The 185,442-nt window shown below is 62.8% G+C and carries 142 protein-coding genes, 1 other RNA gene and 1 riboswitch; of the genes, 44 read left to right on the top strand and 99 right to left on the bottom strand.

Annotated features, from left to right (window positions below):
* Positions 1-225 precede the first annotated feature (225 nt).
* The 7 genes from IFO71_RS05020 to IFO71_RS04990 form a co-directional block, all read right to left on the bottom strand.
* Positions 226-1,011: a DUF4198 domain-containing protein gene (locus IFO71_RS05020; RefSeq protein WP_192028442.1), complete on the bottom strand. Its 786-nt coding sequence runs from the start codon at positions 1,009-1,011 to the stop codon at positions 226-228.
* A 67-nt stretch (positions 1,012-1,078) separates the two neighbouring features.
* Positions 1,079-2,212, bottom strand: coding sequence for a hypothetical protein (locus IFO71_RS05015; protein WP_192028441.1), 1,134 nt, complete (start codon positions 2,210-2,212; stop codon positions 1,079-1,081).
* The gene (locus tag IFO71_RS05010; protein ID WP_192028440.1) at positions 2,199-4,358 is read right to left on the bottom strand and encodes a patatin-like phospholipase family protein; all 2,160 of its coding nucleotides are present in this window, start codon (positions 4,356-4,358) and stop codon (positions 2,199-2,201) included. Before IFO71_RS05010 ends, IFO71_RS05015 begins: the two co-directional genes overlap by 14 nt.
* A 37-nt stretch (positions 4,359-4,395) precedes the next feature.
* Positions 4,396-6,351, bottom strand: a complete 1,956-nt coding sequence (locus tag IFO71_RS05005; RefSeq protein ID WP_192028439.1) for a GMC family oxidoreductase — start codon at positions 6,349-6,351, stop codon at positions 4,396-4,398.
* A gap of 273 nt (positions 6,352-6,624) precedes the next feature.
* The gene (locus IFO71_RS05000; protein ID WP_192028438.1) at positions 6,625-9,129 is read right to left on the bottom strand and encodes a hypothetical protein; all 2,505 of its coding nucleotides are present in this window, start codon (positions 9,127-9,129) and stop codon (positions 6,625-6,627) included.
* A gap of 912 nt (positions 9,130-10,041) precedes the next feature.
* A complete protein-coding gene (locus IFO71_RS04995) occupies positions 10,042-10,992 on the bottom strand; it encodes an alpha/beta fold hydrolase (protein WP_192028437.1) in 951 nt (316 codons plus the stop codon).
* Positions 10,993-12,864, bottom strand: a complete 1,872-nt coding sequence (locus IFO71_RS04990; protein ID WP_192028436.1) for a M1 family metallopeptidase — start codon at positions 12,862-12,864, stop codon at positions 10,993-10,995.
* 368 nt (positions 12,865-13,232) lie between these two features.
* Here IFO71_RS04990 and IFO71_RS04985 point away from each other — a divergent pair, with 368 nt between their 5' ends.
* Together IFO71_RS04985 and IFO71_RS04980 are read left to right on the top strand one after the other, a co-directional pair.
* Positions 13,233-14,894 (top strand): GspE/PulE family protein, encoded by a 1,662-nt coding sequence (locus tag IFO71_RS04985; protein WP_192028435.1) that lies wholly within the window; start codon positions 13,233-13,235, stop codon positions 14,892-14,894.
* A gap of 101 nt (positions 14,895-14,995) precedes the next feature.
* Positions 14,996-15,529, top strand: a complete 534-nt coding sequence (locus tag IFO71_RS04980) for a lipocalin family protein (protein WP_192028434.1) — start codon at positions 14,996-14,998, stop codon at positions 15,527-15,529.
* 64 nt (positions 15,530-15,593) lie between these two features.
* Here IFO71_RS04980 and IFO71_RS04975 read toward each other — a convergent pair whose 3' ends face one another.
* The gene (locus tag IFO71_RS04975; RefSeq protein WP_225444386.1) at positions 15,594-15,827 is read right to left on the bottom strand and encodes a hypothetical protein; all 234 of its coding nucleotides are present in this window, start codon (positions 15,825-15,827) and stop codon (positions 15,594-15,596) included.
* A 90-nt stretch (positions 15,828-15,917) separates the two neighbouring features.
* Here IFO71_RS04975 and IFO71_RS04970 point away from each other — a divergent pair, with 90 nt between their 5' ends.
* Together IFO71_RS04970 and IFO71_RS04965 are read left to right on the top strand one after the other, a co-directional pair.
* Entirely contained in the window at positions 15,918-16,118 is a 201-nt protein-coding gene (locus tag IFO71_RS04970; protein WP_192028432.1) for a hypothetical protein, read from the top strand.
* Between the two features lie 218 nt (positions 16,119-16,336).
* A complete protein-coding gene (locus IFO71_RS04965; protein WP_192028431.1) occupies positions 16,337-16,762 on the top strand; it encodes a glutaredoxin family protein in 426 nt (141 codons plus the stop codon).
* 23 nt (positions 16,763-16,785) lie between these two features.
* Here the strand turns inward: IFO71_RS04965 and IFO71_RS04960 are convergent, their stop codons facing one another.
* The 5 genes from IFO71_RS04960 to IFO71_RS04940 form a co-directional block, all read right to left on the bottom strand.
* Positions 16,786-17,553, bottom strand: coding sequence for a hypothetical protein (locus IFO71_RS04960; RefSeq protein ID WP_192028430.1), 768 nt, complete (start codon positions 17,551-17,553; stop codon positions 16,786-16,788).
* Positions 17,554-17,635: 82 nt separating this feature from the next.
* Positions 17,636-20,236 carry a protein kinase domain-containing protein gene (locus IFO71_RS04955; RefSeq protein WP_192028429.1) on the bottom strand — a complete coding sequence of 867 codons (2,601 nt, stop codon included), beginning with the start codon at positions 20,234-20,236 and terminating at the stop codon, positions 17,636-17,638.
* Positions 20,230-20,832 carry an ECF-type sigma factor gene (locus IFO71_RS04950; RefSeq protein ID WP_192028428.1) on the bottom strand — a complete coding sequence of 201 codons (603 nt, stop codon included), beginning with the start codon at positions 20,830-20,832 and terminating at the stop codon, positions 20,230-20,232. The genes IFO71_RS04955 and IFO71_RS04950 overlap by 7 nt, the downstream gene beginning before the upstream one ends.
* A 662-nt stretch (positions 20,833-21,494) precedes the next feature.
* Entirely contained in the window at positions 21,495-24,323 is a 2,829-nt protein-coding gene (locus IFO71_RS04945) for a penicillin acylase family protein (protein ID WP_192028427.1), read from the bottom strand.
* A 181-nt stretch (positions 24,324-24,504) separates the two neighbouring features.
* Complete coding sequence (locus IFO71_RS04940; protein WP_192028426.1) at positions 24,505-26,550, bottom strand: collagenase; 2,046 nt, start codon at positions 26,548-26,550, stop codon at positions 24,505-24,507.
* 142 nt (positions 26,551-26,692) lie between these two features.
* Between IFO71_RS04940 and IFO71_RS04935 the strand changes: the two genes are divergently transcribed.
* Positions 26,693-27,520, top strand: a complete 828-nt coding sequence (locus IFO71_RS04935) for an AraC family transcriptional regulator (protein WP_192028425.1) — start codon at positions 26,693-26,695, stop codon at positions 27,518-27,520.
* Between the two features lie 225 nt (positions 27,521-27,745).
* Positions 27,746-28,360: a rhomboid family intramembrane serine protease gene (locus IFO71_RS04930; protein ID WP_192028424.1), complete on the top strand. Its 615-nt coding sequence runs from the start codon at positions 27,746-27,748 to the stop codon at positions 28,358-28,360.
* A 74-nt stretch (positions 28,361-28,434) separates the two neighbouring features.
* On the opposite strand, the gene IFO71_RS04925 is transcribed toward IFO71_RS04930, so the two are convergent.
* From IFO71_RS04925 to IFO71_RS04915, 3 genes are all read right to left on the bottom strand, one after another.
* A complete protein-coding gene (locus IFO71_RS04925) occupies positions 28,435-29,403 on the bottom strand; it encodes a radical SAM/SPASM domain-containing protein (RefSeq protein WP_192028423.1) in 969 nt (322 codons plus the stop codon).
* Between the two features lie 258 nt (positions 29,404-29,661).
* The gene (locus IFO71_RS04920) at positions 29,662-30,837 is read right to left on the bottom strand and encodes an ABC transporter ATP-binding protein (RefSeq protein WP_192028422.1); all 1,176 of its coding nucleotides are present in this window, start codon (positions 30,835-30,837) and stop codon (positions 29,662-29,664) included.
* Positions 30,834-31,601 (bottom strand): ABC transporter permease, encoded by a 768-nt coding sequence (locus IFO71_RS04915; protein WP_192028421.1) that lies wholly within the window; start codon positions 31,599-31,601, stop codon positions 30,834-30,836. The genes IFO71_RS04920 and IFO71_RS04915 overlap by 4 nt, the downstream gene beginning before the upstream one ends.
* A 327-nt stretch (positions 31,602-31,928) precedes the next feature.
* Between IFO71_RS04915 and IFO71_RS04910 the strand changes: the two genes are divergently transcribed.
* The 7 genes from IFO71_RS04910 to IFO71_RS04880 all read left to right on the top strand — a co-directional run bounded on the left by IFO71_RS04910 (position 31,929) and on the right by IFO71_RS04880 (position 40,487).
* The gene (locus tag IFO71_RS04910) at positions 31,929-32,525 is read left to right on the top strand and encodes a hypothetical protein (RefSeq protein WP_192028420.1); all 597 of its coding nucleotides are present in this window, start codon (positions 31,929-31,931) and stop codon (positions 32,523-32,525) included.
* Positions 32,522-35,197: a DUF1800 domain-containing protein gene (locus IFO71_RS04905; RefSeq protein ID WP_192028419.1), complete on the top strand. Its 2,676-nt coding sequence runs from the start codon at positions 32,522-32,524 to the stop codon at positions 35,195-35,197. The genes IFO71_RS04910 and IFO71_RS04905 overlap by 4 nt, the downstream gene beginning before the upstream one ends.
* A 10-nt stretch (positions 35,198-35,207) precedes the next feature.
* A complete protein-coding gene (locus IFO71_RS04900) occupies positions 35,208-36,725 on the top strand; it encodes a DUF1501 domain-containing protein (RefSeq protein ID WP_192028418.1) in 1,518 nt (505 codons plus the stop codon).
* Between the two features lie 500 nt (positions 36,726-37,225).
* Positions 37,226-37,894, top strand: coding sequence for a hypothetical protein (locus IFO71_RS04895; RefSeq protein ID WP_192028417.1), 669 nt, complete (start codon positions 37,226-37,228; stop codon positions 37,892-37,894).
* Complete coding sequence (locus IFO71_RS04890; RefSeq protein WP_192028416.1) at positions 37,891-38,541, top strand: ankyrin repeat domain-containing protein; 651 nt, start codon at positions 37,891-37,893, stop codon at positions 38,539-38,541. The genes IFO71_RS04895 and IFO71_RS04890 overlap by 4 nt, the downstream gene beginning before the upstream one ends.
* 76 nt (positions 38,542-38,617) lie before the next feature.
* Complete coding sequence (locus tag IFO71_RS04885) at positions 38,618-39,574, top strand: carbon-nitrogen hydrolase family protein (RefSeq protein WP_192028415.1); 957 nt, start codon at positions 38,618-38,620, stop codon at positions 39,572-39,574.
* Between the two features lie 103 nt (positions 39,575-39,677).
* Positions 39,678-40,487, top strand: coding sequence for a substrate-binding periplasmic protein (locus IFO71_RS04880; protein WP_192028414.1), 810 nt, complete (start codon positions 39,678-39,680; stop codon positions 40,485-40,487).
* Here the strand turns inward: IFO71_RS04880 and IFO71_RS04875 are convergent.
* The 8 genes from IFO71_RS04875 to IFO71_RS04840 all read right to left on the bottom strand — a co-directional run bounded on the left by IFO71_RS04875 (position 40,431) and on the right by IFO71_RS04840 (position 56,044).
* Positions 40,431-42,587, bottom strand: a complete 2,157-nt coding sequence (locus IFO71_RS04875; protein WP_192028413.1) for a TonB-dependent receptor — start codon at positions 42,585-42,587, stop codon at positions 40,431-40,433. The genes IFO71_RS04880 and IFO71_RS04875 overlap by 57 nt on opposite strands.
* A 171-nt stretch (positions 42,588-42,758) precedes the next feature.
* A complete protein-coding gene (locus IFO71_RS04870; RefSeq protein WP_192028412.1) occupies positions 42,759-44,687 on the bottom strand; it encodes an acetyl-CoA hydrolase/transferase C-terminal domain-containing protein in 1,929 nt (642 codons plus the stop codon).
* Positions 44,688-44,750: 63 nt separating this feature from the next.
* Entirely contained in the window at positions 44,751-47,882 is a 3,132-nt protein-coding gene (locus IFO71_RS04865; RefSeq protein ID WP_192028411.1) for a two-component regulator propeller domain-containing protein, read from the bottom strand.
* Positions 47,879-49,948 carry a sensor domain-containing diguanylate cyclase gene (locus IFO71_RS04860; RefSeq protein WP_192028410.1) on the bottom strand — a complete coding sequence of 690 codons (2,070 nt, stop codon included), beginning with the start codon at positions 49,946-49,948 and terminating at the stop codon, positions 47,879-47,881. The genes IFO71_RS04865 and IFO71_RS04860 overlap by 4 nt, the downstream gene beginning before the upstream one ends.
* A gap of 56 nt (positions 49,949-50,004) precedes the next feature.
* A complete protein-coding gene (locus tag IFO71_RS04855) occupies positions 50,005-51,528 on the bottom strand; it encodes an aminotransferase class V-fold PLP-dependent enzyme (protein WP_332309317.1) in 1,524 nt (507 codons plus the stop codon).
* Between the two features lie 98 nt (positions 51,529-51,626).
* Positions 51,627-52,427 carry a S1/P1 nuclease gene (locus tag IFO71_RS04850; RefSeq protein ID WP_192028409.1) on the bottom strand — a complete coding sequence of 267 codons (801 nt, stop codon included), beginning with the start codon at positions 52,425-52,427 and terminating at the stop codon, positions 51,627-51,629.
* Positions 52,424-53,047, bottom strand: a complete 624-nt coding sequence (locus tag IFO71_RS04845) for a glutathione S-transferase family protein (RefSeq protein WP_192028408.1) — start codon at positions 53,045-53,047, stop codon at positions 52,424-52,426. The genes IFO71_RS04850 and IFO71_RS04845 overlap by 4 nt, the downstream gene beginning before the upstream one ends.
* Positions 53,048-53,167: 120 nt before the next feature.
* Complete coding sequence (locus IFO71_RS04840; protein ID WP_192028407.1) at positions 53,168-56,044, bottom strand: valine--tRNA ligase; 2,877 nt, start codon at positions 56,042-56,044, stop codon at positions 53,168-53,170.
* Between the two features lie 232 nt (positions 56,045-56,276).
* Here IFO71_RS04840 and IFO71_RS04835 point away from each other — a divergent pair, with 232 nt between their 5' ends.
* Positions 56,277-57,329: a glycosyltransferase family 9 protein gene (locus tag IFO71_RS04835; RefSeq protein WP_192028406.1), complete on the top strand. Its 1,053-nt coding sequence runs from the start codon at positions 56,277-56,279 to the stop codon at positions 57,327-57,329.
* Positions 57,330-57,339: 10 nt separating this feature from the next.
* Here IFO71_RS04835 and IFO71_RS04830 read toward each other — a convergent pair whose 3' ends face one another.
* Positions 57,340-57,762 carry a DNA polymerase III subunit chi gene (locus IFO71_RS04830; RefSeq protein ID WP_192028405.1) on the bottom strand — a complete coding sequence of 141 codons (423 nt, stop codon included), beginning with the start codon at positions 57,760-57,762 and terminating at the stop codon, positions 57,340-57,342.
* A gap of 176 nt (positions 57,763-57,938) precedes the next feature.
* Positions 57,939-59,417 carry a leucyl aminopeptidase gene (locus tag IFO71_RS04825; RefSeq protein ID WP_192028404.1) on the bottom strand — a complete coding sequence of 493 codons (1,479 nt, stop codon included), beginning with the start codon at positions 59,415-59,417 and terminating at the stop codon, positions 57,939-57,941.
* A gap of 136 nt (positions 59,418-59,553) precedes the next feature.
* Here IFO71_RS04825 and lptF point away from each other — a divergent pair, with 136 nt between their 5' ends.
* Positions 59,554-60,651, top strand: a complete 1,098-nt coding sequence (gene lptF / locus IFO71_RS04820; protein ID WP_192028403.1) for an LPS export ABC transporter permease LptF — start codon at positions 59,554-59,556, stop codon at positions 60,649-60,651.
* Positions 60,648-61,748: an LPS export ABC transporter permease LptG gene (gene lptG, locus IFO71_RS04815; protein ID WP_192028402.1), complete on the top strand. Its 1,101-nt coding sequence runs from the start codon at positions 60,648-60,650 to the stop codon at positions 61,746-61,748. Before lptF ends, lptG begins: the two co-directional genes overlap by 4 nt.
* Before the next feature lie 254 nt (positions 61,749-62,002).
* Here the strand turns inward: lptG and IFO71_RS04810 are convergent, their stop codons facing one another.
* From IFO71_RS04810 to IFO71_RS04790, 5 genes are all read right to left on the bottom strand, one after another.
* On the bottom strand, positions 62,003-62,833 hold the full coding sequence (locus tag IFO71_RS04810) for an ABC transporter ATP-binding protein (RefSeq protein WP_192028401.1): 831 nt from the start codon (positions 62,831-62,833) through the stop codon (positions 62,003-62,005).
* A 121-nt stretch (positions 62,834-62,954) separates the two neighbouring features.
* A complete protein-coding gene (locus IFO71_RS04805) occupies positions 62,955-63,755 on the bottom strand; it encodes an MlaE family ABC transporter permease (protein ID WP_332309316.1) in 801 nt (266 codons plus the stop codon).
* 16 nt (positions 63,756-63,771) lie between these two features.
* Positions 63,772-64,089, bottom strand: coding sequence for an STAS domain-containing protein (locus IFO71_RS04800; RefSeq protein WP_192028400.1), 318 nt, complete (start codon positions 64,087-64,089; stop codon positions 63,772-63,774).
* Positions 64,070-65,758, bottom strand: coding sequence for an ATP-binding SpoIIE family protein phosphatase (locus IFO71_RS04795; RefSeq protein ID WP_192028399.1), 1,689 nt, complete (start codon positions 65,756-65,758; stop codon positions 64,070-64,072). Before IFO71_RS04795 ends, IFO71_RS04800 begins: the two co-directional genes overlap by 20 nt.
* Complete coding sequence (locus tag IFO71_RS04790) at positions 65,758-66,525, bottom strand: CDP-alcohol phosphatidyltransferase family protein (protein ID WP_192028398.1); 768 nt, start codon at positions 66,523-66,525, stop codon at positions 65,758-65,760. Before IFO71_RS04790 ends, IFO71_RS04795 begins: the two co-directional genes overlap by 1 nt.
* Positions 66,526-66,706: 181 nt before the next feature.
* Between IFO71_RS04790 and IFO71_RS04785 the strand changes: the two genes are divergently transcribed.
* The 3 genes from IFO71_RS04785 (at position 66,707) to rnpB (ending at position 67,825) form a co-directional block, all read left to right on the top strand.
* Complete coding sequence (locus tag IFO71_RS04785) at positions 66,707-67,108, top strand: DUF4124 domain-containing protein (RefSeq protein ID WP_225444395.1); 402 nt, start codon at positions 66,707-66,709, stop codon at positions 67,106-67,108.
* Positions 67,109-67,117: 9 nt separating this feature from the next.
* Positions 67,118-67,396, top strand: a complete 279-nt coding sequence (locus IFO71_RS04780; RefSeq protein ID WP_192028396.1) for a DUF4124 domain-containing protein — start codon at positions 67,118-67,120, stop codon at positions 67,394-67,396.
* 53 nt (positions 67,397-67,449) lie between these two features.
* An RNA gene (rnpB, locus tag IFO71_RS04775) (RNase P RNA component class A) lies at positions 67,450-67,825 on the top strand.
* A 164-nt stretch (positions 67,826-67,989) separates the two neighbouring features.
* Here rnpB and rsmI read toward each other — a convergent pair.
* Entirely contained in the window at positions 67,990-68,838 is an 849-nt protein-coding gene (gene rsmI, locus IFO71_RS04770; RefSeq protein ID WP_192028395.1) for a 16S rRNA (cytidine(1402)-2'-O)-methyltransferase, read from the bottom strand.
* Positions 68,839-68,968: 130 nt separating this feature from the next.
* Between rsmI and IFO71_RS04765 the strand changes: the two genes are divergently transcribed.
* Genes IFO71_RS04765 through IFO71_RS04755 form a run of 3 tightly spaced genes read left to right on the top strand, consistent with a single transcriptional unit; the run spans position 68,969 to position 72,474 of the window.
* Positions 68,969-70,735, top strand: a complete 1,767-nt coding sequence (locus IFO71_RS04765) for a penicillin-binding protein activator (protein ID WP_192028394.1) — start codon at positions 68,969-68,971, stop codon at positions 70,733-70,735.
* On the top strand, positions 70,719-71,075 hold the full coding sequence (locus IFO71_RS04760; protein WP_192028393.1) for a YraN family protein: 357 nt from the start codon (positions 70,719-70,721) through the stop codon (positions 71,073-71,075). The genes IFO71_RS04765 and IFO71_RS04760 overlap by 17 nt, the downstream gene beginning before the upstream one ends.
* Positions 71,076-71,079: 4 nt before the next feature.
* Positions 71,080-72,474: an FAD-binding oxidoreductase gene (locus IFO71_RS04755; RefSeq protein WP_192028392.1), complete on the top strand. Its 1,395-nt coding sequence runs from the start codon at positions 71,080-71,082 to the stop codon at positions 72,472-72,474.
* 43 nt (positions 72,475-72,517) lie between these two features.
* On the opposite strand, the gene IFO71_RS04750 is transcribed toward IFO71_RS04755, so the two are convergent.
* Both IFO71_RS04750 and IFO71_RS04745 read right to left on the bottom strand, forming a co-directional pair.
* On the bottom strand, positions 72,518-73,336 hold the full coding sequence (locus tag IFO71_RS04750) for an alpha/beta fold hydrolase (RefSeq protein WP_192028391.1): 819 nt from the start codon (positions 73,334-73,336) through the stop codon (positions 72,518-72,520).
* 89 nt (positions 73,337-73,425) lie between these two features.
* Positions 73,426-74,565, bottom strand: a complete 1,140-nt coding sequence (locus tag IFO71_RS04745) for an AraC family transcriptional regulator (protein WP_192028390.1) — start codon at positions 74,563-74,565, stop codon at positions 73,426-73,428.
* Positions 74,566-74,753: 188 nt separating this feature from the next.
* On the opposite strand from IFO71_RS04745, the gene IFO71_RS04740 reads away from it, so the two are divergent.
* A complete protein-coding gene (locus tag IFO71_RS04740; protein WP_332309315.1) occupies positions 74,754-75,263 on the top strand; it encodes a uracil-DNA glycosylase family protein in 510 nt (169 codons plus the stop codon).
* A 127-nt stretch (positions 75,264-75,390) separates the two neighbouring features.
* On the opposite strand, the gene IFO71_RS04735 is transcribed toward IFO71_RS04740, so the two are convergent.
* Genes IFO71_RS04735 through ribH form a run of 4 tightly spaced genes read right to left on the bottom strand, consistent with a single transcriptional unit; the run spans position 75,391 to position 77,748 of the window.
* On the bottom strand, positions 75,391-75,864 hold the full coding sequence (locus IFO71_RS04735; RefSeq protein WP_192028388.1) for a phosphatidylglycerophosphatase A family protein: 474 nt from the start codon (positions 75,862-75,864) through the stop codon (positions 75,391-75,393).
* Positions 75,861-76,811, bottom strand: coding sequence for a thiamine-phosphate kinase (thiL, locus tag IFO71_RS04730; protein ID WP_192028387.1), 951 nt, complete (start codon positions 76,809-76,811; stop codon positions 75,861-75,863). The genes IFO71_RS04735 and thiL overlap by 4 nt, the downstream gene beginning before the upstream one ends.
* A gap of 11 nt (positions 76,812-76,822) precedes the next feature.
* Positions 76,823-77,284 carry a transcription antitermination factor NusB gene (gene nusB / locus IFO71_RS04725; protein WP_192028386.1) on the bottom strand — a complete coding sequence of 154 codons (462 nt, stop codon included), beginning with the start codon at positions 77,282-77,284 and terminating at the stop codon, positions 76,823-76,825.
* Positions 77,281-77,748, bottom strand: a complete 468-nt coding sequence (gene ribH / locus IFO71_RS04720; RefSeq protein ID WP_192028385.1) for a 6,7-dimethyl-8-ribityllumazine synthase — start codon at positions 77,746-77,748, stop codon at positions 77,281-77,283. The genes nusB and ribH overlap by 4 nt, the downstream gene beginning before the upstream one ends.
* A gap of 148 nt (positions 77,749-77,896) precedes the next feature.
* On the opposite strand from ribH, the gene IFO71_RS04715 reads away from it, so the two are divergent.
* The gene (locus IFO71_RS04715; protein WP_192028384.1) at positions 77,897-80,920 is read left to right on the top strand and encodes a tetratricopeptide repeat protein; all 3,024 of its coding nucleotides are present in this window, start codon (positions 77,897-77,899) and stop codon (positions 80,918-80,920) included.
* A gap of 105 nt (positions 80,921-81,025) precedes the next feature.
* On the opposite strand, the gene ribB is transcribed toward IFO71_RS04715, so the two are convergent.
* The 17 genes from ribB to IFO71_RS04630 form a co-directional block, all read right to left on the bottom strand.
* Entirely contained in the window at positions 81,026-82,126 is a 1,101-nt protein-coding gene (ribB, locus tag IFO71_RS04710; protein WP_192028383.1) for a 3,4-dihydroxy-2-butanone-4-phosphate synthase, read from the bottom strand.
* Positions 82,127-82,264: 138 nt separating this feature from the next.
* A complete protein-coding gene (gene tkt / locus IFO71_RS04705) occupies positions 82,265-84,277 on the bottom strand; it encodes a transketolase (protein WP_192028382.1) in 2,013 nt (670 codons plus the stop codon).
* 136 nt (positions 84,278-84,413) lie between these two features.
* Positions 84,414-87,749, bottom strand: a complete 3,336-nt coding sequence (locus IFO71_RS04700) for a reprolysin-like metallopeptidase (RefSeq protein ID WP_192028381.1) — start codon at positions 87,747-87,749, stop codon at positions 84,414-84,416.
* Between the two features lie 115 nt (positions 87,750-87,864).
* Entirely contained in the window at positions 87,865-89,142 is a 1,278-nt protein-coding gene (locus IFO71_RS04695; RefSeq protein ID WP_225444385.1) for a dicarboxylate/amino acid:cation symporter, read from the bottom strand.
* A 141-nt stretch (positions 89,143-89,283) separates the two neighbouring features.
* On the bottom strand, positions 89,284-90,843 hold the full coding sequence (locus IFO71_RS04690; RefSeq protein WP_192028380.1) for an alanine/glycine:cation symporter family protein: 1,560 nt from the start codon (positions 90,841-90,843) through the stop codon (positions 89,284-89,286).
* A 451-nt stretch (positions 90,844-91,294) separates the two neighbouring features.
* Complete coding sequence (locus IFO71_RS04685; protein WP_192028379.1) at positions 91,295-92,974, bottom strand: BatD family protein; 1,680 nt, start codon at positions 92,972-92,974, stop codon at positions 91,295-91,297.
* Complete coding sequence (locus IFO71_RS04680) at positions 92,971-94,860, bottom strand: VWA domain-containing protein (protein WP_192028378.1); 1,890 nt, start codon at positions 94,858-94,860, stop codon at positions 92,971-92,973. The genes IFO71_RS04685 and IFO71_RS04680 overlap by 4 nt, the downstream gene beginning before the upstream one ends.
* Positions 94,857-95,864: a vWA domain-containing protein gene (locus IFO71_RS04675; RefSeq protein WP_192028377.1), complete on the bottom strand. Its 1,008-nt coding sequence runs from the start codon at positions 95,862-95,864 to the stop codon at positions 94,857-94,859. Before IFO71_RS04675 ends, IFO71_RS04680 begins: the two co-directional genes overlap by 4 nt.
* On the bottom strand, positions 95,861-96,328 hold the full coding sequence (locus tag IFO71_RS04670; RefSeq protein WP_192028376.1) for a DUF4381 domain-containing protein: 468 nt from the start codon (positions 96,326-96,328) through the stop codon (positions 95,861-95,863). The genes IFO71_RS04675 and IFO71_RS04670 overlap by 4 nt, the downstream gene beginning before the upstream one ends.
* 8 nt (positions 96,329-96,336) lie before the next feature.
* The gene (locus IFO71_RS04665) at positions 96,337-97,233 is read right to left on the bottom strand and encodes a DUF58 domain-containing protein (RefSeq protein WP_192028375.1); all 897 of its coding nucleotides are present in this window, start codon (positions 97,231-97,233) and stop codon (positions 96,337-96,339) included.
* A 5-nt stretch (positions 97,234-97,238) separates the two neighbouring features.
* Entirely contained in the window at positions 97,239-98,231 is a 993-nt protein-coding gene (locus tag IFO71_RS04660; protein WP_425502867.1) for an AAA family ATPase, read from the bottom strand.
* Between the two features lie 153 nt (positions 98,232-98,384).
* A complete protein-coding gene (locus tag IFO71_RS04655; RefSeq protein WP_192028373.1) occupies positions 98,385-100,988 on the bottom strand; it encodes a beta strand repeat-containing protein in 2,604 nt (867 codons plus the stop codon).
* Between the two features lie 64 nt (positions 100,989-101,052).
* Positions 101,053-103,293, bottom strand: coding sequence for a type IV pilus secretin PilQ (locus tag IFO71_RS04650; RefSeq protein WP_225444384.1), 2,241 nt, complete (start codon positions 103,291-103,293; stop codon positions 101,053-101,055).
* An 18-nt stretch (positions 103,294-103,311) separates the two neighbouring features.
* The gene (locus tag IFO71_RS04645) at positions 103,312-103,833 is read right to left on the bottom strand and encodes a pilus assembly protein PilP (protein WP_192028372.1); all 522 of its coding nucleotides are present in this window, start codon (positions 103,831-103,833) and stop codon (positions 103,312-103,314) included.
* Positions 103,830-104,447 (bottom strand): type IV pilus inner membrane component PilO, encoded by a 618-nt coding sequence (locus IFO71_RS04640; RefSeq protein WP_192028371.1) that lies wholly within the window; start codon positions 104,445-104,447, stop codon positions 103,830-103,832. The genes IFO71_RS04645 and IFO71_RS04640 overlap by 4 nt, the downstream gene beginning before the upstream one ends.
* Complete coding sequence (locus tag IFO71_RS04635) at positions 104,447-105,040, bottom strand: PilN domain-containing protein (RefSeq protein ID WP_192028370.1); 594 nt, start codon at positions 105,038-105,040, stop codon at positions 104,447-104,449. The genes IFO71_RS04640 and IFO71_RS04635 overlap by 1 nt, the downstream gene beginning before the upstream one ends.
* A complete protein-coding gene (locus IFO71_RS04630) occupies positions 105,040-106,098 on the bottom strand; it encodes a pilus assembly protein PilM (RefSeq protein WP_192028369.1) in 1,059 nt (352 codons plus the stop codon). The genes IFO71_RS04635 and IFO71_RS04630 overlap by 1 nt, the downstream gene beginning before the upstream one ends.
* Positions 106,099-106,311: 213 nt before the next feature.
* Here IFO71_RS04630 and IFO71_RS04625 point away from each other — a divergent pair, with 213 nt between their 5' ends.
* Both IFO71_RS04625 and IFO71_RS04620 read left to right on the top strand, forming a co-directional pair.
* Complete coding sequence (locus IFO71_RS04625; RefSeq protein ID WP_192028368.1) at positions 106,312-108,777, top strand: penicillin-binding protein 1A; 2,466 nt, start codon at positions 106,312-106,314, stop codon at positions 108,775-108,777.
* Positions 108,778-108,826: 49 nt separating this feature from the next.
* A complete protein-coding gene (locus IFO71_RS04620; protein ID WP_192028367.1) occupies positions 108,827-109,432 on the top strand; it encodes a hypothetical protein in 606 nt (201 codons plus the stop codon).
* Between the two features lie 72 nt (positions 109,433-109,504).
* On the opposite strand, the gene IFO71_RS04615 is transcribed toward IFO71_RS04620, so the two are convergent.
* From IFO71_RS04615 to IFO71_RS04575, 9 genes are all read right to left on the bottom strand, one after another.
* A complete protein-coding gene (locus tag IFO71_RS04615) occupies positions 109,505-110,782 on the bottom strand; it encodes a citrate synthase (RefSeq protein WP_192028446.1) in 1,278 nt (425 codons plus the stop codon).
* A gap of 292 nt (positions 110,783-111,074) precedes the next feature.
* Positions 111,075-111,320: a type B 50S ribosomal protein L31 gene (locus tag IFO71_RS04610; RefSeq protein WP_192028366.1), complete on the bottom strand. Its 246-nt coding sequence runs from the start codon at positions 111,318-111,320 to the stop codon at positions 111,075-111,077.
* A 153-nt stretch (positions 111,321-111,473) separates the two neighbouring features.
* Entirely contained in the window at positions 111,474-112,409 is a 936-nt protein-coding gene (locus tag IFO71_RS04605; RefSeq protein ID WP_192028365.1) for a nucleoside hydrolase, read from the bottom strand.
* Between the two features lie 12 nt (positions 112,410-112,421).
* A complete protein-coding gene (gene recG / locus IFO71_RS04600) occupies positions 112,422-114,545 on the bottom strand; it encodes an ATP-dependent DNA helicase RecG (RefSeq protein ID WP_192028364.1) in 2,124 nt (707 codons plus the stop codon).
* A gap of 41 nt (positions 114,546-114,586) precedes the next feature.
* The gene (locus IFO71_RS04595; RefSeq protein WP_192028363.1) at positions 114,587-114,970 is read right to left on the bottom strand and encodes a RidA family protein; all 384 of its coding nucleotides are present in this window, start codon (positions 114,968-114,970) and stop codon (positions 114,587-114,589) included.
* Positions 114,971-115,017: 47 nt separating this feature from the next.
* Positions 115,018-117,186, bottom strand: a complete 2,169-nt coding sequence (locus IFO71_RS04590) for a RelA/SpoT family protein (protein ID WP_192028362.1) — start codon at positions 117,184-117,186, stop codon at positions 115,018-115,020.
* Positions 117,187-117,385: 199 nt separating this feature from the next.
* Positions 117,386-117,679 (bottom strand): DNA-directed RNA polymerase subunit omega, encoded by a 294-nt coding sequence (gene rpoZ / locus IFO71_RS04585; RefSeq protein ID WP_192028361.1) that lies wholly within the window; start codon positions 117,677-117,679, stop codon positions 117,386-117,388.
* Positions 117,680-117,744: 65 nt separating this feature from the next.
* Positions 117,745-118,362 (bottom strand): guanylate kinase, encoded by a 618-nt coding sequence (gene gmk / locus IFO71_RS04580; RefSeq protein WP_192028360.1) that lies wholly within the window; start codon positions 118,360-118,362, stop codon positions 117,745-117,747.
* A 151-nt stretch (positions 118,363-118,513) separates the two neighbouring features.
* Complete coding sequence (locus IFO71_RS04575) at positions 118,514-119,374, bottom strand: YicC/YloC family endoribonuclease (protein ID WP_192028359.1); 861 nt, start codon at positions 119,372-119,374, stop codon at positions 118,514-118,516.
* 131 nt (positions 119,375-119,505) lie between these two features.
* Between IFO71_RS04575 and rph the strand changes: the two genes are divergently transcribed.
* The 4 genes from rph to IFO71_RS04555 all read left to right on the top strand — a co-directional run bounded on the left by rph (position 119,506) and on the right by IFO71_RS04555 (position 124,615).
* Positions 119,506-120,234 carry a ribonuclease PH gene (gene rph, locus IFO71_RS04570; RefSeq protein WP_192028358.1) on the top strand — a complete coding sequence of 243 codons (729 nt, stop codon included), beginning with the start codon at positions 119,506-119,508 and terminating at the stop codon, positions 120,232-120,234.
* Between the two features lie 5 nt (positions 120,235-120,239).
* Positions 120,240-120,833 (top strand): RdgB/HAM1 family non-canonical purine NTP pyrophosphatase, encoded by a 594-nt coding sequence (gene rdgB, locus IFO71_RS04565; RefSeq protein WP_192028445.1) that lies wholly within the window; start codon positions 120,240-120,242, stop codon positions 120,831-120,833.
* 63 nt (positions 120,834-120,896) lie between these two features.
* Positions 120,897-122,714 (top strand): M12 family metallo-peptidase, encoded by a 1,818-nt coding sequence (locus IFO71_RS04560; protein ID WP_192028357.1) that lies wholly within the window; start codon positions 120,897-120,899, stop codon positions 122,712-122,714.
* Positions 122,715-122,866: 152 nt separating this feature from the next.
* A complete protein-coding gene (locus IFO71_RS04555; RefSeq protein WP_192028356.1) occupies positions 122,867-124,615 on the top strand; it encodes a M12 family metallo-peptidase in 1,749 nt (582 codons plus the stop codon).
* Positions 124,616-124,684: 69 nt separating this feature from the next.
* Here the strand turns inward: IFO71_RS04555 and IFO71_RS04550 are convergent, their stop codons facing one another.
* Both IFO71_RS04550 and IFO71_RS04545 read right to left on the bottom strand, forming a co-directional pair.
* Positions 124,685-127,000, bottom strand: a complete 2,316-nt coding sequence (locus tag IFO71_RS04550) for an NADP-dependent malic enzyme (RefSeq protein ID WP_192028355.1) — start codon at positions 126,998-127,000, stop codon at positions 124,685-124,687.
* A 99-nt stretch (positions 127,001-127,099) separates the two neighbouring features.
* Positions 127,100-130,591, bottom strand: a complete 3,492-nt coding sequence (locus IFO71_RS04545; protein ID WP_192028354.1) for a hybrid sensor histidine kinase/response regulator — start codon at positions 130,589-130,591, stop codon at positions 127,100-127,102.
* Between the two features lie 67 nt (positions 130,592-130,658).
* Here IFO71_RS04545 and IFO71_RS04540 point away from each other — a divergent pair, with 67 nt between their 5' ends.
* The 3 genes from IFO71_RS04540 to IFO71_RS04530 are packed head-to-tail and all read left to right on the top strand — an operon-like array spanning position 130,659 to position 132,438.
* Positions 130,659-131,291 carry a YceI family protein gene (locus tag IFO71_RS04540; protein WP_192028353.1) on the top strand — a complete coding sequence of 211 codons (633 nt, stop codon included), beginning with the start codon at positions 130,659-130,661 and terminating at the stop codon, positions 131,289-131,291.
* Positions 131,288-131,869: a cytochrome b gene (locus IFO71_RS04535; RefSeq protein ID WP_192028352.1), complete on the top strand. Its 582-nt coding sequence runs from the start codon at positions 131,288-131,290 to the stop codon at positions 131,867-131,869. The genes IFO71_RS04540 and IFO71_RS04535 overlap by 4 nt, the downstream gene beginning before the upstream one ends.
* Positions 131,866-132,438 (top strand): YceI family protein, encoded by a 573-nt coding sequence (locus tag IFO71_RS04530; protein ID WP_192028351.1) that lies wholly within the window; start codon positions 131,866-131,868, stop codon positions 132,436-132,438. The genes IFO71_RS04535 and IFO71_RS04530 overlap by 4 nt, the downstream gene beginning before the upstream one ends.
* Before the next feature lie 68 nt (positions 132,439-132,506).
* On the opposite strand, the gene IFO71_RS04525 is transcribed toward IFO71_RS04530, so the two are convergent.
* Positions 132,507-132,740: a glutaredoxin family protein gene (locus IFO71_RS04525; RefSeq protein WP_192028350.1), complete on the bottom strand. Its 234-nt coding sequence runs from the start codon at positions 132,738-132,740 to the stop codon at positions 132,507-132,509.
* 137 nt (positions 132,741-132,877) lie between these two features.
* Here IFO71_RS04525 and IFO71_RS04520 point away from each other — a divergent pair, with 137 nt between their 5' ends.
* Positions 132,878-134,260: an L-serine ammonia-lyase gene (locus IFO71_RS04520; RefSeq protein ID WP_192028444.1), complete on the top strand. Its 1,383-nt coding sequence runs from the start codon at positions 132,878-132,880 to the stop codon at positions 134,258-134,260.
* Here IFO71_RS04520 and IFO71_RS04515 read toward each other — a convergent pair.
* The 4 genes from IFO71_RS04515 to metX all read right to left on the bottom strand — a co-directional run bounded on the left by IFO71_RS04515 (position 134,257) and on the right by metX (position 139,443).
* Positions 134,257-134,985, bottom strand: coding sequence for a Rossmann-fold NAD(P)-binding domain-containing protein (locus IFO71_RS04515; protein WP_192028349.1), 729 nt, complete (start codon positions 134,983-134,985; stop codon positions 134,257-134,259). The genes IFO71_RS04520 and IFO71_RS04515 overlap by 4 nt on opposite strands.
* Positions 134,982-137,111 (bottom strand): tetratricopeptide repeat protein, encoded by a 2,130-nt coding sequence (locus tag IFO71_RS04510; protein WP_192028348.1) that lies wholly within the window; start codon positions 137,109-137,111, stop codon positions 134,982-134,984. Before IFO71_RS04510 ends, IFO71_RS04515 begins: the two co-directional genes overlap by 4 nt.
* Positions 137,112-137,222: 111 nt before the next feature.
* Positions 137,223-138,419 carry a cystathionine gamma-synthase gene (gene metB, locus IFO71_RS04505; protein WP_192028347.1) on the bottom strand — a complete coding sequence of 399 codons (1,197 nt, stop codon included), beginning with the start codon at positions 138,417-138,419 and terminating at the stop codon, positions 137,223-137,225.
* 10 nt (positions 138,420-138,429) lie between these two features.
* Positions 138,430-139,443, bottom strand: a complete 1,014-nt coding sequence (gene metX, locus IFO71_RS04500; protein WP_192028346.1) for a homoserine O-succinyltransferase MetX — start codon at positions 139,441-139,443, stop codon at positions 138,430-138,432.
* Positions 139,444-139,526: 83 nt separating this feature from the next.
* Positions 139,527-139,645, bottom strand: a riboswitch (SAM riboswitch).
* Positions 139,646-139,805: 160 nt separating this feature from the next.
* Here metX and IFO71_RS04495 point away from each other — a divergent pair.
* Positions 139,806-140,495 (top strand): DUF6714 family protein, encoded by a 690-nt coding sequence (locus IFO71_RS04495; protein ID WP_192028345.1) that lies wholly within the window; start codon positions 139,806-139,808, stop codon positions 140,493-140,495.
* A 42-nt stretch (positions 140,496-140,537) separates the two neighbouring features.
* Here IFO71_RS04495 and IFO71_RS22460 read toward each other — a convergent pair whose 3' ends face one another.
* From IFO71_RS22460 to IFO71_RS04480, 3 genes are read right to left on the bottom strand one after another with little or no spacing between them, the layout of a single operon-like run.
* Entirely contained in the window at positions 140,538-141,773 is a 1,236-nt protein-coding gene (locus IFO71_RS22460; protein ID WP_192028344.1) for a DCC1-like thiol-disulfide oxidoreductase family protein, read from the bottom strand.
* Complete coding sequence (locus IFO71_RS04485; RefSeq protein WP_192028343.1) at positions 141,763-142,260, bottom strand: hypothetical protein; 498 nt, start codon at positions 142,258-142,260, stop codon at positions 141,763-141,765. Before IFO71_RS04485 ends, IFO71_RS22460 begins: the two co-directional genes overlap by 11 nt.
* Positions 142,257-142,973: a sterol desaturase family protein gene (locus IFO71_RS04480; RefSeq protein WP_192028342.1), complete on the bottom strand. Its 717-nt coding sequence runs from the start codon at positions 142,971-142,973 to the stop codon at positions 142,257-142,259. Before IFO71_RS04480 ends, IFO71_RS04485 begins: the two co-directional genes overlap by 4 nt.
* Positions 142,974-143,094: 121 nt before the next feature.
* On the opposite strand from IFO71_RS04480, the gene IFO71_RS04475 reads away from it, so the two are divergent.
* Positions 143,095-143,871: a helix-turn-helix domain-containing protein gene (locus tag IFO71_RS04475; protein ID WP_192028341.1), complete on the top strand. Its 777-nt coding sequence runs from the start codon at positions 143,095-143,097 to the stop codon at positions 143,869-143,871.
* Between the two features lie 77 nt (positions 143,872-143,948).
* Here IFO71_RS04475 and IFO71_RS04470 read toward each other — a convergent pair whose 3' ends face one another.
* From IFO71_RS04470 to IFO71_RS21755, 3 genes are all read right to left on the bottom strand, one after another.
* Entirely contained in the window at positions 143,949-145,124 is a 1,176-nt protein-coding gene (locus tag IFO71_RS04470) for an NHL repeat-containing protein (RefSeq protein ID WP_192028340.1), read from the bottom strand.
* A 73-nt stretch (positions 145,125-145,197) separates the two neighbouring features.
* Positions 145,198-145,971, bottom strand: coding sequence for a TonB-dependent receptor plug domain-containing protein (locus IFO71_RS21760; RefSeq protein WP_225444382.1), 774 nt, complete (start codon positions 145,969-145,971; stop codon positions 145,198-145,200).
* Positions 145,968-147,380, bottom strand: a complete 1,413-nt coding sequence (locus tag IFO71_RS21755) for a TonB-dependent receptor plug domain-containing protein (protein WP_225444381.1) — start codon at positions 147,378-147,380, stop codon at positions 145,968-145,970. The genes IFO71_RS21760 and IFO71_RS21755 overlap by 4 nt, the downstream gene beginning before the upstream one ends.
* Positions 147,381-147,572: 192 nt before the next feature.
* On the opposite strand from IFO71_RS21755, the gene IFO71_RS04460 reads away from it, so the two are divergent.
* Positions 147,573-149,177 (top strand): peptide chain release factor 3, encoded by a 1,605-nt coding sequence (locus IFO71_RS04460; RefSeq protein ID WP_192028339.1) that lies wholly within the window; start codon positions 147,573-147,575, stop codon positions 149,175-149,177.
* Positions 149,178-149,225: 48 nt separating this feature from the next.
* On the opposite strand, the gene IFO71_RS04455 is transcribed toward IFO71_RS04460, so the two are convergent.
* The 4 genes from IFO71_RS04455 to mtgA form a co-directional block, all read right to left on the bottom strand.
* Entirely contained in the window at positions 149,226-149,687 is a 462-nt protein-coding gene (locus tag IFO71_RS04455; protein WP_192028338.1) for a hypothetical protein, read from the bottom strand.
* Positions 149,684-150,223, bottom strand: a complete 540-nt coding sequence (locus IFO71_RS04450; RefSeq protein ID WP_192028337.1) for an RNA polymerase sigma factor — start codon at positions 150,221-150,223, stop codon at positions 149,684-149,686. Before IFO71_RS04450 ends, IFO71_RS04455 begins: the two co-directional genes overlap by 4 nt.
* A 47-nt stretch (positions 150,224-150,270) precedes the next feature.
* Complete coding sequence (locus IFO71_RS04445; protein ID WP_192028336.1) at positions 150,271-150,699, bottom strand: CBS domain-containing protein; 429 nt, start codon at positions 150,697-150,699, stop codon at positions 150,271-150,273.
* 111 nt (positions 150,700-150,810) lie between these two features.
* Positions 150,811-151,572 carry a monofunctional biosynthetic peptidoglycan transglycosylase gene (gene mtgA, locus IFO71_RS04440; RefSeq protein WP_192028335.1) on the bottom strand — a complete coding sequence of 254 codons (762 nt, stop codon included), beginning with the start codon at positions 151,570-151,572 and terminating at the stop codon, positions 150,811-150,813.
* Between the two features lie 93 nt (positions 151,573-151,665).
* Here mtgA and hslO point away from each other — a divergent pair, with 93 nt between their 5' ends.
* Positions 151,666-152,556 carry an Hsp33 family molecular chaperone HslO gene (hslO, locus tag IFO71_RS04435; RefSeq protein WP_192028334.1) on the top strand — a complete coding sequence of 297 codons (891 nt, stop codon included), beginning with the start codon at positions 151,666-151,668 and terminating at the stop codon, positions 152,554-152,556.
* 86 nt (positions 152,557-152,642) lie between these two features.
* Here the strand turns inward: hslO and IFO71_RS04430 are convergent, their stop codons facing one another.
* Positions 152,643-155,603, bottom strand: coding sequence for a GGDEF domain-containing protein (locus IFO71_RS04430; protein WP_192028333.1), 2,961 nt, complete (start codon positions 155,601-155,603; stop codon positions 152,643-152,645).
* 285 nt (positions 155,604-155,888) lie between these two features.
* On the opposite strand from IFO71_RS04430, the gene IFO71_RS04425 reads away from it, so the two are divergent.
* Entirely contained in the window at positions 155,889-156,833 is a 945-nt protein-coding gene (locus IFO71_RS04425) for a hypothetical protein (protein WP_192028332.1), read from the top strand.
* A gap of 73 nt (positions 156,834-156,906) precedes the next feature.
* Here the strand turns inward: IFO71_RS04425 and IFO71_RS04420 are convergent, their stop codons facing one another.
* The 9 genes from IFO71_RS04420 to IFO71_RS04380 all read right to left on the bottom strand — a co-directional run bounded on the left by IFO71_RS04420 (position 156,907) and on the right by IFO71_RS04380 (position 168,746).
* On the bottom strand, positions 156,907-158,976 hold the full coding sequence (locus IFO71_RS04420; protein WP_192028331.1) for a tetratricopeptide repeat-containing sulfotransferase family protein: 2,070 nt from the start codon (positions 158,974-158,976) through the stop codon (positions 156,907-156,909).
* Between the two features lie 75 nt (positions 158,977-159,051).
* The gene (locus tag IFO71_RS21750) at positions 159,052-159,771 is read right to left on the bottom strand and encodes a 2OG-Fe(II) oxygenase (RefSeq protein WP_225444380.1); all 720 of its coding nucleotides are present in this window, start codon (positions 159,769-159,771) and stop codon (positions 159,052-159,054) included.
* A 135-nt stretch (positions 159,772-159,906) separates the two neighbouring features.
* Entirely contained in the window at positions 159,907-162,822 is a 2,916-nt protein-coding gene (locus tag IFO71_RS04410) for a TonB-dependent receptor plug domain-containing protein (protein WP_192028329.1), read from the bottom strand.
* A 291-nt stretch (positions 162,823-163,113) separates the two neighbouring features.
* On the bottom strand, positions 163,114-164,031 hold the full coding sequence (locus tag IFO71_RS04405; RefSeq protein ID WP_192028328.1) for a DUF4097 family beta strand repeat-containing protein: 918 nt from the start codon (positions 164,029-164,031) through the stop codon (positions 163,114-163,116).
* Positions 164,031-164,552: a hypothetical protein gene (locus tag IFO71_RS04400; protein WP_192028327.1), complete on the bottom strand. Its 522-nt coding sequence runs from the start codon at positions 164,550-164,552 to the stop codon at positions 164,031-164,033. The genes IFO71_RS04405 and IFO71_RS04400 overlap by 1 nt, the downstream gene beginning before the upstream one ends.
* The gene (locus IFO71_RS04395; protein ID WP_425502869.1) at positions 164,545-165,111 is read right to left on the bottom strand and encodes an RNA polymerase sigma factor; all 567 of its coding nucleotides are present in this window, start codon (positions 165,109-165,111) and stop codon (positions 164,545-164,547) included. The genes IFO71_RS04400 and IFO71_RS04395 overlap by 8 nt, the downstream gene beginning before the upstream one ends.
* Before the next feature lie 94 nt (positions 165,112-165,205).
* A complete protein-coding gene (locus IFO71_RS04390; RefSeq protein ID WP_192028325.1) occupies positions 165,206-166,129 on the bottom strand; it encodes a histone deacetylase family protein in 924 nt (307 codons plus the stop codon).
* 55 nt (positions 166,130-166,184) lie between these two features.
* Entirely contained in the window at positions 166,185-167,963 is a 1,779-nt protein-coding gene (locus tag IFO71_RS04385; protein ID WP_192028324.1) for a phosphoenolpyruvate carboxykinase (GTP), read from the bottom strand.
* A gap of 195 nt (positions 167,964-168,158) precedes the next feature.
* Positions 168,159-168,746, bottom strand: coding sequence for a TetR/AcrR family transcriptional regulator (locus IFO71_RS04380; protein ID WP_192028323.1), 588 nt, complete (start codon positions 168,744-168,746; stop codon positions 168,159-168,161).
* A gap of 132 nt (positions 168,747-168,878) precedes the next feature.
* Here IFO71_RS04380 and IFO71_RS04375 point away from each other — a divergent pair, with 132 nt between their 5' ends.
* The 3 genes from IFO71_RS04375 (at position 168,879) to IFO71_RS04365 (ending at position 172,775) form a co-directional block, all read left to right on the top strand.
* Positions 168,879-169,757, top strand: coding sequence for an alpha/beta fold hydrolase (locus tag IFO71_RS04375; RefSeq protein ID WP_192028322.1), 879 nt, complete (start codon positions 168,879-168,881; stop codon positions 169,755-169,757).
* Positions 169,754-172,219 carry an acyl-CoA dehydrogenase gene (locus IFO71_RS04370; RefSeq protein WP_192028321.1) on the top strand — a complete coding sequence of 822 codons (2,466 nt, stop codon included), beginning with the start codon at positions 169,754-169,756 and terminating at the stop codon, positions 172,217-172,219. Before IFO71_RS04375 ends, IFO71_RS04370 begins: the two co-directional genes overlap by 4 nt.
* A 70-nt stretch (positions 172,220-172,289) precedes the next feature.
* Positions 172,290-172,775, top strand: a complete 486-nt coding sequence (locus IFO71_RS04365; RefSeq protein WP_192028320.1) for a hotdog fold domain-containing protein — start codon at positions 172,290-172,292, stop codon at positions 172,773-172,775.
* Between the two features lie 9 nt (positions 172,776-172,784).
* Here the strand turns inward: IFO71_RS04365 and IFO71_RS04360 are convergent, their stop codons facing one another.
* The 3 genes from IFO71_RS04360 to IFO71_RS04350 all read right to left on the bottom strand — a co-directional run bounded on the left by IFO71_RS04360 (position 172,785) and on the right by IFO71_RS04350 (position 176,096).
* Entirely contained in the window at positions 172,785-173,525 is a 741-nt protein-coding gene (locus IFO71_RS04360) for a DUF922 domain-containing protein (RefSeq protein WP_192028319.1), read from the bottom strand.
* Positions 173,522-174,655: a hypothetical protein gene (locus tag IFO71_RS04355; RefSeq protein WP_192028318.1), complete on the bottom strand. Its 1,134-nt coding sequence runs from the start codon at positions 174,653-174,655 to the stop codon at positions 173,522-173,524. Before IFO71_RS04355 ends, IFO71_RS04360 begins: the two co-directional genes overlap by 4 nt.
* Positions 174,656-174,752: 97 nt before the next feature.
* Complete coding sequence (locus tag IFO71_RS04350) at positions 174,753-176,096, bottom strand: NTP/NDP exchange transporter (protein WP_192028317.1); 1,344 nt, start codon at positions 176,094-176,096, stop codon at positions 174,753-174,755.
* A 587-nt stretch (positions 176,097-176,683) separates the two neighbouring features.
* Between IFO71_RS04350 and IFO71_RS04345 the strand changes: the two genes are divergently transcribed.
* Positions 176,684-178,315, top strand: coding sequence for a GMC family oxidoreductase (locus IFO71_RS04345; protein ID WP_192028316.1), 1,632 nt, complete (start codon positions 176,684-176,686; stop codon positions 178,313-178,315).
* Positions 178,316-178,328: 13 nt separating this feature from the next.
* Here IFO71_RS04345 and IFO71_RS04340 read toward each other — a convergent pair whose 3' ends face one another.
* A complete protein-coding gene (locus tag IFO71_RS04340; protein ID WP_192028315.1) occupies positions 178,329-180,281 on the bottom strand; it encodes a M48 family metallopeptidase in 1,953 nt (650 codons plus the stop codon).
* Positions 180,282-180,356: 75 nt separating this feature from the next.
* The gene (locus tag IFO71_RS04335; protein WP_192028314.1) at positions 180,357-180,947 is read right to left on the bottom strand and encodes a LemA family protein; all 591 of its coding nucleotides are present in this window, start codon (positions 180,945-180,947) and stop codon (positions 180,357-180,359) included.
* Between the two features lie 207 nt (positions 180,948-181,154).
* Here IFO71_RS04335 and IFO71_RS04330 point away from each other — a divergent pair, with 207 nt between their 5' ends.
* The gene (locus tag IFO71_RS04330; RefSeq protein WP_225444379.1) at positions 181,155-182,342 is read left to right on the top strand and encodes a serine hydrolase domain-containing protein; all 1,188 of its coding nucleotides are present in this window, start codon (positions 181,155-181,157) and stop codon (positions 182,340-182,342) included.
* A 168-nt stretch (positions 182,343-182,510) separates the two neighbouring features.
* Here the strand turns inward: IFO71_RS04330 and IFO71_RS04325 are convergent, their stop codons facing one another.
* The 3 genes from IFO71_RS04325 to gcvT all read right to left on the bottom strand — a co-directional run bounded on the left by IFO71_RS04325 (position 182,511) and on the right by gcvT (position 185,065).
* Positions 182,511-182,996 (bottom strand): hypothetical protein, encoded by a 486-nt coding sequence (locus IFO71_RS04325; RefSeq protein ID WP_192028313.1) that lies wholly within the window; start codon positions 182,994-182,996, stop codon positions 182,511-182,513.
* Between the two features lie 506 nt (positions 182,997-183,502).
* Complete coding sequence (gene gcvH / locus IFO71_RS04320) at positions 183,503-183,892, bottom strand: glycine cleavage system protein GcvH (protein WP_192028312.1); 390 nt, start codon at positions 183,890-183,892, stop codon at positions 183,503-183,505.
* 78 nt (positions 183,893-183,970) lie between these two features.
* The gene (gene gcvT, locus IFO71_RS04315) at positions 183,971-185,065 is read right to left on the bottom strand and encodes a glycine cleavage system aminomethyltransferase GcvT (RefSeq protein ID WP_192028311.1); all 1,095 of its coding nucleotides are present in this window, start codon (positions 185,063-185,065) and stop codon (positions 183,971-183,973) included.
* Positions 185,066-185,442 lie beyond the last annotated feature (377 nt).

The raw sequence follows: 185,442 nt of genomic DNA, 5'->3' as shown, positions 1-185,442 counted from the left end.
TATCGGGTTACGAAGAGCTCAATCTCACCATCCGCGCGCAATCGGCCCATCAGCGTTTCCCGCAACCAAGCCCGGAAAAGTATACGTCATTTATGAATGTTATTTCGGCGACAGGACACTAGCAGCCGTCAGAACGCCGGCAGCGTAGCGCTATCGTTTCAGCGATGGATGCGACCATCCGTATCTGGCATCAGCCCTACTCGAGCGCCGCCGGCACTACGCGCCTCAGAGGGAGGAGTCTGATGCCGGCGACTGAGGCAACTCGAGGGTCAAGGAAGTCCAGTAGCTGCGCCAATCTTCGCTCGACCAGACGGGCGCGGCTTCAATGTAGACAGCGCTGAGCAGCCAGCGCCCTGCGGCCATGGCAGGCAAATCGACGTAGCCGTCGGCATCGCTGCGCAGGGCCAGTCCGGCCTCCGGCGCCTGGCGATTGACCGCACGTAACAACAGGTTAGCGGCTGGCTGCTGCCGCCACCATAGTCGAACTCGAGAAGCTCCGCCGCTTTGCTCTGGGAGGGTGATCGGTACGATCTCGAAGTTAAGGCCGATACGCCGTTGATGCTGCGGGTCATCGAGGTCTCCCAGCAAGGCCTTCGCCTCCCGTTCAACCGACTCGGCGACCGTGTCGCCGCGGTTCGACCCCGTGGCATCGTGCTCGATCAAATGCGCCCAGCCATCCTCGGCAAGATGGCGCTGAAATCGCGGCAGGCTGAGTCGCGCTACCCAGGGCTGACCACGATAGGCGACGACAGCTGCGCGAGGGCCCTGGTAGCGGAACCACCCAGCCGGCTCGATACCTTCGGAGCCCGACAGCGCGACCACCCCGTCTTCCTGGTGCACGTCGAAGCGCCGGATCGACGCCGAGCGCCTGACCACGGCCTCGCCGGCAAACGGTTCGCCGACCTTCAGCCGAACGGCCACCAGGCTGGCGGGCAGCGGTCGAAAGCTGTCCGGCTCGAGCCAGAATTCGTGCGCCGACAACGGCCAGGGAGCGATGACCAAGGCTAACATCAGGCTCAGTCGGGGGCCGAGCGCCCAGCGTGCCGAACAAGGCCGCGATCGGCGCTGATTGCGCAAGTCAGTGTTCCGCCTGCTGTCGACCGCGCCGCAACCCCCATCGGAAGATCAGCCAGCTATAGCCGAGCGCGACGGCGAACAGCAGCAACAGACCAAGGTACAGCGGCCACCAAGCAAACAGACTGATGCGCGGCGCGCCGGCCGGCTTGTCCGGCCACGGCTCGGCCAGATAGGGCCAATCGGGCATGAACGGTTTGTCGTTGATGGTCTGTCTTGGCCACTGGCCTTCGATGAACGACACCTCCTGCAGCACGCAATCGCCGACCGAGCAGGTCAAGGCAGCGACATCATCCTCAAGGCGTCGGCCATTAGGAAAACCGACCGGAAAATCCCGGCTGTAGATCATCACATCGGGCACCAGATCATATTTTCGTATCGAGAACACGTACTGCCACAGCCCGGCCAGGGCCTGGGTCTCGTTGAACCTGCCGAGAAAGGCCTGGACCTTGGCGCGTTGATCCATCACCTGCATGATCGCTGGCAGGTGCTCGCTGGGTGGCAACGGATTGAGGAAGTCAAAGCGGCCCAGTTGGGTGCGATTGGAACGCCCGACATGATCGGTCTGCTGCCCCTGCTTCATCGTGACCGCCCACAACATAAAGTTGCGCTGCTGATCTGGAAACGCCGACCAGGGTATTTGCAAGGTCATCGACACCACATTCTTGCCAAAGAAGCGCGGGAATATGAATGGGTCATCGCGCAAACCGCTGAAGATGCGAATCGATGCGGCATCGTGCAAGCCCTGCACCTGCTGCAGAGAGAGCTCAGCCTGCTCATTCAGGCGCAGATGCAAGCTGGCGTCGGCGCTGATCGCATCCGGCTTACGAATGCTGCCACCGTAGCGACGCCGGTCCTCCTCATTGTCGAACGACAGGTTGGGCTTGAAGTCGAAATGCAGGACGAACTCGATGGCCGATAGCGGCAGTGGTGGACTCTGAGTCAGACCAGGATGCACATCCAGCACGACTACCAGTCCGTGGTTATTGGGGAATGCGAACAGGTCGGAGATATTGGCATTCGGGTCACCCCCCAGCTGAGGGTCGGCATGATCAGAAGCCAGCGCGGGGGCTACACGCCAGACCAGGGCGGCAACCAGCAGCAATGCCGCCAGGCGAGACATATCACGACCTTTCATTGCGAACCTCCGCTGCACGCCGTTGCTCTGCAAGCGCGCTCAGGCCAAACGCCGGGGTGCTCGGCAGGTTGGCCAGTCCCAGCGGATTGCTCTTGATCATGCGCTTGCTGATCTGGTAACCCAGCTCTCGATAAGCCTCAAGCTGCGCCTCATCGAAGAACTGATCGGTGGTGGGCTGATCGGGAAACTGTGGGTGAAGCCGCCGGTAGGCTTCGACATCGGCCGGCAGATCGGCAATCAGCACCGCCTGGATGTACACCAGCACGCCCTCGCTACCATCGCAGTAGTAGATCTTTCCGACTGCGAACCCTTGAGTGGCACGTGGCTCATCGCCCGCATCAGTGGCCACCGGGCGCACTGCCTCAAGCTGTCCCGGGGGGAAGTGAATGTGGTGACCGAAATCAACCCGGATCCGCTCCACCGCGTTGCCGAGGTCGGCCAGAGCGTGCTGGGGGTCGGCGCCGGCCTCGGCAATGATGATGCGCGGCAGTCGACGCCGGGCCATTTCGTACAGTCCGGTGTTGTCGAAGTGGCCGCCATCCGACAGACAGATGAAGCCGGCCGTTTCGTTCAAGCCCGCGCCCAGCAGCCCCTGCCTGAGTCCCGGGTAGAGAAAGTTGGCGTGCAGCACATGGCCCAGCCAGCGTCGCCAGCGGGTCACGCGCGGATTCTGCACCCAATGCCCCAGGCCAAGATTGAAGAAGCTGAGCAGGAAGGAAACCGAACGACTGCGCGTCGCACCGACGCCGTTATTGGCCGCATTGGGATTCAGTGCAGCCCCTGAGATCGACATGGCGGTTGCCAGCGTCATGCGATTGTTGTTGAGCTTGCAGGTATCGACCCAGCCGGTGGCATCACTGCCGCAGTACAGTGGCGACAGGATGAAACAGTCTCCGCCGCGGTCGCGAAAGCGCGCATCCTTCGAACCCACCAGAATCGCGTTGCAGTTAAGGATGTGATAGGGCCCCAACCCACTCGCCGGACACATAGCACTGAGCTTAGCTGCATCAGCCTGCACCGCAGGCAGCCATACCAGGCCGGCGATCTGGCCAAGGTCGGGCATGAAGGTTTCCATCAAGCGATCGCGGTAGAGGCGCCCCGGACCGAAGTGATTGATATCGACCAGATAGCCGAATACCAGGGCCGGCAGCAGCAGGAAGACCATACCTGCAGCGACATCCCAGCCCCAGGCCTGAGCGGCGTGCCGACTGAAGGCAAAGCTAAGTAGTAGCAGGCCATAGATCAGCAGCAGGGAAGCCAGCACCGTCCAGATCGATCCATTGCTCGCGGTCTGAGCCGCCGCCTCGCTGCGCCGGCGGCGGAACTCCAGCGCACTGGCCAGCCCACCCAACACACTCATGGTGCTGCCGGCGTGCACCAGCCATTCCTTCAACAGGCGCTCGGTCAAGGGCAGGCTGGCGAATGCGAGCAGGATCGCCAGCAAGGACAGCAAGCGGCCGGAGTAGCGCTGGGCGCAGACACGCAACAGGTAGTCGCGCTTCGACATGGCGGAGAACAGATAGGTGCCAATCGAGTAGGCCAGCACCAGCAGGGCAAACAGGCCGACCACGATCAGCGCGGCGGCAAGAATCGGATTCATCCAAGGAGCTGCATTCACCGCAGATGGCAAGGAGGAGAACAGCTGCAGGCGATCAAGCACCAGCACCACGAAGGTCAGCAGCATGAAGTAGATGAAGAAGGCCAGCAGTGAATTGCGCAGGAAGTTTCCGATCAGGGCCGCCGTGCCCAGACCCTGCCCCGGCTTCAGATAGTTGCCGTGCTGGCGAATGAAATTCAGCGGTGAAACGACACCTGCAGTACGCGCACCGAGACCGCTGGTACCAAACGGAAAGGTCCAATCCTGCGCGGTTTGCGCATGGGTGAGCCAGGTGTAGCTACTGCCGATGTATCCGCCGCCGGATACGCTGGACAGGTAGTCAACGTAGCGCAGCACACCAAAGCGATCGAGGGCCTGAATCACACCGAGACCAAACGAGGCCGAGCGTATGCCGCCGCCGGACAGGCACAGCGCGCTGTACGGCTCGTCCTTGGCCACGCCGCGCTGCTGGCGCTGCGCATCGATCCGTTCACGCTCGGCCGCCTCGACGCAACTGAACTTTTCGCTGGGCTCACTGTGAGAGCTCATAACCAGGCACTCGGTTGGACGACAAGAAGGGATTCGATCAAGGTTTTCGCTTGGCCAGAATCACCTCGGCGGCCTTCTCGGCAATCATGTACACCGAGGTGACGATGAAGAACCCGGGAATCTTCGGAAACACCGAGGCATCGACCACGCGCAGGCCGTCGGTGCCGTGCACCTCGAAGTCGCCATTCAGCACGCCATTGCGATTCTGCGGGCCGATCGCACAGGTGCAGGAGGCATGGTGACCCCAGGCCCGATTCCTGACGAAGTCGGCCAGCTCCTCATCGGTCTGCACGGTGGGGCCGGGCATAACTTCTCGTTTGATGTCCCCTGAGGCAGTCAGCGGCGCGGTCATCCGACGCACAAACTTGATGCCCTCGACCACCGAGCGCAGATCCTCACCGCTTTCATCATCGCCTTCGTCGAAGTACTTGAAGTTGATCAAGGGCGGATCACGAGGGTCACTGGAGCGCAGGCGTACATGGCCGCCGGTGTTGTTGGTGTGCGCCTTCAGCACGGCCCAGGTGAGGCAGTCGAGATTCTGCGCAAACAGGGAGGAGTAGCTGGGAAAGTAGCCGCGAAACAACCCGAGCAGGGCAAAGATGAACAGGTCAGGCAAGGGGCGCTCCGGCACCGAGCGCTTGATCACCGCCAACACCGCGCCATTGGTGGTGTAAACGCCCTCGCCCTGCTGCCACTGTCGATATTGGGGGTCGCCCGCAGCAAACTTGGCACCGCGCAGCACTTCCCACGGCTGCCGCATCTGATTGACGACACCGACCTCGTAGCGGTCTTGCAGGTTTTGCCCCACGCCAGGCAGATCGACGCGAACCTCGATACCAAACTTCTCAAGCTGATCGCGCGGCCCGATGCCGGACAGCATCAGCAGCTGCGGCGTATTGAAGGCGCCACCGCTGAGGATCACCTCGCCGCCGGGCTTGACGCGCACCTGATGCAGTTCGCCCGGTTCGGCACTGGGATTCCAGCTGGCGCGATAGAGCTTGGCCCCTTTCAGATACTCAACACCGACTGCGCGCTTGCCCTCGAACAGCACGCGGGTCGCCAAAGCATCGAGTTCAATCTGCAGGTTGCCGGTGCTGGCGGCCACTTCGAGCACCCGCTCGCGACTGCCATTGCGCCGGTGACCGCGAGTCGCCAATGGTGGATAGCGCAGACCGACGGCGTTCTCGCGCACCAGACGCCAGTCATTGGGATCACCCTTACCTTCAACTTCAGCGATCTTGTTCTCGAAACTGTAGCTGTCGTCGACTTCCGACAGTGCCTTGCCAGCCGACTCCACCACCGTGCTGATCAGCGGCCAGTCCGCCAACGCCGCCTTGATCGGCAAGGCGGCTTCGGTATGCAGCCAACCGCCAAAGCCATGCCGGGTCGGGTTGATGCCAAGCTTGCTGATCCAGCGCCAGACAGTGCGGTGATGGCAGTTTTCCAGGCGTTGAAAGTAGCGCCGCATATTGAGGTGCGACCAGGAGCTGTCGCCGGTCAGCGTCTGGATATAGTCCCAGTCCGCATTGTGCGGATAGACGGTGATCATGGCGTTGTGCGCAGTGCAGCCCCCCAGCGTTCCGGCGCGCGGATACAACACGCCGCGGGTGTAGGGACCCTGACCTGCCGCAAGATCAGGCCGCGTCGGGCCACCAAACGCCGGATCCTCGGGCGGCGTGTTCTGCTGGCTCCAGTTCTCACTGAACTTCGGGTCGCGCCGCTGCTGCACCGGGTCACTGTAGTGATCGACGAAGAAGTCCCACTTCATCGCATTGTTTTCCGACGAAATGGCGTGAAATACCGGCACCTGGTAGTCATCCGGGAGGCGATTCGTCTCCGGCTGCACAGCATCACCGCCCTGCAGCTTCACCGGATCACCGCCGGCCTCCAACAACAACACCTTTTTTCCCGCCTCAGCCAGACGCGCAGCCACGGTGCCACCACCTGCACCCGAACCCACCACGATGTAGTCGTATTCAGTCTTCGATTGCATGCTCGACACCTCAAAAAAAGGCCGGCGGCGGGGCGTTTTCAACTGCACGCCGGCTTAACTGCTACATACGCTGCGGGTCTGCTGACCACTTGCCAGCCGCCTGCGGAAGAGCTCCATCCTTGAGTCTCCGAGGTAGGCTTTCATCGAACATTGGCTTTGTTGCTCTGCACCTCCCCCGGGCGGCGCTTCGCGTCGCTCGAGGTCGAGAGTGTTGTCGCCGGCCGCGTCTGTTGCTCAGTTGCTCAGACAACCGCCCGACGGCACAGACGACGGTTAGAAAGTCTTGATGAACTCGATCAAGGACTCTTTCTGCTGATCGCTGAGACCCGGCGAATTGCCTGCGAACTCGGTTCCGAAGTAGTGGCCGCGATTGACCACGAAGTCGGGGCACTTGCTGACCTCCAGCAGTCGATCGGCGATGCCGCGCTCGCGGAAGATCTCAATCGCTTGTTCCTCAGTCGCATCCTGTGGAATCTTCTTCAAGGCTTTCACCACATCGATCACCGTCGGCACGGTGCGCAAGGGATGGTCGAGATCGATATTGGAGATCAGATTGACCGGCGTACCTTTCGGAATCGGACCGATCTCGATTCCGGCATCGTCGAACAGCCAGGGCAGCCAGCGCTCCAGCGGCCCCATCAGGGCCTGCAACTTGTCGGGCAGGAAGCCGCGCGGAATTCGCAGGAAACTGCGCATGGTGGTGCGATCGATCAGGCCCGGTACCTGCTTGCCATTGGCGACGGTGTACTGCCGATCACCGGCGCGGGTCTGCGGCCACAACAACTGGCGGATCGAGCTGTCGAACGACTTCATCCGGTCTTCCACCGAGCCACTGGGGTAGAAATCGCCCAGGCTGTTGTTGAGCAGGAAGGGCGCCGTCGACCACGCTGAAATCAGTGAGGCCGGGCGCGTATAGCCGCGCCCGCCACCGGGCATCTCGAAGCGGCTCGGTTCGCCCGTCATCGGATGGTGCACGGTGATCGAGCCGACCGAAGGCAAGGTCTTGTACGACTCAGAAGTGAAGTTGTCCCAGATATTCTCGGCGATGCCGTTGGATGCCAGCGGGCTGCAGGCATTGGTCTCCAGCAAGGTCACCGGAACTCTCAGTTCAGTGGAGAGAAAGTTGTTATCGAGGAAATCCGGCGCCTGCACCAGGTCGCGCATTTCCGCCTTGAATTCCTCGCCCTTGCTCCACTCCCAGTAGGCATCCCAGCACTGCAGGTAATTGGGGCCAACGCAGCCATTGGGAAAGAAGCTATAAGCCTTCTCCGGCAATTTGCTGCTGTGGCAGCGCGCGCAGTTCTCGGCGAAGGCGATCTTGCCCTCCTGCAGCACCGCTTCATCGCTGCTGAGATGCTGCTCACCGCCGGGCGCATTGCGCAGATAGTCAGGCCGAGCCGTCGCCACGAAGAACAGGGCCAGATTCGGCGTCTGCCGCTCATTCGCCTGCCAGTAGGATGAGTTCTTCCGCGCCGTCTTGATCGGGAACGGGGTGATGGTCTTACCGCCGACCAGCGGACGGAAATGCCGCGTCCATTCCTCGCTGAACAAGCCGATATTGACGAACACGCGGTTAAGTGCACCAAGCGCGCCGACCGAATCGGCGCCGTCCTTCAATACGCGCGGGGTGAAAACCGTGTCCGGCGCTTCGAAGAACTGATTCAACGGGCTGCTCTTGGGCAGATAATCATTGAACTGTGCGTTATCAAGACTGCCACCGGCGAGCTTTTCCTCGCCGAAGCGCTTGGCGTTCTCCAGTCGTGCCACCAGGCTGTAGACAGCGTTCATGGTGCGCGGATTATTGATGTAGTCGGAGCTGACCAGGGACGTATCCAGCGCGCCTGGACGCGCGGTATGAAACAGCTGGTAGGGGAAGCTGGTCGGGTCGGCCTGCCAGGAGAAAATACGATCGATCCAGAAGTATTGCGCGCCGGGATTCGAGTTGAGATTGGCCCACTGCGGATTCTCCGGGTCCGCCGGCGGGTTGGTCGGATTGGGACCGACATGGCAGAAGCCGCAAGACATGCCGACTCGGTACGGACGAATCAGATTCTTGTTGTTGTAGTAGTCCGGATCGGTGTAGAACCGGTCGGCATCCCAGTCGGCCTGCGCTGCCTTGTCGAACGCCGGGTTGGGGAACAGACGCAATCCGACAATGCCAGTGGCGTAGCCATAGTAGGAGCCGGCTTCGATGTCCTTGCCGCGCGCGCCGATCTCCACGCCCGGATACTTGTCGGCATTCTCGAACGGATCCTTCGGACAGTCCTCATCGCGCACATCCAGCCACAGACCCCAGCGATCCGCGCGCGCTGCGCTGCCCTTGCGGAAACAGGGCTCATTGACCAGACCGAGGTAGTTCCAGCGGTTGTCACGACTGAACTTCAACGAAGGGTGGTTGGACAGGATCTTCAGAAAGTCGAGCGTGCCCTTCGAATCCTTGCCGATCTGATCCCAGAACTTGTCATTGCCTGCCGTCCAGACAATCCAGTTGTTGCGGCCACTGGCGATCGCCCTTCTGGCCTCCTCGGGCGTGATGCCGGGCACGAAGTCCTGCAGCCGCTCGACCAGGAGCTGTGCGTCCTTGCTGACGCCGTAATCCATGTCGGCAAAATAGTCTTCATCGGCACCAACCAGCTGGTCCGCGGTGACGCCGACGCACAAGGCCTCGTCTTTCACCTGCCCGTCGAATTCGCACGGGTCCTTTGCCGGTCGGGTAATCCACCAGATGATGCCCCCCGCCAGCGCCGCCAGCCCCAACACCACGATCAACTTGCGCATACGCCCCCCAGCCCAGCCAGCACGACCCCCAGGCGATGCGCAGCGCTTGCGCCTGCCCCACGGCCGATTGCAGCCGCTGCATCGCGTGAACCTGAGGCCATCAGATCGCCTGCCGGGAGCAGCGGTCAATGCTTGCCTTGCCTATGCGGCAGCCCTACCCGCGCGCACGGTGTCATCAAGGCGCGAAATATCGCACCTTGACCAATCAACATGTTAGATGCGGAGAGTGAACTAGTTCACAGCAGCGCGTTCGATCGACGTTGGCGAAAAACGATCTCGGACATGGCCGCATTTGCCAGGAAATCGCGCTGATTCGAGAGCTGCCCGACGGCTAGCCGAACCTACCCCGATGTGCCGACTGAAAAAGCGGAACTGCCGCACAGTTCTGGGATTCCAGACCGCGCGCCACCCGTAGCTGGCGCGCAGGTCGATCGCAGGTCGGCCCGCTCGCTGAGCTTGTCGATGCGAGCCTCGACAGCGCCTCGCACAGGCTGGTGGCGAGGCTTCCGGCACAGGCAGGCGGCAGAATCATCGGCCAAACTTTAGCTGATAGTTTAGCCAAGACAAGCTTCGACAGGCTCAGGGCGCGCCCTTGGCAGGTTATTGAACCGGCCCATTGATGTTTCAACTGGCCCGTTCAATAAAGCACTCAATGCATGGACTGCTCGCGCGCAGCCGCATAGTCGCTGTGAAGCGCCCGCGCCTACGGGCATGCCTGCCGTGGGCCTGTCGAACGGTTCCGGACGCGCGGGACTTGACGTTGAACAGGATGTTCAAACTTCAAGGTGCCGAATCAATAACAGACGCCCGTCGATTGCCGCGCCCCATCAAAGGCATTACTCAAGGAATCTCTGAACAAGTTCAGACTTGTTCAGACCTTCCTTAATAGTCAGCTTAGTTACAACAAACAACCTACTGCGGCGGAGCTGAGCTGAAGAACTCCAGCATCAGCTGCGCGATTTCGGCCGGCTGTTCCATCATCGGCATGTGATTGCAGTCGTCGAGCAAGACCAGGGCCGCATCGGGAATCCGCGCAGCATACGCCGTGGCGACGCTGGCATCGATGATCTGATCGTCCTTGCACCAGAGCAGCAGGGTCGGCACGGCAATGTTGGCGGCGGCGTCGCCCGGTGCAAAGGCGCGCGCCTCATCACCGGCCACCGCAGCCAGCACTTCACGCTCGAACGCCGCGCTGGCTCGACGACGCTCAATGAAGGCGCGGTCAGCCGGCCAGGGAACCCACGGCGGCTGCTTGAACACCATGTTGAGCTGACGCTCGAACTGCGCCTGATCGGTGACTTCGAACGGGTGCTTGCCTTCTCGCACCAAGTCGGAGAAGGCGTTCTCGAACGGCAGCCCGGCGGCATCCATCAGCACCAGGCGACGCAGCCAGGACGGTCGCTGACCGGCCGACATGGCGGCTATGCCGCCGCCCATCGAGTGGCCGACCAGGAATACCGACTGACCACCGCTCACCGCTTGAACGAATTGTTCAAGTCGCGCAGCCTGACCGGAGAAACTATGATCCTCATCAGCACTGCGGCCAGACTCACCCCAGCCGGGCAAGTCCGGAGCCAGCACGCGAAAACGCGTGCTGAGGTGCCCCATCACCGGCAGCCAGTTTTCCTTGGCGCCGGTGAATCCGTGCAGCAGGATCAACGGCGGGCCCTCACCGGCCTGCAGAAAGGTCCAGGTCTGGCCGTCGATGTCAATCTGCTGCTCACTGGCTCCCGCCAGCCAGCGCTGACGGGCGAATTCGGCCTCAAGCACCCAGTGTGGACGCAGCCCGGCGACGACCAGGAAGCCGATCAAGGTACCGAGCAGCAGCCCCGGCAACAGCGCTCGCCGACGACGCTTGGTCACTTAACCACCTTTCGCCTCGGCGAATAGTGCTTCGATCGAGGCGATGGTGATCGGGTGATAACCTGCGCGCGCCTGGGCAAACACATCACGGGCGAATTGCAGACCATCCTTCGACTTGGCCAATTCCTGGTAGATCGGCATGATCAGCTTGCGCCGACCAATCGTCTGCAGGAACTCGGCAATCGCCGGGCGCGCCTCGAAATAACCGCTGCGCAGCGCCAGCGGATACCAGCGCATGGCAATCTCGCCGTTGGCCGTGCCGGTGAAATTGAACGCCTGATCCAACTCGACCATCTGTTCTCCGTCGAGTTCGTTCGGCATGCCATCGAGCAGATGCAGCCACTGCTGGGTCACCCAGCCGCTGGTGTCGAGATCCTTGGCCAGCGTTCGGCCTTTCAACCAGCGCTGGCGCGCCTTGTCTACCGCCTGCAAGCGTTCTGATTGCACCTTGGGGGCGACCTTCGGCACACCGGCCTGATGCAGCCAGGCTTGCAGTTCCTTTTCGCTGACCGCATTGGGCTTTTGCGGCAGCAGCACGGTGCGTAGATGGTCGACGAAGTCTTCAGAGCTGACGCTCTCGAAGGCATGTTGATCAAACCAGCTGCGCAGGAACGGATCGAAGATCTCGCGACCAAAGCGCTGCTCGAGGAAACTCAGGAACCAGTGACCCTTGACGTAGGCCACATCGGACAGTGCTTCGTCGGGATTCTTGCCCTCTTGCCGCGGCAAGATCAGGATCTGCTGCTCAGGCGGCACCTCTTTCAGCTCATCGGCCAGTGCCGTGCGGTTGATCACCACTTCCATGTCGGCGAAATCCTGCCCGTACACGGCCTCGCTGATGCGCCCCTCGACGTAGTTGGTGAATCCTTCGTTGAGCCAGATGTCCTTCCAGCTGGCATTGGTGACCAGATTGCCCGACCAGCTGTGCGCCAACTCGTGGGCGATCAGGGCCACCAGGCTCTTATCGCCGGTGATCACGGTCGGCGTGATGAAACTCAGCCGCGGGTTTTCCATCCCCCCATAAGGGAACGACGGCGGCAGAATCAACAGGTCGTAGCGTCCCCAGCGATACGGCCCGTATAGCGATTCGGCCGCTTGAATCATCTGTTCAGTGTCGCTGAATTCGGCCACTGCCGCATCGACCGTGGCAGGCTCGGCCCAGACCCCAGCGCGCTCGGAGATCGGCTTGAACACCAGATCGCCAGCGGCGATCGCCATCAGGTAGGACGGAATCGGCTGAGTCATGCGAAACACATAGTCGCCATCGCGAGCGGTGTCCGGCTGATTGTCAGCACTCATCAACACCATCAGTTTGGGATCGCTTTCGATGTGTGCCGAGTAGGTATAGCGCACCGCCGGCGTATCTTGCAGCGGTACCCAGGAGCGGGCATGAATGGCCTGCGATTGACTGAACATGAAGGGCAGACGCTTGCCGGCAGTCAATTCGGCGGGCAGCCACAGCAGGCCCGAGGCCTCGGGCGATGTGCGATAGCGGATCCTCACCGTTTCGTACTGTCGCGGCATCTTGATGCTGAGCATCTGGCCGAGGATCGGGTCCTTCTCAGACAGGCTCCATTGCAGGCGAAACCAACCGCTGTCGCGGCGCTTGCCCATCACCTTGTCGATCACCAACTCGCGGGTATCGAGCTGCAGACGGCGATGCTCGGGATCGGTCCATTCCAGCTGCAGGTCGGCACTGCCCTTGATCATGCGCTGATCGAAATCGATTCGCAGATCCAGCCCAAGATCGACCACCCGCACCTTGTCCGGCTCGGCATAGGAGTGCTCGTCACCGGCGCGCGGCGCGGCGTCGGAGGCAAACACAGTCGACGACAGCAACAGACCCAGCAAGGCGAAAAGCATGAATCGCATCGAACTACCTCGGCGGCTAAACCGCCGCAGTGTACCGCAGGGGGAGCAAGGCTCGGGGCTGGCGTCGAAATTCTGTGCCCGCGCCACCGCAGGCACCTCGCGCGACCGCATCGCACCCTGAGCGTGCCGAACGGTGCCTGAAGGCGCGACAGGCTTGCCATTGCGGCTGCACTTGATCAGGCTTCTACAGGCTCGGCCAGGGTCACGAGCTACACCCCCACACCCCACCTCATCGCAGCCAGAGCGTGCCGAAGGGTGCATGAAGATGTGAAGACGGCGCTGTTGTCGAGCACCACCCCGACTTAGGTCAAAATCGGTTGCTCTGGCCTGCGCTAAGGTGGCGGACAGATCGACCGATGGGCATGGCCATGGACAAATCCAGTCAGATTGCGTTGCTCGATAACCCCACCGCGCTGCAACGCTATCTTGAACGTGGCCAGCCGCCCGACAGCGCCCCCCGGCTCGATCGTCAGGCCTGGTGCGAGCGGGTGGCCGACGAAGACGCGGCTCAGGTGTTTTCGGCGGCCGAGGCCATCGGCCTGCCCCTGGCCCGACTGGATGGCATCGAGGTCGATCAGGCGGTGCTCAACCTGATCCCGGCCGAGCGGGCGCGGCAGCTGTCCGCCCTACCCCTGCTGCAGCACGCCAAGGGTCTGCTGGTGGCGGTCGACAATCTGAGCGATGCCAGCGCCTTGGCCGCCCTGGATTTCCTCAGCCAGTGGCCAGTGAGTCTGGTGATTGCCACCAGCAGCGATATCCGCAATGCCATCGCCCGCCTCTACGACAATGCCGAAGACGCCGAAATCGCTCGTCAGCTGGGCCTGGGCGGCGGCAAGAAAATCGAAGACAACCCACGTGAATACGAACGACTGGCGCAGGAAAAGCCGACAGTCAAATTGATTCACGGCGTCATGGAACAAGCGCTGTACCGACGTGCGTCTGACATTCACTTCCGGCCCAACTCCAAGCACCTCGATCTGCTCTATCGGATCGACGATGAGCTGGTGTTGGTGCGAAGCTTTCTGCGCGAGCTGGCGCCGGCGCTGGTGTCGCGCATCAAGGTGTTGGGCAAGATGAATCTGGCCGAACATCGACAGGCGCAGGATGGCCGAACCCGCCTGCGCACCGATGAGGGCAAGGAGATCGACCTGCGCATCTCGGTGATGCCAACGGTGCACGGCGAAAGCGTGGTGATCCGCCTGCTGGACACCGAGCAGAGTCTGAAAACCATCGATCAGATCGGATTGAGTCCGCTGGATCGTGATCACATGACCGACCTGCTCAATCGCAGCCATGGCCTTTTCCTTGCCACGGGCCCCACCGGCTGCGGCAAATCCACCACGCTGTATGCCATGCTGCTTGAACTGCGCAAGCAGAACATCAATATCCTGACTATCGAAGATCCGGTCGAGTACCAGATCGACGACGTACAGCAGATGCAGGTGAATCGCGCTGCAGGGTTCACCTTCGCCCGGGCGCTGCGCAACTTTCTGCGCCACGATCCCGACGCCATCATGGTCGGCGAAATTCGCGACGGTGAAACCGCCAATGTGGCGGTGGAGAGCTCATTGACCGGCCATCTGGTGCTGTCGACCCTGCACACCAATACCGCTGCCACTGCGGTGACCCGCCTGCTGGATCTTGGTGTTGAGCCGTTCCTGCTGCGCGCCTCGTTGGCCGCGGTCATGGCGCAACGGCTGGTACGACTCAATTGCGCCTACTGCAGCCAGGTCGAGCAGATCGAACCTTTGATCAGAAAGACTCTCGGCGTTGCCGAACATGAAACCTTCTACCGTGGCTCGGGCTGCTCGCGCTGCAACGGCCTGGGCGTCTTCGGCCGCGCGGCAGTGTACGAACTACTGTTCATCAGCGAACCCTTGCGCAAGCGGATCTGCCACGGTGCCGAAGCCGACCAAATTCACCAGCAGGCCGTAGCCGAGGGCATGGTGCCAATTACTGAGCGGGCGATCGAAATGGCGCGCGCAGGCACGATCTCGCTAACCGAAGCGTTCCGGGTGCGCGCCGTATGACCAGCACGATCACAGCTTAACGCTGCGTTCACTCGACTATCACAGAACCTTCGAGGGCCATCTGCCAAGCTGCCGCCATCGTGTGTTGTGCCGAGGCTGCCATGCACTGTCGAAAACGATGGCCACTCGCCCTGCTGCTGATGATTGGCATTACTGCCTGCAGCAGCCTGCCCACGCGGCCGGCCCCTGCGATCGAGATCGATCTGCCACGCTTCATGGGCACCTGGTATGTGATCGCCCATGTGCCCTACTGGCTTGAGGAAGGCAAGCTGACGGCGCGTGATGTGTATCGCCTGCGCGAAGATGGCCGCATCGACAACGACTATGTCTTTAAGCGCCGCTGGGATGGGCCTGAGCATCGTTGGCAGGGCGTTTCGACCGTGCAGCCGGGCAGCGGCGGCGCGCACTGGCAGGTGCAGTTCGTCTGGCCCTTCAAGTCCGATCTGCATGTGTTGGAAGTGAGCGCCGACTATCAATGGGCGCTGCTCAGCAATCCGCGGCGGGATCTGGCCTGGGTATTTCATCGGCAAGCCGAGGTCGACGAGGCTGAATTGCAGGACTGGCTGACCCGACTGAGCGCGTACGGTGTCGACCCGACCGAACTGCGTCGGGTTGAGCAGGTGCCCTCCTCCTGACTTCTGCTCCCTGCACAGCACGCTCTGCCTGCGCCTTCCTTGGCGCGGTAGCGCTGGCAGCAGGTCAGGGCGGGGCGAGCTGCGCCGGGTCGATCAGCAGCGGCTTGTAGCCATTGACCAGCCAGAACGGCAGCCGGCGGATAGAGGCCGGCCCGCCGATGTTGCCATCCTGACCCACGGGAATGACCTGCAGCAGGTTTCGCAGGCTGCTGAGACTCATTTCAGCAACCTGATATCGCGCGCCAAGGACGGCGCGCTCGGAAAGCCTGTCCGTGGATTGATGCAACTTGATCCGCATCGACTCCAGATTGCGCATTAAGCAAACGGATACCCGACCACAACCGGTGCATGCCGGGTACCCCGTTCATCCCAACTGGAGAATCATGCAATGAACAAGTACAAACTCGGCTTGGCAATGAGTGTGCTGGCCCTTGGCCTGGGCTTGGGTGTATCGAAAGCTCGGGCGGGCGATGCCTGCACCGTTCAATGCAACGAAGAGTTCCAAGCCTGCCTGCTTGACGGCCATACGCCGAAGAACGTGTGCCGTGCAATCCTGTTCTACTGTGTGCGTCAGTGCACGATTCGCTAGTGCGCTTCATGCTGTGAGGAACCCACGCTCGGCATCGGCGTACTTCAACAGACTCAGGACGGGCCGCTGTTCGAGCGAACGGGATCCTTGCTGTTCCGCCCCACGGAAATCAAACCGCGGGGCCCACTGAGAACAAGGCCGCCGGCGAACTCAGTGAGTTCGCCGGCTTCCAACGGGCAGCAATCACTACGCCCCTCCGGCTACCATGGCGAACTCTCATGTTAAAGAATATCGGCATCGCACTGGCGATTGCATTGTGCTTTCTGATCGGCCTCAAGGCCGGCCCCTGGGCCCAGCGGGCGTACGCGTATGCGTTTCCTGAACCGGCCTACGTCGAAGGCGACTATGCCAGCTTGTTCGCCAGCACCGGGCAACCAGTGGTGTTGTTCACCACCACCACCTGCCCCTGGTGCAGCCGGCTGCGTGAACATCTCGATCAGCAGGGCATTGCCTATCACGACTTCCAGATCGACCTTTCCGAGCAGGCCATGCAGAGCTTTCGCAGCCTGCAGGCGAACGGCGTGCCCGTCGTGCTGATCGGCAATCGTCGAATCGCCGGCTTCAATCTGCCGGCGATCGAGGAGGCGCTACGGGTGGCGGGTATTGCAGCAACAGCCTCCCCAGAGTCGACGCCAAAGACCTGATGCAGTCGGTGATCACGCCGGGATCAGGGGCGAATCGATGCATCCGGTGCGGGAGGTGCCACACCACATACCGACTGCGTCGTACCTGGCCTCAGGGTGTGCAGCAGACTGAAATGGCGGCCGTAGTACAGCGAATTGAGTTGGGCGAGTTCGCTCGGATCGCTCGCCGCCAAGGTGCCAAACTGGATCCGAAACTGATCCGACGGCCGCGCGGCGATCGGCACCCACTGCACCTGACCTTCGAAACACAAGCCCAACCAGGTGAGTAACTGTTGCGGGTCGCGACGCAACGCAATCTCCAACAGGTAAGCATGTTCGGCGCCGTGCTCGAGCGGAAACCTCAGGCTGATTGAGCGGCTGCTGTCAGGCGAGCTATCCGGCCATACTGCCAACAGGTGATCGGGTGGCTGAGGATCGTACGCCAGTGACGGACTACGCCCGATCCGCAGCACCTGCTTGGCACCCTCCTCTGAGCGAACATCGATGCTAAGGAAGGGAGTTTCGGCCCATCCCGAAATGCGGTCGGCACTCAGCTCTGCAGTGATTTTCCAGCCCGCGTTGTAGCTAGCCTCCAAATCGCGTTTCAGCCAGGCAGCGCCCACCATGCTGTTTGTGCTTTGGAACTGCACGTCGCAAAACGGCGCGCGCTCAGTTGATGTACTGATAGTCTTGGGCGAGTTGGGGTCGGTGAGATCCGAGCCGGTGGAAACGCATTCATCGGCTCTTGCATGGCCAAGAGCAGGAACAAGCGCGCAGGCAAGTAATAGACACCATTCGAAATAACGACTCATTTCATCATCCTGTAGCGATGCGGAAACAGAAGCGCCAGCAGCAGCCGGCGATAGTCAATGCGAAAAATCCCGTGGGCGAGGATCACGGAGCCGGCTCGGCGTGGCGCTGGTAGCGCGAGCGAATCAACGACAGTTCCGGGTCATCGGCGGCAAGGTGGGCGCTGAGCACCGGCCAGGCCTGTTCGATCAGCTGGCGCGATGCCTCGGGTTCGGCCTGCTGCTGGCGAATCTCGGCCAGCTCGGCGCGCACCCAGGCCAGATTCACCTCGTTCTGCTCAGGGGCGGCAGCGAATACCTGTTTAGCTTGCTGCAGCAAGGCTTCCGCTTCGTCGATGCGGCCCAGCGCTACCAGACTGGCTGCCCATTTGGTGCGCAGCAGATGCAGGTTGGAATGGCTGGCATGCCAATGCTGGGCGGCAATTCCGACTGCCGATGCAAGTGCCTGTTCCGCTCCGGCGGCGTCGTTGCGTGAATAGAGCAAAAGCAGCCCAAGGTTGTAGGCACTGATCGCCTCGGCCAGCTGACCCGGCCCCAGAGCAGCGCGCTTTACCGCGATCGCTTCGCGGTAATGCGCTTCGGCCTGCGGCAACTGGCCGGCGCGCTTCTCCAGGGTAGCCAGCAGATCCAGCGCATTGGCGGTCGCCACATGACGCGAGCCGTACAGATCGCGCGCCGCCTGCAGCGATTGCTGGGCCGCCTGCATGGCATCGTCAGTGCGTCGCTGACGCAATCGCAATGCGGCGAGTTCAGCCAGCAGACGTTGCCGCTCCGCCGCCTGCGCGGTCTCGCCTCCTACCTCGCCCAACAGTTGCAGCAAGGCGGCCTCGGCCTGCTCGAACTCACCCAGCGAGCGATGGGCAAAGGCCAGCTGGCGGCCCACCCGTCGGCTGTCGCGATGCGCCACGCCTTGCAGGGCGATCCGTTGGGCGCGGTTTCGCTGCAACAACTGCACGCCCTCGGCGCCGCGATCGGTAGCCAAGGCCAACAAGGCCTCCTGCTCATCGGCATCAAGTCGCAGACCTGCCAGCTGTTCGCCCTGGCCCAGCATCAAGCCTCGTGCCTGCGCCAGATGCTCGCCTGCCTCAGCGAACTGGGTGCGACGCCGGGCCAGATCGGCCCGCTGAAGTTCGACCTTGGCCTGTTCGGATGGCCGGCTGGCGCTGAGTTGGGCTGCCCTCGACAGCACCGTTTCAGCCTGATCGTAGAGCCCCAGGCCGACATAGGCAGCGGACAGGGTCAGCAGCAGTTCGGCGTTGCCGACCGTTGACTCCGAGAGCACTCCCAGTCGTTCCGCCGCGCGATCCAGCACTTTGCGCGCACTCAGTTCGGCCCCTTCGCCCTGGCGCGGGTCGGCGACTCGAAAGCTATCGAGGATCAATTCGTTCAACTGCTCGGCACGACTGCGCTCAAGCTCGGCGTGAATCTGCGCCAGCTGTGCCTTGTTGCGTTCGGCTTCCAAACTCAACGAGCTGCTGCGGTAGAACAGCGCCAACAGCAAGGAGCCGAATACGATCAATGAAGCCATACTCAACGCCCAGCCGTTGCGGCGCACGAAGCGCCAGGCCCGATAGCCGCGCACGGCCCCGCGCGCATGCACGGCCCGGCCATCCAGATAGCGCTGCAGATCGGCGGCGAATTCCGCCACCGAGCGATAGCGATGCCGCTGCTCGCTGGCCAAGGCACACTGCAGGATGGCGTCGAGATCGCCACGCAGTTGCGAGCGGCTCAGATCGGGCGCAAACGAAGCTTCGATTGAACCGCTGGCCAAGGGTGGTGGCTCGCGTTCAAGCGCGGCGAGCAAGGCCGGCAACGGCATTCCGCTGCGGAAGAATGGCCGTCGGCCAGTCAGCAGCTCGAACAGCACCACGCCCAGCGAATAGACATCGGTTTGCACACCACACACTTCGCCGCGAATCTGCTCCGGGCTGGCATAGTCGAGCGACAGCGCACGCTGGCCCTCCACCGTGCGGGTCGCGTCCACGCCATCCTGGTCAAGCAGTTTGGCAATGCCGAAATCCACCACCTTGGGGTGGCCGTCGTGGCTAACCAGAATGTTGGCCGGTTTCAGATCGCGGTGCAGCACCAGGCGGGCGTGCGCCGCCTGCACCGCCGCGCACACCTCAACCATGAGTTTCACTCGATCACGCAACGACACACGTTGCCGTCGGCAATAGTGGTCGAGTGGCGCGCCCTGGATCAGCTCCATGACCAGATACGGGTAGCCATCGGCGCTGATCGCAGCATCAAACAAGCGCGCGATGCCGGGGTGATCGAGCAGGGCCAGGGCCTGACGTTCTGCCTGGAAGCGTTGCAGGCTTGGAGCGACTGGCCGGAGCTGGTTCAGCAGCTTGATCGCCACCTGCTGCTCAAACTCCGCGCAGCGGCGGGCGCGATACACCGCGCCCATGCCGCCGCTGCCCAGCAACTCGACCAGCTCGAACTCGCCCAGTCGGCGTCCGATCCAGGCGCGCCGCTGCTGGGCTTCGACAAAGGCATAGATCGGCTCGGCCGAATCAACCGAATCGAGCGGATCCAGGGAGGCTTCGGCCTGCAATAGTCGTCGCAACGACGCTCGCAGCTCGATGTTCTCGGTGGCTGCACACAGTGCAGCTTCGCGGGCAGAAGGATCGGCGATCGCGCTCAGTTGGTCGAACAGCTCGCGCAGCAACGGCGCGCTCAGCACTCAGGTTCACCTTGCTGCAGGAAATCGCGCAACCAGGCACGACCGAAACGCAGACTGCGCACCACAGTAGCGCGGCTGACCTGTTGCAGACTGGCACACTCTTCCAGACTGAGCCCGGCAATCAGATGCAGCTCCACCGCTTCACAGGCAGCGTCATCAACCTCGCGCAAACCACCGAGTGCCTGATCGAGCAGCAACCAGTCGGGAAATCCATCCGGCGGCGCAGGCAGGGCAAGTTCATCCTCCTCCACCCGCTCAGCCTGACGTTTGATCGCCGCGCGATTGCGCGCATGTTCGACCAGCACCCGGCGCATCACGGTGGCCGCGATGGCGTAGAAGTGACGGCGGTCGTTGCAGGCTTGCGGCGGCGAACGCAGCAGGCGAATGCAGGCCTCATGCAGCAGGTCGCCGGTGCGCAAGGTCGAGGCCCGCTCGCGCTGCAGCTGGCGTTGTGCGAGCCGGTTGAGCTCCGGATAGACCAGGGCAATCAGACGCTCCCGGGCCTGACCATCACCCGCTCCCCAGGCCGCCAGCAAGCCGGTGAGTTCGCTGGCGTTCTGCTCTACGCCGTTGGAAGCCTGAGTGTCGATCTGCATGCGTGCATCCCCATCCGCGGCCGGACGTACCGCCGGCCTAGCGCCAACGTTTTGTGAAGACGACAGATAATCAGACTTGGCAATCAGGCACAAGAGCGGCTGTGGTGCAGCCTGAACACCTGGCTGCGCCGGGCACGTCGGCGATTTGTCAGTTGATCTTGCTCTCTCGCTTTGGGACTTCAGCAAGGGATTGAACCCATGGATGAATTTCTGGGCAGACCTCAGGATCAATCCCCCAGGGCGAGATTTGCCGGGTCGCGTTCCGCGGTAGATGTAGGCCTGTGGCCCACCATTGCAGCGTAACCGGCCTGAGAGACTAGTCGCGGTGAAGCGCGCGCGCGTACGAGCATGCCTGCCGTGAGCCTGTCGAACGGTACCGGACGCGGGACTTGACGTTGAACAGGATGTTCAAACTTCAGTTTGCCGAATCCATAAGTGGTAGGCGAACGCCATAGCGGCCAGGTCGGCAGGCTGCTGCACAGGTCGAGCAGTGACCGCAGGCCGAGCCCGCGTTTCTATCTAGGTCGCTGCGCGCGAGCAGTCCATGGACTGCTTCATTGAACCGCCCAGTTGAAACATCAATTGGCCGGTTCAATAACTCTGCGTTCCGTGCCGACCGTCCAGCGGCGGTCGGCGCGAACGAACAGTATCGCTATCGTCGATCAGGGCGGCGAGAACTGCAGATTCGCCACCGCGGCAGCGGCCGACTGCGCCGGGTCAATCACCAGCGGCTTGTAGCCATTGACCAGCCAGAACGGCAGCTGGCTGATATAACCCGGCCCACCGATATTGCCATCCTGGCCACCGGGAATGATCTGCAGCAGGGTCGGTGTATCGGTCATCTCACCGATGAAACGGCGGATCGGGCCGGCACTGAACATGTAATTGTTGACGCCATCGGCGCGGATATCGTGGCTGGAGGCATCGACTACCTGGAAGCCGCCCGGGCGCGCCAGTCCAGGCAGGCCCGGCGCCAGATCGGTGAATGGGTAACCGTTATTGCTCGGTATCGACAAGGGCGCGCCCAGTGGATGAGCGAACACGATGCGGTGCAGGCGACCCCAGCGGTAATCATTGAGATTGGTCGAGTTGGCGAATGCTGGGGCGAAGTCATCGCTGGCCAATCGATCCAGGCCACGCTTCAGGCTATCCAATAACACGCAGTCGCGCCGTGTGGCCGGTGCCGCCGAAGCCGCCACATCGGCGGGCACTCGGGTAAAGAAATCCAGGCCGGAGGCGCCGCGCCCCTGGCGCTGGGCGAAGGTATCCAGAATCTGTTTCAGGCCGGTATAGGCATCGTTGCCACCGGGGCGGAAGTTGGCCAGCCCGACCTGGGTCAGGGTGTGATCAATGGTGCCGCGCACCACCTGGCTGCGAAACTGCGCCCACAGGGTAGCCGCCACGCTGCTGGCGATCTCGGCTTCGCTCGGTGCGGCCAGGGCAAACGGATTGTCGCCGGCATCGTAGCCTTGCTGAATACCGGTCGGGGTGGAGAAATCCCAGTCGCGTAGATAGCCGATCGCCTGAGCGACGCGTGGATCCTGCGCTACTGAACAGGCCGGTGCGTTGTCGAATGCCTGCAGCAGATAGGGCAGGATGAGCTCGGCATCAAGCAGCTGATTGTTCGACTGCAAGTTCGCCATGTCCTGCACGGTGATATCGCCACGCGCGATCAAGGTCTGTAGCTCACGGTCAATACGGCCGATGCGATAGGACGAACCCTGCTGCGCCAGATAATAAATGCCGCCCTCAGGGCGTTGCTCGTTGAGCGGGTTGTTGTCCAGCGTGGTGCCGACCGGATCGTTGTTGGCGTTGGCGATATAGCCGCTGTCAGGATTGACCACGAAGGGCATTTCCTCTGGCGACAGCACTTCGTAGGGCAACGCCTGGCCCTGGTACTGGCGCGACATCGGCAACCAGTCGTTGCCACCGGAGCCATTGCGGACCAGGTAGGGCGGCAGGCCAACAACGGTGTTCTGCTGCAAGTCTTCGCGGATCGGCGCCTCGGCCGAGGTGAAATAGGCGATCGTGCCCTGCTTGTCGACATAGGCGAAGTTCTGCGAGCCAACATCGAAGTTAAGTACGGCCTGACGGAACTCCTCCAGGCTGGTGGCCCGATTGATCTTGCGGAAGGCTTCCAGTTCGAAGGTCGGCCCCCAGCCGGCGTATTGCACGGTCAGTCCGACGCCATCGGCATCCGGCGCTACCAGCATCGGACCGTAGTTGCGCCGCGGCACCAGCACCGTGATGGCGCCTTGGGTATAGCCGATCGAGTTGTCGCGGATCACATTGTCCGCCGTGCCATCACCGAGCTGGTTCACGTAGTAAGACTGAAATACCCACAGCACCGGCTCGGCCACCCCGTTGTGCACCGAATGGGTCGGCAGACCATAGGTATTGACGATGAACTGCTCGAAATACCAGTCGGTCACATCGAGGGTATTGGTGGTTAAGCCCCAGCAGAAGTTCGAGGTACAGCCGAGGATGGGCAGGGGCGTGCCGGGGGTTACCAGGCCGACGGTGTTCATCGGTTCGGCGAACGCCGGATCATTGGAGACGATATGCGCCTCGTGGAACAGAGTCGGCGTGCCCAGCGACAAATGCGGATCGTTGGCCAGGATCGGCCGACCGGAGGCGGTGTGTTCACCCGCCACCATCCACCAGTTGCTGCCAGCGCGGTTCTCGCGCCGATGCAGCAAGGGCGCCAGGATCGGATTGCCCTGCACCCGCTCGACATGTTGCTGCAGCATGCTCAAGCGGCTGGCGCCGACCATCGGAACGACAGGTTCAGACTTCGGCTGCTGGCCGATCGCACTGGCACCGAAGCCATTCAGCCAATCCGGGATGCTGACCCGGCCATCGGCCGGCGCACTGCGGTGAGTGTCTTCAAAGAACAAGGCAGCACCGTTGAAACCGGCCACTGCGCCGGCCTGTTGATAGGCGCCAAGCCGCGCGGTGTAGCTGGTCTCGTCATCGAAGCTCAGCTGCAAGGCCAGCAGTTTGCCGATTACCAGCGAATCCACCGGTGACCAGCGCCGCGCGCGGGTCAACTCCAAGGCCTGGTATTCCAGCGGCAAGTCGTTCTGCGCCAGCCAGGCGTTCACCCCGTCGGCATAGGCGCGCAGCGCACCTCGCAAGGCATCAGGCTGCTTCTGCCAAGACGCCACCGCGGCACGGCGCAGGCCCAGGGTGCGGAACTGGATATCGCTGGACAAGGCCGCCGACCCGACCAGTTCCGCCAGGGTACCCGAGGCCACCCGACGGAGCTGATCCATCTGAAAGAAGCGGTCGCGGGCATGGGCATAGCCCATCAGCCAGGCAGCATCGACATCGGTAGCCGCGGTAATCGTCGGCACGCCATCGGCATCGTAACTAATCGTTCCAGCGGACCCCAAGCCGGGCGCGGTAATGGTTTCGGCGCTGACCGAGCCGGCCAGCATGCATGCAAATGCGAACAGCAGCGCTCGAGAGCGCAGTGTGATGATAAACACAGCAGCTTCCTCCCATGCAGCGAACCGGCATTGTGAACCAGTTGTTGCACGCGTGCGTACGGAAAATTCGCACATTCTGTGCTGCGCTGCAGCGCAGGCAGCGCAACACGACGACCGACGCCCCTATCTACGGGCAATCGGTCACTGCGGCATCGCAGCATGAAAGGCGCCAAACTCGCGCTCAATCCCGCCTGACCTGCGGCGTCTCGAAGCCATTGGCGAACACCTGCCCACCACCCACGCCACAGCTGCTGACATCACCTTGGTGGGCGCCGAAGCAGGCCACCCAGTTGCGGAACGCTGTGTTATGCAGGCCGCGTTGCGCATTCAGCCAGCCGGAATAGCCGCTGCTGTAGTCACCGACCCGGGTCAGGGCGTGAAGGGCGGCGATCTGCGCGCGCTGCTGTTCCATCAGGTAGCGCGAGCCGAGATAGCCCCAGCGATAGACGCGAGCCGAGCTGTGGCCATATTCGGTATCAAACAGCTGGTCCAGGCTGTAGCGATCGGGGTTGGCCGCTTCGCTGATCGCGCCTTGATAGAGCTGCTGGCGGTAGCCGTAAGACAGGTATTCGGCCAGGCCCTCGATAATCCACACCGCCGAAGCCGGGGCATCGAGCGGGTAGTCGGCGAAGCGGCCGTACCAGTTGTAGCGTCCGTCGAGGTAGTGGATGTATTCGTGGGTCAGGTTCCACACTTCAAACGCCGGGCGCAGCCATTCCGCTTCGTAGGCCAGGAAGCGGGCCTGATTGCTGAGGTTGGACGGATCGCCCTCGAGATAGATACCGCCGTTATTGGTGTTGTTGCCAAACAGCACGCCGGAATAGGTGGCGTAGTCGTCACTGGAGTGGAAGATCACCATCTCCAGTCGGGTATTGAAATCGTTCGCCACCGGCAATCCGCCGGTTTGCGTTTCGGCATGAAAATAGGCCGCCTCGCCACCGACGATGCTGCACACCAAATCCAGCTGTTGCGAGCTCAAGGCCTGACTGCGCACCCGCAGGCTGGAGCTGCAATCGCGTGCATTGGCCGGCGGCAACACCGTGGCCTCAAGATCGGCAAGGAAGTTGCACAGCCCGTAGTAGGCACAGTTGGCATGATCGTAATAGTCGGTGATATCGGCGGTGCGCACATAGATCCCCGCGCCCGGCCCGAGCAGGGCGAACTGATCCAGCACCTGCTTTACCTTCGGCCGCAGGGTCGAAACAAACGGCTCGCTGTACTGGAGAAAGCGCGCCAGCTCGGCACCGGCATTGCTGAGCAGGTATTCGCGCTCGCTGGCGACATCGGCCTGTCGATTGCGCAGGATGAAGTCGAGCAAACTATCGGTTATCGCCGGTCCGGCGCTGGCGACCTGAGCGCGAAATTCATCGCCATAGTGGCCGCGAAACAACACGGTAAAGCAGTTGTTCACCGCCGCTTTCATGTACCAATATTCGGCGTGGCCAGGGCCATAGGCATCGAGCAGGCCGCGCACGGTGGTGAGATGGGCAGCATTTTCACCGGCACTGTCGATCAAGGTGACGAACTCGGACAACACCGCGCCGTGCTCGTCGCTGACATTGGCAAAATGCGGATTGGCCACAAAGCCATTCAGGGCCGCTTGAATGGCGCTACGCCAGCCGGCACCGTAGTCGCCGACAACATCCGACTGATAGAACTGCACGAACAGGCCGGCGCGCAGAAACAGGATCAACTGCAGTGAGCCATCGCGATTGTCACCGGCATAGCCCGGCGCCGCTGCGCCAAAGGCATTGGCAACGGTAATCATCTTGGCCTCGGCGAAAGTGCTGGCCGCCGCACTGCCTTCGACACCGAACAGGCCGTACAGGCACTCCGGTGCCACCGCACGAATCGCTGCGACCAGGGTCGAACCGCTGGCGGTTTCGAACAGCGCCAGATCGCAATCACCCTTGGCCACCTGCTGTGCTGGCGGTTGCGGGTCGAGATAGCGCGCCCGCGGGTCGGGCCGGCCGGTATCGTAGTCGTAGTAGTGCTCGATCCGGCGCAGGCTCTGTGGCGGCGCGTGGCCACGGCGCAGCGGCTCGGATTGGATGTGTGCGGATGGAATATGCGCGGATTGACCATGCGCCGGCTGCACCGTGTCGGCCAGGCCGTCAGGCGCCGACCGCGCCACCGCCAATGGCGCTATTGCCAGCGAGCTCAGCGCACAAAGTAAAAGATAAGTGATTCGGCACCCCGCTTGCCGGCGTCGATCGATACAAGACATGCTTAGCTCCCCATTCGGTGTTCAAACCCTGCCGACCGCGTGCGCACCCCTCGCCGAGCGCCCGCGGCCGATTGCTCAACGGCGCGACGAGGTTAGTGAGCCAAAGCAGGGCCAGTCTTGTCGGAATTCCCCACGAGGACGCATGAAATCGACCAATACGCGCTCAACCGACGTTGCGACGGCCAGCCAGTTGCTGCAGTGGCGTCGCGAGTTCCTGGCGGCGGTGGGCCTGCCGAAGGTGTTGGAGCCCTTGTTCGATCGCCTCAGCGATACGGTGTTTTCGATCAAGGATGTCGACGGTCGCTACGTGCTGATCAGCGAATCGGCCTTGCGGCGTTGTGGCCTGCGGCACAAGCAGCAGGCGCTCGGCAAGACCGCGTTCGATCTGTTTCCACGCTTGATGGCCGAGCGCTATGCCCAGCAGGATCAAACGCTGTTTCGCACTGGGCGCGCCATCGTCGATAACCTCGATCTCACCCTGTACGCCGACGGCAGCCCGGGTTGGTGCCTGAGCAGCAAGACCCCGTTGCACGATCAGGGCGGCCGGCTGGTGGGCCTGGCCTGCATTTCGCGCGATTTGAGTGAACCGAGCCGCGAAGGCCTGATCGATGCCAAGTTTGCCGCCGCCGTCGATGAGTTGCTGGAGCGTTACCCGGAGCCGTTCCGGGTCGGCGATGTGGCACAACGTGCCGGCCTCTCCAGCGCCCAGTTCGAGCGCCGAATGAAGCGGGTGTTCGGCCTGACCCCGGCGCAGTACCTGATCAAGCTGCGCACCGATCAAGCCGCCCGCCTGCTGGCGGAAACTGAGCTGCCGATCGCCGAGATTGCCCAGCAGTCGGGCTTCCCCGATCAAAGCGCGCTGTCACGGCGGTTTCGCCAGTCGACCGGTTGCACCCCAGGCCAGTATCGCCAGGCCTACGCCGGTGAGCTGCGCTTGACCTGCTCGCTGCAGGCAGCCTCGCGCAGGTAATCGGCGAGTCGTCTTGCGGCCTCATCCGGATAACATCCGGTTTCGCCTTTTCAGCGCTGCATGCTCGCCCATTCCCTGCTTCCTGCAGGAGAAGAGCCCACCCCGGACTCGATCCGGGGCGCCCGAAGGGCGGATGAGGGTCCGAATACGCCGCACGCGTCGCGCTGGCAATACGCCGCTCGCCTCGGGCACCATGCCTGCAGTCCCGTCAGAATCTGCGCTCGCATGGTCATTACCCTTGGCATCATTGCCATTACCGTTCTCGTTTCCTGGGCTGCATTCAGCAACCAGAAGCTGTTGAGCAGTCTGATCCTGTGGCCACCGGCCATTCAGAGAAACTATCAGTTTCACCGCCTGATCAGCTACGGCCTGATCCACGCCGACTTCAATCATCTGCTGTTCAACATGATCACGCTGTTCTTCTTTGGCCGGGTGATGGAAGGCTTCTTCGTCCATTTCGTCGGCTGGCTCGGATATCTGGGCTTCTATCTCGGCGCGATCGTCTGTTCAGTACTGCCCGGCTACTTTCGGAACCGACACAACCCGCACTACCGCACCCTGGGCGCCTCGGGCGCGGTGTCGGCGGTGCTGTTCGCCTTCATCCTGCTGCAACCCTGGTCGATGCTGTTCGTGTTCTTCCTGCCTTTGCCGGCCATCGTCTACGCGGTGATCTATATCGGCTACAGCCTGTGGCAGGATCATCACGGCAAAGACAATATCAATCACAGCGCCCACCTGTGGGGCGCGGCCTATGGCGTCGTCGTGGTCTATCTGATCAAACCGGATGTGTTGCAGCACTTTCTGCGACAGCTGATGAAGCCGGGCTTTTCACTGAGCTGATCCAAGGCCGGCGGTCCCGCCCGACTCGCCGTTCTGGCCGCAGCGTTTCACCCCGCCCGATCTTCGAACTGGACCTACGCCTTGCTGGCCGCCATCGCCGCGGCCTCGGCCTTCAAGGCATCCATCGCGGCATCGACGCTGGCGCCTTCCTGGCCGATCGGGCCGACATCGCATTCACCGCAGATCGGCATCGACTTGCGATCACTGTTCATCAGCGCCTTCAGTTTTGCGCGCGCCTGGCCCATGCGAATCTCGCTGTAGGTCTGCTGGGTCAGGTTACCCAGCACGCCGGCCTTGGGATGCATGCAGCAGGGCACCACGGTGCCATCCCAGTCGACATAGACCAGATGAATCTGGCCGTACCACGGATGCGATCGGAACTCCTCGGGCTCGGCAAGGAAGCCGCAAGCGGCGTTCGGCACCTTGATCTCGTGACCGGTCATGTTCTGCGATGAGCCGGGCAGGTACATCCAACGACGGAACTCGGTCAGCCAGCCGCGCGGCTCCAGCACGCTGCGCCAACGCTGCCGATGCTCTTCCACTTCGCACACGGTGCGCGTCATCAGCTGCGTGGCCGGTGACCAACGATCACGCAGGGTGCGAGCGCGCTCCAGGAACTCAATGAAGTTCGACCACTTGGAAGGTGGCCGCAGCCGCTCATAGTCCTCCGGGGTGCCGTCGCCATCGCAACTGATCACGATGCGATTCACCACCTCGAGTTTCAGCATCTCCTCGAAATCGTCCCAGTAAACCTTTTGGCCGTTGGTGGAGATTTCGACAATCGAGACTTTCCAACGCTGCTGCGGAATCAGCGCGACCAGGGTCGACAGCTCGGGATGCAGCAGCGGCTCGCCAAAATTGAACAGCCGTAGCGTATGAATGTGCTCAACGTCGAGATTGCCGAGAATGGTGCCGAAGGTGTCCTTCGGCATGCGCAGAATCTTCGGCTGCAGGATCGAATTGGGGCACCCGACACAGCGCAACTGGCAACCGTGAACGACGTCAATGTGAGCGGTGTAGATACTGCGTGGCGGGTTGATCATAGGGTGCTACAACTCTGCTAAGGCGGAAGCTATTGATTCGGCAACTTGAAGTTTGAACATCCCGTTCAAGTTCAAGTCCCGGGCGTACGATACCGTTCGACAGGCACACGGCAGGCATGCCCGTACGCGCGGGGCGCTTGACAGCGACTACGTCGCTGCGCGCGAGCAGTCCATCCATGGACTGCTTTGTTGAACCGGTGGCAGCCGGTTAGCCGGTCGATGATACCAAAGGCGTCTGCATGGCACTGGACGGCAGACTCAACCCCAGCGATGCGGCAGACGGACCATGCCGAACTCGCGAGCCTGACCGCGCACCACCAGGTCGCAGTGCACGGTGTCGAACAGGCGTATGGCTTCGGGGTCGAGCACGAACACCGACAGACTGTAGTGGCCCGGCATCAGATTGCTGAGATCTAGCTGAAGTCGGTAGCGCACCTGGTGCGGCGCGGCCAACACACCTTCGGCGCGATCGATTTCACTGGTGCCGCCAAATACCGCCGTGCCATCGGCGCGCTTGACGCCAAAGCCAAGATGCGGAATGCGCTGATCCGGCGTGTGCAGCTCGACATCGATCTGCAGCGCTCCATCCTCAGGCAGCACCAGATTGGCAGCCACCGGGCTGCCATTGACCTGCCAGGATTGCAGACGGAAATCGCCGGCGCTGATCGCCCGTTGCTCGCGCAGGTTCTTCTCCGCTTCCTGCTTGCGCTCATGAAAGGCCAGATAGGACTGCGTCACCTCGAATACATCGCCGTAGGCTTCGACGCCACCGTCCTTGAGCCACAACGCGCTCTTGCACAGCTTCTGCACGTGGTACATGGAATGACTGACCAGCAACAGGGTGCCGCCCTGCTGCAGATACTCCTCCATCCAGCGAATGCACTTCTTCTGGAAACTCTCGTCACCGACCGCCAGCACTTCGTCGGTGATCAGCAGTTGCGGCCGCACCGCGGCGATGATCGAGAATCCGAGGCGCACTACCATGCCCGAGCTGTAGTGCTTCACCGGCTCGTCGATGTAGTCGCCGATATCGGCGAAAGCAATGATTTCGGCTTCGCGTTCGGCGATCTGCCTGGCGTTCCAGCCCATCAGGCCGGCGGACAGGGCGATGTTCTCGCGTCCGCTGCGCTCCAGATCAAAGCCAGCGCCGAGTTCAAGCAAGGCTCCAACGCTGTCGCAACGCTTGAGTTCGCCCTGCGTCGGCGTCAGCACACCGACCAGCAGCTTCAGCAAGGTCGACTTACCGGCGCCGTTCTCGCCGATCACACCCAGCGAAGCGCCCGGCTCGATGGCGAAGGAGATGTCGCGCAGCACGTCACGTCGTTTGATCGGCCGACCGAGCAGCAGATTGAGCAGTGCACGCAGTCGCTCACGTGGCGTACTGGCGACCGGAAAGGCCTTGGCCAAGGCCTGCGCGCTGAGCAGGGTGGTCACAGAAAATCCTCCACATGCACGCGCAGCCGGCGATAGAGGAACAGCGCCAGCAACGACAGCAAGGCCAGCCCAAGCAGACCCACACCGAGGTTGTGCATGCCACGATCCCAAAGCAGCGGGTCGCGGATCGCACCGATCCACACCGCCAGCGGATTCAGCGCCAGCCAGCCCCGAACGTGTTCGGGCAACATCTCGGCGGCATACAGAATCGGCGAACTGAACATCAGGGCGGTCAGCAGGAAGGGCGTGATCTGGGCCAAATCACGCACAAATACCCGCAGCAGGGCGAACAGGGTGGCCAGCGCACAGGCCAGCAGGAACAGCGGCGGCCAAGCCAGCAGACTCAGGGCCAGCCAGGGCCAGGCCAGCGGGGCACCGTCGAGCCAAAGCACGGTCAGGACCAAGGCAAAGCCAAGGCCATGCAGAGCAAAGGCCATCAGGATGCGGGCCAGAATCAGGTGCCACAGCGGCACCGCCACCTTGCCGAGTAGGCCAGCGTTGTCGACCAGAGCGCTGGAGCCGCGCTCGACCGCTTCAGCAAAGGCAAACCAGGGCCACATGCCCAAGGCCAGGAAGGCGAGATAGCCCACGCCCTCCAGTCCCGGCACCCGTGCCTTGAAGATCTGGATGAACAACAGGGCAAACAGGGCCAGCTGGGCCAAGGGCAAGATCAAGGCCCAGGCCACACCGATGGCATTGTCGGCAAAGCGCTGATTGAAATCCTGGCGCAGGAACAGACGAATCGACTGCCAGTGGCTGGTCATCGTGCGCTATCCGCTGGCTGCTTGATTAGACTCATGATGCCCGTTGGCTGCTCCTGTCACCCCGCCGCCGCGGCGACGTAACACCTTGTTTTTGTGAAGATCTACACCCTGCACTTCGGCACGAGCAAGACCTGCGCAAGACGGCTGAGCCGCTTTGATTCAGGGTCCATTGCCGTCCAGCAGGCAGCCCAAGGCCGCGTAGCCTACCGCAGGCGAGCACTGTCCGCCCAACATGACCCGCGGCTGCGAAGCGAGTTCCCGACCCAAACGAAGCCCGGGCGGAATCGGACGTCAACCGATCGATTCATTGCACGTTGCGTTGGCCATATGGACGTTCGCCGCCCCGCTGCCAAACGCCACGCCGGCACACGCTGGCAGGCGCTGCTGCTGACCGCCGTGCTCGGCCCGACGATGCTGCCAGCCGCCGAGCAATGCGAATCGATCAATGGCACGCCGATCACCTTCAATGTCGAGTGGCAGGACGTGTGGCGGGCCTTGGATCAACAATCGAGCTGCACCCAGAACTGCCATGTCGGCAGCGCACCGGCGGCGGAGCTGGATTTCTCCAGCCTGCAGATTTCCATCTATTACCTGGTCGGCCAGCTTTCGGCGCAGCACGACCAGATTCTGCGCGTGAAACCCGGCGACCCGCAGAACAGCCTGCTGTTCCAGAAGGTGAATTGCGCCGCACCGGATGTCGGTCGGCAGATGCCACCGTCCGGGCATGTGCCGCTGTCGCTGCAGACCCTGATCTACGACTGGATCGCGCAAGGCGCGCGCGGCGAACTGCCGGAAGATCCGATCCCCCGCGAATTCATCTTTGCCGACGCCTTCGAGTCTGAGCACTGCCTGCTCGACCCCGATCTGCCCGCGGCCCGGCAATGCAGCAGCATCGAGTTTCCCTGGCGAGGCCCTCGCTCATGAACAGACAGTTTCACTCTCTGGCATTCCTATGTCTGGCCCTGCTCAGCACCAGCCCGTGTCCGACGGTCCAGGCGCAGTCGAGCCAATTCCGCATCGGCGCGGACATCAGCGGCACATTCTTCGACCCCGCGCAGAGCGGCCAGGGCTTTATCGTCGAACATATCGACCTGGGCGGCAGCCCGGGGCTGGCAGTAAGCTGGTTCACCTACCGCGAAGGCAGGCAGGTCTGGTTGTTTGGCGTCGGCCCGGTGACCGGCGCCAGCGCGGCCATACCGCTGTCGATCAGTCGTGGCGCTGACTTTCCTCCACGCTTCGTGCCCAGCGAGGCGCTGATCGAGCCCTGGGGCACACTCACTTTAGCATTCACTTCCACCGACGCGGGCACGGCCAGCTGGATCAGCAGCTACGCCGGTTTCAATAACGGAAGTCAGCCAATTAGCCGACTGACCGCACTGGCCCTGGGCGGCGACAATAGCAATGGCCGGGTGGCCAATTGCCATAGCGGCTCCTGGTTCGACCCGGCGCAAAGCGGACACGGCATCTTTATCGAGGTGATCGGGCCGGACAGCAACCGGCAGATGGTGGCGATCTGGTACGCCTACTTGAATGGCGAGCAACGCTGGATCACAGCGCTGGGGCCGATTCAAGGCAACACCGCAACCCTGAGCGCGCAGATCACCTCGGGCGCCGATTTCCCGCCCAATTTTCGCAGTGCGGACGTCGACTCCCAGCCCTGGGGCACAATGACCTTCACCGGCCTCGACGCCGATCGCGCCAGTTGGAGCTGGTCAAGCACGGTCGACGGATTTGGCAGCGGCACCCTGAGTCTGCAACGCCTGACTGCCTTGAACGGGTATGACTGCGCACCGCGCAACAAAGCCGAAGCGAATCGCTTCCTCACCCAGACCAGCTTCGGGCCCAGGCCCGGTGAAGGCGAAGCCCTCACTACCAGCAGTTTGAGCGACTGGATAGCCAGCCAGAAACTGCAGCCGATCACCCTGCAGCGCCCGGCCATTGAACAGGCGATTGCCGCACAGGTGCTGACCGATCCACGCAATGCCGCCTTCTACAGCGCCTATCGCATGGAACGCTGGTTCGACAGCGCACTGCACGCGCCCGACCAGCTGCGCCAGCGCATGGCGTTTGCCCTGTCGCAGATTCTGGTGGTGTCCGATCAGGGCACCTTGATCAATCTGCCGACCCTGATGGCGGAGTACAACGACATCCTGTTGCGCAATGCCTTTGGCAATTACCGTACCCTGCTGAAGGAGGTCACCCTCAGCCCGGCAATGGGCCTGTTTCTCAGTCATCTGCGCAATCAGAAAACCGACTGGACACTGGATGAGCAAGGCCAGCTCACACCCGGCCTGATTGCGCCAGACGAGAACTATGCGCGCGAGGTGATGCAGCTGTTCTCGATCGGCCTGATCGAGCGCAATCTCGATTTCAGCCCGATCGAGGCCGGCGGTCAGACCGTGCCGACCTATGCGCAGGAGAGCGTCAGCGAAAACGCCAAGGCCCTGACCGGCTTCGGCTTTGCCTGCACCGGCCCGGCCACCGTCGGCACCATCAACCTGAATCGCAATTGCGGCTTCTGTAGCGGCAGCGCCTGCCAGTTTTCCACTACCGCGTTCTTCTCCGTTCCGACTCGCTATGCCCTGCCCGGCATCGTCACCGCCCTGATCCACCCAGATGGCTATGCGCCGATGGTCTGCTACCCGCGCTATGCCGATACCGGTCGTTCGGCCACCGCCGCCGATGGCTATGCCGTGCTACCGGCACCCCACGATCGCAAGGTGCTGCTCGGCGAGGTGACCATCGCCGCCAGCGCGGTCGCCTGTCACAGTGGAACACCGAGTTCAGAGCAGCAGACCTGCATCGACTACTGCAATGCACAGATCGACAGCCTGATCGACAGCCTGTTCCATCACCCTAATCTGGCGCCCTTCGTTTCGCGCCAGTTGATCCAGCGCTTTGTCAGCAGCAACCCCTCGCCCGCCTATATTGAGCGCGTGGCCAGGGTGTTCGAGAACAATGGCAGCGGCGTGCGCGGCGATCTTGGCGCTGTGATCGGTGCCGTGCTGCTCGATCCAGAGGCGCGCAATCGGCTGCCGGATGATCGCGCCGGCAAGCTACGCGAGCCTCTGCTGAAAATCACCGCCCTGTGGCGCGCCTTCGATGCCCAACGCAGCAGCCAGGGCGCGTATGGCATGTTCACTCCCGAGCGCCAGTTCACGCAGCGACCGCTAGGGGCGCCTTCGGTATTCAATTTCTACGAGCCCGACTATCAGCCGCCAGGCGCCCTGGCCGAAGCTGGCCTGTATGCACCGGAGTTCCAGATTCTCAACGAATCCAGCGCCATCCTGGCCGCCGATGGCTTCTGGAACCTGGTGTTCAGCGGCTACGAAGTACAGGCCAACAATACGGTGCGATTCAATACCCCGCGTAGTCTGGCCTATCTACCGACCAGCACGCTCGATGCCTTGCCCGGCGACCACGCTGGCCTGGTCGAGGAACTGAATCAACGGCTGCTGTACGGCCGAATGACAGACTCGCTGCGCAGCAGGCTGATCGAGCTGCTCGACAACATGGGCGGGGCCGAAGCGCGGCTGAAGGCACTCGACCTGATCCACCTGGTGATGATCTCACCGGCCTTTGCGATCCAGCAGTAAGGAGCACGCCATGACTCGCCAGCAACACAACGCACGACGTCGCTTCTTGCAGCAACTCACCGGCAGCTTCGCCCTAGGCGCGGTGTCCGCCTTCCTGCCTCAGATCGGACTGATTCCGCGCGCCATGGCGCAAAGCAGCGACTACAAGGCCCTGGTCTGCGTCTATCTGGCCGGCGCCAACGATGCCTACAACTGGCTGGTGCCGCGCGACTCCAACGCCAGCGGCTCGCACTATCAGCGCTATGTCAGCGCCCGTGGCGGCGTCTATTCGGCCAGCAACACGGCGGGCCTGGCATTGAATTTCGATGACCTGCTGCCAATCCGACCACAGGGCAGCTCGGTCGACTTCGGCCTTCACCCCAGCCATGTCGATTTCAGCGCCAGCAGCGACTTGGGCTCGCAAGCCCACAGCGGCCTGCAGACCCTGTTCAACCAAGGCAAAGCGGCCTTCGTCTGCAATGTCGGCCCCCTGCTGCAACCGATCAGCAAGACCGGCTACGACAACGGCGAGCCGCGACCGCCGCAGCTGTTCTCGCACAACGATCAGGAATTTCTCTGGCATGTCGGAGTCGGCAATCAAAGCAATCCAGTGGCCCGTTACGGCTGGGGCGGCCGGGTCGCCACCGCAATCGCTGCGATGAGCGTCGGCAGCGGCCTGTCGCCGGCCATCTCCACCGCTGGCGCCGCGCGCTTTCTGGTCGGCGATGGCCTCCTGCCTTACCAATTGTCCGGCGAAGGCGTGAACACACTGGACAACTACAGCGCCGTCGACAGCCTCAACTACAGTGCTGCTCGCCGCGCCGTGCTCGATGAGCTGCTGGGCGAGACCTACACACATCCGTTCGAACAGGGTTATGCCAGCACGGTCAAACGCTCGCTGCAGGTGGGCGAAGAGCTCGACGCCCTGCTCAACGCCAACGACGGTAGCGGCAATGTCGATACGATCTTTCCGACCGGCAACTCGCTGGCAGCGCAACTCAATGTGGTGGCGCGGATGATCAAGATCAGCCGCGATTCCTTGATGGCGAGGCGGCAAGTTTATTTTGTGCGCTACGGCAGCTTCGATCTGCACGATGGCATGTTTGTATCGGGCGGTGAGCTGACCGACAGCGGGCATGGCGAACTGCTGACTGCAGTGAACGAGGCGATCGGCGCGTTCTGGACGGCACTGGGCGAAATCGGCGCGCGCGGCCAGGTCACCACCTTCACCATGAGCGAATTCGGCCGCACCCTGTCCGGCAACGGCAGCGGCTCGGATCACGCCTGGGGCGGCAATATGCTGGTGCTGGGTGATGCCGTGCAGGGCGGCCGCCTGTTCGGCACCTACCCGCAGCTGATTCTCAACAACAACGACGACAGCCTGCAGGACTGGAGTTTCAATCGCGGTCAGTACATCCCGACCACCGCTACCGAGCAGTTCGCCGCCACCCTGGCACGCTGGATGGGCGCCACGGACAGCAGCGTGCTGGATGCGATCTTTCCCAATCTCAGCAAGTTCAGCACCCGTGATCTGGGGTTCATGGCGTAGCAGGCTGAGACTTGTTTCAGCCGCCTGATATCGTCCTGCTCGGCTCGTTGGGGAAGCAACAGCAAATACCTCGGGCCTCCCGCAGGGCACGCCTGCGCGGTTTGATTCTCTCCACCCTGATTTCTCGCCCCGGGGCTTGCTGTGATAACCGAGCGATCGCGCGCTCTGCGCGCGCAATCAGCCTGATCGTCATCGGTGCGCCCAAGCTGCACCCTATGACGCGACGGATTTGGAGACGCACCGAGCGTACCCCCACGCGAGCGTAGCTGACGTAGGGTCTTGACCCGCCGCTTTCGGTTGCCGTGTCGAATCGGCGCATGCTCTACAATGCGCCACCTTCATCGACGCTTCACGCCGTGCGATCTTCCACCTTGCTCCGCCTGGGGCCCCTGCTGCTGGCCGTCCTGCTCGCCACCACTGGCTGTGATCGCCGACCCCACCTGCAGATCGTCAGCAGCGCTGACTCCCCCTCGCCGCCTGCGCTCTTGACGGCATCGCAATTGCCGAGCCGATCGGAGGTACGGGCGGCACTCGCAACCAAGTACAGCTACTGGCGGGTCAATCGTCTGGAGGTTATCGGCGAAGACGCTGGACGAGTAAGGTGGGACCCGCAGGATCGCTACTGGGTCTACCAACCGCACACCGCGGTCACCGCCGACGCTGCCAATCTGAAGTTTCCCGAGGCCGAGAGCATGGCGCTGAATGCGCTGCGTTTTCGCTTTCGCGACGACCAGTGGGAGCCTGACCCGCTGTTCAGCACGGCTCTGCTGTACCGCGGCCTGCCCGACCCGAGCCCAGACCAGGTCATCGCCCTGCTGGAGCAGCCCGGCATTGAGTTCGGTCTGTTGGACTTTGCGCAGGTCCCGCGCAAGATGAGCCTGCGCTCACTGCCGCGATTCACCCCGGTGCTGGACGGCTTTGGCCCGCCGCGATTGCCGGTGGAGGTGTTCGCCGAAGTCGAACTGCTCGATTTTCCCAATGAGCAGATTCATACCGCCGCGGTGACTTTTCGTACCTACCTGTTCTGCCAGGTGCGCGACGAGCGCTGGAGCGCCGGCCCCAAGGTTGAACTACTTGATAAGAAAATCCTGCACAGCCGCAGCGCCCATCGAGAAGAGCTATGGGAAAAGCACTGGGCCATGGATCGCTGGTGGAGAAATCCTCGATGATGGGTTTGCAAGAACGTTCGGTCTTGACTGCAGCGCTGTGCCTGGCATTGACCGCCTGCGGCGGCAGCCAGCCCAATGCCAGGTTTGACGATGGCAAGGGCAATATCGCCTGGCGCGAAGCCCTGGCCGTGGCTGGCGTGGCCGAGCCGGCCAGCTCGTACTATCCGCGCATCGCCGAAATGACGCTGGAGCAGGCCAGTCTCGCGCTTGGCCCGTGCATCGAGCTTTCCGCCGACTGTGGTCTTCTGATGCTACAGACCCACCCCCGACTGAAAGATGCACAGCTGAAGTACGCCTGGCCACATTCGCTGGGGCGGATGGCGCCGCAGCTGGTGCCTGAATTGCTGGCGCGGGGCGCCAAGGCCGACGGCGCGGCCTTGTTGGCGGCAATGTCACGCCGACGTGCTGAATGGCCCGCACGCCAGCAGATCGTCAAACAGCTGCTGCTGGCCAATGCGCCAGTCGATGCGCAGGATTTCGATGGCCACTCGGCCCTGCATCTGGCGGCGCGCGACGGCGACGCCGAACTGGTGCGGCTGCTGCTCTCCTTTGGCGCCGACCGACAGCGGCTCAATCGGCGTGGACTCAGCGCCTACCAGTTGGCGATGGGACAGGGTGCCGAGGAGGCGGCCAGCCTGCTTAGATAACGGCTCATGCCGGTAGCGCGCAGCGCCGGTCCACGCGCGCTACCATGCAAGGCGTCCACTCCCGACGCCGATTGCCATGTCCACCAATGATCTTGTAACGGTCGCCCTGGCTCAGATGAGCCCGGTCTGGCTCGACCGCCATGCCACCCTTAACAAGGTGCTCGACTGGATCAACCAGGCTGCCGACGAGGGGGCGAACCTGGTGGTGTTTCCAGAGGCAGCGGTACCTGGCTACCCGTTCTGGTTGGAGCACACCGATGCGGCGCGTTTCGAGTCCGAGCTGCAGGCGCAGATTCACGCCCACTATGTCGATCAGGCGGTCAGCGTCGACGAGGGCATGCTGGCGCCGGTCTGCGCCGAAGCAGCGCGGCGGCGGATCTGGGTGATGCTGGGCTGCATCGAGCGCACTCGCAGCCGTGGCCTGAGCCTGTACTGCAGCCTGGTGACCATCGACGAACATGGCGCCCTGCGCAATATTCATCGCAAGCTGATGCCCACCCATGAGGAGCGGCTGAGCTGGTCGCCAGGCGATGGTCATGGTCTGCAGACCTTCCCTTTCGGCGCCTTCCAGCTCGGTGGACTCAACTGTTGGGAGAACTGGATGCCACTGGCACGGGCCGCCCTGTATGGGCAGGGCGAGGATCTGCATGTGGCGGTATGGCCGGGCAGCCTGCGCAATACCGAACAGATCACCCCATTCATGGCCAAGGAAGGGCGAAGCTATGTGTTATCGGTCAGCTCGGTTCTGAACAAATCCGCACTGCCCAGCCAGCTGCCCTGGCCCGATCAGGTCACCGCGCTGTTGCCCGAGGTGATGGCCAATGGCGGCTCCTGCATAGCCAGCCCCGATGGCAGCTGGCTGATCGAGCCAGTGCTGGATGAGGAGCAACTGATCGTCGCTGAGCTGGATCACGCGGCAGTACGGCGCGCCCGGCACCACTTCGACCCGTTCGGTCACTACTCGCGCCCGGATGTGCTGAACCTCAGCCTGAACCGCGCCCGCCCCACCGGTCTGAGCAGTACTGGCATCTGAGTGGCCTGCGGCTCGGCTACTCCCCGCACAGCGCATCTGCTTGCCCAGGCCCGAGGGCCAGGCCGACACCCCAAGCCGATAGTCGACGCGGCATACTGAGCCCATGCAGCGCCGTTCTCCAACCCACTCGCTAGCTCTACTTGCCCTGCTTTGGCTGACGGCGCCAGCCGAGGCGGTACAGCGGGTGCGTATCTGCGTCGACCAGGCCGACTGGCGGCCATACATGTGGGTGGAAGCAGGTGAGGTACGCGGCCTGCACGCGGAGATCCTGCGAACCGCGCTGCAAAGCTTGAATCTGCAGGCCGACTTTCGTCCGATGCCGTGGATTCGCTGTCAGCTGCAAGCGGAACGTGGCGACGTCGACGCCATCGGCCCGCTGATGTACACCGAAGTGCGCGACAAGATCTATTTCTATCCCAAGCAGGACAGCCTGCCCGATCCCGCCCAGGCTCTGGGGGAGAATCTGGATGTGGTGGTGACACTGGCAGCGCTGGGTTTTGAGTACGACGGTGACCCCCAGTCTCTGCCGCCACCGGTGCGGGTGCCACGCGGCTGGGAAATCGCTCCGTTCCTGCGCGAACAAGGTGTTGAGGTGGATGACGGCGCGCCAAATGAACAGGCTGCCTTGATCAAACTGCTGCGCGAAGGCAGCGGCTCGGCCGTGGCCAATCGACTCAGCGTCGAACTACTGATCGAACAGCAAGACCTGGGCGAACAGCTGCACATCAGCCGCCAGCCAGTGCGACCGGTGCCCTATTTCCTGGCCTTCTCCAAGCGCAGCCGATTTACTTTCGAAACCCGCGAACGGGTCTGGCAGGCCATCGCGGAGCAGAAGTCACGGCTGCACCGGCGTCCTTCAGAAGCCCAGCTCGGCGGTGAAGAACCATTGTCGGGGAGCGCCGACCAGCAGTGAGTAATGCTGGCCCTGTGGATCGAAGGCGACGAAGCCATTGCTGTCAACGGTGGCGAAGTAGCGTTCATTGAATACATTGCCAAGCTTGAGCCGCAACTCCAGTTGCAGGCGCTGCCCCAACTCCGGCCGCCAGCTGAGATCGATATCGGTGATCGTATGCGCGGCCACCTTGGCATCATTGCTGTAGGTATAGAAGCGCTGATCGGTGTATTTGCTGCTCAGGCCGGCTGACCATGGACCCTGCTGCCATTGCAGGCGTCCGGCCAGCAGCCAGCGCGGTGTATCAACCACCTGTTTTCCGGCGGTCGGCACCAGCGTATCGCCATCCAGATAGTCATCGAGGTACTGCGAGTCGTTGTAGCTGGCGCTGATATAGGCATGCCAGCCTGCACTTGGGCGCCAGTCGAACGCCAGCTCCACGCCGCGTGTGCGGACATCGCCAACATTGGCGAAGCCCACCGGACAGCCGAGAATTCCCGTGCACTGACTGATGGCCAGCAGGCGATCCTGAAAGTTCACCTGATAGGCCGCCACTGAAGCCTCCCACAGTGCCTGCCGCACCCTCCACCCAAACTCCATGTTGTGGGCCTGCTCGGCGCGCAGGGCCCCGGCGAACTGATCGAAAGCAGCTTGACTGGCGGCGAAGGGGCCGGTGAATCCGGCATTGAAGCTGGCCGTGCTCTGCTGATAGGCGGCGAACAGCTCCTGTTCATCGCTCACACTGAAGCGCAGCCCAAACTGCGGCTGGAAGTAGTCGCGACTGCGTAGCTCACCGGCGGCGCGGTCGCCCAGCGGGCTGCGCGCGCGAATGCGCACGTCGGTGGCCTTGAAGCCCCATTCCAGATCCAGGCGCTGATCCAGCAGACGCCAGTGATCGCGCAGCCAGAACTGGCGCGTATCGATGTCGAAGTCCTGAGCAAACACCTGCACGTCGGGGTTGCGGAAAAAGCGCATCTGGTCGGGCGGTACACTGCGCTCAAGGCCGTAGAAATCGCGCTGAATGCGATGCTCGTTGTCCTCCCACCAGCCGCCGATGGCGAACTGATGCTGTTCCCCAGCCCAGTCCAGTCGTGGCAGGAATCCGCTGCGATCGATGTGCAGATCGGTGGTGCGCAAGGACAAGGGCACATCCAGAGATGGCGTATAGGGCGTGATCCAATGGCCTTGACCACGTCCGCGATGAGCGTAGAGCTTGGCCTCGAAATTCCAGTCGCCGCTCAGCCAGTCGATCGCCAGATAGCCAAGCTCATCGTTGCGCAGCCCGCGTCCGCGATAGTAGGCATCGTCCAGCGTTTCAACGCCGCCGCTGAATCGGCCTTCGGCGGCATCAATGGCGCGCTGCCAATCCGGCGCGTAGTAATCCCAGTTCCAGCCCAGACGGCGCTGTGAATCCAGTGACATGTCCATGTAATCGTTCTCGCGCCGCTGCGAGCTGGCCAGGAACGCACGCCATTCGGTCTCAGCCCAACGCCAACGCGCCTTGCCGTTGAACTGAGTCTGCCGCTGGTCGCCCTGCCCTTTCCATTTCTCGCCATCTTGGCGCAGTCCGGACAGCAGCAGGCTGAAGTCCGACCAAGTGCCGCTATCCAGCCGCAGGTAGGATCGATTGGAGCCCTGACTGCCAACGCTGAGGTCGGCACGACCGCCGAACTGTTCAGCGGGGTCTCGGGTATAGGCATGCACGGCACCGCCCAGCACATGGGTCGCCGGCGCATCGAGGGCAGCGCTGCCCTGAGCCAGCTCCAGCGCGCGCAGGTTTTCGCTGATCAGGGCACGGCTGAGATGCAGGCCATTGTGATTGGGGTAACTCATGTCACCCAGCGGGATGCCATCCAGACTGAAGGCCAGCTTCTGCTGTGGGAACCCACGAATGGTGATGCGCGTGGACCATTCATAGCTGGCGAACGGATCGGCCGACTGCAGACTGACCCCAGGTCGATTCTCCAGCAGTTTCAGCGGGCTGGCGCCCGGCACCTGGCTTCTCGTGTCGGCACCATCGACGCGCTGCACCTGACGGCGCTCTCCGCGACCGACTACCGAGACATGATCCAGTTCGGTCGCTGTCTCGTCAGAGGTTTGCGCTGCGCAGATCGGCAGCATCAGCGCGCAGCACAAGACGCCAAGGACACTGTTCAGAACAGCTCGACTCGGCGCCCTCTGACCCCTTCCCCGCTCGACGACATCCGCTATGTGCATGGGTACCCATCCGACCGATGCGAAATGCGAACCGCTGCTACATGCTACGCCCAAAGTCGCGTCACCGCTGCAGGCTCATCGATGGGCTGTTCTTGCCAGGGCCAGCCCAAGTAGCCGGGCAGTCAGACGCTCCGACACGCCCGCCGGTCGAGCCAGTCCCATGCGCTCGAAAGCCTCGCTTTCGTCGGCGGGCGGCGCCTGCAGCATGGCCTCGACAATCAGCCTGAGCTTGCCACGCTTGGCACGTCGCTTGAGCCAACCCAAGGCCTTGATCAATCGCTGTTCGGTCGCGTTGAAATCACAGCCCAAGGGAAAATCGGGCAGCACTCCCTGGGCGCGGAATGGCGCCAGGCATTCCGTCAGGCGCGCTGCACGATTGCCACTCGCGCTGTCCGCGCTGCCGTCCCACTTGCCACTGGCGCGCGCCTGTTCGGCCAGTCCCTGCGCGAAACCGGCGTCGCTGATCGCCAACATGGCATCGATGCATTCGGCATCGGAGCGACCGCGCAAGTCGGCAATCCCATACTCATTGATCATGATGTCACGCAGATGGCGTGGAATGCTGCTATGTCCATAGTTGAAGACCACGCCGGACTGCGCCCCCTTGGCCGACTCACGTCGTGCTCTGAACATGAGAATCGAGCGACTTTCGCGCAATGCATGCGCCATGGCGACAAAGTTGTATTGACCGCCAATTCCGGACACTACCCGCCCATCCTCGAGGGCATCTGACACTGCCGAACCGAGCAGGCTGCTCATCATGCAGGTGTTGAAGAAGCGTGCTTCACGCCGCTGCAGTCGCTCCAGGGCTTCCTGCCCGCCGTACAGCTCATTGATATGCGATATGCGTGTCATGCGGATCTGTCGCGCCTGTTCCGGACTGCGCTGGCGCAACCATTGGTACAGATGTTTCGAGCCGAGGAAAAAGCCGCCGTGCAGAATCTCGCCCTCGCGCTTCAGTCGCTCGTGGTCGGCATCGTCTGCCGTTCCGTCGTGCACGCGCTGCATCAGGGCCAGATCATCCACCACATGTCGTTTCACCACGCCAGAATCGACCAGATGACAGAAGCCATCCATGATCATTTCACTGGCGCCGAACAGGCCCTGCTCGAACTCGCCCAAGCCACCCCAGCGGCAGACCAGTTCCGACTCTTCCACCGCCGGCCACAGTGCCTTGATGATCCGCCGATAATCGGCGTTTCGAGTCTGCCGCAGTACCAGGGCATGGGTCAGCCCATCGCTGAGCGCACCGATGCCAATCTGCAGAGTGCCGCCATCGCGCACCAGGGTGCTGGCGTAGAAGCCGATCGCATATTCGGCATCACTGACCGGCTTGCGCGGCAGGGCGAACAGCGGGTGCGGATCGGCCTCGGGCTCAATCAGATAGTCAAACAGCCCATCGGGTACCACAGCACTACCGCCCATGAACGGCAGTTCCTCATGCACCTCACCGACCAGCAACGGCTTCTCCAGGCCCAGCGCCCTGATCTCATCGAGCAGATCAAGGGTGAGGTCAGGATTGCAGCTGAAGCTCAAGCGACCGCTGTCGGGGTCGCGAGCCAGCAGCTGCACCAAGGCGGTGACGCCGCGCGCGGCTACCGAGCGCGCGACATGGGTGTAATTGAGGCTGATGTAATCGCGCTGCGCACCGGCGGTGCGCAGCAAGGCGCCGCTCTGCAGGTAGAACTCGTGCACATGAACATGCGCGGGAAGACGGCCGGCAATCTGGTCGTCGACATAGGCCAGACGCGGGTAGTCCTGACCAAAGTGCCGGTCAAGAAAGGGCTGCAGAAAACGCCGCTCAAGATCGGCACTGGGCGTGGGCGGTGCCAAGGACAGCGCGGTGAACAGGCTGAACGGACGATCGGGTCGTTGGCAGGCGGCTTGATACAGGGCATTGAGCAGCAAATTGGGCTTGCCCAATCCCAGCGGCGCGGCCAACACGATCGGGCCGGAACCGGCGAATATCGCCTCGACAGCCTGCGCGCGATGCACAATTCGCATGAGTACTCCTCCCTTGAATGAACGCAGTGTCCACTCAGTCCGGCCAAGCTGGCTTGCGTTCGATCAACTGAGTCCACTCGAGGCGGGCAACACGAACCAGAATCGTGCACCGGCACCGGGCTCGCTGCTGCAGCCGACCTCGCCGCCCATGCGCTCGACGATGCGGCGCACGATCGACAGACCAAGTCCGTGGCCGTCGCCGCCGATCTCACTGATCCGCGAAAACGGCCGATACAGCCGGGTGCGTGCGGCGGCGTCCAGACCCGGCCCATTGTCCTGCACCCATAGCCGCACGCGCCCGTCACGCAGCACCTCGCCGCCGACCTCGACCCGCGATCTGCGCTGCTCGCCTCCACCATACTTGATCGCGTTGCTCAGGTAATTCACCCAGACTTCTTCGACCCAGGGTGGGTAGCCCATCACCACAGGGAGTTCCGCCGGAATCACCAACTCGGCCTGATGCTGCTCGATCAGCGGTTGCAGACGCTGCAGGGCGTCACGAACCAGGGGCCGATTGTCGACCAGACCGATATCGACCGCTTCGTCGGTACGGACCCGGCTCAACAGCAGCAGTGCGTTAATGATGTCGGCCATCTTGCGCGCCGTGCTCAGCACCCGTTCGGCGGCCAGTTGCTGCTGCTCGGCACTCAGCGGCTGCTCGCTCTGAGCCAACAGCTGGGCGAAGCCCTGCACCGTGGTCAGCGGCGTCTTCAAATCATGCGCCACCGTGTGAGCGTAGGCATCGAGCTCGATGTTCTGCTCGCGCAGCTGATCGGCTTGCCGTTGCAGATCAATGGTGGCCGAATCGACCTGCGCGCGCAGCCGTCGCTCGCTCGCCTGCAGCACGTTCAGACGCAATCGCAGCAGGCCCCAGGCCAGCAGCAGCGCAAGCGCCAACACGCCGATCAGAAACCAGGATTGCTGCCACCATTGCGGTGTCACGCGAATGCGCAGCTCGGCCTCATGCGGGCTCCAGTCGCCGTTCGGGTTGGCTGCCGAGGCGCGGAAACGGTACTCACCCGGGGCCAGGGTGGTGAACTGCGCGCTACGCTCGCTGCCGCTGATCACCCAGTCATCGTCCAAGCCCTCCAGACGGTAGCGGTAGCGCGTCTTGCCCGGCGCCTGAAAGCTCAACCCAGCGAATTGCAGCTCAATGCGTCGATGGGCCGAACTGATGGCGAATTCGCGACTGATCGGCAGCTCATCGCCATCGACTCTCAGGCGTTCAATCACCACCGCAGGCAACAGCCGTGGAAACCGTGCCAGCGAAGCTGGAATGACCCGCGCCGCACCAGCACTGGTGGCAAACCACAGGGCGCCATCGCTACGCTTGATCAGCGGCACGCCGGCGGCACCGTTGCACTGCGCACTGGCCATCCCGTCCGCCTCGCTGAACACTTCGAATCGCTCAAGCGGAACACCACGAAAAGCAGCCTCCATGTCCCGCCTCTCGATGCGTACCACGCCCCGATTGCTGCTTAGCCAATAATTTCCCTGGGGGCCAACCAGAATGCCGAACACGCCTGCAACCGGCAGTCCACTCTCCGCACCGAGCGCCGACCATTGTCCATCGCGGCGACGGGCCAAACCGCGGTCGCCGACCAGCCACAGCGTGCCATCGGGCTCCTCGGCAAACCCGTACACCCGTTGTGTCTTGCTCAGGGCCGGATCGCGCAAGGGAATGAATTCGCCATCGCGGTCGTGGGCAGCGCCCAGCGATGTGCCCAACCAGACCGTGCCGTCGCCCTGCTGGAACATGGTGATAATGTCCTGCGCCGGTAGCTGGCGCAGATCAAGCCGTTCCACCGCACCTGCTTGCAGGCGAGCCAGGCCGCGATTGGTCCCGACATAGATGCTGCCATCCTGATGTCGTAGCAGGCTGCGTACCTGATTGCCGGGCAGGCCCTGCTGTCGATCGAAGCGCTGAACGACCTGGCCGTCTCGCCACTCGATCACGCCGCGATAATAGGTGCCAAGCCACAGCTGTCCCGGCGCTCCGGCCAGCATGCTGATCACCGATTCGCGCAGATCCAGCGGCTCGATCTGCGAAGTGGCAGAGCCATCACCGCGTACCCGGGTCACGCCCTCGCTGCTGCCGATGTAGAGATCGCCGTCGTCAGACTCCAACAGGGTGCGCACATAGTTGCCGTTCAATCCCTTGTCCGCAGTCAGGGTAAAGAATGGCGCCTGACGCAGCCGCAGCAAGCCCTGACTGGTGCCGACCCACACGCTGCCCTCGCGATCCTCGGCCAGGCTGGCCACCCGGGTGCTGGGCAGACCATGGTCGATATCCAGACTCTCGACACCCAGGGCGGACTGTCGGTACAGACCGAGCAGACTGCCACCGGCCCACAGGGCACCATGGCGATCGATCAATACCGCTTCAACCGATGACTCGCCGGCGCCTTCGAACACGCGACTGACCGCGGCGCGATCGATCAGGAAGGCGCCGCGCTCGGTACCCACCAGCACGCGCCCTTGTCGATCGGCGCTCAATGCCAGCACCGAGGCCTTGGGCAAGCGATGGCGTTCACCAAACGGCTCCAGCGTTCCGGCCTGCCAACGAAACAAGCCGTTGTCGGTGCCCAGCCAGACGCTGCCATCGATGGAGCGTGCCACCGCGTAGACGGTGTTCGACGCCAGCGGCTCGGTGCCGACCAGACGTTCTGGCGCTGCCGCCTCATCTACCCACCACACGCCGTTACCCAGTGTGCCGACCACGGTGCGGCCGTCGATCTCCACGATGTCGAGCACGCCGGGCGATCCGCGTTTCAGCGCCAACGGCACACTCGACCAGCGTCCAGCACGATGGCGCAGCAATCCGCTGCGTGCCAGGCCAACCATCAATTCGCCCTCACGATCGACCGCCAGCGCCAGCACGCCGCGCTCCTGCAAGCCGGCGATGCTGCGTTCATCGAACAGATCGAAGCGATGACCGTTGTAGCGCGCCACTCCTTCCCAGGTACCAAACCACAGATAGCCATCGCCGGTCTGCACGATCGATGACACCAGGTTGTGCGGCAGGCCATCGCTGGTGGTCCAGGTCTCCCGAAAATAGTCGCGCAAATGGCCCGGCGGCAGGTCGTCGGCTTCGACCCTGAGCGCGATCAGCAAGAGCAAGGGCAGCAGCCCGCCGAGCAAACCTCGGGGTGTGCCAGCGATGAACCGACCGAGACCGTTTCCGGCGCGCGTCACGGCGGGTCCCGGGGCGGCAGGTCGGCTAGCGCAAAGTGCATGCTCTCGCTGCGCTTGGCGCGATACATTGCTTGATCCGCCAGATCCAGCAAGCCCTTGGGGTCCCGGCCGTGCAAGGGTGCAAGCGCCGCGCCGATGCTGGCACCGATGCTCAGCGCTGGCAACTCGCCGAGTTCCATCGGTCGACACAGCGCCTGCAGAACCTTCTCCGCCACCCGTTGCAGCGCCTGCTGATCGCGCACTGAGCGCAACAGGATGACGAACTCATCACCACCCAACCTGCCCACCAGATCTGCCTCGCGGGTCGCCGCACGCAGACGCACCGAGACCTCGCGCAGCACAGCATCGCCAACGGCATGGCCGTATTCATCATTGATCGGCTTGAATCGATCAAGATCGATGAACAGTACAGCCAGGCAACTGGCGCCTTCCAAGCGACGCAGCGCTGTGCTCAGCTCGAGTTCGAACTTGCTGCGATTGGCCAGCTGGGTAAGCGGATCGAGCTCGCTCTCACGGCGCAGGCGCTGTTCACGTTGATGCTGATAGTGATTGTTAAGGGAACGCTCGATCAACTGCGTCGCGGCGCTCAGAAATGCGATGTCCTCAGGATGCTCGGCACCGGTCTGATGGCGGCAAGCCGCTACCAGGGCGCCTTGGCGACCGTCGACCTGAAAACCAAAGGCCAGCTGCTCTAATGGCTGCTCGGTCGTTGTCAGCGGATAAGGATCAACCCCTGCCGGCCGATCCGCCAGACGAGCCGCCAACATCGCGTGATGCGCACTGTCTTCGAAGCGCTGATCAGACTCGCTCAGGCACTGGTAGTGGCCTTCAGCGTCGCACAGCCACAAGCTCCAGTGGTCCAGACCGATCTCGGTGTTCAAGGGCCCCTGTAGAACTCCACACAAGGTCTGCGCATCGCCACCAGCCAGACTCTCATCAGTCGCGATCTGAACCAGCAGGGCATTGAGCTTGCGTTGTCGCTCACTGAGTCGATGGCGCTCGCGAAACGCCTCGACCAACCGCTGCAACAGCTGGTTAATGGAAACGGCTAACTGAGCGATCTCATCGCGACCGTGCACGCTGACCTGCTTGCGTTCCAGATCGGCGTCATCAGCAATCCGCTGCAGCTCACTGCCGACCCGCTGGATGCGTCGCACGGCGATCCAGCGCAAGGCGACAAACACCGCCAGCACCAGACTGAGATAGCCCAGCGCGGCGCCGACCAGCAAGGTGCCGATGGCGTCTTCTCCCTGGCGCAGAATATCGCGTCGCATCAGCACACGCATCAGCAGAGCAGGCTCGCCGTCGAGTCCGCGCAACAGGGAGAACGAGGCGATCTTGTCCTCACCCAACGGGCGCTGCAGATAGTGCAGCGTGTTCAGGGCCTGCATCTCCTCGGCTGAACTTAGCCGGGCCGCTTCCAGCGGCTCGAAATCGACCTCACTGCGAATTCTGCTGGCCAGTCGTTCAACCGCCCCGCCATCGAGGTAGCGCGCCATCACCACATAGCCGTTGGCCGGACCTTCACCCTCCGTGGTCAGCACTTCGCTCAGGCCCAGCGCCAGCACCCGATCACCAGCAACAATCACCCCGGCGCCATTGGACGCCTCGGCCAGCAACACGGTGGCGCGGGAGATCGCTGCCTCGACCTCGGGGCTCAGCGATGCCATCACCTCGTTTTGGTGGTCGGGGCGAAAGCCCTCGCGCAGTCGATGTTCGGCATCGACCAGGGCCAGGGCATCGAGCTGTAGATTCAGCAGGCCGTCAAAATCGATATTGGCGTCGATGTAGTCCGGGTTGTCGCCCCGCATGTAGGCGTAGGTGTCGTCGAACTCGCCCCAATCGCGAGTCAAACGCTTCAGTGCGTCGAGGTCGGCCTCGATCGCCTGTTCCAGGCGTTCATGCTGCTGCTGCAGTTCCGCCGCTTCCAGGCGCTGAAAGCGATCGAGTAGCTGATGCTGGATCTGCCACCCAATCAAGGCCAGGCCGACCAACATCGGCAACACCAGACTAAGGCCGATCTTGCTGTTCAGGGTCATCTCAAGCCCCCAAGCTTGGCGGCTCAAGAATAAGCCATTCCTGGCTCGGCTTGGTGGGCGATCGGCCTGATCCCCGACCTTGATCAGGCGACGCGAGCGGGTGGCGCCGTCAACGAGACAGGGGCTTTGGTCTGCCCCGCCAATGGCTCGAAGTCGCGCAGATCCGGCAATACGGCCTGACGACAACTGCCGCGGAACTCACCGGTCTGGGCATCGAAGCAATAATCGTTCTTCCACTCGTGGTAATGGTCCATCACCTGGTGGATAGCCTGGGCGATGTAGATCGCCTCGGCATTGGTGCTGGTAGGGTGCAGCGATACCCGCACCCAACCGGGCTTGTTGCTGAGATCACCGGAGTCGATTTCACAGGTGATGCGCTGCGAGGTGGCGTGATCGACATTGAGCAGGATATGCCCATAGGTACCGGCGCAGGAGCAACCGCCGCGCACCTGGATGCCAAACCGATCATCCAGCAGCTTGACGATCAGGTTATGGTGCTTCTCCATTGAATAGAACGAGAAGATACACAGGCGCTCGCGGCACTGCGGCTCCAGCAGACGGATCTGCGGATGCTTGAGCAGCTCGTTAAGAAATACCTCACGCAGTTCCTTTTCGCGTGCGTGGATATTCTCGACGCCCATGGCTTCTTTCAGCCGAATCGCCAGCGCGGCGCGGATGGTTTGCAGGAAGCCCGGCGTTCCGCCGTCTTCACGCGCCTCGATATTGTCGACAAAGCGATGTCCGCCCCACGGGTTGGTCCAGGCCACGGTGCCACCACCGGGTTGGTCGGGGACTTTCAGCTGATACAGGCCGGCATCGAATACCAGCACACCACTGGCGCCCGGCCCCCCCAGAAACTTGTGCGGCGAGAAGTAGATGGCATCTAGCTTTTGCATCGGATCAGCCGGATGCATGTCGATCTGGGTGTACGGCGCCGAGGCGGCGAAATCGACGAAGCACAACCCGCCATGCTGGTGCATGATCGCCGCCATCTGGTGGTAGGGCGTCACGATGCCGGTGACATTGGAGCAGGCAGAAAAAGCGCCGATCTTCTGCTTGCGATGTGCATTGCGGCCCAGGATTTCGCGCAAATGATCGAGGTCAGGCTGACCACAGGGCAGTCGACGCATGATCTCGACATGCACCGCACACTCTTCCCAGGTGGTCTGATTGCTGTGGTGCTCCATATGGGTCACCACCACCAGCGGTTTCTCTTCCTCCAGCACCGATGCCCGCTCAGCCACGTGCTCGGGTATGCGCAGGCCGAGAATGCGCTGCAGCTTGTTGACCACCGCCGTCATGCCAGCGCCTTGCGCGATCAACACATCGTTGGGCCCGGCATTGACGTGCTGTTTGATCATCGCCTGCGCCTGGTGATAGGCGTGGGTCATGCTGGTGCCGGTGAGGGTGGTTTCGGTATGGGTGTTGGCTACCAGGGGCCCCAGAGTATTGGCGATGTAGTCCTCGATCGGACGGTACAAGCGGCCACTGGCCGTCCAGTCGGCATACACCACCCTGCCCCAGCCACCGGCGATCGGATGGCTGTGCTCAACGCCGATGACGCCGGCGCGGAAAGGGGCGAAGTATTGCTCAAGCTGGGTGGTCACGATCAGCCATCCGAAGAAGCGGGAATAAGCTCATTATCGCCGGTTATAAGACCGACTGCAGCATGCGCCCACCCGACAATCGCCTTCGCTGTCCGAAACTACGGAGCAGTCAGGCTTTCATCCAGCAGTCGGGCCAGACGCCGTCCAGCGATGGCCATGCGCTGCGCGACCAGCGGGCGCTGCCGTTCGATGTAGGCAGAACTGAGCTTGTGCTTGGCCGGATACAGCTGCTCCGACCCGATCAGCCGACAGGACTCGAGCGCCCAGTCGGCGGCCCGGCCCTGGTCTTGCCAAGGCAAGCTCAGTGCCAATAGACGCTGCGTCAGAGGTTCGGGCGCCTCGCTGGCCACGGCTGCCGGTAAATTGACGTCCCACAGCTTGTGCAGGTTGCTGCCTTCGCCGTGCAGATTGATCTGAAAGCCGTTGCCGCCCCAGTCATCGAACCAGCCGGCGTGCAACGGCTGGTGCAGGTCGCCGACCAGATGCACCAGGAATTTCAGCGCCTCGCCGCGCTGGGACAAGCTCAGCTCGGGGTCAGCCAGTTCGCGCTGAAACCGCTCGATCACCGAGACGATGCAGTCGCCGTCATTGCACGAGGTCGCGCCCGGAAAGCGGCAGTCGTCGCGGGGGAAGTTGATGAAGTGGTAACGCGCAGTGTGCTTGAACGCCGGCAGTTCACGGTGGGCGTCGGCCCAGTTCGCCAGGTCGGCCAGATGCGCTGCTTGCTCGTGCACCAGCAGCGGCTGCAGTGCCTGCCTGGTTTCCGGCCGAATCAGCTGTTCGGCCACATCGGCCACCGCGCGATGGCCCAGATCGCCCCAGGCGTGGGCCAGCGGCGCCCACAGCAGGACGACGGCGACCATCAACGCCACCGCTACCCGACGCGGGTCGTCACTCATTGTGGCCGCGGACTGAACACACTGGCCGCCTTGGCGGCCGGACGCTCGGCCAAGCGGCGGCGGTAATCACGCAGGCCGGGGTAATCTTCCAGCGCCTTGACCAGATACAACAGCTGGATTGAATGACCGATGATCAGGTCGGGCAGCATGAAGCGCTCTCCCATCAGGAAATCGCGCTCGTTCAAATGTCGCGCGAGGTGCACCAGAAGCGGAAACAACTCGGCCATGCCGTGCTTGCGTCGATCCTCACTGGGCTTGATGGCCGACGAATTGAACACGGCGAATGCAGCGGCATCGAACGTCGATGCAGCGAACATCAGCCAGCTCAGATATTGCTTCCGCATAGGTGAAGCCAATGGCACGGTAAAGCCGGCTTCCGGGTGCTGCTCGGCCAAGGCCTGACAGATCGCCACCGATTCCCACTGACTCTCGCCATTCATCTCGATGGCCGGCACCAGGCCGAACGGATGGCGACGCAGATGATCTTCGCCGCGGTGCTCGCCGCCAGCGTAGTCGAGCTTGTGCTCTTCGATCTCGATGCCCAGCTCGTGCGCCAACCAGCGCACGCGAGCACTGCGATCGAATGGGACGAAGGAGTACAGAACCAACTTGGACGGCACTTCACCACCTCCCCGACGGAATCCGGCCGACGACCCATTCTAAACCCAAGCGACCAAGACGACTTGAGCTGACTCAATCGCTGCCTTCAACCACGCCGGCAAGCAGTGGCCAGACTTCGATTAAAGCACGGCCAGGGAGCGCTGCAGCCCTTCCAACTGGGCACTGAAATCCTTCAAGCGTTCACGCTCCTGCTCAACCACCGCCGGTGGCGCATTGGCGACGAAATTGTCATTGCCCAGTTTGCCGTGGCATTTGCCAATCTCACCTTCAATACGCTTGATCTCCTTGCTCAGACGCGCTTTCTCGGCCTCGACATCGACCAGACCCGCCAGCGGCACATAGAGCGCCAGCTCGCCGACCACCGCGGCACTGGCGGCCGGAGCCTTATCGCCTGCCGCCAGCCAGGACTGCGACTCAACCTTTACCAGGGAGGCAATTTGAGATGCAAAGCGCTGAGCCAGCTCACGATCGCGCCTGCTTCCGTTGGCAAACAACAGCTGGATCTGAATCCGAGGCTGGACACTCAGTTCGCTGCGAATCCGGCGCAGCTCGTTCACCACCGACTTCAGCCATTCGATGTTGTTGCCGTCGCTAGCAAATCGCAATTCTTCGCGCGCTTCTGGATACGGCTGTGTGCTGATGCTGGTGCCGGTGATGCCGAGCTTCGGCGCCACTGCCTGCCAGATTTCTTCGGTGATGAAGGGCAGTAGCGGATGCAGGATGCGCAGCACCTGCTCCAGCACGAACAGCAGGGTGCGACGCGTGCTGTCTGCCGCCGCTTCATCGGAGCCATTCAAGGCCGGCTTGGCCAGCTCAAGGAACCAGTCGCAGTACTGGTTCCAGACAAACTCATACATCGCCTGCGCGGCGAGATCGAAGCGATAAGCGGCAAACTGCGTCTCGACCTCGTCAATCAGCTGCTGCAGCTGGTTGATGATCCATTTCTCGGCATCGGTGACAGGCTCAATCAATCCCGAATCCCGAACTTCGAATCCCGGCTTCTCACAATTCATCAACACAAATCGCGCGGCGTTCCACAGTTTGTTGCAGAAGTTCTTGTAGCCCTCACAGCGCTGCAGATCGAACTTGATGTCGCGGCCGTGGCTGGCCAGGGAAGCAAAGGTGAAGCGCAGCGCATCGGCACCGAAGGCCGGAATGCCGTCGGGAAACTCCTTGCGAGTGGCCTTCTCGATCTTCTGCGCCATCTGCGGCTGCATCAGACCCGAAGTACGCTTAGCCACCAGATCGTCCAGCGCGATGCCATCGATCAGGTCGATCGGATCGAGCACATTGCCCTTCGACTTCGACATTTTCTGACCGTCCTTGTCGCGCACCAGGCCAGTGATATAGACGTGCTTGAATGGCACCTGGCCGGTGAAGTGATCGGTCATCATGATCATCCGGGCGACCCAGAAGAAGATGATGTCGAAACCGGTCACCAGCACCGAGCTGGGCAGGTAGCGGTCATAGCCGTACTGCTGCATCGCCTCGGGATTCGGCCAGCCAAGCGTCGAGTGCGACCACAGCGCCGACGAAAACCAGGTTTCCAGAACATCGCCGTCGCGGCGTAGGGCGGGTCTCGACCCGCCATCGCCACGCCCAGCCTCGCCGCGGTCTACGCTATCGCCACCCGCGGCCGTATCGCCGTCATGCGCGTGCGAAGACGGCGGGTTAAAACCCGCCCTACGGTAGGCCTCTTCTTCGCTGCGGGCGACATAGACATTGCCGGCATCGTCATACCAGGCCGGAATGCGGTGGCCCCACCAGAGCTGGCGGCTGATGCACCAGTCCTGGATATTGCCCAGCCAGTGGCGATAAGTGCTGATCCAGTTTTCCGGCACGAACTTGACCTGGCCCGACTCGACCAAGTCCAGGCCACGCTTAGCCAGCCCTTCCATCTTCACGAACCATTGGTCGGTGAGAAAGGGCTCGATCACCTGTCCGGTGCGATCGCCGCGCGGCACCTGCAGCTTGTGCGGCTTGGCCTCAACCAACAGCCCGGCGGCTTCCAGATCGGCCAGTACGAGTTTGCGTGCTTCGTAGCGGTCGACACCCCGGTACTTGGCCGGTGCGTTGTCATTGATGTGCGCGGTCGGGGTGAAGATATTGATCAGCGGCAGGCCATGACGCTGGCCAACCGCGTAGTCATTGAAATCATGTGCCGGCGTGACCTTGACCACGCCGGTACCGAACTCGCGATCGACATAGTCATCGGCAATAATCGGAATCTCGCGATCGCAGAGCGGCAGGCGCACCTTCTTGCCGATCAACTGAACATAGCGTTCGTCTTCCGGATGAACCATCACCGCAACATCGCCGAGCATGGTTTCCGGCCGCGTGGTCGCCACCACCAGTTGCCCCGAGCCATCGGCCAGCGTGGCATCAACCAAGGGATAGGCGATCGACCATAGGTGACCGTTCTCTTCTTCGCTGACCACTTCGAGATCAGAGATGGCGGTCTTCAGCACCGGATCCCAGTTGACCAGACGCTGACCTCGGTAGATCAGCCCTTCTTCATACAGACGAACAAAGGTCTCGACGACAGCGTCTGACAGCCCCTCGTCCATGGTGAAGCGCTCACGCGACCAATCGCCCGAGGTGCCGAGCCGGCGCATCTGCCGGGTGATGGTGTTGCCGGAATGCTGTTTCCATTCCCAGACTTTCTGCACAAAGGCCTCGCGACCCAGCGAATCGCGTGTCTCACCCTTGCCTTCCAGGGCCAGATTGCGATTCACCACCATCTCGGTAGCGATGCCGGCGTGATCGGTGCCAACCTGCCACAGGGTGTCGAAACCCTTCATCCGGTGATAGCGGATCAGCGCATCCATCAGGGTGTGCTGGAACGCGTGCCCCATGTGCAAGGTGCCAGTGACGTTCGGCGGCGGCAGCATGATGCTGTAGGCCGGGCCTTTGCCTGATGGCTTGAAGCAGCCGTTTTCCTCCCAGATGGGATACCAACGGGCCTCGATGGCGGCGGGTTCGAAACTCTTGTCCATGGCTGGATTCGCTGCAAAGAAAAGTCGGGCTGCGCTAAGCATCGCGTGGCGACGTACGCAGCAAACCGGCAAGTTTAAGCGAGCGACCGACGTTCCCCAAGTTCGCTCCGGTATAAAAGCGCCGGCTGCCGAGTCAGCGGCAGGTGGGCGCGAGGTCGATCGGCTCGTTATCATGCGCAGCCCCAGGGCAATCTCGACCCAAAGGCCCGCCCTCTCCACCCGTTCGGCCGCCATGTCCTCTTCCCCTGCTGCACCGCTGGTTCTGCGCTTCGGCGCCATGGGTGACATGGTCATCCTGACTGTCCTGCTGCGCCATTTGCGGGCACGCTATGGCGCGCCCTGCGATCTGGTGTCCTCCGGTGGCTGGACCCGACCGCTGCTCAATGGCCAGCCCGATGTCGGCCAGATTCACTTGCTGAAGAGCCGGCGCCGGCCGTACTGGAGCGATCCACTGCAGTGGTCACTGGTCAAGACCTTACGGCAACGGCCGCCAGGCCCGGTCTATGTCTGCGATATCGATGCCCAGGACAAGCTGATGTTCCTGCTGCAGCGGGCCGGCGTTCGCCCGGAATGGTGCGTGACCGTGGAGCCGGTTGACTATGACCCGCAGCTGCACTGGTGCGAGCAATGGCGGCGCTTCGCTGACCGCACACCGGCCGCCTGCGCCGGCCTGCCAGCGTTGCCAAATGAGCGGCCGACCGGAGTTCCGCAGCTCACTGTTGGCGAACAGGCACGCAAAGACCTTTGCCAATGGCGCGAATCGCTTGGGCTGAGCGGGCCACTATGGCTGCTGCAGCCGGGCAGCAAACGCACCCTGAAGCGTGGCCGCATGGCCGCTCTGACCGATCACAAGTGGTGGCCAGTCGAGCGCTGGGTGCAGGTCGCCAGGTGGATCGTCGATCACGACCCCGCCTGCCAGGTGCTGTTGTGCGGGGTTCCCAACGAACAGCCGCTGCTGCTGGAAATCGCCCAGGGCTGTGACAACCCGCGTGTCCACGCGCTGGGCGAGCAACTGCCGATGAGCCGGTTGCTGGCACTCGCCGAAGTGGCGGCGGGGATGATCTCGATCGACACCGGACCGGCCCATGCCGCAGTGGCCATGGGCTGCCCCGCCGTGGTGCTGTTCGGCGACAACCCGGTGCAGCGTTGGTGCCCGCGTGGGCCCGAAGGCACCCAGGTGTTACCGCTGGGTGGGCGCGAAGCCGGCATCAGCCGGGTGGAGCAGATTGACGTCGACAGCGTTCTGCAGGCCTGGCAACGCCTCCGGCCTCTGCCATCAGGTTGAGCGTGTGCGACTACATGTCGTGCTTGTGCAGCTCAGCCCCCATCGCCTGATACTCGCGCCAGCGCTGGCGCAGCGGCTCACGCGCTGCTGGATCGGCCGGCACCACTTCCAGCACCCGCTGACAGGCGCCTCGATACGCCGCATCACGCAGATTGATCACCATCGGCCGTCCCGGCACATCGACTTCGGGGGTCACGATCAGAATCGGCGTGACCTCATCGTCTTCGTCGACGCCGGCGAGCTGATGCGGCAGATAGGCGTCTTCATCGAACTCCCACAGCAGCTGATCGATCTGTTCAGCTTGCTCGAGATCACGGGCCAGAATCAGGGTTGGCTGGTCGGTGCCGTAGCACCGCTTGGCCAACTCGCAGACCAGACGCAGCGGTTCTTGCAGAAATCGCGGCTTGGCAATCAGATAAAAATCAGCGCGCATTGAGAAGCCGGGATCTGAGATTCGGAATTCGAGATTCGAAGAAGCGCCCCTCTCCCAATGGGAGCGGGATCAGGAGTGAGGGCCGGGTGTTGGACTCTCTCAATCTGCACCATCCGTTATTGCGCCGCTGGCCGCTCTTGCGAATCCCGATTCTCAAATCCCGAATCGCACGAGCATCAGCTCGTGCGATCAATCATCCACTGGGTCAGCAGATTCACCGGACGGCCATTGGCCATGCCCTTGCGGCCTTCGTCCCAGCTGGTGCCGGCGATGTCGAGGTGGGCCCAGCGCTGGCCTTCGGTGAAGCGCGACAGGAAGCAGCCGGCGGTGATGGCGCCAGCCGATTTGCCGCCGATATTGGCGACGTCGGCGAAGGCCGAATCCAGCATCGGCTGGTAGTCATCCCAGATCGGCAGGCGCCAGGCGCGATCACCACTGGTCTCTCCGGCAGCCAGCAGCTCGGCAGCCAGATCGTCGTGCTTGGTCATCAGACCGTGGGCATGCTTGCCCAAGGCAATCACGCAGGCACCGGTCAGGGTGGCGACGTCAATCAGGGCAGCCGGCTCGAAGCGCTGCGCATAGGTCAGCGCATCGCAAAGTACCAGGCGACCTTCAGCATCGGTATTCAATACCTCGATGGTGGTACCGGACATGCTGGTAAGCACGTCGGAAGGCCGATATGCAGCGCCATCCGGCATGTTCTCAACCCCGGCGAGCAGGGCCACCAGATTGACTGGCAGCTTGGCCTCAACGGCGGCAACGAAGCTGCCGTAGACGGTGGCCGCACCGCACATGTCGAACTTCATTTCCTCGATGCCGCCCTGCACCTTCAGGTTAAGGCCGCCGGAATCGAAGGTCAGACCCTTGCCCACCAGCACCAAGGGCTTGGCATCACCACCATTGCGATACTCCAACACCACCAGTTTCGGCGGATTGGCCGAGCCGCGGGCGACGGCCAGCAGCGAACCCATACCCAGCGACTCCATCTGCTCGCGCTCCAGCACCTCGCAGCGGATACCCGGATGCGCGGCTGCGAAGGCTTGTGCCTGTTCGGCCATGAAGGCCGGGTTGCAGATATTCGGCGGCAGGTTGGCCAGATCCTTGGCAGCACGAATGCCAACCGCGATGCCGGCGGCGCGGTCAAGCGCCGGCTGCAGGCCCGCCTCAGCGCTGAAGCTGTACTCGCGCGGACCGGGCTCATTCTTGTGCTTGTCCTTGCGGGTCGCTGTATAGCGATAGGCCGCGTGGTCGGCCGCCAGCGCCGCTTGCTGCAGCGCCCAGGCGGCATCGCGACCGCTGACCTTGAGCTGGCTGAGGCTGCTGTGCACGCGGTTGATGGTCGACTGTGCAATCGCCTTGGCTGCAGCGTTGACGATCTTCAGATAGCGTTGGGGATCCATCTCGCCTGCGCTGCCCGCGCCCACCAGCAGCACACGGCTGGCCGTAATGCCGGCGACGTCGTGCAGCAGCGTGGTCTTGCCGACCCGACCATTGGCGTCCCCCTGCTTGACCCGCCGCGCCAGGGCGCCATCGCTGGCCGTATCCAGGGCCTGGGCGGCCGAGCTCAGGCTGCCATCGTCGAAAATCGCCGCGACCAGGCAGTCGGTGTCCAGAGTGCCAAGCTCGCTGGCGGATAAACGAAAATTCAGGCTCATGGTTTTCCGTTGCATTCGAAAGAAGGGATACTGCCGGGCGCACGGCGCGTGAGCCGCCGAGTTCGGGCTTTCAGCCGCACATGGTAACAGCCCCCGCCCCGCCCCCCCTAGGCCAGTCTCAACCTGCACTGAATTCATGCGTTTGATCGACCGCTACCTGTTGCGCGAAATGGCCGCCAGCTTTGCCGCCAGCTTCAGCATATTTCTGCTGGTGAGCACCAGCGGCGTGCTGGCCGATCTGCTGGCGCGCATCGCCCGCGGCAAGGTGCCAGCAGCATTGTTGCTTTCGCAGCTCGGTCTACGGGTGGTCGATGCCTTGCCCATGCTGCTGCCGCTTGCGCTGTTCGTCGGCGTGCTGCTAGCGGTCGGACGCTTGTACCGCGACAGCGAGGCATCGGTCTTGGCAGCGGCCGGCCTCGGGCCGAGCACCCTGTTGCGCCCGGCGCTGGTGCTGATTCTGCCAGTGACTTTGCTGGTGGCCGCGCTGTCGATGTGGCTGGCGCCAAGCGCGTTGAATCTGTCCAAGCAGATGATCGATGCCGCCAACAAGAGCCTGCTGGTTGCTGGGCTGGAACCCGGCCGATTCGTCGAACTGCCGGGTCGGCACGCCGTGGTGTATCTGGGCGAAATGAGTGATGACGGCTCGACTTTTGGTCGCCTGTTCGTGCATTCCGAGCGCGACGGCAGAATTGACGTGGTCACCGCGCGCAGCGGCGAGCTGTTTGTCGAAAGCATCGGTGAAGAACGCTATTTGCGGCTGGAAGACGGCTTCCGCGCCGAGGGCGTGCCCGGACAGAGCGACTATCGGGTGATGCGCTTTCAGCGCAACGATATCCGCGTACCAGACAGCGAAGAGGATGTCAGCGATCGCGAGGTCGAGCGACTGACCACGACCCGACTGATCGCCGAGCGCAGCAATGAGAGCAGTGCCGAGCTGCACTGGCGCCTGGCCGCCCCGCTGGCCACCTTGGCCTTGGCCCTGCTGGCGGTGCCGCTGGCCCGCTCGCCGCCGCGCGCAGCCCGCTATGGCGGTTTGCTGATCGCCCTGCTCAGTTATCTCTTGTACCTGTTTGTGCTGATGATCGGACGCAGCTGGCTGAGTGAGGGCAAACTGCCTCTGCCCCTGGGTCTGTGGTGGGCCCACCTGCCGGTGTTCGGCATGGCCCTGCTGCTGTTGGCACGCAGCAACCGCATGCCCAGGCCCTCAGGGCGGCTCAAGGCGAATCGCGCATGAGTCGCGCGCTCCTGCGTCAGGCCGACCGCCTGGTGGCAGTGCAGGTGTTGAGCACGATCCTGCTGGTCTGGGCCGTACTGCTTGGATTCGATGTCTTGGTGGCCTTTCTCAGCGACCTGAAGCGAATCGGCGAAGGCAGCTTCACCGGCTACACCGCCCTGCTGAAATCCCTGTACACCGTGCCACGGCGAATGTACGAGCTGTTTCCGCATTCGGCGATGATCGGCTGCGTGCTCGGCCTGGGCGCTTTGGCAGCCACCTCGGAGCTCACCGCGCTACGCGCCGCCGGCTTGAGCAAGCTGCGCATCTGCGGCAGCGCAATACTCTGCGTCGGCACCCTGACCGCCTTGATGGTGGTCAGCGGCGAAACCCTCGGCCCTTGGGGCGAGTTGCGTTCGCACGCGCTGTCGGCCAGCGCTCGCTCGAAAGACGTGGCGATGGCCAGCTGGTCAGGCCTGTGGGCGCGCGAGGGCGACACCTATTTGAACGCACGCCGCGGCCGTGTTGAGGGCGAGGCAGCGCAAAGCAAGGTCATACTGGACGACGTGCAGCTGTATGAGTTCGACCCCCAGGGGCGACTGCGTTCGATTGCCAAGGTGACCCAGGCGGTGCATCAGGATGAACGCTGGACGCTGCATCAAGTGCGTCGCTCCACCATTGGCCGCCGCGAGGTACAGACCGATGTGATCGAAAGCGAGATCTGGGATTCGCAGCTCAAGCCTGAGCTTCTTAGCCTTTCGTTACAGCGACCGCGCTATCTGTCGACCCGAACCCTGAGCGAGAGCCTTGACTACCTGGAGCGCAACAGCCTCGACCCCGGCCCGTTCCTGGCTGCCTACTGGTCGCGCTGGTTCTATCCGCTGAACGCCCTGGTGCTGTGCTTGGCCGCCATGCCGTTCGCCTTCGGCACCCTGCGCTCCGGTGGCTTTGGCAAGCGACTGTTTCTCGGTCTGGTGTTTGGACTGACCTACTTCCTGCTGCAGCGGCTGACCATCGATCTGGCCCAGCTCTACCGGGTCGACCTGCGCATGGCCAACCTGCTGCCGCCCAGCGTGGTCGCCATGGCGGTGTGGCTGCATTTGCGGCGAGCAGTGTAGGGAAGGTCGTGACGTCTTGACCCGCCGAAGGAACATGCGACCCGATCGTGTCGGGCCTTGTCGCGCGGGTAGAACACGCGACGCGGCAGAGTCGAATCCCTTCTTAACGTATTGTTTCGCCACAACCCCAGAAACCAACTCGGCCTGCGGCAATCAGAGCGGCGGGGTTGAAACGTTGCATCCCGCCCCATGCCCGCCTTCGAGCAAGAAGGCCTGAGGCGGACTCGACGCACGATGTCGGGCCAGGGCCCGACCTACGCTTGTTCTTCGGTGAGTCTACGCAGGTAGTCGTCGATATCGACTTCGATCTCGCGCGGGCGGCGGTTGAGCAGATCTTGAATGCGCTGATTGTCACTGGCCTTCACCTCATCGACCGAGCCGGTGAGCAGGACATTGCCCTGGTCGAGCACGGTGATGGTGTCGGCAATCTTGAACGCCGATTCCAGTTCGTGGGTGACGACGACAATGCTCATCCGCATCGCATCGCGCAGCTGCAGAATCAATTCATCGAGCTCGGCAGACACCACCGGATCAAGGCCGGCGGAGGGCTCGTCAAAGAACAGCAGGCGTGGATCCATCACGATCGCGCGAGCCAGGGCGGCGCGCTTGACCATGCCGCCGGACAGCTGGCTCGGCATCAGATCCTGAAAGCCGCCGAGGTTCACCACCTCGAGTTTCAGCCGACTCATGATGCGAATGGTGTTTTCGTCGAACTGGGTATGCTCGCGCAGCGGCAGGGCGACGTTCTCGCCGACGGTCATCGAGGTAAACAAGGCGCCGCCTTGAAAACTCACCCCGATCTGCCGGCGCAGTTTCAGCTGCGCCCGCGCATCGGCGTGCGACACGTCCACACCTAGCAGTTTCACCGAACCCCGCACCGGACGCTGCAGCCCGAGCAAATGCCGTAGCAGGGTGCTCTTGCCCGAACCCGAGCCCCCCATGATCACCCGGATCTCACCCGGCATCACCCGAAAGTCAATCCCGTGCAGAATTCTGCGGCGGCCGTAATACGCCTCCAGACCGTGGACGTCGATGATCGGCTCTTGAGAGCCGGGATTCGGGATTCGGGATTCGGGATTGGTCATTGGGGTGCCCGCAATCTCGACGTGTGATACTCGAATCCGCCTCGCCGCTGGCCCCTGCCAACAACAACGACTCTCGCGACGCTCCGCGAATCCCGAATCCCGAATCCCGAATCCCGGCTCTTCATCGGTTCAAGAAATACGAAAACAGCATGTCGGCAATGACGATGGCGCTGATCGACAGCACCACGGCGCGGGTGGTGGCACGGCCGACGCCTTCAGCGCCGCCACTGACCGAGAAGCCGGTGCTGACGCCGATCAGGGTGATCAGGATGGCGAAGACAAAGCTTTTCGATACGCCCTCCCAGATATCGCGCGGCTCCAGTTGATTCAGGGTCGACACCATGTAGGAGGCCAGGTTCATATCCAGCGGCCCGCTGCAGTACAGGCCGGCGCCAATCAGGGCGACCAGATCAGCCAGCACAGTCAGCGTCGGCACCATGATCAGCATGGCCACCAGGGCCGGGGCGACCAGATAGCGCACCGGCTCAATGCCGATGACGGCGAGCGCATCGACTTCCTGCGACACCACCATCGATCCCAGCCGCGCGGCGAACGACGAACCGCTGCGGCCGGCAACCACGATGGCGGTGATCAGGGCGCCGAACTCGCGGGTGATCGATTTGCCTGCGGCCAGCACCACTTTCGACTCGGCACCGAACTCACCCAGGGCGGCGATGAATTGAATGCCAAGCATGACGCCGATGGTGAACGACAGCAGGCTGACAATCGGAATGGCATCGACGCCGACCTGCCGTGCCTGCTCGAAGATCATCCGTAGCCGCACCGGTTGCCCGTGACGCCAGCCGAACAGCAAGAATCGCAGGCTGTCGATCAGCAGCATGCCGGCATAGCCAAGGTCGGCAACGGTACTGGTAGTGCGCCGACCGAGCTTCTCCAGCGGCAGTAACAGACTGTTAAGCACGATCGGCTACCGGGGCTCAGTCGTCGAGCCGATCGCGAATGGTGAACACCTTGTCCAGGCGGGCAAGCTTGAGCACGGCACGCACCTGATCACTGAGTTCGGTCAGGACGAAACTCTTGCCACTGCCACGCGCCTGCTGAAAGCCCTCGACCAAGGCGGCGATGCCGGACGAGTCGATGTAGGACACACCGGCCAGATTGACCGCCACCCGCGGCGACTCGTCCAGTGCCTTGAGCAAGGTCTTGCGCACGTCCTGCGACCAGGACATGTCGACCTCGCCGCCGAGGCGGATGACCAGGAAGTCGCCGGCCTTTTCAGTGATGCACTGTCCCATCGTGTTCCCCTTTGCCTTCACTGTTCGATTCACCCGCACGCATCCGCTTGCGCATCAGCAGTCGATTGCCGCCACTCGGGCGCGGCGACAGGTCCCATTCGTCCATCAAGGCATCAATGATATTCACACCGAGGCCACCGGGTCTGCATTCACCGAGATCGCGCGGCTTGACCTTGTCCGGATCGACTGCCGGCGCCTCATCCTGCAACTCAAACCAAAGATCGCTGCCTTCGCGTTGCACACTCAACTCGATCGTATGGTCACACGGCCCTGCATAGGCATGCCGAATGACATTGCTGGCCGCTTCGTCCAAGGCCAGCACCAGGGCCTGCCGATCCTCCTCGGAGCAGCCCGAGCCAATCAATACTTCGCCCAGCCGATGGCGCATTCCTGCGAGTTCCGTGGGGTGCGCGCAGAAGCGGTGGTTGAGCAGTTCATGGCGGCCGGATTTCGGCCCCTGCAGCGACATGAAGGTGATGTCATCGGTAACTCGCAAGGTGCGCAGGCGGCGTACCAGACGGCGCAGTCGCGCTTCTGGACGCAAGGATCGAAGTTCGCTGAGCGCCTGCTCGATACCTTCGACATTGATCGTGCGGCCTTCGCCATCGCGCACATCGGTGACGCCGTCGGAGAACAGATACAGAGTGGCATCGCACAAGCGCGTCGACTGCGCTGGAAAACTGAGCCCGCGCAGTATGCCCAGCGGCGGGCCTTCGGCCGGAAACTGACAGCTGCTGCCGTCATCGTCGATGCGCAGCAGGGGCGGAAACCCAGCACTCGACCAGCACACATCGCCGGTGGCCGGGTCGTAGCTGCCGGCCACCGCACAGACGAACATGCCCGGCGGAATCGCCTCACTTAACTCATCGTTCACCCTGGCCAACCACTCCGGAGGGCGCAACCCCTCCTTGCCGGCCCAGCGCAGCAGGCTGGCGCAGCGCACCATCAGGAAGGCCGCATCCAGGCCTTTGCCGGCGACATCGCCCAGGGCAAACGCAACGCGACCATCGGGCAAGTCGAAGAAATCGTAGAAATCGCCGGAAATCTCCTGCGCCGGCAGATTGATTGAACGCACCGGATAGGCACCGCGACGTCGTTTCGGCAGCAGGGAACGCTGCAGTCGGCGGGCCAGCGACAGCTCACGACGGATGCGATTCTGTTCCAGCAGAGCTTCGGCCAATCGAGCGCGATTCAATGCCAGGGCAGTAGGCGCGGCCAGCACGCGCAGAGCATCGCGGTCCTCATCATCGAACAGCTGCAGGCCCTGCTTGTTCAGCACCTGCAGGGCGCCGATGGGCCCGTCGGCGGTAAGCAGCGGGGCGCACAGCACGCTGCGCGTGACGAACCCGGTATCGCTCTCGATCGAGCGGCCGGCAAAATCAGGATCGCTGCGCGCGTCGCGCACGATCTGACATTCGCCACTGGCAATGGCACGACCGACGATGCCGCGGCCGCCTTCGATGCGCAGCCCACGGATATCGACCGGGCCACAGCAGGCCCGGCAAACCATGCTGCCGTCGTCTTCGAGCAGAAACACCGAGGCCGTTTCCGACGCCATGGCATCGGCAATCAGGGTGACCACGCGGGCCAGGGTGGATTCCAGATCCAGCGACGCCGCCAACTGCTGACTGAGATCGGCCAACAACGGCAGGAGGCGTCGCTCCAGCATCATTCGTCAGCGCTGTTGCGTGTACGCCGCATACGGGTCAGCACCCAGGTGGCCGGGGCGGAAAGCGCATACAGACCGGTGATCGTCAGCAGCACGATGGGTGGATCAATGGCCAAGGCCACGAATACGCCCACGGCAATCAATACCGCCACGAACGGCACGCGATCACCTAGGGGCAGGGTCTTGAAACTGTAGAAGCGGAATCGACTGACCATCATCAGGGCGGCAAAGCCGGTGACGATCGGCGCCACCCAGCGCAGCTGGTCGCCACTCCAGCCGTTGTCGGTGGCCACCCAGACGAAGGACATCATCAAGCCGGCCGCTGCCGGGCTGGCCAAACCGATGAAGTAGCGCTTGTCGACCACGCCTACCTGCGTGTTGAAACGGGCCAGACGCAAGGCGGCACAGGCGGCGTAGAGAAAGGCCAGCGACCAACCGACCTTGCCCCACAGCGGACTGACCAGCTTCAGGCCACTCAGCGACCAGTGAAACATCACCAGGGCCGGCGCCATGCCAAAGCTGACCAGATCGGCCAGCGAATCGTATTGCGTACCGAACTCGCTCTGCGTGCCGGTCATGCGGGCGATGCGACCGTCGACGCCATCCAGCAGGGCGGCGATGAACACGGCGATGCAGGCGGCCGAGAACTGCCCGGCGCTGGCGGCCAGGATGGCGTAGAACCCGGCGAACAGCCCGCCTGTGGTGAACAGGTTGGGCAACAGGTAGATGCCACGGTGGCGCGGCTGGGAGGGACCGGTCGACGTCATGGGGACACTCTGGACAGACCGGCCGAGTGTACCGCAAGGGCTTGAACGCATGCCGCTTGCCGGCCGCCGCCGCCGATCGACCGATCGCAGAATGGCGCCGATAGCCGGCCGCGCAAGCGACGGCGCATCGGTGCACAATGGCAGGCGGGTTTCCGTATAACCGAGGTGTAGCGTGCGTGGTATGACTTTGATGGCGGTGGGTCTGGCGGGTTGTCTGGCGCTGAGCGCCGCCGACGCGGGTGAGATCTACAAGTGGACCGACGAACAAGGCCGAACCCATTACAGCGACCAGCCGCCGCCGGAATCGCAGAAAAACGTCGAGCGACGCGATCTGCCCAGCGAGCCCAACAGCGAACCGCCAAAATCGGAGCCGGAATCGCCCGAATGTCAGCTGGCGCGCAAGAACCTGAAGGTGTTCGAGGGCAACCCGGTGGTGTTGATGGATACCAACAACGACGGCACCAATGAGCGCTTGGAAGGCGAAGAACTGCAGCGCTACGCTGATCGCGCAAGACAGCAGATCGACAGCTTCTGCGGCAATAAGCCAGCGGACGAACCGGCGCCAGCGCAAGAACAGGGCTGATTACCAAGGATGAAGGCCACCCTGCGCGCCCTGTTGATCCTGCTGTTGTTGCTGGGCGGCGCAGCGGCCTACGTCTGGTACGAGGCGCCGCAGCACCTGCCGGCGGAATGGCGCAAGCAGAATCCCCAGGCCAAGGACTACCAGCCCACGCTGTATCGCTGGAAGGACGAACAGGGTCGCACCCAGATCACCGACACGCCGCCCGAGGGGCGGCCGTACGAGACCGTAGCGGTCGACCCGCACACCAATATCGTGCCGCCCCTGGCGCCGAGCGACCAGAACGACTAGCAGATTGCCGCGGCGATCGCGATTCAGCCGCCGAGCGTTACACTAGCGTCTGCGGAGTCGGCCAGACAGTCGCCGCCGCATGCGGTTCGCCGTATGTGGGGGAGGAAAGTCCGGGCTCCACAGGGCAAGGTGCCAGGTAACGCCTGGGCGGCGCGAGCCGACGGAAAGTGCAACAGAGAGCAGACAGCCGAACGATGGCCCACCTCGGTGGAACCATGCGTGGTGATGGTGAAACGGTGCGGTAAGAGCGCACCGCACGCGGGGCCAACGCCGCGTGGCACGGCAAACCCCACCTGGAGCAAGACCAAATAGGGACGCAATGCCGTGGCCCGCGGTGCGTCCGGGTAGGTTGCTTGAGCCGGGCGGCGACGCCCGGCCTAGAAGAATGACTGTCCCCGACAGAACCCGGCTTATCGGCCGGCTCCGCAGCTTTTGACAACCGGGATTCGGGATTCGTAAGAGCAGACCGGGGCGAAGCTCAGCTGAGCGCTCTGCTCTTGCTTGAGTGGAGCTGAGGAATGCATTCGATGTTGAGGCTTGCCCAACGTTGCTCTTACCGAATCCCGAATCCCGAATCCCAGCTGTCACACCAATCACGAATCCCGTGCATACAAGGCCTTCCTCGGCGCGCCGCTGATTTCGGCCGCCAGGCGGGCGGCTTGCGAGGGCGGCAGGTGCGGGCTTAACAAGGTCATCAAGCGCCGGCCTTCGGCCAGCTGGGCGGCGCTGCGGTCAGCCACGCCCTCCACGATCAATACGAATTCACCGCGCTGCTGGTCGGCATCCGCTTCAACGCGGGCACGGACCTCGGCGATCGAGCCGTCGAGTATGGTTTCGAATCGCTTGGTCAACTCACGCGCCAGCGCCATGCGACGATCTCCGAACACCGACTCGAGGTCGGCCAGCGATTCGCAGATCCGGTGCGAACTCTCATAGAACACCAGACTCGCTTCCAGGGCGGCGAGGTCGCTCAGGCGCTGCCGACGCGCAGCGCCCTTGTTCGGCAGAAAGCCCTCGAACAGAAATCGATCGCTAGCGATACCGGCTGCCGACAAGGCGGTGATCACCGCGCTGGGACCAGGCACCGGACTCACCTTCAGACCGGCTTCTCGCACTGCGCGCACCAGACGAAACCCGGGGTCGGAGATCAACGGCGTACCGGCATCACTGATCAGTGCCAGCGCCTGCCCCTGGCGCAAGCGCTCGACCAGGGCCGGCGCCTGCGCCTGCTCGTTGTGATCGTGCAGTGCCAGCAGCGGCGTGTCGATTCCGAACTGCTGCAGCAAGGGCCTGCTATGGCGGGTGTCTTCGGCGCATATCACGTCGGCCCCACGCAAGGTCTGCACCGCGCGCGGACTGAGATCACCGAGATTGCCGATCGGTGTGGCCACCACGTACAGGGTGCCAGGCTCAAGCGCAGAGGAAGGACTGCTTTCAGACATCGACGTATCGCTGGCCCGTAGCGCAGCGCTCAGGTGAAGGTTGAGGCGAGATTATCCGCCACTGAACCGAATCAGCCAGCAGTGATCGGCTATGATCGGGCGCCATGCCTGCTCGAAGTGCTGCCTCGCGATGACCTTGCTGCGCCTTGTCTGTCCTGTTCTGGTTCTGATCCTGCTGTCGGCCTGCGCCACAGCGCCTGCCTCGCGCACGCTGTCGGCCGAAGCCGAACAGGCCGAATCGCTGTTCCTGGAGGGCGAATTCGCCGCCGCCGCGCAGGCCTTCGTCACGGCAGCGAACAGTGCACGCGGCGATCGCGATGCCTACCTGCTTCGCGCCGCTGAGTCGTATCGCGAAGCGGGCTCGATCCGCACGGCGGACAACCTGCTCAACGAGATCTCGCCACGTCGCCTGAACGCTGACGAGCAGCTGCGTCTGCAGCTGTTACTGGCCGAACTGGCACTGGCCACTCGCGACGACGCTGAGGCCCGCAACCTGCTCGACCCACTCACCGCGGCCAACAAGAGCCGCCACCGCGCGCGCTGGCTGGAGCTTCGCGGCCGGGCCTGGCAGCGCAGCGATCCGTTCTTCGCCGCTCGGCTGTTTGCCGACCTTGGGCAGGATCTGCAGGGCCGTGATCGGCGCGACAATGCACAACGCATTCGCGACCTGCTGGCATCGCTCAGTGATCAGGTACTGAAGAGCAGCGCTGAGAGCCTGGCCGGTCGCGATCCGCTACGTGCCCACGCGGTTCGCGCGTTGACCGCACGCGGCTTTGCCATTCCGCCGCAGCTGCGTCGTCAGGCTGCCGAGGAGGCCACGCCGATCAGCCCCGAGGCCAGCGAGAGGATTGCCCTGCTACTGCCACTGAGCGGGCCACTGCGGCTGGCCGGTGAAGCCGTCCGCGACGGCTTTCTGGCCGCGCATTTCCAGGCCGCCGGCCAGGGCGGTGAGATCGAGGTGATTGATTCCGGTGGTGATGCCGACAGCGCGATCAACGCCTATCGGCGTGCCGCGGCGCGCGGCTATCGACAAGTGGTCGGACCGCTCAGCCGTGAAGCGGTGGGCGCTCTGTTCGCCAGCGGCGATCTGCCGGTGCCGGTGCTGGCCTTGAATCGGGCCGATCTGCCAACGCCGCGCGGCCATATGAGCTTTGCGCTCACTCCGGAAGATGAAGGGGCGGCGGCAGCGGGTCGATTGCTGCAACGTGGGCTACCTCGGGTCATCGCCGTGGTCGCGGCCGACGACGGCAGTCAGCGCGCGCTGTCCGGCATGCAGCAGCGCCTCACGTCGGGCGGCGGCGAAGTGTTGGGCGTGGTGCAGATTGACGAGCGCAAGGTCAATTTCCAGGAAGAGATCCGCGCCGTGCTGGTAGCCGCCGGATTGCCGACCTCGCGCCCACAGGAGCTCGAAATTCCGCATGACCCCGGTTTCGACGCCGTGTTCATCGCGGTGCGTCCGGCGGCAGCACGTCTGTTGGTGCCGCAGCTGAAGCTGTTCGGCCTGTCGGAAGTGCCGATGATCGGCACCTCATTGCTGTTCGACCCGGCCGGCGATGCACGCATGGATCGTGAGCTGAGCGGCGTCGAGTTCGTCGATTCGCCCTGGCTGGTCGACGACCTGCCAGGCCTGCCGCTGCGTTCCACTCTGTCCAATCATCTTGAGCCCCTGCGCGGTGGTGCAGCACGGCTGTTCGCCTTTGGTCTCGATGCCTGGCGACTGCTCAATCAGCGCAACGCTGCCGACCCCTCGATGGCCGAGCAAGGCGCCACGGGCATGCTGAGCATCGACGAATTCGGTGACGTGCAGCGCGACCCGGCGATCCATGTGTTCCGCTCCGGCCGACCACGCCGAGTGGTGGAAGGCGCATTGATGACCGACGGTGGACCGCAAGGCTAAGGGCCAGGCGTACGAGTCCGACGCCGAGCGCTTTCTGCGTCGGCACGGGCTGCGTTCGCGCGCGGCCAATGTGCGCTTTCGCCACGGCGAACTTGATCTGGTGATGGATCACGGCGAGATTCTGGTGTTCGTCGAGGTGCGCTATCGCCAACACCAGTCATTTGGTGGCGCGACTCTGAGCGTCGGCCGACACAAACAGCAGCGCCTGGCACGCGCCGCCGCCAGCTACCTGGCGCAACACCCCAGTCTGGCCATGCGAGCCTGCCGATTCGACGTGGTGGCCTTTGAAGGCGATCATATCGAATGGATTCGCGACGCATTCCGACTGGATTCGGCATAGGTCCATGAGTCAGCCGCCGATCAACGCGCTGGCGCAGCGACTTCGTCATGAACTGCCGACGCTGGCGCTATTCGATGATGCCGCCAACCGTGAAGTCTACGCCTACGACAACTCCAAGCGCCGCGGTGTACCGGATCTGGTGGCGTTAGCCGAGAGTCATGCCGAGGTCGAAATCATTGTGCGCCACTGCCATGAACTGGCCGTTCCGCTGATCGCCCGCGGCCGCGGCAGTAACACGACCGGCGCCAGCATCGCCGCCAGCGGCGGGCTGGTGCTGAGTCTGGAACGCATGCAGCGAATTCTGCACATCGTGCCGGGCGACCGCTACGCCCAGGTCGAGGCCGGCGTGCTGAATGGCGACCTTAACCAGACGCTGCAGCAGCACGGCCTGTGCTGGGCACCCGACCCGACCTCAGCGCCCTACTCCAGCATCGGCGGCAATCTGGCCTGCAACGCCGGCGGCCCGCGAACCGTCAAGTACGGCGCCGCACGCGACAATCTGCTGGCCCTGCGCGGCGTGGATGGTCGTGGTCGAGGATTCCGCTGCGGCGCCGCCGTCAGCAAACTTAGCACAGGGTTCGATCTTGCCCGCCTGCTGGTCGGCAGTGAAGGCACGCTGGCGGTGATCACCGAAGCCACCCTGCTACTCACGCCCTTGGCCGAGGCCAAGCGCGGCATGCGCGCCCTGTTCGACTCGGTCGAGTCCGCCGCCAGCGCGGTCGCTCGGATCATGGCCCAGCCGGTGCGGCCCTGTGCCCTCGAGTTCATGGATAGCGCAGCGCTTGGTCTGGTTCGTAGCCGTGGCGTCGACCTGCCGGTCGGCGCAGCCGCCCTATTGCTGATCGAAGTCGACGGCCGCGCGGTTGAACTGGCCGATCAATGCCAGGCGATTCAGAAGGCCGCGGACGGCGCTGGCCTGATTGAGTTTCAGATCGCATCCGATGACACGGCGCTGGCCGGGCTGTGGGCGGCACGCAGGGCGCTATCGCCGGCCCTGCGCGAACTTGCCCCGACCAAGGTGAACGAAGATGTGGTGGTACCAGTCAGTCGGCTGCCCGATCTGGTCCGCAGCGTCGTCGACTTCGGCCGCCAGGCCGGAATCACCGTGGTCTGCTTTGGCCACGCCGGCAATGGCAATCTGCATGTCAACCTGATGTTCGACGGCGCCGACCCGCGGCAAGCCGAGGCCGCCGAGCATTGCCTGAACCAGGTGTTTGATCGGGTGATCGAACTCGGCGGCATGCTCAGCGGCGAACACGGCATTGGCCTGGCCAAGCGCGATTTCATGCAACGCGCCCTGGATCCGGTCACCCTCGACCTGATGCGCCGGATCAAGGCCGAGTTCGATCCGAAAGGCATACTCAATCCAGGCAAACTGCTGCCGCCGGCTATCGCTTGATCCAGCTCCATCGCCGGTTCAACCGGCGCCGCCGGCCAACCTATCAGTGCAGCCAGTCAACAATCCGTTGCCAGACGGCTCCGTCGGCGTGCGGCATATGGCCGCCTTGCAGACGCCAATGTTCGCTGCGTTTTCCGGCTTGCTGACGCGATGCCATCATGGTGTCGGCCATCTGCGCGGACGGCCAGATCGGATCACTATCGCTGCTGACGAATAGCACGGTGGCGTCGATGCTTTCGACGGCAATCCGGGTTTCCGCTGCGGCCTTGGCCAAAGACTGCCGGTACACATCCAGCACGCAGGCGCACATCTCGCCCTTTTCTGCGGCCAGCGCGGTTTCCTCCATCTGCGCCTGGTTGATGTCGAAGGGCACGAACGGCAGCGGCTGACCGGCCTCGGCCCAAGCCGAACGGCGCCTGCTTACGGTCGCCTCCAGACTGCGTTCGATGCCCTGAAAGACGTGGCTGGCCGGCGCGATGACCACCAGTTTGTCGACCTTGTCATTGCCGATCGCCGACAACAGGGCGGCCTCGGATCCACGCGAGTGGGCCACGATGACGAGATCATCGTTCTGTTCGGCCACCCACTCGATCACTCGACGGAAGTAGTCAAGCTCGATCTCCTGCAGCAAGGCCGACGTCCCGGCATGATTGAAGTAGGCGGTGCGGAACACCGAAAAACCGGCCTGCTGCAGCGCCTCGACCTGCTGCGGCAAATACTGCCAAGCGAGGCCACCTTCGGCGCCGCCGATCAGGATCGCCGCCCGTCGACTGTCAGCCGAAACCGACCATTCGCCCGCAGGCGTGCCGGCGCTGACCTGGGCGGCAAACAGAAAGAGAAACGAAAAAGAAAGCACTTTCATGGACTTAGACCACAGACGAGGAAGGCCTGCAGTCTAGTTCGGGGCGTCGAGCAATCTGTTCGGCTGGCTGGACCTGGACAGAAAATCCATCAGTTGGCCACCTGAGACAGGCCTTTTCGAAACCCGTTGGGGGTTTGTCCGGTGCGCTTCTTGAACGCGCTGTAGAAGGTCGTGCGTGAATTGAATCCGACTTCGACCGCCAGATCGGTCATCGACAGATGGGTGCCGGCCTTCAGCAAGTCGATCGCGTCGTCGACCCGATGCTGGTTGACGAAGTCATAGAACTTGGTCTGCAGGCCACAATTGAGCAGCTGCGAGAGATCATGGGTCGACATGTCGGCAAGCTTGGCCAGTTCTCCCAGAGTGAGATCAGACTTGTGGTGCGGCTTATGCTCGGCCATCAAGGTGAGCAGGTGGTCGCGCAGTGACAACTCAAGCTGCGGCAAAAACCGCGACGAGCGATAGGCAGAGGGAGCCGCCTGAGCAGAGGGGCTGGGGGGCTGCGGCGCGAGTGCAGCATCCGCTGGAGCGATGGGTGTCTGCCGTGCCCCGAGCAGGCCGAGCGCAAAGATCGTCAGCACCAGCAGCGCATTCATCAACAACTGCGAGGGCTGCAACCATTCCGCCTTGAACGTGCCCACCAATGAGACCAGGAATATGGTCAGGAAGGCAAACAGCACACGCCTGAGCCACAGCAGGTCAAGATGATCGATGGCAGAAAACTGCTCACGAATGCGCTGCTGATGGCGATGTAGATGCAAGAAGATCAAGGGCAGGTAAACCAGCACCTGCAACAGCACGACGTGCGACATCCAGCGAATCTGCCAGATGGAATTGCCCGGTGAAGACGGCTGGTAAATCAGGCGCAGCTTTTGCTCGCCCGGCAAGGCCAGGAACTCGACCAGCAGGACGAAATAGGCGAGCACCGGCACGCCGTGCCAGACCACCCGCCGCTGCGGAATCTGCATCAGGCTGCAGGCGTACAGATACAGGCAGGGCGTTAAAGCGGCCGACACCGGCCACACCCAGCCGACGAGGTAGGGCGTGTGTCGATAAAACGCCGTGCTGTACAGGAACTGGTCAATCAGCACCAGGCTCCATAGGCCGATAAAGCCGCTTAGCCAGCGGTTTGCTGCTCGATTTCGCTGTGCCACGAATACCAGCAGCAGGCTGAAGAACAGCGCCTGCGCAGCACCAATGGCGAACAGAATGTCGATCAGCTTGATCATCGATTCGCTGTGCGGGTGGCTCTTGCCAAGTACAGGGCTGATGTTGAACTCTTGGCCTGCCCCAGTCGAACACAAGATGGCTGCCGATGCATACTTGCGCCATGAGCCGAGAAGGGTTGACGGACCTGCTCCAGCAGATCCGAGCATGCCGCCTGTGTGAATCGCAGCTGCCATTGGGAGCCAATCCGGTGCTGCGGGCGAATCGTCATGCCCGACTGCTGGTGGTGGGCCAGGCGCCGGGCACCCGCGTGCACGCCTCGGGGATTCCGTGGAACGACTCCAGCGGGATCCGCCTGCGTCACTGGATGGGCATCGAACGCGAGCAGTTCTACAACGAGCGTCGCGTAGCCATCGTACCGATGGGGTTCTGCTACCCGGGCACCGGGGCATCGGGCGACTTGCCACCGCGCCCGGAGTGCTCGGCCACCTGGCACGGACGGCTGCTGCCGCTACTGGAGAACGTACGTCTGACCTTGCTGATCGGTCACTACGCCCAGGCCTACTTTCTCCAGGCCGAACGCGGCAAGACACTGACCGACACGGTGCGCCAGTGGCAGCGCTACTTCCCGCGCTTTCTGGTCCTGCCTCACCCCAGTCCTCGCAATACCCTCTGGATCAAGAAGAATCCCTGGTTCGAGGAAGATGTAATTCCAGTGCTGCGCAGGGCAGTGGCGGAAACGCTGGAAGAAGATGCCTGAGGGGCAGTGATGAGTCCGGCCTGTTGAGTGGACCGCGGTGCTGGAACTGGCAGCGAGTGCCCAAGCTTCAATTCACCGGATCAAGAGCTCGTGTCGGCCTGATGCGAGCCGTTGCCATCGGCACCACTCAGGTCAGCGCCGACCAGCCCCAATTGACGGCGTGCAGACAGAGCCAGGCCATGACTCCCGCCAACGCATCATCGACCATGGTGCCGAGACCGCCTTTCAAACGCCGATCGGCCCAGCCTACCGGCCACGGCTTGAGAATATCGAAGGCGCGAAACACCACGAACCCCGCTAACACCCAGATCCATCCGAGCGGCAAGATGAACAGAGCCAGCCACAGCCCGACCCATTCGTCGATCACCACCAGACCAGGGTCTTCAGCGCCCAGGCCGTCGATGACCTTCTGTGCCGACCAGACGCCGAGCAGAAACACCGTGGCCACCAACAGCAGGTACGGTAGCCAGGACAATTCGCGCAAGGCCAGCCAGGGCAGCAGGGCAACCAGGCTGCCGACCGTGCCGGGCGCCTTCGGGGCCAGCCCTGCACCAAATCCGCTGGCGATCCAGAACGCGGTGTTTCGCGGAACGGCGCTCATGTCGTCTGAAAGTGCTGATAGCCCAGATCGGACGGCTGCCAGCGCTGGCCGTCGGGGTCGCTGATCAAACAGCCCGGCGTATCGACCAGTCGGCCAATGCGCGCGACCGGGGTGCCGCTGGCCTGAACCAGACGTTCAATCGCCACTCGATCAACCGGAGCGGCGCTGAACAGCAACTCGTAGTCATCACCGCCGGCGCACTGCAGCTGCCAGCGCTGCTCCCGCTCAGTACAGGCCTGCAATGCCGGCGAGGCAGGCAAGGCGCTCAGCCACAGTTCCGCACCGACCCCACTGGCGCGCAGGACATGCCCGAGGTCCGCCAGCAGGCCATCCGATACGTCAATGCAGGCACGGGCATGCCGCCGCAGGGCCAGACCTGCGGCGATCCGCGGCTGCGGCCGCAGCAGTCGGCCGCGCAGATAATTGGCCTGATCGCCGCTACCCATTCCGGCCAGACCGGCCGCAGCATCGCCCAGCGAACCGGTCACCCAGAGATCGTCGCCCACCTTGCCGGCATCGCGACGCAAGCCCTGCCCTTCTGGCACCAGGCCGAGCAAGGTCACCGAAATGGAGCAGGGTCCACGCGTGGTATCGCCACCGACCAGGGCCACATCATGCTCGGCCAGCAGGCCGGTAAAACCGTCGAGAAAGGCATCCAGCCAGGGGCGATCCGCGTCGGGCAGGGCCAGCGACAGGGTGCACCAGGCAGGCTCGGCGGCCATCGCAGCGAGATCACTCAGATTGACCGCGGCCGCCTTGCAACCGATTGCCTCTGGGTCGTCTCCCGAGCGGAAGTGAACCGATTCGTTAAGGGTGTCCTGGGTGATGGCCAGCTGATAACCCGGCGGCGGATTCAGCAGGGCAGCATCGTCGCCGATGCCGACGGCCACGTCGCGACGGCGACGGACGCGCCGGGCAATGGCATCGATCAGTTCAAACTCGGCCATTGCCAGCGCGGTCAGCGGCGCTTGCCAGCGGAGAATTCAGCCGGCCGCCAGGTCGAACAGGCCTTGTCCAGCACGCCATTGATGTAAGTGTGGCCATGATCGGCGCCGAATCGCTTGGTGGTCTCGATCGCTTCGTTGATCACTACCCTGTACGGCACATCCGGCCGATGCAGCAGCTCGAATGCCGCCAACCTCAGAACACCACGTTCCACCGGATCGATCTGATCAATGCTGCGGTCAACGAAAGGCTCCAGCGCCTTGTCCAGGGCGTCCAGTTCTTTCTCCACGCCGAACAGCAGACCCTCGAAATACGGCAGGTCAGCCAGCTCGCGCTCCTGCTCGTGCTGGAACTGCTCGATCACCCGGCTCATCGGACCGCCACTCACCTGCCAGGCATAGATCGCCTGCAGCGCACGCTTTCGGGCGCGCGATCGCGCCACCGGGTCGATCCCGTCCGCTCGCCGCCCTTTCATACCAGTTGCTCAATCAATTGCGCCATCTCCAACGCGGCCAAGGCCGCTTCCTCACCTTTGTTGCCATGTGCACCACCCGCGCGTGCCTCGGCATCCTCGTGGCGCTCCACCGCCAGCACACCGTTCGACACCGGCAAGCCAGTATCGAGCATCGCACGCATCAGTCCTTCGGAACAGCGGTCGGCGACATGCTCGTAGTGACGCGTATCGCCTCGCACCACGCAGCCCAGGGCCATGATGGCACGATAGCGACCGCTGGCCGCCGCCCGGCTCACCGCCAGGGGAATCTCCCAGGCCCCGGGCACCCGAATCAGGTCCACCGATTCGACTGCCACACCATGACCGGTCAAGGTCTGCTTTGCCCCCTGCACCAGCGCATCGACGATACGCGGGTTCCAGCGGCTGGCAACGATCGCGAATCGCGCCTGCGCATCAACGCGCAACTCACCTTCGTAGTGACTCATTGTGTGCTTTCCATGCGAATCGGCAGATTCTACCTGCCCAGCGCAGCTCATCGGGCGGCCGGGCGGCGGTTGTGCGAAATTTCACACTGCGTAGACATTCGCCACCGCTCAGCAGAGAATCTTCGCCCCGAAGACCTGGTGCCCCCCCATGCGCAGACTCCCGCTGTTCCTCTCGATTGCCCTCTCGCTCAGCGCCGCTCCCGGCATGGCCGATGATCTGTTGCCGGCCAGTGAGCTGCTCAGGTCAATTCAATCGGCCCAGCAAGATACGACGCAGGACACCCGCAAGGACGTGCAGCTGATGCGCGACCTCAGCGCCTACCGCGCCCGTCTGAACTCGCTCGACGCCAAACAGGCCAGCGAGCAATGGATCTCGCTGTGGGATCGCGCCGCCGAGATCAAGCAAGCCACGCTTGCTTTTGACTATCAGAGCTATGACCCCTGGGTACGCGCATCGGTGGGCCCGCGTTCGGTGCTGGCTTCCCTGCCGGGGCCGAAAGCATGGACCACGCTCAGTGCGCAGATCGAAAAGCGACACTCAGACGACTCCTTGCCAGCTTTGGGCCTGAAGATGCTCGGCAATATCCTCAGCCGCGACCAGCAGGCACTTGAGCGCACCATCAAACTGGCTCGCGAGCGCAGCAAGGATAGTGACCCGCAGCAACGCCGCACGATGGAAGCTCAGCTCGACAGCTTGCAACAGGTCTGGGCCACGCTCTATGGCAGGCCGGAAGAGATCGCCGATGCGTTCCTGCGCGGCGCCAAACAATGGCAGGAGCAAGAATACGCCATGGCCCTGGATGTACCTGACCTGGTCGGCATGCTCGGCGAGCAGGACGCCGCCAAGGTGCTGCTGGCGACGCTGCAGATGCCAGTCTCGCTTGCCGCACCCAGCAGCCACGCAACCGCCCAGCTGACCCGATCCTTGGCACTGAAACACGTTTCGAGCCTGCAGCGGCCGCAATGGGAATTGATCAACAGCGCCGAGGCGCTCGACCTGTTTGAGGCCTTGGACCAACGATTCAAGGGCGCGCAATCGACCAAGGACAGCTTCCGGTTCGCCTATTCCCGCAGCGCTGCCTCGCTGTGGTATCTGGTCGGACTGCTGCAGGCCGAGCGCCACAACGAGGCCGAGGCGTTGTTGGCCACCTTCGAGATGGACCAACTGAACTACCTACCGCAGGAAATCGTTGCTGCCCTGGAGGCCAACGGCAAGTTGGGGGCGTTTGCCAAGATGCTCGGAGGTGTTCTGGAACAATCCGCGAGCACCGAAGGGTGGAAGAGCTTCCTGCAGATTTCCTCGGCAGCAGGCCGCCATCAAGATGCCTTGCAAGCGATTGAATCGAAACTCAGCAGCCCGGAACTGGGCAAATCCGATCGCGATGCGCTGAATCTGGTACGCATCGACGCCTTGCTCTCGGCGGACGCCATCGAGCAGGCCGCCGAATTGCTGGCCAAGCTGGCCGTGCCGGGCAAGCACGACGCCGAGGCGAGCACCCGCGCCTTCGGCCACGCCATCCGTCTGGCGGCCTTGGGTCGCGTGACCGAGCGCAGCGACTGGTCGGAAGCCGGATTGCAAGGCGCCACCGCCTTGTTCAAGGCGCAGCTGGAGAGCGCTGCCGCGAGCGATCAGTCAGACCTCGCCGAGCAGGCAGTCAAGCTGTACGCCGAAACTCGCAAGCAAGGAAAGCCCGGCCTGGCGCAACAACTGGCGGTCGCAGCGCTCAAGCAGCGCAGCCCGGGTGAGCACCAAGGCTTTGAAGCTCTCAGCGCAAACGCACTGCATCAGCAGGCCTTGATTGAACTCAGTGCTTTGTATGCCGAGGCCGGACAGCACACCGACCTCCTGCAGCTACTCGATGAAGCGCCAACATGGTCGGCGCGCGATTTGGGTGAGCTGATCGAGAGCAAGGATTCCCTCGGCGTTCCGCTGGCTTCACTGGTCGGGCGAGCACTGCTGGCAACGGGACAGCACGATCGTGCCGAGCAGGTCATCGAGGAAATGCTGAAGCGCCTGCCCAATCACGACTCCGGCTACGCGGTGTGGATAGACATCCTCGGCGAACGTGCCGCCGACGCGCTGGACCAGCGCTATGGCCAGGACCCGTTCCAGGAGCGACCGCTGATCTGGAAAGCCATCGTACTTCAGCGCAGCGGTGCACTCGAAAAGTCTGAACAGGCCGTTCGCGCGGCGATTGCAATCGACCCCTCGGATGGCGAGCAAGGCAGGGGCGACCGTATGCGCGCGTACGCCGTGCTGGCGGAACTGCTTGAAGCGCAGGGCAAGGCCGAATCTGCCGCTGTGTATCGCTCAGCGGTGAGCGCCATTCGCATGAGTGAAGAGGCCGACGAACTGCACCGCCTGGGCCTGCACCGGCGCGCCATCGAGCTGTATGGCAAAGCGCTGGAACAGTTCTCCGATGCCTACTGCATTCAGTCGCGACTTGCCGTTCAACTGAGCAAGCAAGGTCGAACCCAGGAGGCATTGCTGCACTATCGTCGCGCGTTCGAGCTTATGCCGGATAGCTTTGGCCGCGTCGAAAGCCATTGCTTCGGCTGTGAAAGCGTGTTCCAGGGCACCCAAGCGCAATCGATTGCCGAAGCCGTATTCAAACAGATCATGCAGAGCAATCCGGATCAACCGCAGGCGCGTTACATGATGGCCTACCTGCGGATCGAGCAGGGCCGCTTTGGCGAAGCACTGCAACACTTGCGCGATGCGGTGGCACTGGATCCTGACTATCTGAATGCCTGGCGCAAACTGCACGACCTCGGCGAAAAGAGCTACATTCCGGCCGCCGAGCGCGACATCGCGCGACTGAAACTGGCTGAACTGGATCCGGCGCAACGCCATGTTGAGTTCGAACTGCACGAAGTGGGCGATTTGCGCGGCCTTTGGACCACGCTGGAAGTTGCGGCGGCGCGTCTTAAGCACGAGACGAAGCGTTCAGAGATCTACCCATTCACATCCAGCGCTAACGCCGTTCGCCAGGCGATCGACAGCATGCCTGAGAGCATGCGCGAGCAATACGAGCGCTACATGGAGCTCAGCCAGACCATGCAGGGCGATCGACTGGGCACTTCACCGGCAGCACAGATGGTCGAACACAAGTTACTGACCCCGCTGGCCATCATCGCCGGCGACACCGCACCGGAGTGGGGTTATCACTAATGATTCGGCAGCTTGAAGTTTGAATATCCGGTCGTCAGTGCGTCTGGCGACTGCGCAAACTTCACGCTCGGCGATCGACAGACGGGTCGATCGCCGAGCCAGCGGCTACGGCCGACTCTGATACTCCACCACTTCCAGGCCGAAGCCCGCCAGGCCCACCTGCCTGCGCGGGGTGCCCAGCACACGTAGCTTGCCGAGGCCAAGGTCGGCCAGGATCTGACTGCCGGCACCGTTGCGGCGCCATTCGTGCAGGGCCGCGGCGCGGCTGGCCGGGGGCGCCGGGCTTTCGGTCACCCGCGCCAGTAACTGTTCCGGATCGCTCTGCTCGGCCAGCACTACCAGCACGCCCTCACCAGCGTCACGAATCGCCGCCAGTGCATCGCTGGCAGCGATGCCGAAGTCGGCGCGCTGCCAGCGCAGGGTATCGGCCAAGGGATTCTGGACGTGTACCCGCACCAGGGTCGGGGATTCGCGCTGCGGCGACCCCAGCACCATGGCAAAGTGAACATGGTGGTTAAGCTTGTCGCGATAGGTATACAGCTCGAAGGCACCGAACTCGGTATCGATGCTGCGCTTGTCGAGCCGTTCGACCGTGTGTTCGGTTTCCAGCCGGTAGCGGATCAGGTCTTCGATCGAGCCGATCTTCAAACCATGCTCAGCGGCGAAGGTTTCCAACTGCGGACGACGCGCCATGCTGCCGTCCTCGTTGAGAATCTCGACCAACACGCCGGCTGGTTCCAGACCCGCCAACAAGGCAAGGTCGGACGCCGCCTCGGTATGGCCAGCGCGGGTCAGCACGCCGCCCGGCTGGGCCATCAAGGGGAACACGTGCCCGGGCTGGTGCACGTCATGCGGCGCGGCGTCGGGGCGCACCGCGGTACGAATGGTGTGGGCGCGATCGTAGGCTGAGATGCCGGTGGTGACGCCCTCGGCGGCTTCGATCGAGACAGTGAAGTTGGTGTGGTACTGCGAGCGGTTGTGCTGCACCATCGGCGCCAGTCCGAGTTGACGGCATCGTTCGCGATTCAAGGACAGACAGACCAGCCCACGCGCATGGGTGACCATGAAGTTGATATCGGCCGGTCGCACCAGCTCGGCGGCCATGATCAGATCGCCTTCGTTTTCGCGATCCTCGTCGTCAACGATGACCACCATGCGCCCCTGGCGCAGTTCTTCCAGCAACTCGGGAACGGGGGCGAAACTCATAGGTGTACCTGATAGTTGCGAGCGGCAGGCATCTCGCCTTGCTCTTGCTGAGAATTGGTCTCAGGAGCCGAACCTTACCCGCCCAGGGCCCTCACAAAACGAGGCCCCTGGAAACGGGCTCACGACCGGGATACTTAACTAGGCCTTCCCGCCCAGCACGCGACGCCCTGCTGCGGTGACGGCCTCAGCCGTGATGCCGAACTCCTTGTACAGGTGCTCGGCCGGGGCCGAAGCGCCGAAGCGATCGATACCGATCACCTCGCCGTCCAGGCCGACATACTTGCGCCAGTAGTCGGTGACCGCGGCTTCCACCGCAACGCGTGCCCGGCACCAGCTGGGCAACACCGCTTCGCGCCACTCGATCGGCTGCTGATCGAACACATTGCTGCACGGCATCGACACCACTCGCACCTTGCGACCTTCCTCGCTCAGACTGCGCGCAGCCTGCATCGCGAGATCGACTTCCGAGCCGGTGGCAATCAGGATCAGCTCGGGCTTGCCGCCCTCGGCTTCCAGCAGTACATAGCCACCGCGCTCGATGTCGCGCACCTGCTGTGAAGTGCGCATCTGATGCGCCAGATTCTGCCGCGAAAACACCAGACAGGACGGACCGGCGCGATGCTCGATGGCGGCTTTCCAGCTGATCGCCGACTCAACTGCATCACAGGGTCGCCACACGCGATTATTCGGAATGTATCGCAGTGAAGCCAGATGTTCGACCGGCTGATGCGTTGGACCATCTTCACCCAGGCCGATGGAGTCATGGGTATAGACGTGAATGGCAGCGGCCGGAATCAGTGCGCTCATGCGCACGGCGTTGCGGGCGTAATCACTGAACACCAGGAAGGTGGCGTCGTAGGGGATAAAACCACCGTGCAGCGCCAGGCCATTGGCGATCGCGCTCATGCCAAACTCGCGCACGCCGTAGTGGATGTAGTTCGCGTCGACAGCGCCGCTCAGCACATCCTTGGAACCCTTCCAGTGGGTCAGGTTGGAATGGGCCAGATCGGCCGAGCCGCCGATCAGCTCGGGCAACAGCGGACCGAAGGTTTCCAGCGCCATTTGCGAGGCCTTGCGTGAAGCGACCACCGGCCCCTCGGCCTGCAGCTTATCGGCGTAGGCCAAGGCGCGGTCGGCGAAATCAGCGGGCAGGCTGGCGCGCAGGCGGCGCAGCAGTTCGCTGGCCTGCTCTGGGAACTGTCGACCGTACTCGGTGAACAACTCGTTCCACTTCGCTTCCTGCGCTTCGCCGTGGCCGGCACGCCAACCTGCATACAGCGACTCGGGAATTTCAAACGGCCCGTGCGGCCAACCGAGCGCTTCGCGTGTACCTGCCACTTCGTCCTTACCCAGGGGCGCACCGTGGGTACTCTCCTTGCCAGCCTTGGTCGGCGCACCGAAACCGATCACCGTGCGGCAGCAGATCAGGGTCGGCCGCTCGGTCTCCGCCTTGGCGGTACGAATGGCCTGAGCGATTTCTTCCGGATCATGTCCGTCGACGTTACGAATCACCTGCCATCCATAGGCTTCGAAGCGCTGCCCGGTGTCATCGGTGAACCAGCCGTCGGTGTTACCGTCGATGGAAATCTTGTTGTCGTCCCAGAAGGCGATCAGCTTGCCCAGCCCAAGCGTGCCAGCCAGCGAACAGACCTCGTGCGATACACCTTCCATCAGGCAGCCATCGCCGAGAAAGGCCCAGGTGTGATGATCGACGATGTTGTAGCCGGGGCGATTGAAGCGCGCGGCCAGCACCTTTTCCGCCAATGCCATGCCGACAGCATTGGCGATGCCCTGCCCGAGCGGCCCGGTAGTGGTCTCTACGCCTGGGGTTTCACTGGATTCCGGGTGACCGGCAGTTTTCGAATGCAGCTGGCGGAAGCGCTTGAGCTGATCGAGCGGCAGGTCATAGCCAGTGAGATGCAACAATGCATACAGCAGCATCGAGCCATGGCCATTGCTGAGCACGAAGCGGTCGCGATTGAACCATTTCGGGTTGCTCGGGTTGTGGCTCAGAAAGTCGTTCCACAACACTTCGGCGATATCCGCCATTCCCATCGGCATGCCCGGATGCCCGGACTTGGCCGCTTCCACGGCATCGATGGCGAGAAAGCGGACGGCATTGGCAAGTTCGCGGCGGCTGGGCGTCGTCATGGCAGCATCTGGGGAAGTGAGCGGGACACCGCGCCGGCCCGGTCAGGCCTGTGGCACGGGGCCGCTATTGTCCCTTATGCGGCCCCGCTTGTCGCGTGAAGGCGGTCAGGCAATTCGGCCGGCGTTGCCACTCCGGCTATTGACCATCGAAGGCCCGCGGTCGGCCGGCGGCATCGGTCGGACTGTCGGACAAGGGCACAAACTCCGATTCGCTACGCTGCCAATCGATTCCGGGCGCGCTGGCTGACACTGACACGCGGCCTTGGCTGCTTCCCTGCAGATCAAAGCGAAAGCTGCCGATCGTCTCGTTATCGGGGTCTTCCACGCCAGGGCAGCCCGGGCAACGGGTGGGGCCGAAGGTCTGTAGCAGGTCAAACTCCATACGCTGGGGATCGAAGGCACCAGCCGCCAGTCCCCAGGTCGGCGCACCAGCGCTGTCGTAGAAGAACAACAGGGCATAGCCGATTTCGCCCTGACGGGCGAAGGAAATCCCCCAGCCGCTCTCGGTCGGCGGATACCAGGCAGCGGTGGGGGCCTGGGTCTCACTGCTGTTGCCGACGATCAACGGCTGCATCCGCTCGGTGCCGCTCGAATCAGGCAGGCTCCAGCTGAACTCGGCGGCGCGGTCGCTACTGAAGGACAGCTGCACGCTGCCCACCACCTCGGACGTCGCCACGCTGCCGTCCCATCGGTAACTGCGCAGTTCGCCTTGCCAGACCGACCCAGAAAATGGTGCGGCGGCCAGATACCAGGTCGGCTTGCCATCGTCACTGTAGGTGTACCAAGTGACGGCCAGCACATCGCCGACCCGCGCCACCTCCAGCCCGTGGCCGGAACGCTGCGGGTTCCACCAGCCGCCCAGCACCGGCCGCACCTGCCGTGCCGCATCCCGTGGATAGCGGTCGCGGATGCTCGGCGCGAATGCCAGTGCCCGTGGCTCAAGCATCACCCCGGGCGCGACCCGGCTGAACACATCGATCAATTGTCCTGCTGAGGCATCAAAACGCAGGATCTGATTGCTGCCGGTGCTGGCCACATACAGCCTCCCGTCGGGACCGAAGGCCAGACCCCCGGGCTGTCGCAGGCCGCCGGCGCCCGCGGCCACCACAATGCTGGCGCGCGCACCGGATGCCGGCTGCAGCCGCCAGATTCGCGAGCCAGCACGGTCAGCGAACCACAGGGCGCCATCGGGGCCTGCAATCATGGCACTGATGTCAACCGCATCGGGCACATTGAACACCGAAGTCCCAGGCAATTGCAGGCCGAGACTACCGTTCTCAGCATTCACTTCCACCAGCGTACCGTCACGCAGCAGGGTCCACAGACGACCATCCGGCGTTCGCGCGACATCCCGGGTCGGTTGCGCAAACAGCTGCGGGCGGTTCAGCTGCCCGGCTGGGAGCGCGAAGCCGGCGATGACGTCGTAGCGCGACAGGTCGGCATTGCTGGTGACACTGACGTAAAGCCGATCCTGGGCATCGCGAGCAAAACCCGAGGGAAAGGCGCCGGTCAGGCTCGGACTGCCGGCGGACAGCGAGGGATACAACAGCTGCTGGGCCTGGCTGATCGGCGCCCGTTGGTAGCGCATCACGCCGGCCTCGGCCAGCGCCAGCAGGGACTTGCGCGGCGCATCCCAGATCAGCCGTCCATACTCACCAAAGGCCACCGGTTGGAAATCGCCGATGACCTCAATATTGGCGAACATGCCGCTGTCCCCTTCAAAGCGCAGAATACGATCATTGCCCGCACTCACCACCAGCAAGTCCATCGCCGAATCGCTGAGATCATTGACGCCGTCGCCATCGGCATCTGAATCGGCAATGTCACCTATGCCATCCTGGTCGCGGTCGCCGCTTTCGCGCCGATCAAACGGAAACGCATCCTGACTGTCGCCGACTCGATCCTGATCACTATCGACCGCATCGGTGGCGTCGTCAGGCAGGGCATCGAGGACATTGACCACGCCGTCGCCGTCGCGATCGGAATCCTGGAAGTCGCCGATGCCATCGCCATCCAGATCGGAAAATTCATTGGGATCACCGGGAAAGGCGTCAACCGGATCGGCGACGCCGTCGCGATCTCGATCAGTCTGCCAACGCGCATCAAACGGAAACGCGTCTTCGCTGTCGTTGAGTCCGTCGCCATCGGTATCGTCGTCAATCGCAGCGAAGTCGGGCGCCGGCGCGGCACTGACAGCGGCTCGGTAGGCGGCGACGGCGGCCATGTTGTTGCTGACCCGACGCGCATTGTCGGCAACACCAGCTACACCACAGGCTTCTCCGCCACAACGAATCTGTGGATTGGAGAAGGTGTTCAAGCGCAGGAAGCGGTTGGGGTTACCCGTGCCAAACGAACTCATCATGGTGTTGAAGCGCGACGGCGCGATGTAGGCCGTGCCAAAGCCAGCCTGGGGAGAATTGGCGCCATTCTGGTGCTCGGCGCCCAGGTTGTGTCCGACCTCATGCAGAAAGGTGGAGGTCGGACAGGCCGACCAGCCGCTAAAGCCGTCACTGACGATATTCACCCCTTGATCGCTGCGGTTCTCGAACAAGAAAGCAATACCGCAGCTGCCACGCACCTCAATGTCGTGCGGGCGAATCAGGATCACCAGATCAGCGCCAAGTGCATTGCGACGCTCTCCAACACCCTGCAGCCCGGCCACATTGGCGCTGACAGACTGCGCCGCGCGGAGATTTTCCAATGCGATGCCGTTGTCGTCGGTATCGTTGTAGGCAACCTGCTCGGCGCCCACCAGGCGCAGTGCCAGATCGACACGACTGTTGGCCAGTCCCTGATTGGACACCGCCATCAGGTGTTCGATCCGGGTGTGCGCCACACTGCCGGGATAGCGATCGGCGAAACCCTGTGTGTAGAGAAACAAGACATCGATCACGGTGGACGCTTTGCCACCAACACGACTGATCGATCGCGGCGAGCGATCAAGCCGCGCACCCGCTTCATTCTGGCCATGGCCATGAGCCATGGCATCGTGCATGAAATCATCGGCGAAACCGGGCTCGCGAAACGAAGGATGACCCAGATCGATCAGCCAGCCCTTATCGCCCTGCGCCATCCATTCAAAGCGCCCTTGTGGGCTGAGCAGGCTGGCAAAACTCGCTTCCTTCCCGATGGTGACCACCGCTTGATAGCGACTGTCAGCCCCGTCCATCACCCCACCCCAACTGCGGGCGCCATCGCCCGACTTGGCAGACCCTGACCGACTGCGGGCGGTCAGGCGCCGGCCGTCCTGCAACGCGATATTGAGGATCTGTGCAGAACTCGACTTGTCTGCACCGGCACGCTGAAAAACCTGCAAGGCTTCGACCGGCAGCGATTGCAAGGCTGCCGGTCGCGCCACGCTCTTCTTGGCCGCGGCTTCCAGCTCTTGCCAATCGTCAGCAGAGACCGCAGCCGCCGCAAACATCCCTCCAACGAACACTGCCCATAGCAATCGCGCACGCAACACGGACATCCACCTCGACGCGCTCAATCAGGACGGACAGCATAACGCGGCCCCAGGCTAAAGATGAGCCACGGCGGCCAACGCCCGCCGAACCGGGCGGTCGCTGAGACCGGGCTGAGTGGGGTTAGGCGCTGTCGTCGGGTTCGCCGCGGGCAACGACCACCGCGCCGACCAGATCACCGGTGACATTGACCGTGGTACGGCACATGTCGAGGAAGCGATCCACACCGAGAATCAAGCCAATTCCCTCAGGCGGAATGCCGAACATCACCAGAATCATGGCGATCACCGGCAGTGAGCCTCCAGGCACACCGGCAGCACCGATGCCGCCCATCACGCACAGAGCCAGCACCAGTATCTGCTGGGTAAGGCTGAGGTCGACGCCAAAGAACTGCGCCAGGAACAGGACCGTCACGCCTTCGAACAGGGCAGTGCCATTCATATTGGCCGTGGCGCCCAGGGTGCAAACAAAGCGCCCCACCCTACGCGGCACGCCTAGCTCCTCCTCGGCCACGCGCAGCGTTGTTGGCAACGTGGCGGAACTGCTGGAGGTGGAGAATGCGGTCAAGATGGCCGATTCGGCGCGTTTGAAGAAGGTGATCGGCGACATCCGCCCGACCAGACTGAGCAACAGCGGAAACACCACGAAGAAGTGCAGGCTCAAGGCCAGCACGACGGTGAACACGAAGTACAGCAGCTGCTTCAGCACATCCAGGCCGAGTTTGGCGGTGATCGAGAACAGCAGGGCAGCCACCGCGTAGGGGGCCAGCTTGATAATCCAGTCGATCAGCCGAAGGCAGATGTCGTATACGCCCTGCACGGCAGAAAGAAAGCCGCGGGTTTTCTCATCACCCAGCACGGCGGCTGCAATACCGAACATCAGGGCGAAGAACATCACGCCGATCAGATCGCCATTCACCGCCGATGCGAACGGATTGCGTGGCACGATGTTGAGCAGCAGATCGATGCCGGAAAACCCTTCTTTCTTTGCAACGATGGCGCCAGCACTGTCAGCCGACCCGGCCAGAATCGCCTGCCCAACTTCTACCGGCAAGCCGCGACCGGGCTCAAGCAGATTGACGCAGAGCAGGCCGATGGTGACCGCACAGCTGGTCACTACCATGATGTAGAGCAAGGTCTTGCCACCGATGCGACCGAGCGATTTGGGATCGCCGATTTCCACCACACCAAGCACCAGGGCGGAAAAAATAAGCGGAATCACCAGCATGAACAGCAGGCGCAGAAAGATCTGGCCAACCGGATTGGCTACATAGGTGATCATGCCATTGAGCAGCCAGTGATCGGCCGCAAACAGGTTGGCAGAGATACCTGCGACGGCTCCCAACACGAACCCGATGAACATCTGGGTATGCAGCGGCATACCCTTGCCGACCTCGCTCATGCTCCCTCCTTAGCCAGCAGTTTGGCCGCCATGCTGGGCGGCGCAACTGGCGGCCGGCAATTACCGGCCTCACCGTATGACAAAGCAAGCAGCGTGACTCGCTCAAGCGCCGAGCCACGCGCACACATCAACCTGCAGATATCAAGGCGAACCAATCAGGTGCTCGGGCGCTTCACGTGTCGACTTGATTTCACCGCGCGCCAGGCGCTCGAAGTAGCTCTTCATCTCGCGCTTCACCACCGGTGCCAGCAGGTAGATGCCAATCACGTTCGGTACCGCCATCAGGAAGTAGATCGCGTCGGCAAAATCAACCAACTGATCAAAGCTCAGCACCACACCAAACACCGTGCAGGTGAGATAGAACAGCTTGTAGCCAATATCGACCGCCTTGCTTTCACCAAACAGGTAGTTGGCCGCCTTGGTACCGTAGTAGGCGTAAGCAATCATGGTGGAATAGGCAAACATCAGCACCACCACGGCCAGCACGTTCGGGAACCAGGGCATCACGGTAGCAAAGGCGCTGGAGGTCAGAGCGACACCGCTGGCGCCGGACTGCAGGTAGACACCGGTGATGACGATGGTCAGTGCGGTCATCGAACAGATCACGATGGTGTCGATGAATGGTTCCCACAGGGCAACCAAACCTTCCGTTAAGGGCTCGCTGGTCTTGACGCTGGCATGCGCGATCGGCGCCGAGCCGATACCTGCCTCATTGGAGAACGCCGCGCGACGGAAGCCGACCAACAGCGCACCAAGCGCACCGCCGGCCACACCTTCGCCAGTGAATGCGCCACTGATGATGGCGCCCAGGGCGGTTGGAATGTGCTCGAAGTTGCTGCCGATCACCACCAGGCAGGCGGTGACGTACAACACCGCCATCAAGGGCACCAGCTTGTCGGTCACCTTGGCGATACGGCCGATACCGCCGATCACCACGACACCGACAGCAATCGCCATGAAGACACCGAACATCCAGGCGCGACCATCGAGGAAACTCTGATCACCGCCGGTGGCATCGCGCACGGCCTGATAGGCCTGATTGACCTGGAAGAAATTCCCCGAGCCCACCGTTCCGACCATCGCCACGATGGCAAAAGTGATACCAAGGAACCGGCCCAGGGGCGCCAGCCTGGGATACTCGGCGGCGATACCCATGGTCAACGAGTACATCGGCCCACCCGACACCGAGCCATCGGGCAATTCACGGCGATACTTCACCGCCAGGGTGCACTCGCAAAACTTGGCCGCCATGCCAAGAAAGGCCGCGACCACCATCCAGAACGCAGCACCCGGGCCGCCCAGGGCGATCGCCGCAGCAACACCGGCTATGTTGCCTAGGCCCACCGTGCCGGACAGCGCCGTGGCCAGGGCCTGAAAGTGGCTGGTGTCGCCAGCGTGTGCCGGGTCCGAGTAGTCACCTCGAATGATGCGGAAGCCCTGGGCCATGCCGCGAACGTTGATGAAACCGAAGTAGAACGTGCAGAACAAGCCAGCCAGAATCAGCCAGAACAGAATCCAGGGCACCTGATAGCCAGCGATATCGATGGCGTAGAACACGAAGCCCGACACCGCATCGGCCACCGGCTTGACCGCAGCCGCGATGCGCTGATCGGCGCCCATCTCGGCCGCATTCTCGACCTGCGCCCACGCCGCACTCGGCAGCAGCCAGGCCAGGGCGGCCACCATCCAACGCTTACCCATCGATTCGTCCCCAGAGTTGCATAGGCGCCCGAGTCTACACCACCGGCCCAAGCCCGCTGTGGCTCGATGCGCCCGAGTGAGGCCCTGACTGCTTGAGGAACCTCTGAATCAGTCAAAAGATTCCAGAGCTGCACGGATGCACCGCCGCGATCGTCAACCTAACAGACGGCTGAAAGACTCATTTCAGCAGCCTGATCTTGCGCGCCACGGACGGCGCGCGCGGGAATCAAACACGGTGCAAGCTGAGTTCGGAGCTGTGCCGGTCTCGGCGCGTCTGAGAGTCCAGGATGGATGTGTTCAGACCTGACTTAGGGAATCTCTGAACAAGAGCAGAGTTTCCCGCGGTGCAAGGATGCACCGCCGCGATCAACAACGTAAGTTGTTGATCAGCGTAAGACGAGTTCGGACCTGTGCGTCTGAAAAGTCCAGGATGGACTTGTTCAGACCTTCCTTAAGGGTCGACGCCGTGGTCGGCAGGCGACGCCCGTGCGCTGCCGTAAAGTGGCGGCAGGCCGACCTGATCGGCTCCGTGTCGCCGACGCGACGAACGCCAGCTGGGCCCCTGAGCAAAGGCCTTGCGAAGCTCCGCCCGTAATTCCTCCAGCGATGACTTGCTACGCCCGTACAAGGCAGCGTCGAGCTGCTGCACTGCGGCGGCCTGGCGCGGATCATTCAGGGCATCGGCCAGCGCAGTTGACGCTTGGGCTTTCGGGGCCAGTGCTCGCAGGGCCTGGGCAATCGCGCCCAGATCGCCCTCAGCCAAGGCTCGTCGCAAGGCCGACGACAATGCGGAGGGCTTTTCCAGGGCAAGGGGTGGGGACGACGTGCCGCGTGCGCCCGCCAAGCGGGCTCGAGTGCGCCACCATGTCCAGAGCCATCCCAGGGCCAGCAAAGCGCTGAGCAGCATCCAGGGCCAGGCCAGGCGTAGTGGGCTAGCGTCAATGGCGGTGTCAACGGCTGATTGGGACGCGCCCAAGGGGCCGGCGCTGGCCCCTGCCAAGCCGCGGGCGGGCAGCACAGTGATCCGTCGTGCCGGCAGCTCCGCCTCACGCGGCTGATCCGCCGCCACGTCCCACCAGCTGAGTCGCAGGGCAGGAATCTCCCATTCGCCAGGCAGCGAAGGCACCAGAGCAAATCGCCGGCTGCGTTCGCCGGCCAGTCCCTCGGGAGAGCTACGGTCGCGACTGCTGGGCTGATCCGGGTAGATCGACAGCCCCTCCGTTTCCGCAAACTGCAGCTCCGGCAGTTGTTCGACGCTCAACCCCTCCGCGCTCAACTCGACGGCATAGCTGATCGGTTCGCCGACGCGAATCTCCGCCGGAAACTCAGGCTCCCCGCGCAGTTGCACTGAAGTGGCCGGCAACCAGGGTGATGCTGCGCCGGCCGGCATCGCCTTCACCTCCAGTTTCAGCACCTCGCTCTCAGCTCGCAGACGGGTGGGCGAACCGAAGTAGCCTCCCAGCCCGCCGCGGCCCATGCCAAACCCCTGAAACTGGGCCGCTCCCAGCACAAAGCTGCCACTGCGCTCTGGAACCAGGGCGAAGCGGCGCTCGATCACCGAGTACTGCTTGCCTCCGCGGTTGGATTGATAGCCCTTGTCATCGCCCAGACGCAGCGCACGAATGCCGTCAGGAATCGCCAGATCAAGCCGTCCCTGCTCGACACGCATGCCGGTGAACAGGCGCAGCGTCACTAATACCTGTTGTTGAACATAAGGATTCGACTCACTCAGCTCTGCCTCAAGGAATACGTCGCCCTGCGGGCCGCCGCTGATCGAGGACGGCTTGACCGTCAGCACAATCGGTTCACTGGATTCGCCTTCCACCGTAATCGGCGGAATGGTGATTACACCGTCACGCTTCGGGCTTAGCGCGACCGCAAACAAGATGCGGGAAACGCGCGCACCGTTGCTGATCGACATCTCCGAGCTGCTGGAACTGCCCAGCACCTCAAAGTCGCTATCCAGCATGCGCAGGTCGGGTTGAGCGGCGACGACGGAATCAACCTCGATGTTCAGGGTGAAGGTCTCATCCATGCTGATATCCTGGCGATCAAGCCAGGTACGCACTGCCGCATTGGCGGGCAACACGCCAAGCAGCAGGATCAGGAGTGCAACAAACGCCCGGATCATTGTTGTTCACCCTCCAGCACTCGACGCCGATGCTCCAGAGCGAACTTGCGCTTCAACAGCGCGCCAGGATCATCAGGCACCTTTCGCAGCCACTGCTCCACCGACTGCGCCCGCTCCAACTGGGCCGGATCGGCCGGCGGCCCATTCTCAACCATCGCATCGACAGGCTCGCCAGCGTCGGCCTGCGCGCGTTCTTGTAGGGCACGCTCCATTGCTTCTCGTTGCGCCTGCTGCAGCTGCTGGCGTTGTTGTTCATCCAGCGGTGTAGTCTGGTTCTGTTCGGCGCTAGCGCTATAAGCGGCGTCTGAACGCGGCTCGTCGCTCGACTGACCCGCATTCGACTGATCCCCTTCGTTGGAGGATTGCGGGCTGTCGTCGGTCGCTTCGCTGCCAGCCCGATCGCCGGCCTGCGCATCCGAGTCGGACGGATCATCGGCCGAGTTGGACGGGTCCTGACTCGACTCCGATGAACTCGATGAGGACTCATCCGATTGCTGGCCCGACTCACCCTGCTGACCGCTGCTGCGCTGTTGTTCCAGCAACGCCTGCTGTACCACAGCTCGATTGTGCTCGGCGTCCTGCAGGGCGGGATCTTGCTTGAGCGCCTCATCGTAGGCCGAAATCGCTTGCTGCAACTGGCCTGAGCGCGCCAGCGCATTACCGCGGTTGTAGTGCGCACGCGCCGAGTCAAACTGCTGGTAAAGTTCGGCCGCAGCAGCGAAGTCACCGGCGCGATAGGCCGCGCTCGCCGCGATCTCGCTGTTCGGATCGCTTGCCCTCGCGGCCTCGTAGTCGCCGCGCTCCAGATGCTGGTGAGCCTGCTGTTCCGGCCGCAGCCACCAGGCCGTTTCAGCGGCCTGCGCGGGTGGCAAAGGCAGCCAGCATACGGCAAGCAGCAACCAACCGCGGCGAAACAACAAGGCTAGCAGGGGCAAAGCGAGCAGCGCCAACCAGGGACCATCGTCCACCCGCTGCTCGGTGTGCTGCTGTGACTTAGCAGAGTCGCGCGCCGCAGCGCTGCTGTTCAGCACCCCCAGACGCTGCAGATCGCTGTCATCGATAGCCAAGTCGACGTACTGGCCATCGGCGGCAGTGGCCAGTCTCGCCAGCCTGCCAGCATCGAGAGTCGATGTCTGAAGTTTGCCATCCTCGCTTAGGGCCAGTGCACCATCGGACCCGATCAGGGGCGCTCCAGCCAGCGTTCCAAGCCCGATGGCAGAAACCGAGACTCCGCGTTGATACAGCGCCTTTGCCTGCTCGACAGCGGCGTCGGAAGCGGTGTTGCTGAACACAAGAATTCGCCCTAGACCGCTGCCGCCGTCGAGCAATTGGCCGGCAAGTCGCAGGGCGGCATCAAGGCGCTGTCCCGATACGGGCATCAGATCGGGCGAGAGTGAGGGCAGCAGGGCTTTTAGCGTTTTTGCATCGTCGGTGAGCGGCGCAACAGTGAATGCCTCGCCGGCATACACCACCAAGGCAGTTTGCCCATGACGCCGCCGATCCAGCAGATCGGCCAGCTTGAATTGAGCGCGCTGTAATCGACTGGGGCTGAGATCAGCGACTCTGGATGCAGCGGACAGGTCGAGCACAATCACCAGAGCATCGTCGGGCACCTGTGTCGGCAAGGCCTGGGTGCGCCAGGAAGGCCCGGATGCCGCCAGAACCATTAATGTCAGTGCCAACGCCAACAGCACTCGCGGCAACCGTGAGGAGAGCCCGGCGCCTTCATTCCGCTGACCAAGAGCATGCAATAGGCGTGCATCCATCCAGCGTGCCCAGTCGGACTGCTCGGTGCGTGGCTGCCAACGCCAGCTCAGCCACAGAACCAGCGGCAGCACGAGCAGCACCCACGGCCGCAGCAACTGCAGTGCCTGCCAATCGCTCATGGCTGCCACTCCGCTGAGGGCGCAGTGCGCGGCCTTCGGCCTTGCGGCCACAGGGCTGCGAGCATACAAAGAACGCTCAGCGCCAGTGGATAGTGGAACAAGGGCCGTTGCAGCTGAACGTCCGGCGCATCGAACTCCAGCGGCTCAAGCGCGTCGAGTGCCTGGTAGATGCCCGCCAGTTCATTGACATCACGCGCCCGAAAGTATTGACCACCCGTCGCCGCGGCAATGCTTTGCAATGACTGCTCGTCAATTTCCGGGCCACGCGGGCCGAGCACCAGCCCAAAGTAGTCTTGATTGCCCTCGCCGCCAAAGCCGATCGTGTAGACCCGTACTCCCAATTCAACTGCAAGTTGCGTTGCACGGTCAGGACTGAGCTCTCCGGCGGTGTTGGTACCGTCGGTCAGTAGCAGAACGATGCGCTGTGATTCTGGGCGATCGTGCAACCGCTTTACCGCCAGCGCCAGGGCATCGCCGATCGCCGTGTAGTTGCCTGCCAAGCCAATGGCGCTGGTTTCCAGCTGATAGCGCACACTGTCACGATCCAGCGTCAGGGGCGTTACCAGATACGCGCGTTGACCAAACAATATCAGGCCCAGGCGATCACCCGCGCGCCGCTCGATGAAATCTCCGAGCACCGCCTGAACAGCGGACAGTCGATCGACACGCCGACCCGCAACTCGCATGTCGGCGGTGCCCATGCTTTCTGAAATATCCACCGCCAGCATCAGATCACGACCGGTGGTCTGTAGCGACTTTAGCTCGTCGTAGCGCACCGGCTGAGCTACCGCCAGACATAGTGCGCACCAGGCAAGCCACGCCAACCAGGGCTGTCGGCTTGCGCCTATTTTGGGTTCAGACCCTTGACCCACGAGATTGTCCGCAGTGCCCAATACCCAGGGCAGCACCCAGCGCTGCGCACCCTTGGCCGGCGGCAACCAGCGCGACGCCAGCCAAGGCAGCGGCAAGACGATCAACAACCAAGGCCACAGCAGGCTGATCATCCAAAGCCTCTTAACACGCGATTTCGTAAGAGATCGATCAACGCGTCAGCCTCGGCGGGCGATGTCGACTTCTGAAACGGCAGCGAAGCCAGCCGGTCGACCCACACAGTTCGCTCCTCTTCGTTCTGGCGGTCGTCGACCAACAAGGCAAGCCAATCGGCACCGTGCAATCTGGCTGTTCGCGGGTCGTCGTCAAGCGCACAGCGCCGGGCCAATTCCAGCGCCATCTGCAGGCGTCGCAGCGGGTCCTCAGTGGCGGTCATGGTGGCGAACCACTGCCGACTTCGATCTCGTCGTCGACGCATTCGGCGCAGTCGAGGCAACCACCAGCGCAAGCCGCCGATGATCAAAGGCACACCGACCGCGAGCGCGGGCAAGAGCAGCCACCAGCCCGGTGCCAGAGGCCAGAAGCTGGGCTCGGGCGGCAAGTGGATATCCTTCAGTGGCAATGCATCGTCCATCATGGTTGTGACTAGCCACTCCGTCCCGATAGCAGCCCGGCCAAAGCCTCCACTGGCGGCTGATCGGTGCGCACTGCGCAGGTCCGAATGCCTAATTGCCTGAGCTCTTGCAGTGCTTGCTGACCGCGTGTCATCGCCTCCTGCTGCAGGCGGCGTGCATCGTCCAGGGTTGTTGAACCGGGGAGGCTGACGGGATACCGGCCAGGCGGCAGGGCTTCGATTTCCAACGGGTCCATCAAGATGCAGGCCAACACGTCGTGACGACGAACCAGGCCACGCAGGCGCTGCACAGCCGACTCGTCCAGCGAGCGCGCATCCAACAACAGTAGCAGATGCGCGCCGGTACGCAATTGGTTGTCGAGTTGGCGCAGCGCTGCCGACAACCCGATGTCATCCGTGGTAGGCAGCTGTCGGTCGCGACCTTGGCACTCTACCAAGGCATGCAGAACCCGCAGCGCGCCGCGCTCGCCGCCGGTTGGACGCTGCGCCGCCAGGGCGTGTGGAAATCCTGCGACCGTCACCCGATCGCCCTGCACCACCGCGTGCCAGACGAAGAGCGAGGCCAACCTTGCCGCCTGCACCAATTTCAAGGCTCCGCGGGTAGCAAATCGCATAGCCGCCGAGCTCTCGATGACTACCGCGCTTATGCGATCACGCTCTGGGTGAAATAGCTTGCTATGGAGCTGACCGCTACGCGCTGACACGCGCCAGTCGATGTGTCGAGCATCATCGCCCAAGGCATAGGGACGCGATTCGGCGTACTCCATGCCACGACCACGAAACGGCGTGTGCAGTCCGCCACTTTGCAAGTGCCGACTGCTTCGTCGAGAATGGCGCAGCAATTGTCCGGCCGAGCTGCGCAAAGCGATCAACTCGGCAAGACTTGCTTGCAGCGGATGCTCCTCCATACCGATTACGGCGACGGTACGGCATCAAGCAAGCGCTGAATCACTGCCCCTGGCTGGGTCGCCTCAGCCACAGCTTCGAGGTCAAGCACGATACGATGCTGCAGTGCGTCGACTGCGATGGCTCGAACATCTTCCGGCGTTACATAGTCTCTGCCATGCAACCAGGCGTGGGCACGGGCGCAGCGGTCCAAGGCGATGGTGCCACGCGGGCTGGATCCAAAGGCGATCTGTCGGGCCACATCGGCAGCATGCTGCGACTGCCCACGACTTGCCAGGACAAGCTCCACCAGATAGGCCTCCACCAACTCCGACACATGGACCTGCATGACGTCTCGGCGCGCGGCAAAGACATCCTCCTGACTCAGCTTCGCCCCTGGCTGCTGCTGATCCAGCGCCGCTGGTTCGCCGCGCTGTTCGCGCCTCGCCAACTGTAGAATCTCGCGTTCGGTCACCGGACTCGGGTAATCGATCCTGACGTGCATCAGAAAGCGATCGAGCTGGGCTTCCGGCAGGGGATATGTACCTTCCTGCTCAATGGGATTCTGCGTCGCCATCACCAGGAACAGCGGCGGTAGCGGGTAAGTCACCCGCCCGACCGAGACCTGCCGTTCGCCCATGGCCTCGAGCAATGCCGACTGCACTTTCGCCGGCGCTCGATTGATCTCATCGGCCAGCAATACATTGTGAAACAAAGGGCCGGCCTGAAACTCGAAGCGACCTTCCTGTGGTCGAAAAATATCGGTACCGGTGAGGTCGGCGGGCAGAAGATCCGGTGTGAACTGAATGCGCTGAAACTTGGCGTCAAGACAATTCGACAAGCGCTTGATCGCCGTGGTCTTGGCCAGACCGGGAGCGCCCTCGACCAGCAAATGCCCGTCAGCGAGCAGCGCAATCAACAACCTCTCAACGAGAACGGGCTGACCGAGAATGCTCGCCTGCAGCTGGCGCTGAAGTTGGTGGAACTTGCTGCATCTCCCTGAGCCCGTTTCCATGTCCATGCCTGAGCGCTCCCCATGATCCATTGTCCGCAACTAGCTCGGACAATCAGCTGGGCGTGTGAGTTCCCCGAGGTGCGGTCCAGAGTTCCTTGGTCCGGGAAAGCAAACGCCCGGCTGAGCCGGGCGTTTGCTTTAAAGCGCGATGAAACAGGCTTAGGGTGTCGGGCAACCCGGGGGCTGCGGACTGACACCGATGCTGCACAGATCGATACCCTGGATCGTGACGTCAACCGACGGATCACCACCCGCCACTTCATAGGTGCAGGTGCCCTCACCGGCTGAACCAATTTGGTTCAGATTGCTGGTGAAGATATCGAAGTCAGCCTCACCGTTGGCATTGGTCACACCGTTGCCCACCGGTGACGTGGAGACATTCGCCCCGCCGCTGCCGGTGCAGGTGCCCGAGATCTGGGCGTTGGCTACCGGATTTCCGCCAGCATCAACCAGACGCAAGGTGGTAGTGCCACCAGCGCCAACGAACAGTGCCGGATTGGCGGTGAGGATCAGCTCGCCGATTTCGATATCGATGGTGTCAGACTCACCCAGCGCACTGATGCGCAGGGCACCACCCGAGGACGTGATGCCCGTGGTGGTGGCAACGCCCGAGGTGCAACCGTTGAATCCCGTGACGTTGGCAAAAGTGCCCGATGACGCCACGCCATCCAGATCGCCCTGGCCGCCGTCCAGCGACTCAAAGGCGAAGCCCACCGTTACACCGCCGATGCCCGAACCCAGTGCATCGAATACGCAGGCGGTTACGGCTGCACTGGCATTGCCCGGTATGGTGCTCGGGAACACACTCAGGGTTGCCGGCGCCACGCCGGCAAACACCAGCCCTTCCACATCGGCGACGGTTTCCGGCGTTCCACCTACCAGATCGCCATCACCCTGGGCCCAGACCACAACGCTCTTACCGAGCTTGGAGACCGGATAGTTCATCTTGACGGTCACCACGCCGATTTCATTGGTGGTGCCCGAGGCGGTGATATTGCCATCAGCACTGCGGCCGATGATGTAGGGCAGCACGGGGCCGCTGTTCACCACCGCGCCGGTCGTGTCGTTGTTGTTGAAGCGACGATTGACGGTCAGCGTGGTGTTGGTCTGCACCGAAGCCACGCGACGCGCACTTTCGTGATCACGATTGCCAATCACATCCTCGCCAAACAGCACCAACGCATCGCCCGGACCGGCACCGCCACCGGCAAAGGTGAAGGCGCCGCCCGGCGCGTTGAAGGTGACGCCACCCTCCAGCGGATTGCCATCCAGGCCGGACAGGAAGAAGTCGCCAAAACCGCTGGCCTGTGGCTCGTCGATATTGCCGAACGAGATGGTGGTGCCGGGCAGCACCGGATTGCCCAGGCGATCGGTCGCGATGGCTGACACGGTCAGGCTGTAGGTCGCATCCGGAGCCGGCGGGATATCGCCAGGCTGCGAGGTGATATCGGGCGGGTTGACCACGATCGCACCCTGAATCGGCGTCGTGATATCAAGGTCGAACAGCACACCATCGGACACGGCGACCGTACGTTGGCCGGTCACTGCGTCACTCACACCGTTGTCGACGTTGTTGTCGGCGCGATCCGAGGTGGCGCGGATCAGCACGTTGCCTGGAATGGTACCGCTGATCAGGGCGCCGCCGGTAATGCCGCCGATGGTGCGCACGCTGATGGCAGTACCGGAAACCGATTGCCCCTGAGCGTTGATGCCGGTCAGACGAGCACCGTTGGCATCACCGATGATCTCCAGTCGCACATTGTTGAAGGCATTGGAACCTGCAACCGGGTTGGGCACCGGCTGCCCGATGGCGTCATTGACCCGTACTTCAAACTGTCCTGACGTGTTCCCACCTGAGCTTTGAATGTATTGCGGGGCCGTGGTTGGGCTGACGGCAACCTCGGCAGGCAGATTCGTTGTGGTCGAGACGATGTTGAAGACCAGGGATGCGGTCACCGTTTCATTGGTATCCGGATCCGTACCGGTCACGGTCATGGTGGATTGACCGGCGAAATTCAACGAATGCATGAATACCGTCGCCTTGCCAGCGACGACGTCGACTGGTCCCTGACCCAGTCGAATGTCCGAGAACTCGTTCACGTCATCGGTTTCTGGATCGTCCAGGGTCGAGAATCCGCCGGTGATACCGACCGGATTCACCGACACGGCGACACCATCGGGCTGGTTGACCAGTTGCCCGCTGGAGCTGCGCAGGGTGATGGTGACCTCGGCCATGTAAGGCGAGCCAATGAACTGCCGCACGTTGAAGGCATTGATCGGCAGGGTCGTCGTAGTCGCCTCCAAGGTCAGGCGCTCGATGCCGGCGGTCACCTGGACCGTGACACTGGCGCTGATATTGCGACCTGGCGTTGAAGGATCCTGCGCCGAGAAGGTCAAAAGGGCGTTGCCCTGGGAAGTGCCGGTGAAGCGGAAGCTGGCCAAGCCTCCGACGGTGGCAGCCTCATTGTTGCCGGTAGGGCCATTGGGCCCGATCGACACGATGCTACCGATGTTCGCCGGTGAAACCGCTCCCAACACACGAGTACCGTCAACGATCGGCGCTCCACCCGCTTGCGTCACCCGGACGGTGATGTCTACCGTCCGGCCAGCTTGCACCGATCCGGATGTCGCCGAGGCGGACACCGAAATACCCGGCGGGTTAAAGCCAGAGTCATTGCCACTTCCGCCTCCACCGCCACAGGCGGTCAAGATGGCAGCACTGGCCACCAGACACATTGATCGAGCAAAGTTCAACACTTTCATACCTGTCTCCGCGATTCCGGGAACGCCTTGCGGCCTACAACGTCCATGCTTAGAGGGGCTTTGCTTACTGCGCCCCGGACTTCTGGGTGTCTAGGATTTTCGGGGTGATGAAAATCAACAGCTCCGCCTTGTTGGATCGCCGCGATTTGTTGCGGAACAGATTGCCCAACACGGGCACGTCACCCAGGAACGGCACCTTGCTCAGGTCCTCTCGGGACTCGAACTCGTACACGCCGCCCACAACCACCGTCTGCGAGTTATCCATTAACACCGCAGTAGAAATTTCACGCTTGGTGATATTTGGTTCGCCGGTGGGGGAGAACCCGGCCACCTCGTCCTTCTTGACCAATACGTTCAGGGCAACGCGGCCATCCTGCGTGATGGTCGGCGTCACCCGCAGTTCGAGCACCACTTCCTTAAATTGAATCGTGGTGGTGGCATCAGCTCCACTGCCCTGCCTCACTGGAAAACCGATTTCGTCACCTTGTTTGACGAATGCCTCGCGCTGATTGGCAGTGATCACGCGCGGACTGGATACCACTTCGCCACGCCCCTCAGCTTCGAGTGCCGACAATTCCAGATCCAGCAGATAGTCAGCCCCAAGCAGGGCGAAACCGATCGAGCCGGTCGGAGCAGAGACGGGCAGATTGACGTTCAAGCGATCACCGAGCGCAGGGGTAACGATGCCGCTACCGACGCCGCCGGGCGCCGCTACCGGCAGGCCCGAACCACGACCATTGAATCGATTGGCCAGAGCTGCATTGGCCATGGCATCGGTGCCTAAGACACTGCCACTGCTGGTAAGGATGTTTCCGCGTGAATCCTCGTAACCACCACTGATGCCAAAACGTGCACCCAGCTCGCGAGCAAACGATTCCGAGGCAACCACGATACGGGCCTCGATCAGCACCTGATCGACCGCACGATCGAGCAGAGCGACGACGGCTTTCACTTCGCGAACCTTTTCTTCCGAATCGTTGACCAACAAAGTGTTGGTACGGCGATCAAATGAAATACTGCCCCTTGGCGAGAGGAAGCCCGAACTACTGCCCTGAGCCGCACCGCCACCTCCGGTAGCACGCTTGCTTTCCTCGGTCAGCAGTTTTGCCAAGTCTTCGGCATTGCCGTAGTTCACTGCGATGTACTCGGTAATCAGTTCAGCACGCTGCTCCAGAGCCAAGCGGGCGTCGGCCTTGGCCTGCTCATAGGCGGCCAGTTCAGCCTGCGGCGCCACCCAGACCACGTTGCCCTCACGGCGCTGATCCAGGCCCTTGGCCCGCAGAACGATATCCAGAGCCTGGTCCCACGGGACATTGATCAGGCGCAGTGTGACGTTGCCGGTGACGGTATCGGCAGCCACCACATTCAGGCCGGACTCTTCGGCCACCAGCTGCAGCACGGTGCGAACCGGGATGTTCTGGAAGTTGAAAGTGACCGGGGTGCCTTCATAGGTCTTCACGTCTTCCAGAACGCCGAGCGCATCTCCCTCTGCTGCTTCGGCGACCGGGGAGAGTTCAACCACGTACTCGGCACCGGACTGGTAGGCTGACGCCTGATACTTGCCTGAGGCGGCGATTCGCAAGCGCGCGCCGGCATTGCCCTGATTGAGTTCCACCATATCAACCGGGGTAGCAAAATCGCGCACATCCAGTCGCTGCGCCAGAGCTTCCGGCACCATCGCGCCGGAGAACGATACGGTGATTCCTTCACCGCTGTCGTTATAGTCAGCAGGCTGGTTCTCATTGCTCAAGGTCACAATCACCCGACCGCCGCCATTTTCGCCACGTCGAAAGTCGATGTTTCTGACCGAGGCGGTGTCCTTGGTTTGCTTGGACGGATCATTCTGACTTGCGGCAGCGGCCACGCTGGCAGCCAAGCCGCCACCGCCCGTACCGGCACCCACCGTCAGAATGAAGCGGTTTGCTTCCACCCGCGATTCGAACGAGGCGGCCCGAAACAGATCGACCACGACTCGGGTACGACCGTTCGCTTCCAGAGCGGTGATGGCACTGGCGGCACCTGCCCCTACGGCGATGCGCCGCTTTTCGACTGCATTCATGGTCTCAGGCAGATCGATGGCGATTCGCGGCGGATCGTCGGTGGTGAATACCGATGCATCACTGGCCGGGCCGTCGAGCTGCAGCGTGATCTGCACCACGCCTGAGGCCTCGGAGGCGAATTGGATATCACGCAGTGTGTTGGCCGCCTGGGCATTCGCCGCCAGCATCCCCAACCCGAGCAGCAGGGCTTTCAGACCGAACCCCACCGCGGATTGGCCGCGCACCTTTGGACCGATAGCAGTCATCTTCAATTCCCCCGCTGCCTATTGATCATCGAGTGCTAAGTCCGCTTGGCGCTCCAGCCAAGCGCCGGCGCCGTCTGGCACCAACTCGATGAGACTGATCTTGCTTTCTGAAATTGCCGTCACACGACCTTCGTTCTGCCCCAGGAAGTTACCGGGCGTGACTCGGTGCACCACGTTCTCCGGGTCCACCACCAGGGCGACCATTTCGTTTCCGACACCCAATGAGCCGACCATGGTCAAGCCGTCCAATGGGAAGGTTTCGAGATATTCCTTGCGCCGATCCGGATCGGGTCTAAGTCCGTTGGTTGACGTCTGATCGACTTGTTTCGGCGCGGTGAAGGGATCGCGTTCGGTATTGGCCGAATACTCGAAGGTCTCAAACTGCTGCATGACCGGCAGCGGCTCCAGCGGCGGGCCCGGCCGCGCCTTGACGTCTGCGACATAGGCTTCGAGCTCCGCTCTACTCGGTGCACAGCCGGCCAGAACACCGACGACCAGCATGACCGCCCCGGCTCGAAGCAGGATCACCGGCTTGCTCATTGCGCCCCTCCAGTCTCGTTCTCGTCGAGGTAACGATAGGTCTTGATCGTGCCCTCGAGCATGAGTTCGTTGGCGCTCGCGCCTGGCGCGTTGCGCGGACGCAGCGAGATATCACTCATCGTCATGATCACAACACGCGGCAATGAAGCGACCCCGCTGACAAAAGCACCGAACTGGTGGTAGGTGCCGATCATACGCAGTTGGATCGGCTTCTCGGCGTAGAAGTCTCGGCGCACCTCAGCCCCTGGCTGGAACAGCTCATTGGAGATGCCAGTGGATAGGGCCGTCTGCGAAATATCGACGATCAGATCGGGCATCTCGGTCTTGCTGGGTAGCTGACGCAGCATCTGGAACAGCATCACTTCCATCTCTTCCAGCTGCTGTTTCAATGCTTCGAGATTGGCCGCCTTACCTTGCTTGAACTCGAATTCCTGCCGCAGGGTCAGCTCTTGTGCCTGCAAGCCTTCAAGTTGCGTTTTCTGATCGGCGTGCAGGAAATACCAGCCAAGAGCACCAATCACCACCACGGCCAATACGCAGAAGAAGGACTTGACCGGCACCGGCCAGGCACCGGCGTTGTTGAAGTCCAGATTTCGGAGGTCAAAATCCTTCATCACGCACCTCCTGCCGCGGCAACCGCCTGTTCTTGTTCCTCACCCGGTTTCTTGGGCTTGGTCAAGGTGACCTGCAACCGGAACTGATACGGCATCAAACGGTCATCCCCCTTGGCTTCGATCACCATCGGCTCCGGGGCCGTCATCCAGCCCGAGCCCTCAAGCGCACGCAGGTAGGTCGCGACACGCGCATTGGACTGGGCCAGGCCTTCCAGGGACAGGGTGTTTCCGGTTTGCTTGATGGAGTTGAGTCGCACCCCCTCAGGGATGGTACGAACCAGCTGATCGAACAGGTGCACCATCTGCGAGCGGCTGGCCTGCAGCTGCTCGATCACCTGCTTGCGATTGAGCAAATGCTGGCGCTTCTTCTCCAGCTCGGCGATCTCGGCGATTTTCTCGTCCAACGCCTTGATCTCGCTTTGCAGGTAGGCGTTGCGGCCATTCTGATCATCGATCAAGGTGTTGAAGTAGGTGTAGACGCCGAAGACAGCGAGGGCAGCAGCCAGGGCGGTGGCGCCGAGAACCGCCAGATACTCTTTCTGCCGTTGCGCACGGCGCTCTTGGCGCCAGGGAAGTAGGTTGATCTTGGTCATCAGTCGAAACTCCTGAGCGCCAGACCACAGGCAATCATCAGGGACGGCGCATCTTGAGCCAGCGACTGTGCCTGCACTCGATTGGACAGGGACATCTTAGCCAGCGGATTGGCCACCGCGGTGAGGATACCAAGTTGCTCTTCAACCATCTCAGCAACACCGGGGATCGATGCACAGCCTCCGGCGAGCACAATCTGATCGACCCGGTTGAACTCACTGCCCGCATAGAAGAACTGCAACAACCGGCCGACTTGCTGCACCATCGCTTCCTTGAACGGTTCCAGCACTTCGACCTCGTAGCTCTCCGGCAAGCCGCCTTGCCGTTTGGCCAGCCCCGCCTCTTCGTAGCTCAGACCATAGCGGCGCATCACCTCGTCGGTAAGCTGCTTGCCGCCGAACACCTGTTCACGGGTGTAAATGCTGCGCTGCCCGCGCAGCACATTCAGCGTGGTCATGGTGGCGCCGACGTCGACCAGGGCGACCAGGGCGTCCTTGGCCACGGATAGCTGGTCAGCAATCAGCCGGAAGGCGTTTTCCATCGCAAATGCTTCGACGTCGACCACCTTGGCCTGCAGGCCACCGAGATCCAGGGCGGCGACCCGCACTTCGACATTCTCGGTTCGCGAAGCCGCCAGCAGCACCTGAATCATGTCCGGGCTGTCCTTCACCGGCCCCAGCACTTCGAAGTCCAGACTGACCTCGTCGATCGGGTAGGGAATGTACTGAGCGGCATCGACCTGGACCTGATCCTCCATGTCATCGTCGCTCATCCCTGCCTGCATCGAGACCAGCTTGGTGATCACCGCGCTGCCCGCCACGGCGGCAGCGGCGGTCTTGACCTTGCTGCCACAGCGGGCCATGGCGCGCTTGATGGCCTCGCCCACGGCCTCGACTTCGACAATGTTTTTTTCCACCACAGCGTTGGGCGGCAGGGGCTCGACAGCATAGTGCTCGACCCGATAACGACCCCCTGACTGACTCAGCTGCAGGAGCTTGACGGCGGTCGAACTGATGTCGACACCGATCAGTGGCGCTTTGCCTGATGCGAACAGTCCCACAGATTCTCCCCTTGCAACGGGCTCTTACGAGCACTAACTACGCCGCTACATTAAATACCGGTTGTATCCTGAATAGCAACCTGGGCTGTTCAATTTCACCGGTGTGGCGGTCCCAATCGCCCTGAATACCCGGCCGGAGGCGGTTTCCCCCAGCCTCGACGCCCGATCTATACTCCTGTCGCCGACTTCCTGCAAACCCCACGAGACCCTTTGATGAACCGACTTCGCCGGTTGATTCGCTACGCCCTGGTCCTTGCCCTGCTGGGTTTGGTGATGGGCGTGACGACGATCGCTGTCCTGTACTGGCTGATCGAGCCCGAACTACCCTCCGTCCAGGCCCTTCGTGAAGTACGCCTGCAAGTTCCATTGGGAGTGTACTCCTCCGACGGCAAGCTGATTGCCCAGTTCGGTGAAACGCGCCGCTATCCAGTGAAAATCGAGGACGTTCCGCTACGGGTGCGCAACGCCTTCCTGGCTGCCGAGGATGCCGACTTCTACCAACATCACGGCATAGATCTGGTCGGAATCGGACGCGCAGTATGGCTGCTCGCCACCACCCGCGACCGTCGCGTGCCGGGCGGCTCCACCATTACTCAGCAAGTAGCCAAGATGTTTTTCCTGAGTTCGGAGTATTCCTACCGGCGGAAGATCACCGAGATCTTCCTGGCCCTGAAAATGGAGCGCGAACTCAGCAAGGACGAGATCCTCGAGCTCTATCTCAACAAGAGTTTTTTCGGCAACCGGGCCTACGGCATTGCCGCGGCCGCTGAGTTCTACTACGGCAAGACGCTGCAGGATCTCAGCATTGCCGAAGCTGCCACCCTGGCCGGCATTCCCAAATTTCCTTCCAGCGGCAATCCGATCGTCAATCCGGCGCGCGCCCTGATCCGCCGTGGCTACGTGATCAACCGCATGCTGGAGGAGAAACTGATCACGCCGGCCGAAGCACAGGAAGCCCATGCCCAGCCCGAACGGGCCCACCCACACGAGCCACCGACCGAGCTGGACGCCCCATGGCTGGCCGAAATGGCGCGTCAGGACGCCATTGAGCGCTTTGGTGACCAAGCCCTGGTCGATGGCTTCCGGCTGTTTACCACCATCGACTCGCGGGCCCAGGAAGCGGCCAACCAAGCCACCCGTCGCGCCCTGCTCGACTACGACCGCCGCCACGGCTGGCGCGGAGTGGAGGGCAAACAAAGCCTGCAGAGCGCCGATCAGCCCGAGCATTGGCGCGAGCTGTTGAAGGGCTACCACCCTGTGGTCGGCTTGTTGCCGGCCATTGTCCTGCGCGTAGACGACGAACTGGCCGAGCTGGGTCTGGAAGACGGCCAAACGCTGGCCCTGGACAAGGAGGACCTGGCCTGGACCCGCGAATACCTGAGCGAGAACAGCCGCGGCGCGGCACCGACGTCGATCAAACAGCGCCTGACCCCGGGCGATATCGTGCGAGTCGAGCGCAATACCGAGGGCGACTGGCAGTTGTCACAACTGCCCAAGGTACAGGGCGCCCTGGTGGCCTTGGACTGGGATAGCGGCGCCATTCAGGCCATGACGGGCGGATTCAGCTTTTCGCTCAACAAGTTCAACCGGGCGACCCAGGCGCAGCGCCAACCGGGCTCCAGCTTCAAGCCATTCGTTTATGCCGCCGCATTTGAGCGCGGCTTCACTCCGGCATCGATCGTGCTCGACGCGCCGGTGGTGTTCAACGATCGCGGCTCGGGCAAGTCCTGGCAGCCCCAGAACGACAACGAAGAGTTCGCCGGCCCGATGCGCTTGCGCGAAGCCATGGTGAGCTCACGCAATCTGGTCTCGGTTCGCGTGCTCGATGCCATCGGTGTCGGTTATGCGAGGCGCTTCATCCAGAACTTCGGCTTCCCGCCAGAAACACTGCCGGAGAATCTCTCCCTGGCGCTGGGCACCAGTGCCGAACCGCCACTACTGATGGCTCGTGGCTATGCGGCATTCACCAACGGCGGTTACCTGGTCGAACCCTATCTGGTCAGTCGCATCGAGGATCGCGACGGCAATCTGGTGTTCGAGGCAGACCCTGTTCGGGCCTGCATGTCCTGTCCGGCTCGCCGCGGTTCCGGTGTCGATTCCAGCACGCCTGAAGGATTCAACCTGGGCCCAGCGGCACTCGCTGAGCCGGTCGAAGACGAGGCCAGCGATGCGGCCCCCGAAGCGCGGCTGGCGGAAGCCGCGGTCGATGCGAGAACGGCGTTTCTGGTGAATTCACTGCTGAAAGATGTGGTCCGTCGCGGCACCGGCAGCCGCGCCATGGCCCTGGGACGCGCAGATCTGGGCGGCAAGACCGGCACCACCAACGAGCATCGCGATGGCTGGTTCTCCGGCTTCGGTGGCCCCTACGTGGTGACGGCGTGGATGGGTATGGACGACTTCACCTCGCTGGGCAACGGCGAGTTCGCCTCGCGCACTGCTCTGCCCATGTGGATCGAATTCATGCGTGTGGTGCTTGAGGGCGTCCCTGAGCACCACCTGCCAGTGCCCGAGGGCATCACAACGGCACTGATTGATCGCGACAGCGGGCAGTTGGCCGGGCCTGGGGTGAGCAACCCGCTCAATGAATACTTCCGCGCTGAGGACATCGCACGACTGCAGCAAGCCCCACCTGTTTCCAGTGAGCAGGAGGCGAGCAAGGAGAGCTTTGACATCTTCTGAAGAGAGGCCTGCCGGGGCGTCGGCTTGCAACCCATGGCATAGTGCAGCCATGGGTCAATCCGCCGATTCCAGCCAGCGGCTGCTGCTCGAAGCCGCCCACCAATTGGCCATCGGGCGCGCCCACAGCGCCCGCGAGGCTCTACGCAGCGTCGGCCATGCGATTGGCGTCACCGATCGACGTCAGTGGCCGCCGGAACGCGAAGTCGAAGCACTGGCAGCGAATCTGGCGCTGGCACCCGCAGACAGTGCAGCTCGGCAGCAAGCCTGGGCAGCCGACGCGCTGGCCGCGCTTGAGTTTCTGCGGCCGCGGCGGGCCAAGGTTGAGGCCATGCCCTGGCATCTGCCGTTTAGCCAGCAGCCAGAGTTGATCCTGTGGTTATTTGAGGATGATGTAGAGGCGCTACTGCTGGAACTGAACGAACGCCAGCTGCCGGCGCGACTGGTGCGTCGGCGCCTGTTTCCAGCTGCAAAGCCGGGACAACCAGCGCTGCAGATCGATTGCATCGCCTTCCTTGCCGGGGAGCGCCCCGTCACCCTGCTGACGCTGCCGGCATCGATGCGCTCCAACCGTTACAGCTGGGAGGCCGGTGGCAACGCGGTGGAGCTGCTGTCCGAAGCGGCGTTGGAACAGATCAGAGTCGCTGACGGCGAGTAACAGGCAGCTGAGTCTCAGCCGCCAGCTAGCTGGCGGCAGGAGCCACGGGCCGGCGCCGGCACGTGCAGCGTATCAGCGCTCCGACAGGGGCTTGAAATCACGACTGGCGGCGCCGGTGTAGATCTGCCGCGGACGGCCGATCTTGGCCTCAGGATCGGTCTGCTGTTCCAACCAGTGCGCGACCCAGCCGGCGGTTCGGGCGATCGCGAACATCACCGTGAACATCTCGGTCGGAATGCGCAGCGCCTTGTAGATCAGGCCGGAGTAGAAATCGACATTCGGGTACAGCTTGCGCTGGACGAAGTATTCATCGTTCAGCGCCGCCTCTTCCAGCTTCATCGCTACGTCGAGCAACGGATCCTGAACACCAAGATCCGCCAACACCTTATGAGTCATTTCGCGAATGATGGCGGCACGCGGGTCGTAGTTCTTGTACACGCGATGGCCAAAACCCATCAGCCGGAAGCCGGAGTTCTTGTCCTTGGCCTTCTCCACCGCCTTGCCGACCTGATCCGGCGTACCGATTTCCTCCAGCATCTTCAGCACCGCCTCGTTGGCACCGCCGTGCGCCGGCCCCCACAGCGCAGCAATGCCCGCAGCCACGCAGGCGTACGGATTGGCGCCGGTCGATCCGACCAAACGAACCGTCGATGTCGAGGCGTTCTGCTCATGATCGGCGTGCAGGATGAACAGCAGATCAAGCGCTTTGGCGGCCACTGGCGGCAGGGTCAGCGGCTCGCTGGGCACCTCGAACATCATGTGCAAGAAGCGATTGACGTATTCAAGGTTATTGCGTGGGTAGCGGATCGGCCAGCCGATCGAGTAGCGATAGCAGGCCGCAGCGATGGTCGGCACCTTGGCGATCAGGCGAATCGCCGCCAGACGGCGATGCTCCGGATCATCCATGTCGAGCTGGTCGTGATAGAAGGCGGCCAGCGAGCCGACCACACCACACAGCATCGCCATCGGATGGGCATCGTGACGGAAGCCGTTCAAGAACGACTTCAGCGCCTCATGCATCATGGTGTGGTGGGTGACCTCGTGAATGAAAGAATCCGACTGCGCCTGATTCGGCAGCTCGCCATTGATCAGCAGATAGGCGACTTCGAGGAAATTGGAATGCTTAGCTAGTTGTTCGATCGGGTAGCCACGATACAACAGGACACCCTGGTCACCGTCGATATAGGTGATGGCGCTCTTGCAGCTGGCGGTGGAGACAAAGCCCGGATCGTAGGTGAAATGCCCGGTGTCCTTGTACAGCTTGCCGATGTCGAGCACCGGGGCGCCGAGGGTACCTTTGAGGATCGGAAGCTCCGATTTGGTACCGGCTTCAGCATCAGTGAGGGTCATGATCTTGGTCGCGGACACGGCGCACTCCTTGTGGGTTCGGTCGGACAGCAACTACTCAAGCAACCAGCCTGAAAGTCTTCGCAGTCGGGGGGCCAATGAGGGCGCAGCAGTCACCGCCTGCACCCGCATGCCGGCCCGCCATTATCGCATACGCCATGGAATGGTGCGCAGCAACATCAGACCTGCAAGCCTTCACTCGATGATCACCACGCGGCTCTCGGAGCCCAGAAACGACAACGGCCCGGAGAACCGGGCCGTGTCTGCATCTCGGCGGCGCCGAGCGCCGAGCAGCTTACTTCTGCGCGTAACGGCGACGGAACTTGTCGACGCGACCGCTGGTATCGACGATCTTGTGCTTGCCGGTGTAGAACGGATGCGATGCCGAGGAAATTTCCACCTTGATCAGCGGGTATTCCTCGCCATCTTCCCACTTGATGGACTCGTTGCTCTTCAGCGTGGACCGGGTCAGGAAGGCGAAGTCCGAGGACACGTCCTGGAACACGACGGCGCGGTAATCGGGATGGATATCGGCTCTCATTGCATTGTCCTACTCGGAATCAGCTCGATTCCGGATTGATGGCGTGGTTTGCGCATGGTTGCCCACGGCAAGCTGCGCACCCGGGCGGAAAAGAGGCGCACTATAACCCGGAGCGAGTCGAATTGACAAGAGCAGCGACCCGCTCGCGGCTGTTCAGTCGGCTATCGCCAAGGCTTTGCGGATCAGGCGCTCGAAGCGTTGGGCGTCGTAGCGACGCAGTATGCGCGCATTGGCCGGCTGGCCGCCGCGGCGCTGCCAGTCGACCAGCGTGGCGCCGCGATACTGCCGCCCCTCGGTCTCGACCCCGACCCAGCACGACTCCACCTCCAGGCACCCGTCCGGTTCCAGCGCGACGGCCATGGCCAGACCATCGGCCGCGTGCCAGGCGCTGGCGCAACCGGCGATCCAACGCCGGGTCTTGGCCGAAATGGCCTGATAGAAGCGCGGCAACTCACCGGGTCGGCCGAGGTAGGCGTCAATCGCCTCGAAGCTGATCGGGTGTGCCAGGGTGGCCTCCCAGTCGATCAAATCAAAGTGGCCGAAGCCGCTCATGACGATATGCGCCGCTTCGGGGTCGAAGCCAATATTGAACTCGGCCGGCAGGCTGGTGTTTCCGCGCCCGGTGACGGCGCCGCCCATAACCGTCAGTCGATCGATCCGGCTCGGCAGGCTGGGGTCCAGACGCAAAGCCAAGGCGAGATTGGTCAGCGGCCCGAGCGTCACCAGGTGCAGTCGTCCCGCGTGTTCATGGCTGAAGCGCAGAATGGCCAGGGCCGCATGCTCAGCTTCAACGCTTCGAGCCGGCGTCGGCAGCGAAACATCACCGAAGCCGTCGTTGCCGTGCACGAATGCGGCGTCTGCCGCCGGATGCAGCAGCGGGCGATCGCAACCGGCAAACACCGGCACTTCACGTTGCGCCACATCGAGCAGGCACAGCGCGTTGCGGCAGGTATGCTCAAGCCCGACATTGCCAGCAGCGATGCACAGACCCAGCACCTCGTGCTGTTCGCTGGCCAACGCCATCAGGATGGCCAGGGCATCGTCAACGCCCGGATCAGTGTCGATCAACAGTGGAATTCGTTCACTCATGCAATTCTGTTCCTAGACGTTAGCAAAGCGATCAGCCGCGCCGATCCAGCGCCTAACCAATGGTTCCACTCTATCAGGGTACTCGGTCAGCAATTGATCAGCCACTGCCGCTACGCGCTCCAACTGATCGGCATCGCGACGCAGGTCGGCGATCCGAAACTGCATGTCTCCGGTCTGCCGTGTACCCAGCACCTCGCCCGGGCCGCGCAACTCCAGGTCGCGTTCCGCAATCTGGAAGCCATCGTTGGTTTCGCGCATGGTTTCCAACCGCGCTCGCGCCGTGCTCGACAGCGGCGACTGGTACATCAGCACGCAGCTTGACTCCTTGCTGCCACGGCCAACCCGACCCCGCAGCTGATGCAGCTGAGCCAGCCCTAGACGCTCTGCGTTCTCGATCAGCATCAGCGACGCATTGGGCACGTCAACCCCGACTTCAATCACCGTGGTGGCCACCAACAGATCAATCTCGCCGGCCTTGAACGCCGCCATGATCTCGCTGCGCGGCTGCGGCTTGAGTCGACCGTGGATCAGGCCGACGCGCAGTTCGGGCAAGGCCGCCTGCAACATCGCATGCGCACTCTCAGCTGCCTGCGCCTGCACTTCTTCGGACTCTTCGATCAAGGTACAGACCCAGTAGGCCTGGGTGCCGTGCTGACAGTTCTCCCGGATACGCTCGATCACCTCGTTGCGACGCTCGTTCGATACCACCACGGTACGAACCGGGGTGCGCCCCGGCGGCAACTGGTCAATCCTCGAAACATCAAGATCGGCATAGGCGGTCATCGCCAGGGTGCGCGGAATCGGCGTGGCTGTCATCACCAATTGATGCGGAACTTCGAACTTCGATGGCCCTTTCTCGCGCAAGGCCAGTCGTTGGTGCACGCCGAAGCGATGCTGCTCGTCGATCACGCACAACGCCAGCCGCTTGAACACCACGCTTGACTGCATGACCGCATGCGTACCCACCACCAGCTGCACATTGCCGTCCAGGATGCCCTGCAACACCCGGCCGCGCGCCTTGCCGGTGATCTTGCCTACCAGCCAGGCGACTTCGACACCCAGTTGATGCAGCCAATTGGACAGCGATCGAAAATGCTGCTCGGCCAACAGCTCGGTCGGCGCCACGATCGCCACCTGAGCGCCGGCCTCAATGGCCTGCAGCGCGGCCAACGCGGCCACTACCGTCTTGCCGCTGCCAACATCGCCCTGCAGCAATCGCAGCATCGGCCTGGCCTGCCGCAGATCCTGATCGATTTCGCCCAACACACGGCGCTGGGCAGCGGTAAGCTCAAATGGCAAGGCGCTGAGCAAGGCGGAACGCAGCTTGCCGCGCGACTTCAGCGCAATCGCGCCGATCGCCTGCAGCTCACTGCGCTGGCGCCGCAAACTCAGGTGATGCGCCAGCAACTCCTCAAAGATCAGCCGGCGTTGCGCCGGATGACGCCCGGCACCGAGTTCAGCCAGCGACACATGCGCCGGCGGCGTGTGCAAGGTGTTGAGACAGCGCTCGACGCTCCAGTCAGCCTCAACCCCCGCCAGCAGCAGAATCGGCCGCGGCAGGAGATCTTCGGTATGGACAGGCAAGTACTGCAGTGCCTGCTGAACCAGCCGCGCCATCGTCGCTACCCCTACTCCCTTGGCCGATGAATAGATCGGATCGAGAGTCTCATTCAACCCAGCCGACTCATCGTCGGCCAGGAAGCGATAACTGGGGTGGACGATCTCAAAACCGAACAGACCCGGTCGCGGATCTCCGAACACACGGATTCGCCGACCCACCCGAAACTGCTGCGCCTGCGAGCCATGAAAATGGAAGAATCGTAGCGCCAGACTGTCACCGGCGGCATCCTGAATGGCAACCTTGAGCTGCGGCCGGAAGCGAAAACCACGTTCCACCGCCGTCACCACGCCCTCAACCTGGGCCTGCTGACCGGCCAGCAGGTCACGGATCGCACTCAGCCGAGTGCGATCTTCATAGCGCAACGGCAAGTTAAACCAGAGATCGGCCACAGTCGCAATACCGGCCGCACGGAGACTCTCGCCAAGCTTGGCGCCGACCCCTTTCAGGGTTTCCACCGCGGCAAGAGCGCTGCCAGCACCGGCCAGGTCGGGCGCACCACGTTTTGCGCTTGCCATCCTGTTCAGCGCTGCTGGAAAGTCGCCATCGCCAGGGTCCCTCAGGCGAGCACCATCACCGCATCGACTTCCACTTGCGCGCCTTTCGGCAGGGCCGATACCTGCACCGTCGCTCGGGCCGGATACGGCGCCTGGAAGTACTCCGCCATGACCGCATTGACCTCGGCAAAATTGCCCAGGTCGGTCAGGAAGATGCCGATTCTCGCCACCGCGTCCAGGCTGCCGCCAGCCGCCTCGCACACCGCCCGCAGATTATCGAACACGCGCCGCGTCTGGGTGGAAATGTCGCCCTCGACCAGGGCGCCGCTGGCCGGATCGAGCGGAATCTGGCCGGACAGAAACACCATTGCGCCGGCCTTGACGGCTTGCGAATACGGGCCAATGGCGGCCGGCGCGGCCGAAGTGGAAATCGCGGTACGGCTCATTTCACTCTCCTGGTCAAAGCCGGAAGTGTAGCCGAACCCCGCCAGGGCTAAAGTCGCTGCACCCCGTGAGCCACCGCCAGACGGCGGACTCGCCGGATCACATCGGCCAGATGCTTGCGCGAGCGCACTTCGATGTTGAAGTGCATGATCGCCATGCGCAGATCGCGTTCCTGATATTCGACGTTGTCGATGTTCGATTGCGCCTCGGCAATGGCCGCTGCCACCTGCGCCAGCACGCCGGGTTTGTTCTCGACCTCGACCCGCAGGCCGGCGCGGTATTCGCCCTGCACGCTACGGTCCCAGCCGATCGACACCCAGCGTTCCGGCGACTTGCGGAACTCGGGCAGGTTGCTGCATTCCAGGCGATGCACCACGATGCCCTTGCCGGCGGTCAAGTAGCCCATGATCTGATCGCCCGGCACCGGGTGACAGCAGTTGGCAAAGCTCAACACACCGCGTTCCGCGCCAGTGATCAGAATCCGTTCAACATCGAGCGGAGCCTGTGGCTCGGGCGCCGAGTCGTCGCCCTGTGCTTGCGTCAAGGCCACGGCGACTTGCTGTGGCATGCGATTGCCCAGGGCGATATCTGCCAGCAGTTCCTCCAATCGACGGAACCGACATTCAACGAGGTATTGCTCAAGCCGCTGCGGCTCGACCCGATCAAGCGAAAACTGCAACGCTCCCAGCGCACGGTCGAGCATGCGATGGCCAAGCTCGACCGCATCCTCGTGTTGCAGATGCTTGAGGAAGTGTCGGATGGCGGTTCGCGCCTTGCTCGACACGACGAACTCGAGCCAGCTGGGGTGCGGCGTGGCCGAGGGTGCGGTGATGATTTCCACCGACTGCCCGCTGACCAGACGCGTCCGCAGCGGCACCAGCTTCTTGTCGACCCGGGCAGCCACCGCATGGTCACCGACATCGGTGTGCACCGCGTAGGCGAAATCCAGCGCGGTGGCATTGCGTGGCAGGGCGCGGATATCGCCCTTTGGTGTGAACAGGTAGACCTCATCGGGAAACAGATCGACCTTGACGTTCTCCAGGAACTCCATCGGAGATCCCGCCACCGCCTGGCTTTCCAGCAGATCGCGCAGCCAGTCCTGCGCACGTAGCTGGGCGCCGGTGCCGGTGCGCTCGCCGGACTTGTACATCCAGTGCGCAGCAATGCCGCGCTCGGCAATCAGATCCATATCCTCGGTGCGGATCTGCACCTCGATCGGCGAACCGAACGGCCCGAACAGCACCGTATGCAGGCTCTGATAGCCATTCGCCTTGGGAATCGCGATGAAATCGCGAAAACGGCCATCGAGCGGCTTGTACAGGCTGTGCACCGCACCCAGTGCGTGATAGCACTCCATTACCGACTTGACGATGACGCGAAAACCGAACACGTCCATCACCTGATCGAAGCTCTTATGCTCGCCCCGCATCTTCTGATAAACGCTGTAGGGCGACTTGACCCGCCCAACCAGGCGATGACTGATCTTCTCATTGGCCAGCTTTTGCGCCAGCGCCGCTTCGATGCTGGCCATCGATTCGCGACGCAGCACCGGCTGCGACTGGATACGGCGCCGGATCACCGCATGGCGCCGCGGATGCAGGGCGGCAAAGCCGAGATCCTGCAGCTCGGCCTTGATCCGGTTCATGCCCAGACGCTGGGCGATCGGCGCGTAGATTTCCAGGGTCTCGGCAGCGATGCGCCGGCGTGAGCCGGGACTCATCGAGTCGATCGTGCGCATGTTGTGCAAGCGATCGGCCAGCTTGATCAGAATGACCCGCAGATCGCGCGCCATCGCCAGCATCATCTTGCGGAAACTCTCCGCCGCCGCTTCGTAGCGATCGCGGAACTGCAGCTTGTCGAGCTTGGTCACCCCTTCGACCAGTTCGGCCACGGCCTCGCCGAACTCGGCACTCAAGGCCGCATGGCCGAGGCCAGTGTCCTCCAGCGTGTCATGCAGAATCGCCGCACACAGGGTCTCGCAGTCGAGCCGCAGTTCGGCCAGTAGAGATGACACCGCAAGCGGATGGGTGATGTAGGGCTCGCCGCTCTTGCGCGTCTGACCATCATGCGCCGCCGCCGAAACCAGATAGGCGCGGCGTACACGCGCTACCTGCTCGGCACTGAGATACTCAGACGCGACGCGCTCCAGCGCGGCCGCCACTTCGGGTACCGGGTCGAGCGTGGGCAGGGTCGATGGTCGAACGGACGTTTCAGGCATGCAGCGAGACTACGCAGGCTTGGCGCCGGCAGCAATGGGCCCGACCTGATCCTATCCGCAGTTCTGAAGGCCGGCGTGAATGGCGCAGTCCGGCGCGACGGGCCAAACAAACGCAACGGGCCAAACAAAAACGCACCGCGGCCGTTCGGCCCGGTGCGTTCGGTCAGCGGACGGGCGCCGGCGCGGCACCCAGGGTGAATCAGTCGTCGCCCTTGGACAGGTCGTCGTCGACTTCCGCTGCCGCCCATTCCAGGGCTTCACGCTCGGCACGCTCACGCTCGGCACGCTCGACTTCGTCGATCAGGGTCTGATCAACCCGACGCGCGGCGATTTCACGCAGGGCCAGCACGGTCGGCTTGTCTTCGCCTTCCTCGGTGTCGAGCATCGGCTGGGCCCCTTTGGCCAGCTGGCGGGCACGCTTCGATGCCATCACCACTAACTCGAAGCGGTTATCCACCACCTTCAGGCAATCTTCGACGGTAATTCTGGCCATTGAATCCTCATTCGGCCCCAAAGATCGGGGCTAACTAGCTATCGGAACTCGTCAGTATAGGGGGATCAGCCGGCGCTCAGCAAGCCGGCAATCAGATCCCGGTGGCGTTGCTGCTGCTGTTGCTGGCGCAGCCGCGAGGCGATGAAGATCGAACGCATCTCCACCACCGCCTGATCGAAGTCTTCGTTGACCAGCAGGTAGTCAAACTCGTGCAGGTGGCTCATCTCCTCGTGCGCCGCCGAAAAACGCTGCGCGATGACGTCCTCGCTGTCCTGGCCACGCTTGCGCATCCGCTCCTCCAGGGCCGGCCGCGACGGCGGCAGAATGAAGACTGAGATCGCCTCCGGAATCTTCGAGCGCACCTGGCGCGCGCCCTGCCAATCAATTTCCAGCAAGACATCCTTGCCGGCGGCCAGTTGCGGTTCCACCGACTGTCGCGCCGTGCCCTTGTAATCGCCGTGCACCAGGGCGTACTCGAAGAAGTCGCCGGCGCCGATCATGGCCTCGAATTCCTGTTTGCTGATGAAATGGTAGTGCTGCGCGTGGCGCTCTCCGGGGCGCGGACCACGCGAGGTAAACGAAATCGACAAGGCGATGCTGGGCTCCAATGCCAACACCGCATTGACCAGGGACGACTTGCCGGCGCCGCTGGGCGCTGAAACGATAAACAGATTGCCGCGCACTGCCGGCCTCCTCAATCAGGCTGCTGAAAAACGCCGCCCTGGCGTTGGTCAGCGCAAACGGTCGCGGCTCAGCCGCGCCACCTTTGCCGGAAGTCGCGCGCCCAACGCCCGACTTCCGTGCGCGCCCTCCATGGCGCGCCGAGCAGCACTGCTACTCGATGTTCTGCACCTGCTCGCGCAGCTGCTCGATCAACACTTTCAGTTCCACCGAAGCCTGGGTAGTACGACTGTCGACCGACTTCGAACCCAGCGTATTGGCTTCACGATTGAATTCCTGCATCAGAAAATCCAGCCGGCGGCCAATCGGCTCGCGCAGCTTGAGTACGCGACGCGCTTCTTCGACATGCACCTGCAGACGGTCCAACTCCTCGTCGACATCGATCTTCTGCACCTGCAACACCAACTCCTGCTCGATCCGGGCCGGGTCGACGGCGACCTTCAGCTCTTCAAGCTTGCCGCGCATGCGCAACTCCAATGCGTGACGGATCTCCGGCAGCCACTGGCGCAGCTGGCTTATCCATTGCTCAATGCCATCCAGACGCTCGCGCATCAGTTCGGCCAGCTTCTCACCCTCGCGCTCGCGGGCTTCAGCGAAGCTGGTCAGTGCGCGCTGCAGGACTTCGGCCACCGCCGCCTGCAAGGCCTCGGCATCGATGCCGCCGCGCTCCAGCACGCCCGGCAGCTTGAGCAGCTCGGCAAAGTCCACCTGCAGTCGGGCAAATCGCTGTTCACATTGCTTGGCCAAGTCGGCCAATCGATCGAGCGCGGTCCGATTGATGCTGAACTCACCGCCCTCGGCCGACTCGCGAAAGCGCAGCGTGCAATCGAGTTTGCCGCGCTGCACCTTGGCGGCGATCTGCTCGCGCAGCAACGGCTCCAGGGCACGACACTCCTCAGCCACGCGCAGGCTGAGGTCGAGGTAGCGGTGGTTCACCGCCCGTAGCTCAATCGACAGCCAGCCGAATGGCAGCTGCGCTTCGGCCATGCCATAGGCCGTCATGCTGCGAATCATGGCTGAACCGCCGGGGTGCTGGGTCGATAGCGCATCAGAATTCCTTGAAGCCAGTCCGCAGAGGGTGAGCGAATCGGGGACTCGGGAGCCGAATGGTAAACTTCGCGCCCCTAAATTGCCCGTGTTCTGCCATGACCGAGATTCAACGACCCAGCGGCCGTGCCGCCGACCAACTGCGTCCCCTCACCCTGCAGCGCGGCTACACCAAGCACGCTGAAGGCTCGGTGCTGATCGCCATCGGCGACACCCGGGTCCTTTGCACGGCCAGCGTGGAAGAGCGTGTGCCGGGCTTCCTGCGCGGCAAGGGCGAAGGCTGGATCACGGCCGAATACGGCATGCTGCCGCGCGCCACCCACACCCGCGGCGGTCGCGAAGCGGCACAGGGCAAGCAGGGCGGCCGCACGCTGGAAATTCAACGCCTGATCGGCCGCGCCCTGCGCGCCTGTGTTGACCGCCGCGCCCTGGGCGAACGCACCATCACCCTGGACTGCGACGTGCTGCAGGCCGATGGTGGCACCCGCTGCGCCGCGATCACTGGCGCATACGTCGCCCTGGTCGATGCCATCCGCAACCTGCAACAGGCAGGCGCCCTGAAGCAAAGCCCAGTGCATGGGCAGATCGCTGCCGTATCGGTCGGCGTGTACAACGGCGTGCCGGTGCTTGACCTCGATTATGTCGAAGACAGTAGCTGCGACACCGACATGAATGTGGTGATGAACGACGGCGGTGGATTCATCGAGCTGCAGGGCACGGCCGAAGGTCATGCCTTCCGCCGCGATGATCTGAACAGCCTGCTTGATCTGGCCCAGATCGGCGCCAGCGCGTTGTTCCAGGCGCAACTGGCGGCGCTGGAGTCGTGATCCGACTGCCGGAAAAACTGCTGATCGCGACCGGCAATGCCGGCAAGTTGGCCGAGTTTCAGCGCCTGTTCGCACCGCTCGGTGTCGGCGTGGTCGGCCAGGGCGAGCTGGGCATTGGCGAAATCGCCGAGACCGGCCTCAGCTTCGTCGAGAACGCCCTGATCAAGGCGCGACACGCCTGTCAGCTCAGCGGGCTACCCAGTCTGGCCGATGACTCCGGGCTTTGTGTCGATGCCCTGCACGGCGCACCGGGCCTGCGCTCGGCGCGCTTCGCCGGCGATGGCGCCAGCAGCCAGGACAACATCGACCTGTTGCTGGCTCGGCTGGCTGACCGCCCCGACCCGGAGCGCAGCGCACACTTCGTCTGCGTGCTGGTTTATCTGCGCCATCCAGAGGATCCCGATCCGCTGATTGCCAGCGGCCGCTGGTACGGTCGCATCATGCAGAGTCGAGCCGGCGCTGGCGGCTTTGGCTACGACCCGGTGTTCCTACCCGACGGGCTTTCGCAATCCGCGGCCGAACTACCCGCAGCGGAAAAAGCCCGTCTAAGCCATCGCGGGCAGGCAATCGGGCAATTGAGCCGCCTGATCGGCGTCTAGACCAAGGGCGCGCAGCGTTCGCCTGCGTATCATGATCGATCAAGTCATGAGACAGGCGAGACGATGCGTCTTCGATACCTACTCGCCGCGCTGACGCTGGCTGGCGGCCAAGCCTGCCCGGCCGCCGATCTGCTGCAGGCCGAGATCGGCGAGCAGGTGGAACTGGCGCCATTCGCCTATGGCGAGCAAAAGCGCTTCGTTTCGCCGATGGTGCTGAAGCGCATCGACGTCTACGCGCCGCATGCGCGGGTCTTGGTCGCCAACCAGAGTGGCCTGCGCGAAGTTGAACGCAGCAATCTGCGCTTTTTCATCAGCGATAACGGCAGCGCCAGTCGTCTACTGCTGACGCTGGCAGCAGACGATCAGCTGATAAGCGGCACGGTGTTCGAACCCGGGGGCATCTACCAATTTCGCGCACGACTCGAGCACGGCCAGTCGCTGCGTCTGCTTGATAGCCAACGCCTGTCGATGGATGACACCGCCAGCCAGTGCGCTCAAGGCACGCTGCGGCAACCGCTGCTGCGCCCTGATCAAGGCCTGAGTCCACAGGCGTTGCGGCCGGTCACCGACAAGGGCGCCGGCCTGCAAAGACTGGCCATTGCCATCGACACCGACAATGAATTGCTGCAACGAAGATTTGGCAACAACAGCGGCACCGCCATCAACTATCTGGCCAATCTGTTCGCCGGCCTGAATCTGTTCTACGAGCGCGATCTCGGCCTGCGCGTGGTGCAGGGCAGCGTGATCCTGCGACCGAGCACCATCGCCGATCCTTACCCCAGCACTGGATCGGATAGCACGCGCGATCAGCTGAATGAGCTCGCCGAGCACTGGCGGCTCAACCATGCGGCGATCGAACGCACGCTGACCCTGCAACTCTCCGGCAAGGCGCTCAATGGCTGCCAATCGAATGGAATCGCCTATGTTCTGAACGATCTGAATGGGGTGCTGCCAGCACAACCCGGGCTTCCCGACGGCTTCGATGATCGCAACTACTGTGCCGCCAAAGGCTTTCGCATCACCGACGAGAACGCGACCTTCGGCCACTACGGCTTGGTGCGCGTGTTCAACGGGCTGGCGCCCTGCACTCAGTTCAGCGGTTCCATTGCGGCCCAGGACGTAACCTTGGTCGGCCATGAACTGGGCCATCTGCTGGGCGTACGGCATAGCCACTGCACTCACGCTTCTGGTAACAGCCCGAAGATCAATGTCAGTGTCGGCACCATCGATCGCTGCTACAACGCCGAACCTGAGTGTTATGCAGGCCCGGTCAGTTGCCCGATCGACAACTCCGAGTTCGGCCAGGGCTCACTGATGAGCTACTGCAATTTTCCACCGCCGAACGGTGCCCAATGCCTGCCGAACAGCGGCCAGGTGTTGCAGGAGTTTCACCCGGCGCAGCAAAGCTTCCTGCTGCAGCGGATTGCCGATAATGTCGGCAGCGGCTGCATCATTGCCGACGATGCCGCAGTCGGTCCGACGCTTTCGCCATTGATGCCGACGGCCGATAGCAGCACGGCGCTGGCTGGAGGCAGCGTCGGCGCAGTCAGCGAGGGACAGATCCAGTTCAGTCGGTCAGGCGGCACTGGCGCAGGCAGCACTAGCCTGGTCTGCAGTGCTGCGGGCGCCAGCCTCAGCCTCGTCTCCGGATCGACGCAAACGATCAGCGTGGGCGGACCCGTCGATCCCGTAGCGCTGCAGTTTGTGCTCAGCGACAGCGAGCAAGCGGGCAGCGTGGTGTGCACGGCGACGCCCAGCAATGGCAGCGTCAGCAGTTTTCAGTTTCATTTCAGCGTGCCGGCTGGGGTGATCCAGGCGCCCTGTCCGGCCGACACCCTGTTTCGTACCGGCTTCGAGAGCGACGAAATCCCTTGCGATTGAAGCTCGCGACCGTTCGGTGAATTCAACCCTCCGTGCGTCCCGATTTGTGCGGCCGTTCCGCACTGGCTCGTGACTGCTGCCGCTATGCTGGCATCCAGGGTCGCTGAGCTCGCGTATCGATACTCAGCGACGGGAATTTGATTGGAGGCAGCATGCGACATCTGATCCTAGCGCTGGCATCGTTCGCCGCCAGCGGCGCTGCGCAGGCGATCGCCCTGGAGCAGGTCGCCGTGGGCGAGACGATCAGTGTCCCCGCATTTCGCTATGCAGCAGACAAGGCTTTCAGCCAGGACCTGCACCTCAAGCGCATTGAGGTCTATGCTCCCGATGCGCGCATCCTCGCCCCGCTGCCCGATGGCGGATTTCGCGAGTTGCCGCGCAGCGACCGGCTGTACTTCGTTGCCGACCGGGACAAGACCGCCAGTCGTCTGTTTCTTTCAGTGTCGGCCGACGGCGCCGATGTGCGCGGCAGCCTGTTCGATGTTGGCGAGAGTTTCGACTTCGCCGGCACTGTGATCGAAGGGCGCTTCGAGATGAGTAGCTTCGCCAAGACTGCGCCCAGCGAGCACGAATTCGCCTGTGGCAATCGTGCCCACGAGCATGCCGTGACCGACGCGTTGCTCGACCCCTTGGCCGATTCACGGCTTGCCCAGCTCAATACTGGCCTGGCCAAGGGCGCGACCCATCAGGCAGTGCTGGCAATTGATACCGACAACGAGCTCTTGCAGCTACGCTTTTCAGACAATCTCAGCGCAGCCACGAGCTATCTGGCCGACCTAGTCACCGGCATCAATGTGGCGTATGCGCGCGATCTCGGTTTCAACTTGGTGCAAGGCACCACGCTGCTGCGGGCGCAGACGGTAAGCGGTGCCGACCCCTACTCCGCAACCGCCACCGGCAACCAGCTTGGCGAGGTGGGTGCGCTGTGGTCGGCGCAACCTCTGACCAACGAGAGTCGGGCCTTCGTGGCCTTCCTGTCAGGCAAGCACCCGAGCACGAACGGCGGCTCCGGTATCGCCTGGGTGCTTAGCAGCGGAGCGGCTTCCAACTATTGCACCGCGAAAAACCTCAGCGGCAGCGGCGGGCAGGTAGCGGGCCACTACAGCGCCACCCAGATCATTCGCGGCACCGGATTTGCGGCGTCGGTCAATGTGAATCTGGTGGGCCACGAAATCGGTCACAACCTGGGTGCCCACCACACCCACTGTTCCAACAACGTCACTGGCGCGGGCACCACGCCGAACAACACGATCGACCGATGTTTCAGTGGCGAGGGTGGCTGCTACTCGGGGACCAGGGCCTGCCCCACCGACAATTCGGTGTCCGGCCGTGGCTCGATCATGAGCTATTGCAACTTCTCGGGGAGCAACGGCTCGGGCGGCAGCTGTGGCTCGACTCTCAACGAGTTCCACCCCGCGCACCAGACCCTGCTCTCTCCGCGGATAGCGTCGAACGTCAGCATCGGCTGCTTCACCGCGCTCAGCAGCAATGTCGGTCCGACGCTCAGCGCCAACTCGCCGGGCAATGGCAGCAATACCACGATGGCCGGCGGGTTGGTGGGCGCGAATGTCACCACCAATATCACCTTCAACCGCAGCGGCGGTTCGGGCGGTGGCACCACCAGCCTGAGCTGCAATGCCAGCGGTGGCAATCTGATCATCACCTCTGGAACACCGCAGAGCATACCGGTCAACGGCACCGTCGCTCCGGTGGTGGCTCGCTTTACCCTCACCAATTCCATGCAAAGCGGCAGCGTCAGCTGCACAGCGACGCCACAGGGCGGCACGCAGGCGAACTTCAATTACAGCTTCACCGCGCCGGCGGGCAGCACGCCGACCGCCTGCCCCAGCGACACCTTCTTCCGCAGCGGGTTCGAAACCGGCGAGGACAACTGCGACTAACGCCAGCACTGGCGATACGCCGAAGCCGTACCGCACCCTGAGCCCTGTCGAGGCTCAGGGCGAACACACTCAATCGCCGCGCTGGGCGCGTATCAGTGGTTCGCGCTCGGTGCGAATCTGCGCTTCCACCGCCGCCAGCGCCGTCATGTTGACCACCCGGCGCACCGTGGCAGCTGGCGTCAGCACATGGCCCGGCTTGGACAAGCCCATCAGTATCGGCCCCAGCCCGACACCTTCGGTGAGGGCGCGCGACATGTTGTAGGCGATATTGGCCGAGTCCAGATTGGGCATCACGAACAGGTTCGCGGTGCCCTTCAGAATCGAATCCGGGAACAGCCGCAGTCTGACTTCTTCGTTAAGTGCGGCATCGGCCTGCATCTCGCCCTCCACCTCCAGGCTCGGATCGCGTTCGCGAATCAGCTGCAGGGCGGCGCGCATCTTGATCGCACTGGGCGTGTCATGGCTGCCGAAATTGGAGAACGACACCAGGGCAACGCGCGGCGTGATGCCGAACAGGCGCAAGCGCAAGGCCGCCTGCAAGGTGGCTTCGGCGATCTGCTCGGCATCGGGGTCGCTCTGCACATGGGTATCGACAAAGAAGAACACCCCACGATCATTGAGCACTGCAGACAAGGCCGAAGTGGAGCGAACGCCGGGCTGCCGACCCAGCACATGGACCAGATAGGCCAGCTTCTTGTGATATCGACCGACCACGCCGCAGAGCATGGCATCGGCTTCACCGCGGCGCACCATCAGGGCAGCGATCACCGTGGAGCGGGTTCGCACGACCGCCTTGGCGGCCGCCGGCGTCACGCCTTTGCGCGACATCAGCTCGTGATACAACTGCCAGTACTCGTTGAAGCGCGGGTCATCATCGATATTGGTCAGCTCGAAGTGTTCGCCTTGTTTGAGGCGCAGGCCGAGGCGCTTGATCCGCGATTCGATCACCGCCGGACGTCCGATCAGGATCGGAAAGGCCAGACCCTCGTCGACCACGGTCTGAACCGCGCGCAGCACGGTCTCTTCTTCGCCCTCGGCGTACACCACACGCTGCTTGTTGCTGCGGGCGCGCTCGAACACCGGCTTCATCAGCAGGCCCGAGCGGAACACGAACTGGCTCAGCTTGTCCTCGTAGGCATGCATATCCTCGATCGGCCGCGTCGCCACACCCGAATCCATCGCCGCCTTCGCCACCGCCGGTGCCAGGGACACCAGCAATCGCGGATCAAACGGCCGTGGAATCAGATAGTCGGGACCAAAACTCGGCACGTCGCCGCCGTAGGCGCTGCCAAGATCAGACGCCTCCTTGCGCGCCAATTCGGCAATCGCATGCACGCAGGCCAACTTCATCTCTTCATTGATGGTGGTTGCACCGACGTCCAATGCACCGCGGAAGATATAGGGAAAGCACAGCGCGTTATTGACCTGGTTCGGATAGTCCGATCGCCCAGTGCCAATGATGCAGTCCGGCCGTACTTCCTTGGCCAGCTCGGGGCGAATCTCCGGTTCGGGGTTGGCCAGTGCCATGATGATCGGCCGCTCGGACATGGTGGCTACCATCTCTGGTTTCAGCACACCGGCCGCCGACAGACCCAGGAAGATATCTGCGCCACGCACCGCCTCGGCCAAGGTGCGCGCTTCGGTGGCACGGGCATAGCGTGCCTTGTCCGGATCCATGTCTTCGACTCGACCCTCGAACACCACACCCTTGCGATCCACCACCAGGATGTGTTCCTTGCGCATGCCAAGTGCAACCAGCATGTTAAGACAGGCAATACCGGCGGCGCCGGCGCCGGAACAGGCCAGCTTGACCTGATCGATCTGCTTGCCGGCAATTTCCAAGGCATTGAGAATCGCCGAGCCAACGATGATGGCGGTGCCATGCTGATCGTCGTGAAAGACCGGAATCTTCATCCTCTCGCGCAGCTTGCGTTCGACCTGGAAGCACTCCGGCGCCTTGATGTCTTCGAGATTGATACCGCCGAAAGTCGGCTCCAGACTGGCAATGATGTCGACCAGTTTGTCCGGGTCGTTTTCATCGATCTCGATGTCAAACACATCAATACCGGCAAACTTCTGGAACAGTACGCCCTTGCCTTCCATCACCGGCTTGGAGGCCAGCGGACCGATATTGCCCAAGCCGAGTACCGCGGTGCCGTTGGAAACCACGGCCACCAGATTTCCGCGTGCCGTGACCGTGGAGGCCTCGTTGGGATCCTCGACGATTGCATCGCAGGCCGCCGCCACGCCCGGCGAATACGCCAGGGACAGATCGCGCTGCGTCACCATTGCCTTGGTCGGCACCACCTTGATCTTGCCCGGCGGATACTGGCGGTGATACTCGAGAGCGGCTTGTTTGAGGTCTTTTGGCGCTTTATCGGTCATGGTGGGCAGCTGGCTGAGAACCGGCCACGATGGTAGCGCGGCGGGCGGGCAAAGTCCGCCCCGGGCTGAGATCGATGATGACCGGCGTTTATGCCAAGATCAGCCGTTCTGGTTGGCGCGACTCGCCAGCCCACTGAGCAGTCCGTTCAGACGGCTGCGTTGTACCGGCTTGGCCAGCAGGCCTTCGATGCCATCGCTGACCAGGGCCTGCTCCAGCCCTTCCTGCAGTCGCGCAGTCACAGCCCACAAGGGAAAGCGCAGGCCTTGCGCCGACAGCAGGCGCGCCAGCTGCCGGCCGTCCATGCCAGGCAGATCAAGATCCAGCAGGGCCAGCTGATACTCGTTGACCACGGCCTGACTCAAGGCCTGCAGTGGCGAACTGGCATGATCAACCTGACAGCCTTCCAGCTCCAGCAAGCCGATGATGGCGGCCGCGGCCTCGGGATCATCTTCGACCAGCAGTACGCGCAAACCAGCCGCACAACCACGCGAGGCGTCCTCCCGCGTGGCCGGCGCCGGCGCCTGAGCGAGACGCAGCGGCAGGCGCAAACACACCTCGGTGCCAACGCCGGGCTCGCTGTTGAGGCTCAGCTCACCGCCCATCATCTGCGCCAGTTCGCGGCTGATGCTCAATCCAAGCCCGCTGCTGCCCGGGCGCTGGGCGCTGTCATCTTCCGCCACCTGGCTGAAGCGTGTGAACAGGCGCGCCTGCTGCTCGAGGCTGAGCCCAGCACCGGTGTCGATCACCCGCCAGCACAGCTGCTCGGCTTCGCGACTGAGGCGCACCGTGACCGAGCCGGTCTCGGTGAACTTGATCGCATTGCCGAGCAGGTTGAGCAGGATCTGCTGTACCCGGTCGGCATCGCCGGCGACGAAGGCCGGCACGTCCGGGCCGATGTCGATCGGCAGGCTGAGCTTCTTGCGCAGGGCCAAGGGACGCATCACTCCGACTGACTGCACGATCACTTGATGCGGGCAGAACGGCGCATCGCGTAGCTCCAAACTGCCTGCCTCGATTCGGGCCAAGTCCAGGGTTTCATTGAGCTGACGCAGCAGCAGATCGCCGGCGCGGCGCAGGTTTTCAATCTGTTCGCGCTGCCGCTCATCCAGTTCGCTTTCGGCCAGCAATTCGGCCATGCCCATCACCCCGGTCATCGGCGTGCGCAACTCGTGCGCCAGGGTCTGCACAAAGCGCGTTTTCTGCTCGTTGGCCTGCAAGGCCCAGCGGCGCTGCGATTCGCGCAAGGCTTCGGCGGCTTTCTGCTGAGCACGACGTTTCACCGCCCATACCAGGGCGGCGAGCAGCAGCACGATCAAGCCCAGCTGGGCAGCCCGCGCCCAGCCGCGCGCCCACCATGGCGGCGCGACAAGGATCTGGCCTGCGGCGGCTGGCTGCCAATCGGACCAGGGCCCGGCGATTTCCAGCTCCCACCGATGCAGGCCTGGCGGCAGGCTGCTGATGCTGCGTTCACCCTGGTGCCCGATTGCCAACCAGTGCGGATCGAACGGCAGGATGCGATGGCGAAAGCGCCAGCTTTCCGGATTGGCGAAGCTGGCCGCGCGCGCACTGAACCTCAGTTCGCGATCGTCGTGCTGCAGCTCGAGGTCGGCGGCGTCAGCGCTTAGCTGGCGGCCCTGACGCTGCCAGCGCAGCGGCTGCACCCGCACCGGCGGCAGCCCCTCTGGCCGCTCGAATTCCTGCGGGTCGACCAGCAACACCCCCGATTGACTGACCACGGCAAACTGCCCGCGATCATCGCTGGCGATCGAACCAGGCCGAAACACCTGATCGGGCAAACCGTCGATCAATGTGTAGTGCTGATAACGCTCACGCAACGGATCGAAATGTAGCAGGCCGCGCGCACTGCTCACCCAAACATGCTGTTCGGGATCGAGCCACAGGTCGCCGGCCTCGACGCTACCGGGCAGCGGGTAGTTGCCAACCAGCTGCCAACCCGTTTGCTCGCGTTGATAGCGCTGCAGGCCGGTCTTGCGAGCCAGCCAGAGTCGCTCGCCGCCATCCAGGGCAATCGCATCCACCGGCTCGCTACCCAGCTCAGGCACCGCGGAGATTTGCGCTTGATTCGGATCCAGGATGGCAATGCCGCTGCCGACCAGCCATAGTCGCCCATCGGCAGCGCGACGCAGCTGCCGCGGATTGGCAAAAACGCTGCTGTTCGACCAGTGCCAGCGTTGGCGTACTTCGGCGTCGGCATCCAGTCGCTGCAATTCCTGGCCGGTCAGCAGCCACAGGTCGCCGCCGGGATCGGCCAGCAGGTCGATGATCGGGTTGCTGCGCGGAGCCGGCCTCGACAACACCAAGGGTTGCGCTGTGGCGCTCAAGGCGTGGCGTTCCAGCCCGGCGGAATGCGCCAGCCACAGATGCTCGCCGGCGAGTTCCAGCCCAACCACACTCAGACTGCGAACCTCGCGATCGGGCGCCGTGATCCGGCTGACTTCGCCATCTTCGAGGTCGATGCGTTCCAGCACGCCGTCGGCACCGGCGCTGTATAGCGCCCCGCCGGCGGTCAGCGCGACGGCATGCACGCGACTGGCCGCAAGATCGCGACCACCATCGAGCCATGATCGAATCCGCCGCCAATGCGGCGGCAAGCGAAACACCCCGACGCCGTCGGTGGCGATCCACAACCCGCCCTCACGATCGCGATGCAGATCGACAATTCGCTGCTTGCCGATCTCACTGCCGCTTTGCGGCCCCCAGTGCAATCGCTCATCCGGCGCGTCGCGAATCAAGCCCTGCGGGGTGCCCACCCACAGGGCATCATCGCCTTCGAGCAGCACTGCCGAAACGCCACCCGGCGGCAATTGGGACAGCCGCTCGAAGCTGAGGCCCTGCCGCGCCAGATACACGCCATTGCGCGTTGCCGCCAGCATCCCGCGTTCGGTCTCGGCGATTCGGAACACCATCACCGGCTCGCTGGCCCCGTCGAAACTGGCGGTTTCGAAGCGTTGGCCATCAAAGCGCTGCACGCCTCGCTCACTGGCCACCCACAGCCGGCCGGAGCGATCAAAGGTCAACCACAGGGTGATGTCGGACAGCAATCCGCGCTCGCCGGCGCGAAAGCTCGCCACCGTCTGCATCGCTTCATCCAGCACCAGCAGACCGCTCTGATAGCCACCCACCCAAACCCGCTGTTCAGGATCCTCGGCCAGTGCCCAGGCATCCATAGTGCGCGCCTGCGGGTTGCTTTCCGGCGGCCGGACGAAGCGGCCGCCGCCCAGATGACGCACCAGTCCCAGCCCTTCCAGTCCGACCCAGAGGCGGTCCTGGCGGTCGATCATCAACACTTGGGTGACGTTGCCGGGCAGGCTGTCCGGCAGATCGTGCTGGTAGCGATGCACCTGCAGCTCGTAGCCATCGAAGCTGGCCACGCCATCCAGGGTGGCGATCCACAGTCGACCCTGGCTATCCTCGGCCAGATCCAGCACCCGTCCCGAAGGCAGCCCTTCGGCCGCGCCCAGACGGCGCAGCACCGGGCTTTCCGCCCGTGCACCGGTCGCGCCGGCCAGCACCCCAATCAGGACAAGCAGGCACAGCAGAACGCAGCGTTGCAGGGCCAGGGTCGGCATCGGTGATCGCTCTCCGCCATAATCAGCTGCGAAGCGTTGAGCTTTTTGCCGACGGAGGCAAGTCTTGATGGCGCAGATCTTGACGGCGCAGATTCTCAATCGGGCCAGCCTGGTGGCAGCACTGGCGGTCGGGCTCTACAGCCCGATCGCGCTGGCCCGCGGCCACGATTATCAAATCGATCCGGTCCACAGCCGAATCGTGGTGCGGGCCGAGCACCTGGGCTTTTCACATGCTCAGGGAACGGTATCGAACCCCAACGGCTGGCTATTCTTCGACCCCAGGGACTTCAGCACCGCACGCGCCGAGGTCGACATCGATCTTCGGCGTTTCGATTTTGGCGATGCAAAGTGGAATGAGAAACTGGCCAGTCGGACCTGGCTGCAGCTCGAAAGCTCGCCCACCGCCCGCTTCGTCTCCGAGCACATCGAACCGATCGACGAACACCGATTCAAGGCACATGGCGTACTGAGCTTCCGTGGCACATCGCAACCGCTGACCCTGAACGTACGGTTCAATCGGCTGGCACGCCATCCGCTGACCCTGAAGCGCACCGCCGGCTTTTCAGCGACGGCCAGCTTCAGCCGAGCGGCTTTCGGGATGGACGCCTGGAAATCGATGGTGGGCGATCAGATCGACCTGCAGATCGAAGTTGAAGCGCAGCGCAAGCGACGCCCTGAAAGCACGGAGACGGCCGGATGAGCACCAGCAAGCAACTGCGCAGCACGGATCAGGGCTGGAGTGCGATCAGTCAGACCCTGCACTGGCTGATTGCCGTACTGGTGATTGGTCTAGGCATCGTCGGCCTGATCATGACCGAGCTGCCGACCTCGCCCACCAAGATCAAGATCTATGCACTGCACAAATCGGTCGGCATCACCGTACTCGCCCTGATGGTGCTGCGTCTGATCTGGCGCCTGTTCGACCGCCGGCCGGCCTACCCATCCGGCATGCCCGTATGGCAAACATCCCTGGCCACCCTAACCCATGGGTTGCTCTACCTGCTGCTGTTCGTGATGCCGCTTTCCGGCTGGTTGTACAATTCAGCCAGCAATTTCGCTCTGCGCTATTTTGGCTGGTTCAGCCTGCCTGCGCTCAGCGCCCCCGATCCGCAACTGAAGGCCTTGGCGCTTGAGGTGCATCAGTGGGGTTTTTACCTTCTGGCCAGCCTGCTGCTGGTGCACGTTGCAGCCGCGCTGAAGCACCATTGGATGGAGCGCGACGACACACTGAACCGCATGTTGCCGTGGCGCACTTCGAAGGAGAGACCAAGGCCGTGAGTATTCGCTTGATCAACCGTGGCCGACTGCTTGCTGCATTGGCCTTGTCGATGGCAGGGCCGGTATTGGCCGCCGACTGGATCCAGACCGACAACGGTTCTGAGTTGAGGTTTGAGGCGATGGCGCAAGGCGAACGCTTTGAGGGCCAGTTCAACAGCTTTCATACTCGCTTCGAGTTCGATCCGGCGTCGCCAGAAAAGGCGAAACTTGAGGTGAAGATCGATCTCGGCTCGGTGGACACCGCCAACGCCGAGCGCGATGAGCTATTGGTCAGCCAGGATTTCTTCGCCGTTGAGCAGGAAAATCAGGCCCGCTTCGAAGCCGAGCAGATCCATGCAAGCGCCGAAGGCTACACCGCGGGCGGCACGCTGACGCTGAAGTCGACTGCCAAACCGGTGGCGTTCAAATTCACCTTCCTGGTCAGCGCCGACGGACAAAGCGCCGTGCTCGAAGGCCAGACAACCCTCGATCGTCTCGACTTTGGCATTGGTGGTGGCGACTGGGCCGACGAAGAGATGATCGGCCGCGAAGTGCAGGTGCGCACCCGCGTCCAACTGCGGCGACCGTGATCGGCCCGCAGGCCGAACCGGCACTCGTCTGCCAACCGCATCAAGCCGCCAAGTTCCAAACCATGCACTCAGATGCCGAGTGCGTGCCGCACCTGCTGCGCATTGAACGGCCAGTCAATCTCTGATGTCAGGCCATCCCTGATCAAGGCCAGCACCGGCACCCGCAGGCCGTAGCGCTGTTCGAGTGCGCTGTCCCCGTCAATGAACACGCTGTCGAAATCCGCCACACCGGCCGCGGCCAGCACCTCCCAGGCCAAGTCGCACAGATGACATTCGTCGCGCTGATACAAGGTCAAATGCATTCAAGATCGGCTGGTAACGGTTGCATCGAGGCCATTGTCGATGAATCCGAGGCGCACCGCACGCCGGCGTAGGGATTGATTGCGCAGGGCGATGGGTGAGAATGCTGGGTTATTCCCCAGACTTTGGAACCCAGCTCATGGCGGTCAGCGTGTTCGACCTGTTCAAGATTGGTATCGGCCCCTCCTCTTCGCATACCGTGGGTCCGATGCGCGCTGCGGCGAGATTCGTCCAGCGCTGGCTGATCGATCAGCATCAGGTGCAGCGCTGCGCCCGGGTGCGCTGTGAGCTGTTTGGCTCACTGGCCCTGACCGGGCGCGGACACGGCACCGACAAAGCTGTGCTACTGGGCCTGGAAGGCGAACAGCCGGACACCATCGATCCCGATGGTATCGAGCAGACCCTGACCCGGATCCGCACAGACAAGCGCATTCGTCTGGGCGGCGAGCACGAGATCCGTTTCGACGAAAAGCGCGACTTGGTGTTCAACAAGCGGCAGAAGCTGCCGTTCCACTCCAACGGCATGCGCTTCTTCGCCTTCGATGAAGAAGGCGAGCAGTTGGCCAGCCGCGACTACTACTCGGTCGGCGGTGGCTTCGTGGTCAATCACGACGAAGCTGCCGAAGACCGCATCGTCGCCGACACCACTGATGTTAAGTATCCATTCCACTCCGGCGACAGCCTGCTGCAGCACTGCCGCGACGCCAATATCAGCATCGCCCAGCTGATGCGGGCGAATGAGCACAGCTGGCGCAATGACGAGCAGATCAATGAAGGCCTGGCGCAGATCTGGGAGGTAATGCAGGCCTGCGTGACGCGCGGCATTCGCAGTGAAGGCAGCCTGCCGGGCGGCCTGCACGTGGCGCGGCGCGCGCCGGCATTGGCGGCCGAACTTTCAAAGCGCCCGGAAGCCGCGATGAAGGACCCACTGACCGTGCTCGATTGGGTCAATCTGTATGCGCTGGCGGTGAACGAAGAGAACGCCGCCGGTGGCCGGGTGGTCACGGCGCCGACCAATGGCGCAGCCGGCATTATTCCGTCGGTGCTGCATTACTACGACCGGTTCTGCCCCAATGCCACCCTTAACGGTGTGTTTGACTTTCTACTCACGGCTGGCGCGATCGGCATTCTATACAAGGAGAACGCCTCGATTTCCGGCGCCGAAGTCGGCTGTCAGGGTGAAGTTGGTGTGGCCTGCTCGATGGCCGCCGCCGGCCTCACCGCAGCGCTCGGCGGCAGTCCGAGTCAGATCGAGAACGCGGCCGAAATCGGCATGGAGCACAACCTCGGCCTGACCTGCGACCCGATCGGTGGCCTGGTGCAGATTCCCTGCATTGAGCGCAATGCCATGGGCGCGGTCAAGGCGATCAATGCTTCACGCATGGCCATGCGCGGTGACGGCAAGCACAAGGTTTCGCTCGACAAGGTGATCAAGACCATGCGCGACACCGGTCGCGACATGCAGGAAAAATACAAGGAGACCTCACGCGGCGGCCTGGCTGTCAATGTAATCGAGTGCTAACAGCGCTCGAACGCGCGGGCCAGCTCAACGAGCTGATCATGCAGATGAACGAACACGCCCGGCTCGCCCTGGTTGAGCAAGGCGAGTAATGCTGCCGCGACCTGCGCGGCGGAAATCGAGCGGTAACGGCGCAGGCCGCCGAGCAGAGCATGATCAAACAGGGGCGCCAGCCACTGGCCCAAGGCTTCGGCCGGTCGTGCCGGCCCGTTGCGACGACCAATCAGCAGCCCTGGCCTTAACAGATCAATACGGTTGAAGCCAAGCTCACTCAAGGCCTGCTCCAGCTCGCCCTTGGTGCGCAGGTAAAGATTAGCGGCGCCGACGTCCGCACCGATCGAAGACACCAACAACGCATGCGTTGCGCCCAGGGCACGCGCCCGCTTTGCCCAGGCCAGCACCAGATCGCGATCGATGGCGACAAAGGCTTCGGCCGAACCGGCCTGGCGACGGGTTGTGCCAAAGCAGCTGACAAACCAGCGCAGTTCGACAGGCTGCGACGCATCGCGAAGGGCGCTTGCCGCTTGATCGGGGTCAATCGGCAAGCGATGGCAGGGCGGTGATGGAGCAGCAATGGCGCGACGTAGCGGCAACCATAGGTCGCTGACGCCGCGCGAATTGGCCAACAGCGCTTGCAGGAAATGCGTACCCACCAATCCGCTGCCACCGAGCAGCATCAGGCCGCTGTGTTCAGCACTGCGTTCAGCACCGCCGCCCGCCGCGCTCACTCAAGCCCCGCCAGGCGGCGCTGCTCGACACGACGCCGGTCCAGACCTTGCTGCATCGCGGCCAGTCGTGCATCTCCGCGCAACGACGTGAGACGGGGGTCGAAACGGAACATCTGCGCATCGGCCAGTCCGAGTTCGATGACTGCGCTCAGCTCGGCCAGTGCCTGCTCGGATTGCCCGCCGAGCGCGAACATCACCGCCCGTAAGTAGCGTCCGTCGACACTGGCATCGGCCGCATGCGGCAACTGCGCCTGCTCGCGCCAGAACTGCCTTTGTTGTTCAGTCAAGCCACCACGCGCCTGCAGAATGCCGTCGCGCAGCGAGCGCACACCAAGCTCGTCAGCCGAGCGATCCTCCTGATCCAGGATGGCAGCAGCCATTGCCAGGCCTGCGTCCGGATCATCAAAGTGTGCAGCCCACAAGGAAATCGACACCGGCCCCGGATGCAGCTTGAGCTCGTCCGGCGACATGCCCTGCATCCACGCCTTCAACGCCGGCACCCAAGTGGGTTGTTCAGAATACAGGGCCCGCAGCTGGCGTAACAACAACACGACGTCGCCGCTGGGCTCCAGTTCGCGGAGCACTTCATCCACACGATCAAACGCACCCAGCTGCAACAGGCAATGCACCAACTCCTCGCCACTGGTGGGGGAATGGTGGTCCAGCTGATAGGCACGGCGCGCGCCTGCAAGGGCCTGGGCCAACTCCCCGCGCTGCCGCTGCAGCTGGGCCAGGGTGCGCAGGATTGATGGCTCATCCGGGGTCACTGCCAGCAGACGCTGCAACTGCTGCTCAGCCTGATCGAAGCGGCCGAGTCGCTGCAGCGCCTGGGCCAGATTGATATTGATCACCGGCTCCAAGGGATTCAGCTGCAAGGCCTGCTGCAGCACCTCAGCCTGGCGTTCCAGCTGACCACGCCGACCCAGCACCGAGGCCAGCCACATCGGTGCCATCTCGTAGCGGGGGTCGAGCCGCACCGCCTCGCGCAGACTACGCTCGGCTGGCTCCAGCTGGCCCGCGCTCATCCTCAGCAAGCCAAGCGACGCCCAGGCCTCACCCAGACCGGGTGCCAAGGTCACCGCCCGCACGGCCGCCGGCTCGGCCAGCTGAATGGCCTCGCGAATCGACCGATTGCTGTAGTCGGCCTGCAGCAGAAAGGTATCCGCAAGGCCTGCCCAGGCGCGGGCGAAATTAGCATCCAGCTTCACCGCTTCGGAAAACAACCGCTCAGCCTTGGCCAGGCTCTGCGGCGTACGCAGGCGCCAGGCCTGCCGACCGGCAAGAAAGGCCTGATGGGCCTCGGCCGATTCAGTACCTCCGTGGCCAGCACTGGCGACGCTCTGCTCGCCGAGTTGCAGACGCTGCCCCAACTGGCCGGCGATGGCCTCGGTAACGTCGTCCTGCAGGGCGAACAAGTCGCTATCGTCGCGCTCATAGGTTTCCGACCAGGCGTGATAGCCGGTGCTGGCATCGATCAACTGCGCGGTAACGCGAATCCGATTGCCAGCCTTGCGCACCGAGCCCTCGACGATCCAACGCACGGCCAGCTTTTGCGCCAGCAGCTTGATGTCACCGACATGCTCGCGCAGAGCAAATGATGAGGTGCGCGCGGCCACCTGCAGGCGGGAGTCACGCGCCAAGCGGTCGAGCAGCTCTTCGGCAATGCCGTCGCCGAGAAAACTCTGGTCGCGACTGGCACTCATATCGGCAAACGGCAGTACGGCGATACTGTTGCTGGCGGCCGCGGAGGCAAGCTCGGTGTCGGGAGCCTCTTCGGAGTACAACTGCACCAGCCACACACCGACCCCGGTCGTGGTCAACAGCACCAGGACCACCGCCAGCCAGGCCCCCGCCCGAGCCGCTGGCGAGCGATCGAGCGTGATGCCCCGTGGTCCAAGGTCAAAGAACCAGGCCAACACCAGGACAATGGGAAACCCGAGAATCGCTGCCAGGATGGTCCAGGTCAGCGCCCGCGGTGGCAGTCCCAGCGGCTCGAAGGTGATCTCGCCCAATTGCAGGATCACCCAGGCAATCAAGGCATAGGTAGCGCCGGCACGCACGACCTTGCGCCGGCGCAGTTCGCGCCAGGCGCTGGACCAGACTGACGGTTGGCTGGCGGTATTCATCAGGACCTGAGATTAGCAGTCCTGATCAGATGCAGCGAAGTGACAGAAGGTTACCGGGGCCGAATCCTTCGTTCCGAACAGATTCAACCACCCAGCGTTTTCAGCGGGCTGTCAGGCTGCCACCGACGCCAACCCGGCGCTGCTGCGTGACACCGACTCGGCACGGGCCAAGCCGGCAGCTAAGTCCGCCAGCAGATCCTCTCCGGCCTCGATACCCACGGATAGCCGCAGCAGACCGTCGCTGATACCGGCCTTGGCGCGCACCTCCGGCGTCATCGCCGCATGGGTCATGCTGGCCGGGTGCGCGACCAGACTTTCCACCCCGCCCAGCGACTCGGCCAGGGTGAAGCACTGTAGTCCATCGAGAAAGGCACGCACCTGCGCTTCGCCGCCGACCAGCTCAAAACTCAGCATGGCGCCGAAGCCCTTTTGCTGTCGCGCTGCCAGGCTGTGCCCGGGATGCGAGGTGAGGCCGGGGAAGTACACACGGCGCACGGCGGGGTGCGCGGCGAGAAACTCGGCAATGGCCAGTGCGTTCTCCTGGTGCACGCGCAGACGTGCTTCCAGGGTGCGCAGGCCGCGCAGAGTCAGGAAGGAGTCAAACGGGCTGCCAGTCAGACCCAGCGCATTGGCCCACCAAACCAGTTGTTCATGAAGGGCGGACTCACGCGCCACCACGGCGCCACCGACCACGTCGCTATGGCCATTGATGTACTTGGTGGTGGAATGCAGCACCAGATCTGCGCCAAACGCGATGGGCGTCTGCAGCGCCGGACTGAGAAACGTGTTGTCGACCAGGGCCAGCGCGCCTGCCTGATGTGCTGCATCAATCACCGCCTTGAAGTCAGTGATGCGCAGCAGCGGATTGCTCGGCGTTTCTATCCACACCAGACGGGTCGGCTTATCCAGCGCCTTGGCCACCTCCAGCGGATCACTCAGATTGGCCACCACCAGTTCAAAGTGGCCCTTGCGCGCCAGCGCATCGAACAGTCGCCAACTGCCGCCGTAACAGTCGTGCGGCACCACCAACCGTTCCCCCGGCTTCAGCAAGTTCAGCACCAGGGTGATGGCTGACATGCCACTGCTGGTCACCACCGCCCCGGCGCCGCCTTCCAGGCCTGCCAATGCATCGGCCAATTGATCACGTGTGGGGTTTCCCGAGCGTGTGTAGTCGTAGGCACGCTTTTGGCCGAAACCGGCAAAGCTGAAGTTGGTCGACAACACCAGGGGCGGCACCACCGCACCAAACGCGGTGTCGCAATCGATCGAAGCGCGCACGGCGCGGGTGGCAGGCAGGAATTCGCTCATGGTGGTCTCCTCAGCTCTCAAAGGCGCGTGTCAACACGGCGTCAACCCGCGCCGGCTCTTTCAGGAAGGCATCGTGGCCGTACTTGGAAGCAATCACCTCACAGCCGGCCGCGTTTGGCAGCGCGTCACGCAGGGCGCAAATCTGTTCGGCCGGTGCAAGCCAATCCTGTTCCACCGCAAACAGCGTGGTCGGCACTGCGACGTCGCCGGGGTTGATCTGATGCAGGTCGATCGACTCAGACAGCCGCAGAAACGCCGTACTGTTCCAGCGCTGCACATAACGTTGTCCGCAGACCTGCAGGTACTCTTCGGCGCTGCAGCGAGCGCGGCCATGTTCAAGCGCCACCGGCCCGGCAAAGCGTTCGGCGAATTCCTCCGGCGTGCGATAACTCAGCATCGCCAGCTGACGTGCCAGCGCCAATCCCAACTCATCGGCGCATTGCAGCTGACCGAGTGCCACCACCTGTCGCTGCAGGGCACGAAAGGCACTGGCAAACGGATTCGGCCGATCGGCCGCACTTAACACCACCAACCGCTTGAGGCGCGCGGCGTGACGAGCAGCGAACTGCAGCCCCACCATGCCGCCGTACGAGGCGCCGACAAAGGCATGCAGTCGGGCGATTCCCAGCGCATCCAGGGCCAGCGCGATGGCGTCGGCCTGGTCGGCGGTATCGATCGGCGCATCGATATCACCCTCGGCGCCAACCCAGTCACAGGCCAACAGCCGATAGCGGCCAGGATCAAGCGCCCCGCGCTGATCAGCCAGTGATTGCCACCAGCCCTCGCTGACATCCAGCGCATTGCGCAGCACGTGCTGTCCGGCGGAAATGCCGCCGGCCACCCATACCGCCGGCGACTGCGGAGACCCCACCACCTCGACACGCAGAAAGACCCGTCGCTGGCCGGCATGGCGCATCGGCAGATCGATGGCGAGGATGAAACGCTGTGCGATCGGCAGCGCGGTCGCGCTGCGACAGTCAGAGTCCAGTTCGGCGGTGGCGGTGCTGCAGTCGGTCAGGCTCATCGTTCGGTCCTCGAAGCGGGTTGCCAGCAAGCATTCCGCGGAGACCGGGACGTTGAGCGGCACCACCCGAGGGGCGATGACTCCAACCATCTTCCGGTAGGTCGCACGACCCCCGCAGGAATTGGCACCGTCGGCACTGCTTGCGCAATGACGGGTTGCCCCGGCGTCTTCGGGCCTGTCCCTCAGCCGGTCTTGATGGATGGCCGCAGATTAACCAGTGAATCTGCCTGTGTCAATCGCTTTATGCGGATGAAGCGATATTGTTTCATTGGCAACCTCGAAGAGTCCGGTAGTGCCTTGGTTCAAAGCTCGGCGTCGCCGAGAATACGCGGAGCCAACGTCGGGACCGAATGCTGTTCGCCATGGGCACACCTACCCCCTGCCAGTACTGCGACACTGTGGCCTACGACCTCAGTGAACTTTCCGAACAGGAGTGGCAACTGCTGGTTAAGGCACTGGCCGAGCACGACTCGATCTGGTGTGCCATCGGCCTGCTGCGCATGTGCCTTGGCATCGACGAGGACGATGCCCGAACCACTGCCGAGCACCTGGTTTCCTGCTGTCGTTCCTGGCGCTTCGATGCCCACCAACAGCGCGTTCTCACCGCCATCGACCAGGCGTTTGCCCACTGCCCACGTCCCGAGCACTTCACCGACATCGACTGCTGCGATGAATGCCGCGAACACCACGCGACCCTGGATCGAAGCACAAGAGCCAATCTCGCTCGCACCGACCTGGGGACATCCGGCTGGTCACCCTTGAGTTTCATCAATGGCCCGGGCCTGCAGTATTACCTGCCCTCCTTTGTTCGCTGGGCACTGACGCCGGACCTGCTGCGCGGCGGTGATATAGCCGAGCTTCTGCTGACAAGGCTTGCGCATTCTGATCAAGACGTTCCACTCGATCCTGCCCAGAGATCAGCCCTGCTTGCCAGCCTGCCGTTGCTTGCACAGGCAGGTGGAGTTGGCGTGGAGTGCCTGGTCAAAGCCCAGGGCGCGCTGGCGTCGGCGATGGCTCCGGCGGGAGTATGTCTTGACCCGCCGAATCAATAACTGAGCGAGCACGACCCGCTACAGCAGGCACATCATAGGCACTCAGGGAAGCAATCGATGCGCCGATCCAGCCACGACTCGACATGCGGCAGATTCGATGCGTCCGGCGAGAAGATAGCGCCAGCGTCCGAGGAGATCGTATCCATAGTCGGCCAAACCGCGCGGCAAGAGGCGCAGGAGCCAGGCCAGAGGCAGCCAAAGGCCACCCAAACGTTCCAGTACAGCGGCGACGGCGCGTGATTTTGTCTCGCGCCGGCCGGCTTGGTCCACGACCACGATGCTGTCGTCACCATCGAAAGGCATGGCTGTGTCGCTCAGCGAAGCAGCGGTTTCGCCGCTGAGCGGGGCGAAGCACAGGCGCTGTTCGGCATCCTCGTGAATTGCTATACGAACCGTGGCATGGCAGAAGGCACAGTGGCCGTCGAACAACACCGTTGCTGGTGCCCTTTGCTCGTACTTCGACAACCACGCCGGATCAAAGGTGAGCAGATGCACCAGCAGCATGGGGAAGGTCAGGTCGGCGAAGTTGAGAAACAGCAAAAAGCCGCACTGGGCGAGCAGCATGCTCAGCCAGACCCATGGTCGCAGGCGCTGGACCAAGGCCAGTGGGGCGAACAGCAACTCCAGCCACAGCACCAGCCAGGTCAGCAATTGCAGCACGATCGGCGGCGTGGACAGCGCCCATTCGCGCAAGAAGTGATCGCGTGCGAGCGGGTTTTCCAGCACCAGCCGGATGGTGTGGCCCTCGACCCAGCTCGGGCTCGCCAGTTTGGTCCAGCCGCTGTGGCTATAGCTCAGGGCGAGGATCACCCAGACCGCGAGGAAGAGATGCGCGGGAAGGCGCCAGCTGGGTTGAGTTCCGTGAATTGCCCCAGCCAGTGAACCGTACGGGTGCGGTGGCGCGAACAGGTGCAGTACCAGTAACCAGCCGAGCAGCGGCAGACTAGGATTGGCTATCAGCGGGTTGCGCTGGAACAACCAACCGAGAATCAACACCACCAGCAACGCAGCCACGCGATCGCTCCAGCCGACAGCAAGCGCAGCTCCACATAGCGCACCGAGCGCAACCCAGGCTGTCACTGCCCAAGGGCCATCTGCGAGCATCAGCGGATTCGGCAGCACACCAAACAATGGGCTAAGTCGGCCGTGTGCAACCGTGCCGCCCGTGGCGAACACCTCAGCGGCAAATGGCAGCAGCATGGCGAAGTGGACGACCAGGTAACCGCCCAGCAGCGCGCGATAGAGGCTGTAGTGACCTCCGGTCCATCTAGTCGTCACAGCCCACCTCCCAGCTGTACTCAAGATCCTTGCGAGCATCGGTGCGAATCGGCAAGACGCTGATGCGTAGGTGGCTTGCGTCGGCTGGCAAGCCCAATTCGTTGCGCAATGTCCCGGGCGAGCAGAAGGCGTAGCGAGTGACGCTCTCCTGCATGGCGCGGGTCCGCGAGTCGTGGCGCAGGACGGGACCGTAGGCAAGCGCCGCGCCATAGACGTTGCGACGGTTGTACGGCCCGCGTACTCGCGAATAGGTCGTCGGATCGAGGACACGGGTATGGTCCACGCCAGCCGTATCGCGCCAGTGCAGGGCGAACTGTGCGGCGTGGGTTTCATAGCCCTGGTGTGCGGTGAACACCTTCATCGCCGGGGCCACTTGAGTCGCCGCAGCCAAACCCTTCAGACCTGGCCAGCCCAGCACATCACCCATCATTTGAGTCGTGCCGAGGCCAACCAGGAAGACGAGAGCCAGCATGGAACGAGGCTTCATCGTGGCGTCCGCCCAAGCAAGAGGTGATGCAGCTCTCTCTCCGCACCGTTGGCAAAGCCACAGGCGGGCGGTGTGGCGCGTGGATTATCGAAAGTACCGAACAGCAGATCCCAGATCGGCAGATCGGAGTAATTGCTTCGATGCCAATCACGCGCGTGGTGACGTCGATGCATCTCGGGTCGCTGGAAGATGAAACCCAACCAATAGGGCGTTCGAACATTCCAGTGGTAGAACAGTTCAGCCACACCGGTCATGACCACCACGACTGCGGCCGATGAGGCGGACAAGCCGAGCAGCCCATGCAGCAACCAGCTCGACAGCAGCCCATTGAGGAAGATTTCCAGCGGGTGCTTGTAGAAGCTCATCAGACACTCAATGCGTACCGGGCTGTGGTGCACCTGGTGCAGCCAGCGCCACAACAACGGAACCTCATGTCGTGCCCGATGCCACCAGTAATAGACAAAGGTGACCGTCAGATAGCCAAGGGCGATGCCCAGGGGCGTCGACAGCTGGGCTGCGTTGAACAGGTGCCACTGCGGTATCCAGCCGTCCCAGGTCAGCGCACCGATATAGACGATCGCGACCTGCACTGCGTTCAATACGATCAGTCGCGCGATCCACCCTTGCACCTTGGGCTGGCGAACGTTCGGAATGTGTTGCTCGACAGCCAGCATGAGGGCGGCGGCAATGGCGACGACAAAAACAGGATTCATGGGCGGCGGAACGCTGGGACAAGGTCACTACACGCTGCGCCGCAAGCAGTACATCACGCAACCTGAAATTCCATGTGACTATCATATGGACCGCTACGTATCATCAGACGATACTCTAGCCATGAATCAGACCACAGCCATCCATGCTGCGCTGAAGCGCGCGCTCAGGGCCCGCGGCCGCACCTATGCCGAAGCCGCCGACGTGCTCGGCCTGAGTGAAGCCAGCATCAAGCGCCTGTTCTCCAAGGCAGAGCTGTCATTGGAGCGGCTTGAGCTGCTCTGTAACTGGATCGACATCGACATCGCCGACGTTGTCGAACTGGCGCAAGCGGCGCAACCCTTGGTCACCGAACTGACACCGGCCCAGGAACGCGAACTGCTGAACGACCCCGCCCTGCTATTGACTGCCTTCCTGTTGCTGAACCGCTGGAAAGAGGCCGAAATTCTCACCACCTTCCGTTTCAGCAAACCGCAGTTGACCCTGCTGCTGGTGCGCCTGCAGCGCATCGGCCTGATCGAGTTGCTGCCCTTTGATCGCATCAAGCTGCGCACTGCCCGCAATTTTGCCTGGCGCAAGGATGGTCCGATCCAGCGCTATTTCAGCGAGCGCGTGCTGACCGAGTTTCTGGCCTCATCGTTTGATGGTCCGGGCGAGCGCATGCGTTTCGTCGGCGGCATGCTGTCAGCTGCGTCGATTCAGAAGCTGCACCAGGGCATGGAGGCATTCGCCAAGCAGTTTGACGCTTTGGTCGCAGCCGATCTGTCGCTACCGATCGAGCAGCGCCACGGCGTCAGCCTGCTGGCTGCCGTGCGCCCCTGGGAGCTCTCCGAGTTCACCAAGCTGCGCAAGGCGCCGCGACAGGGTTACGACCCAGGCCCACCCCAAGCCAAGGCCTGATCGTCACCCTGCGCCACGCCGCCGGCGAACTGCGCGCCGCCAACCGGTGGCGACCTTCAGTCGCTCACCGCCAAGGCCTATTGGCAACTTTCCCGCAGCTTCAACGTCTGGGCGATATGCCGCCAGTCAAACGCCCCGACGCCCTGGTCGTCGTGAACGGCATAGAACACACCATTGGGGAAGGTTTGGGTGGCGGCTTGCTGCAGCCAGACACCGTCGGTGTTGGACACCGTGTTGCCGGCAAAGGCGCCGAGATGGGCGAGGCTCTGCCGATCGAACACGTGGAATACCGAGCGGTCCTTGTATTGGTCGGTGGTCAACCAGTAGCCGCTGCCATCCGCGCACTGCCACAGCGCTATACCTTCGGCCTGGGCACGAAACAGATCCTTGCCGATGTCCTGGCCGGCATAGTTGAAGTCCATGTTGTAGACCTTGATGCGGGTGCCGTCGGTCTGGTCTTCTTCGGCCAGCAACAGGCGCTGGTTTTGCTCATCGCCCCACAGCGATTCCGGAATGCGGATGGCACCGGCCGCATCGGTAGCCCCGACATGTCCAAGCAACTCAGCGTTGAGCTGCTCGCCGTCGATACGCACCGCATAGCGCTTGTAGCGCTGGGCCAGCAGTTCGTTGGCCGGCGGCAGATCTTCGTTGGCTTCGCTCATGAAAGCATCGCTGACCAGCACTTCAAAGCCTGTCTGGCTGCGGCGCAGCCACAGGCCATAGGGCTTCTGCAGCTCGGCCTGACCAAAGCTGCCGATCGGCTGCAGCGCGGGCAGACGCAATACCTGCACGCGCTGGTTGTCGCGCTCCACCACCCAGGCCAGATCATCGATCACGAACACGCCGTTGGGGCGCTTGAATTCGCCGAGCTCGCTGCCCTTCTTGCCGAAGGTCTGCAGGGTCGCGCCGCTATCGCCGTCGTAGATCACCAGCTTGTGCGTGCCCTTGGCGCTGCCGATCAGCCAGGTCTTGCCATCTTCGGCCTGCCAGCTGGCCGGCGAATCGATATTGTCGTCCGGGGTCGAGGCAGTCAGAAAGGCCTCGGCGATAGCTTCATACTTAACACCCGAATCAACGGTGGTAACGTCCTCGGCCTCATCTGGCTCGGCCTGCTCGGCGGGCGCCGGCTGCACGGCAGCAGCCTGGGGCTTGGGCGTTGCAGCAGGCGCAGGCGCGGCCTGTTCGGCGGGGCTGCAGGCGGTCAGCAGAGCGCTGCTGATGGCCAAGGCAAGAAGCGAGCGAATCATGCTCATGGTGAATCTCCTGGATCAGAATGACGCAGGGCGACCCAACTAGCTGGCCGCCCTGATATGCGCGGTCGAAGGCTTAGAACGAATAGCGGAACATCAGCTGATAGACGCGGCCGCCGGTTTCCGTCTCCAGCTCGTACTCGTCGTAGTCGCGCTCGATCTGTTCTTCGATCGTGTTGAACTTATCAAACACTTCGTCCTTCGAGGCATCGAGCAGGTTCGAGCCGGTGAGCCTGACCGTCCACTGCTCACCGAGACGCTTCTCCAGGAAGGCTTCGAGATCACCGTCGTAGCTGGTCCTGATTTCTTCGCCGACGATACGGCCGAAGGCATCGCCCTGTTCGCGGTAGGTCAGGCCGAAGGAAGCAGCCAGGTCCGGCAGCTCCTGAATGAAGCCGACATTCAACACATAGTCCGACTGATCGTTGAAGCGACGGCGACCAAAGACGTCGTCGATCTCACTGTCCAGCCACGAGTAGTTGAAGAATACGCCGGTATTGTCCAAACCAAGGGCGCTCAGCGGAGTGGAGACATCAAGCTCCACGCCCCATACCTCACCGTTGCCGGTATTGCGCGGCTGCAGTACGAAGGTTCCGGGGCCTTCGTCGCCCTCCAGCCCAGTATTGGCCAGCTCGATCAGATCCTTGATGTCGCGATAGAAGGCATTGACGCCGATGATGCCGTCGCGACCCAGGCGCATTTCGTAGCCCAGGTCCAGCCCCCAGGCATCTTCCGGCTCAAGCTCAGGGTTGCCCAACAAGTCGTTGTCGCCCAGCTCGCCCTCCAGCAGTGCCGGAGAGAGCTGGTCGAACCCGGCACGACGCATGCTGCGCGCCAACGAAAAGGTCATTCGACGGTGGCGTCAAAGATGTCCAGATCGGTGTACTGATAGCGCAAGCCGACCTGCCATTCGAGGGCGCCGCTCTCGCCGTTCAACTTGACGAATGGCTCAACGCGATCTTCGTCAATGGTGTTGATGCCACCGGGTTCGGCCTCAAACTCATTGAAATCGCCAGGAATGGTCGGCCGCGGCGCCGGCGCGTCGGGAATGTTGAAGCGGTTGCGCGCGCTGAGTATCGAGGTATCACGCCCCTTGCGCGTGTAGTCGACACCAAACTTCAGCTTCATATCAGCCACATCGCGTTCGTGACGTAGCTCGGCGCTGAATTCGCGGTCTTCGATATCGAGCACAACCCGATCACCGGTGAAACGATCATCATCGGGAAACGGCAGATCATCGCGCAGATACTCGAATTCGTCTTCCAGCTCGTCCTGGCGGTCGTCGAAACCGGCAAGGCCGAACCGAATTCGGGTCTCACCGCCGGCCATCGGAAACTCGTACTCACTGCCGATCGACCAGTTGTCGGTGCGAATATCGAGATCATTGATGTTCACCACATCGATATTGTCGGGGGTTTCGATGCCCTCGACGAACTCGACAGAATCTTCATCCTGCAACCGATCGGTGCGAACAAAGTACGCGTTAAGGGCCAGACGACCTTCGCCGACCTCGGTCGAATAGTCGGCGTTGAAGCTATAGTCCTCACCGCTGCGCACATCGGTCTGCACTTCGGTGTTATCGAGTTCGCCGTTTGGCTCATCGAAGCGCTGGCTGTACTTCTGCTTCGGATTGCGCCGCCCTTGTGCATTGGCACCCAGCAGCAGCCGACCTCCCAGGGCCTCACCACCCCAGACCGCACTCACGCTGGGCTCGAACTCATCATCGTTGTAGTGCAGTCCACCGGCGCGGATATAGCCACCTTCCAGGGCATAGCCGTCACGCAACACGATGTTCAGCGAACCCGCCACCGCATCACCGCTGCGATCGGCACTGGCCGAACGAATGATCTCGATGCGCTCGACCAGCTCAGCAGGAATTCGATCGACAAAGAAGGAACGATCGAAGCCGCCGCCCGGCACGCGCTTGCCGTTGATCAGAATCTGCGTATAGCCCGGGTCAAGCCCACGCAGGCGCACGCCATCGTATTCCAGCACGTCAGACAGAAAGGCCACGCTCGGCACGCGCTTCAGCATGTCGCCGACGGTCAGCGGCTCGAAGCGCTGGAAGTATTCCAGGTCGTAGACCAAGGTCGCCGGCTCATCGGTACGGTCGCGATAGAAGATCTGCCCTTTCACTTCCACCGAGTCGAGTGATCGCGCATCGGCCGGGTCAGGCGCTGCCTGGGCAGCGGCAGCGATCAGGAGCAACCCCGGGGCTAGCGCCACGGCAATGGCAGTGGCGAGTGGACGTGCGTGCATGGCGAACACCTCAGGCGGAAAGCCGGCCATTGCAATGCCTGGAGGTTGCGTTTTCGTGAAATTCAGCGCTGTTTCTGGTCAGACCAGACGGCCCACTTTGGGCGTCTGTGCAGAAATCGGCTTGCTGAGGCCACGGACTGAGCTAAAATTCGCGCCCTTCGGTACCGGCCGCTGCCGCACGTTGTGAATCGCATGTCTGATCATCTACGCGAAACCCGGCGCCGCCGCACGTTCGCCATCATTTCCCATCCCGACGCGGGTAAGACCACCCTGACCGAGAAGCTGCTGCTGTTCGGCGGAGCCATTCAGATGGCCGGCTCGGTGAAAGGCCGCAAGGCGGCGCGCCATGCGACCTCGGACTGGATGGCGCTGGAAAAGGAGCGCGGCATCTCGGTGACCAGCTCGGTGATGCAGTTCCCCTACGAGGGCCGCATCGTCAACCTGCTCGACACCCCGGGCCATGCCGACTTCGGCGAGGACACCTACCGCGTGCTGACCGCAGTCGACTCCGCCTTGATGGTGATCGACGTCGCCAAGGGCGTGGAAGAGCGCACCATCAAGCTGATGGAAGTCTGCCGCCTGCGCGACACACCGATCATGAGCTTCATCAACAAGCTCGACCGCGAAGGCAAGAATCCAATCGACCTGCTCGACGAAGTCGAGTCGGTACTGGGCATTCAGTGCGCGCCGGTCACCTGGCCGATCGGCATGGGCCAACGCCTGAAAGGCGTGGTCCACCTGATCACCGGTGAGGTGCACCTGTTCGAGCCGGGGCGTAATTTCACCCGCCAGGACAGCACCATCTTTGCCTCGCTGGATGATCCGGAGCTAGCCAAGCGCATCGGCGAGGCCGCCCTGGCCGAGGTGCGCGACGAACTGGAACTGGTGCAGGGCGCCAGCCATCCGTTCGATCTGGAGGCCTATCTGGCCGGCAAGCAGACCCCGGTGTTCTTCGGCTCGGCGGTGAACAATTTCGGCGTGCAGTTGTTACTCGACTTCTTTGTCGAGCATGCGCCGTCGCCGAAACCGCGCGCCACCACCGGCCGCGAAGTCGATCCGGTCGAGGAGACCTTCTCCGGCTTCGTGTTCAAGATTCAGGCCAATATGGATCCCCAGCATCGCGACCGCGTGGCCTTTCTGCGCGTTTGCTCGGGCCGCTTTGACGCCGGCATGAAGGTGATGCAAACGCGCACCGGCAAGGAGGTCAAATTGGCCAACGCGTTGACCTTCATGGCCTCAGACCGCGATATCGTGGAAACTGCCTACCCGGGTGATGTGATCGGTATTCATAACCACGGCACCATTTCGATCGGTGACAGCTTCAGCCAGGGTGAGACCCTGGCCTTCACCGGCATCCCGAACTTTGCCCCGGAGCTGTTCCGCCGCGCCCGTTTGCGCGACCCGCTGAAGCTCAAACAGCTGCAGAAAGGCTTGGCTCAGTTGAGCGAAGAAGGGGCCACCCAGTTCTTCCGTCCCCTGCTCGGTAACGAGTTGATTCTGGGCGCGGTCGGCTCCCTGCAGTTCGATGTGGTTGCGTATCGGCTGAAAGACGAGTACAACGTCGACGCTCAGTTTGACCAAGCGCAGATTGCCACTGCGCGCTGGGTGCACTGTGATGATCCGAAGAAGCTGGACGAGTTCAAGGAAAAGAACATCATGAATCTGGCTTTGGACGCGGCAGGTGAGTTGGTCTACCTCGCCCCTACCCGGGTGAACCTGCAACTAGCCCAGGAACGCGCGCCTGCGGTGCGCTTTAGCGCCACCCGCGAACATGCCAGCAGTGTGAGTGTCGGATGAAACTGTCTTCAGCAGAGCAGCGCCGCAGTCAGGCGGCAGAATCGAAAGCTAGGAATCAAAACCCGCGGAAAACACCGACTTGTTCGGCGCCGCGTCAGCTGTGGCAGGAGTATCGCCGCCAGTGCTCTCAAACGATCCCGTCAGGATCTTCTCAGCCTGAGTGACGTTGACCGCCTCGTCGCCGTGCATCGGCGGCGCAGACGGATTGAACTGCAGCGCCCCAAACAGTACCGCCAGCGCGCCCAGTGAGGCGGCCATCGCCCAACGGAACTGTGTCTTGAGCAGCTTCGGTCTGCGCAGCTGAGCTACGCCACGCTCCAGCGCTTCGGCATCCTCACGCAGAGCCAGCACCACACGCGCCAGCACCGCCGCGCGGGCATCAGCTGCCACCGCTGCAACGCCAGCCGCGCGTTGATCGGCACGGTCGGAAAAGATCTGCGCAGCCTGGTCCATTGCCGCCCCGGAACGCGCCCGCGACTGCCAAATTTGCCGGATCTGTTCTTCGTTCATGTCGACTCCCAACCTGATTCCCGCATGCGGGCTTTCACTTCATCCAGCCCTCGATACACCAGCTTGCGCGCCGCATCGAAGGTCAATTCGCAAATCTCTGCCACTTCCGGCACGGTGAATCCCTGCAGATACAGCTCCAGCGGCCGGCGCCGGCGCTCCGGGATTTCCCCGATGCAGCGCAGCAGCGAGTCGGTCACCTGGCCATCCAGGGCCAAACGTTGCGGGTCACGCGCCTCGTCGGTCGCCATCGCCTCGCCAGCCTGCTCTTCTGCCTCGGGCAGGGGCTCGGCCGGACGCGCTTCTGCGCGACGCACCGCGTCGACCAGAACACTCATCACCGTTCTCTGGATATAAGACGCAGGAAGCTGGGCTTTTGGGTCACGGCTGAGCGCATTCCACAGGCGGATATGCACCTCCTGTTCAACATCGTCGATGTCGATGCCGTGCTGATCCAGCCGATGCTGGCGAATCTGGGCCCGAACACGGGCTCCAAAACGCTCGATCAGCGCCTTCAGCGCTGCTTCGGTTCCGTCCATGGTGTATTGACTCGTTTGTGAACTCGGCCCACACCGGACCAAGTCTGCTAGCCGCTGATATAGGCCTGCAGCTGGGCGATCTCTTCCTGCTGATCTTCGATCACAGCTTTCACCAGATCGCCGATCGACAGCACGCCGACCACCTTGCCTGCCTCGACCACCGGCAAATGCCGGATGCGCTTCTCGGTCACCAGCTTCATGCAGCCGTGCACTGTGCGGTCGGGCGACACGGTATGCAAGTCCTGACTCATGACCTCCCAGACCGGCGTTTCGGCCGAGGAGCGCCCCATCAGAATCACCTTACGCGCGTAGTCACGCTCAGAAATCAGGCCTTTCAATTCATCGCCCTGCATCACCAGCAAGGCACCGCAGTGGCGGTCGGCCATCATTTGCAGCGCGGCCAGCACCGGCTGCTCGGGGTCAATGGCGAAAACCTCCCGCCCCTTGGCTTCGAGCAATTGGCGAACCGTATGCATCGTCTGCGCTCCGCTGTCCCCGTTGGCTCGCATGATAGTCCTCAAATCGAGACGCGGCCAAGGATTTACTGGTGGGGTTGTAGCCCGGAAGCTGATCGGAGGCGAATGGAACTATTCGCGGCCGTCCGTCTCCATCTGGCGCAGAAAGGCCTGACCGCCCAGCTGGCTCATCTGCCGCTGAATCCAGGCGCTTCGCGAGCGCACATAGGCGCTGGGTTGGGTGACCGAATAGCGGCGTGGGCTGGGCAGCACCGCGGCCAGAGCGGCGGCCTGCGGCCGACTGAGCTGTGCCGCCGATCGCTTGAAGTACAGCTGAGCTGCGGCCTCGGCGCCATAAATGCCGGGACCGAACTCGGCGATATTCAGATACACCTCGAGGATTCTGGCCTTGGGCCAGGTGATTTCGATCAGGCCGGTCATCCACGCCTCCAGGCCCTTGCGCACCAGACTGCGACCAGACCAGAGAAAGAGATTCTTCGCCACTTGCTGACTGATCGTGCTGGCCCCGCGTCCGCTCGCCCCGGATTCACGCAAGGCCGCTTCGATGGCGTCCAGATCAAACCCGTTGTGTTGAGGAAAATGCTGGTCTTCAGCGGCAATCACCGCCAATTGCAGCTCCGGGCTGATCCTGCTTATGGGCCGCCAGTGCTGTTCGATGGTCTGGCCGTCAGCCGCTGCCTGCTGAATGAAGGCCGTGGTCGGTGGATCCCACCATCGCATCGCCAGCACCGGCAGCCAACTCAGAAGCAGCAGCAGGATCAGCGCCAGCAGCAGGCGAAGCAGCCAACGCCGCCAGCGGCGACGCGGTTTGCGCGCGTCGGCCGCGCTGGAACGGTTGCGTCGATGGCGGGAAACCAGCGGGCTGCGTGGCATCGGAATCACCGGATGGGCCAGACACTATTGTCGCCGTAGTGAGCCGGGGCGGGCAGCCGCTAAAATACAGGCTCCCCTGCTGCTGATCTGCCAATGAGCCTATCCAACGACTGCCTGACCCGATTCTTGCTCAACGCTTCCGGCGTACGTGGCGTGATCGTCTCGCTCGACGACAGCTGGCAGCAGGTGCGGCAACGTGAAGACTACTCACGCTCGCTTGCCGCGCTGCTCGGGCAGGCGCTGGCCGCGGCACCGCTGCTGACCGGCCACGTCAAGGCCAATAGCCGACTGTCCTTGCACCTGAAGGGCAGCGAATCACTGCGCACCTTGTTTGCCGAGTGCCAGAATGGGCAGGACGTTCGCGGCATCGCCATCTGGGAACCGCCACTGCCTGACCCGCTCAGCCTGGCCAATCTTGGCAGCGATGCGATGATGGCTGTCACCATCGAAAGTGCCGCCACGGCGCATGACGAGCCACGCCGTTACCAGGGCCTGGTGGCGCTCAACCACCACCGCCTCGATCACGCGCTGGAGGCCTATTTTCAGCAGTCCGAACAGTTGCCGACGCGATTGATTCTGGCCGCCGACGAACAGCGCGCGCGTGGTCTGATGCTGCAGCGCTTGCCGGACGCCGATGGCGATCAGGAAGACTGGCTGCGCAGTCAGGCGCTGTTCGACACCCTGGGTAGTTCCGAGCTTCTTAACACCGAAGTCGAGACCTTGCTGCATCGCCTGTTCCACGAGGAATCACCCGAGCTGTTGTCGAGTCAGCCGCTGCAGTTTCAGTGCAGCTGCAGCCGCGAGCGGGTGACCGGCATGCTGCAGGCACTGGGCCGCTCGGCCGCGGAAGAGGCGATGCAGGACGATCCCTCAATCCAGGTGCAGTGTGAATTCTGCGGCCAGCGCTACCAGTTTGATCGCGTCGACATCGATCAGCTGTTCGCCGACAAGCCCAGCTCACCCGGCAGTGGCCGGATCAACTAACCCGGATATTTCATGAGGTCGCGCCGAAATATCCGGGCTAAGGCTGCTGAAATGAATATTTCAGCAGCCTGTTAGGCCAAGATCCGTCACGACTGCAGCTGATAACGACGGCCCGCGCCCGTATCGACCAGGCGAACACCGTCACGCTGGGCCAGCAGCGCATGCACTGGTTGCGGCGTCGCATACAGATAGCCTTGCCCATACTGGCAGCCCAGCGAACGCACCACATCGAGTTGCGACTCGGTCTCCAGGCCTTCGGCTATCACCTCAAGATCGAGCGACCGCCCCAAGGTGCAGATCGCACGCAACACGGCGATGGCATTACCGCCGGAACCGGTGTGCAGAGCGGTGACAAAGCTGCGGTCGATCTTCAGCGCATGTAGCGGGAACTGGTGCAGGTAGCTCAAGGACGAGTAGCCGGTACCGAAATCATCCAGCGCCAATCGCACGCCGGCTGCCTTCAGCTCCAGCATCATCTCACGCACTTTCTCCGGCTCTTCGATCAGAATCCGCTCGGTGACTTCCACCCGCAGATGCTCGGCGTGGAATTCGTAGCGCGCCATCAGCTGCAGCAACCGATCGACGAAGCGGGCGCTGCGGAAGTGCCGCCCACCAACATTGATGGTGACGTAACCGCCGTCCTTGACCAGCACCCAGGCCTGGGCGAATACCAGTTCGTAGACCTGCCAATCCATCGCTTCGAGTAACCCGGTCTCTTCCGCAGTACTGAGAAACTCCTCCGGCAGCAGCTGGCCGCGTTCTGGATGACGCCAGCGAATCAGTGCCTCATAACCTACGACTTCACCGTTTTCTATGCGGTAGATCGGCTGAAACACCGGCTCGAACTCGTGTCGAGCGACGGCGCGGCGCAGATCGCTTTCCAGCTCCAGCTGGCACAGGGCCTGATGGCGCAGCTGATCATCGAACACCTCGAAACAGCGTCGTCCGCGCGCCTTGGCGCGGTACAAAGCGACGTCGGCATCGCGCAGCAGCTCTTCCGGGCTGCGATAGATGGGCCGTGACACCGCAATGCCGATGCTGGTGGACGAGAACAGCTCCTTACCCTCAACAAAGATCGCTTCGTTGAGGGCGACGATCACTTGCTCGGCCAACAACACGGCATCGGCTTCCGACTCGATTGCCTCCATCAGGATGGCGAATTCGTCGCCACCCAGCCGCGATACCAGGCCGCGACCGGACACCACGTTGGACAGTCGCTGGGCCACTTCTTTCAGCAGCCCGTCGCCGACCCAATGCCCCATCGAGTCGTTGATCACCTTGAAGCGGTCAAGATCAAGAAACAGAATGCCGAAGCGATCCTGTTGCCGACGGCTGTAGCGGGCCAGGGCCTGCGCCAGACGCTGCATGAAGGCGGCACGATTCGGCAGGCCGGTCAGCGAATCGTGGTTGGCGGCGTATTTCAGTTCGCGTTCAAAGCGTTCACGCTCGGCGATCTGCTGGCGCAGGTCACGGTTGGCGGCAAACAAGGCCTGGGTTCGATCGCGCACCCGATCTTCCAGCTCGGCATTGGCCTGACGCAAACGTTCGGCAGCACGCACTCGCTCCAGGGCATTGCCGATATGGATCGAGACAAAGGTGAGGATTTCCTGATCGCGCCGGCTGTAGCTGTGTGCGCTGTCGTAGCTCTGAACCGCCAGCACGCCGACGGTGCCACTCTCGCAGATCAGCGGCACACCAAGCCAGACCTTGGCACGCGGGCCGTAGCTGATGATCTCATTGCTGTCGTGCAGCTGATCAATCATCTCGCGGTCCGCCAGCAAGGCCTGCCCGGTGCGCAGCACGTATTCGGTGAGGCCGCGACCGATCTCGCGCCGCTCGCGTTCGGCATCGCGCTCGTCGACTGAATAGGGAAAATCGATGGTACGACCATCGTCACTTAACATGGCGATGTAAAAGTTTGCCGCGTACAACAGGCGACCGATCACGCGATGCACGGCAGCAAAGAAATCTTCCAGCGTGCCCTGCCCGGCCCCGAGCTCAGCGATACGGAAAAGGGCAGCGTGCAGTTGCTCGCCCCTTTGTCGCTCCTCGACTTCGGCACGCAGCGCCTTGTTGGCTTCGCGCAGTTCGTCGGTGCGTTCGTCGACACGCCGCTCCAGCTCGATCTGAGTCCAGCGCTGCTGCAGGGCGCTGGACAAATGCAGAGCCACAAAGGTGAGCAAGTCGCGCTCGCGATTGCTGTAGTGGAACTGCTCGTTGTAGCTCTGCACGCAGACAGCACCGAACACATCACCGGCAAAGCTGAGCGGCACGCCCAACCAGTCGACACTGGCCGGACCAAAATGACCGCGATCGGCACCGATCTGCAGGCAGAGCAGGTCGGAAGGCCCCATCAGCGACTCGCCGGTAGTGACCACATAGGCGGCCAGGGAGCCCTGCATCTCACCCAGGCTGAAGGTTTGATCGGGGCGCGGTGCGGAGCGATCCTGGCTGTCTAGGAAGTAGGGAAAGCTGATATCGCCACTGCGGCGGTCGCGCAGCACCACGAAGAAGTTCTCGGCGTACATCAGACCGGCGACCAGACCGTGGATCAAGCCGAGCAGCTCCGACAGGTCGCGGCCCGAGTTGGCCAGGCCGGCAATGGTGTATAGCGCGCGCTGCATGCGCTCGGCTTCGGCCAGCCGGGTAACAGCCGAATTGAGACGCTGCATCTCCAGCGCAGCTGGCACCCGCAGCGACAGCAGTTCGGCCGCGCGCTGCATCGGTTCGGCCAGCTTGGCCGGCGCTTCTGATCCCAGGCACAGCAACACCGCGCCGGAGCGGCCACCGACTTCAACAAGGGGGTGAACCGCACGCAGGGTATCGCGCCGAAAGCGGCGCGCGATCACCGCTTCCCGAGCCATTTCCCGATCGCTCTCGGTCCATTGTTCACCCGCCGACGCGAACAGGTAGAAGCCGTCTCGGTCGAGTATCCAGATCTGGCAACCGGTAGCGGCCAGCCGTCGCTCGGCCCAGGCCGACACAGAGTCAACCAGCTCTTGCCCGGATGATCCGGTCAGCAGCAGGTCATCGCGGGAAACTTCCATTGCAAATGAGGGCTCGGGTAAGCCGACCGGGGGATTCACGACCAGCAAAGGGGACACCAGGGATCGAATCTTGAACGGAGTTTAACTGACATTGCTCACTTCCAACCGCGGACGAGCAAAAGAGTGCACGGCAGCCCCGTTAAAAACTGGTAAAAGGCGCTACAATTCAGGGAACTTGATCGCCGGATTGGAAGTCGATGTTCGGCAGACTGGGTTTGACGTCAGCGAGACGTCTGCCTGGCCGCCGATGCGAACGGTGTGAGCGAAGCCATGGGAGGCAGGTCGGTGCTAAAGCGCACGTTACTGACATTGCTGAGTTGCTGGTCCTTGGGAGCCTTTGCACAGGCACAGCCCGAGCGTCCGCTGCTGCCCACTCAACTGGCCGGCGAAAGCGCGGCTTGGCAGCTTTCCACTCGCAGTAGCGCGCTGCCCAATAGCAGCGCCGACCTCGATCAGTGGCTTGGCGCATTGCAGCCAAGAATGGGCCAGCAAGACTCCCGCTTGCGCGGCTTTCTGCGCGAGGAGTCCAGCCTTGCGCGCGATGCCTTGTGCAACGACTCCTCGGCGCTGACCGGGCCCTGGGGCAGTCTGGCCGAGCTGTGCCTGGGCACCATGCTGGAGTCGCCGAACCGAAATCCGTTTGGAGCCTTGCAGGCCGGCGTCAATTATGGCGTGCAACTGAATGATATCGGCTGGCTGGACATCAGCTACGGCCTGGGCTGGTTGCAGAACTATCAGAACCTTGAGGCGAGCAGCCTGTCGGCCAACTGGTCACCGACCGGTGTGGTTGATCCGATGGTCAGCCTGCAGCCGAATCCTGCGCTTTGGCCTCAGGTGGACGGCCACTTCCAGACCTTGAGCGGACAGATCTGGCTCAGCGATCGCAGCTGGCTGCGGGTGTCCGGCAATCAAGTGCGGATGCGCGCCGAACAGACAGCACAGTGGCTGTTCCCGCGCAGCTGGAACCATTCGAGCATCAGCGTCGATGCTGGCTACGGTGCGTTCGCTGGCAGCGTGGTCGGACATCGCTCGCGCGCACCGTGGCGACCGGATGGCTTGTTCGATGTCGACCTCGGGATCAGCTGGCGCACCCCTTGGGCAGGCAAGCTCACCGTGGGCGCACGCAATGTGCTGAATTCTGCGGAGCAGTCCTTGCCGCAGACAGCAGAAGCGGAAAATCCGCTGCTGCAGGGACGCACGCCATACGTGCGTTATCAGCAGGATCTCTAACAGCGCTCAGCACACCTGAACCGTAGCGCTGTGGTTTGACGCGGTTTGCTTCGTACTGCCAAGCTGGCGCTGCTCAGCGCAGCCCTTCCTCCCCCTCCGGATAACCGAACAGCGCCAGATACGGTGCCAGCACCGGCTGGATCGGCGACAGGTGCTGCGCATAGCGAACCCAACGCCCGCGCGAACGGCGGTAGATGGGGCGAGTTACCTGCTGGTAGCTGTTGGTCTTGATATGCGGTCGCGATGACAGGGTGCGCAGATGGTCACCCATCTCCGGCCGCCACTCGATATCGAGAAAGCGGCAGACCTGTTGCAGTACGGCATCGCGATCCTCAACCAGATCCTCGTAGCGCACGTACATCCATGACTGCTGCGCAATGCAGCCTTGGGTTTGCTGCCAGATCTGCATCACCCGCGCATACACGCGAGCAATCTCCTCGATCGAATGGAAATGCGCGAATACGTCATTCGCAGCATAGTTCTGCATGAAATTGCTCAGCACCACATCGAGCGGGTGGCGCAATGCAAACAGGAAGCGCGCGCGCGGGAACAATCGGTTAATGAAGGCCAGATAGGCCGAACGCATTGGCATCTTGTCGACCACGATGCCGCCGGGTTGAGGTTTGATCCCTTCCTCGGCCAGACGCCGGCGGTAGTGCTGACGCAGCCGTGCTCGATCCTCGGCAGAGGTACTGGCTAAGCCGTGCGGAAATCCGCCGTGGCGCTGATCAACCTGCCAGAACACTTCCTCCATGGTCTGGCGTTCTTCCAGCGACTGGATCTGCTCGTGACCATCCAGCATCAGATCGAGCAGGGTCGTGCCAGAGCGCGGAAAGCCAAGCAGAAACACCAGATCCTCGCCCAGGTCCTCATCTGGCTCGATGACCGGGGCCGGGGCGCCGTCGGCGGTCCAGTCCTGCAGCGCGTCGAAAATGCGATCGAGCGCCTGCATATCGACCAGGCGCGCACGCATGCCCAGGCGGGCATGACGATTGCTCTCCAAGAAGGCAGCGAATGCCTCGTCGTAACGAGCGCACTCGTCGAACGCAGTTCCCCGCTCAAAGTGAAACCATTGCTGCAAATGCGGAGGAATGGCGGCCGCGGGTATCGACATCAGCCGCGTCAAGGCTTGCTCAGCATTACCCCGACGGCGCTCGATCTTGGCCGCTTCGTAGCGCAGCACCGGATCCTGCGGAAACCGCTGCAGTGCGCTCTGAACTACCTGTTCCGCCTCATCGAGGCGATTGGCCACCTCCAGGGTTGAGACCAGCTCGGCATGCAATTCAGCAAGATCGGGGGCCAGGCGCAACACCGTTTGCAAGGACTCGACCGCCTTCTCGATCCGCGCCGTCTCAACATAAAGTTTCGCCAACTGACGCCAGGCGAGCAAGGGCAGCTCACCGGGCGGAGAGCAATCGATTGCCTGCCGATAGCGTTGCTCGGCCTCTTGATAGCGCCGCAACATGTGCAGACAGCTGCCGCAGTTGACCAAGGCATCCGGATGCGTGGGCGCGTTCTGCAGCACAGCCTCGAACTCAACCAGGGCCTCGTCGGGTCGCGGCACACCGAGCAGGGTCACAGCCAGATTCAAGCGCGCCTCGACGAAACCTGGCGATAAGTCGACGGCCCGTCGAAAAAGCTGCAAGGCTGACTCCGATTGCCCAAGCGCGCGTTCTACGTGACCGAGATTATTCAGCGCCTGCACATAGCCCGGGTCCTTACTCACAGCCTCGCGCAGCGCCGCCAACGCTTGATCCCGCCGCCCCAAGTTGAACAGCGCGCGAGCGAAGTGGTTCAGCACTCTTGGATGACCCGGCGATTGCTGCAGCAAGGCCGCACACTGCTGGGCTGCGCGCGCCGGATCGCCCTGGAAATGCGCCCGAACTGCCTGTTCCAGCCCTTGCTGCAGCGGCTCGGTTGGCACGCTCTGAAACAAGCCGAGTAGTGCCGGCACATCGCGCGCGGCTACCCAGTATTCGACCAGCAAGGCACGACATTCGGCATCCTGGCGCTGCGCCATCAGAGCTGCGATACCGGCGGCGTAGTCGCCACGCCGAAACTCAGCGTTCGCCAGTTCCAGCGCCGTCGCCGACCCGCCCGAGACGCCTTCGCTGAGTGACGCTCTGGGGAAGAATTGTTTCATAGGGGGATTGCTGCCGTGTTGCGGGGGGCGTAACTGTTGCATCTCGGCTGCATCGTCGCAACCTGACGCCTGATCTCAGTCGGCTCGCAACCAGCCAGTGATGCTCAGTCGCGGCAACGGGGCATAGGGCGCAACCGTACTGACCGCGTGATATTGCGGCGTGGTGAAAAGGCTCAGCGTGTTGTAGGCCGGCACAAAGGTGTCCTGAATCTGGCCGCTGTCGCCGTCGTAGAAATTCAACAAGCCGCCCCAATCCGGATGCCAGCGCTCACTCAGGCTGAGCACATAAGCCACGCGGCGAATCTGCCCGGTGGGCGAACCGTCATCATCGTGCGCGGTCAGGAAATGGCCAGGCAGGTAGCGGGTAGCCTGAGCATCGACTTTGCGGATATCGGTAAAGCCGGTGAGCTCGCGCATCGGCTGCAGGAAGCCGGGGCTATTGAACTGCTCGACCAAACGATGAAGAGGTGAACTGGGGTCGCGACCTTCGAGATAGGCGGCGATCAACATGTAGGAGTGGTGCCAGAACTGAAAGCTGGTCTTGGCCTCTTCGCAGACCTGCTGGTAGAGACGCTGCTGCTCGATGTCTGCCAATTGCGCCCAGCTTGACGCATCGATCAAGCGCGATTGGCCGTTTTGAAGAAAAGCCACTCCCCAGGGCAGTTGCTGCAAGCACTGTTGCAGCTGTGCGGCCAGGTTGGGCTTGATTGCCTGCGGGATCTGCACCCGTCCGCGGCTGCGCAGGACCTCTCGGTAGTGTCGCCAGTCCAGGTCGGGGTTCAGGATCGATTGCATCGGCTCGCGGGGCATGGCAATGGGGCGATTGTGCCACAGCCGGTATTCGAGCTCAGACCCGAGAATGAAGCGCTTAGGCAAAAAAAGAGGCCGCGGCGTACGCCGCGGCCTCTTAAGGTCAAGCCAACTTCTTTATTAGAAGTTCTGACGGTACTGCATGTAGTAGTACGCGCCGCCCGGCAGGTCGTAACCGGCATCGAACGAGTGAGCGAACGAGTTGTACTGCAGAATCGGCGGCTCTTTACCGAACACGTTACGTGCACCGACCGAGATCTTCGCCTTCCACGGAGCGTTCCAGCCCACCTGCAGGTCATGATAGGTGACCGAGCCAGCACGCAGGGTGGCATCGCCGCCCAGGATCGGCAGATCCAGCGGATCTACGCCCAGGTACGCCACGCAGTAGATGAAACACGGCTCTTCCAGTTCCGAGTTGTAGCGCATGGTCCAGTTGGCGTCGAAATCGCCCATCTGCCACACGGTCTGGAACTGCGAACGCCATTCCCAATTCGGCGAGCCGTCGTAGAGGCCGACAGCGTCAACACCATTGGTTTCGGTCGCCATGTTGTAAGTGGTGTCCCACTTGAAGCCGAAGGTACCCCAGCTGCTGGTGTCCAGACGGTAGGCGATACCCAGGTCGATACCATCGGACATCAACGTATTCACGTTGAAGCCGGCGGTACGGACGGTGGAGATCAGGCCGCCCGGTGCGCGCTCGACGAAGTTACAGAAGTCCGGCTGGGCGCCAGTCACGTAGCAGCCCGACAGGATGCTGCCGGCCGAACGGGTGACGATGCCGTCATCCAGGTCGATCTTCCAGTAGTCGATCGACAGGTCGAGGCCTTCCACCCAGCTCGGGCTGTAGACGAAGCCGAAGGAAATGTTCTCACCCGATTCCGGACGCAGCGAGAACGGGTTACCGCCGAGCAGGGCACGCAGCTGGGTACGACCATCGACGACGCCGCCATTGGGCACGCCGGCCGCAATACAACGGGCCTGGACGTCGGCACCCTGAGCATCCCACACTGCCGAACGGCACGGATCGGCCGCCTGCGGGAAGCTTTCGCGACCGCCGCCGAACAGGTCGAGCACGGACGGAGCGCGGAAGGTTTCACCCCAGCTGGCGCGGAACAGCAGGTCTTCGAAGATCTGCCAGCGCAGGCCGTACTTCTCGGTGGTCGGATCGCCCAGGATCGGGCTGACCGGGGTCAGGCCGCTGAAACCATTGGCCTTGTAGTCCGAGTTACGGATCGCGGCACTGATGTCCAGCGACTGCACGCCCGGCAGATCAGCCAGGATCGGTGCATTGACTTCGAGGAACATATCGGCCACGCGAACCACGCCGGTGGTCGGCTCGGAGAAGTTGTCCGAGGAACCGCCGCTGGCCACCAGGGTGTCCGGCTGCGAGAAGATGTCGTCACGACGGTACTCGAAGCCCACCGCGAAGCCCATCATGCCGCCCGGCAGTTCAACCAGGTCACCCGACAGGGTGCCGCCGTAATTGAACGAGCTATTACCCTGGGTGCTGACCTGGGTGTAGCTGACGTAGTTCACCATCTGGTTGTATTCGGCCTGGGTGATACGGCCAGCCGCCAGACCCAGGTCCGGACCGCCAAACAGGTTGAACGGCACGCAGTTGGCAATCACGGCGCCCGGGGCACCGCAACGCAGCACGCCGGTGGCGTCGCGGAACGACGGGCCCAGGGCGTTACGCAGGTTAAACAGGTTGATGTAGCCGGTACCGCGCGAGTCATACTGACCGTCGTTGTACTGGGCAAACACATCCCAGTTGAAGCCGCGGTCGCCGAGTTGGAAGAAGCCTTCCAAGCCAGCCTGGGCGGAGAAGATGTCGTAGTCGTACGACGGGCTACGCGGGCCGGCGGCCACCATACGGAAGCCGGACGAACCGATGTCCACGCCGAACGGGTTGAACACGTTCTGGCCGCTGATGGGAATCGTCCACTGCGGACCCTGCGAACCGTTCACCGCCAGAGTGAGCGGCACTTCGGCCAACTGCTGGTCGGAGGTGCGCTTGGTGTAGCTGGTGCGGGCGTAGGCGGTGATGCTGTCGGTAATGTCGAACGAGCCCGACGCGAACAGGTTGCTGCGCTTGGCCGGCTGCTGCAGATAGTTCACCGGCGCGAAGTTGTAGCGATTGGCGTTGGTGAACGGGGTGAAATCGCTGGGCGAAGTGCCCGGGCGACCCGGAATCAAGCTGACCGAGCCCACGCCCGGCACCACGAAACGGCCGAAGTCCGGGAAGGACGAGCCGCAGAAACCGCCGATGGCGGCAATGGCGGTACCGCCGACCACGTAGTCCGGATCCTGCGAGATCACTTCGCAGCCCGCGTACGGGGTCTGGGAGATGAAGCGGTCGCCAGCGAAGATCTCATCCTGCGAGGAGTGGCTCAGGGCCATCACAGCGCGGGCACGCTCGCCGGTAGCACCGACCGTCAGGTCATAGGTGGTGCGGTCGCCGTCGCCGTCCGAGGTCTGGCCAAAATAGAAGCCAGCCTGGGCGCCGTCGAAGTTGCGACGGGTGATCAGGTTGATCACGCCACCGATGGCGTCGGAACCGTAAATCGCCGAGGCGCCGTCCTTCAGGACTTCGACGCGCTCAACGATGGCCAGCGGGATGGTCGACAGGTCGACGGTGGCGTCGATGTCGGTGATCCAGCGCTTGCCGTCGACCAGCACCAGGGTACGGCTGGCGCCCAAGCCACGCAGCGAGATCTGCTGCGAGCCGTCGCTACCGTTGGTCTGGGTGGTGACGGTGCTGAGGCCGCCGCCGTCAGACGCGGTCAGGTTGTTCAGCAGATCGAAGACGGTGTTAAGACCGGTGGCTTCGATTTCGGTACGGCTGATGACCTGGACCGGCAACGCGGTTTCGGTGTCAGCACGCTTAATGCGCGAACCGGTGACCTCGATGCGGTCGAGGGTCGCGGTGTCGTCCTGCGCGTAGGCAGGCGCGGCGCTCAGGCCCATCAGGCCGACGGCACCAGCGGCGAGACCGTAGCGTACGGCGTCGCTCAGCAGATTACGGTTGAAATTCATTCGCTCTCTCCAACGTTCAGAGTGTCTTTGCACACAGATCGGGACAAATAAATCTTCCAATCCTTGGAAGTGCCGGGCTGTACGGGTCTTCCCCACACGGTGCGCAGCAGCGCCGGAGTCTAACAACAAACTTTTAACGTTGGAATCCCCGCAACGGAGGCTGTTGCAAAAATGCAACATCGGCTCGGCGCAAGACTTGAAGCGGCCATTTCTGCGGCCTACCGCGCTGAACAACGAAAAAGCCCGTGGGTCGGATCCACGGGCTCTCAAAACATCGGTACCGCGTTTAGGCTATTGCGTGCGCAGTCGCACATCTCCGCTGAAGCTCTCCAGACGGATCTCACCACGCCCGTCACCCAAAGCATGACGCAGCTTCGCCCCTGGGCCGTATTCTTCGCGCTCGACCTTGCCCACCGGGCTGCTGATATCGCCGCTGAAAGTTTCGATGCGCAGGTCGCCTGAGGCACCGGGCGGCAGAGTCAGCTCGATATCACCACTCATCGCTTCGAGCTGGATGCGCCCGCCCGACACCATCTTGGCGTCGACCAACAGATCGCCGGACACCGTGCTGCCGACGATCTTTTCCATGCCGGCGGCGTTGGCATTGATCTTGGCTCGGCCCGACACTGTTTCGACCCGCAGGCTGCCCTCGCCCTGGCCCGACAGATCGATATCTCCGCTAACCGTCTCCAGCTCGACCTTGCGCGCGCCCGCGGTCTTGAGAATCAGGTCACCGCTCACAGCGGTCACCTCCACTTCGCTCGCCGTCGAATCGAGTTCGATATCGCCGCTGACCGACTCGATTTCCACCCGGGCGCCGCCGACACCAGCGACGTCGATGTCGGCCGACACCGATTCAACCACCAGGGTCACGCCGGTGGGCAGATCGACTTGCAGAGAGCTGTCGCGCACTTCGCTGCGGCCCCACCAGCCGCCCCAGCCAGACTGCTCGGGATAGTCCACCCGCACCGACCAGCGCTGCGGATCACCTTCGACGATCAAGCCCTTGGCCCCCTCGCCGATGGTGCCGACGATGCGCAGCTCATTGCTGCCACCGCGCACCCGAATATCTCCGCGCATGTTGTGAATCTCGACCCGCGCGTCGGGTGCGATCTGCCGGGTTTCGTCAACCTTCTGTTCGGCTTGCACAGAACTGGCCAACAACAAGGCGGGCAGGCAGATCGCAGGCATCCACAGGTTCCGTTTCATTACACGCTCCTCGCTTGATCCCGGCCGACTGTCGCGGCCGCCAGATATTGTTTAGAAATGCGCAGTCGCCAGGCATAGGTACGGCGCAGCTGTTCCATCAACAGCCGCGATTGCGGCGCTGCATTCAAAGCCTCACGAATGCGCCTCGCATCCTCGTCCAGGCTGCTGGCCAGGGCCTGCAGATCGGGAGGCAAGGGCGCCTTGGCCACTTCGGCCAGTGCCGCCCGATATTCCAGGGTGATCAATTCGGCATTGCCCAGTCGTGCCGTGTGCTCGACGCTGGCGATCTGTGGGTGAGTGGCCTCCGGGCCGGATGCCCAGCGCCCACCCAACACGACCAGCAGCGCCAAGGCAGCCAGCGAGGCTGCCATCGCCCATGGCCAGTAGCTGGGCGTGGCGGGCTTGCGCGCTGGGCGGCGATCGTCCAATCGAGCCACAATCGCCGGCCACAGGTCATGTGGCGGCTCGTGCTGCCGCTCACCCAGTCTCGCCAGTTGTCGTCGCAGTTCGAACTCATCCATTACCGTGTCCCTCCAGTCGCTCGCGCAACAGGCCGCGGGCCCGATGCAGCTGCGCCTTTGAACTGCCCACCGCCATACCGAGCTCGCCGGCAATTTCCTGGTGGGTCCAACCTTCCACGTCGTACAGCAACAACACCGCTCGCGCCCGCGGTGGCAGGCTCTGTACCGCCTGCTCCAGGTCGATCTGGCTGGAGCGGCTGCGGCTGGGGGCGGAAAACTGTTCCAATTCGATATCACTCAGTTCCTGCCGATCCGACCTGGCATGGGCGCGCAGATCCATCAGCGCGGTGTTCACCGCCAGACGATGCAACCAGGTCGAGAACGCGCTGTCGCCACGGAAACCGGGCAAGGCCTGCCAGGCCTTGACGAAAGCTTCCTGGGTCAGCTCTTCGGCTCGTGCCTCATTGCCGCCCACCAGGCGCCAGATCACCGAATACACCCGTCTGGCATGCGACCGGTACAGACGCTCGAAGGCTGAGCGATCGCCCGCAGCGGCCTGGGAGACCCATTCTCCCAGCGGCTCGGTGCCCACTTCAGTCGTTTCGAACGCCGCAGTCATGGTCAGCATGTTCACTTGGATGCGCCCCGCGGCGCCAGGGTTTAGCTGCTTGCCAAAAAAGCGCGCTCTGGCGTCGGTGACTCGACAGTTTCGCTCAGGCCAACAGGCGTGCTGGGCTGTCCGCGGCCGCGCGTGCAGCCGCCTGCACGGTGGCGAAATGGATATCGACTATATCGTCGACCTGCTCGGCATAGCCGCCGGCCATGCAGATCGCCAGCGGCAGGCCGCGAGAACCGGCCTGGCCGATCACCTGGCGATCGCGCTCGGCCAGGCCGGCCTTGCTCAGCGCCAGAAAGCCCAACTTGTCGCCGACGAAAGGATCCGCTCCGGCGAGGTAGACCACCGCATCGGGTCGCGCCGCCTCAATCGCCACCGGCAGCGCTCGGGCCAGGCAATCGAGATAGGCAGCGTCTGAGGTGCCATCGGGCAATCCAATATCGAGATCCGAAGCCGGCTTCACCGCCGGATAGTTGCGCTGGCCGTGAATCGAAAGGGTGTAGATCGTCGGGTCCGCGGCGCACAGGGCCGCGCTGCCATCGCCCTGATGAACATCGAGATCGACGATCAGAGCGCGCTGCAGCAGGCCTCGATGCTGTGCTGCACGCAGTGCCACCACGGCATCATTGAATACGCAGAAGCCAGCACCGCGGGCAAACCCGGCGTGATGCGTACCCCCAGCCAGATTGACTGCAATGCCGTCGCTCAGCGCCGCACAAAGAGCCTCGACCGTGCCGCCGACCGAACGCCGCGAGCGCTCGACCATCGCCGGTGACCAGGGAAAGCCTATCCGCCGCTGCTCGGCCTCCGACAGTCGTCCGTCAAACACCCGCCCGACATAGTCCGGGCAATGCACCCGCTGAAGATCCTCTCGACTGATCGGCGAGGGCTCGCAGAGCTCGACCCCGAGTCGCTGGCGAGCCTCCTGCACGCGGGCGAACAGACGGCCGTACTTGGCCATCGGAAAACGATGGCCTTCAGGCAGCGGCAATTCAAAGTGGTGACAGTAAAAGGCGCGCATTGAGCTAGCTCAAGCGCGCCGCCGAGGGCAACTCACCGAGCGGCCCCAATTGAACTCAGCCGTTGGCCGCCTTGCGCAGGTCGGCCGCCGGCTTGAGCCTGGCGCGGATCGCATTCAACTCATCCACCAGTTTCGCTGGCATGCGCTCGCCAAAGCTGGCGAGATACTCGCCGAAGGCCTGGTACTCGGCATCCCAGCGCGCTTCGTCAACCTCGAACAAAGTCGCCATGGCGGCGGCCGGCAGGGTCAGGCCTTCGGTTCGGATATCACCCGACTTCGGCAGGCGGCCGATCAGGGTGTCCTTAGCCTCGAACTGGCCTTCCACCCGTCCGATCATCCATTCCAACACACGCAGATTGTCGCCAAAACCCGGCCAGATGAACTTGCCGTCGCTGCCCTTGCGGAACCAGTTGACGTGGAACACCCGCGGCAGGCTCACGCCGGGCTGGTCGAAACTCAGCCAATGGGCGAAGTAGTCGGCGAAGTTGTAGCCGCAGAACGGCTTCATCGCCATCGGGTCGCGACGCAGCACGCCGACCGCACCGGTCGCCGCGGCGGTGGTTTCCGAACCCATGGCCGCACCCAGCATGACGCCGTGGGTCCAGTCGCGGGCTTCCAGCACCAGCGGCAACAGCGATTCGCGACGACCGCCGAACACGATGGCCGAAATCGGCACGCCGTGTGCGGCTTCGGCCTGGTGCGACCAACTGGCGCACTGCTTGGCACCGACAGTGAAGCGGGCATTCGGGTGGGCTGCCGGTCCGTTGGCCGGATCGTAGGGGCGGCCCTGCCAGTCAAACGCCGGCTCGCCGGGCAAGCCCTCCCACCATGGTTGGTTGTCCGCGGTCAGGCCCACATTGGTGAAGATGGCATCGCGGTTGAGCATCTCCAAGGCATTCGGATTGGTCTTGGCACTGGTGCCCGGGGCCACACCAAAGAAGCCGGCTTCCGGGTTGATCGCCCACAGGCGACCGTCCTCACCGGGCTTCATCCAGCAGATGTCGTCGCCAACCGTCCAGATCTTCCAGCCTTCCTGGCGATAGCCTTCGGGCGGGATCAACATGGCCAGATTGGTCTTGCCGCAGGCGCTGGGGAAAGCAGCGGCGATGTAATGCGTCTCGCCCTTGGGATTCTGTAGGCCCAGGATCAGCATGTGCTCGGCCAGCCAGCCTTCCTGGCGCGCCTGATAGCTGGCGATGCGCAGAGCGTGGCATTTCTTGCCCAGCAGGGCGTTGCCACCGTAGCCCGAGCCATACGACTTGATGCTCAGCTCTTGCGGGAAGTGCATGATGAAACGTCGCTCCGGATCGAGCTCGCCGGTCGAGTGCAGGCCCTTGACGAAGGTCCCTTCGCGCTCGATGCGGGCCTGTGCGTCGGCGCCCATGCGGGTCATCAACCCCATATTGAGCACGACGTACGGGCTGTCGGTGATCTCCACTCCACAGCGCGACAGCGGTGAGTCGATCGGCCCCATGCAGTAAGGCACCACGTACAGCGTACGGCCCTTCATACAGCCTTCGAACAGCGCATCCATTTTGGCGTGGGCCGCGGCCGGCGCCATCCAGTGGTTGTTCGGGCCGGCGTCGATTTCCTGCTCGGTGCAGACGAAGGTCAAATGCTCGACGCGCGCCACGTCGCTCGGGCTGGAGCGATGCAGATAGCAATCCGGGTGGGTGTCCGGATTGAGCGCGATCAGGTCGCCGCTAGCCAGCATCAGCTTGCGCAGCTCAGCAGCCTCGGCCTCGGAGCCATTGCACCACTGCACGCGATCAGCCTGGGTCAGGCGCGCGACATCCTCCACCCATTGGTTCAGGCTGGAAAGTTGACTGGACATGGACGGTTAACTCCTCGACCGCGGGTCGAAACTAAGGGGAAATCGTGGCGCCGGTGGGCTGCGAGATGGCGTCCCACCGGCCAGCGGCGACAGCATTGGCGTCGGCCAGCCTTAAAGCGCGCGATCCTACCACTGCATACGTATGCATGCATGTGCGATTGCAAAACGGCCGAATGCCCGACACCGAACGCTCGCTCAGGCCGCCGGGATCAGGGTCTGGATGACGTGTTCGACATAGGTCTCGAACTCGTCGGCCTGCAGTCGTGGCTGGCGCAGTTGCAGGCTCAGCTGCAGGAAGCCGACGTAGGCGGTGTAGGTGAGGCGCGCCCGGTGCTGTGCGTCGGTACGACTCATGCCGATCTGGCGGAACGACAGCTGCAGGTAGTCCATGCGTCGTTTCGAAACCCGCTCCATCACCGGCTGCACCACCGGGTGGTCGAGCGCTTTCAACAATTCGCTATAGATAATGTGCGACTTGGCCTCATGAGCCACACGTAGAAACAGCTCGCGCAATCGCTCGCGCGGATCTTCGATGCCTTCCAGGCGGGCGAACACCTCTTCCAGCTCGTTGCTTTCCCAACGCTCCAGCGCGGCTCGAAGCAAAGCATCGCGGGACGGAAAATGCCAGTAGAAGCTGCCCTTGGTCACGCCCAACCGCTTGGCCAGGGGCTCGACAGCCAGACCCTGCACGCCCGATTCGGCGATCTGATCCAGGGCGCCTTGCGCCCAATCGACGGCCGACAAGCGGTTGCTCGGCTCGCGTTTCTTGACACTGCTTAACATGGACGGAGTGTATCCAAAACCCGCCCCATCGGCGGCTCGGCGCTGCATCTTGTCACACTATTGCGATAGAGAGAAACGTTACCATACGGCAACGTATTGACAAAGCGACCCCCGATTTCCATACTGGAGCGTATGGCCCACACTGCCACCACCGCCCGTGCCCGACACCTGCCCCGTCCCGACGGGGTTCGGCTGGCCTTCGACCATTGGCCCAACCCGGGGCCCGGGGTGCTGTTCGCCCACGGTTTTGGCCAGACCCGCGGCGCCTGGTGCGCCACTGCGACGCGGCTCGCCGCCATCGGCTACGACGTGCGCGCACTGGATGCGCGCGGTCACGGCGACAGCGATTGGCTGCCCGAAGGCGGCCAGTATGCGATGCAGCAGTTCATTGAAGACCTCGAAGCCAGCGCCGCCGAACTGCGCTCGCCCTGGCTGGTCGGCGCCTCCATGGGCGGCCTTCTGGGCATTGCCGCGCAGTCCCGAACACGTTGTTTCGCTGGCCTGATCCTGGTGGATATCGCACCGCGCTGGGACGCCCGCGGCGTGGCCCGGATCCTCGATTTCATGGAAGCCTTCCCCGATGGCTTTGCTTCGCTGAACCACGCCGCCGATGCCATCGCCGGCTATCTGCCGCACCGCGAGCGCAAGACCGAACAGGCCTTGCGCGCGGTGTTGCGCCAAGATTCATCCGGGCGCTGGCGTTGGCATTGGGATCCGCGCATGCTGAACGCGATCGGCCGCGCTGGCGAACAGCATCAGCACGCCTTGATCGAAGCCGCACGCCAGATCGAGGTGCCGGTGCTACTGATCAGCGGCGGCCGCAGCGACCTGATCGGCGAGGCCGAGGTGGCGCATTTTCTTGAGTTGGTGCCGCACGCCCAGCACCGCCGAATCGAACAGGCCACCCATATGGTGGCCGGTGATCAGAACGATGCGTTTACCGATGCCATCGTCGAGTTCCTCCCCCCCGTGACCGCTACGGTTACGGTCTCCAATGGAGCGTTGTCATGAGTGTGTTGATTCCGTTTCTTGCCCTTCTGTTGGCCGGTATGGCCGCTGCCTACTTCCGCATCTCGCTGAAGAGTTGGGCCATCGTCAGCGCGGTTGCGCTGGCGATCGGCGTGGCCGCGGGCGGCAGTGGCTGGGTCACAGCCGTTGCCGCCGTGCTGTTCGCCCTGGTCGCGGCGCCCTTGCTGCATGTGCCGACCCGGCGCAGCAAACTCACTGCGCCACTGCTGAAGATCTACACCAAGATGCTGCCGCAGCTGTCGGACACTGAGCGCACCGCTCTGGAAGCCGGCACGGTGGGCTTCGAAGGTGAACTGTTCTCCGGCATGCCGAACTGGAAATCACTGCTGTCGCAGCCGAAGCCCGAGTTAAGTGCGGAAGAACGCGCCTTCCTCGATGGCCCGGTCGAAGAAGTCTGCAAGATGACCAATGACTGGGACATCACCCACGTCCGCGCCGACCTGCCGCCGGAAATCTGGGACTTCATCAAGAAGAACAAGTTCTTCGGCATGATCATTCCGAAGCAGTACGGTGGCCTTGGCTTCTCGGCGCTGGCTCACCACAAAGTGATCGAGAAGCTGGCCTCGGTGTCCTCGACACTGAGTTCCACCGTCGGCGTACCGAACTCGCTCGGCCCGGCCGAGCTGATCCTGCACTACGGCACCGATGAGCAGAAGAACCACTACCTGCCGCGTCTGGCCGACGGCCGTGAAGTGCCGTGCTTTGCCCTGACCGGCCCAAGCGCCGGCTCCGACGCCACTTCGCTACCGGATTTCGGCATTGTCTGTGAGGGCGAATGGAACGGCGCCAAGGTAGTCGGCGTCAAGCTGACTTTCGACAAGCGCTACATCACCCTGGCTCCGGTAGCCACCGTGATCGGCCTGGCCTTCCGCCTGTACGATCCTGACAAGCTGCTCGGCGAACAGGACGATCGCGGCATTACCCTGGCCCTGCTGCCGCGCGGCACCGAAGGCCTGGAAGTCGGCCGCCGCCACTTCCCTCTTAACTGTGCGTTCCAGAATGGCCCAGTGCGAGGAGAAGAAGTGTTTCTGCCGCTGTCGCAGCTGATCGGCGGTGAAGACTACATCGGCCAAGGCTGGCGCATGCTGGTTGAATGCCTGTCGGTCGGTCGCGCTATCACCCTGCCGTCCACCGCCAGCGGCGGTTCACGTCTGGCCGCCGTGGTCACCGGCGCCTACTCGCGCATCCGCAAGCAGTTCGGCCTGTCGATCGGCCGTTTCGAAGGCGTGGAAGAAGCCTTGGCGCGCATCGCCGGCAATGCCTATGCGGTCAGCGCGCTGTCGGAGATGACCGCCTCGGCGGTTGATCGCGGTGAAAAACCTGCCGTTCCCTCGGCGATTGCCAAGTACCACTGCACCGAGATGGGCCGCGAAGTGGTGCGTGATGCAATGGACATCCATGGTGGCAAGGGCGTGATTCTGGGGCCGAAGAACTATCTCGGCCGCGGTTACCAGGCAGCGCCGATTTCGATCACGGTGGAAGGCGCCAATATCATGACCCGCTCGCTGATGATCTTCGGCCAGGGCGCAATTCGCTGCCATCCCTGGGTGCTGAAGGAAATGCAGGCTGCCACCCACGAGGATCCGGATTACCGACTCAAGGAATTCGATCGCACCTTGTTCGGGCACATCGGCTTCGCAGTGTCGAACGCCGTGCGCAGCTTCGTGTTCGGCCTGACCGCTGCGCGATTCGGCGCCGCGCCGGGCGACGCCTACACCCGCCGCTACTACCGCAAGTTGAACCGCTATTCGGCCAATCTGGCCCTGGTGGCGGATACTTCGATGCTGCTGCTCGGCGGCAAGCTGAAATTCAAGGAGCGCCTGTCGGCGCGTCTGGGTGATGTGTTAAGTCAGCTGTACATCGCCAGCGCCATGCTGAAGCGCTATGAGGACATGGATCGCCCGGCCGCCGAACGCCCGCTGCTGGCCTATGCCTTCCATGACGCCTGCTACAAGATCGAGCTGGCGCTGTCGACCGCACTGCGCAATTTCCCGATCCGGCCGGCCGGCTGGTTGCTGTGGGTGCTGGTGTTCCCCTGGGGCCGCCGCGCCCAGGCACCGTCCGACCGCCTGGGTCACCGCGCAGCCTCGCTGCTGATGAGTCCGTCGGACACCCGCGATCGGTTGGGCCAGGGCGTGTTCCTCACCCCGGGGGAGAACAATCCGGCCGGACGGATCAATGCTGCACTGGCCAAGGTAATCGCCGCCGAGCCGGTCGAACGCAAGTTCCTCAAGCACGTCAAGGCCGGCGAACTCAGCGCACTGGACTACGACGGCCAGTTGCATGAGGCACAACTGAAGGGCATGTTGAGTGCGGAAGAAGTGGCCATGCTGCGCGAAATGCAGGTACTGGTGCACGATGCCATCAGCGTGGATGACTTCGATCCATCCGAGCTGGTCGCGGCGTCTCTACACAAGAAGGAAAGCGGCCGAAAGGCGGCCTGATCGCTTCGCCAACACGTACAACGGCGGCTCCGGCCGCCGTTGTTGCATGCACGACTGAATAGACCAAGCCATGTCCGACTCAATTCCCCGCGTGCTCGCCCTATACAACAAACTGCAGCGCTACCCGCTGGGCGGTTGGCTGTTCAGCAGGGCGATCTGTTTCCAGGCACCCTATTTCGGCAGCATCTCGCCACGCATCACCCGGCTCGAACACGGTCGCTGTGAGGCCTACATCGACCAACGCCGCCGAGTACAGAATCACATCGGCACCGTGCACGCGATCGCGCTGTGCAATCTTGCCGAGTTGACCGCTGGCGTGGTCAGCGAAGCCAGTCTGCCGACCAGCATGCGCTGGATTCCGAAGGGAATGGAGGTGAAGTATCTGGCCAAGGCGAAAGGGCGGATGCTCGCCGTGGCCGCGCCGGCCGTGCCGGCTGCACACGCCGAGCAAGGCTACGAACTGCCGATCGAGGTCAGCGTTCGTGATCGAGGCGGCACTGAAGTGTTCAGCGCGACGGTCAGGATGTGGGCGACACCCAAGCCGCAACGCAGCTGAGTCTAGGAACTACTGATCCAGGCGCAGCATGATGGCCTCGCGCGCATACAGGATCGGTCGCTGCGGCTGTTGCTGCAGGGTCAGCACCGCGCCCTGGCGAATGCCATTCTCGGTGCGCTGATCATAGTTGGCCTGACGCACTTCCATGCGCGTCCATTCGCGCAGCCAAACGCTCTCAACCCGCTTCACCAGGCCGCGGCAATCGGCGCTGGGCTGCAGCTCGCCCAACACCTTGGCCATCCTTTGTGCTGACTTGATGGCCAGCTGCTGGTGGCCCTGTTCATGCGCATGCAGGGCCTGCTGCACGCTTGACCACTGATCATGCAACTCAACTGCGGCTTCGCTGCGCGGATGCCACTCGGGCATATGCTGGTGAATATGCAGCACCAACAGCGGCTCCACCATCCGGCACGTGTCCTCGCGAGCATCCAAGCGATACTCAAGCCGCAAGTCGAGCTCAGTCAGGGCGTGCCAGTGATTCTTTTGCAACAGCCGCGGACGCTGCGTGGTGAACTGCTCGGTCAGCTCCTCGGCGGTGATGGCATCTAGGCGATAGGCCGAACTGCTGCGCTCAACCCGCAGGGCGACGCCTGCTTGATCCACTGCGACTGCATGGCCGGCGGTCCAACCAGCCAACGCGCCGATCAGCAGTCCGATCCGTTTGCACTTGCTGAAAGCGTGACTGCCCTGATCCACCCGCAAGCGCAGCCGGGTGGAAAAGGCGCAGGCACGGTGACGGTCGGGCTTCACTCGGCGGACGACAGCGGCCGCAGACGCACATCCAGCGCGCTGAAGTAATACGAGGTCAAACCCTCGAAGGCAGAGTCGCTACCTGCCACCAGCCACAGCCGGCCCTGCTCGTCTGCTTGCGCGGTCAGCGGTCGACCCAGGTTACCCAGGCGCTTGAGCTGCCAGGTCGGCGTATCGGTCGAACAGTCCTGGCGGTTGGCCAGATCGCCGACCACCCGTGCCTGCTCGCCACCCTCCGACTGAACACCAAAGTCAAAGTTAAGACGGAGCCAATCCTCGGTGCCGTTGTCCTGCGCCACCGCCTGCGGCGGGAACGGGGTCACCCCCATCTTCATATAAACGCTATCGCCCGGTGACCCACCCACCCCGAAGCAACCGCGCGGTACATCGCTGGCGATCTCCATCTCCAGCTCAATCGAATACAGCTGACCCGGTTGCAGCCCGGCCAGCGGCGCGGTGATCAGCATGGCCAGATCATCCGATCGATTCATTCCGGTCAGACGCAGACCACGACGTCCTGCCAATGGCGCAGGCAAGGCCTCATACGCGAAATCCAGTTCATAGATGTCATGGCCCTCGGTCGGCAGGTCGGCAAACAAGGGGGTGAAGCCATTGGCTCCGTGTTCAAAACTGAATTGACGCACCTCGGCAAAGGTTGCGGCCCGATTGCAGCGCTCGCCGGCAACCCGGGTCAGGCGCTGCACCACGAATTCACCGTCAGGCAAGGCGCTGTCTTCCGAGGTCCAACTGAGTTGGGCGCTATCGCAACTGGCGAACTCGATCGTCAGCTGGCCGGCGGCGCTGAACTGCACCGGCGGATTGGGCGCCAGGGTCGGGAAGCGCCCGCCCTCGGCGCTGCTCATCGGCACCTGCATGCGGGTTCCCACTGCCTCTCCGAGGCCGAACAGCCACAGGGGCCGCCCATCGGCATCGAAGGTGTACCAGGTGACCGCCGCGCGTTGCTCATCCAGCAGATCGATCTGCAATCCCTGACCATTGCGTTGCTGATCAAACCACAGTCCACCGATATCCCCGCGTAGATCGGTCGGTACTTCGGCCCGAAGCAGGCCGGCCCAGAGACCGATCGTCGCCACACTCACGCACAGCCATTGCCGTTTGAAGCCTCGCATTCCCCTCTCCTGTCGGTTTACCAGGTTCGACTCGAACCCTCGGATCAAGACGCAACACAAGGTTCAACCGTCGCAGCATGGCCCAATATTGATCGCCTCAGGCGATAGGGCCGCCCACATCCCGCGGCAGTTTCTTCTGCTCGCGCCAGAGACCGAATCCGGCCACGCACATAAATAGCGCGCACAGCACCCCGGTGGCGAACACCGCGCTGGAACCGAACCCCGAAACGAACTTGTGCACCCAGACGAAACTGAGATCGCCGCCGCGGTAGATCACCGTATCGATGGCGGCACCGGACTTGTAACGCCATTCCCGATCAACCCGGGTGTAGATGGTTTCCCGCGCCGGCTTGGCCAGAGCAAACTCGCTGGCTCGGGTCAGGATCTGCGCGATCGCCACGATCAAGGGCAGCGGTGATGCGGTCAGTGCCATGAATGCCACCAAGATGATCAAGGCCGGCCCCAGCAGTGCCGGCCCAATGCCCCAGCGCGACAGCACCCAGCGAGTGAGCAGCAGCTGCACCAGCAGGGTCAGCGTATTAACACCCAGGTCAATCATGGCGTAGTAGGCCGTGCTGGCCTCGGGTTCGGGGTAATACTGCTGCACAATCAAGCGCTGCTCGTTGTACAGCAAGGTACCGACGCTGACGCCAAAAAACACCGCCAGCGCCATCCAGCGCAGCAAGGGCTGCTGCGCGATCAGCTTCAACCCGGCCAGCAACTGCCCGCCCATCGGCACTTCGCCGCTACGCAGGCCGCGCTGCTGTTCACGCTGCACTGCCCACAGGCGCAAACGCAGGATGCAGACGATGCACAGCACCAGCAGCACCGCCGACACCAGCATCAGATTGGCAATGCCCAGTCGGCTGACCAGGGTGGTGGTCAGCAATGGACCACTGATCGCGCCTAGCGTACCGGCGGCACCGATCCAGCCATACAGCCGACGCGCTTCACTGTCGGTGAACACATCGGCCATGAAGCTCCAGAACACCGCCACCGCAAACAGATTGAAAACGGTTATCCAAAGGAAGAACAGCATGCCGCGCCCGGGCAGCCCGGAGTCGAAGGCGAGATAGAAGCCGAGCAGGGTGACAACGAATACTGTGTAGACGGTGGGCAGGAATACCCGCCGCGGAAAGCGACTGACCAGCCATCCGTAGGCCGGCTGCAGCAGCAGCATGATGACAAAGGTGGCGCTGAACAGGATCTGCAGGGTGAGCTGACCGAGATCGATCGAACGCGCCGCCGCCAGATCGACCAGCCAGGGCGGAAACACCGTGTAGACATCACTGGCTGCGCCCATCGCCTCGCGCACCGGGCGCAACACGTAGTACCCACACAGCAGGCAGTAGAAGTACAGGAAGGCCCATAACAGTGGCGGCGATCCAGCCAGATCGGCGCGCATGCGCTGCCAGTATGAGCCGTCCGACTCAGCCGACATCGGCACGCCCAGAACGCCGCAGTGACTGCAAAGCACGCAGCCGACCTAGTGACTCGGCAACTCGAAGTTTGAACATCCTGTTCAACTTCACGCGAGCAGATCGATGGGCTGACATCTTGATCCGGCTCATTGAAACTCCAATGGGCCGAATCAATAACCCAACCATTCGCCGCTGACCGCGCGCCGTCTGCAACGCCAACAGAATCGATGGTGAAGTCGGAACGTCGCGGGGCACGGGCATTGACGATCGGCGAAGGAAGGGCAAGTGTACCCACTCGCGAGCTCGTTCGGTTCCAGCCAGCATCGCGGCGTCCGCGGCGTAGTCGAGCAACTGCGCGCGACAGGAATCGCTGATCGCGTTCGACATGCACGGCCTTGCTGCGACGCAGCACAGACCTGTTTGAAGCAAATGCTCTAAGCTTGGGGGCGTAGCCTCAAGCAAGCGGCATCGGCCGCACGCAGCCCTACGGAAGCGATCGTTCTCGCCCGCGCCCCACTGAACCTCAGGCGCATCATTGTCGAAGGCTGCCGTTGAACCACCCGATCCGGACTGACCCCTGGATTCTGCAGCTCTGGAGTTTCACCCCGTGTTTGATTACATCATCGTTGGAGCCGGTTCCGCCGGATGCGTGCTGGCCAATCGCTTGAGCGCCTCGCCGGGCACACGGGTACTGCTGCTGGAGGCCGGCCCGCGCGACTGGCATCCCTTTATCCACATGCCAGCAGGAATCGCCAAGCTGGTGGGACGCAAGGGCGTGAACTGGGACTACAGCACCGAAGCCGAGCCTGAGCTCAACAATCGGCGACTGTGGTGGCCACGCGGCAAGGTGTTGGGCGGTTCGAGCTCGATCAATGCCATGTGCTACATCCGCGGCGTGCCGGGCGACTACAACGAATGGGCCGCACTCGGCGCCAAGGGCTGGGATTGGGCCTCGGTGCTGCCCTATTTCAAGCGATCCGAAGACAATCAGCGTGGCGCCAGCGAACTGCACGGTAGCGGTGGCCCGCTCGGCGTTGCCGACCTGCGCTATCACAATCCGCTGTCTGATCAGTTTCTGGCGGCGGCGGCGGAAGCGGGTTTTCCGCGCAGCGACGACTTCAATGGGCCACGCCAGGAAGGCTTTGGCTTCTATCAGGTGACCCAGCGCGATGGTGCCCGTTGCTCCAGTGCCAAAGCCTATCTCGCACCGGCGCGCGAACGGCCGAACCTCTGCATCGAAACGTCGGCCCAGGCCACTCGCGTGCTCTTCGAGAACGGTCACGCCGTCGGCGTGGAATATCGACAGCGCGGACGCATCAAGCAGGTGCGCTGCACGGCTGAGGTGTTGCTGTCAGGTGGCGCACTCAACTCGCCGCAGTTGCTGATGCTGTCCGGCATCGGCCCGGCCGATCAGCTGGGCCGGCACGGCATCGCCGTGCTGCGCGATCTGCCCGGCGTCGGGCAGAATCTGCAGGATCATCTGGACATCTGCAGCATCGATCGCTGTCGCGAGTCGCTGACCTATGACCGTACCAATGATGTCAAGATCGCACTCGACTACTACCTGTTCAAGCGCGGCCCGGGCACTTCGAACATCGCCGAAACCGGTGGTTTTGTGCGCTCCTCTCTGGCCGAGGATGCGCGACCGGATCTGCAGTTCCACTTCGTCCCGGCGATCCTCGACGATCATGGCCGCAATCGCTTGCCCGGATTTGGCTACACCGTACATGCCTGCGCCCTGCGACCGAAGAGTCGCGGGCGACTGGAGCTCGCCTCAGCCAATCCCGCTGACAAGGTACGCATCTTTGCCAACTATCTGAGCGATGCCGAAGGCTATGATCTGGCGATGATGGTCGAAGCAGTCAAAGTAAGCCGCGAGGTGTTGAGCCAGCCGGCACTGTCCAAGTACCGCGCCGGCAGCCTGTTCCCCGGCGATGAGGCTCGCAGCGATCAACAAATCATCGAGTTTGTGCGACGCAAGGCAGAGACGATCTACCACCCGATTGGCACCTGCAAGATGGGCGATGATGCATCGGCGGTGGTCGACAGCGAGCTGCGCGTACGTGGCGTCAGCGGCTTGCGCGTGATCGATGCCTCGGTGATGCCCAAGCTGATCGGCGGCAACACCAATGCGCCCACCATGATGCTGGCCGAACGCGCCAGCGATCTGATCCTGGGGCACAGCATCGATGCGCAACCGGGTGCCCCGGACTCCTCTGCCAGTCGCGCTGCGGCCTGAGCAAGAGCAGCGGTCAGCTGCGCCGATTGCCGCGCTGCTCGATCACCGGTGGCAGCGGGCAGTGCAGACAGGCGCAGACGGTACGCAGCAGTTCGGCCTCCTCGACGGTGACCCGGCCGTCATGACCGACTGCGATAACCAGGCCTTCCACCAGCACCTGCTTGCCCACTGCATCGAGCTGGTCGAGTTCGGCCATGGCCGCGTCCATGGCCGGTATCCAAACCTTGGGCGGTGCGAACTGAAAGCGCTCTGAAGGCAGCACACTGAGCAGGCCGGCGACATAGGCTCGGCGCATCTCGTCAGGATCGTCATGGCCGTAGGCGGCGACGATGGCGAACAGATCAGCCAGCGGCTTGACGCATTCGGTCAGGCGCTTTCTACCGCTGGCCTTGAACTTGTTCGGCTGCAGCGCTTCGATCACCTGGCGCTGCAGCAGTCTCGACATGCAGTAGTCGAACAGGGACACTTTTCCATCCAGGTGCACCAGACGGTCGCTGCAACGGATCAGTCGTTGCAGCTTGTCCATGGTCAGGCGCCGCAAGGCCGGAAAGCTGAGCGCCACCAGTGGCAGCTTCAGCGCCGCGGGCAGCGCCTGACAGGCCGGCAGCAGAGCGGCCACCTGGTCGGCGGCGTCCTCATCGATCTCCACGGCCACTTCGGCCAACTGCCTGGCCTGGACCGCGCGATCGCGATCGACCAGCAGCGCCAACAACAGATGCACCGCTGTCTCGCTGCTGTGCGCAGCACGCGCCAGTGACGGCGGGATCATGTTGTGCAGGCCAGAAGCGCGACGCATATCGTCAGCCTGCGGACTAGCGATGCGCACCGCCGTGCTTCCAGGATAGGGTCGCAACTCCTTGTTGGAATCGATCAAGGGCTGGATGCCGGTCGACATCGCCATGTCCATCAAGCGATCTTCCTCCAGCCCTTGCGGTGGCGACTGCCGCCACTTGTCGCTGAGGCTGTCCAGCGCGGCTTGATCGAACTCAGGCTCCAGCGCCCGAATGCGCTCGAGCAGGGGTGGATGCGTCTGAAACCAACTCGCCATCCGTTGCCCTTCGCCAAACAACATGTGGCTGACTTCCTCGCGCCGGGCGTGCTGCAAGTTCGAGCCGTCGGCAAGGCCGGCGATTTTCTTCAACGCACCGGCCAGACCTGTGCGCTGACGGGTGAACTGCACCGCCGAGGCGTCGGCCAGCACTTCGCGTGAGCGTGACACCGAGGCCTTGATCACTCGCGCGCAGAGCACGCCGACATAGCCGATCGCCAGGATCAGGCCGGCCACCACCAGCACCACTCCTGCGCCACGGCTGTCGCGTGCATACCGTCCACGTTCCAGCACCCAGCGTGCCGCCACGGCCAGGGCGGTGATGCCAAACAGCACACCGAGCATCTTCGAGTTGAGGCGCATGTCGCCATGCAGGATATGACTGAACTCGTGGGCGATGACGCCCTGCAGTTCGTCACGATTGAGCTTCTCGATCGCGCCGCGGGTCACCGCCACCGCCGCGTCGCTGGGTGAGTAGCCCGCGGCGAATGCGTTGATCGACGACTCGCGATCAAGCACGAAGATTGCCGGCACCGGCAGGCAAGCCGCGATGGCCAGTTCCTCGACGATATTGCGCAGACGACGATCGAGCGGATCAACACAATCAGCGGTGATCTCACGCCCGCCCAGCTGAACTGCAAGTTCCGCCCCGCCGCGGCGCAACCGGCGGATCCGCAGCACCGAACACGACAGGACCGTGCCGACTACCAGTAGCGCGCAGATCGCCAACGCGCCTCGATGGTGCTGCCAGAAGTCGGCCCAACTCAGATTCGACCAACGCTCGCCATCGGCCAGTATCAAGCCCAGCAAAACGGCAGCGCACACCGCCACCACGACCAACAGCACGGCCGCGGCAAATGCCAGCAGCATTCGCCGCGAGCTCTGCAGTGCTTCTTCCTGGCGCTGAAAGAAATTCATCTCGGCCGATCAGTGCATGGCGTGCTGACTATCGAAGTGGAAAGGGCCAGGGCGCCTCGACATCACCGCCCGGACTCAGTCGAACGACAGCTTGGGAACATCGCGCATGTGCGCATCGCTGCTCTTGATCTCCAGCAGTGTCGCTGCGATGAACCCGAAGGCAGCAGCCAGCAGGTTGCCGGGAAACGTCTCGCGCCTATTGTTGTAGCTCATGACCTGATCGTTGAACGCCTGCCGGGAAAAGGCCACCCGGTTCTCGGTCGAGGCCAGCTCCTCGCTCAACTGCGCCATGGTCTGATTCGACTTCAGATCGGGGTAGTTTTCGGCCAGCGCGAACAGGCGGCCAAGCGATTGGCTCAGTGCATTTTCAGCCGTTGCCAATTGCTGCATCGGCAACGCTTCGCCGGCATGCCCTTTCGCGGCACTCGCCGCCTGCAGTGCCGAATTGCGCGCCTGGATCACCGCTTCCAGGGTCGACCGTTCGTGCGCCAGATAGGCCTTGGCCGTTTCCACCAGATTGGGGATCAGATCATGCCGACGCTGAAGCTGCACATCGATCTGTGCATAGGCGTTGCGAAACGCGTTTCGCGCCTTGATCAATCCGTTGTAGATCGACACTGCCCACACCAGCAGTGCGCCGACCACCAGCAATGCGACCCAACCCATGACGCCCCCTGTTCGAGACAGCAATACGCGCTAGCCACCCGCGCAGGCTAGCAGTGTTGCGCCGAGTCGGGCAATTTGCCCAGACCGATCCGCGCGGCCGATTGGCGTGCTGGTTGGCAGCGGCCATTCACTCCGATGATGGCAGTTCAGCCGACTGCACTCGCCGAACGGCTAGAATCATGCTCAGTTCCTGCCTCAGGTTTTACCTTGCTGCGTCAATTTCTGCTTGTCGTGATGGTCTTGGCGGCGCTGCCTGCGCCAGCGGCGACCGCGACCAAATCGGCTTCTTCCCTCACGCCTCTGGTGCGCTACGTCGATGACCTGGGCACGCAAGCCGTTGAGCGTGGCAAGTTGCCCGGCTTGGCGATCGGCATTGTCTACCGGCATGAAGTGCTGCTGGCGCGCGGCTATGGCGTCACCGAAGTCGGCAAGAAGGAGGCGGTCGACGAACACACCGTGTTCCGCCTCGCCTCGTTGTCCAAGGCATTCGCCGGCACGGTGGCTGCACTATTGGTCGACGAGGGAGCGCTGCGCTGGGAATCGCGCGTGGTTGATCCGTTCCCGACCTTTCAGCTGAAGCGCGCCGGCGCGGCCGAGCAGCTGACCTTGCGCAATATTCTTAGCCATCAGGTCGGCGTGCCGTTTCACGCCTTCGACCGCGAACTGGAAGCCAATCAGCCTTACCCACTGCTGGCAGCCAAGTTGGCCGAGGCGCCGAGCCCGTGCGAACCGGGCGACTGTTACGCCTATCAGAACATCGCGTTCAGCCTGGTCGGCGATCTGGTATTCGCGGCCACCGGTGACTTCTTCACTCACCAGGTCGAGCGACGCATCTTCCATCCATTGGAGATGTTCGACGCCACCTACGGCCGCGAATCGCTGGAAGCGAGCCCGAAGTGGGCGCGTCCACATGTACGCGGCCGTCGCGGCTGGGTAGCAGTGAAACCCAAGGACAACTACTACCGGGTGCCGCCCGCAGCCGGCGTCAATGCCAGCATCTCCGACATGACCAAATGGTTGATCGCGCAGACCGGCGGCAAGCCGGATGTGTTGTCGCCAACCCTGCTGACCGACCTGCACAAGGCCAGAGTGCGCACGCCGAATGAGATTCGTCGGCATGGCTGGCGGCAGCGCATTCGCGATGCCCACTATGGCACCGGCTGGCGGGTGCTCGACTATGCCGGACACGAAGTCGTGTTCCATGCCGGAGCGGTGCAAGGCTACCGCGGCATGGCGGCGGTCGTGCCGCAACGGCAGTTCGGTATCGTGGTGCTATGGCATGCCGAGTCGGCCCTGCCTTCGGGAATTGCCGCGTCGGCACTTGATCGACTGTTTGGTTTCAGCAGTCGCGACTGGACCGGCCTGGAGCAGGCTCCGCGCAAGAAGACGCGTTGAGTCGATGCGCTGACACTTGCGCGATGGGAGGCGGTGGAACCGCTCTCGGGGAATCCGGCAACCACCGGAGGAAACAACGATCTCTTTGGAAAATCATCTCTCCCCGCCCGGGCGGTGCGGGGAGAGACCATGTGTTATGCAGCTAGATAATCGAGGTTTTTGTCGTTCTTAGAGCGGAGACGCCATCGGCGCCGGTGCGACTTCTACCGGGGCTGCCTTCTTGCGCGAACTACGCTTGGCCGATTTCTTTGCTGCCTTCTTCGGTGCCGCTTTCTTGGCTACCTTCTTCGCCGACTTCTTGGCGGCGGCCTTCTTGGCTGTCGCCTTCTTGGCGACTTTCTTGGCGACCTTCTTTACCGCCTTCTTGGCCTTGGTGGCCTTCTTGGCGGCCTTCTTGGCGACCTTCTTCACTGCCTTCTTGGCGGCGGTCTTCTTCTTAGCTACCTTCTTGGCGGCCTTCTTCGGTGCAGCCTTCTTGGCTGCCTTCTTTACTGCCTTGGTGGCCTTCTTGGCTACCTTCTTGACCGCCTTCGCTGCCTTGGCCGCCTTCTTAGCGACCTTCTTGGCTGCCTTCTTCGGCGCGGCCTTCTTGGCTGCTTTCTTCACTGCCTTCTTGGCAGTGGCCTTTTTTGCACCAGCTTTCTTAGTTGCCATAACGCCCTCACTCTTCGTCAGTGGTCTTCATTGATGCCCGGTACGGCCGATTGGCCGCATAAAAAAACGCCCGCAGTCGATGCGACGGCGGGCGCATTCGTTTGACCTTGGTGAGACTCGGAGCACTGGTTTCGAGAAAGAAAAGGGCGGCTCGCTTCGCTAGCGAAGTGGGTCGCGCACAGAGTGACGCGTGTAACGCAGTGCTTGACTCTTTCGTTTTTCACCTAGGTCCGCAGAGTGTCTGCTTGGCGAAAGCTAATCACGTGTCATTCCACTGTCAACAACTTATGCGTGTTTTTTCAAAAATATTTTTTGCCGCGGTTCATCGCCGGAGATCGAACCGACACCGAATGCGACCTTCCCCCCTCCCCAACGGGCGGAATTCAGCCCCCTCTCCGGGGCCTGAATTCTTAGCTAGTAGCTCCATCGAACTGGCCGGACAAAAAAGAAACGCGCCTGGTCAGGCGCGTTTCGAATTCAGCGAAAAACCGCTGCAAGCCGCGTATTTACTCGTCTTCGAGCTGTGCCGCGTAGTCGTCCGGAGCGAGCAATTCGTCGAGCTGCGATGCATCATCGGCGGCGATCACGAACAACCAGCCGTCACCGAAAGCGTCGGCATTGATCGTCTCCGGCGCATCGTTCAAGGCCTCGTTGACCTCGATCACCTTGCCCGACACCGGAGTGTAGACGTCGGAGGCCGCCTTGACCGATTCAACCACCGCGACACCGTTTCCAGCCTCGACGTGATCACCGACGTTCGGCAGTTCGACATAGACCAGATCACCCAGGGCCGACTGCGCGTGATCGGAAATGCCGACGACGACTCGACCGCCGTCTTCCAGACGCGCCCACTCGTGCGACTTGAGGAAACGCAGATCACCGGGAATCTCTTTCATGTTGGGCTCCGCCATTGGCCATCTAGGAAACGAGCAGGAATTGTAGTCGAGCCGACGCTCGCCATGCAGCGGCAATCGCTACTCGACGAGCACGCCAGCGCAGGGCTGACCATCACGCACGAAGGGCGGCTTGATCACGCGCACCGTGACTTCGCGACCACGAATATCGACTCGCACCTCACCGATCTCGCCTGCCGGCACGCGCGCCATCGCGATCGCCTTGCCCAGGGTCGGTGAGAAGGTGCCGGACAAGATCTCACCGTCGCCGCCGGCGGTGATCACACGTTGCCCGTGACGCAACACACCCTTGTCATCCATCACGAGGCCAATCAACTGGCGCGGCACACCGCTGGCCAGTTGTGCTTCCAACGCCGGCCGACCAATGAAGTTGCGCTCGACATCGAGGGCCACCGTCCAAGCCAGGCCCGACTCATGCGGCGTCACGCTTTCATCCATGTCCTGCCCGTACAGATTCATGCCTGCTTCCAGGCGCAGGGTGTCGCGCGCCCCCAGGCCACACGCCTTAACGCCAGCATCAATCAGCTGCTGCCACAGAGCCACCGCCTGCGACTCGGGCACCACCACTTCGAAGCCATCCTCGCCGGTGTAGCCGGTGCGTGCGACGAACAGATCGCCGAGTTGCTGTGCCGAGAACTTCACCAGGGCCAGCGCGCGCTGCGCGTCGCTGTCGCTGAGCAGAGAGGCAAAGCGCTCGCGCGCCTTCGGGCCTTGCACCGCGATCATCGCCAGTTCCGGCCGCTCGCTGAGTTCGACGGCGAACGGCGGGGCCTGAGTTTCGAGCCAGGCCAGATCCTTATCGCGAGTCGCCGCGTTCACCACCAGACGAAAATGCTGTTCGTCCAGGTAATAGCAGATCAGATCGTCGAGCACACCGCCGGCACTGTTCAACATGCAGCTGTACAGCGCGCGTCCCGGCTTCTTCAGCTTGTCGACATTGTTGGCCAGCACATAACGCAGGAATTCGCGCACCCGCTCACCACGCAGGTCGACCACGGTCATGTGTGAGACATCGAACATGCCAGCGTCGCGGCGCACCTGATGGTGCTCGTCAATCTGCGAGCCGTAGTTGATCGGCATGTCCCAGCCACCAAAGTCGACCATCTTGGCGCCGAGCGCGCGGTGGGAGTCGTTGAGTACGGTCTTGCGGCTCATGGCAGGCCCTTCGAATCAAGGATTGGGAGGGCGCCAAGTATAGGGGCTCCGCCAACGCAACGCGCCCGCCGAAGCGGGCGCGACCCTTCAAGTGGCGGAATATTGATCCGGCGGTTGACGGCGCCTTTAGCCCGGATATTTCATGAGGGGGCGCGGATGCTCACCGAGGACTTTGCGTCGAGTGCAAGGCGCGACGAGCCCAAGTGGTGGGCCCACTTGGGCGAGATCGGGACGCAGTCCCGCGTAGCCGCGACAGCAGCCGACCGAGCGTAGCGAAGGCGCAGGCTACGAAGTAGCCGTTGCTGCGTAGCAGCCGACCGAGCGTAGCGAAGGCGCAGGCTACGAAGTAGCCGTTGCTGCGACAGCAGCCGACCGAG

The sequence above is a fragment of the Pseudomarimonas arenosa genome (assembly GCF_014841215.1).
Taxonomy (GTDB): domain Bacteria; phylum Pseudomonadota; class Gammaproteobacteria; order Xanthomonadales; family Xanthomonadaceae; genus Pseudomarimonas; species Pseudomarimonas arenosa.
The sequence above is the reverse complement of the archived record's forward strand: the minus strand, read 5'-3'. Positions and strand labels throughout refer to the sequence as shown.

Coding starts and splice junctions, on each gene's coding strand:
- IFO71_RS04635 (WP_192028370.1), bottom strand. CDS start 105,040: ATGACCAAGATCAACCTACTTCCCTGGCGCCAAGAGCGCCGTGCGCAA.
- IFO71_RS04390 (WP_192028325.1), bottom strand. CDS start 166,129: ATGCGCGCCTTTTACTGTCACCACTTTGAATTGCCGCTGCCTGAAGGC.
- IFO71_RS04355 (WP_192028318.1), bottom strand. CDS start 174,655: ATGCGAGGCTTCAAACGGCAATGGCTGTGCGTGAGTGTGGCGACGATC.
- IFO71_RS04525 (WP_192028350.1), bottom strand. CDS start 132,740: ATGCATTTGACCTTGTATCAGCGCGACGAATGTCATCTGTGCGACTTG.
- IFO71_RS04375 (WP_192028322.1), top strand. CDS start 168,879: ATGGCCCACACTGCCACCACCGCCCGTGCCCGACACCTGCCCCGTCCC.
- IFO71_RS04550 (WP_192028355.1), bottom strand. CDS start 127,000: ATGACCGATAAAGCGCCAAAAGACCTCAAACAAGCCGCTCTCGAGTAT.
- IFO71_RS04960 (WP_192028430.1), bottom strand. CDS start 17,553: ATGAGTCGTTATTTCGAATGGTGTCTATTACTTGCCTGCGCGCTTGTT.
- IFO71_RS04460 (WP_192028339.1), top strand. CDS start 147,573: ATGTCTGATCATCTACGCGAAACCCGGCGCCGCCGCACGTTCGCCATC.
- IFO71_RS04745 (WP_192028390.1), bottom strand. CDS start 74,565: ATGATCAAGCTGATCGACATTCTGTTCGCCATTGGTGCTGCGCAGGCG.
- IFO71_RS04625 (WP_192028368.1), top strand. CDS start 106,312: ATGAACCGACTTCGCCGGTTGATTCGCTACGCCCTGGTCCTTGCCCTG.
- IFO71_RS04640 (WP_192028371.1), bottom strand. CDS start 104,447: ATGAAGGATTTTGACCTCCGAAATCTGGACTTCAACAACGCCGGTGCC.
- IFO71_RS04830 (WP_192028405.1), bottom strand. CDS start 57,762: ATGCGCGCTGATTTTTATCTGATTGCCAAGCCGCGATTTCTGCAAGAA.
- hslO (WP_192028334.1), top strand. CDS start 151,666: ATGAGCCTATCCAACGACTGCCTGACCCGATTCTTGCTCAACGCTTCC.
- IFO71_RS04620 (WP_192028367.1), top strand. CDS start 108,827: ATGGGTCAATCCGCCGATTCCAGCCAGCGGCTGCTGCTCGAAGCCGCC.
- IFO71_RS05010 (WP_192028440.1), bottom strand. CDS start 4,358: ATGAGCTCTCACAGTGAGCCCAGCGAAAAGTTCAGTTGCGTCGAGGCG.
- IFO71_RS04350 (WP_192028317.1), bottom strand. CDS start 176,096: ATGTCGGCTGAGTCGGACGGCTCATACTGGCAGCGCATGCGCGCCGAT.
- IFO71_RS04850 (WP_192028409.1), bottom strand. CDS start 52,427: ATGAGTGACGACCCGCGTCGGGTAGCGGTGGCGTTGATGGTCGCCGTC.
- IFO71_RS04695 (WP_225444385.1), bottom strand. CDS start 89,142: ATGAGCGAGGTCGGCAAGGGTATGCCGCTGCATACCCAGATGTTCATC.
- IFO71_RS04915 (WP_192028421.1), bottom strand. CDS start 31,601: ATGACCAGCCACTGGCAGTCGATTCGTCTGTTCCTGCGCCAGGATTTC.
- IFO71_RS04655 (WP_192028373.1), bottom strand. CDS start 100,988: ATGAAAGTGTTGAACTTTGCTCGATCAATGTGTCTGGTGGCCAGTGCT.
- IFO71_RS04470 (WP_192028340.1), bottom strand. CDS start 145,124: ATGAGCATGATTCGCTCGCTTCTTGCCTTGGCCATCAGCAGCGCTCTG.
- ribB (WP_192028383.1), bottom strand. CDS start 82,126: ATGAGTTTCGCCCCCGTTCCCGAGTTGCTGGAAGAACTGCGCCAGGGG.
- IFO71_RS05020 (WP_192028442.1), bottom strand. CDS start 1,011: ATGTTAGCCTTGGTCATCGCTCCCTGGCCGTTGTCGGCGCACGAATTC.
- mtgA (WP_192028335.1), bottom strand. CDS start 151,572: ATGCCACGCAGCCCGCTGGTTTCCCGCCATCGACGCAACCGTTCCAGC.
- IFO71_RS04670 (WP_192028376.1), bottom strand. CDS start 96,328: ATGATGGACGATGCATTGCCACTGAAGGATATCCACTTGCCGCCCGAG.
- IFO71_RS04765 (WP_192028394.1), top strand. CDS start 68,969: ATGACCTTGCTGCGCCTTGTCTGTCCTGTTCTGGTTCTGATCCTGCTG.
- rph (WP_192028358.1), top strand. CDS start 119,506: ATGACCGAGATTCAACGACCCAGCGGCCGTGCCGCCGACCAACTGCGT.
- IFO71_RS04835 (WP_192028406.1), top strand. CDS start 56,277: ATGTCCTCTTCCCCTGCTGCACCGCTGGTTCTGCGCTTCGGCGCCATG.
- IFO71_RS04420 (WP_192028331.1), bottom strand. CDS start 158,976: ATGAAACAATTCTTCCCCAGAGCGTCACTCAGCGAAGGCGTCTCGGGC.
- lptF (WP_192028403.1), top strand. CDS start 59,554: ATGCGTTTGATCGACCGCTACCTGTTGCGCGAAATGGCCGCCAGCTTT.
- IFO71_RS04715 (WP_192028384.1), top strand. CDS start 77,897: ATGCGCAGACTCCCGCTGTTCCTCTCGATTGCCCTCTCGCTCAGCGCC.
- IFO71_RS04970 (WP_192028432.1), top strand. CDS start 15,918: ATGAACAAGTACAAACTCGGCTTGGCAATGAGTGTGCTGGCCCTTGGC.
- IFO71_RS04475 (WP_192028341.1), top strand. CDS start 143,095: ATGAATCAGACCACAGCCATCCATGCTGCGCTGAAGCGCGCGCTCAGG.
- IFO71_RS04450 (WP_192028337.1), bottom strand. CDS start 150,223: ATGGACGGAACCGAAGCAGCGCTGAAGGCGCTGATCGAGCGTTTTGGA.
- IFO71_RS04925 (WP_192028423.1), bottom strand. CDS start 29,403: ATGATCAACCCGCCACGCAGTATCTACACCGCTCACATTGACGTCGTT.
- IFO71_RS21755 (WP_225444381.1), bottom strand. CDS start 147,380: ATGCACGCACGTCCACTCGCCACTGCCATTGCCGTGGCGCTAGCCCCG.
- nusB (WP_192028386.1), bottom strand. CDS start 77,284: ATGAAAGGGCGGCGAGCGGACGGGATCGACCCGGTGGCGCGATCGCGC.
- IFO71_RS04480 (WP_192028342.1), bottom strand. CDS start 142,973: ATGAATCCTGTTTTTGTCGTCGCCATTGCCGCCGCCCTCATGCTGGCT.
- IFO71_RS04445 (WP_192028336.1), bottom strand. CDS start 150,699: ATGCATACGGTTCGCCAATTGCTCGAAGCCAAGGGGCGGGAGGTTTTC.
- IFO71_RS04535 (WP_192028352.1), top strand. CDS start 131,288: ATGAGCACCAGCAAGCAACTGCGCAGCACGGATCAGGGCTGGAGTGCG.
- thiL (WP_192028387.1), bottom strand. CDS start 76,811: ATGGCCGAGTTTGAACTGATCGATGCCATTGCCCGGCGCGTCCGTCGC.
- ribH (WP_192028385.1), bottom strand. CDS start 77,748: ATGAGTCACTACGAAGGTGAGTTGCGCGTTGATGCGCAGGCGCGATTC.
- IFO71_RS04800 (WP_192028400.1), bottom strand. CDS start 64,089: ATGGGACAGTGCATCACTGAAAAGGCCGGCGACTTCCTGGTCATCCGC.
- IFO71_RS04985 (WP_192028435.1), top strand. CDS start 13,233: ATGGACAAATCCAGTCAGATTGCGTTGCTCGATAACCCCACCGCGCTG.
- IFO71_RS04825 (WP_192028404.1), bottom strand. CDS start 59,417: ATGAGCCTGAATTTTCGTTTATCCGCCAGCGAGCTTGGCACTCTGGAC.
- IFO71_RS04395 (WP_425502869.1), bottom strand. CDS start 165,111: ATGACTGCGGCGTTCGAAACGACTGAAGTGGGCACCGAGCCGCTGGGA.
- IFO71_RS04520 (WP_192028444.1), top strand. CDS start 132,878: ATGGCGGTCAGCGTGTTCGACCTGTTCAAGATTGGTATCGGCCCCTCC.
- IFO71_RS04495 (WP_192028345.1), top strand. CDS start 139,806: ATGGGCACACCTACCCCCTGCCAGTACTGCGACACTGTGGCCTACGAC.
- IFO71_RS04385 (WP_192028324.1), bottom strand. CDS start 167,963: ATGTCCAGTCAACTTTCCAGCCTGAACCAATGGGTGGAGGATGTCGCG.
- IFO71_RS04975 (WP_225444386.1), bottom strand. CDS start 15,827: ATGCGGATCAAGTTGCATCAATCCACGGACAGGCTTTCCGAGCGCGCC.
- IFO71_RS04965 (WP_192028431.1), top strand. CDS start 16,337: ATGTTAAAGAATATCGGCATCGCACTGGCGATTGCATTGTGCTTTCTG.
- IFO71_RS04650 (WP_225444384.1), bottom strand. CDS start 103,293: ATGACTGCTATCGGTCCAAAGGTGCGCGGCCAATCCGCGGTGGGGTTC.
- IFO71_RS04870 (WP_192028412.1), bottom strand. CDS start 44,687: ATGCGAATTGTGCATCGCGCGCAGGCTGTCGAGGCGATATTCGCCGGT.
- IFO71_RS04880 (WP_192028414.1), top strand. CDS start 39,678: ATGCAGCGCCGTTCTCCAACCCACTCGCTAGCTCTACTTGCCCTGCTT.
- IFO71_RS04675 (WP_192028377.1), bottom strand. CDS start 95,864: ATGATCAGCCTGCTGTGGCCTTGGTTGTTGATCGTCTTGCCGCTGCCT.
- recG (WP_192028364.1), bottom strand. CDS start 114,545: ATGGCAAGCGCAAAACGTGGTGCGCCCGACCTGGCCGGTGCTGGCAGC.
- IFO71_RS04665 (WP_192028375.1), bottom strand. CDS start 97,233: ATGGAGGAGCATCCGCTGCAAGCAAGTCTTGCCGAGTTGATCGCTTTG.
- IFO71_RS21750 (WP_225444380.1), bottom strand. CDS start 159,771: ATGCAATCGATCCTGAACCCCGACCTGGACTGGCGACACTACCGAGAG.
- IFO71_RS21760 (WP_225444382.1), bottom strand. CDS start 145,971: ATGACCTTTTCGTTGGCGCGCAGCATGCGTCGTGCCGGGTTCGACCAG.
- IFO71_RS05000 (WP_192028438.1), bottom strand. CDS start 9,129: ATGCGCAAGTTGATCGTGGTGTTGGGGCTGGCGGCGCTGGCGGGGGGC.
- IFO71_RS04690 (WP_192028380.1), bottom strand. CDS start 90,843: ATGGGTAAGCGTTGGATGGTGGCCGCCCTGGCCTGGCTGCTGCCGAGT.
- IFO71_RS04405 (WP_192028328.1), bottom strand. CDS start 164,031: ATGAAACGGAACCTGTGGATGCCTGCGATCTGCCTGCCCGCCTTGTTG.
- IFO71_RS04950 (WP_192028428.1), bottom strand. CDS start 20,832: ATGCAGATCGACACTCAGGCTTCCAACGGCGTAGAGCAGAACGCCAGC.
- IFO71_RS04370 (WP_192028321.1), top strand. CDS start 169,754: ATGAGTGTGTTGATTCCGTTTCTTGCCCTTCTGTTGGCCGGTATGGCC.
- IFO71_RS04700 (WP_192028381.1), bottom strand. CDS start 87,749: ATGTCCGTGTTGCGTGCGCGATTGCTATGGGCAGTGTTCGTTGGAGGG.
- IFO71_RS04785 (WP_225444395.1), top strand. CDS start 66,707: ATGACTTTGATGGCGGTGGGTCTGGCGGGTTGTCTGGCGCTGAGCGCC.
- IFO71_RS04660 (WP_425502867.1), bottom strand. CDS start 98,231: ATGGACATGGAAACGGGCTCAGGGAGATGCAGCAAGTTCCACCAACTT.
- lptG (WP_192028402.1), top strand. CDS start 60,648: ATGAGTCGCGCGCTCCTGCGTCAGGCCGACCGCCTGGTGGCAGTGCAG.
- IFO71_RS04590 (WP_192028362.1), bottom strand. CDS start 117,186: ATGCCTGAAACGTCCGTTCGACCATCGACCCTGCCCACGCTCGACCCG.
- metB (WP_192028347.1), bottom strand. CDS start 138,419: ATGAGCGAATTCCTGCCTGCCACCCGCGCCGTGCGCGCTTCGATCGAT.
- IFO71_RS04410 (WP_192028329.1), bottom strand. CDS start 162,822: ATGAATTTCAACCGTAATCTGCTGAGCGACGCCGTACGCTACGGTCTC.
- tkt (WP_192028382.1), bottom strand. CDS start 84,277: ATGACGACGCCCAGCCGCCGCGAACTTGCCAATGCCGTCCGCTTTCTC.
- IFO71_RS04910 (WP_192028420.1), top strand. CDS start 31,929: ATGGACGTTCGCCGCCCCGCTGCCAAACGCCACGCCGGCACACGCTGG.
- IFO71_RS04380 (WP_192028323.1), bottom strand. CDS start 168,746: ATGTTAAGCAGTGTCAAGAAACGCGAGCCGAGCAACCGCTTGTCGGCC.
- IFO71_RS04905 (WP_192028419.1), top strand. CDS start 32,522: ATGAACAGACAGTTTCACTCTCTGGCATTCCTATGTCTGGCCCTGCTC.
- IFO71_RS04795 (WP_192028399.1), bottom strand. CDS start 65,758: ATGCTGGAGCGACGCCTCCTGCCGTTGTTGGCCGATCTCAGTCAGCAG.
- IFO71_RS04980 (WP_192028434.1), top strand. CDS start 14,996: ATGCACTGTCGAAAACGATGGCCACTCGCCCTGCTGCTGATGATTGGC.
- rpoZ (WP_192028361.1), bottom strand. CDS start 117,679: ATGGCCAGAATTACCGTCGAAGATTGCCTGAAGGTGGTGGATAACCGC.
- IFO71_RS04430 (WP_192028333.1), bottom strand. CDS start 155,603: ATGGAAGTTTCCCGCGATGACCTGCTGCTGACCGGATCATCCGGGCAA.
- IFO71_RS04540 (WP_192028353.1), top strand. CDS start 130,659: ATGGCGCAGATCTTGACGGCGCAGATTCTCAATCGGGCCAGCCTGGTG.
- IFO71_RS04455 (WP_192028338.1), bottom strand. CDS start 149,687: ATGAACGAAGAACAGATCCGGCAAATTTGGCAGTCGCGGGCGCGTTCC.
- IFO71_RS04615 (WP_192028446.1), bottom strand. CDS start 110,782: ATGACCCTCACTGATGCTGAAGCCGGTACCAAATCGGAGCTTCCGATC.
- IFO71_RS04840 (WP_192028407.1), bottom strand. CDS start 56,044: ATGGACAAGAGTTTCGAACCCGCCGCCATCGAGGCCCGTTGGTATCCC.
- IFO71_RS05015 (WP_192028441.1), bottom strand. CDS start 2,212: ATGAAAGGTCGTGATATGTCTCGCCTGGCGGCATTGCTGCTGGTTGCC.
- IFO71_RS04605 (WP_192028365.1), bottom strand. CDS start 112,409: ATGAGTGAACGAATTCCACTGTTGATCGACACTGATCCGGGCGTTGAC.
- IFO71_RS04875 (WP_192028413.1), bottom strand. CDS start 42,587: ATGCTGCCGATCTGCGCAGCGCAAACCTCTGACGAGACAGCGACCGAA.
- IFO71_RS04575 (WP_192028359.1), bottom strand. CDS start 119,374: ATGATTCGCAGCATGACGGCCTATGGCATGGCCGAAGCGCAGCTGCCA.
- IFO71_RS04485 (WP_192028343.1), bottom strand. CDS start 142,260: ATGAAGCCTCGTTCCATGCTGGCTCTCGTCTTCCTGGTTGGCCTCGGC.
- IFO71_RS04545 (WP_192028354.1), bottom strand. CDS start 130,591: ATGCCGACCCTGGCCCTGCAACGCTGCGTTCTGCTGTGCCTGCTTGTC.
- IFO71_RS04685 (WP_192028379.1), bottom strand. CDS start 92,974: ATGATCCGGGCGTTTGTTGCACTCCTGATCCTGCTGCTTGGCGTGTTG.
- IFO71_RS04890 (WP_192028416.1), top strand. CDS start 37,891: ATGATGGGTTTGCAAGAACGTTCGGTCTTGACTGCAGCGCTGTGCCTG.
- rsmI (WP_192028395.1), bottom strand. CDS start 68,838: ATGTCTGAAAGCAGTCCTTCCTCTGCGCTTGAGCCTGGCACCCTGTAC.
- IFO71_RS04595 (WP_192028363.1), bottom strand. CDS start 114,970: ATGAGCCGTACCGCGATTTCCACTTCGGCCGCGCCGGCCGCCATTGGC.
- IFO71_RS04555 (WP_192028356.1), top strand. CDS start 122,867: ATGCGACATCTGATCCTAGCGCTGGCATCGTTCGCCGCCAGCGGCGCT.
- IFO71_RS04885 (WP_192028415.1), top strand. CDS start 38,618: ATGTCCACCAATGATCTTGTAACGGTCGCCCTGGCTCAGATGAGCCCG.
- gcvH (WP_192028312.1), bottom strand. CDS start 183,892: ATGAAAGAGATTCCCGGTGATCTGCGTTTCCTCAAGTCGCACGAGTGG.
- IFO71_RS04780 (WP_192028396.1), top strand. CDS start 67,118: ATGAAGGCCACCCTGCGCGCCCTGTTGATCCTGCTGTTGTTGCTGGGC.
- IFO71_RS04610 (WP_192028366.1), bottom strand. CDS start 111,320: ATGAGAGCCGATATCCATCCCGATTACCGCGCCGTCGTGTTCCAGGAC.
- IFO71_RS04335 (WP_192028314.1), bottom strand. CDS start 180,947: ATGGGTTGGGTCGCATTGCTGGTGGTCGGCGCACTGCTGGTGTGGGCA.
- IFO71_RS04935 (WP_192028425.1), top strand. CDS start 26,693: ATGAAATCGACCAATACGCGCTCAACCGACGTTGCGACGGCCAGCCAG.
- IFO71_RS04900 (WP_192028418.1), top strand. CDS start 35,208: ATGACTCGCCAGCAACACAACGCACGACGTCGCTTCTTGCAGCAACTC.
- IFO71_RS04560 (WP_192028357.1), top strand. CDS start 120,897: ATGCGTCTTCGATACCTACTCGCCGCGCTGACGCTGGCTGGCGGCCAA.
- IFO71_RS04755 (WP_192028392.1), top strand. CDS start 71,080: ATGAGTCAGCCGCCGATCAACGCGCTGGCGCAGCGACTTCGTCATGAA.
- IFO71_RS04940 (WP_192028426.1), bottom strand. CDS start 26,550: ATGTCTTGTATCGATCGACGCCGGCAAGCGGGGTGCCGAATCACTTAT.
- IFO71_RS04325 (WP_192028313.1), bottom strand. CDS start 182,996: ATGGCAACTAAGAAAGCTGGTGCAAAAAAGGCCACTGCCAAGAAGGCA.
- IFO71_RS04510 (WP_192028348.1), bottom strand. CDS start 137,111: ATGAATACCGCCAGCCAACCGTCAGTCTGGTCCAGCGCCTGGCGCGAA.
- IFO71_RS05005 (WP_192028439.1), bottom strand. CDS start 6,351: ATGCAATCGAAGACTGAATACGACTACATCGTGGTGGGTTCGGGTGCA.
- IFO71_RS04990 (WP_192028436.1), bottom strand. CDS start 12,864: ATGCGATTCATGCTTTTCGCCTTGCTGGGTCTGTTGCTGTCGTCGACT.
- IFO71_RS04680 (WP_192028378.1), bottom strand. CDS start 94,860: ATGAGCGATTGGCAGGCACTGCAGTTGCTGCGGCCGTGGGTGCTGCTC.
- metX (WP_192028346.1), bottom strand. CDS start 139,443: ATGAGCCTGACCGACTGCAGCACCGCCACCGCCGAACTGGACTCTGAC.
- IFO71_RS04930 (WP_192028424.1), top strand. CDS start 27,746: ATGGTCATTACCCTTGGCATCATTGCCATTACCGTTCTCGTTTCCTGG.
- IFO71_RS04810 (WP_192028401.1), bottom strand. CDS start 62,833: ATGACCAATCCCGAATCCCGAATCCCGAATCCCGGCTCTCAAGAGCCG.
- IFO71_RS04645 (WP_192028372.1), bottom strand. CDS start 103,833: ATGAGCAAGCCGGTGATCCTGCTTCGAGCCGGGGCGGTCATGCTGGTC.
- IFO71_RS04750 (WP_192028391.1), bottom strand. CDS start 73,336: ATGAAAGTGCTTTCTTTTTCGTTTCTCTTTCTGTTTGCCGCCCAGGTC.
- IFO71_RS04365 (WP_192028320.1), top strand. CDS start 172,290: ATGTCCGACTCAATTCCCCGCGTGCTCGCCCTATACAACAAACTGCAG.
- gcvT (WP_192028311.1), bottom strand. CDS start 185,065: ATGAGCCGCAAGACCGTACTCAACGACTCCCACCGCGCGCTCGGCGCC.
- IFO71_RS04400 (WP_192028327.1), bottom strand. CDS start 164,552: ATGGATGAGTTCGAACTGCGACGACAACTGGCGAGACTGGGTGAGCGG.
- IFO71_RS04340 (WP_192028315.1), bottom strand. CDS start 180,281: ATGAATTTCTTTCAGCGCCAGGAAGAAGCACTGCAGAGCTCGCGGCGA.
- IFO71_RS04790 (WP_192028398.1), bottom strand. CDS start 66,525: ATGACGTCGACCGGTCCCTCCCAGCCGCGCCACCGTGGCATCTACCTG.
- IFO71_RS04735 (WP_192028388.1), bottom strand. CDS start 75,864: ATGAGCGCCGTTCCGCGAAACACCGCGTTCTGGATCGCCAGCGGATTT.